Here is a 230686-nt window from a genome sequence, read left to right on the forward strand (position 1 = left end):
TAGAAGCGCCTGCGGCCATAGCGCTTGGCGATGAAGCTGGAGGCGACCAGAATGATGGCATTGGAAACCAGATAGGTGGTGACCACCCAGGACGCTTCATCCGCGCTGACCGCGAGGCCGCCGGAGATGTAGCGCAGCGCCACGTTGGCGATCGTCGTGTCAAGCACTTCCATGAAGGTCGCGAGCGATACGACCATCGCGATCAGCCATGGGTTCGATGCCCCGAACGCGGCTGTGGGCGCGCTTCCGGCCGTCGTTGCGGCGCTGCTCATCTCAATGCCTCGGCCGGACCGTCACCGTCGGCACGACCGACATGCCGGGGCCGATGGCGATATCCTTCGGCCAGTCGTCGGCGACGATCTTCACCGGCACACGCTGGGTGACCTTTACATAGTTGCCGGTGGCATTTTCAGCCGGCAGCAGCGAGAAGGCGGTGCCTGAGCCGGGCTGCACGGAATCCACCTTGCCCCTCAGCAGATGATCCGGATAGGCGTCGATCGTCACATCGACGGGCTGGCCGGGACGCATGTCGGTGAGCTGCGTTTCCTTGAAATTGGCGGTGATCCAGATCTCGTCGGGAACGAACATGGCTATTGCCTGACCCGCCTGCACATACTGGCCCTTCGAGCCGCTGAGCTTGACGACCCGGCCCGGCTGAGCCGCAGTGATGGTCGTGTAGTCGAGGTTCTGCTGCGCCGCTTCCACCTCCGCCTCAGCTTGGTGAAGGGTGGCGATCGCGCTCGCCTTCTGCGCTTCGGCGGCGGCCTGGTTCTTCACCGCGGAGGTGACGCTTGCCTGCGACTGGACGAAATTCGCCTGGTTCTGCCGTAACGTCGATGCGGCCTGCTGGGCGGACTGTTCGGAACCGGCGCCGCTCTTGACCAATTGCTGCTGCCGGCTGTTTTCATCATTGGCATATTGGAGGGCTGCGGCGGCCGAGGTCTGCTGCGCCTTCGCTTCGTCGATCGCCGCACCGGCGGCGGCGATCTGCGCTTCGGCACTCGATATTGCCGCTTTCGCGACGCCGATCTGGCCGTTCGATTGATCGAGGGCAATCTGGTAGTCGCGTGGATCGATCTTGACGATGACGGCGCCGGCATCGACATGCTGGTTGTCGGAGACGGGAACATCGGCAACATAGCCGGAAATCTTGGCAGCGACCGAGAAACTGCGCGCATCGATGAAGGCGTCATCGGTGCTCTCATAGGGATGGAAATAAACCAGCCAGACCACATACCCGATGACCGCGACGGCCGCGATCGCAACGGCGATGAAGAGCGCCGCCAGCGGATGGCGCCGGATAATCGACGGTTTCTTTTCCTCTTTGCCGGTGGGCTCAGCGTCTGCGCTGTCCTTCGGTTCCTCGCGTTGATCTTCGTCCAGTTGCGGTGCGGTGCGCTGTTTCTGGTCCACGGCGGATCTCGGTCGTTGATGGAGGAATAGCGCCAGAACGCATCAACCGGGCTTTCAGTTCCTGGCCGCCGACTGCCGTCCCTGCGGCTTTTTGGGCACTGCAATTGCGCCGGAGAATTTGTCGCATTCTGCGGCTAAACATCGCTTGACACAGAATTGGCGCAAGTATCTGAATGGTTACAAGAGGAGCGGGCGGGTCGCGGCGCGCCGTGCAAGCAGGAGGATTATTTCGAGATGTTGAGATTTGCGGTCATCGGGATCGATCATGGGCACACGTTCGATCACGTCAAAGGATTGCTTGCGGCCGGCGGAGAATTCGTTGGCTACTGCCCGAAAACCTCGGTTCCGGCGCTGCGCGAAAACTTCGAGAAAACCTACCCGGATACCCCGCAGATCGATCGCGAGCAGCTGTTTGCCGATCCGTCGATCGATGTCATCTGCATCGCCGCCATCCCGCGTGACCGTGCAGGCCTTGCGATCCGCGCCATGAAGGCGGGGAAGGACGTGATGACCGACAAGCCGGGCGTCACCACCTTCGCCCAGCTTGAAGAGGTGAAGAAGACGGTTGCCGAGACCGGCCGCATCTTCTCGATCTGCTTTTCCGAGCGCCATTGCGTTCGCTCCGCCGTCAAGGCGGGAAAGCTGGTCAAGGAAGGCCGGATCGGCAAGGTCATTCAGACGATTGGCATGGGACCGCACAAGCTGCAGCTGCCGACACGGCCGGACTGGTTCTTCGATCCGGAAGCCTTTGGCGGCATCATTGTCGATATCGCTTCGCATCAGGTCGACCAGTTCCTGTTTTACACAGGCTCGACCACGGGCGAGGTCGTGGCCAGCTCGATCGGTAATTTCGGCATGCCCGATAAGCCGAAATTCGAGGATTTCGGCGAAGTGCTGCTGCGCTCCGACCGGGGGTCAGGCTATGTCCGCGTCGATTGGTTCACACCCGAAGGGCTTGGCACCTGGGGCGATGGCCGTCTGACCATCCTCGGCACCGAAGGCTATATGGAGCTGCGCAAGTACATCGATATTTCCGGGCGTCCCGGCAAGGACCATCTCTTCCTGGTCAACGGCAAGGAAAACATCCACATCGACTGCAGCGATGAGAAACTCGACTATTTCGACGCCTTCAGCGCCGATGTGCGCGATCGCAGCGAGACCGCGATGCTGCAGACCCATGTCTATGAAGTCTGCCGGCTGTCGCTGGAGGCGCAGACCAATGCCGTCAGGCTCGGCGGACGATAGGAGAGCCTGCCATGACACAGAAATTGCGCGTCGGCGTGATCGGAGCCGGTATCGCTGCCCGGCATCTTGCGGGCTTCGACTGGAACAAGGATTTGTTCGAAGTGCCTGTCCTCTGCTCGCTGGACGAGGAGCGCGGGCGCGAACTCTGCGCGACCCACGGCATCGGCGAATATACGCAGGATGCCGATACGCTTTTTGCCCGCGATGACCTCGATGTCATCGACATCTGCACGCCGCCGGACACGCATTTCGCGCTCTGCAAGAAGGCAATAGAGTCAGGCAAGCATGTGATCTGCGAGAAGCCGCTGTTCGGTTCGATCGCCGAGGTCGACGAGATGACCGGGATCGTCGCGCGCGCCGGCGGCAAGATGCTGATGCCGATCTTCCAGTATCGCTACGGTTCCGGCCTGCAGAAGCTGAAGCGGCTGATCGAACTCGGCCTTACCGGACGCCCGTTCCTGACGACGATTGAAACGCATTGGTGGCGCGGCCCGGATTATTATGCCGTTCCATGGCGCGGCAAATGGAAGAGCGAGCTCGGCGGCGGGCTTCTCGGCCACGCCATCCACGCGCACGATATGCTGAACTATGTGCACGGCGCTTGCGCCGAGGTGTTTTCCTATGGCGCGACGCTGGTCAATCCGATCGAGGTCGAGGACACGTCGGCCATTTCGGTGAAGATGCAGAACGGCTCGCTGGCGGCGCTGTCGATGACGCTGGGGTCGCGCAAGGAAATCTCGCGGCTGCGCTTCTGCTTCCACGATGTCGTCGCCGAAAGCATTCTGGAGCCCTATACGATGGGCCGCGATCCCTGGACTTTCATCGCCGGGACCGAGGAACATCAGAAGCGTGTCGATGACGCCCTTGCAGGTTACGAGGTCAAGGAAGACGGCTATACCCGCCAGTTCGAGCTGTTCCATCAGGCAATCACTGATGGCACGGAGCCGCCGGTGACGCTGCAGGACGCGCGCAATTCTCTGGAACTGGTGACAGCAGCCTATGACTCGCAACGAACCGGTAAGCCGACTCCGCTGCCGATCACGGCGGAGCATCCGCTTTATCGTTCCTGGCTGCCGGAAGGGTAGTTCGATCCACCCCCATCTCTGTGACATCCCGTGGGCGCAGCCCTGAGGGCAAAAAGATGAGGGTATTGGCGAGGGCAAGATCGCAAGATGCGGCCCTCGCAAGTCCTACGACGGGATAGACCCCAGCGCGTAGAGGATCCCGCGCAGCTCTGCCAGGCCGCGCATGCGGCCGATCGCCGGATAGCCGGGCGTGACGGTCTTGTTGAGGTCGTCGAGCATGCGGTGGCCGTGGTCGGAGCGGAAGACGATCTCGTCCTTGGCGCTACGCTTGCTGTCTTCGGCAACGAGTTCCTTCAGCACTGCGACCATGTCGACATCGCCCTCCAGATGGGCGCTTTCGTGGAAAGTGCGGCCGTCTCCTTCGCGCTTGGTGGCGCGCAGGTGGGCGAAATAGATGCGCGAGGCGAAACGCCTTGCGATCGCGGGCATATCGTTTTCGGCGCGGACGCCAAGGCTGCCGGTGCAATAGCACATACCGTTTGCAGGCGAGGGCACGGCGTCGAAGAGCGCCGCATAATCCTCGGCATTCGAGGCGATACGCGGCAGGCCGAAGAGCGAGCGTGGCGGATCGTCCGGATGCAGCGTCAGCTTGACGCCACGCGCTTCGGCAGCCGGCGTCACGGCCTGCAGGAATTCGATCAGATGCTGGCGAAGCTTCGCGGCATCGATGCCGGCATAGCTCGATAGCTTGTCGCGAAAGCCGGGGATGGTCAGCGGCTCGGTCGTGGAGCCCGGCAGGGCGGAGGTGATGATGCGGGTGATCTCGGAGATCTCTTCCTCGCTCATCTCGTCATAGACCTCGCGTGCCCGCTGCTGGTCTTCAGCCGAGTAATCGTTTCCGGCGCTCTGGCGCTGCAGCACGAAGAGATCGAAAGCTGCAAAGCGCTCGTGGTCGAAGCGCATGGCGGTGGCGCCTGTCGGCGTGATGTAGTCGAGTTCGGTACGGGTCCAGTCGACGACCGGCATAAAATTGTAGCAGACGATCGGGATATCGTTGGCTGCGACCGCTTCGAGGCTGGCGATCCAGGCCTCGATCTCGGCCTTCGCCTTGCCGCCCTTGCGCTTGACGGCATCGGGGATCGGGATGCTTTCGACGACGGACCAGACGAGCGGCGAACGCCCGGCGGGTGTCGTCTCGATCATCGACTTGCGCTCGGAGACTTCCTTTTCCGTCCAGGCGCGGCCGATTGGGACCTGGTGCAGCGAAGAGACAATGTTGGTGGCGCCGGTCTGGCGCACCTCGTCCAGTGTCACCGGGGCTTCGGGCCCAAACCATCTCCATCCTTGCCGCATCGATTTCCTCCTCGTCAGTCGCTTCTATATTTTTGGCTTCTAGCAGAAATAATCGGGATAGCGGGTGCGCAGCTCCACCACATCTGGGATGACGGCGCTGAGGTGATGCAGGATCGCCTCGCGGGCAGCATCGACGTCATGACTGGCGATCGCATCGCGGATGACGATATGCTCGCGCACCACATTGTCCATGCGCCCCAGCGCCGGCAGCGTCAGGCGGCGGGCGCGGTCGATCTGCACTTTCACGGTCTTCAGGATCGTCCAGATACCGGGATAGCCGGCAATCCGGGTGATCGCCTCATGGAAGGCTTCGTCTTCCTCGTGAAAGCCTGATGTGTCGCCCAGCGAAGCCAGCGATTTCTGCCTGCTGATGATCATATCGAGCCGCTCGATATCGGCGGGTGTTGCGTTGCGCGTCGCGGCTTCGATGGTCGTCGTTTCCAGCGCCTTGCGCACGACAACGGCTTCGGGAATGGCCGAAACGGGAACCCGGGAAACGACAGTGCCCGACTGCGGGTAGATATCGACGAGCCCGCCTTCGGCAAGCCGCAGCAGTGCCTCGCGCACCGGGGTACGGCTGACACCGAATTCTTCGGCGATCTTCTTTTCCTGGAGGGCCATGCCGGGCGGCATGCGCAGTGAGACGATGTCGGCGTAGAGCTGGTTGAAAATGGCATCGGCCGTTGTCACACGGCGTAGCTTCGCCGGTCTTTCCACTGCGGGCGGAAAGTCGATCGCTTCGGAGCCGGATGCCTGCCGCATGCTATTTCCTGCACGTTGACTCTGTTGTGCATACTAGTATATCAATCCTCATCCATTGCCAAGGCTTGCCGATGAGGAGCGGTCGCTTTGCAAGGCTTTCAACCGCTTTTCGGCGGTTGGCCGGCGTTTTGATCTCGCCTGGCAGATCACGGGAGAGCAGGCTGTCTGGGCTCGTCCGCAGACGCCGCACAAGAGGAGGAGACACCCATGAACATTACGCGCAGAACATTCGTGAGTACCGCCGCGGGCGTTGCCGTTGCCGGCATGCTGCCCAGCCATCTGTTTGCCCAGGCGAAGAAGCCGGCGAGCCCGGTGACGATCACCATCGCCGACGTTGCCGGCAATCTTGCGCTGACGCAGGGCATGTTCGAAGCCTATGCCGCCGAAAAGGCCGACTGGGTGTCGAGCTTCGCCTTCACCAAGGCGCCGGCCCCGGAACTGCCCGGCAAGATCAAGGCGCAGCAGGCGGCAGGCAAGGTCGATATCGATCTTGTGCTGACCGGCACCGACGCGCTTTCGGCTGGTGTCGACCAGGGTCTCTGGATCGATCTCGGCGCGCATAAATCCGAGCTTCCCAATCTTGAAAGCACCCTGCAGCCGCAGGCCTTCAAGATGCAGGGCCTTGCCAAGGATCAGGGTGTCGTCATCACCTACTACCCGTCCGGCCCGCTGATCGAATACATGCCGGACAAGGTGGCGACGCCGCCAAAGACGGCGCAGGAGCTGCTCGACTGGACGAAGCAGAACAAGAACAAGTTCCTCTACGCCCGCCCTGCCAATTCCGGCCCCGGCCGCACGCTGCTGATGGGTCTTCCGTACCTTCTCGGCGACAGCGATCCGCGTGATCCCGCCAAGGGCTGGACGAAGACCTGGGAATATCTGGCCGCTCTCGGCGAGAACATCGAATACTACCCGACCGGCACCGCCGTGGTGTTCAAGGAACTCGGCGAAGGTACCCGTGACATCGTGGCCACGACGACGGGCTGGGACATCAACCCGCGCGCCCTCGGCATCGTTCCCGCCGAAGCCAAGGTGCAGAAGCTCGACGGCTTCCATTGGGTCACCGACGCGCATTATGCGGTCATCCCGAAGGGCGTATCGGACGAGAAGATCGCGGTGCTGATGGATGTGCTGAACTACATCCTGCAGCCGAAGCAGCAGGCGATCGCCTATGACGCCGGCTATTTCTATCCGGGTCCGGCCGTCAAGGATGTCACCATCGACATGGCGCCGCAGGAAAGCCAGGACGTGATCAAGGAATTCGGCCGTCCTGAATATGCCGACTGGATCGCCAGCAACCCGCTGGAAGTGCCGCTCGAGCCCAAGCAGCTCGTCGAAGCCTTCCGCATCTGGGACGAAAAGATCGGCGCCAAGAAGGGCTGATCGCAATCCATGGCGCCGGTCATAGGGCCGGCGCCCTCATTGCCTCGATATATATGGAGTTTCGATTGAACGCGCCCGCCCAGAACGCAGCGCCGTCGTCGCGCAACAAAGCCCGTCTCGAGCTTGATGGTCTCCGCCGCTCGTTCGGCGCCTATAACGCGCTCGACGGTATCGATCTTGCGATCGAACCCGGCGAGTTCATCGCACTGCTCGGCCCGTCGGGCTGCGGCAAGTCGACGGCGCTCAACTGTATCGCCGGGCTGCTGGCACTCTCGGGCGGTGAAATCCGTCTCGGCGGCGGCCGTATCGACCAGCTGGAGCCCGAAAAGCGCGGCTTCGGCATGGTGTTCCAGAGCTACGCGCTCTTCCCGCATATGAGCGTGCGCAAGAATGTCGGCTTCGGTCTGGCGATGCAGGGCATCAAGGGGCCGGAAGCGGACAAGCGGATCAACGATGCGCTGGCGCTCGTCCGGCTCGAAAGCCAGGCAGACAAGCTGCCCGGCCAGCTCTCCGGCGGCCAGCAGCAGCGTGTTGCGATTGCGCGTGCCGTCGTCATCCGTCCGCCGATCGTCTTGATGGACGAGCCGCTATCCAATCTCGACGCCAAGCTCCGTCTTGAAATGCGCGCCGAAATCCGCGGCATTCACGACCAGATCGGCTCGACGACAATTTACGTGACGCACGACCAGGACGAGGCGCTATCGCTGGCCGATCGCATCGTCGTCATGAGCCAGGGCCATATCGAGCAGATCGGCACGCCGCAGGATCTCTACCAGCGCCCGGTCAATCTGAACGTCGCCGATTTCATGGGCTTCCGCACCCGTATCCGCGGCCGCGTCACCTCGGTGTCGGGTGACGAGGCGCAGATCGAGGTTGGCCCGGCGCGGCTGACCGGCACGATGCGCACGCCGCTTCAGGTGGGCGATGCCGCGGTGCTTTCCGTGCGCCCCGAAGATCTGGTCGCGGTCGCCGGCGATGGCATTCCCGCCACCGTCAGCAGCATGGAATATCGCGGCCGCGCCTTCTTCGGCCTGGCTAAATCCGCTGACGGCTCCGATCTTTATTTCCGCTCCGACGATGTGCTGCCGCGCGGTGCTGCGACCTTCCTGCAGCCGGCTGCAGGGCGGGCGCTACTCTTCAAGGAAACGGCTGCATGAGCGGGCCATCGCTTCGCACCCGGCTTGCGGTCCGCGGGCTCGACGGCACGACGATGCTGGTGCTGCCGGGCCTGATCTTCATGCTCGCGTTGTTCGTCTATCCCTTCTTCTATGGCGTGGTGGATTCGCTGACGCCGAAGGATGGCGGCGCGTGGTATGCGAATTACGCCAAGTTCTTCAGCGATCCCTTCCAGTACAACACCATCGGCGCTACGATGTGGCTGGCGTTGCCTGTCACCATCCTCAATCTGGCGCTCGCCGTGCCAATCGCGTTCCGCGTCCGGCTGATGCGGCGCCAGCGCCTGCTGACGACGATCCTGGTGCTGCCGATCACGCTTGGAACGGTCTTCGTCGCCGATGGCCTGCTGACGTTCCTCGGCCCGCGCGGCTGGTTCAATCAGACGCTGCTGCTGATCGGCATCCTTGATGCGCCGGTCAAGCTGACCAACAACTACTGGGGCGTCTTCGCCTCGCTGCTGATCACCGGCTTTCCCTTCGCCTTCCTGCTGACGCTCTCCTACATCACCGGCATCGATCCGGCGATCGAGCAGGCGGCGGCAACGCTGGGGGCCGGTCCGCGCAAGCGCTTCTTCCGCGTCTTCCTGCCGCTTCTGGTGCCGGGCCTCGCCGTCACCTTTTGCCTGGCATTTGTGCAGGCCTTTGCCGTCTTCCCCTCGGCGGTTCTGCTCGGTGCGCCGGCCGGGCCGACGCGCGTCATCTCGATCGCGGCCTATCAGGCTGCCTTCGAGCAATATGACCATTCACTGGGCTCGGCGATCGCGCTCATCATGGGGGCTGTCGAGCTTGTCGTCGTGGTGGCGGTTCTCGCCTGCCGCTCGTTCTTCTATCGCGGCCCTGCCGGCGGCACGAAAGGCTGAGCCATGATCCGTGACCAGGGCCTCACATCGAAAATCTGGCGCTTCGCCGTCTGGGCCGTTGCAGGACTGTTCATCCTCAACCTCTTGGCCGTCATCGCCGTCGTCATCATCAATTCCTTCTCGACGCGCTGGCTCGGCACATGGCTGCCGGCGGGCTGGACGACGCGCTGGTATTTCAGCGCCTGGAAGGAATTCCAGCTATCGAGCGTCGTGCTCGTCACCTTCCAGATCGTCTTCACGGTCACGGTGATCTCGGGCATTCTCGGGGTGCTGACGGCCTATGCGCTGGCCCGTCGCGACTTCCCCGGCAAGAAGCTGATCGTTCTGCTCTTCCTGCTGCCGCTGCTGATCCCGCCTTTGACCTACGGCATTCCGCTTGCGACCGTGCTCTATCAGCTCGGCCTCGGCGGTACGTTCTGGGGCCTCGTGCTGATCAACCTCGTGCCGTCTTTCCCCTTCGTCGTGCTGGTGATGATCCCGTTCATCGAACAGATCGATCCGCGCATCGAAGCAGCGGCCCGGGTGTTCGGGGCGGGGACCACGAGCCTCTTCATCCGCATCCTGCTGCCGCTGCTTCTGCCCGGCATGCTGGCGGCGCTGCTTCTGGTTCTGGTTCGCACCATCGCGATGTTCGAGCTGACCTTCCTGATCTCGGGGCCGACGACGCAGACGCTGGTCGTCTCGCTCTATTACGCAGTGTTTGCCTCCGGCGTTCGTGCCGCGCAGTCGATCGATGCGATGGCGGTGATCTACATGATCACGACGCTCTTCTGGCTCATCATCGCCCTGCAGTTCGTCAATCCGACGCAGATCGTCGCCCGCGCCAAGCAACAGTCGTCGCATTAGGCATTCTGGTTCGCGCTTCGCATGAAGCCGATCGTCGCGAACCAGAGGACCGCACCGATGCCGATCAGGCAGGCGGCGATCACGTACTGGACCGGATCACGGCCGGTCCAGGGGCCGACGAGGAACAGGCAGGTCGCCGCGCCGAGGACCGGCACGATGGTCGGCGTGCGGAAATGCGGGTGATCGACCTTGTCGCGGCGTAGCACCAGCACGGCGATATTGACGACGGCAAAGACGCCGAGCAGCAGCAGAGCCGTGGTTCCGCCGAGCGCCGGCACGCCGCCGGCAAACAGGATCAGGCCGACGGCCAGCAGTGACGTAAAGCCAATGGCGATATAGGGCGTCTGGCGCGCGGCATGAACCTTGCCGAGAGCGGCCGGAAGGACCTCTTCGCGGCTCATACCGTAGATCAGCCGGCTCGCCATCATCATGTTGATCAGCGCCGAATTGGCGACGGCGAACATGGTGATGATGCCGAAAATACCGATCGGGAAGTTCGGCGCGCCCGCCTGCACCACCTTCAGCAGTGGCGTCTCGCCTTCACCGAGCTCGGCCGCAGGCACCAGCGTGATCGCCGAGATGGCAACCAGCACGTAGATAACGCCTGTGATCAACAGGCCGCCGAGCAGCACCTTCGGGAAGATCCGGCTCGGCTCCTTGCATTCCTCGGCCATGTTGACGGAATCCTCGAAGCCGACCATGGCGAAGAAGGCGAGCGTCGTGGCGGCGATGACCGACCAGAACACGCCGTGCTCGCTGCTCGGCTGAAAGGTCCAGGCGCGTGATACGTCGCCCTCACCACCGGCAATCGCCCGGAATCCGATGCCGATAATGATCAGCAGGCCGGTCAGTTCGACCATCGTCAGGACAACGTTGAGCTTCACGCTTTCGCCGACGCCGCGGAAGTTGATGGCGGCGATTAGCGCGATGAAGGCGACGGCAATAAAGGTGACGCCATAGTCGCCGAATTCAAAGCCGAAGGCCTCGGAAAAATTGGCGGCAAAGGCGCGCGATGCTGTCGATGCCGAGGTGATGCCGGAGGACATGACGGCAAAGGCGATCAGGAATGTCAGGAAGTGGACGCCGAAGGCCTTGTGCGTGTAGAGCGCCGCGCCGGCCGCCCGCGGATATTTCGTCACCAGCTCGAGATAGCTGAGCGCCGTCAGCAGCGCCACCACAAAAGCAATCAGGAAAGGCAGCCAGACGACCCCGCCGACTTCGGCTGCGACCTGGCCGGTCAGCGCGTAGATGCCGGTGCCGAGAATATCGCCGACGATGAAGAGCAGCAGCAGGCCCGGTCCCATCACCCGTTGCAGTTCCGGCTGCTCCGGCAAGCTTTTCAACGGCGCTCCGCTCATCAGTTGCTCCTCGTCATCCCCGCCGCAAGCGGCTCCTCTTTTTGGAACTAGAGCGGGAATTCCGGAAGAAAAGCAGGGATTTGCTCGGGGAGCGTGCTGCATCCGCCCGGCCGGGTAGAGCGACCGACGGCGCCGAAGGGCGTTTGGCTAGATCGAAAAAGCTTCCTTCAGGCCGAAGCTCTTGCGCTCGCGAAGATCGAGGTCGGCCTCGATATGGGAGATGTGATGCACCATCAGATGGCAGGCACGGTCGAGATCGCCGGCCTCGATGGCGGTGACGATGTCGCCATGCTCGGAATGGCCGCAGCTGGAAACGGCGGACTGGCCGTAGAGGGCGATGACCAGGGATGAGCGGGCCACCAGCTCTTCCATGAAGCGCTGCATGATGGCGTTGCCCGATATCGATGCCAGCGTCAGGTGGAAGTCGCCGGAAGCCTTGATTTCGGCCCGGCGCGCTGTCTGTCCGCGCTCGCTGATCAGGCGTCCTTCTTCCTGCAGCAGCTGGCGGAGGTGCTGGATCTGCGATGGCGTGATGCGGGCGGCTGCCTCGCGCAGGATGCCCGGTTCGACGAGACGGCGGGCCGCGAAGATCTGCTTCGCTTCATCTGGCGAGGGATAGGCAACGAAGGCGCCGCGGTTTTTCTCGACGCTGACGAGCCCCTCGTAAGAGAGCGCCTGAAGCGCAGCGCGGGCCAGCGTGCGGCTGACATTGAAGAGATTGCCGACATCGGCTTCCGACAGTTTCGTTCCAGGCGCGAGCCGGCGTTCGACGATCGCGTCGCGGATTGCATCGCGGATCTGCTGGGTGCCGGTGTCGGCTGAATCGTCTGCCTGCAAAAGCGCGTTGGCTGAAGGAGTCATGAAAACGGGTACCTGATTACAGCCGCAATGATAGCCAGCTTTGCATCAGAAGTTAAACGAATTTTGCGCGCAAAATGGCGATCAAATTGTATACGATATACTGCGTAAATTGCAGACGAAAGCCTATTTCCTGTGCAGAATTTTCACTGCCTCTAATTTGCGCTTAAGCCAGTCTAATCCTGTTTTCCGTTGAATCCCATGGCTTTGACGCAGTGCAGCAGAAACTGGCACGGCAGATGCATTGTCTTACTCGAACAGGGGAAGACATGATGTCGAAAGCGGCAGAGATCGATATTGCATCCGTTTCCAAGGTCTATGGCAGCACGACGGCCGTGCATGCCATCAGCCTCAAGATCCCGGCGGGATCCTACTGCTGCTTCCTTGGTCCATCCGGTTGCGGCAAGACCTCGACATTGCGGATGATCGCCGGTCACGAGAGCATATCCTCCGGCGATGTCCGCCTCGGCAATACCGTCGTCACCGACTTTCCGCCCGCCAAGCGCGGCACGGCGATGATGTTCCAGTCCTACGCGCTGTTTCCGCATCTCGACCTGATCGACAACGTCGCCTTCAGCCTGAAGATGAAGGGCGTCGAGAAGGACGAGCGCCGGGCCAAGGCGCTCGAGATGCTGAAGCTGATGCAGATGGAGGCCTATGCGACGCGCCGGCCGGCGCAGCTCTCCGGTGGCCAGCAGCAGCGTGTGGCGCTTGCCCGCGCCCTGATTACCGATCCGGAAGCATTGCTGCTCGACGAGCCGCTATCGGCGCTCGACCCGTTTCTGAAGATCCGCATGCGCGCTGAACTCAAGAAGCTGCAGAAGACGCTCGGCATCACCTTCGTGCATGTGACGCACAGCCAGGAAGAGGCGATGGCGCTCGCCGATGTGATCGTCATCATGAACGACGGCAAGATCGAGCAGGCGGCGCCTCCGCGCGAGGTCTTCGAGCGTCCGGCGACGGCTTTCGTCGCCCGCTTCATGGGCGACCACAATGTTCTCTCGGGCCGCGTGACCTCCGTCAAGGACGACATGCTGGTGCTCGAGGCGCCGGAGGGGCAGACCTTCTCGGTGCGCGGCGACGGCAGGCTTGTGGGCGAAGCCGTCGATATCGGCATCCGTACCGATCGCGTCCGTCTTGAGGCGGCCAGCGACAAGACGCTCGGCTTCGGCGGCGTCGTTTCCAACATCGAATATCGCGGCGCGACGGTGAAACTCACCGTCATCGGTGCGGGCAGTGACGACTTCACGGTCATCGCGAGCGACGGCGATTATTTCGCCAAACCCGTATCGGTCGGCGATGCGGTGTCTCTGAGTTGGGCCCTCGAGGACGCCGTCCTCCTTGGCCGTGCATGAACCTTGCCATCAAAAAAAGGGGAACTGACATGACGACTGAAAAGACGACAACCAACACGGAGGCCGGGATTTCCCGCCGTTCGCTTCTGAAGACCGGCGCTGCGGCGATCGGTGCTGCCGCAGGCTCGGGCCTGATCACCGGCTTCCCGACGATCTGGGCGCAGTCCAACATCACGCTACGCCAGTTCGGCACAGGCGTTTCGAACCTCAACGACATCGCCGAGAAGTGCAAGGCCGACCTCGGCATCACGCTCGAGATGACGGCGACCGATTCCGATGCCGCAGCGCAGCGCGCCGTTACCCAGCCTGACAGCTACGACATCGCCGACATCGAATACTGGATCCTGAAGAAGGTCTATCCGACCGGCGTCATCCAGCCGATGGAAACCAAGAAGCTGAAATATTACGATCAGGTCGTACCGCTCTTCAAGACCGGCAAGCTGAAGGCTGACAGCGTCATCGCGCAGGGCACGGCGCCGCACACCGTCGGCTATGTCGAGGCCAAGGACGCCAAGACCTTTGCCAAGAGCGAGACCGAATTCTTCACGATGATGCCGACGATCTACAATGCCGATACGCTCGGCATCCGTCCCGATCTCGTCGGCCGCGATATCACCAGCTGGGCCGACATTCTCGATCCTGCTTTCAAGGGCAAGACCTCGATCCTCAACATTCCGTCGATCGGCATCATGGATGCGGCGATGATCATGGAAGCGGCCGGCAACATCAAATATGCCGACAAGGGCAACATGACCAAGGAAGAGATCGACAAGACGATCGACTTCCTGATCAAGACCAAGGGCGACGGCCAGTTCCGCGCCTTCTGGAAGAGCTTCGACGAGTCCGTCAACCTGATGGCATCGGGCGAAGTCGTCATCCAGTCGATGTGGTCGCCGGCCGTCGCCGCCGTCCGCTCCAAGGGCATCGCCTGCAAGTTCCAGCCGCTCAAGGAAGGCTACCGCTCGTGGGGCGGCGGTCTCGGCCTTGCCTCGCACCTCAAGGGCAAGGAACTCGACGCCGCCTACGAATACATCAACTGGTACACGTCCGGTTGGGTCGGCGGCTACCTCAACCGCCAGGGCTACTATTCCGCCTGCATGGACACCGCCAAGAAGTTCATGTCGGAAGACGAATGGGGCTACTGGATCGAGGGCAAGGCTGCAAAGGGCGACATCAAGGGCCCGGACGGCAAGGTCATGGAAAAGGCCGGTGCGGTGCGCGATGGCGGCTCCTTCGAGGAGCGCATGGGCCACGTCGCCTGCTGGAACTCGGTCATGGACGAAGACCGCTACATGGTCCGCCGCTGGAACGAGTTCATCGCTGCCTAAGGCGATTGCAAATGCCCTTCTCCCTTTGACGGGGAGAGGGGCTACCGATGTCCCTCATTCCTGTGCTCGTCACAGGAATCCAGCCAGCCCAAGTCCTTGGGCTGAAAGATTCTTCTCGCCGCGCAGACGCGCGTCGGCTGGATCCCTGTGACAAGCACAGGGATGAGGGCCGTGGGGATGCAGCCCACCGGCCAGATCAGATGGAGACCGAAGACATGGCGACGATCGCTTCTGCAGAGACAAACGAGAAAATCGGCCGCGTCCGCAGCACCGGCTTCCGCATGCCGCTTGCCGCCATCTCCTATCTCCAGGCGGTGCCACTCTTCGTCATCCTCGGCATCTTCTTCATCCTGCCGATCGCCATGATCGGTGTCGTCAGCTTCTGGGACTACGACTTCGCCGGGCTCTATCCGGCCTTCCTGACCATGAACTACACCGATACGCTCGGCTCGTGGGTCACCTGGAAGACCTATCTCAACACCCTCAAATTCACCGTTATCGTCTGGGCGCTGACGCTGTTCATCGGCTTCTGGGTCGCCTATTTCCTGGCCTTTCACATCCGCAAGACCTCGACGCAGATGATCCTCTTCCTCGTCTGCACCGTGCCGTTCATGACGTCCAACATCATCCGCATGATCTCGTGGATCCCGGTGCTCGGCCGCAACGGTCTCGTTAATTCCGCCCTCGTCTCATCAGGCATCGTGCCGCAGCCGATCGAATGGCTGCTCTATTCCGATTTCGCCGTGGTGCTTGCAATGGTCCATCTCTACACGCTGTTCATGGTGACCCCGATCTTCAACACGCTGATGCGCATCGACCGCTCGCTGTTCGAAGCGGCGCGCGATGCCGGCGCATCCGGCTGGCAGGTCCTCTGGAACGTCGTCATTCCGCTGGCAAAGCCCGGCATCGCCATCGGCTCGATCTTCGTGGTGACGCTGGTCATGGCCGATTTCTCGACGGTTCAGGTCATGTCCGGCGGCCAGAGCGCCTCGGTGGCGCTGATGATGAAGAACCAGATGTCGCTGCTGCAATATCCGGCCGCCGCCGCCAACGCCGTCGTGCTGCTGGTCGTCGTGCTGCTCATGGTCGCCGCGATCCTGCGTGTCGTCGATATCCGCAAGGAGCTTTGAGATGAACGGTGAAAGACGCGGCCTCGAATTCTACGCGCTGACGGCATTCTTCATCGTCTTCGTGCTTTTCCTCTACGGGCCGCTTTCGGCGATCCTGATCCTGTCCTTCCAGGGGCCGGACGGCGGCCTGACCTTCCCGCTGAACGGCGTTTCGCTGCACTGGTTCGCCAATCTGTTCGAGAGGCAGGCGGTCGGCGATTTCGGGGCGTCGTTCAAGCGCTCCTTCACGCTCGGCCTGATGGTGATGATCGTCACGGTGGTCGTCTCGCTGCTGGCGGGCCTTGCCTTCCGCAGAAAATTCCGCGGCGCGACGGCGCTGTTCTACGCAACGGTCGCCAGCCTCGTTGTGCCCTCGATCATCATCTCGCTCGGCATCGGCGTGGTCTTCCAGCAGAGCGGCCTGAAGCCCGCCTGGTATTCCTCGGCCTTCGGCGCCCATCTGACCTGGACCCTGCCCTTCGGCGTGCTGATCATGTTTGCCGTCTTCAACCGCTTCTCGCCGGCCTATGAAGAGGCGGCTCGCGATCTTGGCGCCACCTCCTGGCAGACCTTCCGCCATGTGGTTCTGCCGATGATCCTGCCGAGCCTGATCGGCGTCGGCCTGTTCGGTTTCACGCTCTCCTATGACGAATTCGCCCGCACGCTGATGACGTCGGGCAGCTACAACACGCTGCCGCTCGAAATCTACGGGATGACCACCAATGTCACGACGCCGGTGCTCTATGCGCTGGGCACGGTCACCACGGTCTTCTCCTTCACCATCATCCTCGGCACGCTCGGCATCATGATGATGCTTGGCCGCCGGCAGGCAAAGATCAGGTAACATGCGCATACTATTGGTAAACCCGAATACCACGGCCTCGATGACAGAGAAGGCCGCGGTTGCAGCCCGCGCGGTCGCTGCTGCAGGCACGGAGATCATCACCGCGACGTCGCGCATGGGGCCCGTTTCGATCGAGGGCCACTATGACGGCGCCATGGCGCTGCCGGGGCTGCTCGCGGAGCTGAAGGACAGGCAGGCGGAAGGCTATGATGCGGCCATCATCGCGTGCTTCGACGATACCGGGCTGGAGGCGGCTCGCAGCTTCTGCGACGTCCCGGTGCTCGGCCTTTGCGAATCCGCTGTTGCCACCGCCGGCTTTCTGGCCCAGCGCTTCACTGTGGTCACCACGCTGGAGCGTTCGCGGGTGCTGATCGACAATCTGGTTCGCCGCTATGGCATGGGCGACCGTGCCAAGGTGCGGGCCTCCGACATTCCGGTTCTCGAACTGGAGAACGAGGCATCCGGGGCGATCGGCAAGCTGCGGGCCGAGATTGAACGCGCCCTTGTAGAGGACGGCGCCGAGGCGATCGTGCTTGGCTGCGCCGGCATGACCGATCTCGCCCGCGAGCTGCAGGCGCATTACGGCGTGCCCGTCGTCGATGGCGTCGCGGCTGCGGTCAAGCAGGCGGAGGCGCTGGTATCGCTTGGTTTGTCGACCAGCAAGCGCGGCTCCTATGCCTCACCGCTTCCCAAACCCTATCTCGGCGCCATGAGCCAATTCGCTCCTGCCGGCTGACATTCGCCGCGTCACCTTGCCGCCATCACGGCTTCGCCGTTCACTCTGTCCTCGACAGGTTCCGTTTCAGGTGCTTTGCTGAGCCTGCACTCGCGCGTCCTTTCCCAGAATGCGGAGCGGTTCTCGCATAAGGCGCGAACGAAGGATCAGACCATTGACGCAGCCGACCACGCCGCCGGGGGCACCCGGAATTCTGCCGCGCTGGACATCGAGCGACAAGTCCGCCGTTGGGCGCGCGCCCGGGGAAGCCGGTCAGGTCTGGTTCACCGCCAGCCACGGTATCCTCAACGAGGTCTACGCGCCGCGGCTCGATCAGGCGAGCATCCGCGATTTCGGCTTCGCCGTCACCGCGAAGGACTATTTCTCCGAGGAAAAGCGTGACGCCGATCATGTCGTCGAGACGCTGGAGGACGGCGTTCCGGCATTCCGGCTGATCAACACGGCGAAGGACGGGCGCTACCGGATCACCAAAACGATCCTTTCGGATCCCGACCGCGAAGTCGTGCTGCAGGAGATCCAGTTCGAGGCGCTGATTGGGGCGCTCTCCGACTACCAGCTTCACGCAATCATATCGCCGCATCTCGTCAATGGCGGCGCCAACAACACCGGCTGGTACGACGATTTCAAGGGGCATCCGATGCTCTTCGCCTATGGGACAGGCCGGTCGCTGGCCGTTGCCTCGTCGGTGCCGTGGCTTGCCCGTTCGGCCGGTTTCGTCGGCTTTTCCGATGCCTGGCAGACATTGTCGCGCGGCGAGGGGCTGCGGCAGGAGTATCAACGCGCCGAAGACGGCAATGTGGCGCTCGGCGGCACGCTCGATCTGTCGCAGACCGGGGGCCGGGCGCTGATCGCGCTCGGCTTCGGAACGCAGCCGGAAGAGGCGGCCTTCCGTGTGTTGCTCAGCCTGCAGCAGGGCATCGAGCCCGCACTCAAAGCCTACAAGTCCGGATGGCGTACATGGCAGAGCGGGCTGCTTCCCCTCGATGAGCCGCATGATCCGCGCGAACTCAACCGCTATCGCGTCAGCACCGCCGTCCTCGCCACCCATCGTGACGATGCCTCGGGCGCAATCATTGCCAGCCTCTCCATTCCCTGGGGCTCGTCGAAGGGCGATGATGATCTTGGCGGCTATCATCTTGTCTGGACGCGCGATCTCGTCGAAACGGCAGGCGGGCTGCTCGCGGCCGGAGCACATGCCGATGCGCTCGAGGTTCTCGACTATCTGGTCGCGACCCAGGAGGCCGACGGCCATTGGGTGCAGAATTCCTGGCTCGACGGGCGGCCCTACTGGAAGGGCATCCAGATGGACGAGACCGCTTTTCCGATGCTGCTCTATGACATGCTGCTCAGAGCCAAGGTCATTGGTCCATCCGATGCCGGGCGCTATCAGGGCATGGTCAGGGCCGCGGCCCGATACGTCGTCCGTAACGGCCCGGCAACCCAGCAGGACCGGTGGGAGGAAGATGGCGGCTTCTCGCCTTTCACGCTCGCGGTCGAGATCGCCGGGCTGCTGGCCGCTGCGGACGCTATGGACGCTGTATCGGACCGCGATCTGGCGCGCTATCTGAGGGAAGTCGCAGACAGCTGGAACGAGCAGATCGAAAGCTGGACCTATGCGAGGAATACGGCGCTGTCGCAAAGCCTCGGCATCGACGGCTATTACATGCGGATCGGCAGTTTCACCGGCGAAGGCCATGCGCGGTCACCCGCACTGGTGCCGATCAAGAACCGCGACAATGCCGGTATGACGCTGGAATCCGGCCTGCTCGTCAGCCCCGATGCGCTGGCGCTGGTGCGTTTCGGTTTGCGGGCGGCGGACGATCCGCGGATCGTCAACACGGTCAAGGCGATCGACTCGCTGCTAAAGCGGGATCTTCCCGCCGGGCCCTACTGGTATCGCTATAACGAGGATGGCTACGGTGAGAAGGAAGACGGCTCGCCGTTTGATGGCGCGGGTATCGGCCGCCTCTGGCCGCTTCTGACAGGCGAGCGGGCGCATTTCGAAATTGCGGCCGGAAGAAAAGATGAGGCGGCGCGGTTGCTCGCAACGCTGGAAGCATCGGCAAGCGATGGCGGATTGCTGCCGGAGCAGATCTGGGACGAGGCGGACATTGCCGACAAGGAGCTATTCCTCGGCCGTCCCTCGGGAAGCGCCATGCCGCTCGTCTGGGCGCATGCCGAACATATCAAGCTGTTGCGATCGCTGAAGGATGGGGCGGTGTTCGACATGCCGCCGCAGACGCTGAAGCGCTATGTGCAGGGTAAGCCGGTACCGGCGCCTTGGGTCTGGCGCACGAATTCGACGACGGACTATGTGCCATCTGGCCGGTTGCTACGCTTCGAACTGTTCGAGCCCGCTTTGATCCATTGGTCTGCCGATGGCTGGAAAACGACGCAGGATATCGATACGGCCGATAGTTCGATGGGCACCCACCTCGCCGACGTGCCGACCGCCGCTTTCCCAGCGGGATCGGCGATCTCCTTCACGATTTTCTGGAAGGACCGCAACAGCTGGGAGGGCCGTGATTTCAGGATCGAGGTCACCACGCACTAGCCCGAACGCGGAAGTGCCCGCGCCTTTTCAAATCAACTCCGTCGGAAGAAGCAGGATTTCCTCATGGACACGCCCAACAACGCCGCCGAAACGCATCAGACAACGCAAACGGTGCTCGCCATCGATCTCGGCGGCTCACATGTGAAAGTCCACCTGAGCACCGGCGGCGAAAAGCGCGCCGTCGTTTCGGGGCCAGACATGTCGCCCGACAAGATGGTGAAGGCGGTGCGCGAGATGGCGGAGGGCTGGAATTACGATGTCATCGGCATGGGCTATCCGGGTCCTGTCTCGGACAACAAGCCTTCGCTTGATCCGCACAATCTTGCGGCCGGATGGAAGGACTACGATTTCGAAAAGGCCTTCGGCAAGCCGCTGAAGCTGGTCAACGACGCCTTGATGCAGGCGATCGGCAGCTACGAGGGCGGGCGCATGCTGTTTCTCGGGTTGGGCACCGGGCTGGGCGCGGCGATGGTCGCCGACAGCGTCTGTCTGCCGATGGAACTGGCGCATCTTCCCTACAAAAAGAAAAAGACCTTCGAGGACTATGTCGGCCTCCGCGGGCTGGAGGCGGATGGAAAGGCCAAATGGCGGAAGTCCGTGGCGGATGTCGCCGAGCGCCTGCGCGCTGCCCTGCAGCCCGACTATATCGTCATCGGTGGCGGCAATGTCGACAAGATCAAGGACCTGCCGGACAATTGCCGCCTCGGCGACAACGAAAACGCTTTCAAAGGCGGCTTCCGGATATGGCAGGATCCGGCCTTGAGGCTCCGCAGCAGTCTAGCGTGAACTTGGGGTCAGGCATTGTATAAGTTCATGTGCCTCACTAGCTGCAGCAGCGTCATCGGATGGCGGTCGCCTTTTGCCGCTAACGTGGAGCGCCGTCCGCCTTGATCGTCAGTTTCAACTGGCCAACGTCCTTCTCAAGTTGGCTAAGCTTGTCTCCAAGGGCCGCGCCGTTCTTCGGATAGTAAAGAACACCCGCCGCACCACTTTCGGCAGGCACATTATAGCTACTAGGGGTATTTTCTTCACAGATCACAACCACACCGGAGGTGCCGCTGAGCTCCACAACGATCTGATAGCCATCACCCGCGTCCGGATTGAGATTCTGAAGCGTGACCTCAGAATCAATTGGCTTACCGCACTCATCCACTTTCACACCTTTGTAGGGCACGGAACCGTCCCAAACTGTGATTGCTCTGAGATCTTCTGTAAACCTGACGATTACTTTGCACGGCATAACCGAACTCCTATTCTCGCAAGGTGAATTAGTCGTTGCTCAAACGGCCGCCGCGATGCGCCATTCTGAGCGTTATCGCGTATGAGCTCGGTGATCTCTTGCCGGGCAACTGGGCCTCCAGAATGAGCGCCCGCGCGTCGGCAAAGGCCGTCGAGATTTCCAGGATTTGCGTGGACGCCGTGATCCGCCACATCTGGTATTTCTCTTGCTTATCAAAGCCGCAACCGACAGCAGGTCGTGCTATCGGCCCAGTGATTATGAAGATGCGAGTGGTATCAAGCCTGTAGCAGTGCCCTTCGAAGGCGTATCCATAAGCAAGCACTGTGTAAGCTGTGATGCCGACATTGCTGGCGAGCTTAAGCTGAAGATCCGTGCCTTTCGCAAATCCAACGTCAATATGGGCTGTATCATTCGTGTCATTCAGATCGATCCCGTAGAGGATGATCTCATCCGCCACGTAGCGGGGTCCAGAAGGTGCTGGAATGCTCTCATATGTCATCGATGCGTCCCCCTCAGGTTGTCAAAGGATTTCACGCCACCTCATGCAATCTTCCAGTTGGTCGATATAGGCGGAGCCGCGGCCCTGCCATGCGGTCTCGAGAAATGCCCCGGCAGCATTTGGGAATGTCACGCTGTCGGGTTCGAGATCGTGCCACGAGCCGACAAGAGCCTCGCCGACGATGTCGCGAGCCTCCTGCAGGGCGGCTTTGGTGGCAAAATGGTTCAGATCGGCGGATCGCCTTGAGTTGCGCAGCGCTTCTTCGATCAGAGCCGGCGCCATCTGCTGGCGAAGGTCGCTGTAGCGGCGCGGATCGATCTTCGACAATCCGCGCTCAAAGAGCAGCGATTGATAGACCTCGATCAGACAGTCGAAAATGCCGGCGGCAAACGGCTTCGACCTGTCGTGCACCTCGCTGCTGACATCGCTGAGGCGAAGCGCGTTGTTGAAGGATCGCAGCTGCTTTTCGGCGCTGAGCTCGGCGAAACGGCGAGCTCGTTGTGCACGAGCAGGTTTCCGCCGGTCCGGCGCAGCAGGCGATCGACCGCCGTATCGAATTGCAGCAGGCCGAGCAGTGATATCAGGTCGGCGACCGCTTCATGATAGGAGAAGAAATCGCTGCCACGCCCGTCGCTCTGGAGAATGCCGAGTTCACTGAGCAGCACGAGATGCCCCATTTCATGGGCAACGGCGTCGAAATTCAGCGCGAAGCAGGATGCCGGGGTCTCCGGTTGTTCTTCTCCCAATTCCAGGAAGCCGAAGCCGGATTGTGCGTTTTCCCAATGGGCGATGCGCGGGACGATCTCTAGCCGCTCAAGCGTCGGCTCGAAGAACCAGCCGATGGCATGCCCGGCATAACTCTCGCAGATATCGAGAACGCGGCGGGCACAGGCATAGCTGTGCGTCGAGAGGAATTGCGGTGAATCCGGACCGATATGATCAAAATGTCCGTCGGGTCCAGGCTCAACCGGCGGCAGCAAAAGCCCGGGATAGGGAGGAATATCCGGCGCGAGATACGGGATCTTCTCCTCGGCCGGGCTGACTACATACATGCGCTTGTCGGAAGGCCCCGCGAGAACGGGACCGGCGGACGGTCCGATCCACACGACTTCGGGCTTCTCATACCCAAGGATGTAGGGAGGCTGCGGAAAAATGAGGAAGCGTGTCCCCAATGGCTGCGCTACAGCTGCCAGATGATCTGCGCTCTTCGGGTGAGTAACGGCATCCAAGGCTGCCTCCGTCGCTTCTGTTCAAAGCAAGCAACAGGCGGCCTTATATCAGAGAAACTGTACTTTCGGCAAGAGATTGTCGAGTAAGTTGCATGACTCCATATCGTAAGCGAAGGCTTCCGTAAGCTCAAAATGGCAATGAATGGGTGTTTCGAAACCTATTCTTCTCCGGTATTTCAAATAGTTCAGGAGAGAGATCGCGTCCGTTTTCTTCCGGCTGATCGCTCCAGTCTTTAGCCAATTCTTCAAGGACATTATTTCGTTCGTCAGCGCCAAATGGCTTTCTGCAGCCGAGATGAAGCTCGAGAAGGACCGGTTGCGGAAATGAAGCGTGCGCGCGACCGCTTCAAGCCGGCGCCGGAGGGATGCGCCGATCACACCCTCCCGTTGCGCCTGCTTCAGCGTCAGTCTGATATCGATCATGGCCTCGCCCAGCCTTCGCGATCCAAATTCCACTGGTGCCATCGGCACGGCGACATCGGCATCGTCGGCAAGCGGAAACCGCCGGTACCAGCGATAGATCATGCCATGCCCGATCATGCCTTCGCCTGCGAGTTCGGCCGCGCGCAGCGCGCCAATACTGGCCGCGCCGTAGACGTGCACGCCTTTCGACATCGCCCACAGGATCTCCTGATGGCGTACGCCGGGCGCCTGCGCAAAGACGCCGTCGATGATCGCGATCGTTGCCGGAGCGTGCGTGATCACGGCTCTGATGATGTCGCCGCCGCCTGCCGGAGGTTCGTAGACTGCATCGAGATGTGTTTGCGCCTCGATCGCATCCAATGATGGGCCGAGGAATACAACGATATCAGCGCCCAACATCGGCCTCCGGGTTCGTCTGTAGCGGTGGCGTGATGACCCGGACCACATGAAGAGGGATCGTCTCATCCACATGAAGGCTGACCAGGATGGCTGCTCTTGCACCGGCGTGCCGAAGGGCGCGCCCGATCCGCCGGAGCGGGCGATCTTGTTCAGGCCTGCCGGTTTCGGCAAAAGCGCTCCCGCCACGGGAAAGCTGCGCGCGCCACTCCCAGAGCTCTGATTCATCAGGATAGCGGTAGAGTTCAGCGCTGATATCGTCCCGTGCGGCGGAGATGACGCCAAGCCGCGACTGGCAGGCCTCGAGCAGGGCGGATGTCAGGGCCGCGTCGTCGGTAAGCGCGCATCCGAAGCCCTCTGCGGGTAACGGCGCGAATGGAGCTCTACCGGCGTCCTCCATCACATGACACCAATAGACAGGCAGATCGTGCGGCGCCGGAATTTTCCAGATGCCGATGATGAAGCCGGTCCCGGACAGGCGGCGCAGAACTTCCGAAGCCTTGCCGGCTTGAACGGAGCGCGCGTCGACCTGATAGCGATCGAAGAAATGCGGCGTGGCCATCGCCTCGCATCGCGCGTGACGCTCGAGACATTCGAGGCACGCATGCGCAACGGCACCTTCGAGGCTTGTCCCGGCTGCAAGGCCCGTCGTGTCCCGAGGCATCCAGGCCGGATGCGGCGATGGAAAGGTATAGGCGGAATCGGCGAGGCCAAGCGGAACCGGCATTGCCTGTCCCGAAAACAGATCGACGCCATTGATCCAGGATAGTGCGGTGTCCTTTGTTCCTTGAAGATGGGTCCAAAATCCTTGAGGGTCCAGCCCTCCAAGCGTTCCCTCGAAGACGCGCGCGGGGTCGATCCTTTCCGACGCCCAGCCTTCGAGAGATTCCATCAGCCCCGAAATCGCCGCCAGTGGAACGGTCAACCCCTTGCCTTGGCTGACCGCGACGGAGAGCGAGCGCGGCCGCACCACCTGGACCACCGGGATGCCGATCCAGTCGAGTTCGGTCACCGAACCCAGCCTGGTGATCCCGTAGTCACGTTTTCGTTCAAGGATGCGCCGGACGGTCCCGGCAGGATCGGGCGGGGAGGGTATCCGCCCGTTCTCAAGCATGGCCGAAAACGCTTCGCCCGCGATCTCGTCCATGGCTCAAAGCCCTGCCAATTCATCGAGATCGCGTTTTGCCCGCCCGGCGAGCCAGACAGCTTTTTGCGTTTCCGCGATGCGGACTGCCTTTGCGAAATCCCTGATGACTTCGGGCGCCTTGTGCTGCAGCTGGCGCTTGAGATTGGCGCGCCGCCGGTAGAGCTCCGCGAGCCAGAACAGCTGGCCGCTTGCGCTTCCTGCCGCGATTGCAGTTTGCAGCGCTTCCATGGCCTCGGCAGGTCTGCCGGTGAGTTGCAGCACCTGCGCATGCATGTCGCTATGCATGGAGAGATTGTCGTCGGTGCCCAGCTGTTGCTGAAGCGTCAGCCCGTCTTGGAAGCGGTCTGCCCCGCGGCGCCCTGCAGAGCGCATCAGCTCGGCCCAGCCACAATACATGTTGGCACGGGCCTGGCTGGCCGAGAGACCGTGTCGGCCGGCCAGCGCATACATCTGCTCGCCAAGGGCATGAACGTCGTCAAAGCGGTCCTGGCATCGCCTGAGGACGATCGCATAATAGAGCGCGTGCACCATGGTGCCGGCATGATTGGTTGCTTCAGCCCAGTCGAGGCAGGTGGCGATCGCATTCTCGCTATCGTCAGGACGGCCGAGAAGCAGATAGGAAAGCGCGCTCTCGCCCAGTCCGCACACCTTCGCATCGTGTCCGCCGAAGAAGGCACGATTCCTGACCGCCCGCTCGGGGTCGTAGAGATGAAGTCCCCTGGAGACACAGTCGAGACAGAATTCGTGCTCACCGGCATGGAAGCTCGTCGCCCACCCGCAGTGAAAAGACTGAAGTCTTGTCTCGTCATCCTCGACGCTCTGCATGTCGGCAACGAGAATCCGGGCGCGGGTCTGCTGCTCCAGCACGGTAGGCGCGGTGAACCACCATCCCCAATAAACCGGGAAATGCCTCGCGCGGACCGGCGGCGGCTGCGTCCGCAACAGCTGCATGGCGCGCGAATAGACCCGCTGGGCGGCTTTCGAGCCCTCTCCTTCGAGCGCGGTCGCGACAACACCTTGAACTTCCAGCAGTCTGAGCCGCAGGTCGGCCCGGCCGTTGCGTGCCGCGGTCACGCGCCTGAGCTCCTCTGCGCAGAGTGCGATCGAAATGCCAGCTTCATTCATGGCGGAGCGCGAGACGCTGGCCTCGGCTGCTTCCAGGGCGAACCTGGCCGCATCTTCGTGCAATCCCGCCTCGGCGCATTGCCAGGCGGCGATTGCGGCAGGCAGGCTTGGCACCTCCTCGCCGATCAACCGTTCTGCGATCAGCCGGTGGATGCGGCGCCTGTCGGTTTTCAGGAGGCTGCCATAAGCGGCCTCCTGCATCAGCACATGCCGGAACCGGAAAGTGTCGCGGGCCTCGGGCACGAGCTCGATAATCCCCTCAGCGATAAGCCGCGCGACCGGATGGTCGGGCGGCTGCCGGGCAATACTGTCGAGAAGATGCATCAGCAGCGGGAGGCTGAACTCACGGCCGATGACGCTGGCGATCTGGGCTGTCAGCCTGGCAGACCCGCTTCCGGCAAGCCGGGCGGCCAGCAGATCGTTGAGCGACGTCACACCGCCTTCCGTCAGCTGTCTTTTCCACTCTGCGGGCGATCCGGCCAGCGCATTGCGCGAGCGGAAAAAGCTGGCCAGCTCCTCGCCGTAAAGCGGCATGCCATCGCTCTGATCCAGAATGAAATCCGATAGTCCAGGCGGCGCCGGCTTGCCCCAGATCGAGGTTACGAGGTCCCGCACCGCATCGGATGCCAGACCGGACAGGGTGATTTCGGTGGCGCCCGCCGGTGCGCCTGCCAGCCTCGACGTTTGGATCACGAGGATCGGCTGCTCGGCGGCCAGCGCCCGGAGACGCTCCAGAAGCCCCAGCGTCATGCCATCGGCCCAATGAACATCCTCAAAGACGATCAGCGCCGGAGAGGCCGGTGCATTGCAGGTGAGAACATGCGCGGCGGCTTCGATGACGGACTGCCTGAACGCGCGCCCGGATAGATCGGATGTGCGGAGACTGCCAGACATCGCGGTCGTCGCGCTGGCCGTGAAATTGGCGAGCGGCTCGATCAGCTTCCTATCGACAGGCCGCCCCGACAGAACCAGGGCGTCGTTGAATGCCGCTATCCCGCCATCCCTGAGAGCGGGCGAAGCGCCAAGCCGGTCGATGAAGGCCGTGAATGGAAAGAGCGGCTGCCCCTCCAGACGGCGGCCGCATTGCAGGATGGCAAGGTCCTGCGGCCGTGTCTTTGTCCTGCTGATGAACTCATCGACGACGCGTGATTTGCCGATGCCGGCCTCACCGGTCAGCGCGATCGAGCTGCCCCTCCCATCAAGGGCCGAACGCCACGCATCGGAAAGAATGGCAAGCTCGCTGGTCCTGCCGCGGAGCGGCGGCCGCTCGCTTGCGATGGACTGTTCGTTGGCCGCCGCCGGATGCCGGTCCTTGGGACGCCAGAGCGCGACCGGTTCGTCGAAACCCTTGAGATTGGCCTCCCGGATGAAGGAATAGTCGAAAGCCCCTTGCGTCAAGCGGACAGTCGAGTCGGCCACAAGCACCGAATTCGGGTCTGCCTCGCCCTGGAGGCGGGCCGCCAGTATCGGCGCAGCGCCAACGATTTCGTCGCCCTCCGCGGAGAAGACGACGAAACTGGTGGCGATCCCGATTCTGAGTTTCAGCGGCCGCCCTGTCCGGCCCTTCGGCTTGGTCAGGGATCCGACCAGTTCCAGTGATGCCCGAACCGCGCTTTCGGCGGCGTCTTCGGATTGATTGGGAAAGCCGAAATAGCAACAGCCGCCATCACCAAGCCGCTGATGAACGAAGCCGCCATGCTTGGCGATGATCGCATCCGCGCTTTGGTGGAGTGCTGAAACGGAGCGGAAGAACTGTTCGGGCTCGGTTCGCAGCAACAGCTCGGTAGAGCCGACAATATCGTAGAAAAGTGCCGTCACCTGACGGCGCTCGCCCGCAAATCGAAATCGCGCTTGAATCTTCTTCATGGCGAGCTTGCCCACATTCACGGCATCGCCAAGGACAACCGATTTACGGCCGTGATGCAAGCATTTCATGCCTAATCGCTAATATAAAGCGCGGCATTCCCGGCTAATCGCTGATTGTTTCCTGCCTTGCATAGAATAACCGCAACCGAAGCGTGATCATTGCCGCCGCGCTACTCGAAAGCGCCCGCTTCATTCACCGCGGGCGCTTCGAACGAGTTCGGTCTTCAGAGATTGCTCATGCCGCCGTCGATGATCAGCTCGCTGCCGACGATATAGGACGCTTCGTCGGAAGCGAGGAAAATGACGGTCTTGGCAACTTCGCTGGCGTCGCCGAAGCGGCCGACCGGGATCTGGCTCTGAACCTGCGACGCCATCGCCTTCGAGTCCGCTTCCGACATGCCGAGCTTGCCGTAGAGCGGCGTGGCGATGGGGCCGGGGCTGACGGCGTTGACGCGGATGCCGCGGCCGACAAGCTCGCCCGATATGGTCTTGGCAAGCGTCAGAAGCGCGCCCTTGGTCAGCGAGTAGACGCTCGAGTTCGGCATGCCGATATGGGCGTTGATCGAGGTGTTCAAAACAATGGCTGCGCCCTTGGCGAAGATCGGCAGCAGCGCCTGTATCAGGAAGTAGGGGCCTTTGACATTCGTCGCGATCGACTTGTCGAAGGCGGCTTCCGACCAGCCTTCGATAGGACCGAACTGGGCAACGCCGGCATTGACGAAGAGAATGTCGAGATGGCCGAATGTTTCCTCGATCTGCTGCACGACCTTTTTCTGGCCCTCGACGTCTCCGGCGTCGGACTGGATCACGAGCGCCTTGTCGCCCAGTTCCTTGCGGGCATTTTCGACGCCGGCCGCGCTGCTGCCGGTCACGGCAACGCGCGCGCCCTCGGCGATGAACTGGCGGGCCGTCTCCAGGCCGATGCCGCTGGTGCCGCCGGTGATGAGAGCGGTCTTGTTTGCAAGTCTGGACATGACGAAATCCTTTCGGTTGATCGATTGCCCGGCGTATCGCCGGGGTTGATGACAATGATGTAGCCGAAAAGCAGTGTCCGGATTTGACGGCAGATTCCAATTCTTAAGTTCGGGAATTCCGAACGCGCAAGGCTGGGCGCTGTGGTTTGCCACAGCGCCCAGCCAAGCCGTTCGACCGGACGCGTTTACTGTCCCGCCGCCGGCAGCACCTCGAATTTCCAGAATGTTTCCGGCTTCAGGTAGGCGATCGCGAACTGGCGGATGTCTTCGGTGGTGACATTGTCATAGCCGCTGAGGTTTTCGCGCACGCGCTGCAGTCCGCGGGGATCCGTCTGGGCGTCCTGCAGGTGCTCGATCCAGTATTCGTTGCTTTGCTGCTGGTGCTTCATTGTTTCGATGACGGGGGCGCGGGCGCGGCTGAGCTCGTCGGCAGAGATAGTGTTCTTCCGCAGATCGGCCGTGACCTGGTCGACGAGTTCATAGAACCGCGCGAGCTTCCCTGGCGTCGTGTCGACATAGATATAGGCATAGCCGAAACCCGGAATGTCTTTCGATAGATCGACATCGGCCTGCACGCCGTAGCTTGCGCCCTCGGCGATGCGGAACTGGGCAATCAGCCGGTTCTGGATGACCTGGCCGGTGAGGTTGGCGGTGAACGACCGTTTCAGGCCCGAGAGCATGTCGCCGACCGGCACTCCGACGATGGCTGCAGCATTGTCGGGCCTGCCGCTATGCGTCTCGGTGATAGGCGACGCGGTCGGAGCGGGGAAGCTGACCTTGAGCGGCGCAGTGCTTGGAGCCGTATCCGGGCGTGGCGGCAGGGCGCCGAATGTCCGTGCGGTCAGAGCGATGGCTTCATCTGCCGTGACATCGCCGACTATGGTGATGTTGACCGGGCCGCTGGCAACCGCCGGTCTGAAAAGCTTTTCGAACTCGGCTGACTGGGCGGAGCCGAGTTCGGCCTTGCCGGGGAAAGTCCAGCGGGGGTCGCCGCCATGCGCAAATCCTGCAAAATCGCGGCTGATGACGCCGCCAGGGGTCGCGGCATACTGATTGAGATTGTTCAGGTAGGCCTGCTTCACCCGGTCGAAAACCTCCGGCCGGTATGCCGGATCTGAGGTATAGGCGGCCATCAGCTGCAACTGCGTCTGCAGATCGCTGCTCCGCGTCTGCCCGTTGAAGCGGAACGAGCTGTCGCCGACGGAGAAATCGATGCCGACGACATTCGCCGCCAGCACTCTTTGAATATCGGGATAATCCATGGCCCTGACGCCGGAGAGGATGACGGCGGGCGAGGCCCAGAGCACCGAGGCCTGATCCTTGGGTAGGCCGATACGGCCGTGGCCGATATCTTCGCGCACCAGAACCTCGTCGGCCCGCAGCTTCGTCGGTTTGACGGTGAGCCGCACGCCGTTGGCGAATTTCACCATCGTCAGGCCGAGATCGTCAACGACGCGGCGTTCGACGACTGTGCCCGGCGCGCCGAAATCCGTATAGGGCCAGGCGATATCGGCCGCCGCCACCGGAGCCGTCACGGCGATGTCGCGCGATGCGTCATAGGTCTTGCGCAGCTCATCTGTGCCGCCCTTCGGAGCGGCAGGCGTCAGCAGCATCACCTGCGGGCCATTGCCTGAGAAGGTGACCGGCAGGGCCTTGTTGATCTTCCCGGCCTGGATGTCCTTCGTCATGCGTTCGAAGAGAGCCAGGTCTTCGGATGGCGAGGTATAGACCTGATCGGTATCGACGGTGTAGGCGAGGGTCGAGGCGATCCCGGTGCTCGTCCGGGTCGCTGCGCCCGATGCTGCTGATTGAAGCAGGGCGCGATATTCGGTGATCTCGCGGTCTAGCTCCGGCTGGGAGACGCCGAACTGCAGCAGCCGGCGCTGTTCCTGGTCGATACTGCTCAACGCCGCCTGCCATTTTTCCGGATCGCCGTTTGCGGCGATCATCACTGCATGGGCGGATTCGAGCAGATCCTGCGAGCCGGCGTCGGCGCTGGTGAAGGGCGCGTTCGGCTTGCTGGCAATGGTCGAAAGGCGCCGCCGCAGCACCAGAAGACCGAGGTCCTCGACCAGTTGCTGGCGCCGCTTGGCATAGGTGTCAAGAGACGTATCGAAGGGGCGTGTCCAGATGATCTGAACATTGGTCGCGCTGCCCGGCACCGTGATCACATCGGCGCTTTCGGTCTTTGCCTTCAACGCACCGAGATCCGGTTCGGCAACCGCAGCGCCGCGCTGCCAGTCACTGAAGCGCTTGCGGATGTCGGCCTCCAGTGCAGCCGGATCGACGTCACCAACCACCATCAATGTCGCACGGTCAGGACGATAATTGGCATTGTAGAAGTCGCGGACACGGTCGACAGGCGCATTCTTGATGATGTCGATCTTGCCGATTGGTGAGCGGAGGGTGGCGCGCTGGCCCTCGAGCAGCAGGTTGGTGACGCCGATCGACGCCCGGTATTGTGGCGTGTCGCGCAACCGCTCTTCCGAAAGGATGACGCCGCGCTCGCGATCGAAGGCGCCGGCGTCGAGCGTCAGCTCGCTCGCCGTTTCGCGCATCAGCATCAGACCGGTCGAGAGCGTGTCGGCATCGACCTCGGGAAGATCGAGCGAATAGACGGTTTCGTCATAGGCGGTATTGGCGTTGGTATCCGGGCCGAAAGCCAGACCCTTGCGCTGCAGGATGCGGATCATCTCACCTTCGGGGACATGGGCCGAACCCTTGAATGCCATGTGCTCAAGAAAATGCGCCAGCCCCTGCTGCTCGTCGTTCTCGTCAAGCGAACCGGCGCCGATCCGGAAGCGGATCGCCGCCTGCCCCGGCGGAGTGGCGTTGTGCATGATGGCAAAGCGCATGCCATTGGGGAGGATGCCGAAGCGTATATCGGGATCTGCCGGAATGTCGCTGCGGATCTGCGGCCAACTCTGCGGCTCCTGTGCGTGGAGGGTATTCCCTGATGCGGCGATGCAGCCGACGGCGACTGCTGCGATGAACCGCAGGCAGGTGAGATAACGCATATGGTTCGAATCCTGCAAATGAGAGGCGACAGGGTGTTTCTATCAGGAGTCTTTCATAGGTTGCGGCTTCCAGCAATCTCTTCTGCCGCAGTTGAGCGATGCAGGCGTTTTGTCGCAACAGAGGTCGCGTTCGCCGCTCTTCAAATCTGATTTTTTGATATAAAACAAAATGCTTGATTTAAAAAATCTCTCAGAATAGCGTGGCAAAAAATCAGATTCAATAAACTTTGAGGAACACCGATGCGGGCTAAAGCCACCCTAAACAGGGAATTCACGATCTCGACCGTCGACAAGCGCGTCTATGGCTCATTCCTGGAGCATATGGGCCGGGCGGTTTACACCGGCATTTATGAGCCGGGTCATGAAAAAGCGGATAAAGATGGCTTCCGTACCGATGTTCTTGATATGGTGCGTGAGCTCGATATGCCGATCGTGCGATATCCGGGTGGCAACTTCGTCTCGGCCTATCATTGGGAAGACGGCATCGGCCCGCGCGACCAGCGCCCGACGCGCCTCGATCTCGCCTGGCGCACCCGCGAAACCAACCAGATGGGCGTCAATGAATTCGCCGACTGGTCGAAGCTCGCCAAGACCGAGATGATGCTGGCGATGAACCTCGGCTCGCGCGGCCTGAACGACGCCCGCAACTTCCTCGAATATTGCAATCATCCGGGCGGCACCTATTGGAGCGACCTGCGCGCCAAGCACGGCTACAAGGATCCGCACAACGTCCGCATCTGGTGCCTCGGCAACGAGATCGATGGCCCCTGGCAGGTCGGCCACAAGACGGCGGCTGAATATGGCCATCTCGCCAACGAAGTTTCCAAGGCCTTCAAATATTTCGACAAGACGCTCGAAACGGTGGTCTGCGGCTCGTCCAACGACAAGATGAAGTCCTATCCCGAATGGGAGGCGACGGTTCTCGAAGCCAGCTACGACAGCGTTGATTATATCTCGCTGCACAAATATTTCGGCAACGAAGAGAACGACACGCTGAACTATTACGCCAAGGCGATAGAGCTCGACCGCTACATTGTCACGATCGGCGGCGTCATCGATTACATCAAGGCGAAGAAGCGCTCGAAGCGCGATGTGAAAATCTGCTTCGACGAGTGGAACGTCTGGTATCACGACCGCAAGGAAGATGACCAGCGCTACAAGAACTGGGACTGGCCGGAAGCACCGCCGCTGCTCGAAGAGCTCTACAATCTCGAGGACGCGATCTTCGTCGCCTCGCTGATCAACGTCTTCATCCGCCGCTCCGACCGCGTCAAGATCGCCTGCATGGCGCAGCTGGTGAATGTCATCGCCCCGATCCTGACCAAGGCAGGCGGCCCGGCCTGGCGCCAGTCGATCTACTACCCGCTGCAGTTCGCCTCGAAATACGGCCGCGGCACGGCGCTGAACGTTTCTGCGTCAGGCCCGACTTACGATTGCGAAGTGGCGCAGGATGTTCCCTATCTCGACCTCTCGGCCGTGCTGCAGGAAGACGGCAAGACGATCGCCGTCTTCGCCATCAACCGCAGCCTCGACGAGGCGATGGATCTCGATGTCGATCTGCAGGGTTTCAAGGGCGCGAAAATCCTCCAGCATCACACCATGGTCGGCGACGACCTGAAGGCGCGCAACTCGGTCGAAGATCAGAACCGCATCGTTCCCAAGGCCGGTTCCGGGCTGCAGGTCACGGATGAAGGCAAGCTCAGCGGTTCGCTGCCGGCCAAGTCCTATCACTTCATCCTGCTCTCCGTCGCCGCGGCGTGAGCTGATTGTCATCCGGGCGGCGGAGGAGGCCGCCCAGATGGGAATGCCAATCGGGAGGATGCATGTCTGGAATCAAACTGACTGACGTCAGCAAGTCGTTCGGCTCGTTCAAGGTCATCCATGGCGTTGATATCGAGATCGAACAGGGCGAGTTCGCGGTCTTCGTCGGCCCGTCGGGCTGCGGAAAGTCGACGCTGCTCAGGATGATCGCCGGTCTGGAGGAAACCAGCGGCGGCAAGATCAGCATCGAAGACGAGGACGTCACGCATACCGAAGCGTCGAAGCGCGGCGTCGCCATGGTCTTCCAGTCCTATGCGCTTTATCCACATCTCTCCGTCTTCGAAAACATGGGGTTCAGCCTGTCGATCGCCAAGCGACCGAAGGCGGAGATCCAGCAGAAGGTGAAGGCTGCGGCCGATATCCTGCGGCTCGAGGACTATCTCAATCACAAGCCAAGCCAGCTTTCCGGCGGCCAGCGCCAGCGCGTCGCCATCGGCCGGGCGATCGTGCGTGAGCCGCGCGTCTTCCTGTTCGACGAGCCGCTCTCCAATCTGGATGCGGAACTGCGCGTGAAGATGCGCATGGAGATCGCCCGACTGCACCGGCAGATCGGCGCGACGATGGTCTATGTCACCCATGACCAGGTCGAGGCGATGACGCTGGCCGACAAGATTGTCGTGCTCAAGGCCGGTGTCGTGCAGCAGGTCGGCGCGCCGCTCGATCTCTACCGCGATCCCGCCAATATGTTCGTTGCCGGCTTCATCGGCTCGCCGGGCATGAACTTCCTGAAGGGCAAGGTCATCGTTTCAGGCCAAAATTCGGCGACGATCGAACTCGACGACGCACCGGGCAAGACCTTCGATCTGCCGACACGGGCGCCTGTCGCGAACGGCGCCGTCGTCCATGTCGGCGTGCGGCCAGAGCATATCGGGCTCGGCGCGACGGAAGGCGGATTGCCGCTACCTGTAACGGCCGAGTTTACCGAGGAACTGGGCGGCACCGGCTATCTGCATGTGCTGACGGCAACGGGTGCCGAAATGACGGTGGAGTGCCGGGAAAGCCGGCCGCAGCCCAAGGAAAAGATCACCCTCTCGCTGAGGGTGCCTGAAATGCTGGCCTTCGATGCCGAAGGCGGAAGGCTCAGCTGATACCGAAATCCGGACGGAATCCGGAACTCGGCGAAGACATGCGGGAGGGGGGACGTAGGCCTTGGAGGAGGTCTGCGGCCACGGATGTCCCGTGCCGTGAGATGCCCATGAATAACACTTTTATTGAGGAGGAACCGACGTGAGAAAACTGGTGAAACTTGCCGTTTCGGCGGCCATAGCCTTGCTGCCCTCGGCAGCCGCATTCGCGCAAACAGACGTGACCTGGTGGGACTTCCTGAGCGGCGGCGACGGCGTTCGCATGAAGGCGCTGATCAAGGAATTCAACGACACCCACCCCGATATCAAGATCAACGCGACGACGCTGGAATGGGGCGTGCCCTTCTATACGAAGGTGCAGACGGCGGCCGCCGTCGGCCAGCAGCCCGATATCATGACCTATCACATGTCGCGCTATCCGCTGGCGGTGCCGACCGGCATCCTGCGGCCGTTCACCGACGAGGAACTGGCCTCTGCCGGCATCAAGAAGGAAAATTACGTCGATGCGGCCTGGAAGCAGGGCACTTTCGACAACAAGGTCTACGGCATCCCCTTCGACGTCCACTCGATCGTTCTCTACTACAACAAGAACATCCTGAAGGAAGCCGGGCTGCTGGGCGACGATGGGTTGCCGAAGGGGCTCGATGGCCTCGACAATTTCAATGCCGCGCTCGAGAAGATCAAGGCAACCGGCAAGGTCGAATATCCGCTGTCGCTGCATACGGACGAAGGCGGCTCGATGTGGCGCGTCTTCTATACGCTGATTGCCCAGCAGGGCGCCAAGTTCATGGATGGCAACGAGATTCTGCCCGGTGACGCCGGCGTCAAGGCACTGCAGACCATGGCGAACTGGGTTTCGACCGGCTATTCGCCGAAGCTGATCTCCTACGAAGCCTCGATCGCGCTGTTCACCTCCGGCAAGGCTGCGATGCATGTCAACGGCGTCTGGGAAGTGCCGACCATGACCGACCTCGCCAAGAAGGGCGAACTCGGCTTCGAATGGGGTGCGATCGAGATCCCGAACCTGATGGGCACGCAGGCGACCTGGGCGGACTCGCACTCCTTCGCGGTACCGAACAGCGACAGCAAGCCGATCACGCCTGAGAAACTCAAGGCCGTGCTGCAGATCATCGCCTGGATGAACGAGCACAGCATCTCCTGGGCCAGCGCCGGTCATATCCCCGCCTTCAAGCCGGTGACCGACAGCAAGGAATTCAAGGAAATGCAACCGAACGCCACCTATGCGAAGCTTGCCGATACCGCCGTGTTCGACCCGGTCTCGAAGCTCGCCGGTGTCGCCGGTCCGATCTACGAGGCAACGCAGAACTTCGTGGTTCCCGCGCTCAACGGCCAGCTCGATCCGGCCGATGCCATCGATCAGATGCGCGAAGAGCTGAAGAGCCAGGAATAAGCCGTTGCTGGCCGGAGATTTTTCTCCGGCCAGCCTTCGCTTCGAAGGAGATGCCTGTGATCAACAATGAGAAGCGGCGCAAGACGCTGACGGCGGTGGCAATGATCGCGCCGTTCCTGATCGCCTATGCGACGGTCTTTGCCTATCCTGTCTATAAGATGTTTGCGCTCAGCTTCACGGACGCTCCGTTGATCGGCGAGGGCCAGTGGGTGGGCTTCGACAATTACGTCAAGCTGTTCCATCAGAAGCTGTTCTTCACCTCGGTCTGGAACACCGGCTATTTCGTTGTGCTGACCGTCATTCCGAACACGCTGATCGGGCTTGGTCTGGCGCTGATGGTCGTGCGTCTCAAGGGCTGGGTGCAGAGCCTGATCCTGATACTCTTCTTCATTCCCTATATCCTGCCCGTTTCCGTCGTCACCCAGATCTGGAAATGGGTTCTCGACCAGCAGTTCGGTATCGCGCAGTTCGTCATCGAAGCCGTGACCGGCAAGCGCGTCAGCGTCTTCCGCGATCCCATCTGGGCGATGCCGATGGTGGCGTTGGTGACGGTCTGGTGGACCAACGGCTTCAACCTGCTGCTGTTCATCGCCGGGTTGCGCAACATTCCGCACGATTATTACGAGGCGGCGATGCTGGATGGCGCGACGCGCTGGCAGTGCTTCAAGCGCATCACCTGGCCGCTGATCTGGCCGGTCACGGCGCTGGTGCTGACCCTGCAGCTCATCCTGCAGCTGAAGATCTTCGACCAGGTCTACCTGCTGACCGAGGGCGGCCCTTTCAATTCCACCTATGTGCTGTTGCAGCTCGTCTACCGCGAGGCCTTCCGTTCTAACCACGGCGGCACGGGTTCTGCCGTCGCCGTCATTCTCTTCGCGATCATCGTCGTCGTCTCGGTGCTGCAGTACCAGCTGCTACGTGTGAGGGAGCGCTAGGATGCCCGGAAAAACAATCGGCAACGTGCTGCTCCTTGTCCTCACGCTCCTGATCGCCTGCATGTGGGCCTTCCCGATCTATTGGGCGGTCGTCACCTCGATCAAGCCGGAGCAGGAGGTCGTGGCGAAGACGACCTTCATCCCCGATGTGCTCAACTTTTCGGGCTATTATTACGCGCTGTTCGAAACCAAGCTGCCGACCTGGTATCTGAATTCGATCGTCACCTCGGTAACGGTGACCATCGTCGTCATCCTGATCAGCGTCATGTGCGCGTATGCGCTGTCGCAGATCGTTTTCCCCGGCCGCAAGCTGCTTTACGGCATCATCCTCGCGAGCTTCATGGTGCCGTCGCAGGCGCTGGTGATTTCGCAATTCGTGCTGATGCACAAGCTGAACCTGATCAACACCTGGGGCGGCATCATCCTGCCGCAGCTGATCGTTCCCGTCGTCGTCATCGTCTACAAGCAGTTCTTCGATTCCGTGCCGAAGGAGCTGCGCGAGGCTGCCAAGCTCGATGGCTGCGGCGAATTCCAGATCCTCTTCAAGCTCTATCTGCCCCTGAACTGGGGGATCACCACGGCGCTGGCGATCATCACCTACATCATGGCCTGGAACGCCTTCCTCTGGCCGTTCTTGGTCACCAACTCTGACGACATGATGACGATCACCGTCGGCATTACCCAGACCCGCGATGCCTTCGGCGTCAAATATGCGCGCGACATGGCGGTCGCCATTCTCGCCGCGATGCCCGTCGCACTTGCCTACCTTCTGTTCCAGAAACGCGTGACGCAGGCGCTGATGCTTTCGTCCGGCATCAAGGGATGACGTGCATGAGATTGCTTCAGGGCCGAGGTGAGAAGGCCCCTGCCGGTCCGCGAGAGTTCTCCCGAGGCGCGGACCGGCCCCTAGTAAAATTTGAGCAGCGACACAGTGCCTGCGCCCATGATATCAGCTGAAACCAACAAGAAAGACTGGAGAACCAGTATTATCATATGGAGACTAAGCTTCTAACCGTCGATCCGATGCGGGACGCCGATGTCGTCCAGGCACTCGGGTCTCCGACGCGGATCGAGATCCTCAACCTGTTGCGCCAGAAGGGGCCGCTGAATGTCAACGACATCGCGGCGCAGATGGGCTTGCCGCAATCGACGACGGCAACCAACCTGAAGGCGCTGGAGCAGGCGGGCCTGATCCAGACGCAGACGATGAAGGCGAGCAAGGGCAACCAGAAGGTCTGCTCCAGCATCTATGACGAGATCCTGATCCGCTTTGGCGCCAATGGCACAAAGGCGAGCGAGGACGTCGTCACCGTCAGCATGCCGATCGGCCTCTTCACCGAGTTCGAGGTGGGTGCGCCCTGCGGCCTCTGTTCGGTCAACAATGTCATCGGCATGCTCGATGTGCAGGAAGTTTTCCTCGACCCGCAGCGCATGCAGGCAGCACTTCTCTGGTTCACCCGCGGCTATGTCGAATACAAGTTTCCGAACAACGCCAAGGTCTCCGGCAAGAAGATCCGCAAGGTGGAGTTCTCAGCCGAACTCAGCTCCGAGACGCCGGCCACCAACGCCAACTGGCCGTCCGACATCTCGATCTGGGTCAACGGCATCAAGGCCGGACACTGGACCTCGCCCGGCGATTTCGGCGACCGCCGCGGCATGTATTCACCGGCCTGGTGGAAGCTGTCGGGGTCTCAATATGGCAAGCTGAAAACCTGGACGATCGACGAGACCGGCACCTGGATCGACGGCGCCATGGTCTCGACCCAGACCATTGCCTCGCTTGGTATCGCCGATCATCACTCGATCCGCTTCCGCATCGGCATCGACGAAAAGGCCGACAATCCGGGCGGCATGAACATTTTCGGCAAGGGTTTTGGCGATTTCGATCAGGACCTGATCATGTCGATCTATTTCTAGCAGCTTGCGCCAGCGCCGGCGGCTTTCAAGCTCAGTTGCCGATGCCGAAAAATTCGCGGGCGGAGAGACATTCGAAGTCTCCGGGGCTGCAGGTGCGGCAGACATGCGGCCGCACGGCGTAGATCGCGCAGGATGTCTTCGACCGTATCTCGCCGACCAGGGCGGAGCACCGGTTGCCTTCGCAGCGCATTCCCGCTTCATCGGCTGCGACATATTTCAGCGGTATCAGATCGAGCTCGGCATCCGACTCGGTCGAGAAGCGCGGCCAGTCGGCCGAGAACGAGCAGCAAGCGCCGCAAGTCTGGCAGTCGAAGTCTGTTTGTGTGTCCATGGGCAGGGCATATCACAAACCGGGTGCGGATCGACAGCGGTTTGGCGATCACATCCGAGATAGCGCCCTACCGGCTGCGGCCGATGCTGGCATACATGCCGGTGGTGCGGAACTCCGTGGGCGTGATGCCGTAGACGCGGCGGAAGACCTTGGCGAAGTAGTTGGCATCCTCGAAGCCGCACATGATCGACACTTCCTTGACCGGCAGGAAGTCAGCCTTGGTCAGCAGCTTGGCGGCGCGCTGCAGCCGTTGCTGCAGGACATACTCCGCGGGTGGTATGCCCTCGCTTTCGGAAAAGCTGCGGGAGAAATGGGCGCGGCTGAGGCCGACGATGGCGGCGAGCTCGCTGACCGGGAGCGGTTTTTCCAGATACAGGTTGATATGGTCGATCACCGGCTGCATCAGGCTCTGCTCGGCCATGAAGGCGGGCGAACCGAAGACGTCGTCATAGAGCGCCATTGCCGCCTCGTAGGCGATGGCCGAAGCCGAGCCGGGGGTCGTTGCACCCTTGACCAGGCGCAGGCTGCAATCGGCAAGATGATCGATGGTGGATTGCTGCAGTTTGAGCACCGGGCCGGCAAGCGCCAGCACCATCTTGTGGATGCGTAGCGTCTCGTCGCCATTCATCGAGATCCAGAAATACTCCCAGCGCTCGCCCTTTTCGAGCCAGTAGCGGTGATTGTGCGGGACCAGCACCATCATCGTGTCGCCGCCCTGGAGCTTGTAGTTGCGGTTCAGATAACGCAGGTGGCCGCTGCCGCTGATCGTGTGCTGCAGCACCGTAAACGGCGTCTGGCCGCGCTTGCGGCCGTCCCAGTCATAGGTCTCGTTCTCGCGAACTTCGTAGCCCGCACTGGTCGGCATGGCGTGCAGCCTCTGGCGTCCGCGAGGCAGCGAAACGGTCCGCATGGCCTGTCCGTTGGCGATCAAATCGTGCAGCACAAAATTACCCTCGAAAGCATAATCCTTCTCTGGCCGCCCTGCCGAATATGCGCATAATCCCTTCGCATAAGAGGAAGAGATCGCGGCCGGACGAACGGCCGGGAGGAATACAGGTTTTAATTCCAGTGGTTTTCACCTGCATGTGCAAACATGCGGCCTGGTTCTCCCTTGTCTTCTCTCTACGTAACATTCGATCGGACCGAGGTGAAGGACATGAGTTTCAAAATCGCTATCATCGGAGCAGGCAGCGTCGGCTTCACCAAGAAGCTGTTTACCGATATCCTGTGCGTGCCTGAATTCAAGGACATCGAATTCGCGCTGACCGATCTCAGCGAACATAACCTGCAGATGATCAAGGCGATCCTCGACAAGATCGTCGAATCCAACAAGCTGCCGACCAAGGTGACGGCGACGACCGACCGCCGCGAGGCGATCTCCGGTGCGCGCTATGTCATTAGCTGCGTGCGCGTCGGCGGCCTGGAAGCCTATGCCGACGATATCCGCATCCCGCTGAAATACGGCATCGACCAGTGCGTCGGCGATACGATCTGCGCTGGCGGCATTCTCTATGGCCAGCGCAACATCCCCGTCATTCTCGACTTCTGCAAGGATATCCGCGAGCTGGCCGAGCCGGGCGCAAAGTTCCTGAATTATGCCAACCCGATGGCGATGAACACCTGGGCGGCGATCGAGTATGGCAAGGTCGACACGGTCGGTCTTTGCCACGGCGTACAGCACGGTGCCGAACAGATCGCCGAAGTACTCGGCGCCAAGTCGCTCTCCGAGCTCGATTACATCTGCTCCGGCATCAATCACCAGACCTGGTTCGTCGATCTGAAGCTCAACGGCCGCAAGATTGGCAAGGACGAGCTGGTTGCCGCCTTCGAGGCGCATCCGGTGTTCTCGCAGCAGGAAAAGCTGCGCATTGACGTGCTCAAGCGTTTCGGCGTCTATTCGACCGAAAGCAACGGCCACCTGTCGGAATACCTGCCCTGGTACCGCAAGCGGCCGGAAGAAATCACCAAGTGGATCGACATGTCCGACTGGATCCACGGCGAGACCGGGGGTTACCTGCGCCACTCGACCGAGACCCGCAACTGGTTCGAGACCGAGTTTCCGCAGTTCCTCGCCTCGGCCGAAAAGCCGATCGATCCGGCCAGGCGCTCCAACGAGCATGCCAGCCATATTCTTGAAGCGCTGGAGACCGGCCGGGTCTATCGTGGCCACTTCAACGTCAAGAACAATGGCGTCATCACCAACCTGCCATCCGACGCGATCATCGAGTCGCCCGGCTTCGTCGACCGCTTTGGCATCAACATGGTCTCGGGCATCACCATTCCGGAAGCCTGCGCTGCGACCTGCATGGCATCGATCAATGTCCAGCGCATGTCGGTTCATGCAGCCGTGACCGGCGATATCGATCTCTTGAAGCTTGCCGTGCTGCACGATCCGCTGGTCGGCGCCGTCTCGACGCCGGAAGAGGTGTGGCAGATGGTTGACGAGATGGTGGTCGCCCAGGCCCGCTGGCTGCCGCAATATGCGCATGCCGTGCCTGCCGCCAAGGAACGTCTGGCCAACAGCAAGGTCAAGACCAAGGAATGGGCAGGGGCTGCGCGCCGCAACGTCCGCTCGATCGAAGAGCTTCGGGCCGAAAAGGCGGCGCTGAAGCAGGCGGTCTGATTTTCCGGTGAAGCAAGCCGCGGCGGTCCTTCGGGAGGAAGGCCGCCGCGCCAAGGCTTGCTTCATCATTCCTAGAGGAGAAGCGGAGACGCCTGCAAGCGCTCCGGAACAAGAGGGAGAGACGATGACGAATTTCCGTAAGATCGGCATCCTGGCCGGACTGGCGCTTGGCGTTTCAGTCGCGGCCTTGAATGCCTACGCTTCCGAGCCGACCACTCCGCCAGCGCCGCCGCCGTTTCCGGCGGAAGGCAAGATAAAATACGTGTCGCGAGACTCCATCGAGGAGTTCAAGGCGCTTCCTTCCTATAACGAGCCGGATTGGGTCAAAAAGAACTTTGTCGATACCGGTAAGCTCCCGGCCGTCAAGGATCGCCTCCCGAAGGAGCCGTTGGTCTTCAAGACCGCGAACATGCCTGACGGCATCGGCGTCTATGGCGATACGATGCGTCATGTCATCGGTGGCCGTCCGGAAGGCTGGAACTATGGCGCCGGCCAGACGCAGGGCTGGGGCGGCATCGATATCGGCCTCTCCGAGTGCCTGACGCGCACCGCGCCGCTCTTCCAGGTGGAAGCCAAGGATACCGAGCCGTTGCCGAATCTGGCCAAGGGCTGGGAATGGTCGGCCGATGGTCACAAGCTGACCATGCATCTGGTCGAAGGCGCCAAGTGGTCCGACGGCGCGCCGTTCAATGCCGATGACATCATGTTCTACTGGGAAGACGAAGTCGTCGACCCGAACGTCTCGCCGCTGGGCGGCGGCGCATCGCCGGAAGCCTTCGGCGAGGGAACGACGCTCACCAAGGTAGATGACTACACGGTGGAATGGACCTTCAAGGAGGCCTTCCCGAAGCAGTATCTTTACACGATGGCCTACCCGAACTTCTGCCCGGGCCCGTCGCACATCCTGAAGCCGCAGCATCCGAAATATTCGAAGAACACCTACGACCAGTTCAAGAACGCCTTCCCGCCGGAATATATGAACATGCCGGTGATGGGGGCCTGGGTGCCGGTCGAGTATCGCCCTGACGATATCATCGTCATGCGCCGCAATCCTTACTACTGGAAGGTCGATGAGAAGGGCAATCAGCTGCCTTACCTCAACGAGCTGCACTACAAGCTCTCGACCTGGGCAGACCGTGACGTTCAGGCGGTTGCCGGTTCCGGCGACTTCTCGAACCTCGAACAGCCTGAGAATTTCGTGGCATCGCTGAAGCGTGCTGCTGAAAAGACCGCTCCGGCGCGTCTCGCTTTCGGTCCGCGCCTGATCGGCTATAACCTGCGCATGAACCTCTCCGCCAACGGCTGGGGCGATCCCGATGCGCGTGGCGAAGCGATCCGCGAGCTGAACCGCAACGAGGACTTCCGCAAGGCAGTCACCATGGCGGTCGATCGCAAGGCCATCGGCGACTCGCTGGTCAAGGGTCCGTTCACGGCGATCTATCCGGGTGGCCTGTCCTCGGGCACGAGCTTCTACGATCGCAATTCCACGGTCTACTATCCCTACGATCTGGCCGGTGCCAAGGCGCTGCTCGCCAAGGCCGGCCTGAAGGATACGGATGGCGACGGCTTCGTGAACTTCCCGGCCGGAACGGCCGACGGCAAGGATGTCGAGGTCGTGCTGCTGGTCAACAACGGCTACGCCACCGACAAGAGCCTTGCAGAAGGCGTCGTCGGGCAGATGGAAAAGCTCGGTATCAAGGTCATCATCAATGCCCTCGACGGTCCGAAGCGTGACGATGCCCATTACGGCGGCCGCTTCGACTGGCTGATCCAGCGCAACACGCCGGAACTGGCTTCCGTGGTGCAGAACACCGAGCAGCTGGCTCCGATCGGTCCACGCACCAGCTGGCAGCATCGCGCCGGCAAGGATGGCAAGGTCGATCTGATGCCTTACGAAGAAAAGCTGGTCGATCTCGTCACCAAGTTCCAGGCGAGCCAGAACAACGACGAGCGCGTCGATCTGATGAAGCAGTATCAGAAGGTCGCGACCGAGAATGTCGATACCGTTGGTCTGACGGAATATCCGGGCGCCTTGATCGTCAACAAGCGCTTCTCCAACGTCCCGCAGGGTACGCCGATCTTCATGTTCAACTGGGCTGAAGACTCCGTCATCCGCGAGCGTCTGTGGGTGGCCGCCGACAAGCAGGGCAAATACGAGCTGTTCCCGCAGCAGTTGCCCGGCAAGCCCGGAGACAAGGGTCCGATCAACTAAGAGCTCCCTCCCAACCGAATGAGCTTCCGGCCGCGCGTGCTGCGCGCGGCCGGGCATAATCAACAAGCCGGCCGCGCTAGAGACGAGCGACTGGCGGCAAGGAGAAGCGAACCGTCCGATGCTACGATTCCTGCTCATGCGCATCGCCTCGGCGATCCCCGTCCTCTTCATTCTGAGTGTGGTGACATTTGCGATCATTCAGGCGCCGCCCGGCGACTACGCAGATTACATCCGCTCGCAGCTGATCAATCAGAGCGGCGCTTCCTTCGCACAAGCCGATGCACAGGCCCAGGCCTACCGCGTCGAACACGGCCTCGATAAGCCGATGGTCATCCAGTATGTGAACTGGATGAAGGGCATCATCACCGAAGGCGATTTCGGCTACAGCATGTTCTACAACAAGCCGGTCGCCGATGTCGTCGCCGAGCGCCTGCCGCGCACCCTGGCGCTGGCCCTGGTCTGCCACATCTTCGCATCGATCCTCGGCATCAGCTTCGGCATATGGGCGGCAACGCGCCAGTACACCTGGATCGACAGCCTCCTGTCCGGCATCTCGTTCCTCGGCATGACCGTGCCGCGCTTTCTGATGGCGCTGATCATCGTCTATCTCCTGGTCTTCCAGTTCAACGTCAGCGAGATCGGCAGCTTCTTCTCGCCGCAATATGGCGGGGCGCCGTGGTCCTGGGCGAAATTCATGGATCTCGTCAGCCATGTCTGGCCTGTCGTTGCCATCGCCACCTTCGGCGGCCTCGCCTACAACATGCGCGTCATGCGCGGCAATCTGCTGGATACGCTGAACGCCCAATATGTCGAAACCGCGCGCGCCAAGGGATTGTCCGGCAGCGCCGTCGTGTTGCGCCACGCCGTTCCGAATGCGCTGCATCCGCTTGTCATGTATCAGGGTGTCGTTCTCCCCTACATGCTGACCGGCGAAATCGAGACGGCGATCATCTTCTCGCTGCCGACTGTCGGCCCCGCGATTGTCGGTTCCATGGCGATCGGCGACGTCTATGTCACCGCCACCTTCATGCTGGTTCTCTCGGCAACGCTGATCGTCGGCAACATCATCGCCGACATGCTGCTGGCGCTGCTTGATCCCCGCGTCCGTCAATATGGAGGAGCCTGAGATGCTGGCATTCGACTCTTCCCCGCCGCCTCCGCACGAGGAAACCGTCAAGCACGCGCCGCATGGCAACGAGAGCTACCTAGCGCTCGTCTGGCGCCGCCTGCGCCGGTCCTGGACCGGAATGATGGGCCTGATCCTGGTCGGCCTGCTGATCATCATGGCGATCTTCGCGGATTTCTTCGCGCCGATGGACCCGAAGGCGACGGATGTCGGCTTTGCGCCGCCGCAGATGATGAGCGCCCACGACAAGGACGGAAATCTCGTCTGGCCGCGGGTCTATGCGCTCGGCGATTCCGAGGAGCTTGATCCCGTCACCTTCCAGCCGATCGTCGGCCCCGACTACGACAATCCCCGTGTTCTCGGCTTCTTCGTCAAGGGTGCGGAATACCGCCTGCTCGGGCTGATCCCGGCCAACCGGCATTTCTTCGGCACTGTCGGCGGCGAGCCGGTGCATTTCCTCGGCACCGACAAGTTCGGCCGTGATGTGCTGTCGCGCGCCATTATCGGCTCGCGCATCTCGCTGATGATCGCGCTGACGGTGGTGTTCATCGTCACCATCGTCGGGACGACCGTCGGCATGGTCTCCGGTTACTTCGGCGGCAGCTTCGATGTCTGGGTCCAGCGCTTCGTCGAGCTGGTCCTCGCCTTCCCGCAATTGCCGCTCTATCTGGCGCTGACCTCGCTGATCCCGATCACCGCGCCGACGAACGTCTTCCTCGCCTTCGTGATCTTCGTCATGTCGGCGCTCGGCTGGGCGCAGATGTCGCGCGAGGTGCGCGGCAAGACGCTGGCGCTGGCCCGTATCGACTATGTGCGTGCGGCGATGGCCGTCGGCGCCACCGACCGGCGCATCATCTTCCAGCACATTTTCCCGAATGTGATGAGCCACGTCATCGTTGCCGTGACGTTGCATATTCCAAGCGTCGTGCTGCTCGAATCCTTCCTCGGCTTCCTGGGCTTTGCCGTGAAGCCGCCGCTGATATCCTGGGGCCTGATGCTGCAGGACACGGCAAACTACTCCGTCATCGGGACCTATCCCTGGATCCTTGCCCCCGTCGGCTTCGTGCTCGTCACCGTCTTCGCGTTCAACGCGCTGGGTGATGGTCTGCGCGACGCGGTCGATCCTTATTGAGGTGATGCAGATGGCTCTCGCTCTCGTCAGTTCCTTCGCTCCACCCGTCCGCCACGACCATGATGGCCGCGACGAAACACCGATCATCGATGCGCGCAATATCGGCGTGAATTTCAAGGTCGAACACGGCACCGTGGAAGCGGTGAAGGACATTTCCTTCCAGCTCTATCGCGGCGAAACGATCGCCATCGTCGGCGAATCCGGTTCCGGCAAATCGGTGACGGCGCGCACCGTCATGGGGCTGTTGTCCAAGCGCGCCGTCGTCGCCCCGCAGTCCTCGGTCGATTACGACGGCAAGAACATTTTGAAATTCTCGGAGCCTGCCCGGCGCAAGCTGCGCGGCAACCGGATCTCCATGATCTTCCAGGAGCCGATGAGCTCGCTGAACCCGATCTATACGATCGGCAGCCAGATCGTCGAAGCCATTCGCGTCCACAACAGGGTCAGCCGCAAGCAGGCCGAGGCGCGGGCGCTGGAGCTTCTGAAGCAGGTTCAGATCCCCGATCCGGAAATCCGCCTGCAGCAATATCCGCACCAGCTTTCCGGGGGGCAGCGCCAGCGCGTGATGATCGCCATGGCGCTCTCCAACAATCCCGATGTGCTGATCGCCGATGAGCCGACGACGGCGCTCGACGTCACCGTACAGGCGCAGATCCTCAATCTCATCCGCAACCTGCAGAAGGAATTGCGGATGGCGGTGATCCTGATCACCCACGACCTGACGGTCGTCCGCCAGTTCTCCGACTATGTCTATGTGATGCAGCATGGCGAAATGCGCGAGCACAACACGACCGAGCAGCTCTTCGCCAATCCGCAGCATCCCTACACCAAGCATCTCCTGGCATCGGAGCCGCGCGGCCAGGCCAATCCGCTGCCTGAGGGATCGGATATCATTCTCGACGCCCGCGGCGTGCGCGTCTCGTTCATGATGCGCCATGGCGGCTTCTTCAAGCCGGAGCTGAAGGAGCTGGTTGCGGTCGACAGCCTCAACCTGACGCTTCGCCGGCACGAGACGCTTGGTCTCGTCGGCGAATCCGGTTCGGGCAAGACGACCTTCGGCCAGGCCCTGGTGCGCCTCAACGACCCGGATACCGGCGAGATCTATTTCGACCGGCAGCCGATCCACGGCAAATCGCGATCCGAAATGCGTCCACTGCGCTCGCGCATGCAGATCGTCTTCCAGGATCCGTTCTCGTCGCTCAATCCGCGCATGACGATCGGCCAGATCATCGAGGAAGGCCTTGTCGTCAACAAGCTCGGCGCCACCAGGGCCGAACGTCTCGACCGCGTGCGCGAAGCGCTCCTTGCCGCCGGCATGCCGGGCAATATTCTCTCGCGTTTCCCGCATGAATTCTCGGGCGGCCAACGCCAGCGCATCGCCATTGCCCGTGCCATCGCGCTCGAGCCTGAGTTCATCCTGCTCGACGAGCCGACCTCGGCGCTCGATCTCTCCGTCCAGGCGCAGATCATCGAGCTCCTACGCAAGCTGCAGGACGAGCGCGGCCTGAGTTACCTGTTCATTTCGCACGATCTCAAGGTCGTGCGTGCCCTCTGCCATCGTGTGATCGTCATGCAGCATGGCCGGATCATGGAAGAGGGTCCCGTCAACGAAGTTCTCACCAATCCCAAGACCGCCTACACCGAACGGCTCGTGAAAGCCGCTTTCGAGGTAGCCTGACTGCCTGACGCCGGAGGTTCATATGGCAAATCCCAGAATTACGTTCATCGGAGCTGGCTCCACCGTTTTCATGAAGAATATCGTCGGCGATATCCTGCAGCGCCCGGCGCTGTCTGGCGCCACGATCGCGCTGATGGACATCAATCCGCAGCGGCTTGAAGAAAGCGCCATCGTCGTCAACAAGCTGATCTCGACGCTCGGCGTCAACGCCAAGGCGGAGACCTATTCGGACCAGCGCAAGGCCCTGGCCGGCGCCAACTTCGTCGTCGTCGCCTTCCAGATCGGTGGCTACGAGCCCTGCACGGTGACCGATTTCGAAGTGCCGAAGAAATACGGCCTGCGCCAGACGATCGCCGATACACTTGGCGTCGGCGGCATCATGCGCGGCCTGCGGACTGTCCCGCATCTCTGGAAGATCTGCGAAGACATGCTCGCCGTCTGCCCCGAGGCGATCATGCTGCAATATGTCAACCCGATGGCGATCAACACCTGGGCGATCTCGGAAAAATATCCGACGATCAAGCAGGTCGGCCTCTGCCACTCGGTTCAGGGCACCGCGATGGAGCTGGCCCACGACCTCGACATTCCCTACGAGGAGATCCGCTACCGCTCGGCCGGCATCAACCACATGGCCTTCTATCTGAAATTCGAGCACCGGCAGCCGGACGGCTCCTATCGCGATCTCTATCCGGATCTCGTGCGTGGCTACCGCGAAGGCCGGGCGCCGAAGCCCGGCTGGAACCCGCGCTGCCCGAACAAGGTGCGCTACGAGATGCTGACCCGCCTCGGCTATTTCGTCACCGAAAGTTCGGAGCATTTCGCCGAATACACGCCCTATTTCATCAAGGAAGGCCGCGAGGACCTGATCGAGAAATTCGGCATCCCGCTCGACGAATATCCGAAGCGCTGCATCGAGCAGATCGAGCGCTGGAAGGGCCAGGCCGAAACCTACCGGACGGCCAACACGATCGAGGTCAAGCAGTCGAAGGAATATGCCTCCTCGATCATCAACTCGGTCTGGACCGGCGAGCCCTCGGTCATCTACGGCAACGTCCGCAACAACGGCTGCATCACCTCGCTGCCGGAAAATTGCGCCGCTGAAGTTCCCTGCCTCGTCGATGCCTCCGGCATCCAGCCGACCTATATCGGCGCCCTGCCGCCGCAGCTGACGGCGCTGATGCGGACCAACATCAACGTCCAGGAACTGACCGTTCAGGCGCTGATGACCGAAAATCGCGAGCATATCTATCATGCCGCGATGATGGACCCGCATACGGCCGCCGAACTCGATCTTGATCAGATCTGGTCGCTGGTCGACGATCTCCTGGTCGCCCACGGCGACTGGCTCCCGGAATGGGCACGCGGCAGCCGCAAGGTCCGCGCTGCTTAAGAGTGATGCCGTTATCGGCGCCGGCGGAGACGCTGGCGCCGGTTATCGCTTGACTGCGGCCGTCAAAGCATTTGGTATGGCTACATTAGCCACCTATGGCGGCGCGGGCTCTTCCGCACCGGAACCACATGACGGCCGCAAAGCATTCGGTGCGAAGGACTTTGACAGCATGGGCGGCGGGTATCCTGCTCGCCACGCCATTCGCACATCCCGCAATGGCGGTGGAAGACGTGCAGGGACCGGCGCCCGCCGGCTGCCTCTATACGCGCTCGGCTGAGGGCGCGGGCGAGACGCTCTGCATTCGCAAGGACAGCTTCAATCGCGATCTCTGCAGCGCCATCGAGCGATCGGCGGCGGATTTCCAATTGCCGCCGGATTTCTTCGCGCGGCTAATCTGGCGCGAAAGCCGCTTCCGGGCAGACGCCCTGAGTTACAAGGGTGCCGAGGGCATAGCCCAGTTCATGCCGGGAACGGCAAAGCTGCGGGGTCTCAGAAACAGTTACGACGTTCTGGAGGCCCTGCACAAATCGGCGGAATATCTCGGCGAGCTGCGCGACCGGTTCGGCAATCTCGGCTTCGCCGCCGCTGCCTACAATGCCGGTGAAAACGGGCTGTCGAACTATCTCTCCGGCGGCAGCCTGCCATCCGAGACCCGCGCCTATGTGATCGGCATCACCTCCTACAGCGTCGACGACTGGAAGAGCAGCGCGCCCGAAATCGCGGCACCCGCGCTCGACAAGACCAAGACCTTCCTCGACAGCTGTGTTGCCCTTGCCGAACGCCGCAAGCTGCGTGAGCCCGCCTGGCAGAGCGAGGGCACGTGGATGCCCTGGGGCGTGCAGATCGCCGCCCATGCCAATCCGGACGCTGCCCGCCGCCTGTTCTTTGCCGCCGTCGGCAGGCTGCCGGCGCCGCTCAATGCCGAGCAGCCGCTGGTCATGCGTCAGCGTGACCGCAGCTTCGGCTTCCGGCCGCGTTATGTGACGCGTATTGCCCGTCAGACCCGGGACGAGGCCAATCAGCTCTGCGCCCAGATCCGGAAAAGCAACGGCACCTGCCTCGTCTTCAGGAACTGAACGAAGGGCTTCACGGCCGCTCGCGATAATATGACCGGCGGTCTGCTTGCCGTCCACGAAAGGGCGGGATAGCGTCGTATTTCAAAAGATATAACGTCCCAGTGATATCCGCGAAATCAATTGCCCAGAGTGTCCAGCACTTTTCCTGTCTCGCCGTGTAACAAAATGCGCGCCGCGCCCGTACTTATCTGCAGACAGGACCAATTTCGGACAAGGAGGTCTGAAGATGTTGAATAGACGCATGCTGCTCCTGAATACGGGACTGGCCGCCATCGGCTTGCGGCTGGCGCTATCGGCGACAAGCGCGAACGCCGACGAGACATTTGCTGTCACGCATTCGGATGCCGAATGGCAGTCGCTGCTGTCATCCGACCAATATGCGGTTCTTCGCAAAGAGGCGACCGAACGGCCATTCACCAGCCCGCTTCTCAACGAACACCGCAAGGGCAATTTTGCCTGCGCCGGGTGCGACCTGGAATCCTTTGCATCGACGACGAAGTTCGACAGCGGTACCGGCTGGCCGAGCTTCTGGGCGCCGATCGACAACAAGGTCGTGGGCACGACGCGTGACTCATCCTTCGGCATGGTCCGCGAGGCTGTCCATTGCGGGCGCTGCGGCGGTCACCTCGGGCATGTCTTCGACGACGGTCCGAAGCCGACAGGCCTGCGCTACTGCCTGAACGGCATCGCATTGAAATTTCATCCGGCCTCGGCCTGATAAGCGGAAAATATCATGATCCTCTTTGTCCTCGCCTATCTGGGCGGCGTGCTGACGATCGTCAGCCCCTGTATCCTGCCGGTCCTGCCTTTCGTCTTCGCGCGGGCGGGCCAGCCTTTCATGCGCTCGACGCTGCCGATGCTGGCGGGCATGGCCGCAACCTTCGCAGCCGTCGCCAGTCTCGCCGCGATCGGCGGCGGCTGGGCGGTGCAGGCGAACGAGTATGGCCGTTACGCCGCGCTCGTCCTGCTTGCCGTTTTCGGTATCGTTCTGCTGTTTCCGGCGCTCTCGGATCGCCTGACACGGCCGCTTGTTTCGCTCGGCGCCCGCCTGTCGCAGTCTGCCGACAAGGAGAGCCGCAGCGGCGGCTCGACGGTTGTCGCTTCTCTGCTTCTCGGCGTTGCCACCGGATTGCTCTGGGCGCCCTGCGCTGGTCCGGTCCTGGGTCTGATCCTGACCGGGGCTGCCTTGCAGGGCGCAAGTGTCGGCACGACCTTGCTGCTGCTCGCCTATGCGCTCGGCGCTGCGACGTCGCTGGCGTTGGCGCTGCTCGTCGGTGGTCGCGTTTACCAGGTGATGAAGCGGTCGCTCGGCGCCGGCGAGTGGGTTCGCCGCGGCGTTGGCTTTGCCGTTCTCGTCGCGGTGGTGGCGATCGGGCTCGGGGCCGATACCGGCTTCCTGACGCAGGCATCGCTTGCCAGCACCGGCACTCTGGAGCAGGGTCTGATCGACAAGCTGCACCCCCAGCAACAGCAGGCTGACAACTCCGGTTCCTCTGTCCTGATGCAGGGCGGTGACGCGATGATGAGCGGCAACAATCAGATGATGATGAGCGGCAATCCGGCCATGAGCGGCTCGAACGCCATGATGATGAAAGGCGCCCCGAAAGCAGGTGGCGCCGAGGCGCTTCCGGTCGAAGCGACCATGCCTTCGCTCGATGGCGCCGTGCAGTGGCTGAACTCGCCGCCGCTTTCCATGCAGGCGCTGAAGGGCAAGGTGGTGCTCGTCGATTTCTGGACCTATTCGTGCATCAACTGCATCCGCGCCATTCCCTATGTCAAAGCCTGGGCCGAAAAGTACAAGGATCAGGGCCTCGTCGTCATCGGCGTCCACGCCCCCGAATTCGCTTTCGAGAAGAATGTCGACAACGTCAAGAAGGCGATCGGCGATCTCGGAATCACCTACCCAGTCGCCATCGACAACGATTATGCGATCTGGCGGGCCTTCGACAATCAGTACTGGCCGGCGCATTATTTCATCGACGCGGAGGGCCGGGTGCGTCACCATCATTTCGGCGAGGGCGATTACGACGGCTCGGAACGTATCGTCCAGCAGCTGCTTGCCGAGGCCGGCAAGGCGAACGTCTCGTCCGATATCGTCGATGTGAAGGCAACGGGCGCCGAAGCCGCATCGAACCAGGCGGACGTGCAATCGCCGGAGACCTATGTCGGCTGGCAGCGCTCGCAGAATTTCGTCGATGACAAGGGTACCGTCAACGATGCCGCGCATAGCTATGTTGCCGCCACGCCGCGTCTCAACGAATGGGGCCTGACGGGCAACTGGACTGTCGGCGCCGAACAGGCGAAGCTCAACGACAAGGACGGTAGCATCTATTACCGGTTCCATGCCCGCGACCTGCATCTCGTGCTCGGGCCGGGCGAAGACGGCAAGCCGGTGCGTTTCCAGGTGACGGTCGATGGCAAGCCGCCCGGCGATGGGCATGGCTTCGATACCGATGCCGATGGCAATGGCACGGTCACCGGCCAGCGTCTCTACCAGCTGGTTCGCGAGACCGGCGCGGTCGGCGATCATACGTTCGAGATCCGCTTCCTCGATCCCGGCGTCCAGGCATTCGCATTCACCTTCGGCTGAAAGGAGCAAACCATGACCAGCCAACAGGACAAGAACAGATCCAGCGGTGCGATCCGCACCATCGCGCTCGGCGCCGCAGCGCTGCTGATGACCGGCGCCGCCTTCTATTTCACGCCGTCATCGGCTGAAGAGGCGCGCGTCATCCCGGCGCCTGCCGTCGATGAGCAGGCGACATTAGGCACGGAAACGGCGACATTTGCCGGCGGCTGTTTCTGGGGCGTGCAGGGCGTGTTCCAGCATGTGAACGGCGTCGTCAGCGCCACGTCGGGTTATGCCGGCGGCAGCAAGAGCACGGCGCAGTATGAAACGGTGAGCGGCGGCGATACCGGCCATGCGGAGTCCGTGCAGGTCGTCTTCGATCCGAAGAAGGTCAGCTATGGGCATCTGCTGCAGATCTATTTCTCCGTCGCCCACGATCCGACGCAGCTGAACCGCCAGGGGCCGGATACCGGCACGCAGTACCGCTCGGCAATCTTCCCCGCCGGCAACGAGCAGGCCAAGGTCGCCAAGGCCTATATCAGCCAGCTCAACCACGCCCGGGTCTTCGATGCGGCGATCGTCACCACCATCGAGCCGGGAAAGAATTTCTATCCGGCCGAGAATTATCACCAGGACTTCCTGACAAATAACCCGACCTATCCCTATATAGTGATCAACGATCTGCCGAAGATCGCAAGCCTCAAGCAGATGTTCCCTTCGGACTATCGCGACAAGCCCGTTCTCGTCGCGTCAGCCGGAGGCAATTGAGGCGGCAGGTCATTGCTAGGAGAAAATCATGCAGCACTATAAGAAAAGTGCCGAAGCCATTGCCAAGCTCACGCCCGAGCAATACCGCGTGACGCAGCAATCGGGAACCGAGCGGCCCGGCACCGGCGAATATCTCGATAACAAGCAGCCTGGCGTCTACGTCGATATCGTTTCGGGCGAACCGCTTTTTGCTTCTGCCGACAAGTTCGAATCCGGCTGCGGCTGGCCGAGCTTTACCAAGCCGATCGAGCCCGCCAATGTCAGCGAGCTCACCGATATCTCGCATGGCATGGTGCGCACCGAGGTGCGCTCCAGCCATGGCGACAGTCATCTCGGGCATGTCTTCCCCGACGGCCCGCGTGACCGCGGCGGCTTGCGCTATTGCATCAACTCGGCGTCGCTCCGTTTCGTCCACCGCGACCGGATGGAAGCGGAAGGATATGGCGCCTATCTCGACCAGGTGGAGGAAGTTCAATGACGACCGAACGCGCAGTTCTCGCAGGTGGCTGCTTCTGGGGCATGCAGGATCTGATCCGCCGCTACAACGGCGTGATCTCGACCCGTGTCGGCTATACCGGCGGCGAAGTGGCGAATGCCACCTATCGCAATCACGGCAACCACGCCGAGGCGATCGAGATCATCTTCGATCCCGCCAAGATCAGCTATCGCGAGCTTCTGGAATTTTTCTTCCAGATCCATGATCCATCGACCCTGAACCGCCAGGGCAATGACCGGGGCGCCAGCTACCGCTCGGCGATCTTCTACACGAGCGACGAGCAGAAGCGCGTCGCCGAGGATACGATCGCCGATGTCGATGCCTCAGGTCTGTGGCCGGACAAGGTCGTCACCGAAGTGACAGCCGACAGCGATTTCTGGGAAGCAGAGCCCGAGCACCAGGACTATCTGGAGCGGATTCCGAATGGCTATACCTGCCATTTCGTCCGTCCGGGCTGGAAGCTGCCGAAGCGCAACGCTGCCTGATCGCAGCGGCGATCGATGTTTGAGAGGAGGGGCGGCCGGCAGGCTGCCCCTTTTCATATGATCACAAATATTAGCGAAGCCGCTTTTTCGTTGGCGCGAATATTCGGTTCGGGTTATTCGGATTCCAAACGGGATTCGATTCATGGCCAACAAAGATCAAGTTCTCGTCACGCTGCGCACCTACATGCAGGTCAAGCGCGCGCATGACCGGAACCAGGCCGAATATCTCGCGATCCTTCAGGAGAAATCCAGGGAAGAACCGATCGATACCGCCGCGATTGCCGAGTTGACCGCCGCGCATCATGAGCTGCAGCGGCCGCTGATCGAAGAAATGAGCTACCGCTGGCAGGTTCTCGAAGCCTGGTATGATGACATCGAGGTCGATCTCGTTAGCTGGGCGATCCGCAATCCAAAATTTGCAAGCACCGCCCGGGGCTAGGCGGTTCTGTCTCTCCAGCCGGAGGATTTTGGTATTGTTGCGCCTGAAGCAGTTGTGGTATCGCCCTGCTGTGTTCCGGTCTAGCCGCTCAACTTTCACGCTTATTATTAAATACTCATTTAATGCTCGATCGATAAGATCGGCACATCAACGTACGATCCAGAACGCTGACTTCCATCGTGCAGACGAGATTTCGACATGCGGATTAGCACCATCACGAATTGGGCCTATGGCGTCACCGTCGGCCTGACGCTGCTAGCCGGCGGCGCCTTCATCCTGTCCGCACGCAGCGCAGATTTCGAGCGCCGGGCCGTAGTCGAAAGCCAGGTTTTCAACGAGTTGTCCGAGCAACTGGCGATGGCAGCCGAGCAGACGAGCGAGGATGCACGCCTGTTCGTCATGCGGGGCGAAGACCGCCATCTTCAGGCTTTCAGGGGCGATGAAAAGGGCGAGCGGGATCGCGAGCAGGCGATAAAGTCTCTCAAGTCGGCGGCGCTGTCTTCGCGGGAAGCAGCCTTGATCCAGGAAGTGGAACAGGATGGCGAGGCTCTGGACGCGCTCGAGGAGCGTGCCGTTGCCGCCTATACTGGCGGCGACCAGGAAGGCGCGCGGCAAACGCTGTTCGGGCCGGAGCACGAGCGCATCCAGGGCGATCTTCTCACCAGCGTTCGCCAGTTCACCGATCTCGTTGCGACCCGCACCAGCGATGCGCTCGCGGAGGCCAAGGAGTGGAGCGATTTCTGGGGCGCGGTGGCCAAGAGCCTGCTCGGGCTGACCGCGGCGGTTTTCCTCGGTGTGCTCTATTTCGTCCTCAGACGCCGTGTTGCCATGCCGCTGATGCGGATGACTGGCATCGTCAACCGCCTCGCAAAGCAGGATTATGCCGTCGAGGTGCTGCCAGATAGCAGGCGGGACGAGATCGGCGAGATGAATGATGCGATCCAGATCTTCCGCGACAATGGCCTTGAGCGCGAGCGGCTGGACGCCGAGCGGCGCGAGGACCAGCGCACCAAGGATCTCATCCTGCAGATGATGCACCGGCTGCAGGCCTGCCAGCGCCAGGAAGAGCTCGCAGAGGTCGTATCGCTGTTTGCGCCGCAGATCTTCCCGAATTTCGCCGGGCACCTCTATGTCATGAACGATAGCCGCACCGCCTTGAGCTCGATCGGCAGCTGGCGCGAGCCGCGCCGCGCCGGGCCGGCGCTGACCTCGGCGGAATGCTGGGCGCTGCGCCGCGGCCGGCCGCATGTCAGCGATGCCGCTGCGGGCGATATCCCATGCCAGCATCTTTCCCATGCAGAAGAGATGGGGATCTGTGTTCCGCTCTCGGCTCAGGGCGATACCGTCGGCCTGCTTTATTTCGAGGGCGCATCCGACGGCCAGGCTATCGCTGCGGCGCGTCTCTATTTCGAACTGATCGCCGAGAATATCGGTCTCGGCGTTGCCAATCTCCAGCTGCGCGACCGGCTGATGGGGCTGGCGATAAGGGATGGCCTGACCGGGCTTCTGAATCGCCGCTCGCTGGACGAGGCGCTGAACCGCATCGCCCGGGACGGGGCAGGTGATGCGATCGCCATCATGGCGGATATCGATCATTTCAAGCGCTTCAACGACGAATTCGGCCATGACGCCGGAGACGAAGTCATGCGCCGGGTTTCCGCCATCCTCTCGGAAGCGGTCGGTGATGCCGGTATCGTCTATCGCTTCGGCGGCGAGGAGTTCGCAATCCTGCTGACGGGGGCTTCCGAAGACAGCGCACTCGATCTGGCGGAAAAACTGCGGACGCTGATTGCGGCAACGCCGGTGACCTATCATGGCCGCCTGCTTGGCGCCGTCACGATCTCGGTCGGCGCTGCATCGACTGCGCGCGATGCGCCATCCGCGGACTTGCTGCTGCGTGCCGATGCGGCCCTGCTCAACGCCAAATCGAAAGGGCGAAACAGGACGATCGCCGACTGGGTGGAGCGCGCCGCATCCGACAGGCGCCGGGCGGTCTGACGGCTTTAGCTGCACCGCTAATTGGTCAGGCGGCTTACGGATTTGGTGGCGGTCTGGGCAATAGACGAAAAGGCGGCGACCAGTCCATCCATGGTTTCCGGCTCATAGTAATTCGCCGTCGTTGATGCGCAATATTTGAGAAGGTTTTTGCCGTTGGCAGGGGCCATGAAGGCGACGGTGTAGATCGTGATGCCGGCGCTCTTGGCGGCAGCGCATTCATCGCGCACCGACTGGTCGAGCGCCTTGCTCCACTGGTCAGTCATGCCGGTCATTTCACCGTCGGTCATCAGAACGATCACCCTGTCGGAGTTGGCATTGTCCTTCTTCTTCTGTTCGACACTTTCAGTGTCCGTGCCATAAATGTTCTTCTTGATGGTTGTGGTCGCTGTATTCACGGCCGCGGTCGCGTCGGTTCCGCTGAGCGGAGCGACCACGATATTCGAAACGTAGCGCCGCGAATCCGTTGTTCCCCAGGCCATCGCCGATTTCCCCTTGATGCCTGCAGTATAGGAGATCACGCCTGTACGAACGTATTTTGCAGAAGGATCGGATTTGTCGAAGGCATCGAAGAGCGCGGTTGCGGCCTGCTTGAGGGCCTCGATCTTTGTGACATAGACCGGCGGGCCGTAAAGCAGGCAGCCATTGAAGATCGGGATGATGCATGTTGCGCTTTTCAGCGTCGTGGTGTTCTGCGACATCGAGGTGGATTCGTCGACGAGCACTTCCATCGACAGACCGCTTTTGGTGCTGCCGGATCCGCTGGTTGTGTTGCTCGCTGCCGCGATCGTCTTGCTGCTACCGGCAAGGAACGCGATCAGCGGCGTCAACGTCACTGTCGCGGAAGAATTCACTGCAACGGTGAAGGACTTTCCGGTCGCGCTCGTTGTCGTCGTGATCGTCGCATTGGTGGCGTTCTTGATCGCGGTTGCTGACGTGGAACTGACATAATTGGCCATCTGGCCGCCGACGAAGTCTTTCGCCAGAGCCTTTCCGGAAGTCTCGTCGGCCTTGCCATCGGCAAGTGCTGTCGAGACCGCGAGCGCGGCGGAATCGGTTGCTTCCTGCAACTGGCGTTGAGAGAGCATGATGTTGCCGAGATCGATCGCCAGCCCTGCGGCGCCGATGAGCACAGGCAGGACGATCGCGGTCATCATCGCGAAGTTGCCATTGCGGCTGGTGCGTAGCTGCCGCATGTTTTGCAGAAAGCCAGACATCCGGTTGTAACGGCTTATATCCAGGATTGTGCCGTGCGATCTATCCGGGTGCTTAACACAAGCAAAACGTGTTCAAAGAAGCGACCGTCTTTGAGACACGACAATCTTTCGAAGCCGCATTGGCGGATGCACGGTTCGGACTATATCCTTCGGCAGGGTCCATAGCCGGTGATTGGATTGCCGATGTTCGAGACGCTTGCGATACTCATGACGCTCTCCGGAAGTGCGGCCATGCCGGTACAGGCAGGCGCCGGCGAGGTCGACGTCAAGCTCGTGCTGGCCGTCGATACGTCCCGGTCGATGGACTTCGAAGAGGTGCGCATCCAGCGAGAGGGCTATGTCGAGGCGCTCAAGCACAAGGAATTCATCGACGCCGTCAAAGGCGGACTGACGGGGCGCATCGCCATCAGCTATTTCGAATGGGCCGGCTTCGTGGTGCCGGGCTCCGTGCTCGACTGGCATTTGATCGAGACCGAAAGCGATGCGATCGCATTTGCCGATAAACTGGAACAGCGGCCGCTGAACACCCAGAGGCGGACATCGATATCGACGGCGATCACTCAGGGAGCGTCGATGATCGTTTCGAGCCCCTATACAGCGATGCGGCAGGTGATCGATGTTTCGGGCGACGGCACAAACAATGCCGGCAACCCTGTTGCGCCAACCCGCGACAAGGCGGTGGAGGCGGGGCTCATCATCAACGGGTTGGCGCTGATGCTAAGGCCATCAGGGGCGCCGGGCGGCCTCGACAATTATTATGCCGACTGCGTCATCGGCGGCCCGGGCGCTTTCGTGCTGCCGGTCTACAAGATCGAAGATTTCGGCATCGCTGTCCGCCGCAAGCTGGTGCTTGAGGTCAGCGGCCTCAGCCCGGTTCCGGACATCCAGAAGGCCGCTGCACCGCCGAAGAGCGATTGCATGGCCGGCGAAAAGCAGTGGCAGGATTTCTTCGATCGCTGAGGATCAATGCAGGCGTCCGCCGCTATTGACCGTGAGATCGGCCGACGTGATCCAGACACGGCCGTCGAAGGCGACTTCGCCTCTGTCGGTTTTGCCGCTGGCGATCCGCTCGATCAGCCCGAGATGCTGACGCACGGCGTCAATACGCTGCGGATTTGCCGCCTTCAGCGCTTCATCGAGCACGCAGACGGCCTGGCGCGCCGCGCCGTCGCCCATGATGATCAGCGTATGATTTGCCTTGGCGAGAATCTTGCCGGGAAGAGTGACGAGCCGCATCTTACCACCTCGATCTGTTTGCAAATGCCGCCTCAAGAAGAGGCCGCGACTGCCGCCAAGGCTGGTCCAATATGGTTAACGATTGGTTAACGCGTTGGAGCCGACGGGTGCGCGAACAGGTCGCGTCCCATCGGCTTCCAGTGGATTTCCGGGCTCTAGTCCTCGCGGAATGCCCGCATCATCTGGTCGGTGAATGGCTTTGCCAGATAGGACAGCGCGCTGCGCTCGTCGGTCTGGACATAGACTTCCACAGGCATGCCGGGAACGAGCTTGCGGTTGCCGAGCTGCAGCAGATCGGAAGGCTTGATGGTGGCGAGATAGTACGGCCGCCCGGTGGTGCGGTCGGTTGCCGTGGCCGCGGCCACCACGTCAACGGCGCCGTGAAATTCGGGCGTCGTGCGCTGATTGAAGGCCGTAAAGCGCATGCGTGTCGGCTGGCCGGGGGCGATGCGGTCGATGTCGGCAGGCGGCACCTGGATTTCGACGGTCATCTCTTCGCTATCGGGAACGACGGACATCACCGTCGCACCGGCGCCGACGATGCCGCCGATCGTGTGGATCTGCATGTCGTAGATCAGGCCGTCGACCGGCGCGCGCACTTCCATCCGTGACAGGCGGTCACCGGCGGCGACTTCCCGTTCCGTGAGTTCGGCAATCTTGGCCTCCAGCCCGACGATCTCCGTCTGCGCCTCCTTACGGCGGTTCTGATCGAGCGACAGGAGCTTCATCCTGACTTCGCTGATCTCGTTTTCAGTTTCGGCCATGCGGGCGATCAGCTCGCCGCGGGCGCCTTCGATTCGCGCCTTCTGCCGGGCGGCGTCGCGCTGCTGGGTGATCTGAATCAGGCCTCTTGCCAGCAGTTGGTTGGTCTTTTGCAGTTCCAGATCGATGATTGCCTTTTCTTCGTCGTTCGACTGCTGCTGGGCGCGATAGCCCTCCACCTGCTGCTGCAGCTGCGCGGCCTGCAGGCGCAGCTGTTCCTTCTGATTGGCGAGCATGCCGAGGTTTTCGGTAAACAGCTTGGTCTCGCTCCTGGCGAGCGCGACAGGGACGTCGAGCCCTGCGAAGCTGACGGTTTCGGCCCCGTCGCGTTCGGCGGAAAGTCGCGCCATCATCGCCTGCAGTTGCTGCAGCTGGCTGCGGACGATCGTCAGTTCGACACGGGTTTGAGTTTCGTCGAGGCGGAAAAGTACGGAACCCTTGCGGACGGCGTCGCCGTTGCGCACCAGGATTTCCGAAACGATGCCGCCATCGCGGTGCTGGATGACCTTGACCTGTTGCGAAACGGCAACCTGCCCCTGCGCGATGACGGCACCCGAGAGCTTCGCCTGTGCGGCCCAGCCGCCAATGCCGAAGACCAGCGCCCCGGCGAGAAACGCCGAGAGATAGATGCGGCCCGAAATGCCGAACTGCTTTTGTGTTTCTTTCTTTGCCGGCTGCATGTGCTTTCCCCTAGCTTTTCTTTGATTGTGATCAGGCTTGATGCGGAGCGGTGCCATCCGCGCCGGTATCGCGTGCCGCCAGGATGAAGTCCTGTTCGGTCAGTTCGTGGCGGCCGTAGAGAAGGATCTCGAAATCCTCGTCGCGCTCGAAGTCGATGATCGCCTTGACGATGGTCCGGTCGCCGTCCTCGAAGCTCTCGTGATAGAGCATGATCCGGTTCATCGGCTGCTGCGGGCCGTCTGTATCGGGCGCTCCGAACACCAGTCCGCCGATGCTGGCGGCAATCCCGGAAAAATCGATCCGGTCGCCGACGGCGAAGTCGCGGATCTGGTCACGGCCGTCGCCATCGTTGGCGATCGATGCCAGCGAACGGAAGACGAAGACGTCGTCTCCGGCGCCACCGGCCAGGAAGTTGAGGCCATCTCCGGCGATGATGAAGTCCGCGCCGCTGCCGCCGATCGCGGCCTCGAAGCCTGCCAATGTGTCGTTGCCGATATCGATGCCGGTGGCAGTGCCCTGATCTAGGTCAATGATGACGGCATGCACGGCCCCGGCAGCACTGTAGGTGTCGAAGCCGTCACCGCCCTGATAGCTGTCGTCGCCGTCGCTCCGTCCGTTGCGGCCGTCATCGGCGGCGTGGACGGCAACGAGAACGATATCATCGCCACTATCGCCGGAGACGATGTCATTGCCATCTCCACCGGTCAGCACATCATCGCCGGCGCGGCCGGAGAGGCGGTCGTTGCCGTTGCCGCCGACCAGAATATTGGCCGCCGAATTGCCGGAAAGGCGATCGTCACCGGCGCCGCCGATCACGGCCTCGAAGCCTTCGATCGTATCGCGGCCGATCTCCTGACCCTCGGCCAGCTGCGCTTCGAGATCGGCGATGACCTCCTGGACCAGCGCAGCGAGATCGAGCGTATCGAAGCCATCGTCTCCGGAATAGTGATCATCCCCGTCGTCGTCATCATCGCGATCGCCGCTCCGGGCAAGCACGACGAAGGTGTCGTCGCCGTTTCCGCCGGAAATCGTGTCGTCGCCATCCTTGCCGCAAAGGGTGTCGTCGCCGTCGGCACCGGCCAGGATATTGGCGGCATCGCTGCCGGTGAGCGTATCGTCGCCCGCGCCGCCGGTGAGATTTTCGATATCGACGAGCCTGTCGCTGCCGATCTCTTCGCCGCTGGCGGTCCCAAGAGAAAGGTCGGCGGCGACGGACTTGCGGGCGCTGCTCATGTCATAGGTGTCGATGCCCTCGCCACCGGAATAGCTGTCATTTCCATCATGCGCCGTGGCCACTGCCATTCGCGCTTCCTCGCCCGCGAGCCCGGCCTTGATCGTGTCGTTACCCTTGCCGGCGATAACGACGTCGTTGCCGCTGCCGCCGGTCATGGCGTCGTCGCCATCGCCGCCGTCGAGATAGTCGTCGCCGGCCTCTCCGAGCAGGCTGTCATCGCCATCTTCGCCGAACAGCCGGTCCGCGCCGGTGCCGCCGCTCAGCGCGTCGTTGCCGTGTCCGGCGATCAGCGTGTCGTTGCCTGCCTCGCCGAACAAACGATCATCGCCGTCGCCGCCGAAGAGAACGTCGTTGCCGGCACCACCGAAGAGCGTGTCGTTCCCTGCGCCGCCGTAGAGCGTATCGGCGCCGTCGCCGCCGAGGATCAGGTCGTCGCCGCCGTCGCCGGAGATAATGTCGTCGCCTTCGCGCCCATAGATCACGTCGCTGCCGCCGAGGCCGGATATCAGGTCTTCGCCGGGCGTCCCGGTCAGCGTGTCGGCGCCTTCCGTTCCCTGGATTTCATGGGGCGGCGCCTTGCGCAGGTTGAACAGCGCGCCGGTGCGGATTTCGGCCTGACCATCGGACACGTCATAGGTGAAGGTGACGTCACCGATATAGCCGCGCTGCGGCGTATAGAGCCACATGTCCTGCCCGTAGGCGCGGATCTGGCCACTCGATACCGAGATGTCGTTGATGCTGAGCTTGTCGCCATCCGGGTCGTACATATGGGCGAGCAGGTCGTCGAGCATGACCAGCGCCGAAAGGTTCACGAAGCCGCTGGAGAATGTGTAGCGTCCGAGGCTGACCGGCGCCCGGTTCGGGTCCGGGTCGTCCTGGTCATCGGGATTGCGATTGCCACTGGAGGGCGCGCCGCTGGCGGAAGTGCTGCGCGTTGCGCGGGACGGCAGGTCGAGGTGAACGGGCGGGCGCAGCGCTGGAAACTCGAAGCCTTCGCCGGCGTCGATGATGCTGCGCAGATTGTCGTTGGCCGTGCCGCTCAGGACGGTGCGCTCAAGACGCGGCGGCATGTCCGTGACGTAGAACGTGCTGGTGCGGAAACTCAGCCGGACGGCAGGCTGCTGTTCACCTGCTTCCGGAGCGGCGGCCTCGCTCGCGAGCGTCTGGAGAAAGGCGGTGACGTCCTCGATGATCCCGTAATCGTCGTTGGAGGGTTGTTCCGGCTCCTGCTCCTTGGCCTCGGGCTGCTGGTTGCGTGCGCCGGGCTCGGTCTTTGCAAACATCATCGCCAGCGCCGAGAAGGCCGTCAGCGGCATGAAGAACTTGCGCGGTCCGCTCTTGCTCTCTTCCTTCTCGCGGTACTTGTTGATCGGCGCGATCGCTGCCTGCGCATCCGGCAGGCCAAGGGTGAGCTTCTCCTCCATGACAGCGCGCTCCCTTATTCCGCGGCCGTCGAGCGCGGCGATCGGCTGTCGCCGAACGACTTCTCGACGGCGAGCGGCTTGGCCTTGGTCTGCAGCAGCGTTTCCTTGGGGCCGAAGGAGGTGAGCTTTCCGCCCTGCATCAGCCCGACCATGTCGACGGCCTGCAGAGCGCTGGGGCGGTGGGCGATGATGACGACGATGCCGCCGCGGCGCCGGACCGAGAGAATGGCCGTCGTCAGGGCTTCTTCACCCTCGGCGTCGAGATTGGAATTCGGCTCGTCGAGTACCACCAGGAAGGGGTCGCCATAGAGCGCGCGGGCCAGCGCCACACGCTGCCGCTGACCGGCCGAAAGTGCAGTCCCGTTCGGGCCGAGTTCGGTCTGGTAGCCTTCGCGCAGGTGGACGATCATGTCGTGGATGCCGGCCGCCTTGGCCGCGAGAATGATCTTGCGTGGATCCGGCTCCTCGGCAAAGCGGCAGATGTTATCGGAGATCGTGCCGTCCATCAGTGCAACGTCCTGCGGCAGGTAGCCGACGTGATCGCGGAAGAAATCGGCATTCCACTGGCCGAGATCGGCGCCATCGATGCGCACCGAACCGCGCAGCGCCGGCCAGATGCCGAGCAGGCTCCTGACCAATGTCGTCTTGCCGCCGCCGCTCGGGCCGATGAGGCCGAGTGCCTGGCCGGCCTTCAGTTCGAAACCGACCTCGCTGAGCAGCACAGCGCCGGTGCTGGGCGCAACGGTTGTCAGCCCCTCGATCCTCAGGCTTTCCTTTGGTTCGGGAAGCGGGATGAACTCTTCCTTCCCGTTCAGGACAGCCAGCGTTTCCTGGATGCGGTTGTAACTGCGGCGTGCCGAGACGACGCTCTTCCACTGCGCGATCGCCAGATCGACGGGGGCGAGCGCGCGGCTGGTGACGATCGAGGCAGCGACGATGGCGCCGGCCGAGAGTTCGCCGCCGATCGCCAGATAGGCGCCGAGACCGAGGATAGCCGACTGCAGCATCATGCGCAGCACCTTGGAGAGACCCGACAGCGTGCCGCCGATATCGGAGGTCTTTGTCTGGTGCTCGAGGTGATAGCGATTGGCCCGCTCGAAGCGATCAACGGCGCGCTGAGTCATGCCCATGGCATGCAGGACTTCGCTGTTGCGGGTGTTGGAATCGAGCACGGCGTTGCGGGTGACGGCGGCCTTGATCATCGTATGGGCGTGACGCCGCGTCAGCACTTCGGCGAGGATCGTCAGACAGGCGAGGACTGCTGCGCCGCCCAGCGTCAGCATGCCAAGCACCGGATGCAGCAGCCAGACGAAGACGAGATAGATCGGGATCCAGGGCAGGTCGAAAAGCGCGATCGGGCCCTGGCCACCGAGGAAGCTGCGCAGCGTATCGACGTCGCGGCCACGCTCGGCCGCCTCTGCCGTCGAGTAGCCGTAGCGTGGCATTTCGACGACAACCTGGTGGGTTAGCGGCGCCAGCGTTGTGTCCATCTTGGCGCCGAGACGCACGAGGATCTGCGAGCGCAGGATGTCGAAGACGCCTTGGAAGAGGTAAAGGCCGATTGCCAGAACCGAGAGCGCGATCAGCGTCGAGATGCTGCCGCTGGCGAGCGCCCGGTCGTAGATCTGCAGCATGTAGAAGGCGCCGGTGAGCGCCAGGATGTTGATGAGCCCGGACAGGCCGAACAGATAGGTCAGGACGCCGCGCGCCTTGTCGATCTTGTACTGCGGCTCTTTCTTCTTCGTTGCCATGATTTTCCCCTCCGGCAATTCATTCGGCATGCCCCATGGCCGTCAGCGGCCATGGGGCAGAGCCATCGATCAGGAGACACCGTTGAAGTCCGATGCCTTCAAATTGTGGGTGCCCGCGATCATCAGTTCGAAGTCTTCTTCCGGATCGGCGTTGACGTTGCCGCGCAGCACCGTGAAGGCCTCGCCATCGATGGTTTCGTGGCTGACGGCGATCTGGCCGGCGGCGGTAATCGAGCCCGCTTTCAGCGCGAAGCCCTGGACACCGGCGACAGACGTGTTGGCGTCGATGGCCGAGAAGTCGATCTTGTCTCCCGGCTGGAAGCCATAGATCTTGTCGCCGTTGGCCGCTGCCGCCGAGGTGAAGCGGAAGACGTCTTCGCCAGCCCCGCCATCGATGATGTTGACGGCGAGCGACGCGGTGATCGTGTCGTGGCCGGACCCACCGATGAAGTTTTCGAAGCCGTAGACGGTATCGGTTCCTGTGCTCGACCCGGCGACACTGCCTCTGCCCATGAAGCCGTTGCCGAGATCGACGGTGAGGTTGGTGGTGGCCGCTGCATAGTCCAGCGTGTCGTTGCCATCTCCACCCCAGTAGGTGTCGGAGCCGTCGTTGAGCTTGGCGAGGATGAGGTCGTTGCCGGCGCCCGCCCAGACCTGGTCGTCGCCCGCCCCGCCTTCGATGACGTCGTTGCCATCGTCGCCATAGAGCCGGTCTGCCCCTGCGTCGCCGAAGATATGGTCGGCATCGGCGCCGCCGTGCACTTCGTCATCGCCATCACCGCCCGACATCACATCGGCGCCTGCGCCGCCGGTGATCAGGTCGTGGCCGCCTTCACCGCGCAGGATATCGCTGCCGGCTTCACCGACGAGGATGTCGTTGCCATCGCCTGCCAGGATGATGTCGGCTGCGGCTGCACCCAAAAGGGCCTCGCCGGCACCGGTGCCAACAAGCGTGCGGGGCGTGGCCGGAGCCGGGCCTTCGCCGCCGGACGGCTGTTCGCCGTCGTCGTCATCATCGTCGCAGCTGCCGCTGCCTTCCTGCTCTTCTTCCTCCTCCTCGTGGTCGTCGTCGCCGGGACCAACCGGCGGCTCGGAACCATTGGGGCCGACGAAGGTGATCGAGCTGCCGTCACGGGTCATGACCGTGCGTCCCTCGTCATCGACAGTCGTTTCGAAATCGGCCGCAGTCAGTCCCTCAGGAAGTTCGATGACATCCTGCGGGCGCAGCGTGCCGACGATCGTGTCGTGACCGCCATTCGAGCGGAAGACGATGCGGTGTGCCGATTGCAGCGCCGAGATGTCGATGACGTCGTCGCCATTAGTGCCGTCGATGGTGATCGTGTTCAGCGCCAGGCTGGTCTGCGAGAAGTCGCCGATGACGGTGATGGTGTCGCCACCCGTTGTCCCGCCAGTCGGCGTGCCGTCATCCAGCGTGATGTTGCCGACGGTTATCTCCTCGATATTGTCGAGTTCAGCGATCACCGAGGCATTGTCGGTACCGTTGCGGGTGATGACGATTTCCGTCGTCGCCATCAGGCCGGTGATGCCGGCAAGCTCGGCTGCCTGCCGCGTATAGATGCGGAAGGTTTCGTTGCCGCCCTGGCCGGTGCGGCCATTGAGGTCGAATGTGTCGGTGCCGGCCCCGCCATCGACGATGTCGCGTCCATCCGTTGCGCCTGTGTTATTGGCGTTCCAGACGATGGTGTCGTTGCCGCCACCGGCGAGGATGATGTCGTTGCCGGTGCCGCCGTCGAACGTATCACCGGAGTTGTCGCCGATCAGGATGTTGTTGCCTGCCGTGCCGCTGACGTCGTTGGTGTCGCGGGTGACGGTAACGGTCGCCGTATCGGTCGCAGCACCGTCGCTCACCGTGTAGGTGAAGTTGCGCTGCTGTGTGGTCGAGTGCGTGACCGTGACGTCGCCTGCGGGGTTCACTGCGACCGCGAAGTTGGTCTGGTTCTCGGTTGCGCCGGTGATATTGAGAAGGCTGTCGACATCCGTGTCATTGGCGAGCAGTGCCCATTCGGGAATGACGAAGCTGCCAGTCTCTACATTGGTGATGACGCTATCGTCACCGGCGACAGGTGCATCGTTGACGGCCGTAACCGCGATCGTTGCGGTCGACGGATTGCTGTTCATCAGGCCGTCGTTGACGGTGACGGTGATGACGCGTGCCACCGTTCCCGGCTGGTCCGAGCTGTTGCCGAAGGTGATCGCCTGGATTGCGGCCTGGTAGGCGGCAAGCGTGGCAGTCCCCGTCAGTGTGATGGCGATCTGGCCGGCAACCAAAGTGTCGGTCTGGGCGGTGATGCCTGCAGGAAGAGCGCCTACATTTAGCTGGTCACCGTTCTGGGCATTGGTCAGAACGATCCGTGCGGAGACGATCTGGCCATCCTCATCGGTAATCGCAGGACCGGAGGCGATCGCAACCGGATCGCCATTCTCGACGAAGGTCGTCGCATAGTTGATCGATGGCGCCGCCGCAGGGCGGGTGAAGTCGATCGTGACATTGTCGATATCGACGATGTCATTATTGCCGAGTGCGGTGGATGTGAAGCGAACAATGGCCCCGGCGGTAAAAGGACCGGTCAGATCGATGCTCCGTTCTGCAACGTTTGTTGCAAAGTTGATAGTGTCGATCTGGATGAAATTGACGCCATTGGCCGCAAACCAGACGGTCACGGTATCGCCCTGATCGAGTCCGCTTTCGTTCACATCGTAGGTGAGACGGGCCGTCGTCGCGCCTGCAAGGTTGGCGGCGCGCTGCACGCTGGCGCCATTGCCGTTATCGTCGAAGCGCAACGTGCCGCCGGTGACGAGAACATCGCCGCTGGTGGCGCTGTTGTTGTCGCTAGACTCCGTCCAAGGTGTCGTCCAGGGCGTGGTGCCATCGGTACCCGTGTAGTTGGACGGGCTGAAGTCGTCGCGGTATTGGCCACGATCGAGCGTGTAGAGCTGGAGCTGCGGCGGGCTCAGCGCATATTCGCCGTCCGCAAAACGCAGCCGCTCGATGTTGAACAGGCGGTCGGTGCCGTCGGAAACCGGATTGGCAACCGTTTCCTCATCTCCGTCGGGCCCCCCGTCTTCGTCGAAGCCGGTATGAGCGACGGTGATGCTGCCATCCGCATTCTGCGTGATCGTATAGTTGGCGCGGACGTCGGTATAGACGGCCGTATCGATATCGCCCTCTACCTCGCCGTCGATGATCTCGCGGACGATTTCGAGCTGGCTCGGGTTCAGCGTGCGGTCGAACATCAGGTCGCTGAGTGTGCGGCCGTTGAACATTGCGGCGCCGCTGGGCGCAAAGACGCCCTTCGACAGGCCGTCGGACGAGCCGATCTCATTGCCGTTGAGGTCGTTGATGCGGATCCGGACGTTCAGCCAGCGGTCGCCGTCGATGATGTCGTCCCCGGCGAGGCCGGTGATGATGTCATCACCGCCGCCGCCGAGCAGGATGTCGGAAGCGTCAGCGGTATCCATGACGATTGTTTCGGTGACGCCGTTGACCGTGACAGAGGTACGGGCACGGTGGGCGACGAGCTGCGAGAGACCGGCGATCAGGCTGAGGTTCTTTTCGAGCAGCGCGTTCGAATAGCTTTCGAGCGGGCTGCCGGTACCCGGAATGGCTGCGGTATTTTGCAGCTCGGCCCGGGCATTGGTCGGGGCGACGCGTCCGGTCAGGATATCGTCATGGACCCAGCCGGAGAGACCTTCGACAAGATCGAAGCGGTCGCGCAGGATGAAGGCTTCCTGGGTGGCGAAGAGCGGGATGCCGAGATCGGAATTGGCTGCGGTATTGTCGCCCTTGTGGATTGCCCAGTCGAAACCAGCCATGCCGTTGCTGCGCTGGATGCCATCGCCCTGGAACATGATGTCGTCGCCGGATTCGGCGTCGTAATCGGTGTCGCTGCCATCGCCGTTCAGAACGTCATGGCCGATGATCGAGGAATTGAAGAACAGCTCGGAGTTTTCGCCCGACAGTGTGTCGAAACGTCCGCCGCCTTCGATCCAGTCGTTGCCCTCGTTGCCCATCAGGAAGTCGCCGCCGTCGCCGCCGCGGATGAAGTCGTCGCCGAGGCCGCCGAGCACGTGCTTGCCGTCAGGGCCTGCGATGATGAAGTCCTTGCCGTCATTGCCGAAGATCAGCGCCAGGCCGCTGCCGCCATGGATGACGTCGTTGCCGCCTTCGCCATGCAGGAAGTCGGCCGCGCCGATATCCGTGCCGGCATTGGTGATGATGTCGTCACCCTCGCCACCGTGGACGTGGTCGACGCCGTAGCCGGCTTCAAGCGTGTCGTTGCCGCCATAGCCCCAGATCGTGTCATCGCCTTCGCCGGCGATGATCGTATCGTCGTCCTCGGTGCCGCCCATGACGACGTGGTCGCCGCCGTGATAGGCCATGTAGTCGAGGTCGCCGTCACCATCGGTGTCGCGGCGCACGACCAGCGGCGTCAGCGCCTGCAGGATCGCATCGGTGAAGATCGGATCGGCGCCGACCTGCTTCGAGATGTCCATCTCAAGCGTATGGTCAGGCGTCGAGAAGATGTCGCCCGGCAGCGCCGTCGAACCTTCGCCCAGATCGGTATTGCGCATGATGATCTTGCTCAGCGAGTTGTTTTCCAGCTCGTTGAGAAGGTTCAGACCCTGGACGCGGGAGAGATAATAGAAGCGGTCCGATTCCTGCAGGTTCTCCATCTGCAATTCGAAGACGAAGGAGAAGGTGGAGCCGAGCATGCCGCCGAAATCCATCTTCTTCTCGGCAAGGCCGCCGATCCACAGATCGATGTCGTTGAGACCCGTCTCAGCCGTCGCCCAGGCGCCGGTCGAATTCAGGAATTCCAGGCGGTCGGCAGGTGCACCGGCCGTGCCGAGCACGATCGAGGCGGCCGCAGCGCGCTTGGCGTCGAGGGTCGCCGCGCTGGTGATCGAGGAGTGCGTGCCGTAGGCAGCGATGAAGTTGACGATCGACGCGGTGTTCTGCAGGTTCAGCGCGAAATCGGTCCAGCTGACATAGGGCTTCAGCTGCGTGTCCTGACCGGCTGCCTGGTAGAACTGGGCACGTGCCTCGTTCAGCGTCGGCAGGCCGACGTCGCGGCCACGGGCGATATTGAGCGCTGCAAGATCGAGCGGGATGCCGACAAGCTGGTTGCGCAAAACGTCGGTGACGAATTCGTCGATTTCGTTGCCGCCCTGTCGGGACATGCCGCGGATGATGGCACCGGCTGCCTGGTCGTGATTGACGAGCACATTACCGTTGGCATCGACCGCGCCGAGTTCCAGCGGGTTCAGGAAGCCGTCGAACAATGTGATGTTATCGAAGCTGAAAGTACCGTCGGCATTTTCCACGAGACGGTCGATATCCTGGTTCAGCATCGAGTGGCCGAAGCGGTAGACCGCGTGGGCGAACTCGGCGAAGATCGCCGGATTGATGTCGGTCGATGGCTCGAAGACGAAGGCATCGATATCCGGCTGCATCTTGCGGCCGAATTCCTCGAAGACGAGGTGCTGATACTGCATTTCGGTGGTGAAGCGGCCGGCCTGGAACAGACGCTCGCCGTTCCAGACGAGTCCCTCAAGTTCTGCCTCGGTTGTCGGCAGCGTGGTAATCGGCTCAAGCAGCCACTGGTTGATAAAGACCAGGTCGGCGCTGTCGAGGACGACCTGCTTGGTCTGCTCGACGACGCTGTTGTGCTCCGAGTGGAAGATGTGGTGGATCGACGTCAGGCCGATATTCTCGTTACCGCGGCCGTCGCCGGTGATGTAGTGCGCGTCGAGCAACTCATCATCGTAGGCAGTCTGCTGACCGCGGGTGTTGAAGCCGCCGGAATAGCCTACGGCGTCGTCACTGTCGGCCTGCAGTACGCCACCGGCGATGACCGGTACTGCGGCATGGGCGATGTCATCGAGGAAGGCGTGGCCGATTCGGACGGCTCCAGCGGTGCTGACAGGAGCGCCCGGCGTGCCTGAGACAACGATGTCGTCGGCGGTGTTCGGAATGCCGTCGGCGCCGATGCCGGTGATGACCTGCGCGAAGCCGTTGGCATCGGGGATGAAGCGGCCATAGGGATCGGTGCGCAGCAGCGGAATGTTGGTGACATCGGCGTCGGTCAGGTCGATGCCGAGCATCTCGCGAGCCTGTTCCTTGATGTCGGCCCAGGTCGGCAGGCCGCGCGCGCCGTCAAGCAGATGGCCGGTCGCGACAGGCTTGCCCTCATGCATGACATATTCGCGCAGGAAGACCTGATGCGATGCATGCGAGGTATATGTCTGGTTCTGGTCGACCCACGGCGTCGTGGTGTTGGCAGCCACTTCGCCATCGGCATCGCGGCTGGCGCGGGTCAGGACCATGAAATTGGTGTGCGGCGTTGCCGGATTGTAGAGTGGGTCATCCGGTGACAGCGGAATATAGACCGTTCCGGCACCGCCCTTGGCCACGAGGTCGAGGCCATGGTCGAAGAACTGGCCGAACAGCGTGAACATCGAGTTGTAAGGCGCGGAGTCGCCGATATCGGGCGAGACGTTCTCGAAAGTGTAGACGTAGACGGGACTGCCCGCGGCGGCGAGAACGGTGCCATCGGGGCCGACGACATTGGTTGCATGGACGATGGGCGCGCCATTGGCGTCCTGCATCGGTACGCGCGTCGCTGTCTTGCCCTCGTCGATCATGGCCTGGTAGACCATGATGGCTGCCGGGTTGTTGCTGGTCTGATCGACAATCAGATTGGAGATGATGCGTGGATCGGCGTCGACGACGGTGCCCGGGCCGACGGCGCTGGGGGTACCCGGCGCATAGTTACCGTTCGTGAGAACCGTTCCCGGGCCGAATGCCAGCGAGTCGTCATTTTCGTTGACGTAGTTCGGCTGCACCAGCGGCGTGAACGGCTGGTCGGCTGCGCCCCAGGTTTCATTGCCATCGAGCAGGTTGTTGTAGCTGCCGTCGACGGTTCGGAGGCCGTAGGGCAGGAGATGCGCCTGCGGTGCACCGGTGCCGGTCGCGCCGGCTGCTTCGCCGGCTTCGGCGACGAGCGCGGCAAGGTCACCACCGGCCGCATGCTGTTCGGCGATGGCGATCTGCTTCAGGATGAACTCGAGATCGTGTCTTACAAGCGTAACCATTTTCCCCTCCGTCGGCGCGCTGTCCTGGCGCCTGGTTTTTCGCAAACTTGTCCTGTCCGCCGGATCGCGCTGCGAGCCCGGCGGTTTGAATTGCCCCTGATGTCTTCAAAGCCCGCCTTGCAGGGCTGGCTTGGGATGATGCGATCTTGCGGAAAGTTGCCGGGGTTTTGAACGGCGCATGGTCGGACGATGTTTTCGATGTTCGTCCACGGCAAAAGCAGGTCTTCGGTCCTTATCCTTCCGGGAGTAAGGTCCTATGATGAATTGGCCTTTGGTCTGATAGAATTCATACGGGCCTATAGTACAAAAATGGTCTTTTATTTCCTTGGGTAATATTGCAAGGATGATAGCGCTATCGGCCTTGGGGGGACGTTTTGCCGGACGAATACTTAGGCGCCAGAAATGCTGGCGTAGATGAAAGCGTGGAAGCGCCGCGACTGTTTAACCGTATCCTTCGATGGGGCGCCGAGCGGACCCTTTCCACGCAGTTCCTGATCGCCAGCAGCTTGGTTATTCTGATCGCCACGGTTTCTGCGGGCTATCTTACGACGCGGCTGGTTGCCGACAAAGCGCTCAGCGGAAAGGCCGGCACGACGGCCTTGCTGGTTCAGAGCCTGACTGAGGCTGAGGTGCAGGAACTGGGCGCCTCGACGCGCCTTAAGGCCGCCAGCATCGCTCATCTCGACGCGCTTTTCGGCGATGCGGATCTCCAGGCGCGTTTCCCGCATATCGAGATATGGGCGCCCGACGGGACTGTTGCCTATTCCCGGACCAAGCAGATGATCGGCCACCGCTTCAGTTTCCCCGAGGGCCTACAGCGCGCCTTGAAAGGCGAAATTGTTGCCGTCTATGCGGATCTTCATGCCGACGAGCATACGTTCCGCAACATCAATACCGAATATCTCGAAATCTACAGCCCGCTGCATGACCAGGCTTCGGGGCGGATCATCGGTGTGGCCGAGATCCATGAGGATCCGAGCGGTTTTGTCGATGAGCTCGCGCGGCTGAGGGTGGTCACCTGGACGACGGTGGCGCTGTTCTCCTTCGTCGTCATGCTCGGGCTGTTCCTGATCGTCAGGCGCGGCAGCCGGACGATCGAGCATCAGCGGCAGGTTCTGAGCCACCGCGCCGAGGAGGCAGAGTCCGCCTCGAAGGAATTGATGGAGCTGAGGGACACGGCGCGCCGGGCCTCCATGGAATTCGCCAACCTCAACGAGACCTTCATCCGCCGCATCGGCGCCGACCTGCATGACGGCCCGGTACAGCTGATGACACTGGCGATCCTGCAGCTCGACGAGCTGCGCGACCTGACCAAGAAGGATGAGCGCGCAAGGCTCCTCGACGAGACCAGCAAGACACTGGGTGAAGCGCTGATCGAGGCTCGGACGGTCACCAAATCGCTGCTCTTGCCGGAGATACTGCATCTCTGGGCAAAGGACGTGGTGGCCGAAGCGATCAGGCAGCATGAGGCGCGGACCAAGACCAAGGTCGCGTTTGTCTCCAGCGGCACCAATGCCGACCTGCCGCCGGCGCTGAAGACCTGCATCTACCGCTTCGTTCAGGAAGGGCTCAACAATGCCTACCGCCACGCTGGTGGCAACGGCCAGCGTGTCCGATGTCGGATCGACATGCCCGTCATCGCGATTTCGGTCGAGGATGACGGTTTGCCTTCCGGGACCGTGCCGTTTGCGGCGCGCGAGGGCGGAATGGGGCTCTATGGCCTCCGGCAGAGGATCGAGAGCTTCGGCGGCAAGCTTGCTGTCACCAAGCGGCCGGGGGGCGGCATGATCCTGGAGATGGTGCTGGAGCTGCAGCAGGCCGACGCAACTGGCCTATAAGGTGACGGACTATCCGAATTGATAACTGGCTGAAAGCATAGAGATCGAATAGACAGAAATCCGATGAAGTTAACCAAGCATTAAAATCCGTCTTTATGTTTGGCTCTGTTTACTTTAGAGCTATCGGAAAGAAGACGAGGGGGTTTATTCGTCATTATGTCTATCTCGGTCGCATTCGTTGATGATCATCCAATATTGTTGGATGGACTCGTTAATCTTTACTCGGCGAAGGAAGGTCTTCGGGTGACTGCCCGCGGGCAGAACGCCATCGACGCGCTGAAGATCGTCGAGGAGCACCGGCCCGACGTTCTTGTCACCGATCTCAGCATGCCGGGCGATACGCTGGCAGCACTCGAGCTGATCCAGAAGAATTACGAAGGCACCAAGGTCGTGGTCTTCACCGCCACCGCCAATATCGACACGGCGATTCAGGTCCTCAATCTCGGCGTCTGCGGCTATGTGCTGAAGGGTAGCACGGCGCGCGATCTGTATGAGGCGATCAAGACCGTGCATGACGGCAGCACCTTCATCACGCCGGGTTTCGCCACCAAGGTGATCCTGTCGATGAAGACGGCCGAGGTGCGCCGCAAGGCGCAGATGCAGAAGCGCCTGAGCGCCCGCGAGCAGCAGATCGTCAACTACCTGTTGCAGGGCAAGACCAACCGCGAAATCGCCAGCATGCTCGATATCAGCGAGAAGACCGTCAAGCACTACATGACGATCCTGATGCAGAAGCTCGATGCCCGCAATCGCGTCGAAGTGGTGCTTGCTGCCCAGAAGCTGCAGGCTCCCGTGGAGACCGGCGCGCCGTCCTCGATGCTGTTGTCGTAGTCGGCGAGTACAGCTAGCCAAGAAACAAAGACATAAACATATCTTTATGTCTATTGACGTGAGATCCGCGATGCGACATGCTCGTGTCATCGTGGTTCTGCGGACCTTTGGTCCGGAGCTAAGAGGGAATCCGGTGAAAATGCCGGAGCTGCCCCCGCAACTGTAAGCGGCGAGCGGCCGTCCACTCATGTCACTGGGGAAGACGCCCCGGGAAGACGGACGGCAGCGTTGACCCGCAAGCCAGGAGACCTGCCGCGATCGATAACGTCCACGGGCGGGGTGTCCGGTGTGCCGCTTTTGCGACCGGCACGCCTGTGTCCGCGCGCCGATGCGTCATCCCAAGCCTTGCCCACAACCCTCGGGGTAAGGAAACATGAGCATCAAGACTGCAAATCTCGGATTCCCGCGTATCGGAAAGCACCGCGAACTGAAGTTCGCGCTGGAAAGCTATTGGGCCGGAAAGTTTGATAGGGCAGCACTTCTCGACGTCGCCAAGGCATTGCGGGCCGAACATTGGGCCCTGCAGAAGGCCAAGGGAATCGATATCATTCCGTCCAACGACTTCTCCCTCTACGACCATGTGCTCGACACGGCGGTGATGGTCGGCGCCGTACCGGCCGAATATGGCTGGAAGGGCGGTCCCGTCGATCTCGACATCTATTTCGCCATGGCGCGCGGCTCAGTGGGCGCTGAGCACGGCGATTGCGGCCATGCGCATCATCATGAGGGCGTTCCGGCGCTCGAAATGACCAAGTGGTTCGATACCAACTACCACTACATGGTGCCGGAATTCACCCGCGACCAGCGCTTCGCGCTGACCGAAAACAAACCGCTGCAGATGTTCCGGGAGGCAAAGGCGCTCGGCATCCACACGCGCCCGGTCATTCTCGGCCCGGTGACGTTCCTGAAGCTCGGCAAGGCGACGCAGCCAGGCTTCGATCCGATCGAACTGCTCGACCGGTTGCTGCCTGTCTATGCGGGCATCCTCGCGGAGCTCAGCACTGCGGGCGCCGATTGGGTGCAGATCGACGAGCCAGCCCTGGTGCTCGATCTCGCAGACGCTGAGCGGTACGCGCTGACCACGGCCTACAGCGCGCTTCACCAGCTGGTTCCGAACCTGAAGATCATGATCGCCAGCTATTTCGGGGCATTGGGCGACAATCTCAAGACAGCAGCGGCGCTGCCGGTTGCCGGTCTGCACGTCGATCTGGTGCGCGCGCCCGAGCAGCTTGATGCGGTCGTATCGGCGGTGCCTGATGACCGGGTATTATCTCTCGGCGTCATCGATGGCCGCAACATCTGGCGCGCTGATCTTGAGAAACTGCTGGATCGGGTCGAGGCGCTTTCCAAAACGCGTCCAATCGAAATCGCGCCATCTTGCTCGCTTCTGCATGTGCCGATCGATCTTGCTCTCGAAACCGCTGTTGATGCCGAGGTCAGGGGATGGCTGGCTTTTGCCACGCAGAAGCTGGATGAGCTGGCGGTCCTCGGCCAGGCACTTTCGCAGGGGCGCGATTGCGTGACGGATGCCATCGGCAGCTCTTCGAGGGCCGCGGCCGCCCGCGCGGCATCGCCGAAGGTCAATGATCCCGCGGTCAGGCAGCGGATTGCAGCGATCGACGAGACCATGAAGCGCCGCAAGGCCGGCTTCGCCGAGCGCAAGGCGATCCAGCAGACGGATATCCGCTTGCCGCTGTTCCCAACGACGACGATCGGGTCCTTCCCGCAGACGTCTGAAGTCCGCAAGGCGCGTTCGGCACATGCGAAGGGAACGCTCAGCAATGCGGACTATGAGGCTTTCCTGCGCAAAGAGACCGAAGCAGCCATCCGCTGGCAGGAGGAAATCGGCCTTGATGTGCTCGTCCATGGCGAGTTCGAGCGCAACGACATGGTGCAGTATTTTGGCGAGCAGCTGTCGGGCTTTGCCTTCACGCAGCATGCGTGGGTACAGAGCTATGGCTCGCGCTATGTCCGTCCGCCGATCATCTTCGGCGATATCGCGCGGCCGAAGCCGATGACGACTGGCTGGTGGCAATATGCCCAGTCTCTGACGGACCGGCCGGTCAAGGGTATGCTGACTGGACCGGTGACGATCCTCAATTGGTCCTTCGTGCGCGACGATATCGCCCGAAGCGAATCATGCCGGCAGATCGCGCTGGCGATTCGCGACGAGGTCGGTGATCTCGAAAAGGCGGGTGCCAGGATGATCCAGATCGACGAGGCAGCACTTCGGGAAGGCTTGCCGCTGCGGCGCTCGCAGTGGAAGACCTATCTCGACTGGGCCGTCGAAAGCTTCCGCCTGTGCTCGACCGGTGTCGGCAACGCGACACAGATCCACACGCATATGTGCTATTCGGAGTTTAACGACATCATCGATGCGATCGCCGCCATGGATGCGGACGTGATCTCGATCGAGACATCGCGTTCGAAGATGGAGCTGCTGGAGGCATTCCGCAGCTTCGACTATCCGAACGAGATCGGCCCGGGTGTCTACGACATCCACTCGCCGCGCGTTCCCGATATTGCCGATATGACCGGTCTGCTTCTTTTGGCGCGCGAGCGGCTTGGCGATTCGCAGCTCTGGATCAATCCGGATTGCGGCTTGAAGACCCGCAAATGGGAGGAAGTGAAGCCGGCGCTAGTCAATATGGTGGCGGCGGCGCGGTCTTTGCGCGAACGCGTTGCCACGGCAACGGCCTGATCGTCATCGTATTCGAGGAGCCGGCTTTTGCCGGCTTCTCTTTTCCACAGCCAATCCGCATTAATCTTCCGTTATCCACATCACATTCATTTTTTCGGCTTGCGGCACCCGAAACATGAACCATCCATTGACGTACAAATAGACTCGCGTACTATATCTAGTGTTCGAGGTTCCCTCGATTCGCAAGAATCGCGGGCTAAGACGGGAATTCGGTGAGATCTGCCGCAAGGTGGAGCAATGCCGGAGCTGCCCCCGCAACTGTAAGCGGCGAGCATCTGTCCCATTTCGGGTCACTGGGTCATGAAGACCTGGGAAGACCGGGATGAATGTGATGATCCGCAAGCCAGGAGACCTGCCTTGAGCGAAAACGTCCACGGGCGGGGTGTCCGGCTGGCGAGCGATGAGATGTGGGCATGATGCCGCTCTTCGCTTCCTCCGGTGTGTCCCGCATGAGCCACTTCGGGGTGAAGTCTTATGTCTTTGAGTTTCAGATCATACCGGCGCGAATGACGGGCTGCTGACGCCCGGCAACCGGCAACGGCTGTCTTCCTTTTCGATCTTCCCAAGCGCGGACATCGGCGGATGTCCGAACGATATCCCATGCCTTCTAGTCACGAGGTTTTCCCATGAGCATCACCGTCTACAGCAAGCCCGCCTGCGTTCAATGCACCGCAACCACCCGCGCGCTCGATCGCCAGGGCATCGACTACACGATCATCGACGTTTCCACCGATAGCGCCGCTTATGATCTGGTGCAGGGTCTCGGCTACCGCCAGGTTCCCGTCGTCATCGCCGGCGAGCAGCATTGGGCTGGCTTCCGCCCCGACATGATCAGCGCGCTCGCCTGAGCGGCGGCTGCGATGGGCGAGATCGTCTATTTTTCCAGCCGGTCGGAAAACACCCATCGCTTCGTCGAAAAGCTTGGCCTTCCCGCCCGGCGCATCCCCATCACTGGCGCGACGCTCGAAGCTGTCTCGCCCTACGTGTTGATCCTCCCGACTTATAGCGGCGAGGGCGGCAAGGGAGCCGTGCCCAAGCAGGTGATCCGTTTCCTGAACGATGCGGCAAACCGTTCGAACCTCCGCGGCGTGATTGCCGCGGGCAACAGCAACTTCGGCGAGACCTTCGGGCTCGCCGGCGACATCATCGCGAAGAAATGCCAGGTGCCGTACCTCTACAGGTTCGAACTCTTGGGTACGGCTGATGATGTTGCCAACGTCAAACACGGATTGGAACGATTTTGGACACGGCAGTTCTCGAGCGCCCTGTAAAGGCGCAGGCCGCGGAAACAGGGCTGGATTACCACGCGCTGAACGCGATGCTGAACCTCTATGACGAGGACGGCAAGATCCAGCTGGACAAGGACCGGCAGGCGGCGAAGCAGTATTTCCTGCAGCACGTCAACCAGAACACCGTGTTCTTCCATAATCTCCGGGAGAAGCTCGATTACCTCGTGACTGAGGGCTATTACGAGCAGGAGGTGCTGGATCAGTATTCGTTCAATTTCGTGCGCGATCTCTTCGATCACGCCTATGACAAGAAATTCCGGTTCCCGACCTTCCTCGGCGCCTTCAAATACTACACCAGCTACACGCTGAAGACCTTTGACGGAAAGCGCTATCTGGAGCGCTACGAAGACCGCATCTGCATGGTGGCACTTGCCTTGGCGCAGGGCAACGAGGCCTTAGCGCGCGACATGGTCGATGAGATCATCTCCGGCCGCTTCCAGCCGGCGACGCCGACCCTCCTCAATGCCGGCAAGAAGCAGCGCGGCGAGCTGGTCTCCTGCTTCCTGATGCGCGTTGAAGACAATATGGAATCGATCGGCCGCTCGATCAATTCGGCGCTGCAGTTGTCAAAGCGGGGCGGTGGCGTGGCACTGTCGCTGACCAACATTCGCGAAATGGGCGCGCCGATCAAGCATATCGAGAACCAGTCGTCGGGCATCATCCCGGTGATGAAGCTGCTCGAGGATGCCTTCTCCTATGCCAACCAGCTCGGCGCGCGCCAGGGGGCCGGTGCCGTCTATCTCAACGCTCACCACCCCGACATCATGCGCTTCCTCGATACCAAACGCGAAAATGCCGATGAGAAGATCCGCATCAAGACGCTGTCGCTGGGTGTCGTCATTCCTGACATCACCTTCGAGCTCGCCAAGAACAACGAGGACATGTACCTGTTCTCGCCCTATGACGTGGAACGCGTCTACGGCGTGCCGTTCACCGAGATCTCGGTGACCGAAAAATACCGCGAGATGGTGGCCGACAGCCGCATCAAGAAGAAGAAGATCAAGGCCCGCGATTTCTTCCAGATCGTCGCCGAGATCCAGTTCGAAAGCGGCTATCCCTACATCATGTTCGAGGACACGGTGAATAAGGCGAACCCGATCGCCGGACGCATCACCATGAGCAATCTGTGCTCCGAGATCCTGCAGGTCAGCGAAGCCAGCGAGTATAACGACGACCTGTCCTACAAGGTGATGGGCAAGGACATTTCCTGCAATCTCGGCTCGCTGAATATCGCTGCCGCCATGGACTCATCCGATTTCGGCAAAACGATCGAAACATCGATCCGGGCGCTGACGGCAGTTTCCGACATGAGCCACATCTCTTCGGTCCCTTCGATCGAGAAGGGCAACGACGAGAGCCACGCGATCGGCCTCGGTCAGATGAACCTGCACGGCTATCTGGCCCGCGAGCGGATCCAGTACGGCTCCGAAGAGGGCGTCGATTTCACCAACATCTACTTCTACACGGTGACCTATCACGCCATCCGCGCCTCGAACCGTCTCGCCGTCGAGCGCGGTCAGAGCTTCAAGGGCTTCGAGAATTCGAAATACGCCTCGGGCGAATATTTCGACAAGTATACCGAAACCGAGTGGAAACCGGCTACGCAGACGGTTGCCGACCTGTTCAGCAATGCCGGTATCGAAATTCCCACCCAGGAAGATTGGCTGGCACTGAAGAAGGCCGTCATGGAGGGCGGGCTCTATAACCAGAACCTGCAGGCGGTGCCGCCGACGGGGTCGATCTCCTACATCAATCACTCGACGTCATCGATCCATCCGATCGTCTCCAAGATCGAGATCCGCAAGGAAGGCAAGATCGGCCGCGTCTACTATCCCGCCGCCTTCATGACCAACGACAATCTCGACTATTACCAGGACGCCTATGAGATCGGGCCGGAGAAGATCATCGACACCTATGCGGCTGCTACCCAGCATGTCGATCAGGGCCTGTCGCTGACACTGTTCTTCCGCGACACGGCGACGACGCGCGATATCAACAAGGCGCAGATCTATGCCTGGAAGAAGGGCATCAAGACCATCTACTACATCCGCCTACGCCAGATGGCGCTGGAGGGTACGCAGGTGGAGGGATGTGTGTCGTGTACGCTGTGAGTTTTAGCTGCTGACGTTTGAGTAAGCGGCCCCCTCACCCTAGCCCTCTCCCCGAGGGGAGAGGGGATGTAGAGCGATACGCCGCCGCGGTTTCCCTTCTCCCCTCGGGGAGAAGGTGCCGGCAGGTCAGGCGCAACTCGTTGCACCGGGGATGAGGGGGCTACCAGATGAATTCGGTCCAAAGGACACACCCATGAACATGCACGCCAAGCCCGTATCCCGCGTCCGCGCCATCAACTGGAACCGCATCGAGGACGACAAGGACCTCGAAGTCTGGAACCGCCTGACCGGCAATTTCTGGCTGCCGGAAAAGGTGCCGCTGTCGAACGACATTCCCTCCTGGGCGACGCTGAAACCGGAAGAGCAGCAACTGACGATCCGGGTCTTTACCGGGCTGACGCTGCTCGACACGATCCAGAACGGCGTCGGCTCGGTGACGCTGATGGCCGATGCTTCGACCCAGCATGAAGAGGCGGTGCTTTCCAACATCTCCTTCATGGAAGCTGTGCACGCGCGCTCCTACTCGTCGATCTTCTCGACGCTGTGCTCGACACCTGACGTTGACGACGCCTATCGCTGGTCCGACGAGAACGAGTTTCTGCAAAGGAAGTCGGCGCTGATCATGGAGCAATATGCTTCCGGCGATCCCCTGAAGAAGAAGGTTGCCAGCGTCTTCCTCGAGAGCTTCCTGTTCTATTCCGGCTTCTATCTGCCGATGTACTGGTCGAGCCGCGCAAAGCTCACCAACACCGCCGACATGATCCGCCTGATCATTCGCGACGAGGCGGTGCATGGCTATTACATCGGCTACAAGTTCCAGCGCGCCGTAGAGCGCCTGCCGGAGGCCCGCCGTCAGGAGATCAAGGATTTCGCCTTCGATCTGCTGCTGGAGCTCTACGACAACGAAGCCAAGTACACCGAGGCGCTTTATGACGGTGTCGGGCTCACCGAAGACGTCAAGAAGTTCCTGCACTACAACGCCAACAAGGCGCTGATGAACCTCGGTTACGAGGCACTGTTCCCGCCGGAGGCCTGCAAGGTCAATCCGGCAATCCTCTCGGCGCTCTCGCCGAATGCCGACGAGAACCACGACTTCTTCTCTGGCTCCGGCTCGTCTTACGTCATCGGTAAGGCCGTGGCGACGGAAGACGAGGACTGGAACTTCTAGGCAACGTCAGTCGAGCGAGGCGAGGGCGGAGCTTTGGCCTCCGACTTCGACCGTCGCCGTTAGACCGGCAATCAGTTGTACTCCGTCAGGCACTTTGTCGAGATTGATGCGGACGGGAACGCGCTGCGCCAGCCGTACCCAGCTGAAGGTTGGGTTGATATTGGCCAGCAGCCCGGTTCCCGACGTGCGTTCGCGGTCCTCGATGCCGGTGGCGATGCTGTCGACATGGCCTTCCAGTGTCTGGCGATGGCCCATTAGATGGATCGTGACGCTGTCGCCGACATGGATGCGCGGCAGCTTGGTTTCTTCGAAATAGCCTTCGACGCGCAGGGAGTCGGTATCGACGAGCGCGACCTTGGCGGTGCCGGCGGTGACATAGTCGCCTGGGCGCAGGCTGAGGTTCGAAACCGTGCCGTTGACCGTTGCCTTGACGGCTGAGCGGTCAAGATTGAGCTGCGCCAGATCGCGGTTGGCGACGGCCTGCAGATAGGTGGCTTCGGCCTGGTCGGCGGCGGTGCGCGCCTGTTCCTTCTGCTGCACGGAGGCGGCGTCGCCGAGGCGCTGCTGGCGGTCGGTTTCGCGGCGGGCCTGTTCCAGCATCGCCTTTGCACCTTCCAGCGCGGCTTCGGTCTGCGCCAGAGCAATCTTGAAGCGCTCGCCATCGACGCGGAACAGCACATCACCCTTCTTGACCGATTGGTTGTCCTTGACGGCGACGTCGCTGACGAGGCCGGAAACGTCCGGTGCGATGCCGACGACGTCGGCGCGCAGACGCGCGTCGCGCGTCCAGGGTTCGTCCATGTAATGCACCCAGAGGCCGTGGCCGGCATAGGCAGCGGCGGCAACGAAGGCGAGGGTGACGATCAGGCGGGAGATTGATTTCAGCGTGTTCATGCGAAGTACCAGCGTGTCAGGGAGGAGACTGCTCCGAGAAGCAGCACATAGAGGGAGAGATCGAAGAGGCCGCGGTGCCAGACGAGCGAATAGGCGCCCAGCCAGCTCAGCCCGCGGCGGACGATCATCACGAGAAGAAGGGAAAGCACCATGAGAACGAGAAGGCGCGGCACATAGACGCCATAGAGATCGAATTCGGCAGGCATGACGGTTTACTCGGCTGCAATCTGAAGCGGGGTTGAGAGGGTTTCGGGCGTGGGCCAGTCCGGCGGCGACGCCTCAGGGAAGAGCGCCCTGCGCAGGCCGACCAGCGCATCGATATTGTCCCGGGTTTCCGTCCGTTCATGGGCAATGGTTCCGAGGCTGTCATCGATCGCGGCACGCAGTTCGTCGGGCGGATCGATTGCCTGGCCGGCATCGAGCCGGGCACGGTAGAAATCGGAGACGCCCGACAGCACGCGGCCGACGGAAAGGGCGCTTGCGCCACTGAGCTCCTTGCGCCGGGTCTGCAGCATCAGCACGTTGAAGCCGAGGCGGACGTCGGCAAAGCCATCGACCTTTTTTAGTTCGCGATCCTCGACGGCGGCGAGGCGCGGCACCAGCTGGCCGAGGCGATCGAGGATGCGGCCGGAGAGCCGCTCGTGGTCAGTGCGGCGTTCACCGGCTGCGGTCTCGGCCAGATCCCTCCAGCCGGCACGCACCAGCCGCCAGGCAGCGAGTTCGGCGCCGAAAGGGCGGGCGATCAGCGTCCACACGAGGGCAAAGCCGATTCCGGCAAGGGCCGCGACCGCCTCATTGGTGAAGGTGGTGAAGTCGGATGTGTAGCGATCCTGGAGAGCGATGAAGCTCGCGCTGTTCACCGATAGCAGCATCGCCAGCATGTTGAACTGCGGGCGGGTGATCAGCAGTCCGAGCAGCAGGAATGGCGGTGCGAAGACAACCACCAGCAGCTCATAGGAATTGACCGCCGGCAGGATCGCGAAGATGTAGATGAACGAAATGACGAGGCTCAGAGCCGACCAGATGAACATCGACCGGATGAAGGGCGCGGGCCGGTCCATCGCGGCGAAGAACGAGCAGGCGACGGCGGCCATCGTCACGAAGCCTGCACCATTCTGCCAGCCGGTGAAGATCCAGAAGAAGCAAGCGACAGCGATCCCGGCAACGACGGAACCGGCAGCGAAGGCAATCAGCGCATAGTCATAATGCCTGACGCGGCCGACCACTTGGCGGTGGCGGAAAACCGGATGCCACGGACCGGCATGGCGGCCGCTGGCGATCTCATCGCGCAGGGTCAGGCAATCGTGCCAGAGGTCGACGATCTCGCCGAGGCGGGCAAGCGCGCTGCGATAAAGCAGGGCGTTCCAGCCGGTTTCGTGGCTCTCCGAGGTCTGGACGTCATCGATGCGGCGGCGCAGGTTTGCGCCCGTGCCGTCCGGCTTGCCTTTGCCCCCCTGCTGCAACCAAGCGGCGGCATCGTTGAGCAGCGTGGAAAGCGCCGGCGGCAGCTCCTGTCCGGACGATTTCAGCGCGTGAAGACGGTCGGCAAGCGAAGAAAACAGCGGCAGCAGCATCAGCAGGCGGCCGCGCAATTCGCGTGAATGACGGACGATATCGCGGCCATTCGCATCATGGCCGAGCTGGCTGATGACGAGGTCGAGGCCTGTGACATCGGAGGCGAGCTTCTGGCGCTTCAGCGGCGTGGCGGGCGAGGCGCCTTCGCCGCGCAGGATCTCGTCGGCCCAGCTTCCGGCATCATCGAGCCAGGTGGTGATGCGCTGGCCGAGCAGCGAACTGACGCTGGCGGGGAAGATGACGGCGCTGACGATGCTGGCGCAGACGATGCCGATGATGATTTCTTCCGAACGGGCAAGTGCGGTATCGAAGACTGTCTCGGGCGAGCCGACAGAGGGCAGGGCGATCATCGGCAGCGAATAGCCGGCGAGCATGAAGACATAGCTTCGGGCACTGCGATCGAGCATCGAGATGAAGAGCAGCGTGCCGGTCCAGAGGGCGACGACCAGCGACAGAAATTCCGGAGCGTTGACGAACAGGGGAACGAAAAACACGGCTGCCGAAGCGCCGAGCAGTGTGCCGAGCGCGCGGTAGAGGCCCTTGGAGCTCGTGGCACCGGCCAGCGGATTGGCGACCACATAGACAGCCGCCATCGCCCAGTAGGGACGGGGCAGGTCGAGCGACAGCGCCACGAACAGCGCCAGCATCGATGCAAGGAAGGCCTTGCCCGAGAATAACCAGTCACGCCATCCCAATGTCACGACGCCGCCTCGATTTCCTTTTCGAGGGCGCCGGTCTGCGTCACGTCGATATTGTCGAAGGCCTGCAGCACGCGCACGGCAGCTTCAAGGTCGGCCTTGCTGACATCCTGGAGAATGCGCTCGCGAAGCTCGTCGAGCACCGCTTCCATGCGCGCCGCAAGGGCACTGCCCTCATCGGTCAGATAAAGACCCTTGGCGCGGCGATCGGCAGGATCGTCCTTGCGGACGACAAGGCCAAGTGTTTCGAGCTGATCGAGCAGCCGCACCAGCGACGGCCCCTCGATGCCGACATGGCCGGCCAGCACCACCTGGCGGACACCGCCGCCGAGGCGGCCGATCCAGAGAAGCGGGGCGGCGCAGGCCTCGGAGATTCCGTGGCTGCTGAGCGCCAAATCGACGGCGCGGCGCCACTGGCGGCCGGTCGAAAGCAGGTTGGCGGTAAAGACCCGCTGAAGGCTGTTGTAGGTATCCATGCGCCGGATATGGCATCGAATTAGATAGGATTCAAATTATTCGCTATCTATTTTATTGGCTGCGGCAATCTGGCCATGCTGGTCGGCCTTCAGCTCAGGCGTGGCTAACGGCGATCATCTCGGCAGCCTTCGAGCCGATCGCCATCGCCGGAGCGTTGGTGTTGCCCGAAGGAATGAAGGGAATGATCGAGCAATCGATGACCCGAAGGCCTTCGATGCCCCGCACACGAAGGTCGCTGCCGACGACCGCCATGGGGTCGCTGTCCGGCCCCATGCGCAGGCTACCGGAGGGATGGTAGTTGGTCTTGACCGTCTGCCCGGCAAATTTCGTCAGGGCCTCTTCATCCTGGATGGCGCGGCCGGGAAGGATCTCCATGTCGATCTTGGACAGGAAAGGCTCGGTTTCCAGCAACCGGCGCGCTGTCTTCAGCGATGCCAGTGTCAGCCTCAGATCATCGGGATCGCCGAAGAAGTTGCAATCGATCAGCGGCTGGTCGGCAGGATTGGCGGAGCGCAGCCGGACGCTGCCACGCGCCTTCGGCCTGAGAAGGCATGAGGTGAAGGTCACGCCCCAGGTGGGTTTGGCCGAGGAGACGTCGCGGTCGAGATAGACGATCGGAGCACAATAGAGCTGGATCGTCGGCCGCTCGCCACCATCCGGATCATAGAACAGGCAGGATTCGATCCCCGTTGTCGTCACCGGCCCGGAATCGAAGAACAGATATTGCAGGCCGTTGCGGATCATCGGCCAGCCCTTGTCCTCGCCGAAATATCCGGATTTGCCCCTGGTCGTCGCGATCACCGGGACTTCGTGATGATCCTGAAGATTGGCGCCGACGCCTGGAATGTCGGCTGCAACGGCAATCCCGTGCTGGCGAAGGTGATCGGCCGGACCGAGGCCCGACAGCATCATCAGCTTGGCACTGTTATAGGTACCGGCCGCAACCAGCACCTCCCGGCCTGCCATCGCCGTCTGCGTCTCGCCACCCCTGGTGTAGACGATGCCGCGGGCGCGGCCGTTTTCGATGAGGATGCGGTCGACCCGCGCGCCGGTGATGATCTGCAGCCGCTCGTCCTTTGCCAGGGGATCGAGGAATGCCTTCTTGGCGTCGGAGCGCTCGGTACGCCGGCCCCATTTGGCGAATGTGTGCTGCATGATGCCGACGCCGTTCTGGCGCTCGCCATTGAAATCCGGATTGTAGGAATGGCCGAGCCCCTGGGCGGCCCGGATGAAATCCTCGGTCGTATCCGAAATATGCTTCGGCTCGGAAACGCGAAGCTCACCCGATATGCCGTGATAGGCGTTGTTGAAGCGGCTATTGGCCTCGATGCCGGTAAAGTGTGGCAGCATGTCTGCGTAGGACCACTCGCTGCCATTGCCGAGATAGCGCGCCCAGCCGTCATAGTCTTCCTTCTGGCCCCGCATGTAGACCATCGCATTGACCGCGCTGCCGCCACCGAGTGCCTTGGCGACAGGCACGATCGGCCCGCGGCCGCCAAGCTGCGGCTGGGGAACGGTATGATGCATTTCAAGAAAATCGTCGCGGGCGAGGTATTTCATGTAGCCCGCCGGAAAGGACATCAGCTTCGCCGTCTGGCTTGGGCCACGCTCGACGATCAGGACCGAAAAGCCGAAATCGCGCACCAGCCGCACGGCCGCCACCGATGCCGCCGATCCGCCGCCGGCGATGATGAAATCGAATTCGCGCGCCATCTGTCCTCCCGGTGGGCCTGCCCGTCTTGTCTCTTCAGATCGCGGTGAAGCCGTTGTCGACGAAGAGGTGGACGCCGTTGACGAAATTGGAGTCGTCGCTGGCCAGATAGAGTGCAGCACGCGCCACGTCTTCGGGCTCACCGATGCGCCCCTGCTGGGCGGCGATTGCCTCGTCCGACACATCGACGCCGAGCGCCTGCAGTTCCTTGACCTCGCGCAACCCATGCGGCGTGCGGATGAAGCCCGGGCAGACGGCATTGCAGCGGATGTTGCGGTCGCGGAACTCGACGGCAATGGCCCGGGCAAACATGTGCACGGCGCCCTTGGTCGTGTCGTAGAGTACTTCCATCGGCGTTGCCGCGACGGCGGAGATCGACGAGGTGCAGACGATCGAGCCGCCGCCTGCTGCGATCATCTTCGGCAGGACCGCCTTGGTCATCAGGAACATCGAGCGCACGTTGACGCCGTGCAGCCACTCCCATTCCTCGAGCGTGGTTTCGAGGAACGGCTTGATGACGATCGTTCCGGCATGATTGAAGAGGACGGTGACGGCGCCGAACTTGTCTTCCACACCTCTGACGGCATCGTTGACGGCCGTCTCATTGGAGACGTCGGCCACCCAGTAGTCGGCGACACCGCCGGCGTCGCGGATCGCCTTTGCGGTTTCTGCGGCTGCCTCCTCGTTCCGGTCGATGATCGCCACCTTGGCGCCCTCGGCGGCAAAGAGTTTCGAGGCTGCTCCGCCCATGCCTGTCGCCCCGCCGGAAATGATCGCAATCTTGCCTGCCAGTCTTCCAGCCATGGTGAGGTCTCCTCGATGGGGTGTGAATAACGGTTGGGGATCAGTTTGCCGTGGAAATTCCCGATGAGCGCAGGTCACGGCGGAAATCGGATGGCGACATGCCGGCGATGTGACGGAAGGATTTGTTAAAGGCGCTGATCGAGCCAAAGCCGCTATCCATGGCCACCTGCAGCACGTTCGCCTCCTCGCTCATCAGCATCGCCTGGGCGCGCGAGAGCCGCAGCAGGTTGACGTATTTGCTGAGCGTCATGCCGGTCGACTTCTTGAAGAGGTTCATCGCATATTTCGGATGGAGATCGGCGGCGCGGGCGATGTCGATCGTGTCGATGTCTTCCATGAAATTGGCGGCGATGAAATCGCACATGCGCGCCACGTTGCGCGACGACTGGGCGTAGGGCGGATCGTTTTCGGCCAGCTGCGTGCTGAGCCCGATCATCGAATAGGGTTCCAGCAGGATGCGCTCGATGCGCAGCAGCAGTTCGTCCACCGCATGCTGCGACTTTGCCGCATCGCCTGATGTCGCATAGCGGTGCCAGCGCGCGAAATTCTCGCTGTCGGCGGCGTCTGTCGCCGAGGTCAGCATGGTGGCGCCGCGCATCAGCTGGCTGGAAATGGTGACCGGCAGGCGCATGCGGAAGAAATAGACGAGCGGCAGGTGGGCGCCCGCATAAATCGAATCATCGGACGATTCGTCCATCTGATGCGGCTGGCCGCCCCAGAACAGGCACATCTCGCCGGCGTTGAGCGAAAATTCGTGGTCGTTCATGCGATAATGCACGCTGCCATGCATCACGAAATTGACCTCGACCTGCGCGTGCCAGTGCGGCATGGCCATGACGGGCGGATGGGCGTGGAACATTTGAAGCGCGGTGGGCAGCCCCTCGATGCTGCTCGCACCGGGCTGATAGATGGCTCTTTGCGCAACCTTACTTTCCGCCAAATCCATATTCCCTTTTTAGGAGACAGCCGGTGCCTTCCGGTTAGTGTAGGCACGTTCGCTAAGGGACGGCAATTGAAAAGGGAGGATTTTCAATGCGCTTCAATCTTATCGGTGCGACGGCTGCTGTCGCGCTGCTTGCTTCCGGCTCCGCATATGCAGAGCAGGGCACGCTCACCATCTGGAGCTGGAACGTCGCCGCATCGGCGCTGAAATCCACTGTGGAAGGCTTCAACAAGAAATACCCTGACGTCAAAGTCGATGTGCAGGATCTCGGCAACCAGCAGGTCTTCGACAAGATGCTGGCAGCCTGCGCCGCCGGAGGAGACGGCCTGCCTGACATCGTCACGGTCGAGAATTTCGAAGCGGAAATCTTCTGGAACCGCTTCCCCGACTGCTTCACCAACCTGAAGGACCTCGGCTACAACGCCGACATCCAAGCCAAATTCCCCGACTTCAAGCGTACCGAACTCGAAGTGGGCGATGTGGCCTATGCCATGCCGTGGGACTCCGGCCCGGTTGCGGTGTTCTACCGCCGCGACTTCTATGAAAAGGCTGGCGTCGATCCGACGACGATCAAGACATGGGACGATTTCATCGCCGCCGGCAAGAAGATCTCGGCCGCCAATCCTGGCGTCGTCATGGCGCAGGCCGACTTCAACGGCGACAGCGAATGGTTCCGGATGATTTCCAACGAGCAGGGCTGCGGCTACTTCTCCGAGGATGGTCAATCGATCACCATCAACAAGCCTGCCTGCGTCGCGACTTTGGACAAGGTCAAGCAGATGAAGGATGCCGGCACGCTGACGGCCGCCATCTGGGACGAAAAGATCCAGGCGAATACCGCTGGCAAGGTGGCCAGCCAGATGTATGGCGGCTGGTATGAAGGCACGATCCGCTCCGGCTCGCCCGATCTGTCCGGCAAGTGGGGCGTCTACATGATGCCGAGCCTGACGGCGGACGGCCCGCATGCGGCCAATCTCGGCGGTTCGTCGCTCGCGATCGCCGCCAATTCCGAAAACAAGGAAGCGGCCTGGAACTACATCAACTACTCGCTTGGCACCAATGAGGGCCAGGTGACGATGCTGAAGTCCTTCGGCCTCGTACCGTCGCTTCTCTCGGCCGTGCAGGATCCGTTCGTCAACGAACCGCAGCCCTATTGGGGCGGTCAGAAGGTCTGGGCCGATATTCTCTCGACCCTGCCGAAGATCGTGCCGAGCCGCGGCACGCAGTACCAGACGGATGCGGATGCCATCTACAAGGCAGCGCAGACCAAATACTTCGCCGGTGGTTTCCCGGATGCCAAGGCGGCGCTTGACGACGCTGCCAAGCAGATCGCCACCGCGACGGGTCTTCCGATCGCAGAATAAGTGACGAAGCCGGGCGCTTTGCGGCGCCCGGTTCTCCATCCCCCGGGATGGCTCGTTGCGTCTGTGAGGAGGAAAACATGCCGATCCGCAACCGGAGCGCTTATGCGTTCCTCGCGCCCTATCTCATCGTCTTCGCCACCTTCTGGGTGTGGCCGATCATCAGTTCGTTTCTGATCTCGTTTCAGAACACGCGCGTCAATCCGTGGAAATTCAGCCTCTCGGCCAATTGGGGGCGCCTGTTCGGCGACCCGGCTTTCTACAACGCGCTCTACAACACGCTGATCATCCTGGTCATCCAGGTGCCGGTGATGATCGCGATCGCCACCGTCATGGCGGTGCTCCTGAATTCGCCGCTCCTGAAGCTGCGGCCGCTCTTCCGTTTTGCTTTCTTTGCGCCCGTCGTCGTCGGCGAAGTCGCCTATGCGGCGGTCTTCCGGCTGATGTTCAGCATCGATTTCGGCATCGTCAACAAGCTGATCACCTCGGTCGGCCTGCCGGCGGTCTCCTGGTTCGACAATGCCAATGCCGCGATGGCGCTCGTCATCATCGCCGTGACCTGGCGCTGGGCAGGCTATAACGCCATCATCATTCTCGCCGGGCTACAATCGATCCCTGAGGATGTCTACGAGGCTGCGACGCTCGACCGGGTCAGCAAGACGCAGCAGTTCTTCCACATCACACTGCCGCTCTTGAAGCCGATCATTCTGTTCTGCGTCGTTCTCTCGGTCATCGGCACGATGCAGCTCTTCACCGAACCGTTCTTGATCACCAATCGCGGCGGTCCGGGTGGCGGCACCGAGACACTCGGCCTGCTGCTCTACCGCCAGGGATTCCTGTCGCTGAATTTCGGTTATGCGTCAGCCGTGGCTTACACAATAGCGGCACTGGCGGTTGCGATCTCGTTGCTCAACCTGTGGGTCGGGAGGGAAGCGAAATGAAATCCAAGTCGCAATCGCTGCTGTTGAGGCGGATCGCGCTGCATGCGGTGCTGACACCGCTGGCGATCATCTGGCTGTTCCCGCTGTGGATGATGTTCATCTTCTCGACCATGCCCGACTACGGCATCTTCAGCCCCGAGATCGTGCTGCTTCCGTCGACGAACTTCATTGCCAACTTCCAGGATCTGGAAGCGCAGACCGGCTTCACCCGGGCGATGTTCACCTCGATCTCGGTGGCTATCATCTACACCATTCTGTCGGTGCTGCTGACCTCGATGGCGGGCTGGGCGCTGGCGCGCTACCGCTTCGCCGGGCGTTCCGTCGTCGTCGCCATCATTCTCGGCACCATCACGCTGCCCTTCGCGGTCGTGGTCATTCCGCAGTTCATCATGGTGGCGCGAGAGTTCAAGCTGGCGAATACCTGGGTGGCGCTGATCGTTCCGCCGCTCTTTAACTCGCTCGGCGTGCTCTTCATGCGCCAGTCTTTCTCGATGATGCCGAACGAGCTTTTCGATGCGGCACGCGTCGAAGGCGTCAAGGAATGGCAGATCTTCCTGCGCATTGCCCTGCCGCTGGCGCGGCCGACCATGGCGGCGCTGTCGATCATCCTCTTCCTGGTCTCGTGGAACAATTATCTCTGGCCGCTGCTGATCAACTCCAGGCCGGCGATGATGACCGCACCCGTGGCGCTCGGCACGCTGATCGGCCTGACCAAGGTCTCCTGGGGCGGCATCATGGCGGGGGCAACGATGCTCACCGCGCCGATCCTCGTCATCTTCGTGCTCCTGCAGCGCCACTTCATCGCTGGCATTGCTGCCGGCGCAATCAAATAATCGGGGAGCCGCATGGCAGAGCTTTCACTCAGAAACGTCGTCAAACGCTATGGTGCGCTGGAGATCATCCATGGCGCCAATCTGGAGGTCAAGGACGGCGAGTTTGTCGTCTTCGTCGGACCATCGGGCTGCGGCAAGTCCACGCTGTTGCGCATGATCGCCGGGCTGGAGGACATCTCCGGTGGCGAGATCGATATCGGCGGCAAGGTGGTCAATGACGTCGAGCCCGCCGACCGCGGCATCGCCATGGTCTTCCAGTCCTACGCGCTCTATCCGCATATGACGGTGGCCGAAAACCTCTCCTTCGGCCTGCGGATGAATGGCAATCCGAAGGAAGATACCGAGAAACGCGTCCGCCACGCAGCCGGGATCCTGCAGATCAACGAGCTGATGCAGCGCCGCCCCAAGCAGCTTTCCGGCGGCCAGCGCCAGCGCGTGGCGATCGGCCGGGCGATCGTGCGAGAGCCCAAGGTCTTCCTGTTCGACGAGCCACTGTCCAACCTCGATGCCGAGCTGCGTGTGCAGATGCGCGTCGAGATTTCGAGGCTGCACAAGCAGCTCGGCACGACGATGATCTACGTCACACACGACCAGACCGAAGCGATGACACTGGCCGACAAGATCGTCGTGCTCAGGGCTGGCAATATCGAGCAGGTCGGCGCGCCGCTCGATCTCTACGACGATCCGGCAAACCAGTTCGTCGCCGGTTTCGTCGGCTCCCCGAAGATGAACTTTTTGAAGGCCATCGTGACGGGCAGGGACGCCGCGGGACTGACCATCGCGCTTGCCGCAGACCGGACCGTCCGTTTGACCTTGCCGCTGACTGCGGCGCTATCTGACGGAACCGACGTGACGCTCGGCGTCCGCCCCGAGCATTTCGGTGATTCCGGCAAGGGTGACGCCGATATGACCGTCAGCGTCGATGTCGCCGAGCATCTCGGCAATACCAGCTACATTTACGCGACGCTCGGCGGCGAGCAGCTGATCATCGAGCGGCCGGAATCCCGCACCACCGGCAATCGCGACAGCCTGGCCGTCTCGTTGTCGGCCAAACGCACATTTCTGTTCGACAGCGCGGGCCAACGTCTGCGCTGACATTGCAATCCCAAGACGACCACATCGAAAGAGGAATAGTCATGAGTTCAGAGCAAACGATCCGCTGGGGCATCATCGGCCCCGGCACCATCGCCCGTACCTTTGCGGATGGCATCGCGCATTCGCGGACCGGCAAGCTTGTGGCGATCGCGACGCGCAATCCCGACAAGCCGGGCCTCGGCGACGGCTTCCCGGGCGCGCGTATCGTCAAGGGCTATGACGCGCTGCTCACCGATCCCGAGATTGATGCGATCTATATCGCCACGCCGCATACCGGCCATGCCGAGTGGGCGATCAAGGCGATCCGCGCGGGCAAGCACGTGCTCGTTGAAAAGCCGATCGCGCTCTCCGCTTACGATGCGGACGCGATCTATCACGAGGCGAAGAAGGCCGGCGTCTTTGCCGGTGAAGCCTTCATGTACCGCGTCCATCCGCAGACGGCGAAGATCGTCGAGCTGGTGAAGAGCGGCGTCATCGGCACGGTCCGCATCATCCGCTCCAGCTTCGGTTTCAACATGGGAAGCTTCAAGCCCGAGCACCGGCTGTTTTCCAACGATACCGCAGGCGGCGGCATTCTCGATGTCGGCGGATATCCGGTCTCCATGGCGCGGCTGATTGCCGGTGCTGCCGAAGGCAAGCCGTTCCTTGAGCCCGAGAAGGTCTCGGGCGTCGCCCATCTCGGCCAGTCCGGTGTCGATGAGTGGGCCTCGGCGGTGCTGAAATTCCCGAACTCGATCATCGCCGAAGTGTCCTGCTCGATCATGGCGAACCAGGACAACACGCTGCGCATTATCGGCTCGGACGGCCGTATCGAGGTCAAGGATTTCTGGTTCGCGTCTGGCCACAAGGGCGGCACCGGCAAGATCGAGATCTTCAAGGGCAACGAGCAGGAGACGATCGAGGTCAAGGAAGACCGCTGGCTCTATTCGTTCGAGGTGGATGCCGCCGGCGATGCGATCCGCGCTGGACAGCATGAGTTCACCTCGCCGGGCATGAGCTGGGCGGATTCCGTCGGCAATCTCCGGGTTCTTGATCAGTGGCGCGCGTCGGTCGGCCTGGAATACGGGGTCGAGAAGGCAACGAAGCGGACGCTCAATCTCGCAGGCGCTCCGGTCAAGCTCGGCAACAGCATTCCGAAGCGCGAAATCCCGGGCATCCTGAAACCGGCTTCGGTGGTGACGCTCGGCTTCGAGTTCTTCCCGAACTTCGCTTCGGCATCGCTGACGCTGGACGCCTTCTACGAGGCAGGCGGCAATGCGTTCGATACGGCTTACGTTTATGGCGGCGGCAAGACCGAAAGCATTTTCGGCGACTGGCACACCAGCCGCGATGTATCGCGCGACGAGATCGTGCTGATCGGCAAGGGCGCGCACTCGCCGCTTTGCTATCCAGATATGATCGCCAAGCAGCTCGACCAGTCGCTCGATCGTCTCAAGACAGACTATGTCGACATCTACTTCATGCATCGCGACAACACCGCCGTTCCGGTCGGCGAGTTCGTCGATGCGATGGATGCCGAGGTGAAGCGTGGCCGCATCCGCGGCATTTTCGGCGGATCGAACTGGACGCGCGCCCGCATGGAAGAGGCGATCGCCTATGCCGACAAGAACCGCAAGACGGCACCGGCTGCTCTTTCCAACAACTTCTCGCTGGCCGAGATGCTGGATCCGATCTGGGCCGGTTGTGTTACGTCTTCCGACGACGAGTGGAAGGCGTGGCTGAACAAGAAGCAGATCCCGAACTTCGCCTGGTCGAGCCAGGGCCGCGGCTTCTTCACCGACCGTGCGGGACGCGACAAGCATGACGACGAGGAAATCGTCCGTTGCTGGTATTCGGACCGCAATTTCGAGCGCCGCGACCGGGCAATCGAGCTTGCAAACAAGCTTGGCCGCAGCCCGATCCACATCGCGCTCGCCTATGTCATCGCCCAGCCATTCCCGGTCATTCCGCTGATCGGGCCGCGGACGATCGCCGAGCTGGAGGACAGCCTCTCCGCGCTCGATATCAAGTTGACGCCAGAGCAGGTGAAGTGGCTGGAAGGCTGATCTGAGTTGGCGAGGCGCGCTATAATGGCGCGCCCCGCAATTTTCCAAACTACTCCTCGCGGAACGCCCGGTTGAACTGATCCGTCAGTGGCTTGGCGAGGAAAGACATTGCCGTGCGCTCTTCAGTCGAGACGAAGACTTCGACAGGCATGCCCGGCAAAAGCCTGTTGGCACCGAGCTTTGCCATTTCTGCCGGAGGCACGGCAACATCGGCGAGATAGAAGATCTGACCCGTGGCAGGATCGGTGCTGGTTGCCGCCGAGACATAGGCGATGTTACCCTTCAACTCCGGCGTTGCGCGCTGATTGAAGGCGGAGAAACGCATTCTCGCGTCCTGGCCGACCGAAATCTGATCGATATCGGTGGGCGCAAGTCTCGCCTGTATCTTAAGCGCCGCGTCGGCGGGCACCAGGGTCAGAAGCTTTTCTGCCGGGGTGATGACGCCGCCGATCGTGTGGACGAAAAGCTCGTTGACGGTTCCCGAGAGCGGTGCGCGGATATCGGTCCTCGACAGCCGATCCTCGACGGCGACCCGACGCTCCCTCAATTCCGACAGCTTCGGCTCGACGACGCTCAGTTCGCGCTGCGCCTCTGTCCGGGCCGCCTCGTCGATGGCGATGATCTGCACCTGGATCTCGCTCATGCGTGCCCGCGACCGGGCGATATTGGCCTGAATCTCCCCGCTCTCGCCAGTCAGTTTCGCGAGTTCACGGTCGATGAAATATTTGCGGGATGTATCGATCAGCTTCTTGTCGGCGAGGCCCTTGATCTTGGTGTGTTCGGTTTTCACCAGTTCGAGCTCGCCGGTCTTGGCGTCATGCTGGGCGACCAGGCCTTTCAACTCCTCCTCGAGTTGCGAAATGCCATACTGAAGCTGCTGCTTCTGGTTCTGCCGGTTCTTGCGGTTACCATCGAAGAGACGGCGTTCGCCCGCCGCAATGGCAGGAAACTCCGTCCCGAAATCGGCCGGGAAGGTGATGGCCTCCTCATTGTCGCGCTCGCCGATCAGCCGCGCCTGGCGCGCCGTCAGTTCGATCAGCTGCGCCTTGACGATCGAGAGCTCCGCGCGAGTCTGGGCGTCATCGAGGCGCAGCATGATCTGTCCCTTGGTAACGACATCGCCCTCCTTGATGGCAATTTCGCTGACGATGCCGCCATCGCGATGCTGGATCGACTTCAGGTTCCGGTCCACCATGATGACGCCCGGGGCGATGATCGCGCCCCTGAGCTGCGTCGTCGCCGCCCATCCTCCAGCCCCGGCAAACAGCAGCACGCCAAGCGCCATGCCGGCGAGAACGCGGGCAGTCACAGGAAATGTATTGTTGTCCTCAGGTGAAAGTGCGGCCTGGGATCTTTGCTGGTTTCTAGACATGTCTTACCTTCCTAGGCCGCGGGATTTTCAACGATGACAAGCAGATGATGCCCCGTCAGGTTGATCGTCATTTCGTAGTGCTCGTCCTTGTCCATATCGACCTCGATGAAGGTCCGGCTCATCTCGTCGGTCCCCTCGTGGCGGACGCGGATCGGCAGCGGCTCGTCATCCGCCTTGTCGCCATAGATCTCCTCGAAACGATCCTCGAGGCCGTCCAGAACCTCCTCGAAGATCTTGTATTTGGAGATGTCGATGCGGTCCCCGACCATGAAATCAAGGATCTGGTGGACGACATCGGCACTGCTTTCACCAGCGGGCACAGTGAATTCGAACGTGTCTTCGCCCGCACCACCCTCGATGACGACAGCCAGCGGTCCGGCGCGGACCGTGTCGTCTCCCGCGCCGCCGATGACCTTTTCGAAACCCTCGATTACGTCGTGGCCGACATCAAAGCCGGTAGCGGTGCCGGTGTTCAGGTCAATCAGCACGCCGTGCGCTGCCTGCGAATAATCGATCGTGTCGAACCCGCCTTCACCGCGATACTCGTCATCGGATGCACCGGCTGCCGCGACCACGATATCGTCGCCGTCTCCGGTGCAGAGAAGATCGGCGCCCTCATTATCATTCAGGGTGTCATCGCCGTCCCCGGTCTTGATGATCTCGAAATTGCTGATGCTGTCGTTGCCGATCTCTTCACCCGTCGCATCAGCGGCCGCGAGATCGACGACGATCGACATGACCGCTGCGGAATAGTCGAGCGTGTCGATGCCGCTTCCGCCATCGTAGCGGTCGGCCACGGCATCGATGTCGCCTTCGACAACATCATCGCCGTCACCGCCTTCGACCAAGTCGGTTCCGCCGCCGCCGCTCAGATAGTCGTCGCCGGCATTGCCGTGTATCGCTTCGTCGGCAAGGCTGCCGGTCACCTCGTCGTCATTCGCCCCGGCGCGGACGATCTCGAAATTCGAGACGGCGTCATTGCCGATCTCCACTCCGGTGGCGGTGCCATCGGCGAGGTCGATCTCGACCGCCTCGGCCAGCGCCGAATAGTCGAGGGTATCGATCCCGGCGCCGCCATCGTAGATGTCGTCGGCCCCGTCGGCGTCTCCTGCGACCGTATCGCCGCCATCTTCGCCCTTCGCCGTGTCCYGGCCGCTGCCGCCGCTCAGGAAATCGTTGCCAGTGCCGCCCTTCAGTGTGTCGGTGCCCGCCTGTCCGAAGAGAACATCGTCGCCGTCGCCTCCATCAAGGTCGTCATCACCATCTTCACCGTCCAGGACGTCGTTGCCGGCATCGCCGCTCATTCTGTCGTGACCGTCGCCGCCACGAAGGATATCGGCATCCGCGCCGCCGCTGATGAGATCGTCGCCTTCCTCACCGTAGATCGTGTCGCGGCCTTCCTCGCCATAGAGGCGGTCATTGCCACGGCCACCCCATATGTGATCGTCGCCAAGACCGCCGAGAACGATATCATTGCCGTCGCCTGCGCGGATCGTATCGTTGCCGCTGCCGCCAACGATATTGTCGTCTCCATCACCGCCGTCCACGGTGTCGTTGCCGTCTCTGGCGTCGATATTATCGTTTCCGGCCAGCCCGCCGATCTCGTCGGCGCATTGCGTCCCCGAAAGCAGATCGTCTCCAGCCGTGCCGATGACGGGTGCTGCCTTGACCACCGAGAAATGTGCGGTCTGCAACACGGAGGCGGTGCCGTCGCTAATCTGGTAGGTGATGGTCACCGGACCGAGACCCGCTGCATCGTAGCTCCACCCGCCCGCCGTCTGCACCAGCTTGCCCGATGAGACCGTCAGATCCCGCACGGACAAGGCATCGCCATCGGGATCGAGCGCGCCGCGCAACAGGTCGGCAAGGCCGATCAAGGCAATGGCGCAACCGGAGACGTCAGCGAGGGTGACCGGGCTGGTGATACGCGGGGCGCGGTTTTGCGGTTTTTCGTTTCCTGTTTGAGGGGCGGGTGAGGAGACTCTCTCGTTGCTGCTGCCGGTGCCGGTGCTCGTTTGCGGCCCCGCCACGGATGCTTTCGAAGCCTTCCATGCATTGTCGTTCGAGGCGTGGAAGGAAACCGAAATCCCGCCTGAGCTTTTCAACAGCGCGAGGCTGGGCAGATTGAGCCTGTTGAATTCGATCGCCGGAGAATCGGTCAGCGCGTAGCTCACGCTGTTCTTGTGGTTCGAGAGCGTCACGCCCGAGGCCTTCTTTCCGGCCAGCGCGGCTTCGTCCTCCTCGTCCTCGATCCCTGCCGCCGCAAGAGCCGTGACAGCGTCGGCCGCCGGCAATGGTTCTTCGCCGTCCAGCGCCGGCCGGGCGTCTGCTTCTTCAGCGGGCGGGTTTGGCTGCTGATGAGATAGCGCTGTCTTCAGATAGAGAGCGAAACCTGTGAGAAACAACGTCATGAACATCGGCACTTTCGACTGCTTGTCCTCGTTCTTCAGGACATAGCGATCGTGCGGGTCTTCTTCCGTCTTTGCGGTTTTGGTTCCTTTGACCTCGATCATTCTGACATCCTCGCTGTGATGCGTGATCCGATCTGTGCCGCTGCTGCCGGCCGGCTGACCGGTTCGGCTGCCGTTGGCTTCAGGATCTCGTCCTTGGGTCCGAAGGCGACCATCTTTCCGTTCTGAATGACGGCAACCATATCGACGGCTGCAAGCGCACTTGGCCGGTGCGCGATGACGACGGCGATGCCGCCGCGGGCGCGTACCGCTTTGATCGTCTGCGTCAGCGCCATTTCACCCTCGCCATCGAGGTTGGAATTCGGCTCATCCATGATGACGATGAAGGGGTTACGGTAAAGCGCCCGTGCAAGGCCAATGCGCTGCCGCTGTCCGGCCGAAAGCGAGACGCCCTGCGGGCCGAGTGCCGTGCGGTAGCCATCCGGCATCCGCACGATCATTTCGTGGATGCCTGTCGTCTGCGCTGCATCGACGATCGCCCGGGCGTCGACCTGCGGCTCCAGCCGCGCGATGTTCTCCTCGATCGTCGCATCGAGCAGCGCCACATCCTGTGGCAGATAGCCGACATGCTGGCCGAGGTCGTCATCCGACCATTGCGTCAGTTCGGCGTCGTCGAGACGAACACTGCCGCGAAGGGTCGGCCAGACCCCGGTCAGGGCGCGCGCCAGCGTGGTCTTGCCGCCGCCGCTCGGGCCGATGATGCCGAGCGCCTGGCCGGCGGCGATCTCAAAGCTCACTTCGCTGAGAAGCACCCGTCCGGAACCCGGAGCAGCGACCGTTATCTTCTCGACCTTCAGCGTGCGGGCCGGTGCCGGCAGCGCCATCGGCGGCACGGCGCCGGCAAGTGCGATGACCGTCTCCTTCAGCCGAATGAAGGCGGTTCGGGCGGCGACAAAGCCCTTCCAGTTGCCGATCGCCAGATCGACGGGCGCAAGTGCCCGGGCCGAGGCGACCGAGGCGGCAATGATGGCGCCTGCCGACAATTCTCCCTGGATCGTCAGCCATGCCCCAAGACCGAGGACGGCCGACTGCAGGATCATGCGCAGCACGCGCGAGATCGCCCCAAACGTGCCGCTGATGTCGTTGGTGCGGGTCTGCAGTTCCAGGTGATCCTGGTTGGCGCGGTTGAAGCGGTCCACCGCGCGCCCGGCAAAACCCATGGCCTTCAGGATATCGGCATTGCGCGCGTTGGAATCCGCGATCGCATTGCGCTCGATGCCCGATTTGTGCGTGGCACTGGCGAGCCGCCGCGTCATCAGCTCGGTCGCGATGGTCAGCATCGACAGCACGAAGGCGCCGGCGAAAGTCAGCGCGCCGAGATAGGGATGCAGCATATAGACGAAGACGAGGTAGAGCGGCACCCACGGCAGGTCGAACAGGGCAACAGGACCCTGACTGCCGAGAAAGCTGCGAACGGTATCGACATCGCGCCCGCGCTCGAGCGCCTCTGCGGTTGAGAACCCGAACCGCGGCATGTCGATTGCCACCTGATGGGCCATGGGCGCGATCCGGCTGTCGAGCCGGGCGCCCATCCGCACCAGGATTTGCGAGCGGATGATGTCGAAGAAACCCTGGAACAGGTAGAGGCCGATCGCCAGGGCCGAAAGCCCGAGCAGTGTCGGAACGCTGCCGCTGGTCAGGGCGCGATCATAGATCTGCAGCATGTAGAAGGAGCCGGTCAGTGCCAGAATATTGATGACCCCTGATGTAAAGAACAGGAAGACGAATATTCCGCGCAGTCCGTGAGTCAGTTTCTCGACCTGCTTGCGCTTGTTACCGGTCAATGGAGTCTTGGGGCGCATGTCTTTCACCACTTCGTTCTGTTGTTGGGCTGTCAGGCGTGCCGGGAAAGTCGGCACGCCTGATGTCGCGGGTTACAGGTTGAAGTCGGAAGCGGTGAGGTTGTGGTTCCCCTTGATGTTGAGCCGGAGTTCGGCCGTGCTGTCGGCATCGACGCTGCCTTGGACGACCGTGTAGTCGCCATCGGCCCGGACCTCATGCGTGACGATCAGCTGGGCGGCACCTGTCAGCGCCGAACCGTTGACCAGCGTGAAGGCCTGGTTGCCGGCAACGCCGCCATTGGCGTCGGTGCCGCTGAGATCGATCTTGTCGCCCGGCTGGAAGCCGATGATCGTGTCGCCGTCGGCATCCTTTTCGGAGAGGAAGACGAACTTGTCGTTTCCGGCCCCGCCATCGATGATATTGACGGCAGCATTGGCGGTGATCGTGTCGGCCCCGGAACCGGTGACGACATTCTCGATACCCCACAGCGTATCGTTGCCCGAGAGGCTGCTCGATGCACTTCCTCGGCCCATGAAGCCGCTGCCGAGATCGACGGTCAGGTTTGCAGTGATCGCCGCCATATCCAGCGTGTCGCTACCGTCATCCCCATAGTAGGTGTCGTCGCCATCGCTTGCTTCGGCGACGAACATGTCGTTGCCGCTGCCGCCATGGGCGGTGTCGTTGCCGGCACCGGTGCGGATCATGTCGTCGCCGGCATCGCCGAAGACGCGGTCGGATCCGGCATCGCCATAGAGCATGTCGTTGCCTTCGCCACCCAGCAGGTCGTCATTTCCGGCGCCGCCGAAGACCATGTCGTTTCCGCCTTCCCCATTGAGGAAGTCGTCGCCGTCATCGCCGCGGATGATGTCGGCCCCGGCGCCGCCGGTTGCCACGTCATTGCCGGCAAAGCCGACGATCGTTTCACCACTGGCCGTACCAAGAAGCACGTCGGCGGCTGCAGTGCCTGCTATCGTCGCCCCTGCCGTTGCGGCTGGTGGCGTCGGGGCAGGCGGGTTCGGTGCCGGCGTATCTTCTTCCTCGGCCGTGGTGCCATCGCCATTGAACTGCGGCAGCCCGCCTTCGCTGGTGAACTGGATGCTGTGCTCGCCGTTGGTCATCGTCGTCACGCCGTTGGCACCGGTCGTGATCTCATAGTCGTCGACTGTGGTGCCTTCGGCCAGTTCGATGACGTCCTGCGGCCGCAACGTGCCGATGATCGTGTCGTTGCCGCCATTGGAGCGGAAGACGATACGGTGCGCAGAGCCGAGCGCCGAGATATCGATCGTGTCATTTCCGGCATCGCCGTCGATGGTGATCGTGTTGAGGCGCAGGCTGGTGGTCGAGAAGTCGCCGACGATGCTGAAGTTGTCATTCCCGGCCATTCCCGCCCCCGAAGGATCGACACCGTTGAGGCGGATTTCCTCGATCTCGTTGAGCTCCGCGATGACGGACGCATTGTTGCTGCCGTTGCGGGTGACGACGATTTCGGTCGCGGCATTGAGGTTCGCCGCGACGTTACCGGTGATCGCCAGCCAGGCTGCCCTGGTGTAGATCGTGTAGGCTTCGGCCGCGGCGTTGCCATTGATCACGAAGGTGTCGCCAGCGGCCCCTTCCGTGCCGCCATTGACGATGTCGCGGCCATCGGTGGCGCCGGAGGCATTGGCATTCCAGATAACAGTATCGTCACCGGCATCGCCATTGATGGTGTCGACACCGAAGTTACCCGTCGCATTGATCGTAAGGCTTTCGATGTTGACGCTTTCGTTGAGTTCGAGGCTGGTCGTCACGAAGCGAATGGCGGCGTTCGCGGTAAACGGTCCGGTGCCAAACAGGCTGAGATCGATGTTGCGGGGAAGGGTGTTCGCGGCGGTGTTGATCACGTCGACCTGCACGAAGTTCGTGCCGTCCCGAGAAAAGAGCACCGTTACCGCGTCGTTATCCGTTCCCGCGTCCAGTCCAGTGGCGACGAACGAGTAGCTGAGGGTGGCAGTGGTGGCCCCCGCGAGATCGACACTGCGCTGGATTTGCGCTCCGTTGAAATCGTTGCCATTGCCACCGAGAAATTGGAGGACGTTGTTGTTGCCAGCGTCGATGCGGATTTGACCCGTAGCGACAGCACCGCTGTCCCCACTCTCGATCCAATCGGGATCCCAAGTGGTCGTGCCGTTGGAGTTGCCCTGGTTCTGCGTGTCGAAACTGTCGACATAGTTCAGATTGGTGATCCCTAGGCCGCCGCTAAGTGTGTCGTTGCCGTCGCCACCATTGAGGGTATCCGCACCCGAACCACCGTTGACTACGTCGTTGCCGCCGTTTGCGTTGACGGTGTCATTGCCGCCAAGCGCGTTGATCGTCTCGGATGTGGTCCCCACTCCGTTGAGGGTGTTAGCGGCTTCGGTCCCTGTGATCGTGCTGGTCGGGGCTGCTGCCGCCAGTGTGAAGTCGGTGGCGTCGATGGCCCCCGTGTTGCTGCCATTGATCAGGATCGTACCTTGGATAGTCGAAGACGCTCCGTTTTCCCGGATAGTAATGAGCGTGTTGGCGCCTGAGCCGGATTCGAAGACGCGGTTGGCGAAGTTTGCCGCCGTGATCCCGAGCCCGCTGAGGTCGATCTTGTCCTGGTTGGCTGCTGTTCCTCCGGCGCTGTCGAAGCTGTTGATGGTGTCCTCGCCGAAGCCGGGCGCGTTGTAGACAATGGTATTGAAGCCACCGCCGACATCGATGGTGTCGTTGCCGGCCCCGCCAATGATCGTATCGTTGTCGTCGCCTCCGCTGATCGTGTCGTTACCATCGCCGCCATCGAGCAGGTCGTTGCCGTCGTCACCATTGAGCGTATCGTTGCCCCCCGCGCCGAACAGCTGGTTGGTCCCACCATTGCCGTTGATGACATTGTTGAGGGTGTTGCCGGTGCCCCTGACAGCGGCGCCGTTGAGGTCCAGATTCTCGAGATTTGCGCCGAGCGTGTAGTCGATGTCGGATTCGACGCGATCGGTACCGCCGATGAGGGCATCTGCCGAGGTTTCGGTCACAAGGTCACCAGCCTCATCGACCTCGTAGACGTCATTGCCGTCACCGCCGATCATGGTGTCAGCACCGAGCCCGCCTTGCAGCGTATCGTTGCCGCCAAGGCCGCTCAGGGTATCGGCGAGATCGCCACCGGAGATAACGTTGTTGCCCGCATTGCCGGTGCCGACGAACTGGCTGGCATCGGCGCCGAGGAAGGCGAGGTTTTCGACATTGGCCATGGCCACGATCGACAGGTCGGCGAGGAAGGTCTCGACCGTATCCGTGCCTTCGCCCGCAACTTCCACCACGACGTCAAGCAGATCGTCGACGCCGTAGGTGTCGTTGCCTGCGCCGCCGACCATGGTGTCGGCGCCGATCGCGCCTTCGAAGTCGTCGAGAGCTGCGTTGAGACGGTTGTCGAGGTCGTCATTGCCCGCGCCGCCGACCAGGAGGTCGTCGCCGAGGCCGCCGACGAGATCGTCGTTGTCACCGCCGCCGAAGATCAAGTCGTTGCCGCTGCCGCCGGTGATTGCGTCATTGTCGCCATCTTCGCCGGCGATCAGGTTGTTGATAGCCGAGGCCGCCAGATTGACGGTACGCGTACCGCCCGCCGGGTCTGCCCGGCTGATGGCATAGTCGCCGACCAGCTGGTAGCCGTTGAAGAAGGCGCCGTTGAAGTTGATTAGCTCGACGCCGGTTTCTGCAACGTTGCCGGTGTAGTGACCGTTCACGGTGATGGACTGCTGCACGCCTGTCGGCAGCGTATAGTTGATCACCAGGTTGCCGTTCTCAGTGCCCGTATTACTGTCGAAGGCATTGAGGGCGTTGATGGTCAGGATCGGCAGGCCATCTACATCGACGCCCGTGCTCGGGGCTAGGATCGAGATCTTGTCTGCCGTTCCCGCGCCCGCGCCACCGGCTTCGATGATGACGTCGTTGCCGTCGCCAAGGCTGAAGGAGTAGGTGTCGTTGCCGAGGCCACCATTGAGCGTGTCGCCGGCAACCGCACCAGTGCCGACCGTGGTGCGGGTAATAGCAAGGGTGTCTATCGAGACAAACTCGCCCCCTTCCAGCGCGCTGGTGACAAAGCGGATCGCAGCATTCGCCGTGAAGGGACCCGCAAGGTTGATATTGCGCGCCGCTGTTGACGATGTGCTGTTGATGGTGTCGACCAAGACGAAGTCGGCCTCAGAACCGCTCCGCGAGAAATAAACCCTGACGGCGTCGTCGTCTGGTGCGGCGTCAAGGCTGTTGTTGCCGGTGCTGCGGCCAACGGTGTAAGCCAGAGTGGCAGCAGTTGCATCGGCGAGGTTCACAGTGCGCTGGATCTGGCCGCCATCCCCGGCATTGAACCGTAGATTGTCCTGACCATTATCGAGGCGAATCTGGCCCGTCGTTGGACTGCCTGTCGCTGGGTCGCCGGGTGTGCTGTCGCCAGTTTCTGTCCAGGGCGTCGTCCACGCGGGATTGCCGTTGGGTCCGTTGGAGTTGGTAAAACTGCTGGTGTTGAAGTTATCCTGGAAGGTCACAGTCGTCAGAGCCGCGACGGCCCCATCGGCGCCGCCAACCAGGATGTCGTTGCCGCCATTGCCGTTGAGCACATCGGAGCCGGCAAGGCCGAGGATCAGGTCGTCCGTTGCCGTGCCGTTCAGTACCGGCTGGTTGAGCGGAGCCGCCCCCTGTGGGGCAAGGCCATTGTCGCTGTAAGGCGTGCCGACGATGATGTTGAGCGCACCACCTCCGGCAAACTCCACCTTCTCGATGTTGCGCAGGCGGTCGCTGCCATCGATTGCGTCTTCGACAGCATGGGTGACGATGACCTGCCCGTCCGTGGTGGCCGAGAAGGCGTATTCGCCGCGGTCGCCGCGGAAGACGGCGGTGTCGGTATCGGCGATGTTGTCCGCACCAGCCGTGGTGATTTCACGAATGATCTGTAGCTGGCCGGGGTTGATCCGGCCTTCGAACATCCAGGCCGCGAGCGTCTTGGTAACAGAGGCGCCGTTGACGACAAGCGTGACGAGGCTCGTCATGCTCTTGATATTCGGATTGCCGGCAATTTCCGTGCCGGTGGGACCGTTATCATCGAACCCGCTCATGATGCCAATGCGGACGTTCAGCCACTTGTCGCCATCGATGATGTCGTCGCCGCCGTTACCCTGGATGCGGTCGTCACCATCGCCGCCGAGGATGATGTCGCCGCCGGCAAAGGAGGTGACACCCGCGCCGAGTACAGCCTGCAGGCCGGCGATCAGGGCGATGCCCTGCGCGTCGAGCGTGCTGCCGAGATAGCCGCTCGTGCCGCCATTGGCGAGGCTGGCGCGGTCGGCCGCCACGTCTTCGGTGCCGCCAAGCACGTCAGCGAAGCGGGTGCCGGAGAGGCCTTCCATCGACTCATACTCGTCGAGTGCCGCGTTCTGCGGTAGGGTCGGGGCCTCGTCGAAGACAATCGGGCGGGAGAGGTCGGCATTCACGCCAAGCGTATTGTCTTTGTAGGTCGCCCAGTCAAAGCCGGACATGCCGGCCATCTTGCCGCGGCCGGCGCTGCCGACCATGATGTCGTCGCCGCCTTCGCCGATGAACTCGTCGAAGCCGCCATCGCCGAGGAACACGTCGTTTCCGTCGATGCCGTCATGGGCGAAGATTTCGTCGAAGTTGTCGCCGGGCGCGCCGTCAAAGGTACCGGTCTCGATCCAGTCGTCACCCTCGTTGCCGAGAATGCGTTCGGCATTCTTGTTGCCGTAGATGAAGTCGTTGCCGGTGCCGGCGAAGACTTCCGAGCCCATGTCTGTGCCGAGGAAGATGAAGTCCTGGCCGTCATTGCCCATGACGAGGTCGAGGCCGGGGCCTGCATGTACGACGTCATGGCCCTTGCCGGCCTTGATGTTGTCGTCGCCGCCGCTGTCGACGATGATATCGTTGCCGTCGCCGCCATTGATGATGTCGTTGCCGAAGCCGCCTTCCAGCCGGTCGTTGCCGCCGTCGCCGAAGAGCGTGTCGTCGCCGATGCCGGCGATCAGGGTGTCGTTGCCCCCGGTGCCGCCGAGGACGACGTGGTCGCCACCGGTGTAGCGGAGATAGTTGGTATCAGGGCCCGCTGTGGCCGGGTTGTCGCGAATGACGAGCGGTGTCAGCAGGCTGGTACCGAGAGGATCGATGCCGCGGTTGTCGGCGCTTTCATTGATCACCGTATTCGGATCGTCCTCCAGGATGCCGTCGGCGCCGGCATCCTCGCCCAGGCCGGGATTGTATTGCTTGGTGCGGTCGATCTCCAGGATGAGGCCGGGCGTCGAGAAGACGTCGGACGGCAGATGCGTGGCGTCGGTGTTGCGCATGATCATCGCGGCGAAGGAGTTGTTCTCCATCTCGCCGAAGAGGTGAAGACCGTCGAGGCGCTGCAGATAGTAGAAGCGGTCGCCGTTCTGCAGCTTTTCCATCTGCACTTCGAAGACGAAGTTGAAGGTCGAGCCCAGCATACCGCCGAAGGGCATGATCTGTTCGGCAAGGCCGCCGATCCAGAGATCGACGTTTTCGAGGCCACCGAGCAACGCTGCATAGGTGCCGGTGCCGTTCAGGAAGTCGAAACGATCAGTATAGTTCACGCCGCCAATGGTTACTCCATCGACATCGTTGCCGTCGCCAATGATGAGGGCCAGGGCCGCGTCGCGCTTGCCTACAAGTGTGGTCGCGGTGGTGATCGCAGCATGTGTGCCGTAAGCCGCGATGAAGTTGATGATCGACGCTTCATGCTTGAGGTGACCGGCGAAATCGACCCAGCTCTCGTAGGGCTTGAGCAGCGCGTCCTCGTTGGTGGCCTCGTAGAAGGTCCGCCGCGCCTCGTTCAGTGATGGCACGCCGGTGTCGCGGCCGCGGGCGAGGTTAATCGTCGCGAGGTCGAGCGGCAGGCCGAGCAGATTGTTGCGCAGCGCCGTCGTCACGAACTCGTCGATCTCGTTGCCGACCTGCCGGGTCATGCCGCGGATGATCGCACCCGCCGCAACGTCGTCGCCGATCGAATGGGCAACGCCGGTATCGCCGCCATCGAAGGCGAGCGGATTGAGGAAGCCCTCGATCAGGCCGATATGGTCTTCGTTGAATGACGGGTCGAAGCGGTCGATCGACTCGGTCAGCATCGAGTGGCCGAAGCGATAGACCACATGGGCGAATTCGGCGACGATCGACGGGTCGATGGTCGTGTCGAAGCCATCAGGCACCAGGAACACGTTGATATTCGGCTGGATCTTCCGGGCGAATTCTTCGAAGACGAGATGCTGGTACTGCATCTCGGTGCCGAATTTGGCCGCCTGGAAGAGGCGCTCGCCATCCCAGACCAGCGATGCGATCTGCCCGGCCGTCGGCAGAGCAACCAGATCGACTTCCAGCCACTCGTTGATGAAGGTGAGGTCGTTGCTTGCGAGCACCGTGTCCTTCGTATGCTGCACAAGCCGGTTATGCTCGGCATGGAAGACGTGGTGGACGGCGGTCAGGCCGATATTCTCGTTGACGCGGCCGTCGCCGGCAATGAAGTGCGCGTCCAGCAGTTCGTTGTCATATTCCGTATCGCCGTTGCCCGGGTTGCCGAGACCGATGGTGATGTCACCATCGGCGATCTTGCCGATCGGCACGGCCTCATGGGCGATGTCGGCGAGGAACGCGCTGGCGGTGCGGATAGCGCCGGTCGTCGAGGCGCCCAGCCCCCCATTGGCGGTCGGGTCGCCTTCCCGCACAATGTCGTCGGCCGTGTTGGGGATACCGTCCGCGCCGATCCCGAGGATGATCTGCGGGAAGCCGTTCGCGCCGGGTATGAAGTTGCCGTAGGGGTCAGTACGCAGCAGCGGGACGGCGCCGACGTCGGCATCCGTCAGGTTGATGCCGAGCAGTGTCTTCGCCTGAGCCTTGACCTCGCCCCAGGTCGCCATGCCGCCGTTGCCGCCTTCGATCAGCTTGCCCGTTGCAACCGGATCGCCTGCCGTATTGAGCTGATACTGGCGCAGGAAGACCTGGTGCGACGCATGCGAGGCGTAGGTCTGATTCTGGTCGACATAGGAGGTTGTCGTGTTAACGGGGCGGACGTCGTCAGTGGTGCCCATGATACCATCTGCGCCAGCCGAAACCGTCGCACGGGTCAGCACCATGAAGTTCGTATGGCTGCCTGGGACATAGAGCGGATCGTCCTCCGCCAGGGGGATGAACACCGTTCCGCTGCCACCCTTGTTGATCAGATCGAGGCCGTGATCGAAGAACTGGCCGAACAGGGTGAACCAGGAATTGAACGGCGCCGAAAGACCTTCATCCGGTGCGACGGCAGGAAGATAGACGTTGTCGCCCTGCATGGTGATGCCGAAGGGCTCAAGCGCCGCATCGCGCACCTCGCGCGCAGCTTCCAGATCGGTCACTGTCGCGGCATGCGCTGCCGTGGCATTCGCCAATGTATCGAGCGCGGTCTGTTCCGCAGGCGTCGGCGGCGTGTTGGGATCGCCATCACCAAGCGCATCGGCTGCGGTCTTGGCGTTCTGCATGACGACGCGTGCCTGGTACTCGGCGTCTGAAGCCGGCTTGAATGTCTGGTAGATCGCCGTGACTGCGGGAAGATCGGTCATCGGGCTTGCCGCGCCGGCTCGCTCAAGTGCGGTCAGGATAGCGGCCGGATTGCCGAGCGTCTGATCGACGAGCAGATTCGAGATGGTGCGGAGGCTTGAATCGAAAACGAGGGAACCGGGATTGTTCGACGGGTTGTAGTTGGGAGCCGTCGGCATTGCAGGCGCTCCGCCCGGACCATCTGGATCGAAGAGCGTGCCATCGGCGGGCCGGTAGATCGGAGACATCAGCTCGGGAAACTCTGCGCCGGCGGCGCCCCACATTTCCTGGCCGGGCAGGAGGTGGTTGTAGGATCCATCGACCGTCCGCAACCCCCAGGCCACGTTGTAAGCGGGGATCAGGCCACCTGGTCCATAAAGCGGCGTTCCAGCAGCATGCGCCTCTGCAATCTTGATCTGCGCCAGGATGAAATCGAGATCCGAACGGATATAGGTGACCATGGTACTCTCCCCTCTGATTGCACGGGAAACGATTATCGTTTCGGCAATGCTTGCTCCCCACAAAGAATTCGCAGGATCGAGCCGGGCGGCGGGATTTTTTACTCGGAGCGCAAAGTTGCGCCCCGAAAGAATCCAGTAGAAACCGATCGGCATTATCTGCGATGATCGGATGATGTCTCGGGGGGAGGCCACGGAATAGTTCCATAGGTCCGGGGACATCTAGAGACTTTGGTCTTTGAGGGGGGCGGGACTTTTGACCCGCAAATAAATGTGACTTACGTCCCTGGCAGTAAGAATGCCGAAGGCGGAGGGCCGGGCATGTCCGGCATCTGGCAAGGCCTTGATGTCACCCGGCAATTTCTCATTGTTGCGGGTATCGTCGTCTGTGGTTCGATGGCGCTGCTGGGGGAATGGCTGAGTGGACAGATCGCCGCCAACCAGCTGAGGAGCCGGGCCGAATCCGGCGCCCTCTACATGGAGGGTTTTCTGGCTCGCCATATCGAGGGAAATGCCGATGATCCTCAGGTGTCTCCGGCCCGCCAGGAGGAATTGGATGAGTTGCTGATCGGCACGGATCTCGCACGGCGCGTCGAAGGCTTCCGGATATGGCGCCACGATGGTCTCGTCATCTACAGCACCAACAAATCGCTGATTGGAAAGACTTTTCCCTCGCAGGATATCGAGCACGCTTTCAAGGGGCGGGTCGTCGCCCAGCTTGAGGATAGCCACGACGACGGAGAGGACGATGGTCCCGCGGCAACCCACCGGCCGCTCATCGAAATCTATGCCCCGATCTACCGGCCGGGCACGCGGGATATCATCGCCGTCGGAGAGCTTTATGAGGAGGCGGGCGAATTTGTCGTTCAGCGCAACAGGGTGCAGCGCCATACATGGGTGATTGTCGGAGCCACCTCGCTGGCGATCATGGCGCTCTTGTTTCTGATCGTCCGGCGGGCCAGCAGGACGATTGCCGGTCAGCGGGCGGTATTGAAGACGCAGCTCGCTCAGGCGCGGGCACTGGCGGAGCAGAATACGGAGCTTCGAAAGGCGGCGGACCGGTCCCGCATGGATGCCACCCAATCGAACGAGCAGCTTCTCAACCGGATTGGCGCCGATCTGCACGATGGTCCGGTTCAGCTGCTCAGTCTGCTGATCCTCAAGCTGAGCGGATCTGCGGCAAGCGCCAATTTGCCGAAGGTGGCGCTTGAACGCGTGCCGGAGATCAAGGGGGGCGAGCTCGCACCCGTTCATATTGCGCGTCTGGTGTTGACCGAATTGCGGGAGCTATCGACCGATCTTGTCGTGCCCGAGATCGAGCACATGCCGCTGGAGGCCGCCTTGCAGATGGCGGTCGAGCAGCATGAGTATGCGACGGGATCAAAGGTCTTATCGGCCTACGGGAAACTTCCCGAGCGCGTCGCGCATCCGCTGAAAATCTGTCTTTATCGCGTGGTGCAGGAAGGGCTCAACAACGCATTCCGACACGGCGGCGGCCGAGGTCAGCGCGTGTCTGCATCATCCGATATGTCCGAGATCGTCGTGACCATTGCCGATGAAGGTCCAGGGATTGCGCCAGAGAGCAGCATAGATCGGCACCGTCCGCTCGGCCTCCAGGGCATTCGCAACCGTGTCGCTGCATTCAGGGGGCACGTCGATATCCGGCCGGGGCCGGTTTCCGGCACGGAGCTTCGGGTGACGGTGCCGATGGAGGGCAACAGTCTCTAGTGCCGCGGAATGGAATCGCCGGCACCCTCCAGCTTTTGTGCGGCGATCAGCACTTCCAGCCGGTTTCGGGCATTCAGCTTCTGCATCAGGATCGTCATGTAATTCTTGACGGTCTTCTCGCCGATCTTGAGGCCGATTGCGATCTGCCGGTTGGTGAAGCCCCGCAGAAGCATGCCGATGATTTGCCCCTCGCGGATGCTGAGCTTCAAATCCGCTCCGGCCTTTTTGCGCAGCGAAGCGATCTTGAGTTCTTCGATGACCTTGCAGGCAAAGGCCGGCGTGATGAACATGTCGCCGCGATGCACGGCGCTGATTGCCTGGACGAGCTCCTGAATGCTGCTGCCTTTGAGAACATAGCCGCTCGCGCCGGCATTGAGCGCACGCACCGCGTAATCGCTGCCCGTGTTCGCTGTAAAAACCAGTATTTTGGTGCGGATTTTTTCGACCAGTTTCGTGATCACGTCGAAGATGTTGCCGGGCATCATCAGATCGACGACAAACACATCCGGCGCCAGTCTTAGGCCGATATCCAATGCATCGTCGGCGCATGTGCCAGTCGCTGCGATAGTAAATTCCGGATTCTTTCCAAGAATTTCCGTCAGTCCGGCCACCATTAACGGGTGGTCGTCAATAACTACTACCGAGATCGGACTCATGATACGCGTCCTGTTCATAGTATCTGTGCAATTAGTATTCGTAAAATAATTCTATGTCCATCTAAGTCATTCTGACTATTTCCATAGTCGTAGCTAATTTGGATTAATCATCCGATTTATTATTCAAGTAAATAAGGTTGTATTTGTAGAATTTTAGGAAATATTGAACGTATTGCTGTCGGCTGTAGGACATCGGTGACGTGTGTGGGCGTCGTCTCGCGCGTTGCAGCCGTGGAAAACGATCATGTCGAGGCGGACGGCCCGGAGCGATGCTGCGCGCGAAACCGTTGGAATAGATCAACTTGCCCGGGCAGGTGTCCGGGCAAGTATTCTATCCCATTCAGCCGATGGTCATCAGGCTGGCGTTACCGCCGGCGGCGGCCGTGTTGATCGAGGTCGAGACCTCTTCGATTAGCCAGTTCAGGCAATAAGCTTCGATATCGCTCTCGATTTCGGCGGCCGTCGCCGATTGCACCAGGACAAGCGGTCCATCGAGTGCGGCGATCGCCTTGTTGAGCGTCCGGATGCGCTCTGCGCGGCCCTCCAAAAGGGCTGCGGCAAAGGGACCGTCCTTGTTCCAGTCCGAAGTCCAGGAGACGCGCGCCGCGACGCTTGCGGGAATGTCCTTCAGTGCGGCGCGAAGGCCGGTGGCTTCGTCGATAACGGCCTGGTTTCCGGTGGCGAGCGCAGCGGCCAGCTGGCGATAGAGGCCACGTTCGCTCTCGGGAGCGAGCAGAACCCGTCCGCGCGGATGAAGCGCATAGATGTTGCGCTCGCCGACAGGACCGGCAAGTTCCTTCTCAAGGCCAACGGCGGAGAGGCTTCCGAGCTCGCGTGCGGCCTCGGCGTCGTCAGCCCGTCCCTTGCCCGATAGCCAGACTGCGAAGTCGGCAAGAGCCGGGTCGGTGTGAACGGAGCTGTGCTGCGGCGGCACCGGTGCCTTCTGGACCAGGCGGCCGATATAGAGCGGACCGCCCGCCTTCGGGCCGGTGCCCGACAGGCCACGGCCGCCGAACGGCTGGACGCCGACGACCGCGCCGATGATGTTGCGGTTGACATAGAGATTACCCGCCTGGATGCGGCTGGTGACGTGAGCGATCGTCTCGTCGAGACGCGTGTGAAGCCCGAATGTCAGGCCGTAGCCGGAGCCGTTGATATCATCGATCAGGCGATCGAGATCTTCGCGGCGGTAGCGGATAACGTGAAGAACCGGCCCGAAGATTTCCTTTTCCAGATCGGACAGCTTCTTGAGTTCGATGATGGTCGGCGGCACGAAGGTGCCGAGGCCCGCAGTCTCAGGCAGAGGCAGCTGCTCGACCTTGCAGCCGAGCGCCTTCATCTTCTCGATATGGGCGTCGATATCGCCTTTTGCGGTCGCCGTGATGACCGGGCCGACATCGATGCTGAGGCGATCGGTACGGCCGATCGTCAGCTCCTGGAGGGCGCCCTTCAGCATCGTCAGGGTGCGGTCAGCGACGTCCTGCTGCAGGCAGAGCACGCGCAATGCCGAGCAGCGCTGACCGGCGCTGTCGAAAGCCGAAGCGATGACATCGCCGACGACCTGTTCGGCAAGTGCGGAGGAATCGACGATCATGCCGTTCTGGCCGCCTGTCTCGGCGATCAGCGGGATCGGTTTGCCCAACGCCGAGAGACGGTTGGCAAGCTGTGCCTGAATCATCCGGGCGACGCCGGTGGAACCCGTAAACATCACGCCGGCCGTCTCTTCCGCGTCGATCAGCGCGGCGCCGAGGCGGCCGCTGCCCGGGGTGAACTGAAGCGCTGCGCGCGGAACGCCGGCCTCATGCAGGATCCTGACGCTTTCGAAGGCGATGATCGGGGTGACGCCCGCAGGCTTGGCAATAACTGGGTTGCCCGCCACCAGCGCTGCGGCGACCTGTCCGGTGAAGATCGCCAGCGGGAAGTTCCAGGGGCTGATGCAGACGATCGGGCCGAGAGGCACATGCGACGGGCCGAGTGTGCGGCGAGCCTGTTCCGCATAGTAGCGCAGGAAGTCGATTGCCTCGCGTACCTCGCCAATGGCGTTGGCGGCGGATTTGCCGGCCTCGCGGATGATGATGCCCATCAGCGGCTCGATCCGCGACTGCATGATATCGGCGGCGCGATCGAGGCAGGCTGCCCTGTCTGCCGGCGGGACTGCCGCCCATTGCTTGGCGCCGTCAGCCGCGAACCTGGCGATCCTGGCGGCGGCGTCGATCTCCACTTCGGTCACCTGACCGACAACGTCTCCATGATCGGCCGGATTGAGAACCGGGCTTGTCGTGCCATCCACCGAGCCGTCTGCCATAAGCGGCGTGGCATGCCAGCATTTCGTGGTTGTCTGAAGCAGGTTGCCGGCAAGGCGGGCCAGTTCCATTTCGTTCGAAAGGTCGATGCCCGAGGAATTGTTGCGTTCGGCGCCATAGAGGTTCTGCGGCAGGGAGATGAGATCGTGCGGCTTGCCGATGGGCGTGGCGGCTTCGACGAGATCGACCGGATCGGTGGTCAGGTCATCCACCGAAACCTTGGGGTCCGAGATGCGGTTGACGAAGGAGGAGTTCGCGCCATTCTCGAGCAGGCGGCGGACGAGATAGGCGAGCAGCGTTTCATGCGTGCCGACGGGCGCGTAGATGCGGCAGGGCCGGTCGAGATTCTGCTTGCCGACGACCTCGTCATAAAGAGGCTCGCCCATACCATGCAAGCACTGGAACTCGTACTTGCCGATCTGGAAGTCCGGGCCTGCGAGCTGATAGATGGTCGCCAGCGTCTGGGCATTATGCGTTGCGAATTGCGGGAACACGGCGTCAGTGGCGGCCAGCAGCTTGCGGGCGCAGGCGACATAGGCAACGTCGGTGTGGATCTTGCGCGTATAGACGGGGAAGTCAGGCAGGCCGTCGAGCTGGGCGCGCTTGATCTCGGCGTCCCAATAGGCGCCCTTGACGAGGCGCACCATCATCCGGCGGCCGGAGCGGCGGGCGAGATCGATGATGTAGTCGAGCACGAAGGGGCAGCGCTTGCCATAGGCCTGAACGACGAAGCCGAGACCGTTCCAGCCTTTCAGCCCGGCGTCGAGGCTGAGTTCTTCGAGGAGGTCGAGCGACAGTTCGAGGCGATCGGCTTCCTCGGCGTCGATATTGAGGCCGATGTCATATGTGCGGGCAAGCAGTGCCAGTTCGCGAACGCGGGGCAGAAGCTCGGTCATCACCCGTTTCGACTGGGCGCGGACATAGCGGGGGTGAAGAGCCGACAGCTTGATCGAGATGCCCGGCCCGGCATAGACGCCGCGGCCATCCGATGCCTTGCCGATCGCGTGGATCGCCTTCTCGTAGTCGCGGTAGTAGCGGTCGGCATCCTTTGCCGTCGTCGCTGCCTCGCCCAGCATGTCGTAGGAGTAACCAAAGCCGCGTGCTTCGAGCGGACGGGCGCGCTTCAGCGCCTCGTCGATCGTCTCACCGGTGACGAACTGCTCGCCCATCATGCGCATCGCCATATCGACGCCGCGACGGATCACCGGTTCGCCGCAGCGGGCAATCAGCCGGGTCAGCGCGGCGGCAAGGCTGCGGTCGTTGACGGTCGATGTCAGCTTGCCGGTGACCACAAGTCCCCAGGTCGCCGCGTTGACGAACAGCGAGCGTCCGCCACCGACGTGCGACTTCCAGTCACCCTCGGAAATCTTGTCGCGGATCAGCGCATCGCGCGTGGCCGTATCGGGGATACGCAGCAGCGCTTCGGCGAGGCACATGAGCGCAACGCCTTCCTGGCTCGACAGTGAATATTCCTGCACCAGGCCCTCGACGCCGGTTCCCTTGTGCTTGGCACGCAGCGCCTCGATCAGCTTGCGCGCGGTATCGCGGGCGGCGGCCTTCATATCCGCAGGCACGCGGGCTGCTTCCACGAGGGGCGGCAGGCATTCCGTTTCCGGGCGCCGGTAGGCGGCGGTGATGGCCTTGCGCAGGTCCGATTGCTCGCGGATCGGCGGCGCAAACTCGGCAAATGGCGAATTGGAATCCGGACCTGGTGCGTTATCGGCGGCGTTGAGCATTGCGGGATCCTAGCAGCGGGACTTGTTTGAACGGCAACTGCCGGCGTCTGTTCGATACGCAAGGCGCATGCGCCCATGCCCCAAACCACCGGCAGCGGCAATCTAGCATAAATGTGCCTGGTCGATCCAACTTGATAGAGGGCGATTTCAATGGCAATTATCTATAGATATCGCGATTGGGATGCTAATATGCCTAAAGAGACCGCCTTGTTTAGTGAACTCGACCAACTGGACAGGAAGATACTGGAGGCCCTGTCGGAAGATGGGCGGATCTCCATTACAGACCTGGCAGCGCGCGTCGGCCTGTCGAATACTCCATGCCAGATCCGCTTCAAGCGGCTGATCGCCGAAGGCTATATCGAGGGTTTCCGGGCGGTGCTCAATCCGGCGAAGATGGAACTCGATCATATCGCCTTCGTCGAGGTCAAGCTCTCGAACACGACCGAGGGCGCGCTGAAGAGCTTCAACGATGCGGTCAAGAAGATCAAGGAGGTCGAACAGTGCCACATGATCGCCGGGCGCTTCGACTATTTGCTGAAGGTTCGCACCCGCGACATCGCCAAATACCGCCGTGTTCTCGGCGAGAAGATTTCGACGCTGCCGCATGTCTCGAGCACATCGACCAATCCGGCGATGGAAACGGTCAAGGAAGGCTGGGACAAGTTCAATCCCAGCCTTTGAAACTGCGGCCCGATCGGCCGCAGTTCGATTTCTGAGGGCTGGTTCAGCTGGCTGCCTTGAGGCGCGCGGCTTCGGGGCTGTAGAACTGGCCGAAGCGGTTGTCGAGGAAGTCGGCAAGAGCGATTTCTTCCTGTCGTACGAAGCCCTTGGTCGGAAGCTTGCCGTTGGCAAGAAGATCGAGCACGCCGGTGATGCCTGCCGCGGTGGTGATCTGGATCGCGCTCATCTTGCGGCCGGCAACGACGCCGGAATACACCTTGTTGGCGTAGGTTTCCTGCAGGTAGTGATCGTCCTTCCAGCCGCAGACGGTCACGAAGACGATGACCACGTCCTGCATGGTGGCGGGCAACGCATGCTCGAACAGGTCCTTCAGCACGTCGCGGCGGTTTTTCAGGTTGAGATCGTTCAGGAGTGCCTTGATGATCGCCTGATGGCCGGGATAGCGGATCGTGCGGTAGTTCATCGTCCGCACGCGGCCTTCCAGCGACTTGGCAAGCGTGCCCAGTCCGCCAGAGGTGTTGAACGCCTCATAGGTTACGCCGTCGAGCGAGAACTCTTCGCGTTCTTCCATCGCCGGAACGGTGATGAACTTGCCTTCGACGATCGCCTCGCAGGGCTCGATATATTCGTTGATCAGGCCGTCGGTGCTCCAGGTGAGGTTATAGTTCAGAGCGTTGGACGGATATTGCGGCAGCGCGCCGACACGCATCCGCACGCTGTCGAGCTTGTCGAAGCGCTTGGCCAGATCGTTGGCGACGATCGAGATGAAGCCCGGCGCCAGGCCGCACTGGGGAATGAAGGCGCTTTCGGCATTCTCTGCCAGCGCTTCGACCTTCTTGGTCGTCGCAACGTCTTCCGTGAGGTCGAGATAGTGCACGCCGGCGGCAAGGGCCGCCTCGGCGATCAGGCCGGTCAGATTGAACGGCGCTGCCGACAGGACGGCGAACTTGCCCTTGAGCGTGGCCACCAGATCCGCATGGCTGGAAATATCAAGCACGGCGGTCGAAATCGCCGGATGCCGCTCGACCCGTTCGGTCTGTTCAGCGCTGCGGTCCAAGACCAGCACCTTGTACGCGCCCGTATCGGCCAGCATCAAGGCGATGGCGCCACCGATCTTGCCTGCGCCTGCAACAACAACTTCTTTCATATCAGCCCTCGATGACGTTTATAGGATTTTTATAAGCCTAGCAGTGGACTTCACATAAAATAGCGGCAGAATGCGCAAAACGACGGACATATTAAATCAGTTTGCTGATCAATCTTTGCGGAGTGTAGAGCGATGGATCTGAGCGTGAAAGACCGGGAGCTGTTGGCGCTGCTCGGCGAAAATGCCCGTCTGCCGGTTGCCACCTTGGCCAAGAAACTGTCGCTATCGCGAACGACGGTGCAGGCGAGGCTGGAACGGCTCGAGCGCGAGGGCGTGATCGCCGGATATGGCGTCAGGCTGTCGGATGCCTATGCCTCGGGGCTGATCCGGGCGCATATCCTGATCACCATCGCGCCCAAGGCGCTGGCGCAGGTGACATCGGCCCTCGACAAGATGCAGACGGTGACGGCGCTGCATTCCGTCAGCGGATCGTTTGACCTGATCGCGCTGATCGCTGCGCCGTCGATATCGGAGCTCGACCAGGTGATCGACAGGATCGGGGCGATCGATGGCGTCGACCGCACGCTGTCCTCGATCATTCTCTCGACACGGTTTGCCCGGTGAGAAACACCGCCGCGTGGCGGCGGCAGAGATTGCCTCGCAATTGCTATTTCACATTTGCAAAGTTCGGCTAGTGTCCGTCAATGACACCGGTCGAGCGCCATCGCGCTGCCCGCGCCTGAGCTACCAACGGCATTGGAGAACACATGAATAACCACCTGAAATTCTTCATCGACGGCGCCTGGGTCGATCCTGTGATGCCGAAGACGATCGAGGTGATCGATCCATCGACCGAAGAAACCTATACCTCGATCTCCGGTGGCTCTGCAGCCGATGTTGACAAGGCTGTTGCAGCTGCGAAGCAGGCGTTCGAAACGTTCTCGCTGACCTCGAAAGAGGAGCGTCTGGCGCTGCTGAAGCGGATTCTCGAATGCTATAATGAGCGCTTCGAAGATATCGCCCAGGCCGTCAGCCAGGAAATGGGTGCGCCGCTGCCATTCGCCCGCGATTCGCAGGCCGGGGTGGGGCGCGCTCACATGGAAGCGACGATCGCCGCGTTCGAGGAATACACATTCAGCGAAAAGCGCGGCACGACCACCGTCGTCAAGGAGCCGATCGGCGTCTGCGCGCTGATCACCCCCTGGAACTGGCCGCTGAACCAGATCGTCTGCAAGGTGGCTCCGGCGATCGCCGCAGGCTGCACGGTCGTTCTCAAGCCATCGGAAATCGCGCCGATCAGCGGCATCATCTTCGCCGAGGTGATGGCGGCCGCGGGAACGCCGAAGGGCGTGTTCAATCTGGTGAATGGCACCGGTCCCGATGTCGGCCAGGTCATGGCCGGACATGCTGATGTCGATATGGTCTCGTTCACCGGTTCGACGCGGGCCGGGATCATCGTTGCGAAGACCGCCGCCGATACGGTCAAGCGCGTGGCGCAGGAGCTCGGCGGCAAGTCGGCAAACATCATTCTCGACGACGCTGATTTCGAAACGGCCGTCGCCAAGGGTGTCGAGGGCTGCTTCGGCAACTCTGGCCAGTCCTGCGATGCGCCGACCCGGATGCTGGTACCGGCAGGCCGCCACGACGAGGTGCTTGCCATCGCCAAAAAGGCGGCCGAAGCCTTCAAGACCGGCGATCCGCGCGCCGAAGGCGTCGATCTCGGCCCCGTCGTCAGCCAGATCCAATATGACAAGATCCAGCGCCTGATCGAGAGCGGCATCAGCGAAGGTGCGACGCTGGTCACCGGCGGTCCCGGCAGGCCGGAGGGGCTGAACCGCGGCTATTATATCCGTCCGACAGTCTTCGGCCATGTCACGCCCGGCATGACGATTGCGCGCGAGGAGATCTTCGGGCCGGTTCTCTCGATCATCTCCTACGAGAACGACGAGGATGCCGTTCGCATCGCCAACGATACGGTCTACGGTCTCGCCGCCTATATCCAGTCGACCGATATCGAGCATGCCCGCGCCGTGGCCAAGCGCATGCGCGCCGGTTCGGTCTATCTCAACTATCCGGACTGGGACACATTCGCACCCTTCGGCGGCTACAAGCAGTCCGGCAACGGCCGCGAGTACGCCGATTGGGCGATCCATGATTTCCTTGAAATCAAGGGTGTTGTCGGCTGGGGTGAATAATCCGGCGTCTTTTGTCTGCAAGGAAAATCGCCACACGAACGGATGCCGTAATGCTCGACAAGCTCACCGGGGACGACCGCGTCCTGATCCTCTCGCCGCACCTCGACGACGCGGTTCTCAGTGCCGGCGGGCTAATGGACAGGGCGGTGAAAGATGGTGCCCATGTCGTCGCGGCGACGATTTTTACCGGCGATGCCGATCTGCAGGGTGAGCCGTCACCGCTGGTTCGCGAGCTGCATGAATGGTGGGGGCTCGGCGCAAATCCGTATGCCGTCAGGCGCGAGGAGGATATCGCCTCGATCGCGCGCCTCGGCGCCGATTACATTCATGGCGGCATGACGGATTCAATCTATCGCAAAGACCGCGATGGCATCCCCCTTTACGCGACCCGGGAGGCGGTCTTCTCGCCGCCATCGGATCGGGATCCGGCCTGGGCGCCGCTGGAGGATTTGCTGGCGGAATGGTTCGCCGCGGTGCGCCCGACGATCGTCCTCTGCCCAATGGCGGTCGGCCGCCATCTGGATCATGTCGTGACCACCGAGACTTTCCGCAAATGCAGTGCTGCCTGGAACGCCGATATTTATCTCTATGAGGACATTCCCTATGCCGCCGGCTTCTTCCCGCCCGGCCATCCGGACAGCGTGCCGGCTGCACTGGAGCGGACCAATTGGACGGTCAGGGATCATGTTGATATCGACGTCGACTTCGAGCGCAAGTTCGCGGCGATCTTGAAATATGAATCGCAGATCGCCGAAATCTTCCCCGGCCTCGATGCCGAGAGAGAGCTAAGGAATTACATGAGGGACGCGTCCGGAACCGGATTCAGGGAACGGTTCTGGCGGGCGGAAAACTGACGGCCTTCCGCTGCAGCGAACTACATCAGGCAGCCGTCGCGCCGCTGGACCTGGCATCCCGTTTGCGGGTTCTGGCAGCCAGCGCATCCATCAGCGCCGACTTGACCTTGTCGAGGTGATGCGGCTTGGTGACGACGCCGACGGCGCCCTCGAAGCCCGCGACAATTTCGGGATTGCCAGTCATGAAGACGACCTCGATGCCATAGAGATCGATCAGCGTGCGGGCGATCTGCGGACCGGTCGGGCCGTCCGCCAGCTGTACGTCGACGAGCGCGATATCGGCTCGCCGTGCCAGCGAGAGCGCCTCAATTTCCGTCCTTGCGAGTCCCGCAACCTCGAACCCGTTGTCGAGCACCATGCTTTCGAGGTCCCAGGCAATGATGCCCTCGTCCTCAACGATCAATACCTTCATGTCATTCCCAACTTCTTCGCCCGAGTTGCGAAGTAGGGAAGCAGTCACGAAGGTCAAGAGACGGGCGGCCGACTTCGCTCACGAGACCGTGAGGACCGCCGCCAGCTCACGGAGGCAAGAGCCTGAAATCGCTTCCCTCAGGCAGAAGCTGCCCGCCATCGACGACGATCGTCGTGCCGGTGATGTAGCTTGCATCGTCGGAGGCGAGAAACAGGAAGGCATTGGCGACATCGCGCGGGCTGCCGAGCCTGCCGAGCGGAATGGCATCCTCCATGTTTTTGATGAAGGCCGGGCCACGGTGAAGCTGCATCGCCTCGGTCATGATGTTGCCCGGCTCGACGCCGTTGACGGTGATGCCATAGGAGGAGAATTCGAGCGCTGCGGCGCGGATGAAGCCGTTGATCCCGGCCTTGGTCGCCGAATAATGGCCGTGGCCCGGGCTGGTGACACGCGGCCCCGTGATAGACGAGGTGAAGAGGATGCGTCCATAGCCTTGCTTCCGCATCGGGTCGAGTGCTGCGCGCGCCGCGTTGAAGGAGCCGCGCAGATTGACGGCGATGACGTTGTCCCAGTCCTCGGGGCTGGTATCCTCGATCAGCTGCCAGGGATAGACGCCGGCATTCTGGACGATGATATCGATCCTGCCATAGGTCTCGACTGCGAAGGCGATGACAGCCTTGGCGTCCTCCATCTTCGAGATATCGGTCTTGAAGAAGGTGACGCCGAGATCCGCGGCGGCGGCGCGGCCGCCTTCCTCTTCGTAGTCGGCGAGGACGATCGTGGCGCCTTCTTCCTGAAAGCGCTTGGCCGTCGCCTTGCCGATGCCGCGGGCGGCGCCGATGACAACCGCTATTTTTCCGTCCAGTCTTCCAGTCATGCGAGCCTCTGACGCAGTTTTTGCTTGAATGTATCGAGAAGGACCGCCGCCAGCACCAGGAAGCCGTGGATAACCTGGGTGAAATTGGCGGGCAGGCCCATGAGATTGATGGCGGTGTTGATCGACGACAGCAGCAGCACGCCAGCATAGACGCCGGGCAGGGCGCCGACGCCGCCCTTCAGGCTGACGCCGCCGATGACGACGGCCGCAAAGGCGTTGAACAGCAGGCCGACGCCAAGATTGGCTGTCGCGCCCGAGGTGCGGATGGCGAGTAGCCAGCCGGCGAGACCGGCGATCGCGCCTGCCATGACGAAGGCGATGATCAGGTTGCGCTGGACGGGAATGCCGGCGCGGAACGTTGCCGTCTCATTGCCGCCGATCATCGTCAGATGACGGCCGAACGGGGTCTTGGCCATGATCACCGAAAACAGCACGAAGCAGAAGATGGCGATCCAGGCCGTCAGTGGCAGGCCGATCAGTCTCTGAATACCGAACCAGCGGATGGCGGGTGCCAGATCCTGCGCGGAGCGGCCGCCCGAGACGGCAAGCACGATGCCGCGCACCCAGATATAGGAGGCCAGCGTGATGATGAAGGCATTCATCTTCACCTTGACGATCAGGAAGCCGTTGAGCAGCCCGATCAGGCCGCCGACGGCAAGGGCGATCAGCAGCGAGACCGGCACCATCAGCCATTCCGGGCTGAGCGTGAAGCCGATGCCGATGCCGGCCGAGCAGAACAGGATGCCGACTGCCATGGCCGACAGCGCCGCGACTGACTCCACCGAAAGGTCCATATGCCCGGCGATGATTACCAGCGACAGGCCGATCGACATGACGCCGAGGACGCTGGAGGCTTCGATGATATTGGCGAAGATGCCAAGCTGGAAATAGTTCGGGACGAACGCCGAAAAGACGGCGAGCACGAAGATGAGCATGAACCAGACGAGATTATCGAGGACGAGCTCAAAGAATTGACGCGTGCGAGGTGTCATCAGGCCGTTCCGGTTGCTGGGGAGGGAGCCCGGGCTGTGAAGCCCGGGCGCTTGGATGTCGCTCATTCGACCGATTTGACCTGTGCGGTCGGTGCTTTCTGGTTGCCCCAGAAGGCCGGATCGTCGACATTCTCCTTGGTGATGGCAGCGCCGGGGATCTTGATGTTCGGACCCCATGCTTCCTTGGTGACGACGCCCTTCAGGCCGAGCACGTCATATTCGCCGGGCTTGATCTCTTCCTTCTTGGCGATCTTGTCCATGAAGATGGCGACGGCCGCGGCCTGCGCATAAAGCGGCTGCTCGACTTCGACGTTCAGCCAGCCCTTGCGGATCAGGTCGAGACCGACAGGAGCGCCGTTGGAGCTCATCAGCATGACATCACCCGGCTTCTTGCCTGCGGCTTCGAGCGAAGCGACGGCGGCGACCGAGAGATGCGCGGCATGACTGAAGATCAGGTCGATATCAGGGTTGGCAAGCATCTGGTCGGACACGATCGTTCCGGCGTTGCTGGCTTCCCACTGCATGGCAGGCACCGAGATGATCTTCACGCCCGGGAAGGCCTTCATCTTCTCTTCGAAGCCCTTCTGGATGTCGAGCGTGTAGGGATCGCCGGGATCGCCCAGAACCTGGAGAACCTTGCCCTTCACGTCGCCATTCTTTGCCTTCAGCAGCTTTTCTGCCTGTTCGGCCGCCACATAGCCGATCTCGATCGTTCCGGCGACCGATGTGAAGTCCGACTGCGTCGAGGTGATCTGCCGGTCGAACTCGACGACCGGGATACCGGCGGCGCGTGCGGCCTCGATCGATGGTTTCAGCGCGTTGAAATCGACGGCGGCCAGAATGATCGCCGAGGGCTTCAAGGCAATGACATCGTTCATCTGCGACTGCTGCGCATCCGTCTTGTTGTCGGCGTTCAGCGTCTTCATTTCGTAGCCGGTCTGCTTGAGAAACATCTCAAGCGCGCTGACCGAGCCGGTCTGGAATTCATCGAGCAAGGTCGGGACGAGGTAATAGACCGTTCCCTTCGATTGCGCGAAGGCGGTCGTCATCAATGAGATGCCGAGCGCCAGAACGGTCAGCGCGGCTAAGGCTATTCGCTTCATGTCGTTCTCTCCTTTTGTGCCGGACCCTCAATTTTTATGGTCTCACCGGTCCGGCACCGGCGAGGCTTTGTCCGGTGATCATTTCAATCACCGCGTCTGCATTTGTCTTTGATGTCTCGACGTCGCCCGCGACGACGCCCTGGCGGATCACCACGATCCGGTCGGCGACCTGGAAGGCCTGCTGCATGATGTGGGTAATGATGACGACGCCGATGCCCTGGTTGGCCACATGGCGGATCATCTCGAGGCCGCGGCGCGTCTGCTCGACACCGAGCGCTGCAAAGGGTTCGTCGAGCAGCACCAGCTTGCCGCCCCAATGGACGAAGCGGTTGAGCTCGATCGCCTGGCGCTGGCCGCCGGAGAGATGCTCGACCTTGGTGCGGAGCGACGGGATGCGGGTGCCGGCATTGGCAAGCGCATCTCCGACGACCTTTTCCATCGCCCGCTCGTCGAGGAAGGGAATGCCGAGCACCTTGCGGGTGATTTCGCGGCCCATGAAGAAATTGGCGACGACATCGACATTGGTGGCGAGAGACAGGTCCTGATAGACCGTCTCGACACCGGCGGCCTTCGCCTCGGCCGGGGTCTTGGCCACATAGTCGCGACCTTCGAAGAGCATCCGGCCGGACGATGGTTCCAGCCCGCCGGAAATGATCTTCACCAACGTCGACTTGCCGGCGCCATTATCGCCCAGCAGTGCCACGACCTCGCCCTTGCCGATCGAGAAGCTGACCCCCTTCAGCGCTTCGATAGCGCCGAAATTCTTGCGGATATTGTCGAGCACCAGCAGCGGTTCGCTCATGCGGCGATCCCTTTCTCGTCGGGGGTGGAAAACATCTGGCCGAAGCGCGGCGACAGCAGGCTGGAGACGGCAAGCGCTGCCGCGCCGCGGAGCACCGAGTTCTGGCAATCGCTCGCCATGACCAGCCGCGGATGCTTTCGATCCTTGCGGGCGGCGACGGAATTCGGCAGGCCGGCCGAGGCCACCAGCTTTTCGATGAGGTCGGGTGGCGCCAGCCCGCCGAGCACGATCGTCTGCGGGTCGAGCAGGTTCTCGATGGTGCGGACGGCGTTGTGGAAGATCGGCCGGATTTCCTCGGCCCACATTTGCTGCGACACGCCGCGGCGATTGAAGGCGTCGAGAGAAAGATAGCGTTCCAGGCAGCCGCTGTTGCCGCAGGGGCAGGGCTCGCCATCCGGTACCGCCGGGATATGGCCGATTTCGCCGGCATTGCCCCAGCCGCCGCGCATCACTGCGCCGTCGTGAACCATGGCGCCGCCGAGGCCGACGCCGAAATAGAGATAGTAGTAGTTGGAGAATTGCGAGCCAATTCCGTAGAGCTGTTCGCCGAGTGCCGCGCAGGCCATGTCCGTGTCGATGAAAGCAGGCAGATCGGCGGCTTCCGCCAGCCGCTCCTTGAGCGGCACGTCCTTCCAGCCTGCCATTGTCGTCGCACCGATGAAGCTCATGGAATCGATGCCGAAGGGACCCGGCAGCGCCATGCCGGCTCCCAGGATGCGCTTGCTGCCACCGGCGCGAAGTTCTGAGACCAGTTCGCCGATCAGCTGGAACGCAAGATCGGGCGCTACATTCGGCGCGGTGCGATAGGCGCTCTCGACGATATTGCCGTTGAGATCGACCAGTGCCGCGTCGATACCGAGCGGGGTTAGGTGGATGCCCGCGACATAGCCGCCCTGCGGATTGATCGTCAGCACCGATGGCGGAATACCGCGCCCCCTCGGCTCTTCTCGGACCGAGAGGATGTAGCCCTGCTCTTCGAGTTCGCGAACGATGGTCGAGACTGTCTGCACCGTCAGGCTGACGCGCTTGGCGATGTCTGCGCGCGTCACCGGACCGTTCAACCGGATCGCTTCGAGAACGATACGCCGGTTATACGGACGCCCTGATTCCTGATTGGTACCACGCAATGTCATGCCACAGCCCTCAGAATGTCATCAGCTTGGCACCGAGTTTTTATTTAGTCAAATGGTTTTCATAAATAGCTCCCGCATGCTGTTTTGGTCCTGTCGAGATGCTATTCCCGCCGTTCGAATTGATGGGTTTTGATCAAGAATCTGACCGCGATTTTCCGGCCGATCGCCTAGGTTCTGATCAAACGCGATGAATTCGGGAGGATCGGATGAGCAACTGGGTGAAGGCCTGCGAGATCGATGATGTCGAGAACGAGGACGTGATCCGTTTTGATCACGGCGGAAAGACCTTCGCCGTCTACCGCAGCCCCGATGACAGCTTTTATGCGACGGATGGGATGTGCACCCACGAGAAGGTTCATCTCGCCGATGGTCTGGTCATGGACCACATCGTCGAATGTCCGAAACACAACGGACGCTTCGACTATCGCACCGGCGAGGCAAGGGGCGCGCCCGTCTGCGTCAACCTCCGGATCTATCCCGTCAAGGTCGAAGACGGCGCTGTGTTTCTCGGACTGGAATGACGCCGATGCAGCATTTCGTCATCATCGGCGGCGGCCAGTGCGGCGCGCGCGCTGCCTTCGCGCTACGCGATCAGGGCTTCGATGGATCGATCACGCTTATTGGCGACGAGCGGCATCTGCCCTACGAACGGCCACCGCTTTCCAAGCAGCATATGCTGGCGCCCGATGGCGCTGAGCCGCCGTTTATCGCAGGGCGGTCGCAATATGACGAACACGGAATCGTGGTCATCGCCGGCGATGCCGCCACTGCGATCGATCGCGAGCGCCGCGCCGTCGAATTGGCAAGCGGCCGGCGAATCCCCTACGACAGGCTGCTGATCGCAACCGGTGCGGCCCCGCGGCGCCTGCCCGCGGCCGAGGGGCTCGAGCATGTTTTCTATCTGCGAACCCACGACGATGCGGCGGGCCTTGCTGCGCGGCTGTCGGCGGGCGGCCACGTCGCGATCATCGGCGCGGGCTTTATCGGCCTCGAACTAGCGGCGGCTGCCCGCCAGCGCGGGCTTGAGGTCACTGTCATCGAGGCATTGCCGCGCATTCTGATGCGGGGCGTGCCTGTGGAGATCGCCGCAAAGGTCCAGGCGCTTCACGAAGGCAATGGCGTGCGGATCGTGTGCGGCGCCGGTATCGAGCGGCTATCCGGTGACAGCGATGGTGTCGTCCTGGCCCTCATCACCGGTGAAATCCTGAAAGCCGGTACGCTGGTGGTGGGCATCGGCGCTCAACCTCGCTCCGAACTGGCTGTGAAGGCCGGTCTCACCGTCGAGAACGGCATTGCCGTCGATACCAGCCTGCAAACCTCGGATCCGGCAATTTTTGCGGCTGGAGACTGCTGTTCATTTCCCTATGACGCGAGGCGAATCCGGCTGGAGGCCTGGCGGAATGCGCAGGATCAGGGCGCGCATGCGGCCGCCGGCATGCTGGGTGCTGTCAGCCCCTACGAGGCCGTCCCGTGGTTCTGGTCGGATCAATATGATTGCACGCTGCAGATCGCCGGTCTCGCCGACGGCGCGGTTACGAGCGTGCGCCGGGAAATCGAGCCCGGGACATTCATTCTCTTCCACCTCGGCGAAGACGGGCGCCTGCTTGCCGCCAGCGGCTTTGGACCCGGCAATCGCATCGCCAAGGATATCCGCCTCGCCGAAATGCTGATCGCCAAGCGGGCAAAACCCGATGCCACAGACCTTTCGCAGGTGTCGGTGAACTTGAAATCGCTGTTGCCGCGCGCTTAGCTTGAATTCCCTAAAGCGGAATCCCGAAAGGAACATCGATGACAGAGGTCAGGATAGGCATCATCGGCACCGGCGTGATGGGGAGTGACCATGCGGCGATCCTTGCTGAAGGTGTAGCCAATGCGCGGCTCACCGCTGTTCAGGATTTCAGCCGGGAGCGCGCGATCGCAGTTGGCGAGGCCTCAGGTGCCCGTGTCTTTGCCGGTGCGGATGAGCTGATCGCCGACCCGGATGTCGACGCCGTCATGGTTTGCTCGCCCGATGAAACGCATGCTGCGCTGGCGCTGAAGGCGATTGCCACCGGTAAGCCGGTCCTGGTGGAAAAGCCGCTTGCGGCTGGCATCGAGGATGCCGAGGCGATCATCAGTGCCGAAACCAATGCCAGGCGCCGTCTGGTGCAGGTCGGTTTCATGCGCCGCTTCGATCCCGGCTATCGCGAGATGAAGCATACGCTGCAATCGGGCGAACTCGGCCGTGCGCTGTTTCTCCACTGCATTCACCGCAACGCAGTGGCGCCCGATTATCTGACCTCGGATCTGGTGATTGCCAATTCGGCAGGCCACGAATTCGATATTGCCCGCTTCCTGCTGGACGAAGAGATTGCCTCGGCCTTCGTCACCAGCCCGCCGCCGACGCGGAATGCGCCGAACCGCCAGCCGCAATTCATCCTGCTGCAGACCGCATCGGGCGTCGTCATCGACATCGAGGTCTTCACTGACGCCCAATACGGATATGACGTGCGCGCCGAGCTCGTCTGCGAGGACGGAACCGTATCGCTGGATCCGTCCCCGCATACGATGCTTCGCGCAAAGGGCCATGACGGTTTCCGCACCCCGCCCGATTGGCGGCCGCGGTTCCGGCAGGCCTACCGGGCACAGCTGGAAGCCTGGACGTCCGGGATACTCACCGGGCAGCCAACCGGCGCCAGCGCCTGGGATGGCTTCATGGCGATGCAGGTCACCAAGGCCTGCCTTCAGGCCTGGAAGTCGGGCGAGCGGGTGGCGGTCCCGCAACACGAAAAGCCCGATTTCTACTGATCACGCGGCAGTCCGGGCCCAGAGCGCCCGGATCTCGTCCTTCAGAAACAGCGCCTCCTGCCAGCGGTCGGTGCTGTCTTCGCCGTCGCGGCCGGTTATGGCATAGGGTTTCGGGCCGAGCTCGCAGGTGAAGGCGAGGGTGTCGCTGGCGCCTGCCCGCTGCCGCCAGCTGCGGAAACCGTAGTCCCACCAGCCCATGAACAGATCGACCCACGGCCGGTGATGCGGGAAGGAGATCTCGATCTGCACCTGCTCGCGCGAGGCAACGCGGCCATGAAAGGCCCAGGAGCTGTCGAGAACGCGCTGCATCATTTCGTGGTTCTCATCGGAGACCGGCCAGGCGAACTCGCGGCCAACAAGAAAATGCGAGAGATCGCCGAGCAGTTTCAGATCCGGAAGCCGGTCCATCAGGTCGAGGGTGAAGAACAGGTCGGTGGTCATCCGGTCGCGATGTGTCTCGATAAAGACCGGAATGCCGGCCTCTTCTGAAAGCCGATGCCAACCCTCCAGCAGCGGCAGGCAATCCTCGATCCGGCGCAGCCGGACGTCCGGCTGCAGGCAAAGATGGGCGACGCCAAATTCTGCGGCATTTTCCAGCGCCGGTTTCAGCTCGTCGATCGTCTTCGGAAAGCATTGCCCCTCCGCCTTCAAGCCGTGGTCCTTCAGCAAAGCGGCAAGTGGCCGGACATAGGCGCGGTCATACCAATGCGCGCTCACGCCGTCGAAACCGGCCTCGGATATCAGGCCGATATTCTCCTCGAGCGCGCGCTCCGGGGTGAGTGCGCTTCGAAGCTCCATGGCCCAAAGGGATTGGAAGACGGTGAGGGATTGCATTGCTGGCCTCGTCGTTAGTTAGAGGTTCTGGGCGCTGACGGTCATGAAGCGCACCGGATCGGTGATGACCTCGGTGCGGATGATGTCGAGCTTGCGCAGGATGAGATCGACGGAGCGCCGCGCCTGCACTTCGGGCGCCTGGTCGAGACAGATGTCCAGCAGGCCGGTTTCCAGATAGCGCTTCTTCTTCTCGGTCAGCTCGTGTCCGACCCAGAAGATATCACGCTGCCTGGCCCATTGCTGCAGGACGATGGCGACACCTTCGTCGCCGCCGCCGGCCGAATAGACGCCGATGATTTCAGGATCGCGGCGGAGCGCCTCGCCGAGCAGTTCGGCGCATTGCAGATCATCGTCGCGTCCCATCATCACCAGCGATACCGCGTGGCCATTGGCACCCTTCTCGGTGAGGTAATCGGAAAAGCCCTGGATGCGCTGGCGATGGTTCGAATAGGCCCCGCTATGACAGATCGCGGCGAAGTTTCCGCGCCGGGCAGCCAGCATGCCGGACATGTAATAGGCGGCGCTGCGCCCGGCGGCATAATTGTCGATGCCGAGATAGGGAACCTCGGGGTCGTCGCAGCGGGTGACGACCTGGGCGACCTCGACGCCAGCGGCGCGCACACGCCGCAGGCTCTCGATGACCTTCGGGTGATCCTGCGCGCAGATGATCAGCCCGGAGCGGCGAAAGCTCGGATTGGCGATGTGATGGGCCATGCCGATCGGATCGCTTTCCTTGATGAAGGTGCGATGCAGGATGACGGCGCGGTCGAGCGATGCGGCAATGCGCTCGAAGGCCTGGTTCAAGCGGGCGAAGAAGCTGGTTTCAGGGCGCACCAGAATGACCTCGATGCGGATGGCGCCGCGATGCGTTTCCGTCGAGCGCTCGCCGTAGCCAAGTTTCTTGGCCGCACGGATCACCTTTTCTGCCGTCTTCTCGGTGACGCCGCCGCGGCCGTTGATGACGCGCTCGACGGTGGCGATGCCAAGCCGGGCCTCTGTGGCGACATCCTGCAGTGTCGTCTTTTTCATCAAAACCTCCCCAAAACTCCGCTCGACAGTCAAGCATTGCAGCGCCTCTGGCGAAATCGCTCAGTTGATCAAAACACATCAAGACAGCGATGGGAAACGGCACTATTGCTGCGGTAATTTTCCGGCACGAGTTGGAGGATATCAGATGGACGACACACTTTACGGGAAGCGCAACAAACGCGGCGACTGGGCGCCTTCCAAGCTTATTCAGTATCCGCCTGTGTTCATCTGGCCAGTGCAGCCGCTCCGTTTCCTGAAATGGGTGTTCGGCTATCCGGGCTATCTGATGCCGTGGAACGTGCTTTATGCGGCGATCGGCACGCTGCTCTGGCTCTATGCAACGCCGTCGCTCGAGACGGCAAAGACCTTCTCGATCGGCTGGATTGCCTATCTGCTGGTGCGCAACGCCGCAATCGTCTTCGTCTTCTTCGGCGCGTTCCACCTGCGCCTCTACATGCAGAAGAAGCAGGGAACGAGCTTCAAGTTCAATGCCAAATGGCCCTCCGTCGGCAATGATGCCTTTCTGTTCGGCAATCAGACGGTCGATAATGTCATCTGGACTTTCGCCAGCGCCGTGCCGCTCTGGACGGCTTTCGAAGTGCTCACATTGTGGGCCTTTGCCAATGGCATCATTCCCTATGTCTCATTCGCCGAGCAACCGGTCTATTGCGCCGTGGTCATGCTCTTGATCCCGACATTCCGCGACCTGCATTTCTATCTGGTCCACCGGCTGATCCACTGGCCGCCGCTCTATCATGCCGTCCACAAGCTGCATCATAACAACGTCAATCCCGGCCCCTGGTCAGGTCTTGCCATGCACCCGATCGAGCACCTGCTGTATTTCTCCGGCGTGCTGATCCATTGGATCGTTCCGTCGAACCCGGTTCATGCGATCTTTCATCTGGCGCATGCCGGCCTTGCACCGGCGCCCGGCCATGCCGGTTTCGACAAGATCGTCGTCGGCGAGGAAAGCGCCATCGATACGCACAGCTACGACCACTACCTTCACCACAAGTATTTCGAGTGCAACTACGCCGATGGCGTGATCCCGCTCGACAAGTGGTTCGGCACATTCCACGATGGTTCATCCGAAGCGCAGGAGCGCATGGACAAGCGGTTCATGGAGCAGGCCAGGCGCCGCGCAGAAAAGAAGGCGCGCCGCGAACAGCAGGCTGGCTGATCCTCCCAGGTGAACGACCCGCAGGCCCGGCTTCTCCGCCGGGCCTTTTGCTGTCCGGATCCCTGCAAATGAGGGATTTTCATCAATTTTCCGCGGACCGCGCGATCTTCCCCGGCTAACGTTTTCCTGCGGCCGGCTGGCGCCGCCTTATCTCTGGGAGGAGAGAAAATGCTGAAATTGCTGACCACCAGCGCGGTTGCCCTGGTGCTTGCTGGGCAGGCGCACGCGGCCGATCGTATCGGTGTTTCGATGGGGACGCTCACCAACAATTTTCAGACGCTGATCGTCAACGGCATGCAGGATTATGCCAAGTCCGTCGGTGTCGAGCTGCAGATCGAGGATGCGACGACGGACGTCAACAAGCAGCTCGACCAGGTCAAGAATTTCGCTGCCGGCGGCGTCTCGGCCATCATCGTCGATCCCGTCGATTCAGATGGCACGCCGGCTCTCAGCAAGGTTGCCGAGGATGCCGGCATCCCGCTGATCTACGTCAACGTTCAGCCGACCGATCTTTCGACACTCGGCAAGCAACAGGCTTTCGTCGGTTCAAACGAGGCCGAATCCGGCACGCTGCAGACCAAGGAAGTCTGTCGCATTCTGGGCGGCAAAGGCAATGTCGTCATCATGATCGGCGACCTGACGAGCCAGGCCGCGCGTCAGCGCACTCAGGACGTCCATGACGTCATCGCGACGCCTGAATGCAGCGGCCTGAAGGTCGCTCAGGAGCAGGTCGGTAACTGGAGCCGCGTCAACGGCGCCGATCTGGTCTCCAACTGGCTGACATCGGGCTTGGAGTTCGATGCCGTTCTTGCCAACAACGACGAGATGGCGCTCGGCGCCATCGCCGCATTGAAGAATGGCGGCGCATCCACGGAGAAGATCATCGTCGCCGGTATCGACGCCACGCCGGAAGCCCTGCAGGCGATGAAGGCGGGCGACCTGAAGGTCACGGTCTTCCAGGATGCCAAGGGTCAGGGCAAGGGTTCGATCGATGCGGCTTTGAAGGCGATCAAGGGCGAAAAGATCGACCGCGAGGTCTGGATCCCGTTCCAACTGGTGACGGAGAAGAACATGGCGGACTTCGAACATCTGAACTGAGGCGCGGCTCGCCTCACGGGCCGCGTCATGAAGGCCACGCAGCGCTGACCCGCTCGTGGCCTTTTCACGCGCTCTCAGGTGGCAGGAAGCGGTTCGCTGATGACGACGAAATTGGCGCAGGAATGCTCGACATTGGCAATGCGGATGCGCAACTCGCGCCGCGATGTCAGCAGGAAGAGAAACACCTTCTTGGCGCGCTGTGCCCGCCGCAGGATCTCTTCGCCGCCAAACAGCAGGCCGTCACGCTCACCGAGTTCGAAGGCCACGTGCTCGCTGTAATTCTCGTCCGTAATGGTGATTGTCCCGAGACCCGACAGCATTGTGAGCATTCCTCATCATGAGGAATGACTTTTGTCGAAGTCCTAATTTAGTGCAACACGGTGTTCCGGTTTTCCACGGGGATGTTGGAACACCTAGAGCGGACTTTTGGAAAACGGCTAGCTTCGCGTCACGCCGTGTGAAGGCGTGCCGTCCGCGATCGCGCATTTCATTCCGTCTCCTCAGAACTTGACGCCGACGCCGATCATGATCGTGTTCTGGTTCAGATCGAAATCACCGCCCGCCGCACCGCCGAAGTTGCCGCTGCCGTAGTCGGTATAGCGATACTCGCCGCGGGCAAAGATGTTCTGGGTGAAGGCGTAGTCGATACCTGCGCCGATCGTCCAGCCGTTCAGCGTGTCGGAAACATCTGAAGCCCCGGTCGGATGACCTTCTGCCCGTGCGATCGCCCAGCCGGCGGTTCCGTAGAGCAGGGCGTTGTCGAAGGCATAGCCGACGCGGGCGCGGACCGAGCCCTGCCATGTCGTCTCGACGGAGCCAAAGGCCGTGTCCTCTTCGTTCCAGTTATGGAGGACATCGCCTTCGACGCCGATCACCCAGTTATTGTCGAACTGGTAGTTGTAGCCGGCAAAGCCGCCCAGGATCCCGCCGTTGGCGTCGACATTGGATGCACCGTCAGGATCGAACGTCGTCCAGCTATAGCCACCCTCGGCACCGATATAAGGGCCCGACCAGGTGAAAACCGGCGTTATTGCCTCCGGTTCAACCGGCGCAGGCGGTGGTGTCAGGTCCGCGGCCTGGGCTGATATTCCCGCCAGCGAAGCAGCAAGAACGGTGAGAATAGCGAATTTCATATTCGGTCTCCCTAAATTGCATGACACTTAGATAGGTAGCCCTGGGCCAAAAGTCTCTAGCCCTTTCGATCACAAATGCCTGGGCGCTGCGCAGGCGGCGGATCCACCATTGACAGTCCTTTGAAAACGCGACAGTTTCCCGCCCATTCCGAGGGGAGCATCTGACGATGCTGAGATGGCGCTGAGCCGGACCCTTGAACCTGATCCGGGTCATGCCGGCGTAGGAACGGAACAAGATGCCGCCGGTATCTCCCTTCGTCTTCGCTTTGCCTGGATCTCCATTGCCGTCTGGAGATCGCTTCGCAATGTCTGTTCTGCTGCGCTCACGCCCCTCAGTTTCCACTGACACCTGAACGATGCGCCCTCTCAACGCTCTCTATGGTGCAGTTTTGCTGCTTGCGATCTGGCAGGTGGTCATCTGGCTGTTTGCGCCGGCGCATTTCATCCTGCCTTCACCGCTGTCGGTCGCTTCGGTCTTTGTGCGGCAGCCGCTGTTCCTGCTGGAGCAGAGCCTGACGACGGCGCTTGAGATCGTGCTGGGATACGTCTGCGGAGCAATCTCAGGTGCGGCGGCGGCCTTCGTGCTGTCGGCCTTTCCGGCCGCCGGGGCGCTGGTCTGGCCGCTGGTGCTGATCCTGCAGGCCTTCCCGGTCTTTGTGCTGGCGCCGATCCTGGTCATTTGGCTCGGCTTCGGCATGGCTTCCAAGGTCGCCATGGCAACGATCATCATCTTTTTTCCCGTCGCTTCGGCTTTTGCCGACGGGCTGCGCAGGACCGAGCGCGATATCCTCGATGCCGTATCGCTGACAAATGCCAGCCACTGGCAGACGCTGGTCCGCATCCGGATGCCGCTTGCCGTTCCGGCACTCGTTTCAGGTCTGAGGATCGCTGCGCCGCTGGCGCCGCTCGGCGCCGTGATCGGCGAATGGGTCGGCGCGTCGGCAGGCCTCGGCTTCGTCATGGTCCAGGCCAATGCGCGCATGCAGACCGACATGGTCTTTGCCGCCATGGCGGTGCTGGCGGCGATGACGCTGATCTGCCGGGTGGTGGTCGACAGGCTCACCTCCGGCTGGACGCCGTGGGCAACCACGCGCTGAACGATTTTCAAACTGCACATTCATGGAGCAAACATGCTGCGTCTGATATCCGCCACCTTCCTTGCCCTTGTGGCGCTCGCTTCGCCGTCGCTTGCCAACCACAAGCTGACAGTGATGCTGGAATGGTTCGTCAACCCCGACCACGCACCGCTGGTCATCGCCGGGCAGAAGGGCCTGTTTGCCGCGCAAGGGCTGGATGTCGAGCTCATCCCGCCTGCCGATCCCTCGGCGGTGCCGCGGCTGATTTCCGCCAAGCAGGCTGATATCGGCATCCATTACCAGCCCAACCTCTACCTCGACCACGAAGCCGGACTGCCGCTGGTGCGGGTCGGCACGCTGGTCGAGACGCCGCTCAACACCGTCACCGTGCTTGCCGATGGACCGATCAAGAGTCTTGCCGATCTGAAGGGCAAGAAGGTCGGCTTTTCCGTCACCGGCTTTGAAGACGCGATGCTGAAGCGGATGCTGGAAAACGCCGGTCTCACGAAAGAAGACGTAGAGCTGGTCAACGTCAATTTCGCCCTGTCGCCATCGCTGATCGCAGGCAAGGTCGATGCCAATGTCGGCGGCTTCCGCAATTTCGAGCTGACGCAGATGAAGCTCGAAGGACATGAGGGCAAGGCGTTCTTTCCAGAAGAAAACGGCGTGCCGCCCTATGACGAGCTGATCTTCGTCACCCATCGCGATTCGATCGCCGATCCGCGGCTGCCACGTTTCCTCGCGGCCGTCGAACAGGCCTCGATCTTCATCACCAACCACCCCAAGGAAGCCTGGCAGCTGTTCGTCAAGGCCTACCCCAATCTCGACGACGAGCTGAACCGCACAGCATTCTTCGACACGCTGCCGCGCTTCGCCAAGCGTCCTGCGGCGCTCGATACCGGCCGCTACCAGCGGTTCGGGACCTTCATGCAGGAGATGGGTCTGGTGAAGACCGCGCCCGATGTTGCGGACCTTGCCGTCGAGGTAAAATAGCCCTGTGGCGGCCCTGCCACGGCGCCGTGCAAATGTCCCCGGCCGTTAACTGAACGTTGTGGCCGGGGCCACGCGTTAACTATTTGTTAACCACGAAGCAGGTACACCGAAGCAATCAAAAATTAACCAAGATTGCTAATGTGTTAACCGACGCGCGCTCCATCCGTATCAAAGGCCGTTCGTTCCTGGCGGTCGTTTTGACGCCCGATCTGCCCTTCGATGAATGGCTGGTCCGGCTCGACGATCTGGCCAAGCGTTCGGCAGGCTTTTTCCTGGGAAGGCCGGTTGTCCTCGATGTCGCCGACCTCCAGGCGGACCGGGCTCAGCTGAAGTCGATGATCGCTTCGCTTGGCGAACGCGGCGTCCGGATCATGGGCATCGAAGGCGCGCGGCCATCGCAGCTCGACGCTACCATGCCGCCGGGCATGAGCGGCGGCCGCCCGGCACCGGATGTCGATGTCGCCGACGTGCCGCAGGCGAAGGAGCCGGCGCCGAAGGCTGAGACGCAGGTGCAGGCCACTGCGCCCGTTCAGGTAACGCGCGCCACATTGTCGTCGATGGTTCTGCACGAGCCGGTGCGCTCGGGCCAGTCGATCATCTTCCCGGAAGGCGACGTGACGATCATCGGATCGGTCGCTTCGGGCGCCGAGATTATCGCCGGCGGCTCCATCCACATCTACGGCGCGCTTCGCGGCCGGGCGCTGGCAGGTTCGGTCGGCAACTCGTCGGCCCGGATTTTCTGCCGCAAGCTGGAAGCAGAATTGCTGGCGATCGACGGCATCTACAAGACGGCAGACGATCTGCCTGCCGAACTGCGCGGCCAGCCTGCGCAGCTCTGGCTCGAAAACGACGCGATCCTCGCATCGCGGCTGATTTAACGGACGAATGGTTTAGGACAGGAGAGGGGATATGGGTAAAGTCATAGTTGTTACCTCGGGCAAGGGTGGCGTTGGCAAGACGACCTCTACGGCCGCACTCGGCGCCGCTCTGGCGCAGCGCAACGAAAAGGTCGTCGTCGTCGATTTCGACGTCGGCCTGCGCAATCTCGATCTCGTCATGGGTGCCGAACGCCGGGTCGTCTACGATCTGGTCAACGTCATCCAGGGCGATGCCAAGCTCTCGCAGGCGCTGATCCGCGACAAGCGGCTGGAAACGCTGTTCCTGCTGCCGGCCTCGCAGACGCGCGACAAGGATTGCCTGACCGCCGAGGGCGTCGAGCAGGTCATCAACGATCTGAAGCGCAATTTCGACTGGATCATCTGCGACAGCCCGGCCGGCATCGAACGCGGCGCGACGCTCGCCATGCGCCATGCCGATATCGCCGTCGTCGTCACCAACCCCGAGGTCTCCTCGGTTCGCGACTCCGACCGCATCATCGGCCTGCTCGACTCCAAAACGGCCAAGGCCGAAAACGGCGAGCGGATCGAAAAGCACTTGCTGCTCACCCGCTACGACGTGACGCGCGCCGAGCGTGGCGACATGCTGAAGGTCGATGACGTGCTGGAAATCCTCTCGATTCCGCTGCTCGGCATCATTCCGGAGAGCATGGACGTCCTGCGCGCGTCCAATATCGGTGCACCGGTGACGCTCGCCGATCAGAACACGGCGCCGGCCAAGGCCTACTTCGAGGCTGCCCGCCGCCTGGCAGGCGAAGTGGTGCCGGTTACGGTACCTGGCGAGAAGCGCGGCCTGTTCGGCAAGATTTTCGGACGGAGGGCAGCATGAACGTGTTCAACTTCTTCCAGAAGAAAAAGTCCGCGCCTGTTGCCCGCGAGCGGCTGCAGCTTCTGCTCGCCCATGAGCGCATCACGCCCGGGGCCGACCTGGTCTCGATCCTGCGGGAGGAAATCCTCGCCGTGATCGCCAGGCACGTGGAAATCGACGGCGACCGGCTGCAGGTGAAAATCGACCGCGGCGAGCATGTCTCGGTGCTGGAGATCGACGTCGAAATTCCGGCGAAGGCAGCGCAGGCGGCTTAAGCCCGCAAGATGCTCGGCCTTGGTGCCTCGAAAGTCCTGCGCCCGCGTTTGCATCCAAAGATGACGCGGGCGTTTTCGCGGATCGCCTGTTCCCGGTCTATGCAATCGATCAGGATGATATCGGCAGGCGAGCCGACCTCGATCGGCTGCTCATCCCTGCCCATGATCCGCGCTGCCGAGGTGCTGATCATCTCGAAGGCCAGTTGCATGTCGCTGCGCCGCGAAAGCTGCGCGACATTGGCATAGAGATTGGCCATTCTCAGCAGCGATGCATCGCCATACGGCGTGAAGGGATTGAGGATATTGTTGCTGGCGATCGAGGTCAGCACCCCTTCGAATGCCAGCAGATGGGCTGGTGCCACGCCGCGCGGCACCAGCCGGTCATGATCGCGGCCATTCAGGAACAGATCAGTGGAGGGCAGTGTCGTGACGGCGATGCCCGCCGCTTTCAACTGACGTGCGAGCGACTGAACTTCGTCCGGCGCCATCGCGGAGAGGCTGGTCATGTGGCCGAGCGAGACGCGGTCCTGATGGCGGCGGCGCACCGTCTCCTCGATGACCGCAGGCAGATTGGTCTTCTCCGGCGAAAGATCGAAATCGAGATGGAAATCGATGGCGGTGCCATGCTTCTCCGCCAGATCGAAGATCATCCGGATCTGGCCCCGCGGATCGAGATCGATATAGGGCGCTCCGCCGACGAGGTTGGCTCCATCCGCGAGCGCCGCGTCGAGCATTTCAAACGTCTGCGGCTCGTTTGTCAGTCCGTCCTGTGCGAAGGCGCAGATCTCGATATCGATCGCGAAGGCATAGTCTTGGCGGATCTGCTTGATCGCCTCGAAGGAGCGCATGCCGGCGCGCGGATCGATCTCGACGAAGGTGCGCATGCGCATTGTGCCGTTGACGATCGCTTTTTCGACGACGCGCGCCGCGCGGGCATAGACGTCCTGCTCGGTGAAATCGGCCTTGGCTTTCGCCGTCTCACTGATGGCCTCGGCCAGCGTTCCCTCGCATATGCTGCAACGATCGAGGATGCAGGCCTTGTCGAGATGAACGTGGCTGTCGGTAAAACCACGGCTGGCAAAGGCGCCCTGAGCATCCGTCGTCTCGATGGCCTCGCAGACGAGGTTCGCACCGATCGCCGCGATGCGCTCTCCGGCGATGCCGATATCGACAGGCCCATCGAAAGGCTCGAGGCGCGCATCGCGGATCAGCAGATCGAAAACCGGCGTGCTCATCATCAGAGACCGATCGCCCCGCCATCGCTGCGCGGATCGTGGGCGCCGGTGATCGCCTTGTCATCACCGATGCAGATGATCCCGGCCTGGCCGCCGAGCTGGCTGAAGGCATCGATGCTGCTGACCTGATGGCCGAACGCCCCCAAGCCTTCCAGCACCGAAGCGCCGGCATTGGCTTCGATCTTCAGACTGTCCCTGGTGTCCGAGAAGGTTCGCCCGAGCAGGAAGCGCGGCTGCGACAGGGCAGCCAGCGGGTCGAGCCCGTGGTCGATGAGCAGCGAAAGCAGCAGCGCCAACGTCTGCGGCTGGCCGTCGGCGCCTTGCGTGCCATAAAGCAGATGCGGGCGCCCATTTTTCAACGCCATGCCGGGGTTCAGCGTATAGAATGGCCGCTTGCCGGGTCTCACATGGTTCGGGCTTGCCGGATCGAGGCTGAAAGCCGCACCGCGGTTCTGCCAGAGAATCCCGGTGTCACCGGCAACCACGCCGCTTCCCCAATCGAAATAGATACTCTGCAGCATCGAAACGCTGCGCCCTTCGGCATCGACGGCAGCCAGGAACGCCGTGTCGCCATGCTTGTATGGGTGCGGCCATGGCATCGCATGGCCGGGGTTGATCGTCCGGGCTTTTGCCGACAGCCGCCCGGGCGCCAGCAGCCGTTGCGTGTCGATGGCGGCGAAGAGCGGATCGGCAATCGCTGGCCGGTCGAGGAAGGCCTGTTTCACCGCCTCGACGAGATGATGATAGAAACCGGCCTCCCGATAATCGAAGCCGGCCATCGCGAACTCGCCAAGCACGCCCATGATGCCGAGCGTCGTGACACCTTGCGTCGGCGGTGGCGGGGCGAGAAGCGTCAGGCCGCGGTAGGGGAGAGACAGAGGCTCCCCGGCGATCGTCCGGGTCCTGGCGAGATCGCTGGCTCTTACCGGCGACCCCGCTTCGGCGAGGCCCAAGGCGATACGGCGGGCGAGGGCGCCTTCATAGAACTCGCGTGGACCGTTCTCTGCGATGGCGCGCAGCGTTGCCGCCAGGGCCGGTTGGCGCTGGATGCCGTCATCAGCAAAGAGCGCCGAAAATCCGGGCCACGACGCCAGTTCGCCCTTGCGGAATTGGTGCCAGAAGCGCTGTGAAGCGCTGACCGGAAAGCCGTTCTCGGCGAGCGCGATGGCATCGTCCAGAAGCGCGGCAAGCGTTTCGTGCCCGCCCCATGCCGCATTCGAATGAGCGAGCAGGTGTCCCCAGCTGTCGACCAGGCAGGCGCTGGTCAGCGCCGACAACGGACCGCGGAGCGGCATATCGGTCAGCGCCGGCAGATGTTCGGCCGCCTGCCCGATGCCAAGAAAGGTCGTGGCCTTGCCCGAGGCGTCGGCGATCATCCAGATCGCATCGCCGCCAAGGCCGCAGAAATGCGGATAGACGACGGACAGCGCAGCGCCTGCGGCGATGATCGCCTCGATCGCGTTGCCGCCGCGCTTCAGAACCTTTTCTCCCGCCTCCGCCGCAAGCCAGTGCGGTGCCGTCACCATCGCCGTCTGCGATGTGGCGTTGAAGCTCTGGCTCTGGCGGCGTCCGGCGGCTGACATCAGCGGATCACCGCCCCGCCCTGGGCCACCAGCCGGCCCGCCTTGAACACCTTGCGGTTCTTCGGCACGCTAACGACGGCTTGCGGTATGTGTGGCGTGTCCAACGTCACGAAATCTGCTTTGGCGCCGATCTCAAGCCCGTAGCCTTCAAGGCGGAGCGCCTTGGCACCCGCTGCGGTGACGACGTCGAAGGCCGCGGCGAGTTCGTCGTCGGTGTAGAAGCCGGACCGGTAACCGATGATCTCGGCACGGCGCAGCATGTCGCCATCGCCATAGGGCCACCAGCTGTCGCGGATGTTGTCGCTGCCGCTGAAAACCGTCACGCCAGCCTTGCGCAGCAGCGCGACCGGCGGAAAATTGTGATTGCCCGGCGCATTGGTCATGATCGAGACGCCGCTTGCGGCAATCAGATCGGCAGCCTTGTTCGCGGCGTCCTGCTGCAGGTCGCCGAGCCCATAAGCGTGGCTGACAGTCACGTGGCCGCCCATGCCGAGCGCCCTCGTGCGGGCGCAGATTTCCTCGATTGTGAAAAGTCCGAGCGTGCCGGCGTCATGCAGATGGATATCGATATCAACGCCGCGTTTCTCGGCAATGCCGAAGACGACGGCGAGGTGGGCGGTGACGTCGCGGTCGAAGCTTGCCGGATCGAGGCCTCCGATCAGGTCGGCGCCGAGGCCGATCGCGGCATCGAGCAGCTCGGGGGTCCCAGGGCTTTTCAGGATGCCGCTCTGCGGGAAGGCGACGAGCTGGATATCGATCAGATCGCGGTACTCCTCGCGAACCTTCAGAATGGTCTCCAGCGACCTCAGGCCGACCGAGCCATCGACCATGACATGGCTGCGCATCGCCGTCGCGCCATTGGCGATGCAGAGATCGAGCTGGTTGCGCGCCCGCTCCGCCATCGGCGCGGCCTGCGCCATGTTTTCGGCCTGAAAGGCGACACGCTGGTGGACATCGAAGCCATTGGTGCAGGGCTTGTGCGGGATCCAGGCATCGCCATAGAAGCTGGTATCGAGATGGATATGGCCTTCGACAAAGCCGGGCACGACGAGGGCGCCTTCGAGATCGACAGCCTCCACCGGTCCGGCCGCCTTTCCGGCAGGCTCCAGTGAAACGATCCTGCCGGCGGCGACGCCAATGTTCTTCAGCGAACCGTCCGGCAGCCGGGCGTTGGTAAAGACGGTTTCGATATCAGCCATCGCGTTCTTCCTTGAATCTTGAGCGCCGCATCATTCCTTGCAAGCCGAGTGCCAGATGCAGCGAGCATGCGAATGACGCGGCTTCGCAGGGCGTGGCCTGCATTAGGTCCTGGATGCAGCCTCTACAGCATGTCTACAGAAAAGGCAAAATCATGTATACATGACTGCAAAATAGGCAGTGGCCTAAGGGCTGGTATCGCCGCTGTAGCGCGCGAGAATGCTGCCGAGATCCGGGCGGTCGTCGCTCTCGTCCGCAATCAGCGCCCGGGTCTCGACCGAGATCAGATGCTCGTCCATCAGGCGTTCGGCGGCCGTCGCATCGCCGGTCTTCAGCGCGGCGATCAGGGCGGAATGTTCGCTGATGGCGCATTCGCTGGAATGCGGGCGGCTGTACATCGCCAGGATCAGCGAACAGCGCGAGACGAGTTCGAACAGGTAGCGTTCGAGAAGAGCGTTGCCGGAAAGCGTGGCGAGCTTCAGGTGAAATTCGCCAGCAAGCCGGGTGGAAAGGCGGGCGTCGCCCTTGGCATGCGCCTCTTCCTCCTCGCTCACATGGCTTCTGAGCGCTTTCTCGATGGCCGGAGACCAGCGCTTGATGACCGCCTTCATCGCCTCGCGCTCGAGCGCCCGGCGCACGGCAAACACATCGCGAGCCTCTTCAAGGCTGGGCTGGGCAACGGTCGCGGTGCGCTTGTGATAGGTATCGACAAGCCCCTGCGTCTGCAGCTTCGCCAGCACCGCACGAACCAGCGTCCGGCTCATCGAAAAGTGCCTGCCGATCTCATCTTCCGGCAGCTTGGTACCGGCTTTCAGCGCCTGTTCGACGATGGCACGGCGCAGCGCAAGAGTGGCGGTTTCGACGCGATCGGAATTGGAAGACATGAGGGCCTGCTGGTTGCGGATTCCTGTATACATTACTGCGCCTCTACGGATACGGCAATCGGCTGAACGGGCCGATGCCGAAACGCAAAACCCGCCGCGTCATGAGACACGGCGGGTTCGGATGTCTGCCTGAAAATGCGCCGTTGTTAGCTGCGCGGCTTCAGATTTTCGGCGTCGTAGAGCGGCTTGTAGCCGACGCCAGCCACTTCGACCGGATAGGTTTCGGCGAAATATTCGACATTCAGCTTGCGCCCGACCTGGCAATATTCCCAGGGCAGGTAGGCGAGCGCAATGTTCTTGCCGATCGTCGGGCCGAAGGCGACCGAGGTCGTGTAGGAGCGGCGGCCGAGTTCGTCGATCAGCACGGCACCGGTTTCCGGATCCATGACCGGCATGGAACCGACCGGATAGCGCTTGACGCCCGACTTGTCGGTATTTTCGGTCATGACAAGGGTGCAGAGCATCGCCGGCTGGTGTTCGCGGGCCTTGTATTCCAGGTGCTTGGCCTTGCCGCGGAAATCGGCTTCCTTGACCTTCGGACGCGCCAGATCGCTTTCGATCAGGTTGTACTGGGTCAGAAGGTCGGCATTCTGCAGGCGCAGGCTCTTTTCCATGCGGCGTGAGTTTGCATAGGTTTCGACGCCGAAGGCCATGACGCCCGTCGAGCGCAGGGCATCCCAGACGGCGAGGCCGTCCTCGTATTTCATGTGCAGTTCCCAGCCCTGTTCGCCGACATAGGAGATGCGGAATGCGGTCACCGTCTTGCCGGCGATTTCGATCGGCTTGATGGCGGCGAAGGCGAAGTTTTCGGCATCGAGGCCCGAGGGATCGGCAACCACCTTCTTCAGCGTCTCGCGGGCATTCGGGCCCCAGATGCCGACGGTGATGTACTTCTCCGCGACGTCGGTGATGGTGACATCGAGGCCGCGGTCCTGCGCAACGCGCTTCATGTAGTGGAAGTCGCGCGGGCCGGCATCGGCGCCGTTGATCAGACGGCAGCGGTCGGCCATGCGGATGACGGTGAAGTCGGCGCGAACCATGCCCTCGTCGTCGAGGAAGTGGGTGTAGATGCCCTTGCCGATATTGGCGTCGCCACCGATCTTGGCGGCGCAGAGCCATTCGAGGAGCTCGACATGATCAGGCCCTTCGATGTCGACCATGTGAAAATGGCTGAGATTGACGATGCCGCAATCCTCGCTCATCGCCAGATGCTCGGCATTCGAGACGCGCCAGAAGTGGCGGTTGTCCCATTCGTTTTCGCGAACCGGCACGCGGTCGGCGTATTTTTCCAGGAGGTGTTCGTTGGCGGCGTAGCCATGGGCGCGCTCCCAGCCGCCGAGCTCCATGAAGTAGCCGCCGAGTTCCTTTTCGCGCTCGTAGAAGGGTGAGCGCTTGGCGTTGCGGCCGGATGCATAGGGTTCGCGGGTATGAACGGCCGGGAAGTAGATCTTCTGGGCGGCTTCGTAGCAGCGTCCCTCGATGAACTCTTCCGTCAGTTGATGCGGATAGAAGCGCGCGTAATCGATCGAGTTGTGGTCGATCTCGGTGCGGCCGTCGGTCATCCAGTCGGCGATCAGCTTGCCGTAGCCCGGGCCGTCCTTGACCCAGATGGCGACGCAATACCAAAGACCGCGAACCTTCTGGCTCTCGCCGCAGGAGGCGCCGCCGCCGGCCGAAACCTGTAGCAGACCGTTGAAGGAGTGGCCTTCGTTGTAGCCGAGTTCGCCCAGGATCGGCGTCAGTTCCATGGCGCGCTCGAGCGGCTCGATGATCTGTTCCATTTCCAGGTCGCGCTGCGAGGGCGAGAGGCGTGCTTCGTGCTTTTCGAGCAGGTCGCGCGGATGGCACATGCGCGGATTGGTGGTCTCGTAATAGCCCCACTCGATCTGGCCGCCTTCGGTGGTCGCCGGGTCGCCGGTGTCGCGCATATAGGCGGAGTTGCCCTGGTCGCGCAGCAGCGGGAAGCCGATTTCCTTGCCGGTGCCTTCGAATTCGTTATAGGGGCCGAAAAAGGTCAGCGGGTGATCGACCGGCATCACCGGCAGGTCTTCGCCGACCATTTCTGCGATCAGGCGGCCCCAGAGGCCGGCGCAGACGATGACGTGATCGGCCATGATGGTGCCGCGATGGGTGACAACGCCCTTGATGCGGCCGCCTTCAACGATCAGCGACTTCGCCGGCGTATTGCCGAACATCTTCAGCTTGCCGGACTTTTCGGCCGCATCGACCAGCTTGCCGGCAACCGTCTGCGAGCGCGGGATGACGAGGCCGGCATCGGGGTCGAACATGCCGCCCTGAACCTGATCTTCCTCGATCAGCGGGAACATTTCCTTGATCTCGGAGGGCGAGACGTAGCGGGCGTTGGTGCCGAAGGCCTTGGCGGAGCTCAGCTTGCGCTTGATCTCTTCCATCCAGGTGTCGTCGCCAGTGCGGGCAACTTCCAGACCGCCGATACGGGCGTAGTGGCCCATCTTCTCGTAGAAATCGATCGAATACTGCGTCGTCCAGACGCTGAGATAGTCGTGGCTGGTGGTGTAACAGAAGTCGGAGGCGTGCGCCGTCGATCCGATATCGGTCGGGATCCCCGATTTGTCGATGCCGACAATGTCGTCCCAGCCGCGCTCGATCAGGTGATGAGCGATAGAGGCGCCGACGATGCCGCCGAGACCGATGATTACGACTTTAGCCTTGCTTGGAAATTCCGCCATCACTTGAACCCTTGAATCTTGGTGCGCCGAATCTAGTACAGGCCGAAACGGCACTACAGTCGATCCACGACAATAAGATGTAGCGATCCGCCAAGGGGCTTGTCTATTCGAGACGCGAACCCGCTGGCTCTTTTGCGACATCTCTGCACGATGCAATGGCATTTGTTTCGAAGAGCGATATGTTGAACGAAGCGCCGCCCGGCGGGCGGCGCGTGATGCATGAGTTCAGGCAGGGAGGAGCCCTTCTCATGAAATCCGATGATCCGGTCGTCGTCGTCAGCATGGCGCGCACGCCGATGGGTGCCTTTCAGGGCGACTTCAAGGATGTCAGTGCAAGCGAGCTTGGCTCGGCGGCCATCCGTGCCGCGATCGCGCGCGGCGGCGTACAGCCAGACGATATCGGCGAGGCGCTGATGGGCTGTGTGCTACCTGCCGGGCAGGGGCAGGCGCCGGCGCGTCAGGCCGCACTTGGCGCCGGTCTGCCCTATGCCTGTGGCGCGGTGACTGTCAACAAGGTCTGCGGCTCGGGCATGAAGGCGGCGATGATCGGCCACGATGAGATTGTCTCCGGGAGCCAGAGCGTCGTCATCGCGGGCGGCATGGAGAGCATGACCAATGCTCCCTATCTGCTGAAGCGCGCCAGAAGCGGCTATCGCATGGGGCACGGCACGATCCTCGACCACATGTTTCTCGATGGGCTCGAGGACGCCTACGACAAGGGCCGGTCGATGGGCACCTTTGCCGAGGAATGTGCCGAGGCCTATCAATTCACCCGCGCGGCGCAGGACGCCTACGCCGTTTCCTCGCTCGACAAGGCGAAGCGGGCCGTCGATGGCGGGCTCTTCGATGCCGAGACGGTGACGGTGGAGGTGAAGTCAGGAAAGGTGAGCCGCGACGTCCATCGCGACGAACAACCGGGCAAGGCCGATCCGGCGCGTATTCCCTCTCTGAAGCCCGCTTTTCGCGACGACGGAACGGTGACCGCGGCAAGCTCGGCCTCGATCTCGGATGGCGCCGCCGCATTGCTGCTGATGCGCCGCTCGGAAGCCGAACGGCGCGGGCTTTCGCCGATTGCCGTGATTGCGGGGCACGCAACGCATTCGCAGGCACCGCGCCTGTTTACCACCGCACCTGTCGGCGCGCTGCAACAGCTTTCGGAGCGGACCGGCTGGGCGCTCTCCAGCGTCGATCTCTTCGAGATCAACGAAGCCTTCGCCGTCGTGCCGATGGCGGCCATGCACGATCTCGAATTGCCGGCTGAAAAGATCAATATCCATGGCGGCGCCTGCGCGCTCGGTCATCCGATCGGCGCCTCCGGCGCGCGCATCATCGTCACGCTGTTGGCAGCGATGCAGCGCCACGATCTGAAGCGCGGCATGGCCTCTCTCTGTCTCGGCGGTGGCGAGGCGACAGCCATGGCTTTCGAGCGGATCTGAGGGAGAAGCCCATGCTGCTCAACGAGACACAGATCCAGATCCGCGACATGGCGCGTGCCTTCGCGCAGGAGCGGCTGGCGCCGGGCGCTGCCCGCCGCGACAAGGAGCATCTTTTCCCTCGTGATGAACTGCGCGAGATGGGCGAGCTCGGTCTGCTCGGCATGCTGGTTTCCGAGGACTATGGCGGTTCGGATACCGGTGCGGTGGCCTATGCGCTGGCGATCGAGGAAATCGCTGCCGCCGATGGCGCCTGTTCGACGATCACAAGCGTGCACAGTTCAGTCGGCTGCGTCCCGATCCTGCGGTTTGGCAGCGATGCGCAGAAGCGTGCCTTCCTGCCGACGCTCGCATCGGGCGAATGGATCGGCGGATTCGCGCTGACCGAGCCACAGGCGGGCACCGATGCCGCAAACCTGAGAACAAAGGCGGTGCGCGATGGAGACTTCTATGTTCTCGACGGCACCAAGCAGTTCATCACCTCAGGCAAGAATGGCAATCTGATCATCGTCTTCGCGGTCACCGATCCTTCGGCGGGAAAGAAGGGCATCACTGCCTTCATCGTGCCGACGGATACGCCGGGATACGAAGTGGTGCGCGTCGAGGAAAAGCTCGGGCTGCATGCCTCCGATACCTGCCAGATCGCCTTTACCGGCATGCGGGTACCAGCGGACCAGCGACTGGGTGAGGAAGGCGAGGGATACCGGATCGCGCTTGCCAATCTCGAAGGCGGACGGATCGGCATTGCCGCCCAGGCCGTCGGCATGGCGCGCGCGGCGCTCGAAGCGGCACAGGCCTATGCCCGCGAACGCATCACCTTTGGCAAGCCGATCGCCGAGCATCAGGCCATTGCCTTCCGGCTGGCGGAAATGGCGACCAAGATCGAAGCGGCGCGTCAGCTGGTGCTGCATGCCGCAGCGCTCAAGGAAGCCGGCGAGCCCTGTCTCTCCGAAGCGTCGATGGCCAAGCTCTTTGCATCCGAGATGGCTGAGAGCGTCTGCTCCGCGGCGCTGCAGATCCATGGTGGCTATGGCTATATGTCCGACTATCCGGTCGAGCGGATCTATCGCGATGTCCGCATCTGCCAGATCTACGAGGGGACCAGCGACGTGCAGAAGATGGTGATCGCCAGAAACCTGTGACGGCTGCTGCCGCGCAAGCTAAGCCTGGCCGCCGTCGTCGAGCTTCAGGACTGCGCGGCCGCGGGTCAGATTGGTGACCAGCAGGATGGCTTCGGCGGCGTGTATTTCTGGGATTTCGAGTAGCAGCAGGCATCCCTCGTGATCGAACTGCTCGCCTGTAATCCGCGCCATGACCTGCGACGTCAGTTTCGAGCGAACCATCTCCAATTCCTGGAAATTCAGGTGCACGGTGCCGGTGACGGCAGGAATTGTCTCTTCCAACGCCGCTTCTCTGAGGCAGGCTGCGGCCGTGCCGCCATAGGCGCGCACCAGACCGCCGGCGCCAAGCAGCACGCCGCCGAACCAGCGGGTGACGATGACGAGCGTCCTGTCGAGCTGGCGCCCTTCCATCACCTGGAAGATCGGCTTTCCGGCGGTGCCCGAGGGCTCGCCGTCGTCGCTGAAGCGATAGACGTTGCCGATCCGCCAGGCGTAGCAATTGTGGTTTGCCGAGGGATCGGAATGTTCGGTGAGTGCAGCCTTGACGGCGGCTTCGCTATCGACAGGAATGGCGACAGCGCGAAACCGGCTCTTCTTGACCACCTGCTCGGTGGCGATCTGGTCTTTCAGGACGAACATGCTGGCTGCCGGATCTGGTGCGTTGGACAGTCCGCCTCATAGCGCAAATGCGTTGCCGTCTCCAGCGTTGCGCAGCTTGCGGTTGGCGAAGCGGCGCGGCTGTGCCACAAGGGCTGACGGTGGCTGATAATCCAGGGGAATCAACGTGACGATCGGGCTCGCTCATGCCGAACTCATGGCCGTGGTGACGGCTGTGACAAAGGACGAGCCGCGCGTCATGACCGTGCGCGCCGGCGAGGCGTTGCCGTCCGGCCCTTTCGAGCTCGGACACCGGACGCTCCAAAGCGGCCTGCGCGAATGGATCCAAGAGCAAACCGGCCACCCGATCGGCTATCTGGAGCAGCTTTATACATTTGCGGATCGTGACCGGAACAACGAGATCCTTGGCGGTCGGACGATATCGATCAGCTATCTCGGCCTGGTGCGCGAACAGGACGCGCCGGGTGGGGGACGTCCGGCCTGGCATGGATGGTACGAATATCTTCCCTGGGAGGACCATCGCCAGGGGCGGCCGGAGGTGCTGGCCGAGGTGATGCAGAAGCTGCGGCTGTGGGCCGATGCCGATCCGATCAGACGCGATCAGCGCCACAAGCGGGCCGACTTCACCTTCGGGCTCGATGGCGGCGGCTGGAACGAGGATCTGACGCTGCAGCGCTACGAGCTGCTCTACGAAGCCGGCTTGCTGGCCGAGGCCGGTGTCGAAGGGGTGAATTTCGGGCGCCCGATGTTTGCTGATCACCGGCGGATTCTGGCGACCGGCATTGCCCGGTTGCGCGCCAAGATCAAATACCGTCCTGTCGTCTTCGAGCTGATGCCCGAAAGCTTCACGCTGCTTCAGCTGCAGCGCACCGTCGAGGCGCTGGCCGGGCTAGGTCTTCACAAACAGAATTTCCGCCGGTTGATCGAACAGCAGGAACTGGTCGAGGAAACCGGCGAAATGACCAGCGAAACCGGTGGACGTCCGGCCAAGCTCTTCCGCTTCCGTCCGACCGTCGTCGAAGAACGCGCTCTCTCCGGAACGAAACTGCCTCTCTCCCGCAATTGACATATGCTCAGTATGAGAATATCTATTTGCTCCGTTAATGCTCAATTTGAGCATAAAGGAGACCGCCATGAACCGTCCCGTATCAGCCGCGTCCCTCTATGATCGCGTCAGTCGCGTCATTCCCAAAGCCGAATGGATGTCGTTCGAAGACGATGTCGAGGCCATCCTCGAACTCAAGCGCAAGCGCAATGCCGTCATCCTGGCGCATAACTACCAGACGCCGGAGATCTTTCACGGCGTTGCCGATATCGTCGGCGACAGTCTGGCGCTGGCGCGCAAGGCCATCGATGTGGATGCCGACGTCATCGTTCTGGCCGGGGTGCATTTCATGGCGGAGACGGCGAAGCTGCTCAATCCGGCAAAAACTGTGCTCATCCCCGACATGGCGGCAGGCTGCTCGCTGGCGGATTCGATCTCGCCTGAAGACATCGCCCTGCTGCGTCAGGCCCATCCTGGCGTCCCCGTCATCACCTATGTGAACACCTCAGCCGCGGTGAAGGCGGCGTCCGATATCTGCTGCACGTCGGGCAACGCCAAGCAGGTGGTGGAGTCGCTTGGCGTCCCCCGGGTGCTGATGATCCCCGACGAATACCTGGCGCGCAACGTCGCCCGGGAAACCAATGTCGAGATCATCGCCTGGCACGGGCATTGCGAAGTGCACGAGCTGTTTTCGGCCGATGACGTCAGGCAGTTGCGCGAAAATCATCCTGGCGTCACCGTCCTTGCGCATCCCGAATGCCCGCCCGATGTGGTGGCGGAAGCGGATTTTGCCGGATCGACGGCGGTGATGTCCGACTACGTCAGCGCAAAGAAGCCGACGCGCGTGGTTCTGCTAACAGAATGCTCGATGAGCGACAACGTCGCGGTGCATCATCCCGATGTCGAATTCATCCGCCCCTGCAATCTCTGCCCGCATATGAAGCGGATCACGCTCTCCAATATCCGCACCGCGCTGGAAGAAAACCGCCATGAGGTGATCGTGGATGCCGGCGTTGCCGTCGCGGCGCGGCGGGCGGTGGAGAGGATGCTGGCGATATGATCGAGATCCTCGACCATCTCTCTGGCCGTCCCGTGATCGTCGGCAGCGGTCTTGCCGGGCTGATCGCCGCCTTAACGCTGTCGCCGGAGCCCTCCGTTCTCGTCACCCGCAGTATGCTGGGGGCCGAAACATCGAGCGCCTGGGCGCAGGGCGGCATTGCCGCCAGCGTCGGCGCCGATGACAGCCCGAGCCTGCATCTTGCCGATACGCTGGCTGCCGGTGACGGTCTGTGTGACGCCGAGGCCGCTGCGGACATTCTCGGCGACGCATCCGAGGTCATCCGGGTTCTGCAACGCCTTGGCGTCGTCTTCGACAGGAACGGCGATGGTGCGCTTTCCCTTGGCCTGGAGGCTGCCCATTCCCGCCGCCGCATCGTCCATGCCGGTGGCGACGGATCGGGAGCGGCGATCATCCGCGCACTCACGGCTGCCGTCCGCGCCGATCCGGCAATCACGGTGATCGAAGGCGCCGAAGCGCGCCGGGTTCTCACAGAAGACGGAGTCGTCTGCGGCCTCCTTTGTGCGGGACCGGCTGGCGGCATTGTCCTGTCCTCGTCGCGCGTCCTGCTGTCGACCGGCGGGATCGGCGGGCTTTACGAGGCGACCACCAATCCGACCGGAAACTTTGGCCAGGGCGTTGCGCTTGCGGCGCGCGCCGGGGCGGTTCTTGCCGATATGGAATTCGTGCAGTTCCATCCGACGGCGCTCGACAGCCGCCGCCGCCCGCTGGCGCTCGTCAGCGAAGCTGTGCGCGGCGAGGGGGCCGAGCTTGTCAACGAGCGCGGTGAGCGGTTCATGGCCAGCGTGCCGGGTGCCGAGCTGGCGCCGCGCGATGTCGTCGCCCGCGCCATCAGCGCCGAGATCGCCCGCGGCGGACGCGTGTTCCTCGATGCCCGCCGAGCGCTCGGAACGCGGTTCGGCGCGCGCTTTCCCGCGATCGCCGCCCTTTGCCACGAAGCAGGTATCGATCCGGGCAGCGCGCCGATCCCGGTTCGTCCGGCAGTTCACTATCATATGGGCGGCATTGCCACTGATCGCGGCGGCCGCACCAGCGTGCCCGGACTTTGGGTGGGCGAGGCTGCATCGACAGGCCTTCACGGCGCCAACCGGCTGGCAAGCAACTCGCTGCTCGAAGCGGCGGTGATGGGCATGCGTGCCGCCCGCGATATGGCTTCATCGGCAATCAAGGCGAGCCTCGGGGCGGTTCCCGCCTTGCCGCCGGGCCCCGAAACAAGCTTCGTCCGGCCGATCGTCTCTCGCCATCTCGGCGTGCTGCGCAATGCTGGCGCCATCCATGGTGCGATCTCTGCGCTCTTGCCGCTGGCAGAAAGCGAAGGTCCGGCCTCCGATCCCGCGATCGTGGCGCTTTCCATTTCCGTCTTTGCCAGCCTGCGCCAGGAATCACGCGGGGCGCATGCGCGGACCGATTTCCCGCTGCGTCAGGGCGTTGCACGCAGGCGGATGATGACGCTTGCCGAGGTGCTGGAGATTGCCCGCGCCGCCGCCTCTCAAGATTTTGCAAGGAGTGCCTGATATGAGCCTTGTTCCCCTGTCGCGCCTTGTGATCGAGCCTCTTGTCCGGGCAGCCCTTGCCGAAGATCTCGGTCTTGCCGGTGATATCACCTCGGCTGCCGTCATTCCCGCGGACCACCGCTCCACGGTCGTCATGGCTGCGCGGCAGCCGGGTATCATTGCCGGTCTGGATGCGGCCGAGCTTTCCTTTCAGCTCGTCGATCCCGCGATCGTCATGGAGCGGCACCTGCAGGACGGCATGGCGGTCAAGTCCGGTGACGTGATCGCAACGATATCAGGCCCGTCGCGGGGACTTTTGACCGGCGAGCGCACGGCGCTGAATTTTCTCTCGCATCTCTCGGGGATCGCCACGGTAACCGCTTCGATTGCTGAGGCGATCTCCGGAACGAAGGCGTCGGTTGCCTGCACGCGCAAGACGACTCCGGGGCTTCGGGCGCTGGAAAAATATGCGGTGAGGGCAGGCGGCGGCATGAACCATCGCTTCGCGCTCTATGATGCCGTGCTGATCAAGGACAACCATATTGCCATCGCAGGCAGCATCCGCGAGGCGTTGCGCCGAGCCAAATCTGCTGCCGGGCACATGGTCAAGATCGAGATCGAGGTGGATACGCTCGATCAGCTCCGGGAGGTGATGGACGAGGGCGTGGATGCCGTGCTTCTCGACAACATGCACCCGGTCATGCTGCGCCAGGCCGTCGATATCGTTGCCGGCCGGGCGATCACCGAAGCCTCGGGGCGCATTACGCCTACGACCGCGCCTGACATCGCTGCATCCGGCGTCGATCTGATCTCCGTCGGCTGGATAACGCATAGCGCGCCGATCCTCGATATCGGTCTCGATTTCAAAAGCGCGAACTGACCGCCAGGCCGCATCCCGTCTCGATTGACCCGCCCAGAGAGCTGCCCGGCCAGCCTCGCTGCCGTTCGCGAAATCCAACCTTGATGTCTTCGCAGTCATCCGGGATGATGGCGCCGCGCGCGGGTAGGGACATTCGTTTGCGCGACATTTTCAGCTGCCATAACTCCATTTCGCTTGCCCTTTCGACAATCAACCCCGAACGACAGAGGACGACCGATCATGACCAATCATTTCGTCACGACCAAAGACGGCGTGCAGATTTTCTACAAGGACTGGGGTCCGAAGGATGCCCAGCCGATCGTGTTCCATCACGGCTGGCCGCTTTCGGCCGATGACTGGGACAACCAGATGCTGTTCTTCCTTCATCACGGCTATCGCGTCATCGCCCATGACCGGCGCGGCCACGGCCGCTCCGCGCAGGTGAGCGAAGGTCACGACATGGACCACTACGCGGCCGACGCGTCCGCCGTGGTCGAACATCTCGATCTGAAGAATTCCGTTCATATCGGCCATTCCACCGGAGGCGGACAGGTCGCGCGCTATGTCGCCAAGTTCGGCGAGCCGCAGGGCCGCGTCGCCAAGGCGGTGCTTGTCAGCGCCGTCCCGCCGCTGATGCTGAAAACGGACGCCAATCCGGGCGGCCTGCCGATCGATGCGTTTGACGGTTTGCGCAAGGCGCTTGCCGACAACCGCGCCCAGTTCTTCCTCGACGTTCCGGCTGGCCCGTTCTACGGGTACAACCGTCCGGGCGCGACGGTTTCGGATGGCGTGATCCGCAACTGGTGGCGTCAGGGCATGATGGGCAGCGCCAAGGCGCATTACGAAGGTATCAAGGCCTTCTCGGAAACGGACCAGACCGAAGACCTGAAAAACATTTCGGTGCCGACTTTGGTGCTGCATGGCGACGACGACCAGATCGTGCCGATCGGCGCATCCGCGTATGAATCGATCAAGCTTCTGAAGAACGGCACCCTGAAAGTCTACAAGGGCTTTCCGCATGGCATGCTGACAACCCATGCCGACATCCTGAATGCCGATCTGCTGGCCTTCATCAAAGGCTGATCGCTGAAAAACCATAGCCGCTGCGGCCGCTTTTGTGCCGCAGCGGTCTTTCCGCGGTGGGTGCCGATGCTCTGCCCGGTCGCTGGCCCGCCTTGCAATGCGGCGCCTCTCACCCTATCTTTCGGCCATCACTCACATAACAAACCGCGCATGACCGGCTCGAAAGCCGGTCGCCCGGCGTTTTTGCCGGGCTGTGCCGGCCGCCAAGAGGCGGCAAAGGATTTCATTTGAACAAGACGAATACCGCGATTGCGCCTGCCGCGGCAGCGCCGCGCAAGCGCGAAGAGGCCGTGAAACGGCCCACCAAGAATTGGAAGCCCGATCCCTGCCTGCTGACGCGGCGGGAACTGAAGGCGATCATCGCCAGGCAGCTGGGCTGAGACATCACAAACGAAGAAGGAGAAGACCATGCAGGTTCTGGTCAGAGACAACAATGTCGAGCAGGCGCTTCGTGTGCTGAAGAAGAAATTGCAGAAGGAAGGCGTCTTTCGCGAGATGAAGGAACGCCGCGCCTATGAAAAGCCCTCGGAACGACGGGTTCGCGAGCACGCGCAGGCCGTGTCCCGCCATCGCAAGGCTGCCCGCAAGCAGCTGCAGCGCGAAGGCCTCCTGCCTGCTGCAAAACGCAAAGTATCGGCACGGTAACGATCGCGCCGCCGGACTGCGGTCCGGCGGACGGGACATGAAAGGGTTGTGCGATGGAAGAACTTTACAGCTTGAATGTTTCGGACGAGAGGCTTGAGGATTGCCGCGATGTGATCGAACCGGATCTCCAGGATTTGATCCGCGCGGCGATCGCCTCGGGGTTCACGGCGGAAGAGGTGCTGATTTCGATCAGCGAACTCGTGGCGGAAGACTTCGCCTTTGCAGTCAGGACACCAAGTGTTCATTAATTGCCCGCAAGATGGGCAAGCTATGCACTCTGCGCAATGCTGTCCAGATGTCTTAGCGCTGCAAATCCCGGCTGGCTTAGATTATATATTTCTCATCGAAGCGAACGGAGCGCCGATTGGGGCAGCAGGGTTCGCAAAGCCCACGGAAGGGGACCGAGATGAACGTAGCACGCTCTTTCAATAACTGGCGCAAGTACCGTCAGACCGTTGCAGAACTGGGTCGCATGACGAACCGCGAACTGTACGACCTCGGCATCGACCGCGGTGATATCCGCTCGGTCGCACGCTCTGCAGCCGGCCGCTAATCGGCCCGCGAAGTCTTCAGAATTTCTATCGGAAACGCCGGTTCATTCGAGCCGGCGTTTTTGTTTTTACGTTTTTCCAGCGTCCCGCCTCATGCATGGCAGATCTGCGATTGCTGCCAATGCTCATAACAGAGGCATGATGCGAGGCGCGCCGGAAGCGACACTCTGTTCAATGGGGCGCGGCTATATTCCGGCGCGGCGGCGTGGCAAGACAGCGGCAACGAAACCTTGCGGATGACAGCATCATGAAAAAGATCGGTTTTCTCTCGTTCGGGCACTGGACGCCCTCCCCGCAATCGCAAACCCGCACGGCGGGCGACACGTTGCTGCAGTCGATCGACCTGGCGGTGGCCGCCGAGGAGCTCGGCGCCGACGGCGCCTATTTCCGCGTACACCACTTTGCCCGCCAGCTGGCATCGCCATTTCCGCTTCTGGCGGCAGTCGGCGCGAAGACCAGGCGGATCGAGATCGGTACCGCGGTCATCGACATGCGCTACGAAAACCCGCTCTACATGGCCGAAGATGCCGGAGCGGCGGACCTGATCTCCGGCGGCCGCCTGCAGCTCGGCATCAGCCGTGGTTCGCCGGAGCAGGTCATCGATGGCTACCGCTATTTCGGCTACGCCCCAGCCGACGGTGAGAGCGATGCCGATATGGGCCGCCGCCACACAGAGGTGTTTCTGGACGTGCTGCGCGGAGAGGGCTTTGCCGAGCCCAATCCGCGGCCGATGTTTCCGAACCCGCCGGGCCTGCTGCGCCTCGAACCGCATTCCGAGGGCCTGCGTGAGCGTATCTGGTGGGGATCGAGCTCCAATGCGACCTCCATCTGGGCTGCCAAGCTCGGCATGAACCTGCAGAGCTCGACGCTGAAGACCGACGAGAGCGGCAAGCCGTTCCATATCCAGCAGGCCGAACAGATACGTATCTATCGCGAGGCCTGGAAGGAAGCCGGGCATGCGCGCGAGCCGCGGGTCTCCGTCAGCCGCAGCATCTTCGCGCTTATGAACGATATGGACCGCGCCTATTTCGGCGCCAGCGGCAACAGCCAGGACCAGATCGGCAACATCGATCCGCAGACGCAGGCGATTTTCGGTCGTTCCTATGCAGCAGAACCCGACCGGCTGATTGCTCAGCTGAAGCAGGACGAGGCGATCGCCGAGGCCGACACGCTGCTGCTGACCGTGCCGAACCAGCTGGGTGTCGACTACAACGCGCATGTGATCGAGAGCATCCTCAAGCACGTCGCCCCGGCGCTCGGCTGGCGGTAAACGCCCCAGAAGGGCATCCCCGTATCTGCGGGGATGCCAAAGCTTCCCTGGAATCCGATGTTGCGACAATGTTTCCGCGTGACAGAAACTCGATGCAACAATATACAGTCAATGCGGGAGCTACTTCCCGCGTTGGCCCGGTATCGACGGATCACAGATGAAAGACTGGCACCCAGATCTCAACCGCTCTTCCAGCCCACGCTATATGGCGATTGCCGATCTGATCGAGATGGATCTCAGAAGCGGTGTGCTTGCTGCCGGCGACCGGTTGCCGCCGCAGCGCGAGCTCGCCAAACGCCTCAATATCGATTTCACCACGGTCGCCCGTGGCTATGTTGAGGCGCGCAAGCGCGGGCTTGTCGGCTCGCATGTCGGCCGTGGCACCTTCGTAACCGGCGGTCAGGAAAAAGAGCGCCGAGGGTTTGCTGCCGAAGCCGTTGCCGATCCGCGGCGCGAAGCCGTCGCCGATTTCTCGATGAACCTTCCGCCCGAGCCCGATGGCGTCGAGCTTCTGGAGCGAATGCGCGATGGCATGGCAACCGTCGCCGCCAATCTGATCCCGCTGCTGCGCTATCAGGGATTTGGCGGTTCGGCGATGGACAAGGAGGCGGCCGGCGTCTGGCTTGGCCGCCGTGGTCTGGCGCCGTCGCAGGAGCGCATCTTCGTCACGCCCGGCGCGCATCCGGCGCTGCTGGCTATTTTCGGCATGCTGGCGCGGCCGGGCGATGCCGTTCTCTCCGAAAACATCACCTATCCCGGCATGCGCTCGATCGCTGCTCAGCTGCGGCTCAATCTGTCGGGGCTCCCGATGGATGAAGAGGGTATTCTCCCGGATGCGCTGGCCGATGCCTGCGAAAGGCTGAAGCCGAAGGCGCTCTATCTCAACCCGACCCTGCAGAACCCGCTGACGCTGACCATTCCGCTTCAGCGCCGCGAAGCGATCGCGGCGGTCGCCCGCAAATACAATCTGCCCGTCGTCGAAGACGATGCCTATGGCTTCATTCCTGCCGATGGCCCCCCGCCGCTGGCGGCGATTGCGCCGGAGCTCACCTGGCATATCGGCGGTCTGGCGAAATGCATCGGCGCCGGCTTGCGGCTGGCCTTCGTCGTGGCGCCCGATACCAAGGCGATCTGGCCGTTTATCAGCGCCATGCGCACTGGCAATGTCATGGCCTCGCCGCTCAATCTGGCGCTGGCGACCCAGTGGATCGAAGACGGTACCGCCGATTCCATCCTCCACTTCATCCGCACCGAGGCAGCGGCCCGCCAAGAGATGGTGGCAAGGATCCTGCCTGCGGGCAGCTATAACGCGGATGCGATCAGCTTCAATATCTGGCTGCCGCTGACGAATGGCTGGACCCGATCGACCTTCAGCAGCCATATGCGCAGTTCGGGTATCGGTGTCGTCGCAAGCGATGCCTTCACCGTCGATGGCCAGGCGCCGGAGGCTGTGCGCGTCTGCATTGGCGGGCCGATTACGAGAGAGCGTCTGCAGGGCGCGCTGGATTTCATGGCGCATGCACTGGAAGGCTCGCCCGAGATGACGGCGTCGTTTTTCTGATCCCGTCCAGTCTTTGCCGCGCTGGCGGAAGCGGCGCGTGACGGCGCTGGAGATGGCTTCTTAACTTTACGATCAAGTCACTGCGGCATTGTGCCTAATAGACTGGCAATTCGCCTTCAATGTAATTATATTGTATGCATACATTCAGAGGCATTGAATGCATATAAAAATGCCTCGCAACCTGAAAAGCGAGATAACCGTGGATACCGAATATCCTCCTCTTCCTCCCATGCAGACCGGCATTCGCGGCCGTTGTCCGCGATGCGGGCAGGGGCACATGTTCAAGGGCTTCTTGACGCTTCGGACGGAGTGCGAGGCTTGCGGACTGGATTACTCCTTCGCCGATCCGGCCGACGGCCCGGCCTTCTTCGTCATCTGCTTTGCCTGCGTCCCGAGCGTGCTGCTCGGCGTGTGGCTGGAGGTCGCCTTCTCGGCGCCGCTCTGGGTGCAGTTCCTGGTGACAGGTCCGTTCATGCTGGCGACCTGTATTCCGCCGCTGAGGCCGCTGAAAGGCTGGCTCGTCGCCAGCCAGTATTTCTACAAGGCCGAGGAAGGCAAACTTGCGCGGCGGGAGATCAGTCCCGCAAGCTGATTGATTTTCGTCCATATGGCCCGGCCATTCTCCTGTCGGAGGATGGCCGGGTTTTGCATCTTGCGGTTCGCGTCAGACCGACGACGGGCCGGTTGACGGCTCGGTAAACCAGTTGGCGCCGGTCTCCGACATGTAGATATGGTCTTCCAGGCGAACCCCGAACTGGCCGGGAAAGACGATCATAGGCTCGTTGGAAAAGCACATGCCAGGCGCCAGAGGCGTCTTGTTGCCGCGGACGATGAACGGTCCTTCGTGGATTTCGAGCCCCAGTCCGTGGCCCGCGCGGTGCGGCAAACCGGGCAGCTGATAGTCCGGGCCTAGCCCATGGTTGGCAAAAGTCTTGCGGGCTGCTGCATCCAGCGTCTCGCAGGCAGCACCAAGCGTTGCCGCACCGAAAACCGCCAGCTGTCCCTCGCGCTCGATCGACCAGGCGCGCTCGAATTCGCTGGTGGGATCAAGCATATAGGTCCGGGTCAGATCGGAATGGTAGCCGTCGATCCGGCAACCCGTATCGACGAGAATGACGTCGCCATCCTGAAGGATCTGCTCGCCATCGGCGCCATGCGGCAGCGCCGTGGCGGTGCCGAAAGAGACGATGCAGAAGCTCGAGCCGTTGTCAGCGTCTGCCGCACGGTGCTGCTGATCGATGAACCGGACCACTTCCGATGCGGCGATGCCGGGCTTGATCATCTCGCGGACCTTGCCGTGAATGCCGAGCGTCAGCTTCATCGCATATTGAATGATGGCGATCTCGGCTGGCGATTTGGTGAGGCGCAACGCATTGATCATCGGCCCGGCATCGACGAGCCTTGCGGCGCCGATCTTTTCGGCGAAGGCATGGTAGAAGGCGAGCGGCAACGCATCGTCGAGCGCCAGCTTGCCTGAGGCGCCTGCAAGCTGCGCGACGATGGCCGAGGGGCTTTCCTCTTCCTGCCAGACCAGCAGATCGCCCGGAAGATGCGGCAGAGTCTCGACGCGGCTAAGCTCGAAACCCGGCACGATATAGGTGAGCCTGTCTTCGGTGACGACAGCGCCGAGCAGGCGCTCGCTCAGATGCCAGACGAGACCGGTGAAGTAGCGCAGGCTTTCCGTCGGACCGAGAAGCGTGGCGGCAATGCCGCGTTCCCGCATGCTCTGGCGAAGCCGGTCCAGGCGGGCGGCCCGCTCGTTTTCAGTGATGGCGGCTACGGGGTGGTTCCATGCCTGCTGCGTCATGCTCATATCCACTTTTGATCATAGATCCCGCCGTCATACCGCCGGGTGGGCGAAGACATGCATCCGATCGGCGCCGAAGGAAAGTGGTATTTTTTATCATTGCCCGGCGTTCTACCGGCAAAAATGCAGCGCGACCCGCATGCCCTCGGCTTCGTGTACCGGCATCGCGTAGCCGAAGACGGCTTCCAGCACATCGGTCTTCAGGACCTCTTCAGGCGCGCCGGCGGCGATGATCCGCCCGTCCTTCATGGCAACGATCCGGTCGGCATAGGCGGCCGCCTGGTTGATGTCGTGGATAACGATGACGATGGTGCGGCCGTTCTCGTCGGCGATCCGGCGCAGTGTCTGCATCAGCTGGCGGGCGTAGAACATGTCGAGATTGTTCAGCGGCTCGTCGAGCAGCAGGTAGTCGGTGCCCTGACAGAACGTCATCGCCACCATGGCGCGTTGTCTTTGGCCACCGGAAAGCGTGTCGATGAATCGGCTTGCGAGATCGTTGAGATCGAAACCCGCCAACGCCTCGTCGATCAGCTTCTCGTCCGCGGCCGTCAGGCGGCCGCGGTGGTGGGGGAAGCGGCCGAAGCCGACCAGTTCGCGCACCCTGAGCCTGCTTGCCGTTGCCGTGTCCTGGCGCAGGATCGCCAGCACCTTGGCAAGCTCCCGGCCGCTGGTGGTGCCGACGGGAAGCCCGTCAACGGAGATCGAGCCATGCTGCAGCGGCTGGAGCCGCGCGATCAGCGACAGAAGCGTGGACTTGCCGGCGCCATTCGGCCCGACGAGTGCCGTGATGCCGCCCTTGGGGATCGTCAGCTTGACGGATTTGAGGATTTCTGCCTTGGCGATTGACAGCGAGACATTTTCGATACGGATCATTTTCTGCTCCCGGTAATCAGCATCAGAAGGAAGACAAGGCCGCCGGCGAATTCGATGACGATGCCGAGCGTGGAGGCGCTGCCCAACAGATGCTGCAGCAGGGTCTGGCCGCCGACGAGAAGGATGATGGCGACCACTATGGCGGTGGGGATCAGCGCGCCGTGTCTGCTGCTCCCGCCGATCTTTTCCGCAAGGGCCGTGACAAGCAGGCCGAGAAAGGCAACGGGGCCGACAAGGGCGGTCGAGACCGAGACCAGGGCCGAGACCAGCAGAAGAATGGCGGCCACCGTCTTCAGCCAGTCGATGCCGAGGCCGGTGGCGCTCTCGCGCCCGAGCAGCAGAACGTCGAGCACATGCCGCAGGCGCCAGGCGGCGATGACGGCGGCAAGCGTCAGGACCGCCGCGATCCCGAGCAGACCTGTTTCAACGTTGCTGAAATTGGCGAAGCTCACCGTCTGCGCGACGGCAAACTCGTTTGGGTCGATGAGGCGAGCGAGGAGCGAGGTGAGGCTGCGGAAGAGAATGCCGGCAACGACGCCTGCCAGCAGCATCAGCCCGATATCCGTCCGAGTCTTCAGCATCGGAAAGAGCAGCGCGCAGGACATCAGCATCAGAAGCAGCACTTCCATGCCGAACTTCGCTTCCGCATTCAGCGCGGAGAATCCGGCGCCGCCGACGGCGAAGACCAGCGCGATCTGGCCGAAGACGTAGAGGGCATCGAGGCCCATGATCGATGGCGTCAGGATGCGATTGCCGGTGACGGTCTGAAACAGCACCGTCGAGACGGCGATGGATGCTGCCACGACTATGAGGGCCGCGAGCCTTACAGCGCGCAGCTCCAGTGCAAAGGCGATGTTGCCGCGAAGGCCGATCGACATGAAGGCGATAAGGCTGGCGACCGCGAGAGCGGCGAGGATGAGCAGGCGCGTCTTATGCATCTCTTCGCCGCCCGAATAGCAGCACAAGGAAAAGCAGTGCGCCTGTAACCCCCATGACGGTTCCGACGGGTATTTCATAGGGGTAACGGATGAGGCGGCCGATAATATCGCAGCCGAGCACCAGGATTGCGCCGCCTGCGGCCACCCATCCGATCGAGCTGCGGATATTGTCGCCGAGCAGACGGGAGGCGACATTCGGCACGACAAGCCCGGCGAAGGGGATCATGCCGACGACGGTGACCGTCAGCGCCGTGATGACCGAGACGATGACCAGCCCGGCCTGCAGCATCCGCCCATAGCTGATGCCAAGCCCGATCGAGGCATCGCGCCCGAGCGTCATGATCGTCAGCCGGTCGGCAATCCACCAGGCGGCGCCGACCAGCGGTACGGCGAGCCACAGCAGTTCGTAGCGCCCGCGCAGGATGCCGGAGAACTCGCCGTTCATCCAGATTTCCACATATTGCAGCAGATCGGTCTGCCATGCGGCGAAGGTCACCGCCGCGCCGATCACCCCGCCATAGACGAGGCCGAACAGCGGCACCAGATAGGGCTGCTCCGGCGGCAGGCGATGGGCCGTCGCCAGGAAGACCGTGGTTCCGGCAAGGGAGGTCGCGGTGGCGACCAGCGTCTTTAGGGCAAGCGAGGCTGTCGGATAGAAGATGGTGGCGATGAGGATGCCGAGCGCCGCGCTCTGCGCCGCTCCGGCCGTCGCCGGTTCGACGAAGCGGTTTCTGGCGATGGTCTGCATGATCAGGCCGGCGATGGCGAGGCCCGCACCCGCCAGAACGGCGGCAAGCGTGCGCGGCAGGCGGCTGACGAACAGCAGCTGCTGCGCCGCCGGATCGAACGGCCCGGTCCCCGTGCTGCCAGCGCCGACACACAGGCTGACGGCAAAAAGCGCCGCGAGCAAAGGCGGCGCAATCCACTTGCAGGACAGGCGACAGTTCATCGCTTCGCGGCGGCAAAAGCGGTGGTGATCTGGTCCAGGACGCGAAGCGTCGATTGAACCCCGCCCGCGGCAATGTAGAAGTCGGCGGCGGGCAGGTAGATCACCTGTCCCTTTTTCCAGGCGGCCGTCTCGGCGACAAGGGCGTTGTCGAGCGTCGCCTTGGCGTTCTGGTCGCTGGAGCCGATTGCCACTGCCCGGTCGAGCACCAACAGCCAGTCGGGATTGGCCTCTCGGATGAATTCGAAGGAAACAGCCTCGCCATGCGTCGCGGCGGTGACGTCCTTTACAGCGGATGGAAGCGCCAGCGCGTTATGCACCCAGCCGAAGCGGGAACCGGCGCCATAGGCCGAGATCTTCGGGCCATTGGTCATGACGATCAGCGCCTTGCCCTTGCCGGCGATCGCTTGGCGGGCCTTTTCCACGGCCTGGTCGAGTTCCGCAGACGCGGCCTGCGCCTCCGCCACTTTGCCGAACAATGCGCCGTAAGCCGAGAGCCGTTGCTTCGCCTGCAGCAGCAGATCGTCGCCATCCATCGTCATGTCGATCGACGGAGCGACCTTCGAGACGGACGAGAGCTTTGGCGAGGAACGGCCGCCGACGATGATGAGATCGGGGGAAAGCGCACTCAACGCTTCAAGATCGGGCTCGAAAATATCGCCGACCGGCTTGGCCGTCCCGTTCAGGCGATCGAGTTCGGGGACGTAGAGTTTCGACGGCAGGCCGTCGATCCTGACGCCGAGCTTGTCGAGCGTATCGACCGCCGCGATGTCGTAAACCGCAACAGTTTTCGGCGCCGCATCGATGGTCACGACGCCTTGCGCCGTCTCGATCTCCAGCGCCTGCGCGGCAACGCCCGGGACCAGCAGAAAGAGGGTGGTGAGAAATGTCTTGAACACATGCATGGTCGATATCCGAAGTTAGAAATTGGCCGAGCGTTGAAGCGGGACCGTGTTGTCGAGTGTGTCGGCAAGACGTCCGCGGTCGTTTTTCAACACCTCGAAGCAGTCGGAGCCGAACCATTCCAGCGATGCATCGGCGCTAAGCTCGCCGGAAAGCTCCGACAGGAAGCGATCATAGTCGAAGGCACCGGCAAAAAGCGGCGTCATCGCATCGCGCCGGCCGGCGGCTGAATAGACATTCGCCGGTTCGAAAATATCGAGATCATCGCGCGAGGCGACGTTCTTCAGGTGGTAGTGTCGGATATGCGGGCGCAAAGCGCGGTGCATGGCGACGGGATCGTCGCCGCCTTCCCAGACATGCAGAACATCGAAGTTGATCTTGAAGGCCGGGTGGCGAACTTCGTCGATCAGCCGGAGCGTCGAAGGGCCGGTGTCGGCGAGGGTATTCGGATGGGTTTCTACCAGTAGCAGCAGGCCATGCGCTTCGGCAATCACCGCGATCTCCCGCAGCCGCGCGATGATCCGGCGCCGGTCTTCGATCGAGGTCGCGGCACTGGCACGACTGCCTGCAAAGATGCGGATCTTCCGCGCGCCCCAGCGGTTCGCGTGACCGCAGAGCTCCAGCGCCAGCCGCCGAAGCGTGGCGGCTTCCGCTTCAAGCGGCAGATAGTGACTGATCATCGGCACGCCGAGCCCGAAGCCCGCGAGCCAGCTGCCATCCAGCTCCGGCCTGGCGGCAAGATTGCGCGCATGCGCCCCCCAGAGTTCGATCCCCTGAAAGCCGTTGCAGCGCGCCCAGTTGGCGATGTCTTCGATCGACAGAAGATGGTGGCGGAAGGTGATGGTGCAGAGAGAGACCTTCATCGTGATACTCCTCTCGCCAACGGCGCAGCGGAAGCGGCAATGCCGCGGCTTTCGCACCAGAGGCCGAAGACCTCCTGCAACTTGTTCTTGATCCTGCCCTCAATGCGTTCGGCGTTGTCGAGGCGTTTGAAGACGTCGGCTGCGAAGTTGTGGTCGCGCGTCTGGCTGAGTTTCATGCAGGCGTAATGCAGCGACTTGAGCTCCTGGAATAGAGCCTCGATCTCGTCGCACCAGATGTCGAATTCCGCCGATGGCAGCTTGAGGGCGCGCCAGAAGAACGCGAAGCCGTGCTCATAGGCATACTTGCGGATCGAGATCACCGGGAGTTCGCGCACCGCCGAAGCCAGCGCCGGGAGCTGCAGGCGCGGCGGGCCGTCGAGATGCGCCGCAACGATCCTGCGGACCGCATCGACGAGCGGATTGCCGCGTGGATGGAAGCTGGCGTGGAAATAGTCGCGCAGGTCTTCGTCAACAGGCGCACGCGCTTCGGAGCGGTCGAAAACGTAACCGCCTGCGACGCTGGGCTGCATCATCGCATTGATGATCTTGGCGCGCTCGATCTGGCCCTGCCAGCGGTAGTCGGGGTCGAGAACATTCCAGATCTCGGGATCGCCGCTCGTCTCGATCATCAGGTAGTGCGGGAAGGGGTTCTGGTTGAACTTGTTTTCCCGTTCCGGCAGGTGGAAAAGATCGACCATCACCATGACATAGCCGGTTTCGCCGCGGCGCTCGATCAGATCGAGCATCGTCGAAAGGTTCTCTTCCTTAGACCTGCCGTGGTCGTACCACTCTCGCACTTCGGCGCCGTAGAGCGTTTCGAACCACGAGCGGAAGAATTCCTGGCTGATTGCAGGCGTGTGATAGAGCAGTTCGAACTGCTCGCTGACAGCGAAATCGGCGTCCCATACGCCGAAATAGAAGGGCCGGTGGTCAAGCCCCGCCTTCTTCAGGCCCTCGCAGACGCAGCTGACGAAGCAGTGAACCTTGATGTCGTAATAAGCTTCGCCGTGCACGCCATCGCCTTCAGGCACAGCAGCAGGAGATATTGGCTCTGCCGGCGCATCGGCAAAGAGACCGGCGAGATCCTCGACCGTGACGATATCCTGGCGGTTGATGATCTCATCGACGGCGGGAAGCCCGTATTCCAGTTCGAGGTTGAGGAAGATCTGCAGGATCAGCACGGAATCCAGATAGAGATCCTCGTTGAGCCGCGCCGTCGGCGCAAAGGCGCCGGCATGTGGAAGCTGCATCGTATCGCGCAGGATCGAGCCGATGGCGGAGATGATCTCGCCGCGGTTCATTGTGCCGCCTCCATGGCTGGGGCCGCGAAGGCACCGGCCTGGTGCATTTCGGCCACCTGCCTCCGGCTGATCTTGCCATTTGCCTGCCGCGGCACGGCGCCGACCTGCAGGATCTCCATCGGCAGCTGATGGCTGGCAAGATTGCGGCTGCACCATTCGCGGACGGAGAGCGGGTTGATCGCCTCTGCAGCGCTGAAAATCAGCGTCACGCGCTCGCCGGCAAAACGATCCGGCTTGCGAAACGCGACGGCATCGGAAATGCCGGGCATCAGCATCACTGCGTCCTCGACATCCTTCGGATAAACGTTGAGACCCGAGACGTTGATCGTGTCGTCCATGCGCGAGACGAAGACCAGCATGCCGTCCTCGCGCAGATAGCCGAGATCCTGGGTGCGAACGGCCGTAGTCGCATTGCTGACGACGATTTCACCGGGAGCGGTGGCGCCTTGCCCGGCTTCGGCACGATGGTGCGGCAGGACATAGCCCATATCGGCGGCGCTGCGGACATCCGGGTTGATGGCGATGCATCCGGCTTCGGAGCAGCCATATTGCTGGAACATGTGCTCCGCCCTGGTCCGGATATCGGCAAACCAGGGCTCTGGCAGAACGGTTCCCGATGTCATGACAGCATGGATCTTTTCGCCTGAAGGCAGAAGCCTTGCCAGCGTGTGGAGAATCGCCGGCGACGAATAGAGCAACGGGCGGTCGATCTCCTTAAGCTTTCGCAGCAGGTATTTCGGATTGGCGGTGTTGAGGATCACCGGCGTCTGGCCGCGGCGAAGCGCAACGAGAATGCCGCAGATCAGCCCGTAGGAATGGGTCGTGGGGCAGGCGACAACAGGGGTCATTGCCTCAGGGGCGCGAAACGCCGTGACATAGCTTTCGATCTCGCGATCGATCTCGCTCCAGTTCCGCGCGATGCATTTCGGCGTTCCCGTCGTGCCGGAGCTCATCTGCAGCAGCTGTCCTTCGCCGGCGGCGGCTTCCTGTTCCGAGAGCAATTCCGCCTGTAGGCTGTTGTAGAAGAGCGTGCCGCAACCGGCGCTGACCGCAAGACGGCGGGCAGCGGGATAGGGCGTGCCCGGAAAAATCGGCAGGACGTTGGCCCCGATCGAGCGGATGGCGAAGAACAGCTCCAGCCAGTCGACGGTGTTGGCAAAGCAGACCGCATAGCGGGCGGGCTGGCGCCGGTCGAGCCCGGATTCCTTTATGCATCGCTCTGTGGCGCTGTCGAAATGGGCCCGGTCGTAAAGCGTATCGTCTATGGTGATCATCGGGTTATCCTCTGTTCAGCCGGTGACGGCAAAGATGTTGGGGATGAGGTGATGATATTCCGGCTGGGCTGCGAGCAGCTTCCGGGTCATCAGGGATTCGGTGAGGATCGACGGAGCGCTGTGGCCGAGCGCGGCCTGCCTCTCTCCGAGATCATGCCGTTTCGCGTAAGCCGCGAGGCAGGCTGTGGTCTTCTGCCAGAAGGCGGTTTCGCTGTAGCCGTAATGTTCTTCGAGAAGATGCGAAACCTCAGTGAGATTGTAGATGAACAGCGTGTCCATCACCAATTCCCGCAGCGAATCCAGCGAGTCCGTCGAATAGAAATCGCCGGGCCTGGCATCCCGGTAGACGGCGTCCAGTTGCGCGAAATCGGGCGCGTTTTGGCGGTCGGCGAGGAAATCCGTGGAGAATTCGATACTCTCATGGAAATCGCGCAGCATGATCCTGACCGGCCAGCCGTCCTTGTGGACGAGAACCATGTTCTGCCCATGTGCCTCGACGGCGATGCCGTGGGCCACAAGCAGATGCCAGACGGGCAGCACGGCGATGTCGAGAAGCCGGTCCATCCAGGCGTCAAGGCCATAGCGCCGAACGAAAGGATCGATGAATGGCGCGCCGTCCGCCTCGATCATCATCAGGGCGTTGAACGGGATCGCCGCTTCGCCGGCACCAAGGCTGGCTTCAGGGCTCTCCCGCCAGATGGCACCGAGATGGCCGGAAAGCTCTGTCGAGCGGCCGGCGATCATGCCCGCATATTCGCGCAGGATCGTCAGTGGGTAGCGGGTGGCAAACAGGCTGTCCGAGCGCACGACGCTATCAATCCACGCCGAGATGATGGGGGCGGTGCAGACAGAATGCGGCTCCAATATTCGCTCGGCCGAGGTGTTGACCATCGCCAGCGGCAGTTTGAGATGGGCGCGGCGGGGTTCTTCCGCGTCGAGCAGCGTTCGGACGGACTGGCTGGCCGTATAGAACGGGCCGGCGGTGCCAAGGCAATGTACGAGCCCTTCCGTGATCCAGTTTTTCAGGCGATCCTGGCTCAGGGTGCGCCATTGCCAGGGATGAACAGGCAGCAGCGCGAAATCCTCACCAAGGCCGGGTGCATCCCGGCGCCCCGACAGCTCGTCGTAAACGTCGGTTCCGAGCTCATGCTGCCAGAACTCGTCTTCGCCGCAGGGCAGCCGCTGTTCCAGCAGCGAGCGGGAGACGGCAAGCCAGATGAGCTGAAAGCGGCGTCCGGCCTCAGGTCCATAGCTGGCGTGATCGGCTTCGGAAAATCCGGTCCGCGCCTTGTAGCAGGGATGATAGGGATGCCCCTCGTCCAGCAGCGCTTCCAGCGATGCGTAGGCCGACGAACGGCGGCAGCGCCGATCAAGGTTGGCAGCGTTCCAGCGCGACAGCGTCACCGTCTGCTCCATCTCGTTGAGCAGTCTGGCGCGGTTGCGCGCATTGCCGGGCAGATGCGGCACCACTGCGGCGAGCGTCGCCTCGCACCATTGCCCATCGTGAGTCATTTCGATCGAGCCGGGCACGATCCTCACCCGGCCAAATGCGCCTCTTGTCGCACTGCAGCGGAACTCAACCGCTCCGAGGCTCCACAGCGTCTGGCCGGAGGCCGCGATCTCGTGAGGCACGATGCCTTCGAAGAGCAGCGCTGCAATGAGCTGGCGCAGGACACGCTCTTCGGGCCGTCCGTGAAGCTCAAGAGGCAATGGCATGATTGCCCTCCCGGAAGCCCGAGGCCGCGACCGCGAATAGCGGGTTGGGCAGGTCGCTATACAGCGAGACGCCGCCTTCCGACTGAAGCTCGTCGATGTCGAGAAGCCGGGCCATCAGGTTTGTCTTCGTGGCGATGACGGGCCGGTCGAGCAGATGCCGCGCAAAGTCGCGGCCTGCGCCGCTCAAAGTGGCCGCGAGCTGCTCGAGGCGGTTTCGCAGCACCAGGAGCAGGGCACTTTCATCCTGCAGCCCGTCGTGGCCCATGCGGCTGATCAGCGAGAAGATCTGATTGACCGTCAGATAATAGGCGAAGCGGTTGCGGATTTCCGCATCGTCGAAATAGAGCGAGGCGATCCCTGCCGTCTCCGGCACATGCCGCATCAAGAGCGGCCGGTAGCGATTGGAGAGATAGAAGCCCTGATTGTCGCGATAGTAGAAGCCGCCGGGATAGCCTGCCGAGACGTCGAGAATGCTGTTTTGCTGATGCGCCTCGAGCGCGATGCCGAACTCGTCGTAGAGTTTGACGAGCGGAACGAGCGCGTGATCGAGATAGCGCTCGAACCAGGTGAGAGCCACGCAGGAGCGCGCCTTGCCGCTACGCGTGGCAAGACCGGTGATGATCCGGTCGAGTCGAGAGGGCTGCCCGGGAAGCGGATCGGCGGTGAGCGCAGCGACTGTCACCATGCCTTCGTCGTGCCCCTCGACGAACGGGTTTTCCCGGAGGATGACTTCGAATCCGCTTTCGCTGAGGCCCGGGATATCGAGCGTAATGTAAGCCGGGTCGTGAATGATCCGGAAATTTGGGTAGCGTTCCGAAATGCCGGTCCTGTCGAACAGTTTTGCAATGGCGATCCCGGCATCCAGCTCATGGCGCCGGTTGCGGCGCAAGGAGTTGGTTATCTGTACCGGCAACGAGAATTTCAGCATCCAGGGCTGGCTGCGGCTATAGACCGTGCGTACCGACGAGGTTGCGGTGAATGGTGCATCGCGGGCACCGAGATCGCGAAGCAGGCCGCTGCGCAGCATCGACTGCACATCGGCGTCGAGCCTGAGAGCCTCGGCCTGTAGCGGATGCATGGGTATCAGCGTCTCGCCGTCGCGCAGGAGCCCCGCAGCCTCCCTTGCCATGCTCTCGATGATCTCGACGGCGCTTTCGGCACGTGCCGAGGCATGCCTGACACAATCGGTGCGAGCCGCGAAGAAATGCAGCTGGAACTCGCCGGCGAATTCGGGTGCATAGCTTGGCTGCTGCCAGGCGGACATGCCCTGCAGGCTCTTCGGCGTCGGGTGCATCCAGTGACCGAAGACCAGCGATTGCTCGGCATCGATGAAACGGTCGCTCGACGTCCGCGCCTCGCCCCCGGCATCCAGATAGCTCATCGTCTGGCGGTAGCTCTGCAGCACGCGCAGAAGGAGCTCGAGTTCCAGGCCTTGCAGGGTATCGGCAGGCAGGTCATGACCGCGCCTGTACATTTCATGGACGAGGAACTGCAGCGCGGTGACGAGCGCGACCGGCCGCCAGGCGATTTCGGATGTGCCCTTGCACCAGGCGCGGCCGAAGCGGTGCGGACCGCAGAGCGACCGCGAAGTTATTTCAGCGCGCAGAAAGAGATGCTGGCTGGGCAGCGCCCATTCGATGCAATCGACACCGGAAGCACCGCCATGTCTTGCAGACAGACCGGCATCGATTTCACGCATGTAGCAGTTTACAAAGCTCTGGAACGTAGCCCGTTCGGCAATCTGACGGGAAGACTGGCTCATGGTTCACCTTTATCGACGGCAGGAAGTGCCGCGCGAAAACGCGCAGCGCTCCCGTGTCTCAATGCTGTGCTCACGCGTCCTGGTGCTGCTTCGTCCAGAGCAGTGGCTCCGGTTTCTCCTTGAAGGCGAAGCGAAGGAGATGGTCCTCCATCACCGCCCGGGTCTCGGCAAATTCCGCTTCGCTTTCGGCGCTGACCCTGAGAAGCAGGGCGTCTCGCCCCGCCTCCAGTTTGCCGATGCCGCAGGAGAAGCGGTATTCGGCATGCCCGTCCGCCTCGATGACCTCGACCTTATGGGCAAAGTGCTTGCACATCTGCTCGAGATATTTCTGGCCGTTTCCCGTTTCGAACCTGGCTGTCGCCTCGATCATCGGATCAATTCCCTGCTTTGCGCATGTTCATCGGCCGGCGTTCTCAGAACGTCGCCTTGGCGGTGATCATGAAGGCGCGGCCTTCCTGGTGGAGCGGCTTCACGGTGCCGAATTCCTGTCCGTAAGACGCCCTTTCGGCATAGGTTTCGTCGAAGAGATTTTTGACGTCGGCGCGGAAGGTCAGATTGGAGTGGCTCGGCGGCTTGTACTCGGCGAAGACATTGACGACTTCGTAGGCCTTGTAGGCAGGAGCTCCGGACGCCACCCGGTCATATTCCGGCGCAATCTCAACATCCCCGCCGATTGTCAGGCCCCATTCGCTAAACGTGTGGGCGGCGGTGATCGTGATGATATCGCCAACAGGAGCTGCGAGATAATTGCCGGTATCAGAATCGGCTGGCTTGCCGTCCACATCGACATCGATATGGGCGTACTTGACCTTGATGAAGCCGTCGAGCCACTCGTAACCCGCGCCGATTTCAAAGCCACGCGATTGCATGTCGTGCGCCAGCAGCGCGCCCGTTGCGGTCGCGTATCTGGCGACGCGCGCATCGTAGATATCGGTCCCGAAGACGGTGCCTTCGAGTGTAAAACCGTTATGGTGTGCTTCGAGGCCAAACGTGAAGTTGTTGGACGTGACCGGCTCCGGACCGTCGCCATAGTTCCAGATCGGATTCATGATGAAGCTCTCGGCCAGCGGGATGCCTGCCCAGACATGCGAGAAACCGGTTTTGGCCGTGAGGAAATCCGTCAGGTCGTATTCGAGCGACACGTTGCCGCTCAGGCCTGCATTGTCCCACTTGTCGCCGCTGGTGCCGGTAAACCATTGCTGGTCGGCTCTGCCGCCGAACGACAGGCGGGTATGGTCCCAGGGCTCCAGCCGCGCCTGCGCGTAAAGGCCCACATTGGTTGCCTTTTCGCGCGAGGAGTCCGAGAAGCCAAGCAACGTGCTGGCGGCGTCGAGATCGACCTTGTCATTGTAAAAATCGAGACCGGCAGTGATGTCGCCAATTCCGACGTCGAAGCGGTTTTCGAATTTGCCGTTGAAGCTGGTGGTCTCGCCGATCGTCGGGAAGGTCGTCGGGATCGTGCAGCCTCGACCAGGGCAGGCGTAGCCCAGGGTGCCGACCTCGTTCTTGGCATAAGCCAGAACAAAGGTCGGATCCCACAGGCCTTCGGGCGTTTCGTCCGTGTAGGTGAATACCGTATTCTGGCGGGTCAGCGTGTAGTCGCGAACCTTTGGCTCCCAAGGGCGCGCGTTGGTGATGAGCTCCATGTTCGCGCGGAACGGCCGGGGCGCATCATCCCTGACGCTCTCATGGCTGAGCTCGACGCGATCGCCGCTGTCGAACTCATAGGCGACCTTGCCGATGCCGCTGATGATGTTGGTGCTCGTGCCGAGCACCTCGTCGCCGTTGCCGGCCGTGAATTCGTCGCCGCGGCCGTAGTTGAGGTAACCGAGAAATTCCAGCCCGTCCTTCATGCCGTAGCCGGACACGCCGTTGGTGAAGGTGTTGCTGTTGAAATTATAGGACGAGGTGACGAAGGCGCCGACGCCATCGCCCTGCAGGAGGTCGCGGGCATCCTTGGTTTCGTAGGCGATCGCGCCGGCAAGTGCGCCCGGACCTGCATCGGCGGGCGCGATACCGGCGTCAACGTCAACGAGCTTCAGGAGGCCCGGGTCGATCAGGGTCGTTGCGTTGTGATGGAACACCTTGTTGCCCTGGCGGCCGCCGTCGATGGTGACCGCGAGATTGGTTTCCTCGACGCCGTGGACATAGACCTTCTGCGACATCGGCAGCGAGCTGCCGACCTGGATGCCCGGTTCGCCGCGGAAGACGTCGGCAAGGCTCGTCGGGTTGTTGCGCTCGATCTCCCGCTCGCCGATGATGATCTCACCTGCGCCGCCGCGTCCGCCTGCAACACCCTGGACCTGGATCGGTTGCAGCACGGTCGAACCGTCGGCGGCCGCCGCGCCGCCGGCGGTTCCTGCCGTGGTTGCCGTGCCTACAACGACGGTGCCGTTCTGGATGCGGTAGGAAATGCCGGTGCCGGACAGCAGGCGGGCGAGCGCCTGTTCAGGCGTCATCTCGCCGGTCACGCTTGCTGAGCTGACGCCGCGCGACGTTTCGGATGCCAGCGTCACCTGCAGGCCGGCTTGTCTGCCGAAGACATTGAGGGCGCCGGAGAGCGGCTGGGACGGGATGTTGAATTCTTTTACGGCAGCCGCAGCGGTGTTCTGCGCAAATGCGGGCGTGGTCACTGCCGGTGCCAGCGCGCTGATTGCGACCACAGCCACTGTTGCCCGCAGCCATGCTGCACGATTCAGTCTAAGCCCCCGCCCGGTACGGCACGCCACTACGCTCATCTCGACTCTGTCTCCGTTCTGACGCAGAGCCCCCCGGCCTACGTTTCAGCAGCAAAGACGATCGACCTTCCGGGTTTTTTCAGCAGCGATGACGATTTTTGAAAATAAATCGCATTTGCATCTGGCTAGAGAAGCGAGAGGACACGGAGATAGGGAGAGAGGCGGTGCACCTTGCCGCCGAACGGCTCGACCAGCGCTTCGAGCGCATGATCTGGATCCTTGAGATCATAGAGACCGGTGACGCGCTGCGACGCAAGCGTGCCGCTCGGTATCCGGATCCAGGCCGGGTGATAGCGCTGCAGGGTCGCGACCACGGAGGCGATGGTGGCGTCGTTGACGAAGAGCTTTCCGTCCCGCCATGCGCCGATTTCGGCGATGTCGATGCTATCGACGGTCAGCGTGCCGCTGGCGCGGTCTGCCCGGGCAATCTGGCCGGGCGAAAGCTCGGTGTCGGCTTTTCCGCCTGTGGCGGAGACATCGACGATGCCGCGGGCGAGCGCCACGGAGGCGTGCTCGCTGGTCATCGACACGTCGAAGGCGGTGCCGATGACGCCGACCTTCATGCCGCCGGCATCAACGATGAAGGGGCGTTTGGCGTCATGTGCAACATCGAAAAACGCCTGGCCCGCGAGAAGCGTCACATGGCGGGTGGCGCCCTCCATCTCTGTCTTGATGGCACTGCGCGCTGCCATCTCAACGATACTGCCATCGTCAAGCGTCAGGGTCATCGTCTGCGCCGTGCCGGTCGTGTAGTCGGCGGTGAACAGGATCAGCAGCGAGGGCGCGAACAGCGCCAGGATGATGCAGGCGGCGGCGAGAAGCGTGCCGGTGGCCCAAAGCCGCAAGGATGTACGGCGCTTCCGCGAGCGCGCAGTGGCGAAATCGATGATATCGGGTGTGGTGGCACCGGCCTGCTGACGCGGCATCGCTTCCCCGAGCAGAGCCCAGCTGCGGCAGGCGGCATCCCAGGCCTTGGCATGTTCCGGCGAACAGTGCAGCCATTGCTGGAAAGCGGCATCGGTGGCCGGATCCGCGCTGCTTTCCCGAAGGCGCAGAAACCAGTCCATGGCCTCTTCGAGAATGTCTTCGGATCGATTGCTATGCTGTGTCAAATGTCGCCCCAGTGGGATACGGCCTCTCCGGCTCGTTATCCGCTTTTCCCTTTCGATCCTATAGACGATCGAACGGGCCGATTTTTTCACGCCAGTTGTGCGTCATGACACGGGTGCGTCAAGGGCGAGCGCAATTTTCATCATCGCACTTTTGACGTGGCGGTGCACGGTGGCAACCGAGACGTCGAGATGCCGGGCGACCTCTTCCAGCGTGTGGCCGCCAAACCGGTACATTTCCACCGCCGTCCGCGCATCGTCGGGCAGGCTCGCCAGCGCCTCGGAGGCGACGCGAACCTGGTCACAGAACATCAGCGCCTGTTCCGGATTTTCGGTCTCGACCGGGATCGTCCAGTGCAGCGGCTCGCCCTCCTGCTGTCTCGCCTCCACCTTGCGACGCTTGAGCACGTCGAAGGACAGGTTGCGAAAGACGCGATAGAGATAGGCAACGGTCTGGCGGGGTGAGCCGATCGGCGACTGGCCGGGCGTGAAACGCAGATAAGCGTCCTGCACGATGTCTTCGGCCGCCTCCCGCGAACCGAGAATTCGCGCGGCATAGTCGATCAAAGCCGTCCGGTGCTCGATATACAGGCCATGCCGGATTTCCGCTTCTGTCGTCATCCAAAACTACCGATGAAATTGTAGAACCGTCGAGCGCTGCGGCTTCCGGTTAGACGAAAAGAAACGTGGTGTCAAAAAAACTTGTTAAAAGCACTCATGTTTTATGGCCGAAGAATATACATCGGGCTGCGGTGCGATGTCTGGTCCACCGGTCAGGTGCTTCCGCGCATCTCAACATGCGGCTCGACGAGGATATGCCGGGCTTCCTGGCGCCCCTCGATCCTGCTCAGCAGCATCTCCGCTGCCGTCCGGCGCCGACACCGTCGTCCCTCTCGACGTGGCCGAACTACAGACGCAGTTCGCCTCTCCGGTTCCATCCAAGGAGCACCGGTTTTCCTGATCCTGGCTACGCGGACGCCCGGCAGATGCTGCGCAGCGAGCCGATGATCGCCTGGTCGAGCGGCGGATCGACAGGCAGGGTTTGCGATGACAGCTTGACGACGACGGTTTTCGTTTCCGGATGGATCCATATCCACTGGCCGTGGATTCCGATCGCTGCGAGTTCCCCGTGCCCGGTCTCGTACCAGTAGTTCCGGTAACTCCCTTGCGGAAACAGCTCCCGCTGATCGCCGCTCTCCCAGGCGGCGCGGCGCTTTCGCGACCAGAGGTCCGCCACGAATTCCGGTTCGACAAGACCGGCGCCGTGCGCCCTGATAACCTCGCCAACGAGGCCAAGATCGCGCGCCGTCGCCGAAATGCCGCCGGCGGCGCGTGCCGTACCGATGCGGTCAACCGTCACCATCGCGTCCGCACCGGCGCTCAGCGGTTTCCAGATGTGGTCACTCATCAAGGATGCGAAACGCGCGCCGGCCGCCCGCTCCAGAACAATGCCGGCAAGATCGGTGTTCGGCGAGCGGTAGGCGTGATGTTCGCCGTGCTCCTGCCCACCTTTCGCGATGCTGCAGATGAAGCTCCTGAGATCGGGAGCCGGGGCCTCGGGCCTGTCTGGATTCCAGCCGGTGGCGCGCCTGTAGCGCTCGAAGCCACCCGACGTGTCGAGATAGTCCTCGATGAAGGCAACGCTGATCTCCATATCGAACAGCTGCTGCACCGTCGCATCCGCATAAGCGGAGCCTGCGGTCTCGGGCACGTAGTCGATGATCGGCCTGTCGAGCGTAAGGAAACCCTTACCGGCCAGTATCCCGGCAAGCAGCCCGGTCAGCGATTTGGAGACGGAGAATATGATGTGCGGGCGTGCCGGATCGGAATGCGGTGCCGACCATTCGGCAACAATCTGCCCGTCGCGCATCACCAGCAGCTCGTCGGTCTGGCTCGCCGTCAGAAAGCTTTCGAGCGGCATCCGTGTCCCGTCGGAAGCGGCAACGTCGAGCTTTGCGAACGAGCCGAGGGGCTTGCGACCCTGTGGTGCCCTGCCGCCTCCGGCGGAAATGACGGCAGATGGGACGATCTCGCTGACATTCTGAAACGACCAGCGGCTATAGGGTGCGGTCCGCCAGTTGGAGAGCGAAACGTCGGCGCGGGAAAATTCCGTCATGGGCGTTGAGTTCCGTCGGCTGTTGCGAGTGTGCCGTAAAGGTCCGGGCGCCGATCGCGAAACAGACCCCAGGCGGCGCGGTTGGCGGCAAGGGCCGAGCGGTCGAAGCTGGCGATCAGCACCTGTTCCTGGTCTCGTGACGCGCTGGCAACGAGCTGGCCGTCGGGTCCCGAGATGAAGGAGGAGCCGTAGTAGGATTGAGATAGCCCGGCGATTGTTTCCGAACCGATGCGATTGGCTGCCGCAACCGGAACCATATTGGCGGCAGCGTGCCCGCGCATGACCATCCGCCAGTGCTCCATCGTGTCGAGGGCGGGATTGGCGGGTTCCGAGCCGATTGCCGTGGGGTAAAGGATGAGCTCGGCGCCCATCAAGGCCATGGCGCGGGCGGCCTCGGGAAACCATTGGTCCCAGCAGATGCCGACGCCGATGGTTCCGAAACGCGTGTGCCAGACCTTGAAGCCGGTATCGCCGGGGCGGAAGTAGAATTTCTCGCTATAGCCCGGACCATCCGGAATGTGCGATTTGCGATAGACACCGAGAATGCCGCCGCTATCGTCGATCATCGCCATGCTGTTGTAGAAGGCCTGGTTCTTCCGCTCGAAGAAGGAGACGGGCAAGACGATGCCGAGGTCGCGGGCGAGCGCGCGCATCGGCTCGATAACCGGGTGTTCTTCGACAGGATGGGCGCGGGCGAAGTGAACCGGATCCTGCGTCTGGCAGAAATACAGACCCTCGAACAGCTCCTGAACCAGCACGATATTCGCGCCGCCGGCGGCCGCCTCCCGGATCAGCCGTGAGGCCGTTGCGATATTCTCCGCAATATCATCCGAGCAGGCGAACTGGACGACGCCGAGCGTGATGGTCGATCCTGCCGTTATCATGATCAGGCGCCTTCGAAACCGGTGAGAACGCTGACGGCGTTTACGCCAATTTCAGCGACCGCATAGCCGCCCTCCATCACGAACAGGGTCGGCAGGCCGAGTGCGGCGATCTTCTCGCCGATCTTCGGAAAGTCTTCGGTCTTCAGTTTGAATTTGCTGATCGGGTCTTTCTCGAACGTATCGACGCCGAGAGAGACGACCACAACGTCAGGCGCGTAGGCGAGCAGCTTGGCGCAGGCGTCATCGAGCGATTGGCTCCAGCGGTCCCAGGCCGTTCCGAAACGCATGGGGTAATTGAGATTGAAACCCTCGCCATCGCCCGCGCCGCGCTCGTCGGCATGACCGAGAAAATAGGGATATTCCTGCATCGGGTCGGCGTGCAGATTGATGACCTGCACGTCGGCGCGCGCATAGAAGATTTCCTGCGTGCCGTTGCCATGGTGATAGTCGACATCGAGGATCGACACGCGTTTTGCGCCGCCGTCGCGCAGCGACTGTGCCGCAACAGCAGCGTTGTTGATGTAGCAATAGCCGCCCATGAAGCCCGCGCCCGCGTGGTGGCCGGGCGGACGGCAGAGCGCGAAGGCGGAGCGCGCGCCGCCTTGCACCATCGCGGCGGCGGTGAGCGCCGTATCATGCGAAGACTTGATCGCATCCCAGGATCCTTCGACGATACCGCAGCCGGCATCGAAGGAATAATAGCCGAGCAGGCCGTCGATGAATTCGGGTCTGACGTCGCCGCGCAACCCCCGGGTCGGCCAGGTGAATGGCAGAGCAGTGCCCGAGCGGCCCTCGGCGGTCCAGCGGTCCCAGATCGTCGGCAGGAAATCCAGGTAGTCCTGATGATGAATGCGGGCCGCCGTCGTGAGGTCATGTTCGGTTGGCTCGAGGATCTCGCCCAGCCCGACTGCCTTGATGCGCGCCGCGACATATTCGGCGCGCGATGTCAGCTCGAAGCCGGGCACGATGGCGCCTGCGACAAGTTCCAATTGCTCGGCATGCCCGCGATGGCGGGGCGAAAAAACGGTCTTCATGAAAAGCGTCCATCAACGGCAAGGTCAACAGCACCCCGCCGTTTCGGGCGGGGCGCGATGAGATGGGAGGGTCTACTTCTGGAGTTCGGTCCAGATCTTCGTGTAGAGCGCCTGAACCTCCGGCGGGCAGGTCATCGAGGGCACGCCGACCGAGGCGAATTCGGCCGGAATGTTGATTTCAGGCGCACCCTTCATGTCGGCAGGCATGTATTTGTCGGAACCGGCGATGCCGTTCGCATAGCGATGGAAGCCCGAGTTCATGCCGGCGTTTTCAGGATCCATCATGAAGTTCTGGAAGAGCTTTGCGTTCTCGACATTCTTGGCGTCTTTCAGCACCGAGAGATTGTCGCTCCAGTTGACAAAGCCTTCCTTCGGATAGCCGAACTTGATGGCCGGGTTCTTCAGGCGCTGGCGGAATGCGGAGCCGTTCCAGTCGCTGGAGGCGGCGAAGTCGCCTGAGCCCATCTTCTCGATCGTGCCGTATTCCATCGCCACCCAGTTGGGCTTCGCCTTCAGCAGCGTGTCGCGCACCTTCTTGAGGATCGTCAGGTCGCCGGTGCATTTCTTGCCGCCGTTGTAGAGGACGGCCGCGTCGATGACATCGGTCATTTCCGGGACGACGTTTACCTTCCCCTTCAGCTCGTCCGGCGTATCGAAGATGATGCCCCAGGTGTTGATGTCACCCTTGTAGACATCGGTGTTGACCACCGTGCCGACGATGCCCATCGCCCACGGCACGGTGTATTTGCGGCCGGGGTCGAAATCGGGATTGGCCCATTCCTTGGCGACGTTCTTGAAGTTCTCCATCTTGCCCGGATCGGTTTCAAGAAGCAGGCCTTCGGAGATCCAGATCGGGATGTAGTTCTGCGACGGCACGACCATGTCGAAACCGGAGCCGCCCTGGCGAACCTTGGCCAGCGCCGTATCGTTGGAATCGTAGTCGGTGATGGTCACCTTGACCTTGTACTTGTCCTCGAACTTCTTGATCATCTCGGGGCTGGTATAGTTGCCCCAGTTGTAGATGTTCAGCACGCCTTCCGCCCGGGCAAGGCCGGTGGACGCAAGAAGCGCTGCCGTCATGGCAATGGTCGCAGTCATCCGTTTCATGCTTATGTTCCCTCTCTTGTTGTTCAGGCACGATTTCGATTGACGATGAAGAACACGGTGACGACGCAGATCGACAGGCCGAGAAACAGCGTCGAAATCGCGTTCATTTCAGGGGTGATGGAACGGCGGATCTGTCCGAGCATGTAGGTCGGCAGCGTATCCTGGCCGGCCGATTTGACGAATTCGGTGATCACCACGTCATCGAGCGAAATGACGAAAGCCAGCATGAAACCGGCGAGGATACCCGGCCAGAGCAGCGGCAGCGTCACATATCTGAAGGCATTCCAGGGTGTCGCATAAAGATCCGCCGCGGCTTTCTCCAGCGTCAGATCCATATTCTCCAGCCTGGCGCGGATCGGCAGATAGGCGAAGGGAATACAGAAGGCGGTGTGGGCGGCGATCAGGTAGCCAAGCCCGGAATAGCCGGTCCAGATCTTGATGCGCGCAAAGAAAATGAGCAGCGCGACGGCCGTCACGATTTCCGGAATCATCAGCGGCTGGTTGATGAAGGCGTATTTCACCGTCAGGCCGCGATAGGGTTCGGTCCGGGTGGTCGCCAATGCCGCCATGGTTGCGGCGATCGTCGCGACGACTGCGGCAACGCTGGCGATCTGCAGGGAGCGTATCGAGGCATCGATGACCTGCTGGTTCTCGAAGGCTTTCGCAAACCAGCGAAGCGACAGGCCGTCGAAGGAGGCGAGCGATTCACCCGCGTTGAACGAATAGAAGACCAGCACCGCGATCGGCAGATAGAGCGCGGCGAAGCAAAGCAGCGCGATGGTCGTGAAGCCACGCTGGCGGCGGACGGAAAAGCTAGCCATGCCTCGTCTCCTGCGAGCCTGCATTGCGGACGTAAAACAGCAAGGCGACCATGACGATCAGCATCAGCGAGATCGACAGGGCGGAGCCGAGCGGCCAGTTCCGGCCCTGCCCGAATTGCAGTTCGATGAGATTGCCGAGCATCAGGTTCTTGCCGCCGCCGAGGATGCTCGGCGTCACATAGGCGCCGAGCGCCGGAATGAAGACGAGGATCGAGCCCGCGATGATGCCGGGCTTGACGAGAGGAATGATGATGCGGCGGAGAACCTTGAAAGGCGTCGCATAGAGATCGTAGCCGGCCTCGACCAGGCGGAAGTCCAGCTTTTCCATACTGGCATAGAGTGGCAAAACCATCAGCGGCAGGTAGACATAGACCATGCCGGTCAGGATGGCGCCATCCGTGAACAGCATCTGGATCGGCTTGGCGATCAGGTCGAATTTCAGCAGCAGGCCGTTGATCAGGCCGTCGTTGCGAATGATTTCGAGGATGGCGAAGGTGCGGATCAGAAGATTGGTCCAGAAGGGAATGGTGATCAGCAGCAGCCAGAGTTCACGTGTCGACTGCGGCCGTGTGGCAATGAAATAGGCCGTCGGAAAGCCGACGAGCAGCGTCAGGACCGTGGTGACGAGCGACAGCACGGTGGAGCGCAGAAAGATCGAGATATGCGCGTCGGCAAGCGACAGCGTGTCGTCGAAGATATCCTTCTGCAGCACCACATTGATCCAGCCATCGATGGACGGCGTCCAGACGACATCGCCGTAAGGACCGGGCGTCAGGAAGGAATAGACGACGACGATAAGAAGCGGGCCGGTGGCGGCGATCAGGATGATCAGCAGGGCTGGGAGCGAGAGAAGCCAGCGTTTCCGGATGTCCCGGCTCTTTTCCGCTTCGATCGTTCCAACCGCGTCTGCCATATCAGTTCCTCAAGATCCTGGCTGCGTTGGGCTCGATCGCAATGCCGACCCTGTCACCCTCGGCAAACCTGGCGCCCTGCAACGGTTTGTTCTGCTCGCGCAGGGTGAACACGGTCTCATGGTCTGCGAGCCGCACGTGGTAATGCGTATCGGTTCCGAAATAGACGACGTTCTCGAGCGTGCCCATCATCTGGCAGTCCGGGCGTTCGGCAGGCGCGCAGAGCACTGCATGCTCGGGCCTGAGCACCAGCGTCACATCGCCGTCCGCGTGGAAATCCTTGGGCATCGTTGCAGAGATGCGCCCGGCCGCAGGTGTCTCGACTTCGGCTATTCCAGCGGTGACTGAGCGGATACGCCCCTTCAGGAAATTGGTCTCGCCGATAAAGTCGGCGACGAAACGGTCGGCGGGTGCGTCGTAGATTTCGCGCGGGCCGCCGACCTGCAAGATCTTGCCCGCCGACATCACGGCGATGCGGTCAGACATGGTCAGGGCTTCTTCCTGGTCATGGGTGACGAAGATGAAGGTGATGCCGGTTTCCGATTGCAGGCGCTTGAGCTCGATCTGCATGTCCTTGCGCAGCTTGTAATCGAGTGCAGAAAGGGGCTCGTCGAGCAGGAGCACCTTCGGCTGCGGCGCCAATGCGCGTGCGAGCGCCACACGCTGTTGCTGGCCGCCGGATATCTGGCTCGTCCGCCGGGCTGCCAATGCCTCCATGCGCACCAGCTTCAGCATCGTCGAGACGCGGTCCTTGATCTCCTGCTTGGGTCTGCCGAGCATGGTCAGGCCAAAGCCGATATTCTCGGCGACAGTCATGTGCGGAAAGAGGGCGTAGCTCTGGAACACGGTGTTGATCGGCCGTTTGAAGGGCGGCATCGCGGCGATGTCTTCGCCGTTCAGCATGATCTCGCCGGAGGTTGGAAATTCGAAGCCGGCGATCAGCCGCAGCAGCGTCGTCTTTCCGCATCCCGACGGGCCGAGAAGCGTGAAGAATTCGTTTTGCCGGATGGAAACCGATGCGTTGTCGACTGCGGAAAAGGCGAACTCGCCAAACCCGAATACCTTGGAAACACTGCGAATTTCAATCGCGTTCAATTCCGCCATATGCGGCACACTCACCGTTGCAAAGCTGCTGTTCCCCGCCTTTTTAGGCTTTTGTTAAGGTGATCACACGGCCCGCGCGTTGACAACCGCTTTCTCTTTCCGAAGTGGAAAATATTTATCATACGGAAAAACTTATGTGTCCGCCGCAGATCGTTGTGATGGGCCTGACGCTGTCCAGATGCTCGGGATCGACGGTTTCGATATCGCGGTCGAGGATGACGACGTCGGCGACATAGCCGCTCTTCAGCATGCCTTTCCTGTCTTCCTTGAACTCGGCAAACGCACCCTCGACGCAATAGGCCGAAAGTGCCTCGATCAGCGAGAAGGACTGGTCGGGATCGCTTTCGCTCCAGCGTTTGCGGGTCACCGCCGCCTTCAGGCCGACAAGCGGATCGATTGGCGAGACCGGCCAATCCGAAGCGAAGCAGATGTGTGCGCCGGCATTCTTCAGCGTGCGCCAGGCATAGCTGACCGGCCAGCGATCGCGGCCGATGCGCGAGATCGTCGGTTCCAGCGGCAGACCTGCACAACCCGGCGGGTGCGGTGGCTGCATCGACGCGATGACGCCGAGTTCGGCAAAGCGGGCGATATCGTCGGGGTGGACCACTTCGATATGTTCGATGCGGTGGCGGCTGTCGCGGGCGCCATTCTCCCGCCGCGCCGCTTCGTATCCGTCGAGCACGGCGCGCACGGCGCCGTCGCCGATTGCATGCACCGCGATCTGCAGCCCGCGCCGGTCTGCCTCGACCGCGACAGCGCGAAAGCTCTCGGGCGTGAATAGGCCTTCGCCGCGATCGCCCGGCTTGTCGGCATAGGGCTCGACCATAACAGCCGTGCCGCTCTCTATCACGCCGTCATAGAAGAGCTTGACGATGCCCGACGACAGCCAGTCGCTGTTGAACCGGGCGGCAAGGCTGGAGGCCTTTTCCAGCATCTCGAGCTGCATGAAGTTCTTGAAATGGAAGGGGATCTGCACGCGGCAGGGCAGGTGGCCATCTTCCTGTTCGATGGCTTGAAGCAATTGCAGCTGGTAGAGATTCCCATCCATGTTCTGGACGGTGGTGATGCCATGGCGGGCGCAATAGGCGAGGCCGCGGCGCATGACGGCGATATCCTGCGCCCACTGCGCTGCATCGGGATAGGGATCGGGTTCGCCGCCGGTCGAAAGGCCGAGACGATAGCGATCGAAGCCCCCGGCAGCCTGCAACGGGCTAAAGGCTTCCATTTCCCTGAGCTCGCCGGTCGCCAGCCCGTCTGCGCCCATCACCACCTCGTTGCCGGGGCCAAGGTTCGCGCCGTGCAGGATGCCGACCAGCTCGAGCGCGCTGGTGTTGGCCCATGCGGTGTGATGATCCGGGGCGAAGACGACAAGGGGCTGATCGGGCAGGATCTCATCGAGATGCCGGCGGGTCAGCCCCTCGCCATGGCCGAGGATCTCATAGTCGGTGCCCTGTCCGAACAGCACTTTCTGCGTCTTGCGGCTGGCAGCATAGGTGCGAACCGTCTCGGTCAGGGCGGCAAGGCCCTTCACGCCGGTCAGCTGCAGATGGTCCAGTTCCGCAGCCCCCGAAAAGAGATGCATGTGATTTTCGGAAAAGCCCGGCAGGACGGAGCCGTTCTGCGCGTCGATCACGCGGGTGTGCGGGCCGCGCAGGCGCTGGATGTCAGCGTTCGATCCGGCGGCGATGATCTTGCCACCAGAGAGAGCCACGGCCTCGGCCCGCGGAGCGTCCGGGTCCAAAGTCAGAACCCGTCCGTTGCTGATGATGATGTCGGCCGTCTCTGTCATCTGATGCTCACCGGTTGCGCTTCGATACGCGCAACGTAAGCCGGTATGGGCAGCAAATTCAATCGGTAAGACGCGATCCGATCGCGTCACGGATGACGTCAGGGATTGAGCCCGGCGCAGCGCGCGGTGTTTAGCACATGGTTTTCCATTTCCTGCCGGGCGCGGGCTGCATCGTTGTCGCGAAGGGCGGCGATGATGCGGCGGTGTTCCGAAATCGAGGCTTTCATGCGGGCCGGTTCGGTGATCGGGATCGGCTGGCGCTGGGTCTCGGTCAGCTGTTCGCGCACGACCTGATAGAGCGCCCGCATCATCGTGTTGCTGCAGGCCGATGCGATGATGCCGTGGAATTCGAGATCGGCCTCGACATTGGCCAGAAGATCCTGCTTTGCCCAGCAATCCTCCATCTGCTTGGTCGCGGCTTCCATCGCCTGAAGCTGGTTCCCCGTCAGCCGGCCGGCGGCCAGACCGGCAATGTTGCCCTCCAGCATGATGCGTGTCTGGAAGACGTCGAACACCGAGTAGCTGTCGGAGTAGCGCCATGGCGCCATGCCGGTATTTGCGGCGCTGCCGCGCTCGGCGACGAAGGTGCCACGCCCGGCCTCGGTCTTGATGAGGCCCAGCGTCTCCAGGGTCAGCAGTGCCTCACGCAAGGAGGCGCGGCTGATGCCGAGTTTCGTCGAAAAGTCGCGTTGAGACGGAATTTTCTGGCCGGCGGCAAGTTCGCCGCTCTGGATCATGTCCTGTATCAGGCGCGCTGCGGATTGCGGTACCAAGGTCCTGTTCAGCATTCTTTCCATTCTCTTGGCGCGCCGGTTCGGCGCTTACATTGCCCGTAACATTTAAATCCATCAGTCGCTTGCAAATGACAAGAGACCATGCTTGATTTGGCCTGACTGGTCAGACCGGTTAGACCAATAGCAAAAATGCGCACCATAAAACAAGGGGAACCTAAATGCGTCGTTTTTCAATTCTGAAAACAGCCTTGCTCTCGGGCGTTCTGGCATTCGCCGGAGTCGCCGCCCATGCAGCCGATCTCGCCGTCGGCGCCAATATCGGCAACGTCCCGTGGGAGTTCCAGGACGAGACCGGCAAGACAGTCGGTTTCGAGGTTGATCTCGTCACCGAGGTTGCCAAGCGCCTCAACAAGTCAGTCGAATTCGTCAACATCCCGTTCAACGGTCTGTTTTCGGCCGTACAGTCCGGCCGTATCAACATGGCCGTCTCGTCGATCACCATCACTGAAAAGCGCCTGGAATCCGTCAGCTTCGCCCAGCCCTATTATGATAGCGACCAGTCGCTGACCGTGATGGCCGCAAGTGGCATCAAGGACCTGAAGGGCATGAGCGGCAAGATCGTCGGCGTCGATACCGGCTCGACCGGCGACATGTGGGCCACCAACAACACGGCCAAATACGGTCTCGGCGAAATCCGCCGCTTCGAGGGCCTGCAGCCTGCCATGCTCGATCTGGCCGCCGGCCGCATCGACGGCTATATCAGCGATATCCCGGCGCTGCAGTATTACGTCAAGGACAAGCCGGAGATCAAAGTCGTCGAGCGCATTCCGACCGGCGAAAAATACTCGATCATGTTCAACAAGGGCGATCCGCTTGCCAAGCAGGTCAACGACGTGATCACCACGCTGAAGGGCGAAGGCTTCATCGCCAAGCTGCATGAGACCTGGTTCGGCGCCAAGGCCGAGGACACGACCTCGACCGTCAAGGTCGCCGACATGCCTGCCGCAAAATAAGACCGGATGGTCCAGGTTACGGATGGCGGGTTCGCCCGTCATCCGCCCCGTAACGACTGACCGGTGCCTCAATGGATATATTCACGACCTTCTTCAATCTGGCGGTGCTGGAGCGATCGTTTCCGCTTCTGCTGTCAGGCCTCTGGATCACGCTTGAACTCGGCGTCGTCAGCATCGTCGGCGGCCTGATCGGCGGCCTCGTCCTTGCGCTGCTGCGGCTCTACGGCCATCCGGTGGTGCAGGCGATTGCCAAGATCTATATCGACATCTTCCGTTCGATCCCGCTGCTCGTTCTCTTGATCGTCATCTACTATGCCCTGCCATTCGTCGGCATCCGGCTTTCGCCGTTCCTTTCCGCGGTCAGCGCGCTGACGCTGGTCTCGACCGCCTATACGGCCGAGATCTTTCGTGCCGGGATCGAGGCCATCCCGCGCGGGCAGTTCGAGGCTTCGGAAGCACTTGGCCTCTCCTATCGGCACATGATGGCGGAGATCATCCTGCCGCAGGCGATCAAGATCGTCATTCCGCCGCTCACCAACAATTGCATCAACGTCATGAAGGATACGGCGCTCGCATCCGTCGTGGCGATGCCCGATCTTCTCAAGCAGGCGACCCAGGCCCAGGCGCTGACCGCCAACCCGTCGCCGCTGATCGGCGCTGCCATCATCTACGTCGCCTTCCTGTGGCCGATGGTCGTCATCGTTGCCCGTCTCGAAAAACGCTTCAGTGCGGGGAGGCGCAGATGAAAACCATCGTCAGCATCCAGAATCTCAACAAGTCCTATGGCGACTTCCAGGTGCTGCACGGCATCGACCTGGCGATTGCCGAAGGGGAAGTGGTCTGCGTCATCGGCCCGTCCGGTTCCGGCAAATCCACGCTGATCCGCTGCATCAATCACCTCGAGAGCTTCCCCAGCGAAAGCCGTATCGAAGTGGATGGCATCAAGGTCGAGCGCGGCAGGAACCTGGCGCAGGTGCGGGCCGAAGTCGGCATGGTCTTCCAGTCGTTCAATCTGTTTCCGCATCTGAGCGTGCTGAAGAACATCATGATCGCGCCAATGCGGGTGCGCGGCACGCCGCAGGGCGAAGCCGCACGAAAGGCGAAAGAGCTTCTGGCCCGCGTCGGTATCACCGAACAGGCCGAAAAATATCCCGAGCAGCTGTCCGGCGGCCAGCAGCAGCGCGTGGCGATCGCCCGGGCACTGGCCATGGAACCGCGCGTGCTGCTCTTCGACGAACCGACATCGGCGCTCGACCCGGAAATGGTCGGCGAAGTTCTGGATGTCATGCGCAAGCTCGCCGGCACCGGCGTGACGATGATCGTCGTCACCCATGAGATGGGCTTTGCCCGCCAGGTCGCCGACCGCGTCATCTTCATGGACAGCGGCCGCATCGTAGAAGCCGGAACGCCAGCCGAGATTTTCGACAACCCGCAGGAAGAACGTACCAGGAGCTTCCTGCGCGCCGTTCTCAATCACTGACAAGAAAGACAAGGTTCCGGAGGACCCCATGGAAACGCAACGCCAACTCGACATCGATTTCGTCCGGAGCCAATTCCCGGGACTGGATCACGGCTGGGTGTTTTTCGACAATGCCGGCGGCTCGCAGATCCTGACGCGCACGGTCGATCGGATCACCACGTTCCTTTATGATAAGAACGTGCAGATCGGCGGCAGCTATGATGTCTCGCAACAGGCGGCCAAGGCGCTGATGGACAGCCGTATTGCGGCGACGCATCTCGTCAATGCGGCGCGGCCGGAAGAGATCATTTTCGGCAGCTCGACCACCGTTTTGCTGCAAAACCTCGCCCGCGCCATGCGCAGCCAGCTATCGGCGGGCGACGAGATCATCGTGACGATCTCGGATCACGAATCGAATATCGGACCCTGGGACGGTCTGCGCGACATGGGCATCGTCATCAAGTTCTGGCCGCTGGATACGACGACCTATGAACTCGATATCGCCGAGCTAAAGCCGCTTCTGACGGAGAAGACCAAGCTCGTCTGCGTCACCCATGTGTCGAATATTCTGGGCGCCATCAATCCGATCGCCGAGATCGCAGCCGTTGCGCATGCGCATGGCGCGCGCATTTGTGTCGATGCCGTCGCCTATGCGCCGCACCGTGCCGTCGATGTTCAGGCCATGGATGTCGATTACTACGTCTTCAGCTTCTACAAGACTTACGGCCCGCATTACGCGATGATGTACGGGAAATACGATCACCTTCTGGAGCTCGATCCGCTTTACCATTTCTTCTATGGCCGCGATAAGGTTCCGGGAAAGCTGGAACCCGGCAATCCGAACTATGAACTTGCCTATTCGGTGACCGGGATCGTCGATTACCTCTGCGAACTCGGCACCAGGTCGGGCGGATCAGGTTCGCCGCGCGAGCTGATCCTTGCGGCCTTCGAGGCGATCACCATCCAGGAAAATGCCCTGACCGAGCGCCTGCTTTCCTATCTGCGCAGCCGCAACGATTGCCGCATCATCGGCGAGACCGCGAACCGCAACGGCCGCCGTATTCCGACGATCAGCTTCGTCTTCGAGGGGCAGAATTCAGAGGATATCTGCAAGGCGATGGACGCTTACAAGATCGCCATCCGTTTCGGCGATTTCCATGCGCGCCGGCTGGGTGATCATGTCGGCCTGCCGCAATATAACGGCGCCGTCCGCGTCTCGATGGTCCATTACAACACGATCGAGGAAGTCGATCGCCTGACCGCTGCGCTCGACCAGATACTCGGCAGCAACGGTGCGCTTCAAAACAGGGGTGCCGCCTAGATGCAGTTCGACACGATCATCAAGAACGGCACGGTCGTCACGGCCAGCGACACGTTTCGAAGCGATGTCGGTATCCGCAATGGCAAGATTGCGGCGCTCGCTGACGATCTTGGTGATGCTGGCGAGATCATCGATGCCACCGGCCTCTATGTCATGCCCGGCGGTATCGACAGCCATGTCCATCTCGCCCAGCCGTCCGGCGACAGTATCGTCATGGCCGACGATTTCGCCAGCGGCACGCTGTCTGCAGCCTTTGGCGGCAACACGACCGTGCTGACCTTCTGCATGCAGGAGAAGGGAACGACGCTGCGCGAATCCCTGAAGGACTACCATGCAAAGGCCGACGGCGAGTGCTATGTCGACGTGTCCTTCCATCTGGTGGTCACCGACCCGACTTCCTACGTGCTCGGCCAGGAGCTGCCGGCACTGGTAGAGGACGGCTACACCTCCATCAAGGTCTTCATGACCTACGAGAACCTGCGTCTTCGCGACGACCAGATTCTCGATACGCTGGACAGTGCCCGGCGTTCGGGCGCGATCGTCATGGTTCACTGCGAGAATGAAGACGCGATCCGCTATCTGATCGGCAGGCACGAGGAGAAAGGCGAGCTTGCACCGAAATTCCATGCGCTGAGCAGGCCGGTCGCGGCCGAGCGGGAAGCGACGCATCGGGCGCTATCGCTTGCCGAAATCACCGATACGCCTGTGGTCATCGTCCACGTTTCGAACCGTCAGGCGATGGAAGAGATCGAGCGCGCCCGCAAGCGCGGCAGCAAGGTGGCGGGCGAAACCTGCCCGCAATACCTGCTGCTGACAGCCGACGATCTCGATGCCGCCGAACTTGAGGGCGCGAAATTCGTCTGCTCGCCGCCGCCAAGGGATAAGGAGAGCCAGATTGCCTGTTGGGAAGGCTTGCAGAACGGCACGTTCGAGCTGTTCTCGTCCGACCACTGCCCATTCCGCTATGATGACGACAGCGGCAAGCTGAACGAGAGGGGAAAGCGGAATTTCCGCTGGATCCCGAACGGGATACCCGGCGTCGAGACGCGGCTTCCGATCCTGTTTTCCGAAGGTGTCAGCAAGAAAAGGATCGACATCAACCGCTTCGTCGCGCTGTCATCGACCAATCATGCCAAGCAGTATGGGCTCTATCCGCAGAAGGGGACGATCGCCATCGGTTCGGACGCCGATATCGCGCTCTGGGATCCGCAGAAGACGATGACGATCACCAACGACATCCTGCATCACGGCGCCGACTACACGCCCTATGAGGGGCTTGATGTCACCGGCTGGCCGGTGCGCGTTCTGCTGCGCGGAAAGACCATCGTCGATGGCGCTGCAACAACGGGTAAAATGGGCCAGGGCAATTATCTCAGGCGCAAATCGCTGGTCTGACCAGCGCTGTCCTAGATATAGCCCGCGTGATCGCCGAAGGGCACATCCTCATCCAGATTGCCGGTGCCTATGCGCTCGCTCTCGCCGGAAAGACGTTCCTCATCGGACTCATCACCTGTGGCGCTTTGCTCTGTCGCGTGAAGATCCAGGTGGCGGCTGGCGTTGCCGCCATCCTCTTCCGTCTCTTCGGCGGGCGAGGGCCGGTGGCCGCCGGATCCATGGCGGCGATGCAGCGCCTCGTCGATTGCCGCCTGGCGATCGGCGGCCCAGGCGACATCGGGCTCCGCGACGGAAGTACTGTGCTGGATCTGTGTTGCCGCGGTCGCTGCCGTCGCTGAAACCCTGGAAATCTTGTCGACCACGTTTCCGCTCCCTGCTGCTGATGAATATGTAGGAAAGCGCGGCCCACAAAGCCATAGTCCGCGAAGCATCGGCGCCTGCGTCTTGAGATATTCATCGATCGCGGCTATTCGCTCGATCGCGATCTCCCCGTCTAGAAAGACCTTGAAGTGAAAATTGAATTTCTGGTGACCCATTCCGGCGGCTTCCATGCCGATGAGCTGCTGTCGAGCGTGGTGCTAACGCAGCTATTTCCCGCTGCCAAGCTGATCCGGACGCGAGATGCCGAATGGATAGCGCCGGCTGCGGGCCGCATCATCTATGACGTCGGTGGACGCTACGAACCCGAAAACACCATCTTCGACCATCACCAGCGCGGCGCGCCGGTGCGTGAAGACGGTCGGCCCTACAGCTCCTTCGGACTGATCTGGAAGCACTACGGCGCCGATTATCTGGCGGCGGCCGGTGTGCCGGAGGCGCATGTCGCGCGGGTGCATGCGGCCTTCGACAAGAAGTTCGTGCTGCCTGTGGATCTGGTCGATAACGGCGCGCTCGACCCGTCCGTTGCCGGAGAGTTGGCCGGGCTGACGCTTCCGGCACTGCTGGAAACGCTGAAGCCGCCGTTCGACGCGAAGGGTGCCGATGCCACCGATCAGGCGTTCCATTCGGCGCTGGCGATCGCCCGCCGCTTCGTCGAGGCGGGCATCGCCGTGCAGGATGCCAAGCTGCGGGCCGAGGCCATGGTTCTCGACGCGATCGTTGCGGCCGGTGATAACAAGGTGCTGGAGCTGCCGATGGGCATGCCGTTCCGGCCGGCGATCGTGAAGGCGAAGGCCGAGCATCTGCTGTTCGTCGTCCATCCGCGCGACAATGACTGGTGCGTTACGGGCATTCGCCGAGGCGATGAAGGATTTGAACTGCGGGCCGATCTGCCGCTGGAATGGGCGGGCCTGAGCGGCGGCGATCTGGAACGCGCCTCCGGTGTGGCGGGCGCAAGCTTCTGCCACAAAGGCCGTTTCATCGCCGCTGCAGCAACCCGCGAAGCGGCGCTGGAACTGGCGCGGATCGCTGTTGCAGCGGTTGCAGCGGAGTAACATTCAAGCCGTGGCCAAAAAAATGGGCCATCAACCGATGGCCCAAATTTGGAGAGTTCAAAAAACCTCCAGAGGGGAACCGCCGACGAAAGACCGGGAGGACTGGCCTTCATGTTCATCGGCAACACCATAATCGCCCGATCGCGCAATTATTGAAAATGCTTTCAGCCCAATCGAGCGGTCAGACGAGGTATATTCTCTTGCTGAATGCGGTGATCGTGGAACGGTGTGCTATGGAGGTCTAACCCTCCTCTCTGACGTCACGGAGCTGCTTTGAAAATCGATCGTTGGGCCGCATTGCTCTGGGCCGCATTGGTTTCTGCCGCGGGAAGTGCCGCGGCGCAGCCTGCGCCTGCACAAGTTTGCGAGCGGAAGGTCTTTGAAAATTCAGGCTATATCGTCTGCTCTGTCACGCCGGGAAAAGATGACCTCAGGCTATTCTGGAGGGGCGCCGACGGGCAGCCGTTTCGAACATTCTCGAATCTGGCGGATGCGCTGAAGGAGGACGGGCAGGTCCTTGTCTTCGCGATGAATGCCGGCATGTACCGAGACGATTTCACGCCGATTGGTCTTTATATCGAGCACGGCGCGGAACTCCGTCCTGCCGACACCACCGAGATCAAGGGCTCTCCGGGCAAGGTGCCGAATTTCTACAAGAAGCCCAACGGTGTCTTCCTGCTTGGCGATAACGGTGCAGAGATCCTGACGACCGACGAATTTCTGAAACGCCGCCTCAAGGCGGCATTCGCGACGCAATCCGGACCGATGCTGGTCATCGAAGGCAAGCTGCATCCTGCATTGATTCCCGGATCGACGGACCGGACGCGGCGGAGCGGGGTGGGGGTCTGCGGCAGCGGGATCGTTCGCTTCGCCATCAGCGATGGCGACGTCAATTTCCACGATTTCGCCCGTCTGTTTCGCGACGAGTTGGGGTGCCCGAATGCGTTATTCCTGGATGGCGGTCATGGCACCGGCATCTATCAGCCGGCGCTCGGGATGAACGACTTCTCGTGGCATGGCGGGTTTGGCCCGATCGTGGGCCTCGTGCAGAGCGGCGGATGACGCCGTATCGCTATGCGGATGCTGAGAGGCTGTTGGCTTGCAGCATGCCGGCGATCTCGGCTGCCGGTAGCGGCTTGGCGAAAAGATAGCCCTGGAACATCTCGCATCCCGTCTCCGCCAGGAAGCGCGCCTGCTCTTCGGTCTCGACGCCCTCGGCAATCACTTCCAGATCGAGCGTCTGCCCGAGCGCGACGATCGCCGCGGTGATCGCCATGTCGCCCGACTGGCCGGGAATATCGGCGATGAAAGACCGGTCGATCTTCAGCCGGGATAACGGGAATAGCTTCAGCGTGCTGAGGCTGGAATAGCCGGTGCCGAAATCGTCGATGGAAAGACTGACGCCGAGTGCCTTCAGCTCCAGCATGCGCGATATCGCACCTTCGACATCCTCCATGATCAGGCTCTCGGTGACCTCAAGTTCGAGCAGCGCGGGGTCGAGCCCCGCAGCCGAGAGGGCGGCCGAAACCTTGTCACAGAGCGACGGCTCGCGGAACTGCCGCGCCGAGACATTCACCGCAACACGAATGGCCGGAATGCCCTGGTCGAGCCAGGCGCGCATCTGCCTGCAGGCTTTGCCGAGCACCACTTCGCCGAGTTCGACGATGAGCCCGGTTTCTTCAGCAAGCGGGATGAACTCCGCCGGCGCAAGCAGGCCCGCCTGTGGATGCTGCCATCGGACCAAAGCCTCGACGCCGGAAATTCTTCCGGTCGCGATGTCCTTCTGCGGCTGGAAATGCAGCACGAATTCGTCCTGTGCCAGCGCCCGGCGAAGCTCCTCGATCCGCAGCAGCTTGTGGCGGGCTTCCTCGGCCATCGACGGGGTAAACATCTGTATGCCGTTGCGGCCGGCTGCCTTGACGCGATAGAGCGCCATGTCGGCATTGGCGATCAGTTCTCCGGCGATCGAACCATGGGCCTGCGAGGAGGCGACGCCGACGCTGCAGGTCACCTGCATATCGACGCCGTCGATACTGCAGGGGCGGGCGATATGCGCCGAGATTGCCTGCAGACGGTTCAGCGCGTCGTCGATCCCGGCCTCAAGCACGATGATGAACTCATCGCCGCCGATCCGCGAGACGATGCCGCTTTCGCCGATTTCACTGAGGATGCGCGAAGCCACGACCTTGAGAAGCTCGTCGCCGGCGGCATGGCCGAGGCTGTCATTGACGAGCTTGAAATGATCGAGGTCGAGAAAGGCAACCGCCACCGCGCGGGTCCTGCCAGCCAATAGCGTGCCGAGTTTGCGGTCGAGCAGCGTCCGGTTCGGAAGGCCGGTCAGCGCGTCGTGTTCGGCCAGATAGGCGATCCGGGCGATGTCGCGGTTCCGGTCGATCGCGATGCCGATGGTCTGCGCCACGCCTGTCAGGAATTCGGCAAGCCCGGCATCGATCTCGCCCGGCTGCAGCGACACGGCAAGCGCGCCCTGCCGGCTGCCGTCGCGGCAGTTGATCGAAAAGTCCTTCCGCGGCGCTTCGATGTGGCTTCGCGCCGGGCCGTCCAGGTCGAAGCCGGCGGCGCGGCCGGGCAGAAGCCGTTCGAGGATTTGCCCGGCATCCTTCAGAAGCGAATTGAGTTCAACGCCGCGGGCGACATCGTGGAGCAGCTTCGTCTGCGCTGCCATCAGCTCTTCTGCGCGCTTGCGCGCGGTGATGTCGCGTGAGGCGCCGACGACGCCGATCACCGCGCCGGTCCGGTCGCGCAACGCGACGCGTGACATCATCAGCCAGCCTTCGCCCTTCAAGCGAGGCTCCTCGACTCCGAGATCGGGCCGGCCGGTTTCCATGACCCGCTGTTCCGTTTCGTCGATGCCATGCGCATCAGCTTCGAGATGGATCTCGCCATCCGTCAGGCCGATGAGGTCGTCGACCTTGGCGAAGCCGTTGTTGGCGACTACCGCCCGGTTGGCGAACAGAAAGCGGCCCTGCAGATCCTTCGCGTAGATGAAATCGGGCACATGATTGATCATCGCCTCCAGCCACTCGTAGCGTTCGGCGAGATTGGCGTGCTGGACGCGCAGGAGATCGATCATTTTTTGAAGGTCGCGCGCGTCATCAGAGGGGATGACGATCTCTGCCGGAGAGGGTGCCGCTTGCTCTGTCATTGCCGTGTTCTCGCTCATTTTGCGGGAACAATATCCGCAACCTCTTATGCAACCATGAAGGAAAAACGGGCTTTTTCGCGCGCATGAACGCGCCGCGTGCAAAGCCTGCTTGCGATTGCCGCCGGTGGTCGAGACGTCAGGTCAATATGGGGATAAGCGGCGTCTAAAGCCTGTCCTATTCCGCCGCCCTTTGCTTTTCCGCGTCCATGGCGATGCGTTTCGGGGCAAGCGCCCGGGTGGAGAAGAGAGCCGCAAGGATGATCGGCAGGCAGACGAGATAGGACATGCGGATACCGGCATGCTCAGCCACGAAACCAAGCAGTGGCGGTGCCAGGAAGAAGACGACGAAAGACATCTGGGCGAGGGCGGCCACGTTGACATGCGCACTGCGGTCATCACGCTGCGCGGCGGCGGAAACCGCCAGCGGATAGACTGCGCTGCATCCTGCGCCCATCATGGCAAAACCGGCAAGCGCGATCTCCGGGACCGGCGCCAGCCAGACGCAGGCGATGCCGATCGCCGCAAGAGCAAGCGAGACCAGCGCCACGATCCGCGAGCCATAGCGGTCGACGAAGCGGTCGGCGAAAAGCCGGACCAGCGCCATGAAGAATGCAAAGAGCGTGAGACCCATTCCGCCGACGAAAGGCTCGACCGCAAAGACGTCGCGCATATAGATCGCCGACCAGTCGATCCCGGCACCTTCGACGAGGAAGGCGCCGACGCCGATGACACAAAGCGGCAGCATCCCCAATGTCGGCAACGCCATATGGGCGCCTTCCGTCTGAGAAGGCGCGGGGGCGGAGGCATTCTGCATTCCCCTGATGGCGATCGTTCCGGCCACCACGACGATGGCGAAGGTTACGGCCAGATGCAGTTGGATTGAGATGCCCGCCTGCCGGATGAATGACGATGCCAGCGCCGTGACGAAAAAGCCGAGGCTCCAGAAGCCATGAGCGCGATTCATCACGCCGCGGCCGAGCTGCGCCTCGATACGGTCGATCTCGACGTTCAGGTTGATTTCAAGCGCACCGGCGAGCAGTCCCTCGCAAAACAGCACACAGAACACCAGTGGCGCATAGCCGAGCCAGGGAACGAGCGCGATCATCAGAGAGGTTCCGAGAACGGTGGCGAAGGCGGTATTCCGGGCGCCGAGCTTCATGATCAGCGGCGACGAGAAGGTCAGCGAGATCAGCGCGCCGACGGCTGCGCCGATCAGTGTCAGCCCAAGCTCGGATTTGTTGATCCCGAGCGACACCTGGAGATCGGGAAGCCGCGACAGTAGCGCGCCCATCGATACCGCAAATAGAAAGAAGCATATGTAAATGCGCTGTTGCGGCTCTATGCGCATCTCTGATCCCCCAACCTTATGCTGCTTGTCTCATGCGTTCGGCTGGGTTGGTTGCACGACCCGGCGGGGGATAGCAAGGAACCGTTGTACCCGGATGGCCCTGGCGCCGCTTCAATCCCATCCGGTGTCTCTAATCAGCCACGGCGGCCCGCTATCCTGACGATAGCAGGTTGTTGAAATAGATCGACAAAAGCTGCGTCTGCGAGGAGATGCCGAGCTTGCGGTAGACGTTGCGGCGGTGGACCTTCACGGTGCCGGTCGAAATGTTGAGCTTCAGCCCGATCGACTCGGACGAATGGCCCTGCAGCACCAAATCGACGATCGCGGTTTCGCGACCCGTCAGGTTGAGGTCCCGCCAGACAGTGTCGGCGGCGGGAAGATTGCCGCTCTGGCCCTGCTTCCGGCGGCTTTTGCTGCCGGCGGTCAATTGCGCGTCGAAACGCGGCGCCAGCCCGGCCCAATAGTGGCGGACCATGCTGGCCACCAGCGGCTCGACCTTCTTCAGCGTGGCGAATTCGGCCGCCGGAAACGGTCCGGTCTTTTCCCTCCGCATCAGCGAAAGAACGACGGTGATCTCTTCATCGGTGTTGATGAAAAAGCCCACCTCTTCCGCAAGCCCGGTCTGAACGTAGTAGGTGCGGTAATATTCGCTGGAGAAGAACCGGTCGGGCGCCAGTTCCCGCATTCGGAGCACGCCTTCGCGGCGCTCGCGGGCGGTATGATAGAACGGGTCGAGCAGGTATGGTCCCGCCTGGTAGAGAGTGACGAAGACGACGTTCTCTTCCGGGTCGAAGGTGCTGTAGAGGTCGATCGGCCGTTCCTTGCCGCGATAGGCGAAAACGACCACGTAGTCGAAGCGCACCAGCGCCGCCATCATCTGACGGAAGGTCTCGCCGAATTCGGCATCAGTCATCTTCGGACAGCCGATCGTGGCGTTGAATGCACCAAACAGCGCTTCCAGGTCGGTGCTCATCTGACGGGCTCCCTCTTCCGCCCCACGCCATTCCGCGTGGCCCTATATACACCTTCCACGAAGCATCGTGCGCTAAAATACCTCTCTCGGGGTATATACCGTGCGGGAAGCTCAGGCTTACTCTTTCCTTAACGACGGTGGCAATAAGGCGGCGATAGACTGCCAATTCCAAACCAACCGCAGGGAACAGACGTGGCATCCGCTTCGACGAACGATATCGAATTCCGTTCGGTCACCAAGAATTATGGCGCGGTGACCGCCGTGACGGACATCAATCTCAATGTGCCCAAGGGCGCGTTTCTGGCGCTGCTCGGCCCTTCGGGCTGTGGCAAGACCACATGCCTGCGCATGATCGGCGGCTTCGAGCAGCCGAGCGAGGGCACGGTGCTGATCGACGGGTGCGAGATGAACGGCGTTCCCGCCTATCGCCGCCCCGTCAACATGGTGTTCCAGCACTACGCGCTGTTTCCGCATTTCAACGTCGAGCAGAATGTCGCCTACGGCCTGCGGCAGATGCGCCCGAAAATCGGCGCTGCAGAAATCAACCGGCGAGCCGCCGAGGCGCTGGAAATGGTTCGTCTGGACGGTTTCGCCAAACGGCGGATCCATGAAATGTCGGGCGGCCAGCAGCAGCGCGTGGCGCTGGCGCGCGCCATCGTCAATCGACCATCCGTCCTGCTGCTGGATGAGCCGCTGGCGGCGCTCGACAAGAAACTGCGCTCGGCTATGCAGATCGAGCTGCAAACGCTGCAGCGCGAACTCGGCATCACCTTCGTGCTCGTCACCCATGACCAGGAAGAGGCGCTGTCGATGGCCGATGCCGTCTGCGTCATGAGTGCCGGGCGTATCCGCCAGCTCGGAACGCCGCAGGAGGTCTATGACCGCCCGGCCGATCTCTTCGTCGCCGATTTCGTCGGCAAGACGAACCGGATTGCTGCGACCATGGAAGCCGACGGGGTGACGCTTCGCCTGGCAGATGGTTCCGCCGTTTCGTCGAGCAAGCGGCTGTCGCCGGGAGAGGTGATTGCCGCCCTGCGCCCGGAAGCGATCCGCATGACACGCAGCCAGCCGGCTTCGGGTTCATCGTTCAAGGGCACGGTCACGCATCGCATCTTCCTGGGCTCGTCGGCGGAATATGCGGTGAACGTGCCGGGCCTCGGCGATTTCCTGATCACCGCCGACCGCCGCAGCATGAGCGAGAGTGATCTGGTCGAGCCTGGCGAAGCGGTTTTCCTCTGCTTCGACCCGTCAGCAATACATGTCTTTCCAGCATCGAATGCATAAACCAAAACAAGGGAACAGCATCATGAGCAAGGATTACAAGGACAATCTCCCCATCTCCGCCGAAGGCTTCATGGACGAATTCATGCGCCTGAAGCGCGGCTCCGTCAGCCGCCGCCATTTCCTCGGCATCACCGGCCTCGGTCTGGCAACGGCGGTGATGTCGCGCTTCCCGGGCGCGCTGTCGACGCCCGCCTATGCCGCCGAGGATCTGGGCACGCAGATGTCGATCGCCACTTGGCCGAACTACCATGATCCTGCGACCTTCGAAAACTTCAAGGCCGCGACCGGCGTCGCCGTCGAAGTCAACGTCTTCGGCTCGAACGAAGAGATGCTCGCCAAGCTGCAGGCCGGCGCTTCCGGCTGGTCGCTGTTCGTGCCGACCAATTATACGATCTCGACCCATCACAAGCTCGGCCTGATCGACGAGCTGGATCTCTCGAAGATCCCGAATTTCAGCCAGGCGACTGAAAGCCCGCGCTTCACCAAGGAAGGCCAGATCGACGGCAAGACATATGCTGTGCCGAAGAACTGGGGCACGACCGGCTTCTCGGTCAACACCTCGAAGATCAAGACGAAGCTCTCGAGCTGGAAGGATTTCTTCGAGATCGCCCAGACCGAAGGCGACGGCCGCACCATGGTGCACGACTACCAGCTGACGACGATCGGCAGCGCGCTCGTCTCGCTCGGCTACGGCTTCAATTCGATCAAGCCCGATGAACTTGCCAAGGCCGAGGAACTGCTGATCAAGGTCAAGCCGCATCTCTTCGCCATCAATTCCGACTACCAGCCGTCGATGCGCTCCACCGATGCGTGGCTGACGATGTGCTGGACGAATGACGGCGCGCAGCTGAACCGCGATATGCCGGAGCTTGCCTATGTGCTCGGCACCGATGGCGGCGAGATCTGGACCGACTATTACGCGATCCCGAAGGATGCGCCGAACAAGGCTGCCGGCTACGCGCTGCTCAACTACCTGATGGATCCGCAGAATGCGGTGAAGGAGCATATCGCCAACGGCGCGCCGACCACCGACAGCCGCGTTATCGCGCTGCTGCCGAAGGAAGTCACCTCGAACAAGATCGTCTATCCGGATGAAGCCGCACTGACACCGCTCGAATTCGGCGCCGCCGTGACGCTGACCGATCCGGGCCGTGCCGAGCTGATGGCACGCTTCAAGTCTGCCTAACCTGCCGTCATGCAATTCCGGTCCCGGCTGCCTCGGCAGTCAGGGACCGGTCTAGTGCTCAGAACCGCCGGATAAAGAACGTTTCGATGCCCCTGACCCTTGCCACAAAACGGCGCCTTGTCACTGCCGCCCTTGTCGGGCCGGCCAGCATCTGGCTGTTCGTGTTTCTGGTGCTGCCCTTCATCGCCATCATCGTCTTCGCCTTCGGCGAGCGGGCACCCGAAGGCGGCTATCAGGCGGCGTTCACCTTCGCGCAGTTCGCCAATTTGGGCTCGCGATCGGCGGCCTTCGTCAACACGCTGATCCTGGCGCCGATTGGTGCGGCGGCCTGCCTGCTGGTTGCCTATCCGGTCGCCTATTATCTCGCCGTGAAGGCCAGCCCGAAACGCCGGCTGCTGCTGGTTTCGCTCGTCGTCGTTCCCTTCTGGACGAGCCTGCTGGTGCGCACCTATGCTTGGATGTATCTGCTGGGTGCCCGCGGTATTCCGCATTTGCTCGAAATCTTCGGCATCGAGAATGTCAGGCTGATCAACACCCCCGGCGCTGTGCTGCTCGGTATCGTCTATGGCTATCTGCCGCTGATGATCATGCCGATCTATGTCAGCCTCGAAAAGCTCGACCGGCGGCTTCTCGAAGCCTCCGCCGATCTGGGCGCCAAGCCGGTCTCGACCTTCTTCGGCATTACCCTGCCGCTGTCTCTTCCGGGTGTGATGACCGGTGTCGCGCTGGTAACGATCCTGCTGCTTGGCGAATACCTGATCCCCCAGCTTCTCGGCGGCGGCAAGGTGTTCTTCATCGGCAATGCGCTTGTCGATCTCTTCCTGCAATCGCGCAACTGGCCGTTCGGCTCGGCGATCGCCGTGACGCTGGTCGCCGTCGTCGTCGTCATTCTGCTGGTCGCCATGCGCATCGCCTGGCGTGTCGCCGGCACCCGTCAGGTGGATCTCGTCTGATGCGCGCGCTCGTCACTTTCGTTTACCTGTTTCTCTACACGCCGATCGCGCTGGTCGTGCTGTTCTCCTTCAACTCCGGCCGCAATGCCAGCGAGTTCGTCGGCTTCTCGACCGAGTGGTATGGCCGGGCGCTCTCCAACACCTTCCTGATGGAAGCGTTGCAAAACAGCCTGATCATCGCCTTCACCAGCGCTGCGCTGGCGGCGATTTTCGGGACGATGGCGGCAATGGGCATGGAGCGGCTCGGGCCGCGGGCGCGCGCTGTCTTCGACGGCCTGTTCGCCGCGGCGATCGTCGTTCCCGGCGTCGTCATCGGCATTGCCACGCTGGTCGCACTGGTCGAGGTCTTCGGCTTCATCAATCCGGTGATCGCGGCAATCTGGCCGGGCGCTCAGCCGCCGAAGCTGGCACTCGGCTACGGCTCGATCATCGCCGCACATGGGCTTTTCACCATGGCGCTGGTGACGATGATCGTGAAGGCGCGCATCGCCAGCCTTGGCCGCGACATTGTCGAGGCATCGAGCGATCTCTACGCAACGCCGCTGACGACCTTCCGGCAGATCGTGCTGCCACAGATCATGCCGTCGGTGCTGGCAGGTTTCCTGCTCGCCTTCACCTTCTCCTTCGACGATTTCATCATCGCCTTCTTCGTCGCCGGCTCGAACACGACGCTGCCGATCTATGTCTTCGCCTCGATCCGCCGTGGCGTGACGCCTGAAATCAATGCGATCGCGACGATTGTATTGATCGCCTCGCTCATTCTCATCCTGATCGCGCGCTTCCTGATGCGCGAAAAGGCAACAACAAACTGACCGGGGAAATGTCATGATACTCAAGGATCGCGTTGCAATCGTCACCGGCGCGGGCTCCGGCATCGGCCGGGCGGGAGCGCTGATCATGGCGCGCGAGGGCGCCCATGTCGTCGTCGCCGACATCGATTTCATCAATGCCGAAGAGACCGTCACCCAGATCGCTGACGCCGGTGGAAGCGCGGAAAGCCTGGTTGTCGACGTTACCGACGACCGGGCGCTGGAAACCGGCATCTCGGCGATCGCCGCCCGTCACGGGCGGATCGACATTCTCCACAATCATGCCGGCGCGCAGGTGGCGGGCGATCTGGAAGAGGTTGCTGTCGAGGGCTTCGACAAATCCTGGAGCCTCAATGTCCGGGCGCATTTCATGGCAGCGCGTTTTGTGATGCCCGTCATGAAACAGGCGGGTAAAGGCGTGATCCTCAACACCTCGTCCTCATCGGGCGTGCTCTACGACCGCGAAATGATCGCCTACACAACCACGAAACACGCCGTCATCGCCATGACCCGGCAGATGGCGGGCGACTACGCCAGATCGGGCGTTCGTGTCAACGCGCTCTGCCCGGGCTGGGTCGATACGCCCTTCAACGAGCCCTTCATCGCCCAGATGGGCGGCCGCGGCGCGATCGAAAGCTACATCGCCGACAAGGTGCCGCTCGGCCGCTGGGCGGATGTCTCCGAAATCGCCGAACCGATCCTCTTTCTGGTCTCCGACCGGTCATCCTACATGACCGGCCAGATCCTCGTCGTCGATGGCGGCGAGACGGTCGTCTAGAGCTACAGCGTCCAGTCGATCGTCCGTTCCTGATCGCTGTCCGGCTGAGCCGAGGCGTCGGCCAGCTGATAGGCTCTGATATAGTCGATCGACATCTGCGATCCGTTCTTGAGGCCGTCCTTGGGCGAACCGGCGGCGCCGCCGATGGCAAGATTGGTCAGCATGTACATCGGGCTGTGCATATCGGCGGGCGTTGCCTTCTGGGCAACGGCAACGTCGTCGAAATACCAGGTGATATGATCCTCGTCCCACTTCATGCCGTAGGTGTGGAAACCTTCCGTGCTGGCGACCTTCACCGGTGTCGTGTCGATCAGGTGGGAGCCGCCGTGATCGCTGTGGACGGTGACATTGACGGTGTTGGGATCCTGTCCGCGCATCTCGACGACATCGAGTTCGGGCGGCCACGAGCCGTCTTCGGGCAGAAGCCAGAATGCCGGCCACGCCCCTTGCTCCGACGGCATGTCGGCGCGGATCTCGAAGTAGCCGTAGGTCTGGGAGAAGGACGAATGCGTGTTGAGCAGGCCCGACGTATAGTCGTAACCGTCGATCTGCTGCTGAAGCGCTGCCGGGGCCGGCTTGGCCGTTATCGTCAGAACCCCATTCTTGACCGAAAACGGATTGGCTGACGCCGTCGGCCCGTAGGACGGGTTGACATACCATTGCTGCTCGCCGTTGCCGGTCAGCGGACTGCCGCGATCAGCCGCCCACCAGAATTTCGCATCCCAGGTTCCCTTATCGCCATTGCGCAGCGACAGCGTGTCGAAATTGTCCTCGAAGGTGAGGGCGAGTTGTGATCGATCGAGGGTCAGCTGGAACTGGTTCGCCTTCAGTGCCGACATCTGGGTATTGGCGAACACCAGGCTCTCACCGCCGCCGATGTCGAGCCGGACATTGCTGCCGTCCTGTGTGGCGTGCGACAGCAGCTGGGCAAACGACGAGAAACTGTCCAGGCGGACGACATCGTCGGAACCGAAGTCGGTGATCAGATCGCTGCCATTGCCGCGATCGATGACGAACGTGTCGGCGCCGCCGCCGCCGATCAGCACATCGTTGCCGGCATCCCCGTTGATCGTCTGGCTGCCGGACGCGCCTGAAATGATGTTGTCCTGATTGTTGCCGAAGGCGTAGCGGCCGTTGCCGGTGACCGTCAGGTTCTCGAAATTATCCGGCAGTGTGTAGTCCATCCAGGTGTTGATGGTGTCGGTGCCGGCATTTGCCCCCTCGGCGGCGCGATTGATGTTCGAATAGAGATAGTAGACATCGTCGCCGGTTCCGCCCTTCATCGTGACGTTGACGGCGCTGTCGCCCCACATCGAGTCGTTTCCGGCAGTCCCCGTCTGCACCGGACCGGACTTGGTGGCGGAAAACCATGCGGTGGAGGTACCACTGTAAGCAAGCGGCCTGCCGACGGCGTTGTTGATCGCGTTTATCATGTCGGTTCCCTTCGACTGGAGGAGGAATGGTTCAATCAGCGCGAGCACAATCTCGGTATCGAAGATGCGGCAATTTCGCGGATGACGCGACCGGAAGATCGCCGGGCAAGATCAGGGCCGCTTTGACTGACCAGCAAGGCGTTAAGCCGCGAGGCGCCGCATGATTGCGCCGGGAACCGACTGTAAGGATCTCAGACAGGCTATGTCTGGTTCTCAATATCGCTGCGGAAAAGGAAGTCTTGCTCTGGAACGTCTGCAGCATTCCGAGACGGGCAGCCGGGTGCAGATGAATTATTCGGTCTGAATCCGATATTATGAGTTGATGCTCAATTAGAGTAGAGTGGAAATATAGCGATATCGGCTTTGGGGAGAGTAGATGTTCAATATTGGTGAAAAGTATTCCTTCGTCCTGATCGAGGGGACGTCTGACGGGTGGGGCGAACTCAGCTTCACGGATAATGTCGTTGATATTGACGGACCGCTCCTGAAGCTTGAAAGCGGGCGGATCATCAATTCGCACTCATCGCTGTTTGTCCGTGCGGCCCCTGCCGTGATGCTGGCTTCGGCCAGCGCCCTGTCTGCTGACGAGGCTGCTGAACCGCTTATCGCATAGAGGCGGCATCGCTTGGCCCATCGGCCTCCGGCAGCGATGCGAATGCATAGGAATGTTCAGAATTCACTCGGCACCATCAGAGCCGGCACGCTAAGCTTGCGGGCCATGGCGAATCGGCGCAGCGAAACGGACAGCTGGGCCGGTCTCCTTCCGGTGTGCCGCGGAAGGCGCGCGCACTGCCTTGGAAATTGTGATTGCCAGTCCGTTCATAACGGGAGGATGACTATTGACAGAGACGATCGCCGATATTGCCGGCCAGCTTGTTGCCGAACATCGCAGCAGCACGAAGTTTCACAGGATCGACGGGATAAACGACCTCGAAGATGCCTATCGGGTGCAGGACGCCTATATCGCGGCGATCCGTGGTGGCGAAGAGACTGCGGGCTACAAGATCGGCCTGACATCGAAGCGCATGCAGGCGATGTGCGGTATCGATCAGCCGATCCAGGGCACCATCTTCTCCAGCCGCGTCAGATCGACGGGAGCGCAGCTGAAGCTTTCCGACTATCACCATCTCGGCCTTGAGTTCGAAATCTGCGTACGGCTCGGCCAGGACTTGCTGCCGGGCGCCACGCCGTTCACGCCCGAGAGCGCCGGCGCTGCTGTCGATGCGGTTGCGGCTGCGATCGAGCTGGTGGAAGACCGCCATGCCGATTATAGCGTGCTGCATTGCGGAACGCTGATCGCTGACAATTCCTGGAACGCCGGGATCGTGGTTGGTACATTCACCCCGCCGCCTGAAGGTCTCGATGGCGCAGAAGGCATCGCCTATCATAACGGCGAAGAGATTGCCCGCGGCATGGGTGCCGATGTTCTCGGACATCCCTATGTGCCCTTGGCGTGGCTCGCCAATCATCTTGCCGCCAGCGGCAGGATCTTGCGCAAGGGTGATCTGGTAATGACCGGCAGCATCGTCACGACGCGGTTCCCGTCGGGACCATTCAGCTACCGGTTCGACGTTTCCGGTATCGGTAGCGTCGAAGTCAGCGGCAGGTGACCCCCGGCAACCGTGCTTCGATTTTGAATGACGTAATAGGAAGGCTGTAAAATGGATTTTGGTTTGAGCGGCAAGTCTGCCCTCGTCATGGGCGCTTCCAAAGGGCTCGGATTTGCGATTGCCAGGGAACTCGTTGCCGAAGGTGCAAAGGTTGCCATCTGCGCCCGCGATGCAGCCCGGCTGGATGACGCAGCAGAGCGTCTCGGGGTCGTCGCCCTGCCCGCCGATCTGCGGCAGCCCGCGGCCGGACGGCAGGTGGTCGAGCAGGCTGCGGCCAAGCTCGGAAAGGTCGATATTCTCGTGGTCAATACCGGCGGTCCGCCGACCATGCCCTTCGAAAACATCGGTTCGGACGACTGGCGCAACGCCTTCGAGGGCTTGTTCGTCAGCGCAACCGACGCCATCGCTGCGGCGATGCCGGGCATGCGCGAGCGCCAATGGGGCCGCATCCTTCTGGTGACATCGATCGCCGCCAAGGAGCCGATCAACAACTTCACGATCTCGAACGCGCTGCGCGCCGGGTTGCATGGTCTGACGAAGACGCTGAGCCGTGAATTCGCCGCAAGCGGCATCACCGTCAATGCGCTGATGCCGGGTTACACGATGACGGAGCGGCTGGCCGAGGCGAAGCTCGACCTTGAAAAGGTCAGCAAGATGATCCCGATGGGCCGCATCGGCCGCCCGGAAGAATTCGCCGCCCTCGCGACCTTCCTCGCCTCCGATCGTGCAAGCTACATCACCGGCCAGGCGGTTGCCTGCGACGGTGGCGCTCTCTGGTCGATCTGAATGAAATGCAGAAGGCCGCAATCCTGCGATTGCGGCCTTCTGCCGTTCAGCCGGTGAGAGCGTCGATAATCGCCAGCGGATGGGGGATCGACTTGGTGTCGATGGCTTTGACCTGGGAGCGGCAGGAATATCCGGTCGCCATCGTCACCGTTTCGGAAGACGTGCCGGCAATGTGGCTGCTCCAGCTCATGGCATAGAGCGCTTCGGACGTGGCACGGTTGCGGACCTCGTGGCCGAATGTGCCGGCCATGCCGCAGCAGCCGGTACTGGCAATTTCAAGGGGGATGCCAAGCGCCTTGAAGACAGTCTTCCACTGAGCCGTCGCCGACGGTGCATTGCTGCGCTCGGTGCAGTGGGGGAGCAGGCTGTAGACGGGTGAGGCCGATTTTTGGGGTTGGGCTGAGAGCCTGTCGAGATTGGCAGCTAACCATTCCTGCGGCAGCAGTACCGTTGCCTCCACGCCGTTGCCCCATAATCCCTTGTATTCGCTGCGATAGACAAGCGTCATCGACGGGTCGAGGCCCACCAGTGTGGCGCCGGCGGCAGCGAGGTCTTGCAGATATCGGGCTGTCTTTGTTGCATTCGCCTCGAAGCGGCCGAGATATCCGTGGACATGCATCGCCTTGCCGTTCTGCTTGCCTTCGGCGAGATAGGGGATCAGCCCCATTTTTCGCGCCAGACTGATTGCCGAAAGCGCAACGCCCGGATCGAAATGGGCTGTGAATGCGTCGGCGACGAAGACCACGGCGCGCTTCTTCTCCTGCTCCGGCAGGCCTTCGATCAGCTCTTGCGTGGCAACGGCTACGCCGAGCCTTCGGGCTTCGGCTTTGAGCGGCCGAGGCGGCAGCAGCGGCAGCGCCGTCAAACCGGAAAGCCGCATCACGTGTCTGCCTGCTTCGGTGCCTGCCATCAGATTGTAGAGCGGCCGCGCCTGCGCCATCCAGGGCAGTGACGTCTCGATCGCGGCCACAAGCAGGTCCTTCAGCGGGCGCGCATACCTGCTGTAGTAGAGTTCGAGGAATTTCGAGCGGAAGGCCGGCACGCTGACCTTGACCGGACACTGCCCGGTGCAGGCCTTGCAGGCGAGGCAGGTATCCATGGCTTCGCGGACTTCGTGCGAAAAGTCGTCGCGGTTGCGCGGATCGAGCGAGTTGAAGATCCGCTTCGGCAGGGTTGCGAGCGAACTGCCGCGGCGCAGACGTTTTGCCTCGGCGCGCGGGTCGATGCTCTTGTCCGCCAGCAGCCTCAGCCACTCGCGCATCAGCGCCGCCCGGCCCTTCGGCGAAAAACGCCGGTCACGCGTCGCCTTGTAGGAGGGGCACATGGGGCTCGTTTCGTCGAAATCGAAACAGGCGCCGTTCCCGTTGCAATAGGCGGCATTGTCGAAGGCGGCTCTGATCTCGTTGCCAATGGCACGATCGACGCCGCCGCGCAGGGGCACGCCGTCGATCTTCAGGAGGGGCTCGACTGACGGCGCGGCGATCTTGCCGGGATTCAGCTTGTTCTGAGGATCGAAGGCCCGCTTGATTTGCTGCAGGCAAGGATAGAGATCGCCGAAGAATTCGGGAACATATTCCGACCGCACGCCCTTGCCGTGCTCGCCCCAGAGAACGCCGCCATATTTCTTCGTCAGGGCGACGACGGCATCGCTGATCTCCCGGACGAGCGGGGTGTGATCATCGCGTGTGAGGTCGAGCGCCGGGCGTACATGCAGAACGCCTGCATCGACATGGCCGAACATCCCGTAGGACAGCCCGGCGCTATCAAGCAGCGCGCGAAATTCGCGGATATAGGCGGCCAGATTCTCCGGCGGAACGGCGGTGTCTTCGACGAACGGAACCGGGCGCACCGGCCCGTCAACATTGCCGAGCAGGCCGACGGCGCGTTTACGCATCGTCCAGATTGCCTCGATGTCGCGATGCTGGCGTGCGATCGTGTGGCCGAGGCGATCCGGGTTGGCGTTGCCGAACGCGGCGGTCACCTCGCCAAGCTTCCGCTCCAGTTCGGTTTCGTCATCCGCCAGGATCTCGACGATGTTGATACCGTTGGCAGGGGAGGCCGCGTCATCGGGAAAGAACTGGCCGATGTCGTTCCAGACGATATCCGTCTTCGCGAGCCCGAGCACCTTCTCGTCGACGGTTTCGACGGACGCGACCTTCAGCGCCGTCAGCGTCCGGGCATCTTCCAGCGCCGCATTGAAATCGTTGTAGCGGATATTGATCAATGCGGCATGGGCGGGGAGCGGCAGCAGATTGAGCTCTGCCTCTGCGATCATCGCCAGCGTGCCTTCGGACCCGCAGAGGATGGCATTCAGATCGAAGCGGCCGTCCGGCTGGCGGATATGGGCCAGATCGTAGCCGGTCATGTAGCGGTTGAGCTTCGGAAAGACAGTCTCGATCCGCTCACGCTTTTCTCGCGCGATGCCATCGACGGTCCGGTGGATCTCGCCGATCCTGTCCTGGCGTTGAAGAATCTCGGCAAGCGCCGTTTCGCTGAGCGCGCGCGACCACCATTCGGAACCGTCGGCCAGCACGATGCGCAGGCCGACAACGTGGTTGGAGGTCTTGCCATAAAGGCAGGAGCCTTGTCCGCAGGCATCGGTAGAGACCATGCCGCCGATCGTTGCCCGGTTGGAGGTTGAGAGTTCCGGAGCGAAGAACAGGCCGTAAGGCTTCAGGGCGCGGTTCAGCTGGTCCTTGACGACACCGGACTGGACACGTGCGATGCGCCTGACCGGGTCGATCTCCAGGATCTTGTTCATGTGCCGTGAGCAATCGACCACGAGGCCCGAGGTAAGCGACTGACCATTGGTGCCGGTGCCGCCGCCGCGCGGGGTGATGGTCATGCCGCTGAAAGCCGGCTCGCTAAGCACCTTCGCGAGGATCTTCAGATCATCGGCACCCCTCGGAAACAGGATGCCCGCCGGTTCCAGCTGGTAGATCGAATTGTCGGTCGCATAGACCGTGCGGGCGCCCGCACGGCTCTCGGCGTCGCCACTGAAACCGGCTTCGACGAGACGCTCGAAGAAGCCGGCTGGAGATGCGGGAGCAAGGTGCGATGTGAGGCGCGGGATCATGCGTGCCGGTCCAAGGTCGCTAGACCGCTTCCATCAGGGCTTCAAAGCCGCGCATGCCCGTTCGATGCGGTCGAGTGCCTCGGCAAGCTCGGCTTCCGATGTCGCATAGGATATCCGGAAGAACGGCGACAGACCGAAGGCCGAACCCGGAACGACTGCGACATGCGCATCCTCGAGGAGGTAGTCGGTGAAGTCGTGATCGGCTTCGATCCGCTTGCCTTTCGGCGTCGTCCTGCCGAGGATGCCTGCACATCCCGAGAAGGTGTAGAAGGCGCCTTCCGGTGTGCGGCATTCCAGGCCATCGATCGTGTTCAGCCGGCCGACGACCAGATCGCGGCGGCGCTGGAAGCTTTCCTGACGTTCTTTCAGAAATGTCTGCGGGCCGTTCAGGGCTTCGACGGCGGCTGCCTGGCTGACGGAGCTTGGGCAGGAGGTTGCTTGGCTCTGGATCACGGCCATGGCCTTGATCAGCGGCTTCGGCCCGCCGGCATAGCCGATGCGCCAGCCAGTCATGGCATAGGCTTTCGACACGCCGTTGATCGTCAGCGTACGTTCCTTGAGGCGCGGCTCAAGGGCAACGGGGGTGACGAAGTCGAAACCGTCATAGACGATGTGTTCGTACATGTCGTCGACCATCAGCCAGACATGCGGATGGCGCAACAGAACGTCGATCAGCGGCCGATAGTCGGCTGCGGCATAGGCCGCGCCCGATGGGTTCGAGGGTGAGTTCAGCAGCACCCAGCGGGTCTTCGGCGTGATCGCCGCTTCCAGCTGCGCCGCCTGAAGGCGGAATCCGGCCGCCGCATCGCAGGGAACCAGAACCGGCACGCCGCCGCAGACTTCGACGATATCCGAATACGAGGTCCAGTAGGGCGTCGGGATGATGACCTCGTCGCCGGGATCGAGTGTCGCCATGAAGGCATTGAAGAGAATCTGCTTGGCGCCGGTGGCCACCGTCACTTCGTCGACGGCGTAATCGACGCCGTTTTCGCGGCGGAATTTTTCGGCGACGGCCTTTTTCAAGGCGGGTGTGCCGTCAAGCGCGGTGTATTTCGTGTCGCCTGCATCGATCGCGGCCTTGGCCGCCTGCTTGACGTTATCTGGCGTGTCGAAATCCGGCTCGCCGGCGCCGAGAATGATGACCGGCAGGCCGTCGCGCTTCATCGCCGCCGCCTTGGCGCCGATCTGCAGGATCTTCGAAACGCCAACGGTGGCGATGCGCGAGGCCGGGCGGAACCCAGCCTCCTTGATCTCGGTGGTGACGGTCATTTTCTCAGAGCCCTATTCGATGTCGAAGGAGACGCCCTGTGCCAGCGGCAGGGCCTTCGAGTAGTTCACCGTGTTGGTGGCGCGGCGCATATAGGCTCTCCAGGCATCCGACCCGGACTCGCGCCCGCCGCCGGTTTCCTTCTCACCGCCGAACGCGCCGCCGATTTCCGCACCGGATGTGCCGATGTTGACATTGGCGATACCACAATCGGAGCCTTCGACAGAAAGGAAACGCTCTGCCTCGCGCATGTCAAGCGTGAAGATCGATGAGGAAAGACCAGCGCCGACAGCGTTGTGATCGGCGATGACGGCGTCGAGATCGCTGTATTTCATCACGTAGAGGATCGGCGCGAAGGTTTCCTCGAGGACCGGTCCCTCATGCTTCGGCATTTCGACCAGCGCCGGCTTCACGTAGTAGGCGTTCTCGCTGCCGGTATCGACCCGCTGGCCGCCATGAACCGCCCCGCCATGCTTGGCAGCTTCGCCGAGCGCCTTCTGCATGCCGTCGAAGGCTGCCTTATCCACCAGCGGGCCGACAAGGGCTGCGCCATCCAGCGGATTGCCGACCGAGACGCTCGCATAGGCCTTCTTGAGGCGCGGCACGAGCTGATCGTAGACGCTGTCGTGGACGAAGAGGCGGCGCAGTGTGGTACAGCGCTGACCGGCCGTGCCCATGGAGCCGAAGGCGATGGCGCGCAGCGCCATGTCGAGATCGGCCGACGGGCAGACAATGCCGCCATTGTTGCCGCCGAGTTCGAGGATGGAGCGCGCGAAGCGCTTGGCAAGGCGCGGTCCGACTTCGCGACCCATGCGGGTCGAGCCGGTTGCGGAGACGAGAGCGACCTTCGAATGGTCGACCAGCGCTTCGCCGATCGTGCGGTCGCCAATGAGCACCTGCGACAGGTCCTCAGGCGCATCGCCGAAGCGCTTCAGCGCCCGTTCCAGGATTGCCTGCGATGCCAGCGCCGTCAGCGGCGTCTTTTCGGACGGCTTCCAGACGATGCTGTTGCCGCAGACGAGCGCCAACGCAGCATTCCAGGCCCAGACGGCGACCGGGAAATTGAAGGCGGAGATGATGCCGATAACGCCGAGCGGATGCCAGGTTTCCATCATCCGGTGGCCGGGACGCTCGGTAGCGATGGTGAGACCATAGAGCTGGCGGGAAAGACCGACGGCGAAATCGCAGATGTCGATCATTTCCTGCACTTCGCCGAGGCCTTCGGACGGGATCTTGCCGGCTTCGATTGAAACCAGACGGCCGAGATCGGCCTTGGCTGCGCGCAGTTCCTCACCGAGCAGACGAACGAGTTCCCCACGCTTCGGCGCCGGAACGAGGCGCCACTTCTGGAATGCCACATGGGCGCGGTCGATGGCCTCGACGGCCTTCGCCGGTGAGACTGTTTTCAGCTGGCCGGTGCGCTCGCCGGTGACGGGCGAGAAGGCGTCCATGTCGCCGCCTGTGTAGGCGGACTTGGCGACACCCAGGCGATCGAGGATGGTCACGGCTTCTTCGGCGACGGACACGGATTTGACGGCAATATTCATCTGATGGAACTCCAGTTCGGAAACGTCTCGGATCGGTGGCCGGAATTTACTCGGCGGCCGGGCGTCTGGTCAGTGCATTGAGGCAGGCGTCGAGGGACGACTGTTCGATGCCTGCATAATGGTCGAATTCGTTGAGCACCTTGGCGCCGAGATTGCTTTCGAAGCGCTGCTGGTTCGGGCTCGCCACGAAGTCCTGCTGTGCACCATCGCCGAGGTTCGACTGGAAGATGCCGGCGGCGCTGACGGGCAGGAAGTCCTCATAGACGATCGGATCGAACTGGATCAGGCCGTCGGCGATAAGCGCATCGACATCGGAACCAGCAGGGATGGACGTCTTGCTTCCCTTTTCGGTCAGCGAATAGCTGAAATAGCCGAGACCTTCGGCGCGGATCGTCTTCCAGTCATCCGGGAACGCCTGGAAGGTTTCGATCAGTGCTGTCTCGTAGGCCTTGGCGTTGGATCCGTCGGCGGCCGGGCGAACCACCTTGCGGGAAGCGTCGAGAAGCGTGTCGTAGAGGCCGCGGCCCTTCGGCGTCAGCGCGATGCCGCGCTGTTCGATCTCGCCGAAGCGGGCCGTATGCGATCCGGTCTGCCAGCCGCCCTTGCCGTCTTCGAAGGCGACTGCTTCCTCCAATGCCTTGAACGACGTCTGGCGCAGCAGGATCGCGCATCTACGGGCCGGGGGGCCCTCGACGATTGCCTTGGGCGCGATGTCGTAGTCAGGCATCAGGGCCTGGACACGGTCGATATCGAGCGTGCGCGGCGTCAGGTGGTTGATATGCGGGCCCTTGAAGGAGACGACATCGGCAATGAGCCGGTGGGCGTCGTGCAGGCGGTGATACATCTCGCCATCGACGATCGCCTTGTCGTGCCAGCGGAAGGTTTCCAACACTTCGGCGACGAAGCGATCGGCATCGTCTTTCGACAGGCCGCCGTCTTTTTCGGCCTTCTCTGTCAGTTCGACCGCGCCCGCCGTGAAAATCCGGCGCGTTTCGAGAATGCGGGCGGCGTCTTTGCGCAGTTCCTGATCGGCGATCAGATCGAGGCGCAGCAGCGAGGTGAAAACGCGGAACGGATTGCGCTTCAGCGCTTCATCGCCGACCGGGCGGAAGGCGGTGGAGTGAACCGGAACGCCCGCGGTCGACAGATCGTAATAGCCGACCGGATACATGCCCATGACGGCGAAGACGCGCCGCATCATCGCCAGTTCGCCGGCAGTGCCGAGACGGATGGCGCCGTGGCGCTCTTCGGAAATGCGATCGAGATTGTCGGTTGCTTCCAGGCGTGCCTTGAGATCGGGCTCGTTTGCGAGCGCCTCTGCGTTGACGCGGGCAACGAGGTCCATCAGCGTGCCATAGGCCGGCACTTCGTTGCGATACATGGCTGACATGGCGGCGGAAAAGGCTGACCGGATGTCGCTCGATGTGACGTGTTTTGTCATGTGCGTGGCCCTAAATGGATTTGTCACTTGATGCTGAAAGTGGGATATACTCCTCCCATCGATGTCAATGTTGTGACTTATGCGTTTAACTTGATGCGGAAACGGAATAGCCATGCGCCGAAGCCTCGTTCCTGACATCGTCACGCTGCAGGCCTTCGAATGCGCCGCGCGTCACGAGAATTTCTCGCGCGCGGCCGAAGAGCTCAGTCTGACGCAAAGCGCCATCAGCCGGCAGATCGCCGATCTGGAGCTGCAGACTGGTCTTAAGCTTTTCGAGCGCGTCCGCCAGCGGGTCATCCTCTCGGAGGCCGGGCAGCGGTTACTTCCAGAGGTGAGAGACCTGCTGTTGCGCTCCGAACGGCTGATGATCGAAGCGGCGGCGGCCGGGCGGATGCGCGCGTCATTGAAGATCGCGACGCTTCCGACCTTCGGCGCCAGATGGCTGGTGCCACGCCTTGGGCGATTTCTCGCCGATCATCAGGATGTGGCGCTGACCATCGAATCGCGCTCGAAGCCCTTTAGTTTCAGCGAGGACAGTTTCGATCTCGCGATTCACTTCGGCCAGCCGGTCTGGGCAGGCGGCGTTCCCACCTTCCTGTGCCATGAAACGGTGTTGCCGGTGGCGAGCCGAAGCCTTGCCGGACAATTGAAGATCAGTGCGGCGAAAGACCTGTCGCAAGCGCCATTGCTGCATCTGACCACCAGGCCGAAGCTCTGGGCAGACTGGTTTCAGATGCAGCAGGCGTCGGTCGAGAATGCCTATCTCGGCCTTCGTCTCGACCAGTTCTCGATGATCGTTACGGCTGTGGCGGCAGGCCTCGGCGTCGCGCTTCTGCCAACCTACCTGATCGAAGACGAGCTCAAGTCGGGAGCGCTCGTCACGCTGCTGGATATCACGATGCCGACGGAGAACGCCTATTACGTCGTTCGCCCCGAAAACAAGCAAAGCCACCCGGCCGCCGACCAGTTTCAGACATGGCTGCTATCGGAGGTGTCGCCAACACTGTCGTGACGCCCGGTCCTATGCCGGGCGCTTGGAGCGCAGTCCGCTTTCGAAAGTCTGGTTGTCTTCGCCGACGCCATAGGACCGTTCGCCCTTGACGCCGATGAGCGGAAACAGCAGCTCGGCAACATTGAAGGCTTCCTCGAGATGCGGATAGCCGGAGCCGATGATCGTCTCGATACCGATCTCCTGATATTCACGCAGCCGCACTGCGATGTTTTCCGGGCTGCCGACGAGAGCCGTGCCGGCGCCGCCACGCACCAGCCCGTGGCCGGCCCAGAGGTTTGGTCCAACGACAAGCTTGTCGCGGCGCCCCTGATGCAGCGCGGACATACGCTTCTGGCCGACGGACTGCGAGACGTTGAGGAATTCATTCTGCGCGGCGGCGACCTGTTCGTCGGTCACCCTGCTGATCAGATCGTCGGCTGCCGCCCAGGCCTTCTCCTCGGTCTCGCGAACGATGAAATGGATGCGCAGACCGAAGCGGATTTTGCGCCCTTCGGCCAGTGCCCGCTCCTTGACCCTGATGATTTTCTCGGTGAGCAGATCGGCGGGCTCTCCCCAGCTCAGATAGACGTCCGCATGTTTGGCGGCGACGGCGATACCTGAGTCTGATGATCCGCCGAACCAGATCGGCGGATGCGGCGTCTGGACCGGCGGGAATGACAGGCCGCGGCCGTGGGAGGACAGGTACTTGCCTTCGAAATCGGCGTCCTCACCGGATAGGATCCGTCGCCAGATCGTCAGGAACTCGTCGGTCTGTTCATAGCGTTCGCCATGGCCGAGCTTGTTGCCGTCGCCCGCCAGATCGGCGGGGTCGGCGCCCGTCACGACGTTGAACAACGCTCTGCCGCCCGAGACGCGGTCGAGCGCTGCGGCATGGCGGGCAAACATCGCCGGCGTCCCGCTACCCGGGCGAAGCGCGACCAGAAAGCGCAGGCGCTCGGTCAGGGGTACCAGCGCGGCGGCGGTGATCCAGGCATCCTCGCAATAGGTGCCGGTCGGCAGCAGCACGCCCTCGAAGCCGAGCCGGTCTGCGGCTTGGGCGATATCGCGCATGTAGCCAAATGTCGGCGGACGGTGGCGTTCCTCGCTTCCGAGATAGGGGCCGTCGCCATGCGTCGGCAGGTACCAGAACATCTTCAGAGGCGGGTTTGCATTCTTGCTCATATCGATCGGTCCGGTGTCAGAGTTTGCCCTTCCAGGGCACAAGCTGCTTTTCGAGAAAGCGCATTGCGGCCGTGAAGGCGAAGGCGAAGATGGCGATGACGATCAGGCCCACGAAGACGACGTCCGTCGCCAGGAAGTTGGCAGCCGACATGATCATGTAACCGACGCCCGACTGCGCAGCGATCAGTTCGGCCGCCACCAGTGTCGACAGCGTGGCGCCGATTGCGATGCGCAGGCCGGTCAGGATTTCCGGAAGGGCCGAAGGAAGCACGATCGTCGTGAACAGCTGGAAGGTGTTGGCGCCGAGCGACTGCGCGGCATTGATGCGCTCCTGCGGGACCGAGCGGACACCGGCCTGTGCGGCGTAACAGATCGGGGCGAAGGCTGAGAGGCTGAGGAGCAGGATCTTCGAGGACTCGCCGATGCCGAGCCAGATGATCAACAGCGGCAGATAGGCAAGCGGCGGCAGGCCCCAGTAGATGTCGATCGGAACGCTGAGCACGCCCTTGGCCCAGCGGTTAAGCCCCATGATCAGACCGATCGGGACGCCAAGGACAATGCCGAAGGCGAGCGATACGCTGATGCGTCCAAGGCTTGCCAGAATGTGTTCCGTCAGCGTGCCGTTCGCATAGCCGTCAGAGGCGATTGCCTGAAACTGCACGAGGACTTCGCTTGGCGACGGTAGGAAGAGCGGCGAGGCGAGATGATAGCGGGTGGCGATCACCCAGCCGAGGACGAGCGCCAGCAGGGTGCCGGCGCTGATGGCGAATGTGCCGGTCGCGGGAGTGCGGCTGCGCGGTTTGCGCGGCGAGGCGACTTCACCCTCTATTGCCGTCGAGTGCTCTGCCAATACGCTCATGGGGTAATTCCTTGGTGCCTGTCTTCGCTGTCATGCGCCAGCCGTCAGGCGGCGCGGCGGTCATGTGCGGGTTTGTGAATGATCGAGCGGATCTCTTCGCGGAGCGTCACGAACCGGGGATCGGCGAGGATCGGGCCGATGTCACCGGTGCTGGCAAACTGGCGAACGAAGCCGGCTTCATAACGTGCCACGACGCGGCCGGGGCGCGGCGACATGACGAGGATATGGGTTCCGAGCGTCAGGGCCTCTTCGATCGAATGGGTGATGAAGAACACCTGCTTCCTGGTTTCCGACCAGACCGAAGCCAGCAATTGCTGCATGGTTTCGCGGGTCAGGCTGTCGAGCGCGCCAAACGGTTCGTCCATCAGAAGCACCTTCGGATCAGTCGCCAGTGCCCGGGCGATGCCGACGCGCTGGCGCATGCCGCCGGAGAGCTCGTAGGGAGGCTTGGATTCGAAGTCAGAGAGACCGACCAGCTTGAGAAGTTCACGCGCGCGTTGATATCGCTCTCTCTTTCCCACGCCCTGATAGCGCAGCCCGAGAGCCACATTGTCGAGAACGCTCGACCAGGGAAGCAGGGTGTCCTTCTGGAACACCACGCCGCGGTCGCCGCCTGGGCGCGACACGGGCGCGCCGTCGATCAGGATCTCGCCTTCCGTCAGCGGCTGGAAGCCGGCAATGGCGTTTAGCAGGGTGGATTTTCCGCAGCCGGATGCGCCGAGCGCGACAACGATGGAGTCCTGCGGGATATTGAAGGAGACGTTGTCGAGCGCATGGACGGAGGTTCCGTCGGCTGCGTCGAACTTCACGGTCGCGTTTCTGACTTCGAGCATGGGGAGAGTCCTGACAAGGAGATATGGCGGCCCATCGGGCCGCCATTTGTGTCTGAGAATGATCTCAGTTCGAAGCGAGAGCCGCTGCCGCGAACTGCGGATCCACGAAGCCGGCGTAGCTGTCCTTCACCGCCGTGATCTTCTTCTGCTCCTTGAGGAACTGCGCGGTGTCCTTCAGCGTCTTGGCGACGCTGCCCTTGTCGCCTTCGCCGAGCCAGGCCGCTGTGACCTGTTCCTGGAGGGGGACGACCACGGTCGTGTTCAGCCAGCCGGCATTTTCTTCAGGCGTGCCACCCTGAAGCTTGGCAATCGCCTTGATGTTCTCGGAGGACGGACCCCAGTTTTTCGGGTTCTTTGCGAAGTCGACATAGTACTTGTCGAGCTGGCCGACATACTTCGTCAGAAACTCGGGGTTCTTCTTGGCGAACTCGCCGGTGACAACGAGGGCGCTGAACACAGGCGCGCCGCGCTTGGAAACTTCACCCGAGGTCACCAGAACCTTGCCGTCCTTCTTCAGTTCGCTCAGAGCCGGGTCCCAGACGAAGGCGCCGTCAATATCGCCGCGCTTCCAGGCGGCAACGATCTGCGGCTGCGGCATTGCGATAACCTGCGAATCCTTCTCGGTGAGGCCTTCCTGCTTCAGGTAGGCGAGCAGCTGGTAGTGATCGGTCGAAACCGGGGCTGCGGAGAACTTCTTGCCCTTGAGATCGGCAGAGGACTTGATGTCGTTGCGCACGACCAGGGCTTCGCTGTCGCCAGCGCCAGCGGTGATGTAGATGCCCTTGACGTCGAGATCCTTGCTGACCGAGGCAGCATAGGGGCTCGAGCCGACGTCGCCGAGCTGGACGTCGCCGGATGCGATCGCCGCGAAGATGTCGGCGCCGGAGTTGAAGCGACGGAATTCTATATCCCAGCCGGTCTGCTTGGCGAGTTCGCCATTGGCGATGCCGACCAGATACGGCACAGCGCCGGTCTGATAGGCGATAACAACCTTCTTGGCTTCATCCGCATGTGCGGCGGTCATAAAGGACGCGACCAGACCGATCGTTCCAAGCAATGTTTTGATGCGCATGTGCCACCCTCAATGTTCATCGTCGGCCACAGCGGCGACGTCCAAATCAGATTTCCACAATGTATATTTATTTTATAGATTATATTTTCTAAGTTTTCGGAGGAAGGGAGAAGACTAGTCCGCGCAGGGCACAGGCAGGCAGCAGAGACTTACCTTGAGAGCGGCGGGTGTCTGTCCGGTGCAGCTGGAAGCCGGTGCTAGCGCTGACAAGCTCGCCTGCGGCAGAAGGCGCGGGACGGCCACCCCGCACAGGATTGCGCCGTTACATTTGCGGAATGAGCGGCGGCACCTGAATGACGACAGGCTTGCTGACGCCCGATTCGATGACTTCGAACACCTTTTTCAGCATCTCAGGCACATCCTGCCGCACCATCTCTATCTCGTTTCCGAGCAGCGAGACGAAGGGATCCCAGTCGAAACAGCCGAGAACGAGACTGTCGTCGTTGAGGTGCCCGGACCGCCGCACCCAGCGCATGACGCCTTCGAGCGAAATGGTCGAGTTGACGAACATGCCGCCGACATTGGCATCGCCCTTGAGCGCTAGATCGTCCAGCGCCTTCTCGGCTTTCTCCGGTGCGTAGCCGCAGGCAAGGATATGTTCCTCGGCAACGGCGAGGCCGAGATCGGAGTGGGCAGCACGAAAGCCCCGGATGCGTTCTGCCGTATTGTGATCGCTGCCGCGGCCGCCGATGAAGAGCAGCGGGCCCTTCTTTCCGAGCCGCCGTTCGCAGTTCACCAGAATGCGCCGGGTCAGTTCGCGGGCGCCGGCAAAATTGTCAGAAATAATCGAGGGGGCGAGCGCCCCGGGCAGGTCGAGGTTGAGGCTGCGGACGCCGGCTGCGGCGCACATCTCCGTGATCCTGTCCGGGTCGGTGGCGCCCGTCGCGATCAGGCATTCGACCTGGTAGGAAAGCATCGTGCGGGCGGCCTCGATCTCAAGTTCGGGGTCGCGGCGGGTACAGGTGATGATCGGAAAAAGCCCGCGCGCGCGGGCCATGTCCTCGAAAAGCTCGACGATCGAGCCGAAGTAGCGGTTGTCATATTTCGGAACGATCATGCCGATGATGTGGGACTTTTCGCGCCTCAGCAGGCTCGCCTGCATATTGAGCGCATAGCCCTGTTCCTCGGCTATCTTCATGATCTTTTCGGCGAGCTGGCTGCTGATCCTGCGCTTCTTCCAATTGCCGTTGAGGACGGCGCTGACGGCGCTGGCGGATGTGCCGGCAAGCTCCGCCAGATCGTAAATCGTTGTCCTCTTGGCCTGCTTTACGTGATTCAAAATTGGTTTCTCCATTTTCGCTAACTTGACATCAAACTGAAGAAGTGGCAATTCTTGCTTCATCGATTGAGCAAGCTTGCGCAATCGATGTTACAAGCTGGCTTCGTGCCGGTGCAGGGAGGTATTTTCTAAGAATCTGCGGATAGCCCGGTCTTTGCGGGGCGCGTCGCATGCCGTCTTGATGGCATCGATGGGCAGTGGCGAGGAGAGGGCGGCTGCGGTGACCGGCGGTAATGCCTGGGCCTGTCTTTGAACACACCAAGGAGGAGAGAATGAAATATCGCAATTTGCTTATGGCGTCGGCGACCATCGCGATGGGATTTGCCGGTACGGCCTTTGCCCAGGAAGCCTCGACCGTCGCTTTCCTGATGCCTGACCAGGCGTCGACGCGCTACGAGCAGCACGACTTCCCAGGCTTCAAGGCCGAGATGGAAAAGCTTTGCGCCAAGTGCACGGTCGTCTATCAGAACGCCAATGCCGATGCCTCGCTGCAGCAGCAGCAGTTCAATTCGGTGATCGCCCAGGGCGCCAAGGTAATCGTGCTCGATCCGGTTGATTCCGCCGCCGCTGCTGGTCTCGTCGAGATCGCCCAGTCGCAGGGCGTCAAGGTTATCGCCTATGACCGTCCGATCCCCGACAAGCCGGCCGATTTCTACGTCTCCTTCGACAACGAGGGTATCGGCTACGCGATCGCCAAGTCGCTGGTCGAACACCTGAAGAAGGAAGGTGTGGCCGATGGCGCCGGCGTTCTGCAGATCAACGGTTCGCCGACAGACGCCGCAGCAGGCCTCATTCGTGATGGCGTCCATCGTGGCCTGAAGGAATCTGCCTACAAGACGCTTGCCGAATACGATACGCCGGAATGGGCGCCGCCGAAGGCTCAGGAATGGGCTGCAGGCCAGATCACCCGCTTCGGCGCTGACATCAAGGGCGTCGTTGCCGCCAACGACGGCACCGGCGGCGGCGCGATTGCCGCCTTCAAGGCCGCTGGCGTGAAGCCCGTTCCGCCGGTGACGGGCAACGATGCGACGATCGCAGCGCTACAGCTCGTCATCTCCGGTGACCAGTACAACACGATCTCGAAGCCATCGGAAGTGGTTGCCGCGGCTGCTGCCAAGGTTGCCGTGCAGATGCTGAAGGGTGAAACGCCTGAAGCCAAGACGACGCTCTACAAGACGCCGTCCGAATTGTTTGTTCCGGCTGTCGTCACAGCCGAGAACATCAAGGCTGAAATCTTCGACAAGAAGATCCAGACGGCTGAGCAGATCTGCACCGGCGAATATGCCGACGGCTGCAAGAAGCTCGGCATCACCAACTAAATCTGCCTATATTCTCCGGCCGCGTTGATGGCGGCCGGAGGTTTCCCGGGCAAGAAGGGCTTCAGCCATGGTTACCGATAAGGGCATGCCGGAGAAGGGACAAACGATCCTCCGGTTGAGCAATGTTTCCAAGAATTTCGGCGCGGTCTCGGCGCTGACCGACATCGAACTTGAGGTCAAGGCCGGTGAGGTCGTGGCGCTGGTCGGCGATAACGGCGCGGGCAAGTCGACACTGGTGAAGGTTCTGGCCGGCGTGCATCAGCCGTCATCCGGAACGATAGAATTCTGCGGCCAGACCGTGACGCTGGACAGCCCGGGCCGAGCCCTTGAGCTCGGTATCGCAACTGTCTTCCAGGACCTGGCGCTCTGCGAAAACCTCGACGTCGTCGCCAATCTTTTCCTCGGCCACGAGCTGTCGCCCTGGAGCCTCGACGAGGTGGCGATGGAAGTGCGTGCCTGGACGCTGCTGCGCGAACTTGCAGCCCGCATTCCCTCGGTCCGGGAGCCCATCGCTTCATTGTCGGGCGGCCAGCGCCAGACGGTGGCGATTGCCCGCTCGCTGCTGCTCGATCCGAAGATCATCATGCTCGACGAGCCGACCGCCGCACTCGGCGTCGCACAGACGGCCGAGGTTCTCAACCTGATCGAGCGCGTCCGCGAGCGTGGCCTCGGCGTCATCATCATCAGCCACAATATGGAAGACGTGCGTGCGGTTGCCGACCGGATCGTCGTGCTTCGCCTCGGGCGCAACAACGGCGTCTTCACGCCTGATGCTTCCAACCAGGAACTCGTCGCCTCGATCACGGGTGCGACCGAAAATTCCGTATCCCGGCGGCTCGAACGAAAGAGCAGCACAGCCCAGGAAAACAGCGGGAGCCCGGCATGAGCCAGAAACCATCCAATACACTTGCGCCGGCTGCCACACTTGATCGCAGCGACGAGCGTGTGCGGCACGACGACAGCATCGGCGCGATGATCAAGGCATTCTTCGACCGCGTGCGCTCCGGCGATCTCGGCATGCTGCCGGTCGCCGTCGGCCTGATCGTCATCTCGACGGTGTTCTCGATCCTCAACCCGATCTTCCTGGCGCCGAACAATCTTGTCAATCTGCTGTTCGACTGTGCGACGGTCGGCGTCATTTCGCTCGGCATCGTCTGCGTGCTGATGCTCGGCGAAATCGATCTCTCCGTGGGATCGATGAGCGGCCTTTCGTCGGCAATCCTCGGCGTCCTCTGGGTCAATACCGGCTGGCCGCTGCCTTTGGCGATCATCGTTGCCATTATCGCCGGCATGGTCGTCGGTGCGCTCTATGCGGTTCTCTATAACAGGCTCGGCATGCCGAGCTTCGTTGCGACGCTGGCCGGGTTGCTCGCGCTTCTCGGTATGCAGCTCTATATCCTCGGGCCGACAGGCAGTATCAATCTGCCCTTCGCCTCGCCGCTGGTCCGCTTCGGCCAGATCCTCGTCATGCCCTTCTGGCTCTCGCATCTGCTGGCGCTTCTGCCCGGTCTGGTGCTGATCGTGAACGGTATGCGCAAACGCCAGCAGCGTCAGTCGGTCAATCTCTCCCAGCAGCCGCTCGGCGCGCTGGTGATCAAGGCCGCCGTGCTGACCGCCGCTCTCGAATTTGCCGCCTACTATCTCAATCTCGGCCGCGGCGTGCCGTGGATGTTCGGCCTCTTCGTCCTGATTGCCGTCGTGCTGAACTACGCGCTGACGCGGACGCAGTGGGGACGCTCGATGTTCGCCGTCGGCGGCAACCGGGAAGCGGCGCGCCGCGCCGGCATCAATGTCCGCCGTATCTATCTCAGCGCCTTCATGCTCTGCTCGACGCTGGCGACGATCGGCGGCATCCTTTCGGCCTCGCGGCTGGCCTCTTCCAGCCAGCAGGCCGGCACTGGCGACGTCAACCTCAACGCCATCGCTGCAGCCGTCATCGGCGGTACCAGCCTCTTCGGCGGACGCGGCAGCGCCTATTCCGCTCTGCTCGGCATCATCGTGATCCAGGCGATTTCCAACGGATTGACGCTTCTCAATCTCAGCTCGTCGCTGCGCTACATGATAACAGGGGCCGTTCTTGCGATCGCCGTCATCGTCGATTCGCTCGCCCGCCGCTCCCGTGTCAGCCATGGACGCGCCTGATCCGCATTTTATGAAGGAGTATTTCCATGACTGAACTCATGAAGGGCAAGGTTGCTGCCATCACCGGCGCTGCGTCGGGCATCGGGCTCGAATGTGCCCGTACGCTTCATGCAGAAGGCGCAACCGTCGTGCTCGTCGATCGCGCCGCGGACAAGCTTGAGGCGCTGTGCAAGGAGATCGGTGAGGGCGCCCTGCCGCTCGTCGTCGATCTTCTCGACGGCAAGCAGGTTTCCGGCATGCTGCCGCGGATCCTGGAGATCGCCGGAGGTCTCGATATCTTCCACGCCAATGCCGGCGCCTATATCGGCGGCCCGGTGGCGGAAGGCGATCCCGATGCGTGGGACCGGATGCTGAACCTCAACATCAACGCGGCTTTCCGCTCGGTTCATGCCGTGCTGCCGCACATGATTGCCCAAAAGTCCGGCGACATCCTGTTCACCAGTTCCATCGCCGGCGTCGTGCCTGTGGTCTGGGAGCCGATCTACACCGCTTCGAAATTCGCCGTTCAGGCCTTCGTCCATTCCACCCGCCGCCAGGTGGCGCCGCACGGCGTTCGCGTCGGCGCCGTTTTGCCGGGGCCGGTGGTCACCGCTCTGCTCGACGACTGGCCGAAGGCGAAGCTCGACGATGCGCTGGCCAATGGCAGCTTGATGCAGCCGAAGGAAGTGGCCGATGCCGTGCTCTTCATGCTGTCGCGTCCGCGCAACGTAACGATCCGTGATCTGGTGATCTTGCCGAACAGCGTCGATCTCTGAGATTGACGACGCCGTCCCGATTGCCCCTGTTCCTGCCAGATTGAAACGAGAGACCATGAGCGACACATCTCACACGCCGCAAGCGGGTGGCAAACATGTCATTGGCGTCGATGTCGGCACCGGCAGCGCCCGCGCCGGCATTTTCGACCTCACCGGCCGGATGCTGGCATCGGCCAAGCGGGACATCACGCTGTTCCATGCGCCGGGTTCGATCGTCGAGCAGTCGAGCACGGAAATATGGGCCGCAGTCTGCGCGGCCGTGCGCGAAGCCGTTTCCATTGCAGGTATCGATGCCGCGACCGTCGCCGGTCTCGGCTTCGATGCGACCTGTTCGCTGGTGGTGCTTGGTGAGGGCGGAAGGCCGCTGCCGGTCGGGCCGTCGGAAGATCCGGATCGCAACATCATCGTCTGGATGGATCACCGGGCCGTTCCTCAGGCGGAGCGCATCAACGCGCTCGGCCACGATGTGCTCCGCTATGTCGGCGGGCGCATTTCGCCCGAGATGGAAACGCCGAAGCTGCTCTGGCTCAAGGAAAACCGCCCGCAGGTCTTCGACGCGGCATGGCAGTTTTTCGACCTCGCCGATTTCCTCACCTGGCGGTCGACAGGCGATATCGCGCGCTCGACCTGCACGGTCACCTGCAAATGGACCTATCTGGCCCATGAGCAGCGCTGGGACGCCGGATATTTCGAGCAGGTCGGTCTTGGCGAGCTGGCCGCGGAAGGCTTTGCCCGTATCGGCCAGACGATCGTCGAGCCCGGCTCGGCGCTGGGTCAAGGCTTGACGGCTGCAGCTGCAGAGGAGCTTGGGCTACTCGCCGGGACGCCGGTTGCGGCCGGTCTTATCGATGCGCATGCCGGCGGGATCGGCACTGTCGGGATCGGTGGCGGGCCGCAGACCAATCTCGCCTATGTCTTCGGCACATCCTCTTGCACGATGACATCGACATCGGAGCCTGCCTTCGTGCCGGGCGTCTGGGGTCCCTACTATTCCGCGATGGTTCCCGGGCTCTGGTTGAACGAGGGCGGCCAGAGTGCTGCGGGCGCGGCAATCGACCAGCTGCTCGCCTTTCATCCGGCCGCCGGCGAGGCAAAGGATATTGCTAAGCGCGCCGGTATTCCGCTGCCGGTGCTGCTGGCCGATATGGCAGCCGAAAGGGCGGGCAGTGCTTCCGGTGCCGTCACGCTTGCCACTGGTCTGCATGTCGTTCCGGAATTTCTCGGAAATCGCGCGCCCTTCGCCGATCCGCATGCCCGTGCCGTCATTGCCGGTCTCGGCATGGAGCGGGATATCGATAGTCTCGTTGCTCTCTACGTCGCAGGCCTCTGCGGCATCGGCTACGGGCTGCGGCAGATCGTCGACACACAGGCCGATGCGGGCGTCACCGTCGACAACATCGTCGTCAGCGGCGGCGCCGGCCAGCACGATTTCGTTCGCCAGTTGCTGGCCGATGCGAGCGGCAAACCGGTCGTGGCCACGAAAGCCGGGGAGCCGGTGCTGCTTGGCGCTGCCATTCTCGCTGCCGTGGCCGGTGGTCAGTTTGCCGATGTGGCGGAGGCAATGACCAGCCTCTCCTCCGTCGAGCAGACATTCGCACCGGCGGGTGGCGACATCGCCGGGCTGCATCTGAAACGCTATGACGGCTTCAAAGAGTTGCAGACGCTCTCGCGCAAACTGCGGGATTCCTGACGTCCCGGCCCGTGGGCAGCACGATTACGCCGAATTTTTCGGAAAAATGCCGGTGACGTGTCGGATCGTTGAAGGCATGTTCGTCCTTGGGATGTCCATTCCATCAGCAAGGAGGAGAACACCATGCCGAGCACCATCCGTCTGCACCGTGTCCTGGCGACCAGTCCCGACAAGATCTACCGCGCCTTCATCGAGGCCGACGCGCTTGCCAAGTGGCTGCCGCCGAACGGCTTCGCCTGCACGGTCGATCATCTGGAAGCGTCTGTCGGCGGTACGTTCAGAATGTCATTCCGCAACTTCACGACAGGCGACAGCCATGCCTTCGGCGGCGAATATCGCGAGCTCGTGCCCGGCGAACGTGTTCGCTACACCGATGTTTTCGACGATCCCAACCTGCCCGGTGAAATGGAAGTCACCGTCATCCTGAAAAAGGTTTCTGTTGGTACCGAGGTCGATATCACTCAGGCGGGCGTTCCCGATCTCATCCCGGCCGAAGCCTGCTATCTCGGCTGGCAGGAATCGCTGAAGAACCTCGCCCGGCTGGTCGAGCCCGATATCCGGAACTGACGGATCCGGCCCAAAGCATCAGCCTGCGGCAACCGTTCCATCGACGAGGATGAAGGGGTGGCCGCGGGAGCATGTCTCGATCCGCGCTTCGACCTTGTAGACGTCCTTCAGCATGTTTGAGGTTATGACGTCGCGGGTCGGACCGCTCGTCGCCATCGCGCCATTGGCGATCACGATCGTGTTGTGGCAATAGCGCAGCGCATGATTGAGATCGTGCAGGGCGATCAGCACGATCATCCCCGTCCGGCTTGCCAGACCTTCGACGAAAGCCAGAACCTCGATCTGGCGATGCAGATCGAGTGCCGAGGTCGGCTCGTCCATCAAGAGAACTTCGGGTTTGCGGACCAGCGCCTGCGCCAGCGATACCAGCTGGCGCTGGCCGCCGGAAAGTTCGCCAAGTCCCCGGAAGGCAAGGTCATCGATCCTCAGGGCCTTCAGGATCGCGTCGATCTCATCGAGTTCTCCGTCCTGGACGCGCCATCCGCCGCCCTGCTTTGCCGAAAGCAGCACTGACTCGTAGACGGTCAGCACGGCGTTCGCGCCGGTATCCTGCGGCATGTAGCAGACAGCCCGGTCTCCGCGTTCGGTGCCAGACAGCTCGACCACGCCGGGCCCCGATATCAATCCGGCAATGCGCTTGAAGAGCGTTGACTTGCCCGCCGCATTCGGGCCGATGACGGCCGTCAGGCTGCCGCTTTCGAGCGTACCAATGCCGATTTTCGACAGAACGGTGACGCGGCCATAATTGGCGCCGACGTCTCTGAGTGCCAGCTCTACCAAGACCGTCTCCTGTTGCTGAAGATGAGCGCGAAGAAGAAGGGAACGCCGACCACCGCCGTGATCACGCCGATCGGCAGGATCGCTCCCGGAATGAGCATCTTGCTGACGACCGATGTCGCCGACAGCAGCAGCGCGCCGCAGATCACCGAGCCAGGCAGGAAGAAGCGTTGGTCCTCGCCGACGACCATGCGGGCGATATGTGGACCGACGAGACCGATGAAGCCGATCGTGCCGACGAAGGAGACCGGAATGGCGGCAAGCAGGCTGACGGTCAGCATCGTTCGCAGACGCAGGCGGCGGACATTGACGCCCATGCTGGCCGCCTTGTCGTCGCCGAGCCGCAATGCGGTCAGCGCCCAGGCATCGCGCATGAAGAGCGGCACTGTCACGACGAGCACGGCAGCCGTGACGTAGACCTTTGCCCATGTCGCCTTCGTCAGGCTGCCCATCGTCCAGAAGACCACCGCTGCCAGAGCCTGTTCCGAGGCGAGATATTCCAGCAGTGACAAGGCGGCGTTGAAGGAGAATACCAGCGCGATGCCGAGCAGCACGATGGTTTCGACGCTGACGCCGCGCATTGTTGATGCGAAATAGATGAAGAGCGATGCCAGCATCGCCATCAGGAAGGCGTTGATCGGAACCATATACTGGACGGCCGCCGGAAAGACGGCGACACCTGTTACCAGCGCCAGTGCTGCGCCGAAGCTTGCCGCCGCGGAAATCCCGAGCGTGAAGGGGCTGGCCAGCGGGTTCGACAGGATGGTCTGCATCTGCGCGCCGGCAACGGAAAGGGCCGCACCCACGGTGACCGCCATCAAGGCGATCGGCATGCGGATATCCCAGATGACGACCCTTAGCTGGTTGCCGGCGACTTCCGGGTTGAACAGGGCCAGAAGAACCTGGCGGATTTCGTAATTCGCCGGACCGAGTGCCATGTCGGCGGCGACGCTGACGCAGAGTGCTGCCGTCAATAGAACGAGGATGACGATCCGGCGGAAGGCGAGAGCGCGATAGCGCTCCCGCCCTGCGATGTCAGCGGTAAGAGCCGTCCCGGCCATCGGTTACTCGCCCTTCAGGGAGACGAAGTAGCCGGGCTTGTAGTCGAGCGGCAGGAAGCGCGCATGCAACTCCTTGAAGGTCGCTTCGGGATCGAGGTCCTTGAAGAGATCCGGATGCAGCCACTTGGCGATCTCCTGGATGGCGACGAACTGGTAGGGGTTGTTGTAGAACTGGTGCCAGATCGCATGGACATTTCCGTCTTCGACGGCCTTGACGCCGGTAAAGGCCGGGCGCTTGGTCAGGGCCTCGAGCTTGCGCTTGGCTTCTGTCAGATCGGCGCCGTAACCGACGCCAACCCAGGCGCCGCCAGGAACGAAGGCTTCCCACATGCCGCCGGTGACGATGATCTGATCCGGGTTCGAAGCGACGATCTGCTCCGGGTTTACCGTGCCGAAGGTTCCGGGAATGATATCCTTCGCCATGTTGGTGCCGCCGGCGATCTCGACCATCATGCCGAAATTCTCGTTTCCGAACGACATGCAGCAATCGTCGGAGTAGCCGCCTGCACGCTCGACGAAGACAACGGGGCGGGCGGGCTTGGCCGCTTCCAGCTTGTCGGTCACGACCTTGATGGAGTCAGCGCGGAACTTGATGAAGTCCTCTGCCAGCTGCTCCTTGCCCATCAGCTTGCCCATGACGCGCATGCTCGGCTCGGTGTTTTCCATCGGCTTTTCGCGGAAGTCGACATAGACGAGCGGAATGCCGACCTTGGCGAGCTTTTCGATATAGCCCGCTTCCTCGGTCGCCGTCTTGGCGTCGACATTCATCAGGATGACATCGGGCTTCAGGGTGACGGCTTGTTCGATGTCGAAGGTGCCGTCCTTCATGCCGCCGAAGGTCGGCAGCTTGGCGATATCAGGGTACTTGGCAAGATAGGCCCTGTAGGTCTCGGGATCGGCCTTGGGCAGATCGTCGCGCCAGCCGACGACGTGTTCGAATGGATTGGTCTTGTCGAGCGCCGCCAGGAAGTAGATCTGCCGTCCTTCGCCGAGAATGACGTGCTTGACGGGAACCTCGACCTCGACGTCGCGGCCGGTTACGTCCTTCAACGAAATCTTTTCGGCAAGTGCCGGCCAGACGGTGGCAAGCAGCAGTGCTGCAGAGAGGCCTGCGGCT

Annotated in this window: 188 protein-coding genes, 1 pseudogene and 3 riboswitches (2 of these 192 running past the window's edge); of the genes and pseudogenes, 97 read left to right on the top strand and 92 right to left on the bottom strand. The window is 62.0% G+C overall.

Annotated features, from left to right (window positions below; all coding sequences use genetic code 11):
• Together AC1DJO_RS05215 and AC1DJO_RS05220 are read right to left on the bottom strand one after the other, a co-directional pair.
• Positions 1 to 272, bottom strand: the beginning of a protein-coding gene (locus AC1DJO_RS05215; protein ID WP_112538242.1) for a DHA2 family efflux MFS transporter permease subunit. Its footprint begins 1339 nt before the window's first position; the window shows 272 of its 1611 coding nt (coding positions 1–272); it begins with the start codon at positions 270 to 272; its stop codon lies beyond the left edge, outside the window.
• Between the two features lies 1 nt (position 273).
• On the bottom strand, positions 274 to 1413 hold the full coding sequence (locus AC1DJO_RS05220) for an HlyD family secretion protein (RefSeq protein ID WP_112388693.1): 1140 nt from the start codon (positions 1411 to 1413) through the stop codon (positions 274 to 276).
• A gap of 234 nt (positions 1414 to 1647) precedes the next feature.
• Between AC1DJO_RS05220 and AC1DJO_RS05225 the strand changes: the two genes are divergently transcribed.
• Together AC1DJO_RS05225 and AC1DJO_RS05230 are read left to right on the top strand one after the other, a co-directional pair.
• Positions 1648 to 2658 carry a Gfo/Idh/MocA family protein gene (locus AC1DJO_RS05225; protein WP_112388692.1) on the top strand — a complete coding sequence of 337 codons (1011 nt, stop codon included), beginning with the start codon at positions 1648 to 1650 and terminating at the stop codon, positions 2656 to 2658.
• 11 nt (positions 2659 to 2669) lie between these two features.
• Entirely contained in the window at positions 2670 to 3743 is a 1074-nt protein-coding gene (locus tag AC1DJO_RS05230; protein WP_112388691.1) for a Gfo/Idh/MocA family protein, read from the top strand.
• A 105-nt stretch (positions 3744 to 3848) separates the two neighbouring features.
• On the opposite strand, the gene uxuA is transcribed toward AC1DJO_RS05230, so the two are convergent.
• Both uxuA and AC1DJO_RS05240 read right to left on the bottom strand, forming a co-directional pair.
• On the bottom strand, positions 3849 to 5036 hold the full coding sequence (gene uxuA / locus AC1DJO_RS05235; protein WP_112388690.1) for a mannonate dehydratase: 1188 nt from the start codon (positions 5034 to 5036) through the stop codon (positions 3849 to 3851).
• A 39-nt stretch (positions 5037 to 5075) separates the two neighbouring features.
• Positions 5076 to 5798, bottom strand: a complete 723-nt coding sequence (locus AC1DJO_RS05240) for a GntR family transcriptional regulator (RefSeq protein WP_112388689.1) — start codon at positions 5796 to 5798, stop codon at positions 5076 to 5078.
• A 207-nt stretch (positions 5799 to 6005) separates the two neighbouring features.
• Between AC1DJO_RS05240 and AC1DJO_RS05245 the strand changes: the two genes are divergently transcribed.
• Genes AC1DJO_RS05245 through AC1DJO_RS05260 form a run of 4 tightly spaced genes read left to right on the top strand, consistent with a single transcriptional unit; the run spans position 6006 to position 10062 of the window.
• A complete protein-coding gene (locus tag AC1DJO_RS05245; protein WP_112388688.1) occupies positions 6006 to 7181 on the top strand; it encodes an extracellular solute-binding protein in 1176 nt (391 codons plus the stop codon).
• Positions 7182 to 7234: 53 nt separating this feature from the next.
• The gene (locus AC1DJO_RS05250) at positions 7235 to 8338 is read left to right on the top strand and encodes an ABC transporter ATP-binding protein (protein WP_112388687.1); all 1104 of its coding nucleotides are present in this window, start codon (positions 7235 to 7237) and stop codon (positions 8336 to 8338) included.
• Positions 8335 to 9216 (top strand): ABC transporter permease, encoded by an 882-nt coding sequence (locus AC1DJO_RS05255; RefSeq protein ID WP_112388686.1) that lies wholly within the window; start codon positions 8335 to 8337, stop codon positions 9214 to 9216. The genes AC1DJO_RS05250 and AC1DJO_RS05255 overlap by 4 nt, the downstream gene beginning before the upstream one ends.
• Positions 9217 to 9219: 3 nt before the next feature.
• Positions 9220 to 10062 carry an ABC transporter permease gene (locus AC1DJO_RS05260; RefSeq protein WP_112388685.1) on the top strand — a complete coding sequence of 281 codons (843 nt, stop codon included), beginning with the start codon at positions 9220 to 9222 and terminating at the stop codon, positions 10060 to 10062.
• On the opposite strand, the gene AC1DJO_RS05265 is transcribed toward AC1DJO_RS05260, so the two are convergent.
• Complete coding sequence (locus tag AC1DJO_RS05265; protein WP_477969494.1) at positions 10059 to 11420, bottom strand: APC family permease; 1362 nt, start codon at positions 11418 to 11420, stop codon at positions 10059 to 10061. The two genes, AC1DJO_RS05260 and AC1DJO_RS05265, sit on opposite strands and share 4 nt — an antisense overlap.
• A gap of 147 nt (positions 11421 to 11567) precedes the next feature.
• Entirely contained in the window at positions 11568 to 12281 is a 714-nt protein-coding gene (locus AC1DJO_RS05270; protein WP_112388683.1) for a GntR family transcriptional regulator, read from the bottom strand.
• Positions 12282 to 12550: 269 nt separating this feature from the next.
• Here AC1DJO_RS05270 and AC1DJO_RS05275 point away from each other — a divergent pair, with 269 nt between their 5' ends.
• The 7 genes from AC1DJO_RS05275 (at position 12551) to AC1DJO_RS05305 (ending at position 20990) form a co-directional block, all read left to right on the top strand.
• A complete protein-coding gene (locus tag AC1DJO_RS05275; RefSeq protein ID WP_112388682.1) occupies positions 12551 to 13633 on the top strand; it encodes an ABC transporter ATP-binding protein in 1083 nt (360 codons plus the stop codon).
• A 29-nt stretch (positions 13634 to 13662) separates the two neighbouring features.
• Positions 13663 to 14961, top strand: a complete 1299-nt coding sequence (locus AC1DJO_RS05280) for an ABC transporter substrate-binding protein (protein ID WP_112388681.1) — start codon at positions 13663 to 13665, stop codon at positions 14959 to 14961.
• Positions 14962 to 15176: 215 nt separating this feature from the next.
• A complete protein-coding gene (locus AC1DJO_RS05285) occupies positions 15177 to 16091 on the top strand; it encodes an ABC transporter permease (RefSeq protein WP_112389032.1) in 915 nt (304 codons plus the stop codon).
• Between the two features lies 1 nt (position 16092).
• On the top strand, positions 16093 to 16914 hold the full coding sequence (locus AC1DJO_RS05290; RefSeq protein WP_112388680.1) for an ABC transporter permease: 822 nt from the start codon (positions 16093 to 16095) through the stop codon (positions 16912 to 16914).
• 1 nt (position 16915) lies between these two features.
• Positions 16916 to 17650, top strand: a complete 735-nt coding sequence (locus AC1DJO_RS05295) for an aspartate/glutamate racemase family protein (RefSeq protein WP_112388679.1) — start codon at positions 16916 to 16918, stop codon at positions 17648 to 17650.
• A gap of 109 nt (positions 17651 to 17759) precedes the next feature.
• Positions 17760 to 20204, top strand: coding sequence for a glucan 1,4-alpha-glucosidase (locus tag AC1DJO_RS05300; protein WP_112388678.1), 2445 nt, complete (start codon positions 17760 to 17762; stop codon positions 20202 to 20204).
• 63 nt (positions 20205 to 20267) lie between these two features.
• Positions 20268 to 20990, top strand: a complete 723-nt coding sequence (locus AC1DJO_RS05305) for an ROK family protein (protein ID WP_112388677.1) — start codon at positions 20268 to 20270, stop codon at positions 20988 to 20990.
• A 79-nt stretch (positions 20991 to 21069) separates the two neighbouring features.
• Here AC1DJO_RS05305 and AC1DJO_RS05310 read toward each other — a convergent pair whose 3' ends face one another.
• From AC1DJO_RS05310 to AC1DJO_RS05345, 8 genes and pseudogenes are all read right to left on the bottom strand, one after another.
• Positions 21070 to 21444 (bottom strand): hypothetical protein, encoded by a 375-nt coding sequence (locus AC1DJO_RS05310; protein ID WP_112388676.1) that lies wholly within the window; start codon positions 21442 to 21444, stop codon positions 21070 to 21072.
• A 28-nt stretch (positions 21445 to 21472) separates the two neighbouring features.
• The gene (locus AC1DJO_RS05315) at positions 21473 to 21943 is read right to left on the bottom strand and encodes an immunoglobulin domain-containing family protein (RefSeq protein WP_112388675.1); all 471 of its coding nucleotides are present in this window, start codon (positions 21941 to 21943) and stop codon (positions 21473 to 21475) included.
• Positions 21944 to 21964: 21 nt separating this feature from the next.
• Positions 21965 to 23172: pseudogene (locus AC1DJO_RS05320) on the bottom strand (gluzincin family metallopeptidase).
• Between the two features lie 48 nt (positions 23173 to 23220).
• Entirely contained in the window at positions 23221 to 23991 is a 771-nt protein-coding gene (locus AC1DJO_RS05325) for a TfuA-like protein (protein WP_112388673.1), read from the bottom strand.
• Positions 23981 to 25138, bottom strand: coding sequence for a YcaO-like family protein (locus AC1DJO_RS05330; protein ID WP_112388672.1), 1158 nt, complete (start codon positions 25136 to 25138; stop codon positions 23981 to 23983). Before AC1DJO_RS05330 ends, AC1DJO_RS05325 begins: the two co-directional genes overlap by 11 nt.
• A 3-nt stretch (positions 25139 to 25141) precedes the next feature.
• Positions 25142 to 28129, bottom strand: coding sequence for an ATP-binding protein (locus AC1DJO_RS05335; RefSeq protein WP_112389031.1), 2988 nt, complete (start codon positions 28127 to 28129; stop codon positions 25142 to 25144).
• A gap of 224 nt (positions 28130 to 28353) precedes the next feature.
• Entirely contained in the window at positions 28354 to 29103 is a 750-nt protein-coding gene (locus tag AC1DJO_RS05340) for an SDR family oxidoreductase (RefSeq protein WP_112388671.1), read from the bottom strand.
• 185 nt (positions 29104 to 29288) lie between these two features.
• A complete protein-coding gene (locus AC1DJO_RS05345; RefSeq protein WP_112444148.1) occupies positions 29289 to 32120 on the bottom strand; it encodes a M16 family metallopeptidase in 2832 nt (943 codons plus the stop codon).
• A gap of 240 nt (positions 32121 to 32360) precedes the next feature.
• Between AC1DJO_RS05345 and arfA the strand changes: the two genes are divergently transcribed.
• The 6 genes from arfA to AC1DJO_RS05375 all read left to right on the top strand — a co-directional run bounded on the left by arfA (position 32361) and on the right by AC1DJO_RS05375 (position 39289).
• A complete protein-coding gene (arfA, locus tag AC1DJO_RS05350) occupies positions 32361 to 33881 on the top strand; it encodes an arabinosylfuranosidase ArfA (RefSeq protein WP_112388670.1) in 1521 nt (506 codons plus the stop codon).
• Positions 33882 to 33943: 62 nt separating this feature from the next.
• Complete coding sequence (locus AC1DJO_RS05355; RefSeq protein ID WP_112388669.1) at positions 33944 to 35029, top strand: ABC transporter ATP-binding protein; 1086 nt, start codon at positions 33944 to 33946, stop codon at positions 35027 to 35029.
• Positions 35030 to 35168: 139 nt separating this feature from the next.
• Positions 35169 to 36437 carry an ABC transporter substrate-binding protein gene (locus AC1DJO_RS05360; protein ID WP_112444144.1) on the top strand — a complete coding sequence of 423 codons (1269 nt, stop codon included), beginning with the start codon at positions 35169 to 35171 and terminating at the stop codon, positions 36435 to 36437.
• Positions 36438 to 36487: 50 nt separating this feature from the next.
• A complete protein-coding gene (locus AC1DJO_RS05365) occupies positions 36488 to 37372 on the top strand; it encodes a carbohydrate ABC transporter permease (protein ID WP_405049558.1) in 885 nt (294 codons plus the stop codon).
• Position 37373: 1 nt separating this feature from the next.
• On the top strand, positions 37374 to 38198 hold the full coding sequence (locus AC1DJO_RS05370; RefSeq protein ID WP_112388667.1) for a carbohydrate ABC transporter permease: 825 nt from the start codon (positions 37374 to 37376) through the stop codon (positions 38196 to 38198).
• 167 nt (positions 38199 to 38365) lie between these two features.
• A complete protein-coding gene (locus AC1DJO_RS05375) occupies positions 38366 to 39289 on the top strand; it encodes an ArsR/SmtB family transcription factor (RefSeq protein WP_112388666.1) in 924 nt (307 codons plus the stop codon).
• A gap of 31 nt (positions 39290 to 39320) precedes the next feature.
• On the opposite strand, the gene AC1DJO_RS05380 is transcribed toward AC1DJO_RS05375, so the two are convergent.
• Positions 39321 to 39620: a YkgJ family cysteine cluster protein gene (locus AC1DJO_RS05380; protein ID WP_112444142.1), complete on the bottom strand. Its 300-nt coding sequence runs from the start codon at positions 39618 to 39620 to the stop codon at positions 39321 to 39323.
• Between the two features lie 67 nt (positions 39621 to 39687).
• Positions 39688 to 40563 carry an AraC family transcriptional regulator gene (locus tag AC1DJO_RS05385; RefSeq protein ID WP_112388664.1) on the bottom strand — a complete coding sequence of 292 codons (876 nt, stop codon included), beginning with the start codon at positions 40561 to 40563 and terminating at the stop codon, positions 39688 to 39690.
• A 213-nt stretch (positions 40564 to 40776) separates the two neighbouring features.
• Between AC1DJO_RS05385 and melA (AC1DJO_RS05390) the strand changes: the two genes are divergently transcribed.
• The 14 genes from melA (AC1DJO_RS05390) (at position 40777) to AC1DJO_RS05455 (ending at position 57612) form a co-directional block, all read left to right on the top strand.
• On the top strand, positions 40777 to 42243 hold the full coding sequence (gene melA / locus AC1DJO_RS05390) for an alpha-glucosidase/alpha-galactosidase (RefSeq protein WP_112538240.1): 1467 nt from the start codon (positions 40777 to 40779) through the stop codon (positions 42241 to 42243).
• 124 nt (positions 42244 to 42367) lie between these two features.
• Positions 42368 to 44455: an ABC transporter substrate-binding protein gene (locus AC1DJO_RS05395; protein ID WP_112388662.1), complete on the top strand. Its 2088-nt coding sequence runs from the start codon at positions 42368 to 42370 to the stop codon at positions 44453 to 44455.
• 118 nt (positions 44456 to 44573) lie between these two features.
• Positions 44574 to 45581, top strand: a complete 1008-nt coding sequence (locus AC1DJO_RS05400) for an ABC transporter permease (protein ID WP_112388661.1) — start codon at positions 44574 to 44576, stop codon at positions 45579 to 45581.
• 1 nt (position 45582) lies between these two features.
• Positions 45583 to 46713: an ABC transporter permease gene (locus AC1DJO_RS05405; RefSeq protein WP_112388660.1), complete on the top strand. Its 1131-nt coding sequence runs from the start codon at positions 45583 to 45585 to the stop codon at positions 46711 to 46713.
• Between the two features lie 10 nt (positions 46714 to 46723).
• Positions 46724 to 48391, top strand: a complete 1668-nt coding sequence (locus AC1DJO_RS05410; protein WP_112389028.1) for an ABC transporter ATP-binding protein — start codon at positions 46724 to 46726, stop codon at positions 48389 to 48391.
• A gap of 22 nt (positions 48392 to 48413) precedes the next feature.
• Positions 48414 to 49781 (top strand): alpha-glucosidase/alpha-galactosidase, encoded by a 1368-nt coding sequence (gene melA, locus AC1DJO_RS05415; protein WP_112388659.1) that lies wholly within the window; start codon positions 48414 to 48416, stop codon positions 49779 to 49781.
• A gap of 215 nt (positions 49782 to 49996) precedes the next feature.
• Entirely contained in the window at positions 49997 to 50857 is an 861-nt protein-coding gene (locus AC1DJO_RS05420) for a lytic transglycosylase domain-containing protein (protein WP_310291272.1), read from the top strand.
• Positions 50858 to 51083: 226 nt separating this feature from the next.
• A complete protein-coding gene (gene msrB / locus AC1DJO_RS05425; protein WP_112388657.1) occupies positions 51084 to 51575 on the top strand; it encodes a peptide-methionine (R)-S-oxide reductase MsrB in 492 nt (163 codons plus the stop codon).
• A 15-nt stretch (positions 51576 to 51590) separates the two neighbouring features.
• Positions 51591 to 53447 (top strand): cytochrome c biogenesis protein DipZ, encoded by a 1857-nt coding sequence (locus AC1DJO_RS05430; protein WP_112388656.1) that lies wholly within the window; start codon positions 51591 to 51593, stop codon positions 53445 to 53447.
• Positions 53448 to 53459: 12 nt separating this feature from the next.
• Positions 53460 to 54194 carry a peptide-methionine (S)-S-oxide reductase MsrA gene (gene msrA / locus AC1DJO_RS05435; protein WP_112388655.1) on the top strand — a complete coding sequence of 245 codons (735 nt, stop codon included), beginning with the start codon at positions 53460 to 53462 and terminating at the stop codon, positions 54192 to 54194.
• Positions 54195 to 54222: 28 nt separating this feature from the next.
• Complete coding sequence (gene msrB / locus AC1DJO_RS05440) at positions 54223 to 54672, top strand: peptide-methionine (R)-S-oxide reductase MsrB (RefSeq protein WP_112388654.1); 450 nt, start codon at positions 54223 to 54225, stop codon at positions 54670 to 54672.
• Positions 54669 to 55175 (top strand): peptide-methionine (S)-S-oxide reductase MsrA, encoded by a 507-nt coding sequence (msrA, locus tag AC1DJO_RS05445; protein WP_112388653.1) that lies wholly within the window; start codon positions 54669 to 54671, stop codon positions 55173 to 55175. The genes msrB (AC1DJO_RS05440) and msrA (AC1DJO_RS05445) overlap by 4 nt, the downstream gene beginning before the upstream one ends.
• 142 nt (positions 55176 to 55317) lie before the next feature.
• Positions 55318 to 55614 carry a hypothetical protein gene (locus tag AC1DJO_RS05450; protein ID WP_112388652.1) on the top strand — a complete coding sequence of 99 codons (297 nt, stop codon included), beginning with the start codon at positions 55318 to 55320 and terminating at the stop codon, positions 55612 to 55614.
• Positions 55615 to 55812: 198 nt separating this feature from the next.
• Positions 55813 to 57612, top strand: a complete 1800-nt coding sequence (locus AC1DJO_RS05455; protein WP_112388651.1) for a sensor domain-containing diguanylate cyclase — start codon at positions 55813 to 55815, stop codon at positions 57610 to 57612.
• Positions 57613 to 57629: 17 nt separating this feature from the next.
• Here AC1DJO_RS05455 and AC1DJO_RS05460 read toward each other — a convergent pair whose 3' ends face one another.
• A complete protein-coding gene (locus AC1DJO_RS05460) occupies positions 57630 to 58805 on the bottom strand; it encodes a TadE/TadG family type IV pilus assembly protein (RefSeq protein ID WP_310290808.1) in 1176 nt (391 codons plus the stop codon).
• Between the two features lie 204 nt (positions 58806 to 59009).
• Here AC1DJO_RS05460 and AC1DJO_RS05465 point away from each other — a divergent pair, with 204 nt between their 5' ends.
• Complete coding sequence (locus tag AC1DJO_RS05465; RefSeq protein ID WP_112388649.1) at positions 59010 to 59786, top strand: DUF1194 domain-containing protein; 777 nt, start codon at positions 59010 to 59012, stop codon at positions 59784 to 59786.
• A gap of 3 nt (positions 59787 to 59789) precedes the next feature.
• Here the strand turns inward: AC1DJO_RS05465 and AC1DJO_RS05470 are convergent, their stop codons facing one another.
• From AC1DJO_RS05470 to AC1DJO_RS05490, 5 genes are all read right to left on the bottom strand, one after another.
• Positions 59790 to 60062, bottom strand: coding sequence for a hypothetical protein (locus AC1DJO_RS05470; RefSeq protein WP_112388648.1), 273 nt, complete (start codon positions 60060 to 60062; stop codon positions 59790 to 59792).
• Between the two features lie 155 nt (positions 60063 to 60217).
• Positions 60218 to 61504: an HlyD family type I secretion periplasmic adaptor subunit gene (locus AC1DJO_RS05475; RefSeq protein ID WP_310290811.1), complete on the bottom strand. Its 1287-nt coding sequence runs from the start codon at positions 61502 to 61504 to the stop codon at positions 60218 to 60220.
• Between the two features lie 31 nt (positions 61505 to 61535).
• A complete protein-coding gene (locus AC1DJO_RS05480; RefSeq protein ID WP_112444138.1) occupies positions 61536 to 64163 on the bottom strand; it encodes a cadherin-like domain-containing protein in 2628 nt (875 codons plus the stop codon).
• 14 nt (positions 64164 to 64177) lie between these two features.
• The gene (locus AC1DJO_RS05485) at positions 64178 to 65914 is read right to left on the bottom strand and encodes a type I secretion system permease/ATPase (RefSeq protein ID WP_112388645.1); all 1737 of its coding nucleotides are present in this window, start codon (positions 65912 to 65914) and stop codon (positions 64178 to 64180) included.
• Positions 65915 to 65983: 69 nt separating this feature from the next.
• A complete protein-coding gene (locus AC1DJO_RS05490; RefSeq protein ID WP_112538238.1) occupies positions 65984 to 73030 on the bottom strand; it encodes a peroxidase family protein in 7047 nt (2348 codons plus the stop codon).
• Positions 73031 to 73452: 422 nt separating this feature from the next.
• On the opposite strand from AC1DJO_RS05490, the gene AC1DJO_RS05495 reads away from it, so the two are divergent.
• From AC1DJO_RS05495 to nrdF, 7 genes are all read left to right on the top strand, one after another.
• Complete coding sequence (locus AC1DJO_RS05495) at positions 73453 to 74868, top strand: sensor histidine kinase (RefSeq protein ID WP_310290819.1); 1416 nt, start codon at positions 73453 to 73455, stop codon at positions 74866 to 74868.
• A 156-nt stretch (positions 74869 to 75024) separates the two neighbouring features.
• On the top strand, positions 75025 to 75699 hold the full coding sequence (locus AC1DJO_RS05500) for a response regulator (RefSeq protein ID WP_112388642.1): 675 nt from the start codon (positions 75025 to 75027) through the stop codon (positions 75697 to 75699).
• Positions 75700 to 75774: 75 nt separating this feature from the next.
• Positions 75775 to 75970: riboswitch (cobalamin riboswitch) on the top strand.
• 102 nt (positions 75971 to 76072) lie between these two features.
• Positions 76073 to 78400, top strand: a complete 2328-nt coding sequence (gene metE / locus AC1DJO_RS05505) for a 5-methyltetrahydropteroyltriglutamate--homocysteine S-methyltransferase (RefSeq protein ID WP_112388641.1) — start codon at positions 76073 to 76075, stop codon at positions 78398 to 78400.
• Positions 78401 to 78550: 150 nt separating this feature from the next.
• Positions 78551 to 78774: riboswitch (cobalamin riboswitch) on the top strand.
• 252 nt (positions 78775 to 79026) lie between these two features.
• Entirely contained in the window at positions 79027 to 79248 is a 222-nt protein-coding gene (gene nrdH / locus AC1DJO_RS05510; protein ID WP_112388640.1) for a glutaredoxin-like protein NrdH, read from the top strand.
• 12 nt (positions 79249 to 79260) lie between these two features.
• On the top strand, positions 79261 to 79671 hold the full coding sequence (nrdI, locus tag AC1DJO_RS05515; protein WP_112388639.1) for a class Ib ribonucleoside-diphosphate reductase assembly flavoprotein NrdI: 411 nt from the start codon (positions 79261 to 79263) through the stop codon (positions 79669 to 79671).
• Entirely contained in the window at positions 79641 to 81800 is a 2160-nt protein-coding gene (nrdE, locus tag AC1DJO_RS05520; RefSeq protein ID WP_477969499.1) for a class 1b ribonucleoside-diphosphate reductase subunit alpha, read from the top strand. Before nrdI ends, nrdE begins: the two co-directional genes overlap by 31 nt.
• Before the next feature lie 193 nt (positions 81801 to 81993).
• Complete coding sequence (gene nrdF / locus AC1DJO_RS05525) at positions 81994 to 82968, top strand: class 1b ribonucleoside-diphosphate reductase subunit beta (protein ID WP_112388637.1); 975 nt, start codon at positions 81994 to 81996, stop codon at positions 82966 to 82968.
• 6 nt (positions 82969 to 82974) lie between these two features.
• On the opposite strand, the gene AC1DJO_RS05530 is transcribed toward nrdF, so the two are convergent.
• The 7 genes from AC1DJO_RS05530 to AC1DJO_RS05560 form a co-directional block, all read right to left on the bottom strand.
• Complete coding sequence (locus tag AC1DJO_RS05530) at positions 82975 to 83862, bottom strand: efflux RND transporter periplasmic adaptor subunit (RefSeq protein ID WP_112388636.1); 888 nt, start codon at positions 83860 to 83862, stop codon at positions 82975 to 82977.
• The gene (locus AC1DJO_RS05535) at positions 83859 to 84068 is read right to left on the bottom strand and encodes a DUF1656 domain-containing protein (RefSeq protein ID WP_112388635.1); all 210 of its coding nucleotides are present in this window, start codon (positions 84066 to 84068) and stop codon (positions 83859 to 83861) included. Before AC1DJO_RS05535 ends, AC1DJO_RS05530 begins: the two co-directional genes overlap by 4 nt.
• Before the next feature lie 6 nt (positions 84069 to 84074).
• Entirely contained in the window at positions 84075 to 86084 is a 2010-nt protein-coding gene (locus AC1DJO_RS05540; protein ID WP_405049565.1) for an FUSC family protein, read from the bottom strand.
• 50 nt (positions 86085 to 86134) lie between these two features.
• Complete coding sequence (locus AC1DJO_RS05545) at positions 86135 to 86611, bottom strand: MarR family winged helix-turn-helix transcriptional regulator (RefSeq protein ID WP_112388633.1); 477 nt, start codon at positions 86609 to 86611, stop codon at positions 86135 to 86137.
• A 94-nt stretch (positions 86612 to 86705) separates the two neighbouring features.
• Positions 86706 to 88325, bottom strand: coding sequence for a GMC family oxidoreductase (locus AC1DJO_RS05550; RefSeq protein WP_112388632.1), 1620 nt, complete (start codon positions 88323 to 88325; stop codon positions 86706 to 86708).
• A gap of 34 nt (positions 88326 to 88359) precedes the next feature.
• Positions 88360 to 89127 carry an SDR family NAD(P)-dependent oxidoreductase gene (locus AC1DJO_RS05555; RefSeq protein ID WP_112388631.1) on the bottom strand — a complete coding sequence of 256 codons (768 nt, stop codon included), beginning with the start codon at positions 89125 to 89127 and terminating at the stop codon, positions 88360 to 88362.
• 40 nt (positions 89128 to 89167) lie between these two features.
• A complete protein-coding gene (locus tag AC1DJO_RS05560; protein ID WP_112388630.1) occupies positions 89168 to 90073 on the bottom strand; it encodes a helix-turn-helix domain-containing protein in 906 nt (301 codons plus the stop codon).
• A gap of 86 nt (positions 90074 to 90159) precedes the next feature.
• Between AC1DJO_RS05560 and AC1DJO_RS05565 the strand changes: the two genes are divergently transcribed.
• From AC1DJO_RS05565 to AC1DJO_RS05585, 5 genes are all read left to right on the top strand, one after another.
• Positions 90160 to 91434 (top strand): ABC transporter substrate-binding protein, encoded by a 1275-nt coding sequence (locus tag AC1DJO_RS05565; protein ID WP_112388629.1) that lies wholly within the window; start codon positions 90160 to 90162, stop codon positions 91432 to 91434.
• A gap of 77 nt (positions 91435 to 91511) precedes the next feature.
• The gene (locus AC1DJO_RS05570) at positions 91512 to 92372 is read left to right on the top strand and encodes a carbohydrate ABC transporter permease (protein ID WP_112388628.1); all 861 of its coding nucleotides are present in this window, start codon (positions 91512 to 91514) and stop codon (positions 92370 to 92372) included.
• The gene (locus tag AC1DJO_RS05575; protein WP_112388627.1) at positions 92369 to 93205 is read left to right on the top strand and encodes a carbohydrate ABC transporter permease; all 837 of its coding nucleotides are present in this window, start codon (positions 92369 to 92371) and stop codon (positions 93203 to 93205) included. The genes AC1DJO_RS05570 and AC1DJO_RS05575 overlap by 4 nt, the downstream gene beginning before the upstream one ends.
• 12 nt (positions 93206 to 93217) lie before the next feature.
• Positions 93218 to 94300 (top strand): ABC transporter ATP-binding protein, encoded by a 1083-nt coding sequence (locus AC1DJO_RS05580; RefSeq protein ID WP_112388626.1) that lies wholly within the window; start codon positions 93218 to 93220, stop codon positions 94298 to 94300.
• A 41-nt stretch (positions 94301 to 94341) separates the two neighbouring features.
• Positions 94342 to 96345, top strand: coding sequence for an aldo/keto reductase (locus AC1DJO_RS05585; protein WP_112388625.1), 2004 nt, complete (start codon positions 94342 to 94344; stop codon positions 96343 to 96345).
• Positions 96346 to 96394: 49 nt separating this feature from the next.
• Here the strand turns inward: AC1DJO_RS05585 and AC1DJO_RS05590 are convergent, their stop codons facing one another.
• The 4 genes from AC1DJO_RS05590 to AC1DJO_RS05605 all read right to left on the bottom strand — a co-directional run bounded on the left by AC1DJO_RS05590 (position 96395) and on the right by AC1DJO_RS05605 (position 111008).
• Entirely contained in the window at positions 96395 to 97717 is a 1323-nt protein-coding gene (locus AC1DJO_RS05590; protein ID WP_112444132.1) for an HlyD family type I secretion periplasmic adaptor subunit, read from the bottom strand.
• Positions 97718 to 97728: 11 nt separating this feature from the next.
• Entirely contained in the window at positions 97729 to 100230 is a 2502-nt protein-coding gene (locus AC1DJO_RS05595; RefSeq protein ID WP_477969501.1) for a calcium-binding protein, read from the bottom strand.
• Positions 100227 to 101990: a type I secretion system permease/ATPase gene (locus tag AC1DJO_RS05600; RefSeq protein WP_112388622.1), complete on the bottom strand. Its 1764-nt coding sequence runs from the start codon at positions 101988 to 101990 to the stop codon at positions 100227 to 100229. The genes AC1DJO_RS05595 and AC1DJO_RS05600 overlap by 4 nt, the downstream gene beginning before the upstream one ends.
• A 72-nt stretch (positions 101991 to 102062) precedes the next feature.
• The gene (locus AC1DJO_RS05605) at positions 102063 to 111008 is read right to left on the bottom strand and encodes a peroxidase family protein (protein WP_112388621.1); all 8946 of its coding nucleotides are present in this window, start codon (positions 111006 to 111008) and stop codon (positions 102063 to 102065) included.
• A gap of 318 nt (positions 111009 to 111326) precedes the next feature.
• Between AC1DJO_RS05605 and AC1DJO_RS05610 the strand changes: the two genes are divergently transcribed.
• A complete protein-coding gene (locus tag AC1DJO_RS05610) occupies positions 111327 to 112733 on the top strand; it encodes a sensor histidine kinase (RefSeq protein WP_112388620.1) in 1407 nt (468 codons plus the stop codon).
• On the opposite strand, the gene AC1DJO_RS05615 is transcribed toward AC1DJO_RS05610, so the two are convergent.
• Together AC1DJO_RS05615 and putA are read right to left on the bottom strand one after the other, a co-directional pair.
• Positions 112730 to 113389, bottom strand: a complete 660-nt coding sequence (locus AC1DJO_RS05615) for a response regulator (RefSeq protein WP_112388619.1) — start codon at positions 113387 to 113389, stop codon at positions 112730 to 112732. The two genes, AC1DJO_RS05610 and AC1DJO_RS05615, sit on opposite strands and share 4 nt — an antisense overlap.
• A 340-nt stretch (positions 113390 to 113729) precedes the next feature.
• Positions 113730 to 117428: a trifunctional transcriptional regulator/proline dehydrogenase/L-glutamate gamma-semialdehyde dehydrogenase gene (gene putA / locus AC1DJO_RS05620; protein ID WP_112388618.1), complete on the bottom strand. Its 3699-nt coding sequence runs from the start codon at positions 117426 to 117428 to the stop codon at positions 113730 to 113732.
• 189 nt (positions 117429 to 117617) lie between these two features.
• On the opposite strand from putA, the gene AC1DJO_RS05625 reads away from it, so the two are divergent.
• Positions 117618 to 118109 carry an Lrp/AsnC family transcriptional regulator gene (locus AC1DJO_RS05625; protein ID WP_112389026.1) on the top strand — a complete coding sequence of 164 codons (492 nt, stop codon included), beginning with the start codon at positions 117618 to 117620 and terminating at the stop codon, positions 118107 to 118109.
• A gap of 43 nt (positions 118110 to 118152) precedes the next feature.
• Here AC1DJO_RS05625 and AC1DJO_RS05630 read toward each other — a convergent pair whose 3' ends face one another.
• Complete coding sequence (locus AC1DJO_RS05630) at positions 118153 to 119256, bottom strand: saccharopine dehydrogenase family protein (RefSeq protein WP_112388617.1); 1104 nt, start codon at positions 119254 to 119256, stop codon at positions 118153 to 118155.
• Between the two features lie 132 nt (positions 119257 to 119388).
• Between AC1DJO_RS05630 and AC1DJO_RS05635 the strand changes: the two genes are divergently transcribed.
• The 3 genes from AC1DJO_RS05635 (at position 119389) to AC1DJO_RS05645 (ending at position 122245) form a co-directional block, all read left to right on the top strand.
• Positions 119389 to 119820, top strand: coding sequence for an Lrp/AsnC family transcriptional regulator (locus tag AC1DJO_RS05635; protein WP_112388616.1), 432 nt, complete (start codon positions 119389 to 119391; stop codon positions 119818 to 119820).
• A 143-nt stretch (positions 119821 to 119963) separates the two neighbouring features.
• On the top strand, positions 119964 to 121391 hold the full coding sequence (locus AC1DJO_RS05640; RefSeq protein WP_112388615.1) for an aldehyde dehydrogenase family protein: 1428 nt from the start codon (positions 119964 to 119966) through the stop codon (positions 121389 to 121391).
• Positions 121392 to 121441: 50 nt separating this feature from the next.
• On the top strand, positions 121442 to 122245 hold the full coding sequence (locus AC1DJO_RS05645; RefSeq protein ID WP_112388614.1) for a PIG-L deacetylase family protein: 804 nt from the start codon (positions 121442 to 121444) through the stop codon (positions 122243 to 122245).
• 25 nt (positions 122246 to 122270) lie between these two features.
• Here the strand turns inward: AC1DJO_RS05645 and AC1DJO_RS05650 are convergent, their stop codons facing one another.
• From AC1DJO_RS05650 to AC1DJO_RS05675, 6 genes are all read right to left on the bottom strand, one after another.
• Positions 122271 to 122705, bottom strand: a complete 435-nt coding sequence (locus tag AC1DJO_RS05650) for a response regulator (RefSeq protein ID WP_310291280.1) — start codon at positions 122703 to 122705, stop codon at positions 122271 to 122273.
• Positions 122706 to 122763: 58 nt separating this feature from the next.
• Positions 122764 to 123534: an SDR family NAD(P)-dependent oxidoreductase gene (locus AC1DJO_RS05655; protein ID WP_112388612.1), complete on the bottom strand. Its 771-nt coding sequence runs from the start codon at positions 123532 to 123534 to the stop codon at positions 122764 to 122766.
• A complete protein-coding gene (locus tag AC1DJO_RS05660) occupies positions 123531 to 124526 on the bottom strand; it encodes an ABC transporter permease (RefSeq protein ID WP_112389025.1) in 996 nt (331 codons plus the stop codon). The genes AC1DJO_RS05655 and AC1DJO_RS05660 overlap by 4 nt, the downstream gene beginning before the upstream one ends.
• Positions 124527 to 124588: 62 nt before the next feature.
• Positions 124589 to 125629 carry a sugar ABC transporter substrate-binding protein gene (locus AC1DJO_RS05665; RefSeq protein WP_112388611.1) on the bottom strand — a complete coding sequence of 347 codons (1041 nt, stop codon included), beginning with the start codon at positions 125627 to 125629 and terminating at the stop codon, positions 124589 to 124591.
• Between the two features lie 34 nt (positions 125630 to 125663).
• Positions 125664 to 126431, bottom strand: a complete 768-nt coding sequence (locus tag AC1DJO_RS05670; protein ID WP_112388610.1) for an ATP-binding cassette domain-containing protein — start codon at positions 126429 to 126431, stop codon at positions 125664 to 125666.
• Positions 126428 to 127564, bottom strand: a complete 1137-nt coding sequence (locus AC1DJO_RS05675) for an ROK family transcriptional regulator (RefSeq protein ID WP_112388609.1) — start codon at positions 127562 to 127564, stop codon at positions 126428 to 126430. The genes AC1DJO_RS05670 and AC1DJO_RS05675 overlap by 4 nt, the downstream gene beginning before the upstream one ends.
• Before the next feature lie 206 nt (positions 127565 to 127770).
• Here AC1DJO_RS05675 and AC1DJO_RS05680 point away from each other — a divergent pair, with 206 nt between their 5' ends.
• The 3 genes from AC1DJO_RS05680 to AC1DJO_RS05690 are packed head-to-tail and all read left to right on the top strand — an operon-like array spanning position 127771 to position 130351.
• Positions 127771 to 128085, top strand: coding sequence for a MocE family 2Fe-2S type ferredoxin (locus tag AC1DJO_RS05680; RefSeq protein WP_112388608.1), 315 nt, complete (start codon positions 127771 to 127773; stop codon positions 128083 to 128085).
• Positions 128086 to 128090: 5 nt separating this feature from the next.
• Entirely contained in the window at positions 128091 to 129314 is a 1224-nt protein-coding gene (locus AC1DJO_RS05685; protein ID WP_112389024.1) for an NAD(P)/FAD-dependent oxidoreductase, read from the top strand.
• 38 nt (positions 129315 to 129352) lie between these two features.
• Positions 129353 to 130351 carry a Gfo/Idh/MocA family oxidoreductase gene (locus AC1DJO_RS05690; RefSeq protein WP_112388607.1) on the top strand — a complete coding sequence of 333 codons (999 nt, stop codon included), beginning with the start codon at positions 129353 to 129355 and terminating at the stop codon, positions 130349 to 130351.
• Here AC1DJO_RS05690 and AC1DJO_RS05695 read toward each other — a convergent pair whose 3' ends face one another.
• On the bottom strand, positions 130352 to 131185 hold the full coding sequence (locus tag AC1DJO_RS05695; protein WP_112388606.1) for a sugar phosphate isomerase/epimerase family protein: 834 nt from the start codon (positions 131183 to 131185) through the stop codon (positions 130352 to 130354). It lies immediately after the preceding gene.
• A gap of 18 nt (positions 131186 to 131203) precedes the next feature.
• Positions 131204 to 132214 (bottom strand): LacI family DNA-binding transcriptional regulator, encoded by a 1011-nt coding sequence (locus tag AC1DJO_RS05700; RefSeq protein ID WP_112538233.1) that lies wholly within the window; start codon positions 132212 to 132214, stop codon positions 131204 to 131206.
• A gap of 145 nt (positions 132215 to 132359) precedes the next feature.
• Here AC1DJO_RS05700 and AC1DJO_RS05705 point away from each other — a divergent pair, with 145 nt between their 5' ends.
• On the top strand, positions 132360 to 133394 hold the full coding sequence (locus tag AC1DJO_RS05705) for a sterol desaturase family protein (protein ID WP_112388604.1): 1035 nt from the start codon (positions 132360 to 132362) through the stop codon (positions 133392 to 133394).
• A 168-nt stretch (positions 133395 to 133562) separates the two neighbouring features.
• A complete protein-coding gene (locus AC1DJO_RS05710) occupies positions 133563 to 134492 on the top strand; it encodes a sugar ABC transporter substrate-binding protein (RefSeq protein ID WP_112388603.1) in 930 nt (309 codons plus the stop codon).
• Positions 134493 to 134566: 74 nt separating this feature from the next.
• Here the strand turns inward: AC1DJO_RS05710 and AC1DJO_RS05715 are convergent, their stop codons facing one another.
• Together AC1DJO_RS05715 and AC1DJO_RS05720 are read right to left on the bottom strand one after the other, a co-directional pair.
• Positions 134567 to 134812, bottom strand: a complete 246-nt coding sequence (locus AC1DJO_RS05715) for a hypothetical protein (protein ID WP_112388602.1) — start codon at positions 134810 to 134812, stop codon at positions 134567 to 134569.
• Between the two features lie 180 nt (positions 134813 to 134992).
• Positions 134993 to 135625 (bottom strand): outer membrane protein, encoded by a 633-nt coding sequence (locus AC1DJO_RS05720; RefSeq protein WP_112388601.1) that lies wholly within the window; start codon positions 135623 to 135625, stop codon positions 134993 to 134995.
• A gap of 141 nt (positions 135626 to 135766) precedes the next feature.
• A riboswitch (TPP riboswitch) is annotated at positions 135767 to 135869 on the top strand.
• A gap of 112 nt (positions 135870 to 135981) precedes the next feature.
• Between AC1DJO_RS05720 and AC1DJO_RS05725 the strand changes: the two genes are divergently transcribed.
• The 5 genes from AC1DJO_RS05725 (at position 135982) to minE (ending at position 139673) form a co-directional block, all read left to right on the top strand.
• Entirely contained in the window at positions 135982 to 136722 is a 741-nt protein-coding gene (locus tag AC1DJO_RS05725; RefSeq protein WP_112388600.1) for an ABC transporter permease, read from the top strand.
• A gap of 33 nt (positions 136723 to 136755) precedes the next feature.
• A complete protein-coding gene (locus tag AC1DJO_RS05730; protein WP_112388599.1) occupies positions 136756 to 137694 on the top strand; it encodes an ABC transporter substrate-binding protein in 939 nt (312 codons plus the stop codon).
• Between the two features lie 131 nt (positions 137695 to 137825).
• Complete coding sequence (gene minC, locus AC1DJO_RS05735; protein WP_112389023.1) at positions 137826 to 138572, top strand: septum site-determining protein MinC; 747 nt, start codon at positions 137826 to 137828, stop codon at positions 138570 to 138572.
• A 31-nt stretch (positions 138573 to 138603) separates the two neighbouring features.
• Positions 138604 to 139419: a septum site-determining protein MinD gene (gene minD, locus AC1DJO_RS05740; RefSeq protein ID WP_112388598.1), complete on the top strand. Its 816-nt coding sequence runs from the start codon at positions 138604 to 138606 to the stop codon at positions 139417 to 139419.
• Complete coding sequence (minE, locus tag AC1DJO_RS05745) at positions 139416 to 139673, top strand: cell division topological specificity factor MinE (RefSeq protein WP_112388597.1); 258 nt, start codon at positions 139416 to 139418, stop codon at positions 139671 to 139673. The genes minD and minE overlap by 4 nt, the downstream gene beginning before the upstream one ends.
• Here the strand turns inward: minE and AC1DJO_RS05750 are convergent.
• The 5 genes from AC1DJO_RS05750 to AC1DJO_RS05770 all read right to left on the bottom strand — a co-directional run bounded on the left by AC1DJO_RS05750 (position 139670) and on the right by AC1DJO_RS05770 (position 147280).
• A complete protein-coding gene (locus tag AC1DJO_RS05750) occupies positions 139670 to 140908 on the bottom strand; it encodes an amidohydrolase family protein (RefSeq protein WP_112389021.1) in 1239 nt (412 codons plus the stop codon). The genes minE and AC1DJO_RS05750 overlap by 4 nt on opposite strands.
• A gap of 2 nt (positions 140909 to 140910) precedes the next feature.
• Positions 140911 to 142491, bottom strand: coding sequence for a gamma-glutamyltransferase family protein (locus tag AC1DJO_RS05755; RefSeq protein WP_310290850.1), 1581 nt, complete (start codon positions 142489 to 142491; stop codon positions 140911 to 140913).
• Positions 142491 to 143690, bottom strand: coding sequence for an amidohydrolase family protein (locus AC1DJO_RS05760; protein WP_112388596.1), 1200 nt, complete (start codon positions 143688 to 143690; stop codon positions 142491 to 142493). Before AC1DJO_RS05760 ends, AC1DJO_RS05755 begins: the two co-directional genes overlap by 1 nt.
• 183 nt (positions 143691 to 143873) lie before the next feature.
• Entirely contained in the window at positions 143874 to 144572 is a 699-nt protein-coding gene (locus AC1DJO_RS05765; RefSeq protein WP_112389020.1) for a GntR family transcriptional regulator, read from the bottom strand.
• 146 nt (positions 144573 to 144718) lie between these two features.
• Positions 144719 to 147280 (bottom strand): GcvT family protein, encoded by a 2562-nt coding sequence (locus tag AC1DJO_RS05770; protein ID WP_112388595.1) that lies wholly within the window; start codon positions 147278 to 147280, stop codon positions 144719 to 144721.
• A gap of 248 nt (positions 147281 to 147528) precedes the next feature.
• On the opposite strand from AC1DJO_RS05770, the gene AC1DJO_RS05775 reads away from it, so the two are divergent.
• Both AC1DJO_RS05775 and AC1DJO_RS05780 read left to right on the top strand, forming a co-directional pair.
• Positions 147529 to 148716: an acetyl-CoA C-acyltransferase gene (locus AC1DJO_RS05775; protein WP_112389019.1), complete on the top strand. Its 1188-nt coding sequence runs from the start codon at positions 147529 to 147531 to the stop codon at positions 148714 to 148716.
• A gap of 11 nt (positions 148717 to 148727) precedes the next feature.
• A complete protein-coding gene (locus AC1DJO_RS05780; RefSeq protein ID WP_112444129.1) occupies positions 148728 to 149855 on the top strand; it encodes an acyl-CoA dehydrogenase family protein in 1128 nt (375 codons plus the stop codon).
• Positions 149856 to 149873: 18 nt separating this feature from the next.
• On the opposite strand, the gene AC1DJO_RS05785 is transcribed toward AC1DJO_RS05780, so the two are convergent.
• Positions 149874 to 150473 carry an IMPACT family protein gene (locus AC1DJO_RS05785; RefSeq protein WP_112388593.1) on the bottom strand — a complete coding sequence of 200 codons (600 nt, stop codon included), beginning with the start codon at positions 150471 to 150473 and terminating at the stop codon, positions 149874 to 149876.
• Positions 150474 to 150618: 145 nt separating this feature from the next.
• Here AC1DJO_RS05785 and AC1DJO_RS05790 point away from each other — a divergent pair, with 145 nt between their 5' ends.
• The 12 genes from AC1DJO_RS05790 to AC1DJO_RS05845 all read left to right on the top strand — a co-directional run bounded on the left by AC1DJO_RS05790 (position 150619) and on the right by AC1DJO_RS05845 (position 160629).
• A complete protein-coding gene (locus tag AC1DJO_RS05790) occupies positions 150619 to 151518 on the top strand; it encodes an NUDIX hydrolase (protein ID WP_112388592.1) in 900 nt (299 codons plus the stop codon).
• Positions 151519 to 151585: 67 nt separating this feature from the next.
• Entirely contained in the window at positions 151586 to 152557 is a 972-nt protein-coding gene (gene nadA, locus AC1DJO_RS05795) for a quinolinate synthase NadA (protein WP_112389018.1), read from the top strand.
• The gene (locus AC1DJO_RS05800; protein WP_477969505.1) at positions 152554 to 154089 is read left to right on the top strand and encodes an L-aspartate oxidase; all 1536 of its coding nucleotides are present in this window, start codon (positions 152554 to 152556) and stop codon (positions 154087 to 154089) included. The genes nadA and AC1DJO_RS05800 overlap by 4 nt, the downstream gene beginning before the upstream one ends.
• A gap of 1 nt (position 154090) precedes the next feature.
• Positions 154091 to 154948: a carboxylating nicotinate-nucleotide diphosphorylase gene (nadC, locus tag AC1DJO_RS05805; protein WP_112388590.1), complete on the top strand. Its 858-nt coding sequence runs from the start codon at positions 154091 to 154093 to the stop codon at positions 154946 to 154948.
• Between the two features lie 219 nt (positions 154949 to 155167).
• On the top strand, positions 155168 to 156010 hold the full coding sequence (locus AC1DJO_RS05810; RefSeq protein WP_112388589.1) for an alpha/beta fold hydrolase: 843 nt from the start codon (positions 155168 to 155170) through the stop codon (positions 156008 to 156010).
• 227 nt (positions 156011 to 156237) lie between these two features.
• Entirely contained in the window at positions 156238 to 156390 is a 153-nt protein-coding gene (locus tag AC1DJO_RS05815; protein ID WP_310290866.1) for a hypothetical protein, read from the top strand.
• A 28-nt stretch (positions 156391 to 156418) separates the two neighbouring features.
• On the top strand, positions 156419 to 156655 hold the full coding sequence (gene rpsU / locus AC1DJO_RS05820) for a 30S ribosomal protein S21 (protein ID WP_112444127.1): 237 nt from the start codon (positions 156419 to 156421) through the stop codon (positions 156653 to 156655).
• Positions 156656 to 156708: 53 nt separating this feature from the next.
• Complete coding sequence (locus AC1DJO_RS05825) at positions 156709 to 156903, top strand: hypothetical protein (RefSeq protein WP_112388587.1); 195 nt, start codon at positions 156709 to 156711, stop codon at positions 156901 to 156903.
• A 158-nt stretch (positions 156904 to 157061) separates the two neighbouring features.
• Entirely contained in the window at positions 157062 to 157208 is a 147-nt protein-coding gene (locus tag AC1DJO_RS05830) for a DUF1127 domain-containing protein (RefSeq protein WP_112388586.1), read from the top strand.
• A 245-nt stretch (positions 157209 to 157453) separates the two neighbouring features.
• Positions 157454 to 158476, top strand: coding sequence for an LLM class flavin-dependent oxidoreductase (locus AC1DJO_RS05835; RefSeq protein ID WP_112388585.1), 1023 nt, complete (start codon positions 157454 to 157456; stop codon positions 158474 to 158476).
• 157 nt (positions 158477 to 158633) lie between these two features.
• The gene (locus AC1DJO_RS05840; protein WP_112388584.1) at positions 158634 to 160037 is read left to right on the top strand and encodes an aminotransferase-like domain-containing protein; all 1404 of its coding nucleotides are present in this window, start codon (positions 158634 to 158636) and stop codon (positions 160035 to 160037) included.
• A gap of 199 nt (positions 160038 to 160236) precedes the next feature.
• Positions 160237 to 160629: a DUF983 domain-containing protein gene (locus AC1DJO_RS05845; RefSeq protein WP_112389017.1), complete on the top strand. Its 393-nt coding sequence runs from the start codon at positions 160237 to 160239 to the stop codon at positions 160627 to 160629.
• 72 nt (positions 160630 to 160701) lie between these two features.
• Here AC1DJO_RS05845 and AC1DJO_RS05850 read toward each other — a convergent pair whose 3' ends face one another.
• The 23 genes from AC1DJO_RS05850 to AC1DJO_RS05960 form a co-directional block, all read right to left on the bottom strand.
• Positions 160702 to 161844 carry a M24 family metallopeptidase gene (locus tag AC1DJO_RS05850; protein WP_112389016.1) on the bottom strand — a complete coding sequence of 381 codons (1143 nt, stop codon included), beginning with the start codon at positions 161842 to 161844 and terminating at the stop codon, positions 160702 to 160704.
• 111 nt (positions 161845 to 161955) lie between these two features.
• Positions 161956 to 162717: an iron ABC transporter ATP-binding protein gene (locus AC1DJO_RS05855; RefSeq protein ID WP_477969507.1), complete on the bottom strand. Its 762-nt coding sequence runs from the start codon at positions 162715 to 162717 to the stop codon at positions 161956 to 161958.
• Entirely contained in the window at positions 162714 to 163655 is a 942-nt protein-coding gene (locus AC1DJO_RS05860; RefSeq protein WP_112388582.1) for an iron chelate uptake ABC transporter family permease subunit, read from the bottom strand. Before AC1DJO_RS05860 ends, AC1DJO_RS05855 begins: the two co-directional genes overlap by 4 nt.
• Positions 163648 to 164604, bottom strand: a complete 957-nt coding sequence (locus AC1DJO_RS05865) for an ABC transporter permease (RefSeq protein WP_112388581.1) — start codon at positions 164602 to 164604, stop codon at positions 163648 to 163650. The genes AC1DJO_RS05860 and AC1DJO_RS05865 overlap by 8 nt, the downstream gene beginning before the upstream one ends.
• Positions 164601 to 165506, bottom strand: a complete 906-nt coding sequence (locus AC1DJO_RS05870; RefSeq protein ID WP_112388580.1) for a siderophore ABC transporter substrate-binding protein — start codon at positions 165504 to 165506, stop codon at positions 164601 to 164603. Before AC1DJO_RS05870 ends, AC1DJO_RS05865 begins: the two co-directional genes overlap by 4 nt.
• Positions 165507 to 165521: 15 nt before the next feature.
• Entirely contained in the window at positions 165522 to 166367 is an 846-nt protein-coding gene (locus AC1DJO_RS05875) for a sugar phosphate isomerase/epimerase family protein (RefSeq protein WP_112388579.1), read from the bottom strand.
• Positions 166364 to 167668, bottom strand: coding sequence for a DUF6005 family protein (locus AC1DJO_RS05880; protein WP_112388578.1), 1305 nt, complete (start codon positions 167666 to 167668; stop codon positions 166364 to 166366). The genes AC1DJO_RS05875 and AC1DJO_RS05880 overlap by 4 nt, the downstream gene beginning before the upstream one ends.
• Positions 167665 to 168942 carry an AMP-binding protein gene (locus AC1DJO_RS05885; RefSeq protein WP_310290884.1) on the bottom strand — a complete coding sequence of 426 codons (1278 nt, stop codon included), beginning with the start codon at positions 168940 to 168942 and terminating at the stop codon, positions 167665 to 167667. Before AC1DJO_RS05885 ends, AC1DJO_RS05880 begins: the two co-directional genes overlap by 4 nt.
• A gap of 15 nt (positions 168943 to 168957) precedes the next feature.
• A complete protein-coding gene (locus AC1DJO_RS05890; protein ID WP_310290887.1) occupies positions 168958 to 170658 on the bottom strand; it encodes an IucA/IucC family protein in 1701 nt (566 codons plus the stop codon).
• Positions 170642 to 172420 carry an IucA/IucC family protein gene (locus AC1DJO_RS05895; RefSeq protein ID WP_112388577.1) on the bottom strand — a complete coding sequence of 593 codons (1779 nt, stop codon included), beginning with the start codon at positions 172418 to 172420 and terminating at the stop codon, positions 170642 to 170644. The genes AC1DJO_RS05890 and AC1DJO_RS05895 overlap by 17 nt, the downstream gene beginning before the upstream one ends.
• Before the next feature lie 70 nt (positions 172421 to 172490).
• A complete protein-coding gene (locus tag AC1DJO_RS05900; RefSeq protein WP_112388576.1) occupies positions 172491 to 172790 on the bottom strand; it encodes a DUF2218 domain-containing protein in 300 nt (99 codons plus the stop codon).
• 43 nt (positions 172791 to 172833) lie between these two features.
• Entirely contained in the window at positions 172834 to 175089 is a 2256-nt protein-coding gene (locus AC1DJO_RS05905) for a TonB-dependent receptor (protein ID WP_310290894.1), read from the bottom strand.
• Positions 175090 to 175283: 194 nt separating this feature from the next.
• Positions 175284 to 176270 (bottom strand): FecR family protein, encoded by a 987-nt coding sequence (locus AC1DJO_RS05910; RefSeq protein ID WP_112538230.1) that lies wholly within the window; start codon positions 176268 to 176270, stop codon positions 175284 to 175286.
• A gap of 102 nt (positions 176271 to 176372) precedes the next feature.
• Positions 176373 to 176888, bottom strand: a complete 516-nt coding sequence (locus tag AC1DJO_RS05915) for an RNA polymerase sigma factor (RefSeq protein WP_477969510.1) — start codon at positions 176886 to 176888, stop codon at positions 176373 to 176375.
• Positions 176889 to 177234: 346 nt separating this feature from the next.
• Positions 177235 to 178383, bottom strand: a complete 1149-nt coding sequence (locus tag AC1DJO_RS05920) for a serine hydrolase domain-containing protein (protein WP_112388572.1) — start codon at positions 178381 to 178383, stop codon at positions 177235 to 177237.
• On the bottom strand, positions 178380 to 179267 hold the full coding sequence (gene aguB / locus AC1DJO_RS05925) for an N-carbamoylputrescine amidase (protein WP_112388571.1): 888 nt from the start codon (positions 179265 to 179267) through the stop codon (positions 178380 to 178382). Before aguB ends, AC1DJO_RS05920 begins: the two co-directional genes overlap by 4 nt.
• Before the next feature lie 2 nt (positions 179268 to 179269).
• Positions 179270 to 180301, bottom strand: coding sequence for a histone deacetylase family protein (locus AC1DJO_RS05930; protein WP_112388570.1), 1032 nt, complete (start codon positions 180299 to 180301; stop codon positions 179270 to 179272).
• Positions 180302 to 180373: 72 nt separating this feature from the next.
• Positions 180374 to 181408, bottom strand: coding sequence for an ABC transporter substrate-binding protein (locus AC1DJO_RS05935; RefSeq protein ID WP_112388569.1), 1035 nt, complete (start codon positions 181406 to 181408; stop codon positions 180374 to 180376).
• Positions 181409 to 181431: 23 nt separating this feature from the next.
• A complete protein-coding gene (locus AC1DJO_RS05940; protein ID WP_112388568.1) occupies positions 181432 to 182229 on the bottom strand; it encodes an ABC transporter permease in 798 nt (265 codons plus the stop codon).
• Positions 182222 to 183142: an ABC transporter permease gene (locus tag AC1DJO_RS05945; protein WP_112388567.1), complete on the bottom strand. Its 921-nt coding sequence runs from the start codon at positions 183140 to 183142 to the stop codon at positions 182222 to 182224. The genes AC1DJO_RS05940 and AC1DJO_RS05945 overlap by 8 nt, the downstream gene beginning before the upstream one ends.
• Position 183143: 1 nt before the next feature.
• Positions 183144 to 184253: an ABC transporter ATP-binding protein gene (locus tag AC1DJO_RS05950; RefSeq protein WP_405049566.1), complete on the bottom strand. Its 1110-nt coding sequence runs from the start codon at positions 184251 to 184253 to the stop codon at positions 183144 to 183146.
• 109 nt (positions 184254 to 184362) lie between these two features.
• Positions 184363 to 186033, bottom strand: coding sequence for an amidohydrolase (locus AC1DJO_RS05955; protein WP_112388565.1), 1671 nt, complete (start codon positions 186031 to 186033; stop codon positions 184363 to 184365).
• Between the two features lie 98 nt (positions 186034 to 186131).
• Positions 186132 to 186821 (bottom strand): FadR/GntR family transcriptional regulator, encoded by a 690-nt coding sequence (locus AC1DJO_RS05960; protein ID WP_112388564.1) that lies wholly within the window; start codon positions 186819 to 186821, stop codon positions 186132 to 186134.
• 164 nt (positions 186822 to 186985) lie between these two features.
• Between AC1DJO_RS05960 and AC1DJO_RS05965 the strand changes: the two genes are divergently transcribed.
• The 5 genes from AC1DJO_RS05965 to hydA all read left to right on the top strand — a co-directional run bounded on the left by AC1DJO_RS05965 (position 186986) and on the right by hydA (position 191955).
• A complete protein-coding gene (locus AC1DJO_RS05965) occupies positions 186986 to 187780 on the top strand; it encodes a transporter substrate-binding domain-containing protein (protein WP_112388563.1) in 795 nt (264 codons plus the stop codon).
• A 71-nt stretch (positions 187781 to 187851) separates the two neighbouring features.
• The gene (locus AC1DJO_RS05970; protein WP_112388562.1) at positions 187852 to 188526 is read left to right on the top strand and encodes an amino acid ABC transporter permease; all 675 of its coding nucleotides are present in this window, start codon (positions 187852 to 187854) and stop codon (positions 188524 to 188526) included.
• Complete coding sequence (locus AC1DJO_RS05975; protein WP_112388561.1) at positions 188523 to 189260, top strand: amino acid ABC transporter ATP-binding protein; 738 nt, start codon at positions 188523 to 188525, stop codon at positions 189258 to 189260. The genes AC1DJO_RS05970 and AC1DJO_RS05975 overlap by 4 nt, the downstream gene beginning before the upstream one ends.
• 28 nt (positions 189261 to 189288) lie before the next feature.
• The gene (locus AC1DJO_RS05980) at positions 189289 to 190560 is read left to right on the top strand and encodes a cysteine desulfurase-like protein (protein ID WP_112388560.1); all 1272 of its coding nucleotides are present in this window, start codon (positions 189289 to 189291) and stop codon (positions 190558 to 190560) included.
• On the top strand, positions 190561 to 191955 hold the full coding sequence (gene hydA / locus AC1DJO_RS05985) for a dihydropyrimidinase (RefSeq protein ID WP_112388559.1): 1395 nt from the start codon (positions 190561 to 190563) through the stop codon (positions 191953 to 191955).
• A gap of 11 nt (positions 191956 to 191966) precedes the next feature.
• Here the strand turns inward: hydA and AC1DJO_RS05990 are convergent, their stop codons facing one another.
• Positions 191967 to 192317, bottom strand: a complete 351-nt coding sequence (locus AC1DJO_RS05990) for a hypothetical protein (RefSeq protein ID WP_112388558.1) — start codon at positions 192315 to 192317, stop codon at positions 191967 to 191969.
• 147 nt (positions 192318 to 192464) lie between these two features.
• Between AC1DJO_RS05990 and AC1DJO_RS05995 the strand changes: the two genes are divergently transcribed.
• Positions 192465 to 193388, top strand: a complete 924-nt coding sequence (locus tag AC1DJO_RS05995; RefSeq protein WP_112388557.1) for an MYG1 family protein — start codon at positions 192465 to 192467, stop codon at positions 193386 to 193388.
• Between the two features lie 279 nt (positions 193389 to 193667).
• Positions 193668 to 194450 (top strand): phosphodiester glycosidase family protein, encoded by a 783-nt coding sequence (locus tag AC1DJO_RS06000; protein WP_112389015.1) that lies wholly within the window; start codon positions 193668 to 193670, stop codon positions 194448 to 194450.
• A gap of 10 nt (positions 194451 to 194460) precedes the next feature.
• On the opposite strand, the gene AC1DJO_RS06005 is transcribed toward AC1DJO_RS06000, so the two are convergent.
• The 3 genes from AC1DJO_RS06005 to AC1DJO_RS06015 all read right to left on the bottom strand — a co-directional run bounded on the left by AC1DJO_RS06005 (position 194461) and on the right by AC1DJO_RS06015 (position 198872).
• The gene (locus AC1DJO_RS06005; RefSeq protein WP_477831161.1) at positions 194461 to 196551 is read right to left on the bottom strand and encodes a putative bifunctional diguanylate cyclase/phosphodiesterase; all 2091 of its coding nucleotides are present in this window, start codon (positions 196549 to 196551) and stop codon (positions 194461 to 194463) included.
• A 175-nt stretch (positions 196552 to 196726) separates the two neighbouring features.
• On the bottom strand, positions 196727 to 197899 hold the full coding sequence (locus AC1DJO_RS06010) for an MFS transporter (protein WP_112388556.1): 1173 nt from the start codon (positions 197897 to 197899) through the stop codon (positions 196727 to 196729).
• Between the two features lie 151 nt (positions 197900 to 198050).
• Entirely contained in the window at positions 198051 to 198872 is an 822-nt protein-coding gene (locus AC1DJO_RS06015) for a helix-turn-helix domain-containing protein (protein WP_112388555.1), read from the bottom strand.
• A gap of 192 nt (positions 198873 to 199064) precedes the next feature.
• Here AC1DJO_RS06015 and AC1DJO_RS06020 point away from each other — a divergent pair, with 192 nt between their 5' ends.
• The 5 genes from AC1DJO_RS06020 (at position 199065) to AC1DJO_RS06040 (ending at position 203882) form a co-directional block, all read left to right on the top strand.
• Complete coding sequence (locus tag AC1DJO_RS06020) at positions 199065 to 200156, top strand: ABC transporter ATP-binding protein (RefSeq protein ID WP_112388554.1); 1092 nt, start codon at positions 199065 to 199067, stop codon at positions 200154 to 200156.
• Between the two features lie 22 nt (positions 200157 to 200178).
• Positions 200179 to 201342, top strand: coding sequence for a polyamine ABC transporter substrate-binding protein (locus AC1DJO_RS06025; protein ID WP_112388553.1), 1164 nt, complete (start codon positions 200179 to 200181; stop codon positions 201340 to 201342).
• Between the two features lie 86 nt (positions 201343 to 201428).
• Positions 201429 to 202295, top strand: a complete 867-nt coding sequence (locus tag AC1DJO_RS06030) for an ABC transporter permease (RefSeq protein WP_112388552.1) — start codon at positions 201429 to 201431, stop codon at positions 202293 to 202295.
• Complete coding sequence (locus AC1DJO_RS06035; RefSeq protein WP_112388551.1) at positions 202295 to 203107, top strand: ABC transporter permease; 813 nt, start codon at positions 202295 to 202297, stop codon at positions 203105 to 203107. Before AC1DJO_RS06030 ends, AC1DJO_RS06035 begins: the two co-directional genes overlap by 1 nt.
• 13 nt (positions 203108 to 203120) lie before the next feature.
• Positions 203121 to 203882: an SDR family NAD(P)-dependent oxidoreductase gene (locus AC1DJO_RS06040; protein ID WP_112388550.1), complete on the top strand. Its 762-nt coding sequence runs from the start codon at positions 203121 to 203123 to the stop codon at positions 203880 to 203882.
• Between the two features lie 2 nt (positions 203883 to 203884).
• Here AC1DJO_RS06040 and eglC read toward each other — a convergent pair whose 3' ends face one another.
• Entirely contained in the window at positions 203885 to 205315 is a 1431-nt protein-coding gene (eglC, locus tag AC1DJO_RS06045; RefSeq protein ID WP_112389013.1) for an endo-1,3-1,4-beta-glycanase EglC, read from the bottom strand.
• A gap of 376 nt (positions 205316 to 205691) precedes the next feature.
• Here eglC and AC1DJO_RS06050 point away from each other — a divergent pair, with 376 nt between their 5' ends.
• The 3 genes from AC1DJO_RS06050 to AC1DJO_RS06060 all read left to right on the top strand — a co-directional run bounded on the left by AC1DJO_RS06050 (position 205692) and on the right by AC1DJO_RS06060 (position 207711).
• On the top strand, positions 205692 to 205928 hold the full coding sequence (locus tag AC1DJO_RS06050) for a hypothetical protein (protein ID WP_112388549.1): 237 nt from the start codon (positions 205692 to 205694) through the stop codon (positions 205926 to 205928).
• 226 nt (positions 205929 to 206154) lie between these two features.
• Entirely contained in the window at positions 206155 to 206925 is a 771-nt protein-coding gene (locus AC1DJO_RS06055; protein WP_112388548.1) for a 2-keto-4-pentenoate hydratase, read from the top strand.
• Positions 206926 to 206976: 51 nt separating this feature from the next.
• Complete coding sequence (locus AC1DJO_RS06060; protein ID WP_112388547.1) at positions 206977 to 207711, top strand: SDR family oxidoreductase; 735 nt, start codon at positions 206977 to 206979, stop codon at positions 207709 to 207711.
• A 46-nt stretch (positions 207712 to 207757) separates the two neighbouring features.
• Here the strand turns inward: AC1DJO_RS06060 and ydiJ are convergent, their stop codons facing one another.
• Genes ydiJ through hglS form a run of 4 tightly spaced genes read right to left on the bottom strand, consistent with a single transcriptional unit; the run spans position 207758 to position 215042 of the window.
• Positions 207758 to 210787 carry a D-2-hydroxyglutarate dehydrogenase YdiJ gene (gene ydiJ, locus AC1DJO_RS06065; RefSeq protein WP_112388546.1) on the bottom strand — a complete coding sequence of 1010 codons (3030 nt, stop codon included), beginning with the start codon at positions 210785 to 210787 and terminating at the stop codon, positions 207758 to 207760.
• Between the two features lie 33 nt (positions 210788 to 210820).
• Positions 210821 to 212056: a pyridoxal phosphate-dependent aminotransferase gene (locus tag AC1DJO_RS06070; RefSeq protein WP_112388545.1), complete on the bottom strand. Its 1236-nt coding sequence runs from the start codon at positions 212054 to 212056 to the stop codon at positions 210821 to 210823.
• A gap of 12 nt (positions 212057 to 212068) precedes the next feature.
• Complete coding sequence (amaB, locus tag AC1DJO_RS06075) at positions 212069 to 213601, bottom strand: L-piperidine-6-carboxylate dehydrogenase (RefSeq protein WP_112388544.1); 1533 nt, start codon at positions 213599 to 213601, stop codon at positions 212069 to 212071.
• Positions 213602 to 213647: 46 nt separating this feature from the next.
• Positions 213648 to 215042, bottom strand: coding sequence for a 2-oxoadipate dioxygenase/decarboxylase HglS (gene hglS / locus AC1DJO_RS06080; RefSeq protein ID WP_112388543.1), 1395 nt, complete (start codon positions 215040 to 215042; stop codon positions 213648 to 213650).
• A 112-nt stretch (positions 215043 to 215154) separates the two neighbouring features.
• On the opposite strand from hglS, the gene AC1DJO_RS06085 reads away from it, so the two are divergent.
• On the top strand, positions 215155 to 216054 hold the full coding sequence (locus AC1DJO_RS06085; RefSeq protein WP_112388542.1) for a LysR family transcriptional regulator: 900 nt from the start codon (positions 215155 to 215157) through the stop codon (positions 216052 to 216054).
• A 9-nt stretch (positions 216055 to 216063) separates the two neighbouring features.
• On the opposite strand, the gene ssuD is transcribed toward AC1DJO_RS06085, so the two are convergent.
• The 5 genes from ssuD to AC1DJO_RS06110 all read right to left on the bottom strand — a co-directional run bounded on the left by ssuD (position 216064) and on the right by AC1DJO_RS06110 (position 221258).
• Positions 216064 to 217215 carry an FMNH2-dependent alkanesulfonate monooxygenase gene (gene ssuD, locus AC1DJO_RS06090; RefSeq protein WP_112388541.1) on the bottom strand — a complete coding sequence of 384 codons (1152 nt, stop codon included), beginning with the start codon at positions 217213 to 217215 and terminating at the stop codon, positions 216064 to 216066.
• A gap of 16 nt (positions 217216 to 217231) precedes the next feature.
• Positions 217232 to 218074 carry an ABC transporter permease subunit gene (locus tag AC1DJO_RS06095; protein WP_112388540.1) on the bottom strand — a complete coding sequence of 281 codons (843 nt, stop codon included), beginning with the start codon at positions 218072 to 218074 and terminating at the stop codon, positions 217232 to 217234.
• A gap of 44 nt (positions 218075 to 218118) precedes the next feature.
• Positions 218119 to 218907 (bottom strand): taurine ABC transporter ATP-binding protein, encoded by a 789-nt coding sequence (locus tag AC1DJO_RS06100; RefSeq protein ID WP_112388539.1) that lies wholly within the window; start codon positions 218905 to 218907, stop codon positions 218119 to 218121.
• A gap of 64 nt (positions 218908 to 218971) precedes the next feature.
• Positions 218972 to 219979: a taurine ABC transporter substrate-binding protein gene (gene tauA / locus AC1DJO_RS06105; RefSeq protein ID WP_112388538.1), complete on the bottom strand. Its 1008-nt coding sequence runs from the start codon at positions 219977 to 219979 to the stop codon at positions 218972 to 218974.
• A 262-nt stretch (positions 219980 to 220241) separates the two neighbouring features.
• The gene (locus tag AC1DJO_RS06110; protein ID WP_112388537.1) at positions 220242 to 221258 is read right to left on the bottom strand and encodes a LacI family DNA-binding transcriptional regulator; all 1017 of its coding nucleotides are present in this window, start codon (positions 221256 to 221258) and stop codon (positions 220242 to 220244) included.
• 272 nt (positions 221259 to 221530) lie between these two features.
• Here AC1DJO_RS06110 and AC1DJO_RS06115 point away from each other — a divergent pair, with 272 nt between their 5' ends.
• The 6 genes from AC1DJO_RS06115 (at position 221531) to AC1DJO_RS06140 (ending at position 227731) form a co-directional block, all read left to right on the top strand.
• Positions 221531 to 222577, top strand: coding sequence for an ABC transporter substrate-binding protein (locus tag AC1DJO_RS06115; protein WP_112388536.1), 1047 nt, complete (start codon positions 221531 to 221533; stop codon positions 222575 to 222577).
• Between the two features lie 67 nt (positions 222578 to 222644).
• The gene (locus AC1DJO_RS06120; protein ID WP_310290944.1) at positions 222645 to 223463 is read left to right on the top strand and encodes an ATP-binding cassette domain-containing protein; all 819 of its coding nucleotides are present in this window, start codon (positions 222645 to 222647) and stop codon (positions 223461 to 223463) included.
• Positions 223460 to 224719, top strand: a complete 1260-nt coding sequence (locus AC1DJO_RS06125; RefSeq protein ID WP_112388535.1) for a sugar ABC transporter permease — start codon at positions 223460 to 223462, stop codon at positions 224717 to 224719. The genes AC1DJO_RS06120 and AC1DJO_RS06125 overlap by 4 nt, the downstream gene beginning before the upstream one ends.
• Before the next feature lie 26 nt (positions 224720 to 224745).
• Complete coding sequence (locus AC1DJO_RS06130; RefSeq protein ID WP_112388534.1) at positions 224746 to 225474, top strand: SDR family oxidoreductase; 729 nt, start codon at positions 224746 to 224748, stop codon at positions 225472 to 225474.
• 55 nt (positions 225475 to 225529) lie between these two features.
• Positions 225530 to 227164 carry an FGGY-family carbohydrate kinase gene (locus AC1DJO_RS06135; RefSeq protein ID WP_112388533.1) on the top strand — a complete coding sequence of 545 codons (1635 nt, stop codon included), beginning with the start codon at positions 225530 to 225532 and terminating at the stop codon, positions 227162 to 227164.
• Between the two features lie 123 nt (positions 227165 to 227287).
• Positions 227288 to 227731 carry an SRPBCC family protein gene (locus tag AC1DJO_RS06140; protein ID WP_112388532.1) on the top strand — a complete coding sequence of 148 codons (444 nt, stop codon included), beginning with the start codon at positions 227288 to 227290 and terminating at the stop codon, positions 227729 to 227731.
• Between the two features lie 18 nt (positions 227732 to 227749).
• Here the strand turns inward: AC1DJO_RS06140 and AC1DJO_RS06145 are convergent, their stop codons facing one another.
• The 3 genes in view from AC1DJO_RS06145 to AC1DJO_RS06155 are tightly spaced (at most 3 nt apart) and all read right to left on the bottom strand, a layout consistent with a single transcriptional unit that may run on beyond the window.
• The gene (locus AC1DJO_RS06145; RefSeq protein ID WP_112388531.1) at positions 227750 to 228511 is read right to left on the bottom strand and encodes an ABC transporter ATP-binding protein; all 762 of its coding nucleotides are present in this window, start codon (positions 228509 to 228511) and stop codon (positions 227750 to 227752) included.
• The gene (locus AC1DJO_RS06150; RefSeq protein ID WP_112388530.1) at positions 228505 to 229569 is read right to left on the bottom strand and encodes a FecCD family ABC transporter permease; all 1065 of its coding nucleotides are present in this window, start codon (positions 229567 to 229569) and stop codon (positions 228505 to 228507) included. The genes AC1DJO_RS06145 and AC1DJO_RS06150 overlap by 7 nt, the downstream gene beginning before the upstream one ends.
• Positions 229570 to 229572: 3 nt before the next feature.
• Positions 229573 to 230686, bottom strand: partial view of an ABC transporter substrate-binding protein gene (locus AC1DJO_RS06155; RefSeq protein ID WP_112388529.1) — the 3' portion only. Its footprint extends 17 nt past the window's final position; 1114 of the gene's 1131 nt are visible here — the last part of the coding sequence; its start codon lies off the right edge, out of view — the gene reads right to left on this strand; it ends in the stop codon at positions 229573 to 229575.

It is taken from the genome of Rhizobium sp. 05N430 (genome assembly GCF_056396985.1).

Bases quoted from the DNA above. Each gene is read 5' to 3' on its own strand.
- AC1DJO_RS05225 (WP_112388692.1), top strand. From the start codon at position 1,648: ATGTTGAGATTTGCGGTCATCGGGATCGATCATGGGCACACGTTCGAT.
- AC1DJO_RS05230 (WP_112388691.1), top strand. From the start codon at position 2,670: ATGACACAGAAATTGCGCGTCGGCGTGATCGGAGCCGGTATCGCTGCC.
- uxuA (WP_112388690.1), bottom strand. From the start codon at position 5,036: ATGCGGCAAGGATGGAGATGGTTTGGGCCCGAAGCCCCGGTGACACTG.
- AC1DJO_RS05240 (WP_112388689.1), bottom strand. From the start codon at position 5,798: ATGCGGCAGGCATCCGGCTCCGAAGCGATCGACTTTCCGCCCGCAGTG.
- AC1DJO_RS05245 (WP_112388688.1), top strand. From the start codon at position 6,006: ATGAACATTACGCGCAGAACATTCGTGAGTACCGCCGCGGGCGTTGCC.
- AC1DJO_RS05250 (WP_112388687.1), top strand. From the start codon at position 7,235: ATGGAGTTTCGATTGAACGCGCCCGCCCAGAACGCAGCGCCGTCGTCG.
- AC1DJO_RS05255 (WP_112388686.1), top strand. From the start codon at position 8,335: ATGAGCGGGCCATCGCTTCGCACCCGGCTTGCGGTCCGCGGGCTCGAC.
- AC1DJO_RS05260 (WP_112388685.1), top strand. From the start codon at position 9,220: ATGATCCGTGACCAGGGCCTCACATCGAAAATCTGGCGCTTCGCCGTC.
- AC1DJO_RS05265 (WP_477969494.1), bottom strand. From the start codon at position 11,420: ATGAGCGGAGCGCCGTTGAAAAGCTTGCCGGAGCAGCCGGAACTGCAA.
- AC1DJO_RS05270 (WP_112388683.1), bottom strand. From the start codon at position 12,281: ATGACTCCTTCAGCCAACGCGCTTTTGCAGGCAGACGATTCAGCCGAC.
- AC1DJO_RS05275 (WP_112388682.1), top strand. From the start codon at position 12,551: ATGTCGAAAGCGGCAGAGATCGATATTGCATCCGTTTCCAAGGTCTAT.
- AC1DJO_RS05280 (WP_112388681.1), top strand. From the start codon at position 13,663: ATGACGACTGAAAAGACGACAACCAACACGGAGGCCGGGATTTCCCGC.
- AC1DJO_RS05285 (WP_112389032.1), top strand. From the start codon at position 15,177: ATGGCGACGATCGCTTCTGCAGAGACAAACGAGAAAATCGGCCGCGTC.
- AC1DJO_RS05290 (WP_112388680.1), top strand. From the start codon at position 16,093: ATGAACGGTGAAAGACGCGGCCTCGAATTCTACGCGCTGACGGCATTC.
- AC1DJO_RS05295 (WP_112388679.1), top strand. From the start codon at position 16,916: ATGCGCATACTATTGGTAAACCCGAATACCACGGCCTCGATGACAGAG.
- AC1DJO_RS05300 (WP_112388678.1), top strand. From the start codon at position 17,760: ATGCGGAGCGGTTCTCGCATAAGGCGCGAACGAAGGATCAGACCATTG.
- AC1DJO_RS05305 (WP_112388677.1), top strand. From the start codon at position 20,268: ATGGACACGCCCAACAACGCCGCCGAAACGCATCAGACAACGCAAACG.
- AC1DJO_RS05310 (WP_112388676.1), bottom strand. From the start codon at position 21,444: ATGCCGTGCAAAGTAATCGTCAGGTTTACAGAAGATCTCAGAGCAATC.
- AC1DJO_RS05315 (WP_112388675.1), bottom strand. From the start codon at position 21,943: ATGACATATGAGAGCATTCCAGCACCTTCTGGACCCCGCTACGTGGCG.
- AC1DJO_RS05330 (WP_112388672.1), bottom strand. From the start codon at position 25,138: ATGGACGAGATCGCGGGCGAAGCGTTTTCGGCCATGCTTGAGAACGGG.
- AC1DJO_RS05335 (WP_112389031.1), bottom strand. From the start codon at position 28,129: ATGAAGAAGATTCAAGCGCGATTTCGATTTGCGGGCGAGCGCCGTCAG.
- AC1DJO_RS05340 (WP_112388671.1), bottom strand. From the start codon at position 29,103: ATGTCCAGACTTGCAAACAAGACCGCTCTCATCACCGGCGGCACCAGC.
- AC1DJO_RS05345 (WP_112444148.1), bottom strand. From the start codon at position 32,120: ATGCGTTATCTCACCTGCCTGCGGTTCATCGCAGCAGTCGCCGTCGGC.
- arfA (WP_112388670.1), top strand. From the start codon at position 32,361: ATGCGGGCTAAAGCCACCCTAAACAGGGAATTCACGATCTCGACCGTC.
- AC1DJO_RS05355 (WP_112388669.1), top strand. From the start codon at position 33,944: ATGTCTGGAATCAAACTGACTGACGTCAGCAAGTCGTTCGGCTCGTTC.
- AC1DJO_RS05365 (WP_405049558.1), top strand. From the start codon at position 36,488: ATGCCTGTGATCAACAATGAGAAGCGGCGCAAGACGCTGACGGCGGTG.
- AC1DJO_RS05370 (WP_112388667.1), top strand. From the start codon at position 37,374: ATGCCCGGAAAAACAATCGGCAACGTGCTGCTCCTTGTCCTCACGCTC.
- AC1DJO_RS05375 (WP_112388666.1), top strand. From the start codon at position 38,366: ATGGAGACTAAGCTTCTAACCGTCGATCCGATGCGGGACGCCGATGTC.
- AC1DJO_RS05380 (WP_112444142.1), bottom strand. From the start codon at position 39,620: ATGGACACACAAACAGACTTCGACTGCCAGACTTGCGGCGCTTGCTGC.
- melA (WP_112538240.1), top strand. From the start codon at position 40,777: ATGAGTTTCAAAATCGCTATCATCGGAGCAGGCAGCGTCGGCTTCACC.
- AC1DJO_RS05395 (WP_112388662.1), top strand. From the start codon at position 42,368: ATGACGAATTTCCGTAAGATCGGCATCCTGGCCGGACTGGCGCTTGGC.
- AC1DJO_RS05400 (WP_112388661.1), top strand. From the start codon at position 44,574: ATGCTACGATTCCTGCTCATGCGCATCGCCTCGGCGATCCCCGTCCTC.
- AC1DJO_RS05405 (WP_112388660.1), top strand. From the start codon at position 45,583: ATGCTGGCATTCGACTCTTCCCCGCCGCCTCCGCACGAGGAAACCGTC.
- AC1DJO_RS05410 (WP_112389028.1), top strand. From the start codon at position 46,724: ATGGCTCTCGCTCTCGTCAGTTCCTTCGCTCCACCCGTCCGCCACGAC.
- melA (WP_112388659.1), top strand. From the start codon at position 48,414: ATGGCAAATCCCAGAATTACGTTCATCGGAGCTGGCTCCACCGTTTTC.
- AC1DJO_RS05420 (WP_310291272.1), top strand. From the start codon at position 49,997: ATGGCGGTGGAAGACGTGCAGGGACCGGCGCCCGCCGGCTGCCTCTAT.
- msrB (WP_112388657.1), top strand. From the start codon at position 51,084: ATGTTGAATAGACGCATGCTGCTCCTGAATACGGGACTGGCCGCCATC.
- AC1DJO_RS05430 (WP_112388656.1), top strand. From the start codon at position 51,591: ATGATCCTCTTTGTCCTCGCCTATCTGGGCGGCGTGCTGACGATCGTC.
- msrA (WP_112388655.1), top strand. From the start codon at position 53,460: ATGACCAGCCAACAGGACAAGAACAGATCCAGCGGTGCGATCCGCACC.
- msrB (WP_112388654.1), top strand. From the start codon at position 54,223: ATGCAGCACTATAAGAAAAGTGCCGAAGCCATTGCCAAGCTCACGCCC.
- msrA (WP_112388653.1), top strand. From the start codon at position 54,669: ATGACGACCGAACGCGCAGTTCTCGCAGGTGGCTGCTTCTGGGGCATG.
- AC1DJO_RS05450 (WP_112388652.1), top strand. From the start codon at position 55,318: ATGGCCAACAAAGATCAAGTTCTCGTCACGCTGCGCACCTACATGCAG.
- AC1DJO_RS05455 (WP_112388651.1), top strand. From the start codon at position 55,813: ATGCGGATTAGCACCATCACGAATTGGGCCTATGGCGTCACCGTCGGC.
- AC1DJO_RS05460 (WP_310290808.1), bottom strand. From the start codon at position 58,805: ATGCGGCAGCTACGCACCAGCCGCAATGGCAACTTCGCGATGATGACC.
- AC1DJO_RS05465 (WP_112388649.1), top strand. From the start codon at position 59,010: ATGTTCGAGACGCTTGCGATACTCATGACGCTCTCCGGAAGTGCGGCC.
- AC1DJO_RS05470 (WP_112388648.1), bottom strand. From the start codon at position 60,062: ATGCGGCTCGTCACTCTTCCCGGCAAGATTCTCGCCAAGGCAAATCAT.
- AC1DJO_RS05475 (WP_310290811.1), bottom strand. From the start codon at position 61,504: ATGCAGCCGGCAAAGAAAGAAACACAAAAGCAGTTCGGCATTTCGGGC.
- AC1DJO_RS05480 (WP_112444138.1), bottom strand. From the start codon at position 64,163: ATGGAGGAGAAGCTCACCCTTGGCCTGCCGGATGCGCAGGCAGCGATC.
- AC1DJO_RS05485 (WP_112388645.1), bottom strand. From the start codon at position 65,914: ATGGCAACGAAGAAGAAAGAGCCGCAGTACAAGATCGACAAGGCGCGC.
- AC1DJO_RS05490 (WP_112538238.1), bottom strand. From the start codon at position 73,030: ATGGTTACGCTTGTAAGACACGATCTCGAGTTCATCCTGAAGCAGATC.
- AC1DJO_RS05500 (WP_112388642.1), top strand. From the start codon at position 75,025: ATGTCTATCTCGGTCGCATTCGTTGATGATCATCCAATATTGTTGGAT.
- metE (WP_112388641.1), top strand. From the start codon at position 76,073: ATGAGCATCAAGACTGCAAATCTCGGATTCCCGCGTATCGGAAAGCAC.
- nrdH (WP_112388640.1), top strand. From the start codon at position 79,027: ATGAGCATCACCGTCTACAGCAAGCCCGCCTGCGTTCAATGCACCGCA.
- nrdI (WP_112388639.1), top strand. From the start codon at position 79,261: ATGGGCGAGATCGTCTATTTTTCCAGCCGGTCGGAAAACACCCATCGC.
- nrdF (WP_112388637.1), top strand. From the start codon at position 81,994: ATGAACATGCACGCCAAGCCCGTATCCCGCGTCCGCGCCATCAACTGG.
- AC1DJO_RS05530 (WP_112388636.1), bottom strand. From the start codon at position 83,862: ATGAACACGCTGAAATCAATCTCCCGCCTGATCGTCACCCTCGCCTTC.
- AC1DJO_RS05535 (WP_112388635.1), bottom strand. From the start codon at position 84,068: ATGCCTGCCGAATTCGATCTCTATGGCGTCTATGTGCCGCGCCTTCTC.
- AC1DJO_RS05540 (WP_405049565.1), bottom strand. From the start codon at position 86,084: ATGCTGGCGCTGTTCGTGGCGCTGTCGCTCGACCTGCCCCGTCCCTAC.
- AC1DJO_RS05545 (WP_112388633.1), bottom strand. From the start codon at position 86,611: ATGGATACCTACAACAGCCTTCAGCGGGTCTTTACCGCCAACCTGCTT.
- AC1DJO_RS05550 (WP_112388632.1), bottom strand. From the start codon at position 88,325: ATGGCGCGCGAATTCGATTTCATCATCGCCGGCGGCGGATCGGCGGCA.
- AC1DJO_RS05555 (WP_112388631.1), bottom strand. From the start codon at position 89,127: ATGGCTGGAAGACTGGCAGGCAAGATTGCGATCATTTCCGGCGGGGCG.
- AC1DJO_RS05560 (WP_112388630.1), bottom strand. From the start codon at position 90,073: ATGGATTTGGCGGAAAGTAAGGTTGCGCAAAGAGCCATCTATCAGCCC.
- AC1DJO_RS05565 (WP_112388629.1), top strand. From the start codon at position 90,160: ATGCGCTTCAATCTTATCGGTGCGACGGCTGCTGTCGCGCTGCTTGCT.
- AC1DJO_RS05570 (WP_112388628.1), top strand. From the start codon at position 91,512: ATGCCGATCCGCAACCGGAGCGCTTATGCGTTCCTCGCGCCCTATCTC.
- AC1DJO_RS05575 (WP_112388627.1), top strand. From the start codon at position 92,369: ATGAAATCCAAGTCGCAATCGCTGCTGTTGAGGCGGATCGCGCTGCAT.
- AC1DJO_RS05580 (WP_112388626.1), top strand. From the start codon at position 93,218: ATGGCAGAGCTTTCACTCAGAAACGTCGTCAAACGCTATGGTGCGCTG.
- AC1DJO_RS05585 (WP_112388625.1), top strand. From the start codon at position 94,342: ATGAGTTCAGAGCAAACGATCCGCTGGGGCATCATCGGCCCCGGCACC.
- AC1DJO_RS05590 (WP_112444132.1), bottom strand. From the start codon at position 97,717: ATGTCTAGAAACCAGCAAAGATCCCAGGCCGCACTTTCACCTGAGGAC.
- AC1DJO_RS05600 (WP_112388622.1), bottom strand. From the start codon at position 101,990: ATGCGCCCCAAGACTCCATTGACCGGTAACAAGCGCAAGCAGGTCGAG.
- AC1DJO_RS05605 (WP_112388621.1), bottom strand. From the start codon at position 111,008: ATGGTCACCTATATCCGTTCGGATCTCGATTTCATCCTGGCGCAGATC.
- AC1DJO_RS05610 (WP_112388620.1), top strand. From the start codon at position 111,327: ATGTCCGGCATCTGGCAAGGCCTTGATGTCACCCGGCAATTTCTCATT.
- AC1DJO_RS05615 (WP_112388619.1), bottom strand. From the start codon at position 113,389: ATGAGTCCGATCTCGGTAGTAGTTATTGACGACCACCCGTTAATGGTG.
- putA (WP_112388618.1), bottom strand. From the start codon at position 117,428: ATGCTCAACGCCGCCGATAACGCACCAGGTCCGGATTCCAATTCGCCA.
- AC1DJO_RS05625 (WP_112389026.1), top strand. From the start codon at position 117,618: ATGCCTAAAGAGACCGCCTTGTTTAGTGAACTCGACCAACTGGACAGG.
- AC1DJO_RS05630 (WP_112388617.1), bottom strand. From the start codon at position 119,256: ATGAAAGAAGTTGTTGTTGCAGGCGCAGGCAAGATCGGTGGCGCCATC.
- AC1DJO_RS05635 (WP_112388616.1), top strand. From the start codon at position 119,389: ATGGATCTGAGCGTGAAAGACCGGGAGCTGTTGGCGCTGCTCGGCGAA.
- AC1DJO_RS05640 (WP_112388615.1), top strand. From the start codon at position 119,964: ATGAATAACCACCTGAAATTCTTCATCGACGGCGCCTGGGTCGATCCT.
- AC1DJO_RS05645 (WP_112388614.1), top strand. From the start codon at position 121,442: ATGCTCGACAAGCTCACCGGGGACGACCGCGTCCTGATCCTCTCGCCG.
- AC1DJO_RS05655 (WP_112388612.1), bottom strand. From the start codon at position 123,534: ATGACTGGAAGACTGGACGGAAAAATAGCGGTTGTCATCGGCGCCGCC.
- AC1DJO_RS05660 (WP_112389025.1), bottom strand. From the start codon at position 124,526: ATGACACCTCGCACGCGTCAATTCTTTGAGCTCGTCCTCGATAATCTC.
- AC1DJO_RS05665 (WP_112388611.1), bottom strand. From the start codon at position 125,629: ATGAAGCGAATAGCCTTAGCCGCGCTGACCGTTCTGGCGCTCGGCATC.
- AC1DJO_RS05670 (WP_112388610.1), bottom strand. From the start codon at position 126,431: ATGAGCGAACCGCTGCTGGTGCTCGACAATATCCGCAAGAATTTCGGC.
- AC1DJO_RS05675 (WP_112388609.1), bottom strand. From the start codon at position 127,564: ATGACATTGCGTGGTACCAATCAGGAATCAGGGCGTCCGTATAACCGG.
- AC1DJO_RS05680 (WP_112388608.1), top strand. From the start codon at position 127,771: ATGAGCAACTGGGTGAAGGCCTGCGAGATCGATGATGTCGAGAACGAG.
- AC1DJO_RS05685 (WP_112389024.1), top strand. From the start codon at position 128,091: ATGCAGCATTTCGTCATCATCGGCGGCGGCCAGTGCGGCGCGCGCGCT.
- AC1DJO_RS05690 (WP_112388607.1), top strand. From the start codon at position 129,353: ATGACAGAGGTCAGGATAGGCATCATCGGCACCGGCGTGATGGGGAGT.
- AC1DJO_RS05695 (WP_112388606.1), bottom strand. From the start codon at position 131,185: ATGCAATCCCTCACCGTCTTCCAATCCCTTTGGGCCATGGAGCTTCGA.
- AC1DJO_RS05700 (WP_112538233.1), bottom strand. From the start codon at position 132,214: ATGAAAAAGACGACACTGCAGGATGTCGCCACAGAGGCCCGGCTTGGC.
- AC1DJO_RS05705 (WP_112388604.1), top strand. From the start codon at position 132,360: ATGGACGACACACTTTACGGGAAGCGCAACAAACGCGGCGACTGGGCG.
- AC1DJO_RS05710 (WP_112388603.1), top strand. From the start codon at position 133,563: ATGCTGAAATTGCTGACCACCAGCGCGGTTGCCCTGGTGCTTGCTGGG.
- AC1DJO_RS05715 (WP_112388602.1), bottom strand. From the start codon at position 134,812: ATGCTGTCGGGTCTCGGGACAATCACCATTACGGACGAGAATTACAGC.
- AC1DJO_RS05720 (WP_112388601.1), bottom strand. From the start codon at position 135,625: ATGAAATTCGCTATTCTCACCGTTCTTGCTGCTTCGCTGGCGGGAATA.
- AC1DJO_RS05725 (WP_112388600.1), top strand. From the start codon at position 135,982: ATGCGCCCTCTCAACGCTCTCTATGGTGCAGTTTTGCTGCTTGCGATC.
- AC1DJO_RS05730 (WP_112388599.1), top strand. From the start codon at position 136,756: ATGCTGCGTCTGATATCCGCCACCTTCCTTGCCCTTGTGGCGCTCGCT.
- minD (WP_112388598.1), top strand. From the start codon at position 138,604: ATGGGTAAAGTCATAGTTGTTACCTCGGGCAAGGGTGGCGTTGGCAAG.
- minE (WP_112388597.1), top strand. From the start codon at position 139,416: ATGAACGTGTTCAACTTCTTCCAGAAGAAAAAGTCCGCGCCTGTTGCC.
- AC1DJO_RS05750 (WP_112389021.1), bottom strand. From the start codon at position 140,908: ATGAGCACGCCGGTTTTCGATCTGCTGATCCGCGATGCGCGCCTCGAG.
- AC1DJO_RS05755 (WP_310290850.1), bottom strand. From the start codon at position 142,491: ATGTCAGCCGCCGGACGCCGCCAGAGCCAGAGCTTCAACGCCACATCG.
- AC1DJO_RS05760 (WP_112388596.1), bottom strand. From the start codon at position 143,690: ATGGCTGATATCGAAACCGTCTTTACCAACGCCCGGCTGCCGGACGGT.
- AC1DJO_RS05765 (WP_112389020.1), bottom strand. From the start codon at position 144,572: ATGTCTTCCAATTCCGATCGCGTCGAAACCGCCACTCTTGCGCTGCGC.
- AC1DJO_RS05770 (WP_112388595.1), bottom strand. From the start codon at position 147,280: ATGGCGGAATTTCCAAGCAAGGCTAAAGTCGTAATCATCGGTCTCGGC.
- AC1DJO_RS05775 (WP_112389019.1), top strand. From the start codon at position 147,529: ATGAAATCCGATGATCCGGTCGTCGTCGTCAGCATGGCGCGCACGCCG.
- AC1DJO_RS05780 (WP_112444129.1), top strand. From the start codon at position 148,728: ATGCTGCTCAACGAGACACAGATCCAGATCCGCGACATGGCGCGTGCC.
- AC1DJO_RS05785 (WP_112388593.1), bottom strand. From the start codon at position 150,473: ATGTTCGTCCTGAAAGACCAGATCGCCACCGAGCAGGTGGTCAAGAAG.
- nadA (WP_112389018.1), top strand. From the start codon at position 151,586: ATGAACCGTCCCGTATCAGCCGCGTCCCTCTATGATCGCGTCAGTCGC.
- AC1DJO_RS05800 (WP_477969505.1), top strand. From the start codon at position 152,554: ATGATCGAGATCCTCGACCATCTCTCTGGCCGTCCCGTGATCGTCGGC.
- nadC (WP_112388590.1), top strand. From the start codon at position 154,091: ATGAGCCTTGTTCCCCTGTCGCGCCTTGTGATCGAGCCTCTTGTCCGG.
- AC1DJO_RS05810 (WP_112388589.1), top strand. From the start codon at position 155,168: ATGACCAATCATTTCGTCACGACCAAAGACGGCGTGCAGATTTTCTAC.
- rpsU (WP_112444127.1), top strand. From the start codon at position 156,419: ATGCAGGTTCTGGTCAGAGACAACAATGTCGAGCAGGCGCTTCGTGTG.
- AC1DJO_RS05825 (WP_112388587.1), top strand. From the start codon at position 156,709: ATGGAAGAACTTTACAGCTTGAATGTTTCGGACGAGAGGCTTGAGGAT.
- AC1DJO_RS05830 (WP_112388586.1), top strand. From the start codon at position 157,062: ATGAACGTAGCACGCTCTTTCAATAACTGGCGCAAGTACCGTCAGACC.
- AC1DJO_RS05835 (WP_112388585.1), top strand. From the start codon at position 157,454: ATGAAAAAGATCGGTTTTCTCTCGTTCGGGCACTGGACGCCCTCCCCG.
- AC1DJO_RS05840 (WP_112388584.1), top strand. From the start codon at position 158,634: ATGAAAGACTGGCACCCAGATCTCAACCGCTCTTCCAGCCCACGCTAT.
- AC1DJO_RS05850 (WP_112389016.1), bottom strand. From the start codon at position 161,844: ATGACGCAGCAGGCATGGAACCACCCCGTAGCCGCCATCACTGAAAAC.
- AC1DJO_RS05855 (WP_477969507.1), bottom strand. From the start codon at position 162,717: ATGATCCGTATCGAAAATGTCTCGCTGTCAATCGCCAAGGCAGAAATC.
- AC1DJO_RS05860 (WP_112388582.1), bottom strand. From the start codon at position 163,655: ATGCATAAGACGCGCCTGCTCATCCTCGCCGCTCTCGCGGTCGCCAGC.
- AC1DJO_RS05865 (WP_112388581.1), bottom strand. From the start codon at position 164,604: ATGAACTGTCGCCTGTCCTGCAAGTGGATTGCGCCGCCTTTGCTCGCG.
- AC1DJO_RS05870 (WP_112388580.1), bottom strand. From the start codon at position 165,506: ATGCATGTGTTCAAGACATTTCTCACCACCCTCTTTCTGCTGGTCCCG.
- AC1DJO_RS05875 (WP_112388579.1), bottom strand. From the start codon at position 166,367: ATGAAGGTCTCTCTCTGCACCATCACCTTCCGCCACCATCTTCTGTCG.
- AC1DJO_RS05880 (WP_112388578.1), bottom strand. From the start codon at position 167,668: ATGAACCGCGGCGAGATCATCTCCGCCATCGGCTCGATCCTGCGCGAT.
- AC1DJO_RS05885 (WP_310290884.1), bottom strand. From the start codon at position 168,942: ATGATCACCATAGACGATACGCTTTACGACCGGGCCCATTTCGACAGC.
- AC1DJO_RS05890 (WP_310290887.1), bottom strand. From the start codon at position 170,658: ATGCCATTGCCTCTTGAGCTTCACGGACGGCCCGAAGAGCGTGTCCTG.
- AC1DJO_RS05895 (WP_112388577.1), bottom strand. From the start codon at position 172,420: ATGAGCCAGTCTTCCCGTCAGATTGCCGAACGGGCTACGTTCCAGAGC.
- AC1DJO_RS05900 (WP_112388576.1), bottom strand. From the start codon at position 172,790: ATGATCGAGGCGACAGCCAGGTTCGAAACGGGAAACGGCCAGAAATAT.
- AC1DJO_RS05915 (WP_477969510.1), bottom strand. From the start codon at position 176,888: ATGACGACAGAAGCGGAAATCCGGCATGGCCTGTATATCGAGCACCGG.
- AC1DJO_RS05920 (WP_112388572.1), bottom strand. From the start codon at position 178,383: ATGACGGAATTTTCCCGCGCCGACGTTTCGCTCTCCAACTGGCGGACC.
- aguB (WP_112388571.1), bottom strand. From the start codon at position 179,267: ATGATAACGGCAGGATCGACCATCACGCTCGGCGTCGTCCAGTTCGCC.
- AC1DJO_RS05930 (WP_112388570.1), bottom strand. From the start codon at position 180,301: ATGAAGACCGTTTTTTCGCCCCGCCATCGCGGGCATGCCGAGCAATTG.
- AC1DJO_RS05935 (WP_112388569.1), bottom strand. From the start codon at position 181,408: ATGAAACGGATGACTGCGACCATTGCCATGACGGCAGCGCTTCTTGCG.
- AC1DJO_RS05940 (WP_112388568.1), bottom strand. From the start codon at position 182,229: ATGGCTAGCTTTTCCGTCCGCCGCCAGCGTGGCTTCACGACCATCGCG.
- AC1DJO_RS05945 (WP_112388567.1), bottom strand. From the start codon at position 183,142: ATGGCAGACGCGGTTGGAACGATCGAAGCGGAAAAGAGCCGGGACATC.
- AC1DJO_RS05955 (WP_112388565.1), bottom strand. From the start codon at position 186,033: ATGACAGAGACGGCCGACATCATCATCAGCAACGGACGGGTTCTGACT.
- AC1DJO_RS05960 (WP_112388564.1), bottom strand. From the start codon at position 186,821: ATGCTGAACAGGACCTTGGTACCGCAATCCGCAGCGCGCCTGATACAG.
- AC1DJO_RS05965 (WP_112388563.1), top strand. From the start codon at position 186,986: ATGCGTCGTTTTTCAATTCTGAAAACAGCCTTGCTCTCGGGCGTTCTG.
- AC1DJO_RS05970 (WP_112388562.1), top strand. From the start codon at position 187,852: ATGGATATATTCACGACCTTCTTCAATCTGGCGGTGCTGGAGCGATCG.
- AC1DJO_RS05975 (WP_112388561.1), top strand. From the start codon at position 188,523: ATGAAAACCATCGTCAGCATCCAGAATCTCAACAAGTCCTATGGCGAC.
- AC1DJO_RS05980 (WP_112388560.1), top strand. From the start codon at position 189,289: ATGGAAACGCAACGCCAACTCGACATCGATTTCGTCCGGAGCCAATTC.
- hydA (WP_112388559.1), top strand. From the start codon at position 190,561: ATGCAGTTCGACACGATCATCAAGAACGGCACGGTCGTCACGGCCAGC.
- AC1DJO_RS06005 (WP_477831161.1), bottom strand. From the start codon at position 196,551: ATGACAGAGCAAGCGGCACCCTCTCCGGCAGAGATCGTCATCCCCTCT.
- AC1DJO_RS06010 (WP_112388556.1), bottom strand. From the start codon at position 197,899: ATGCGCATAGAGCCGCAACAGCGCATTTACATATGCTTCTTTCTATTT.
- AC1DJO_RS06015 (WP_112388555.1), bottom strand. From the start codon at position 198,872: ATGAGCACCGACCTGGAAGCGCTGTTTGGTGCATTCAACGCCACGATC.
- AC1DJO_RS06025 (WP_112388553.1), top strand. From the start codon at position 200,179: ATGAGCAAGGATTACAAGGACAATCTCCCCATCTCCGCCGAAGGCTTC.
- AC1DJO_RS06030 (WP_112388552.1), top strand. From the start codon at position 201,429: ATGCCCCTGACCCTTGCCACAAAACGGCGCCTTGTCACTGCCGCCCTT.
- AC1DJO_RS06035 (WP_112388551.1), top strand. From the start codon at position 202,295: ATGCGCGCGCTCGTCACTTTCGTTTACCTGTTTCTCTACACGCCGATC.
- AC1DJO_RS06040 (WP_112388550.1), top strand. From the start codon at position 203,121: ATGATACTCAAGGATCGCGTTGCAATCGTCACCGGCGCGGGCTCCGGC.
- eglC (WP_112389013.1), bottom strand. From the start codon at position 205,315: ATGATAAACGCGATCAACAACGCCGTCGGCAGGCCGCTTGCTTACAGT.
- AC1DJO_RS06050 (WP_112388549.1), top strand. From the start codon at position 205,692: ATGTTCAATATTGGTGAAAAGTATTCCTTCGTCCTGATCGAGGGGACG.
- AC1DJO_RS06060 (WP_112388547.1), top strand. From the start codon at position 206,977: ATGGATTTTGGTTTGAGCGGCAAGTCTGCCCTCGTCATGGGCGCTTCC.
- ydiJ (WP_112388546.1), bottom strand. From the start codon at position 210,787: ATGATCCCGCGCCTCACATCGCACCTTGCTCCCGCATCTCCAGCCGGC.
- AC1DJO_RS06070 (WP_112388545.1), bottom strand. From the start codon at position 212,056: ATGACCGTCACCACCGAGATCAAGGAGGCTGGGTTCCGCCCGGCCTCG.
- amaB (WP_112388544.1), bottom strand. From the start codon at position 213,601: ATGAATATTGCCGTCAAATCCGTGTCCGTCGCCGAAGAAGCCGTGACC.
- hglS (WP_112388543.1), bottom strand. From the start codon at position 215,042: ATGACAAAACACGTCACATCGAGCGACATCCGGTCAGCCTTTTCCGCC.
- AC1DJO_RS06085 (WP_112388542.1), top strand. From the start codon at position 215,155: ATGCGCCGAAGCCTCGTTCCTGACATCGTCACGCTGCAGGCCTTCGAA.
- ssuD (WP_112388541.1), bottom strand. From the start codon at position 217,215: ATGAGCAAGAATGCAAACCCGCCTCTGAAGATGTTCTGGTACCTGCCG.
- AC1DJO_RS06095 (WP_112388540.1), bottom strand. From the start codon at position 218,074: ATGAGCGTATTGGCAGAGCACTCGACGGCAATAGAGGGTGAAGTCGCC.
- AC1DJO_RS06100 (WP_112388539.1), bottom strand. From the start codon at position 218,907: ATGCTCGAAGTCAGAAACGCGACCGTGAAGTTCGACGCAGCCGACGGA.
- tauA (WP_112388538.1), bottom strand. From the start codon at position 219,979: ATGCGCATCAAAACATTGCTTGGAACGATCGGTCTGGTCGCGTCCTTT.
- AC1DJO_RS06115 (WP_112388536.1), top strand. From the start codon at position 221,531: ATGAAATATCGCAATTTGCTTATGGCGTCGGCGACCATCGCGATGGGA.
- AC1DJO_RS06120 (WP_310290944.1), top strand. From the start codon at position 222,645: ATGGTTACCGATAAGGGCATGCCGGAGAAGGGACAAACGATCCTCCGG.
- AC1DJO_RS06125 (WP_112388535.1), top strand. From the start codon at position 223,460: ATGAGCCAGAAACCATCCAATACACTTGCGCCGGCTGCCACACTTGAT.
- AC1DJO_RS06130 (WP_112388534.1), top strand. From the start codon at position 224,746: ATGACTGAACTCATGAAGGGCAAGGTTGCTGCCATCACCGGCGCTGCG.
- AC1DJO_RS06135 (WP_112388533.1), top strand. From the start codon at position 225,530: ATGAGCGACACATCTCACACGCCGCAAGCGGGTGGCAAACATGTCATT.
- AC1DJO_RS06140 (WP_112388532.1), top strand. From the start codon at position 227,288: ATGCCGAGCACCATCCGTCTGCACCGTGTCCTGGCGACCAGTCCCGAC.
- AC1DJO_RS06150 (WP_112388530.1), bottom strand. From the start codon at position 229,569: ATGGCCGGGACGGCTCTTACCGCTGACATCGCAGGGCGGGAGCGCTAT.